The organism is Stieleria maiorica (assembly GCF_008035925.1).
Lineage (GTDB): Bacteria > Planctomycetota > Planctomycetia > Pirellulales > Pirellulaceae > Stieleria > Stieleria maiorica.
This window is the reverse complement of the sequence record NZ_CP036264.1, coordinates 1,017,172-1,247,857: the sequence shown is the minus strand read 5'-3', so window position 1 is coordinate 1,247,857 and position 230,686 is coordinate 1,017,172. Positions and strand designations below refer to the sequence as shown.

Below are 230,686 nucleotides of genomic sequence, written 5' to 3'. Positions count from 1 at the left end.
CGGACGCAATACCCGCGCGAGTGAGTACGGGATTATGATGCCAGCTGTGATCCCACCTCAACCCCGCACAGCCCCACCGCACACCCACCCACCGTCACTTCAACGAACACGCATCCCAGGACCCGATCCATGAAGACTCCTTCCCGCAACAGCTTTGTGACCACCATTGGGCTGGCCGCAACGGCTTCGCTCCTGACGCTATTCCTGTTCGCGTCACCCGTCACCCGCGGCGCCGATCCGAACAACCAGGCGACGAAACAGCACTACGAAATTCGCACCTACTTGCTGGGCGAAGACGGGGACGCCGCCGCGGTCGACCATTACCTGCAACACGCATTGATCCCGGCGCTGAATCGAATCGAGATCGGCCCGGTGGGTGTGTTCGCGCCCGCGGCTAACGACACGAACGACCGCGACAGCATCATTGTCGTGATCCCCGCCGACAGTGCCGACCAACTCGCCAGTTTACAGACGCGACTGCAAAACGACGCCCAATACCTGGCGGACGCAAAACCCTACTTGGAGCGCGGCCCCCAGGACGCCCCTTACGCCAGAATCTCAAGTGAAATGCTGGTCGCGATGGACTGCATGCCGAAGCTGAATGTCCCCGCGGGCACGCTGGACAATGACGACCGCGTTTACGAGCTGCGGCTGTACGAGAGCGCCAACGAGCGGCTGGGCAACTTGAAAGTCGACATGTTCAACAACGGCGAAGTCCCGATCTTTCTCGATAGCGGGATCGCGCCGGTCTTTATCGGGCAAGCCGTCGTCGGCCCCCAGACGCCCAACCTGACCTACTTGACGGTCTATCCCAACGACGACGCTCGACTGAAAGCCTGGGATGCGTTTCGCGCCCATCCCGACTGGCAAGTCCTCAAGAACGTGGCGAAGTACAAAGGCACCGTCAGCAAGATCGACAAACACGTCCTGGTGGCCAAGCCGTATTCGCAGATGTAAATCGATGTCAATAAAAAACCCGCCGTATCGCTCCTGTCGAGCGATGCGGCGGGTGGATGCACGTCTTACAACGAGAAGTCGCACCGCGAGAAGTGGACACAGCCCGCGGCAGTCCGGTGATCACGCCGCCGCGTTGCTCTCCTTGGCTTTCTTCTCTTTCGCATTGCGATAGTCGACCACGTCCCAGACCAAGCCGAGCGTGCGGAACAGACGAATCGCTTGCCAGGTGATGTCAAATTCCCACCACTTGTGACCGTGCTTGGCCATCCGCGGGTGGGCATGGTGGTTGTTGTGCCAACCTTCGCCATAGGCGATGATCGCGACCAGCCAGTTGTTGCGGCTGTCGTCGGTCGTTTCGTAGTTTTTGTAGCCCCACATGTGCGACGCACTGTTGACCATCCAGGTCGCATGCAGCACTCCGACCAGGCGGACAAACAGCCCCCAAACCAACAGCGACGCGCCGAAGGAGACTCCGCCGAAGTAATAGCCGACGCCGAACAAGATGACGCCGCTGACGATGTGGATCGGCAGGAACAGATAGTCCATGATCCGCATCCCGCGTTGCTTGTACAGGTCCGGTGCCCACTTCTTCAGATACGCGATGCGATCGCCGTTGTGGGTGTGGAAGGCCAGCCAGAACATGTGGCTCCACCAGCTGCCGTCGTGCGGCGAATGGGGGTCACCATCCTGATCGCTATGCTTGTGGTGCTTGCGATGGTCGGCGACCCAATCCAGTGGCGTGCCTTCGCCAGCCAAGGAGCCGATTCCGGCCAACAGGTACTTGAACCAGGTCTTGGTCTTCATGCCCGAGTGGGTCAGCAGTCGGTGATAGCCCAGACAGATCCCGATACTGCCGGTCAACCAGTGCAATCCCAGCATGACTGCCAGCCCGGTCCAGGTGAAGGTTTGCCAAGCGAAACCCAAGACGACGGCATGGGCCAATCCCAACCAGCCGATCGCCCACCAAGAAATGTTGGCGAAACGCTTGCGATCGTTTGCCGTTTCCACGTTCGATTCGGGCTTGGACGCCTTGACCGCTCGGGTATTGGGGTCGTTCCACGGTTCGGCGGCGTTGGGCTCGATCGTGCCCTCGGCACCGGCGAGCTGTTCCACGTCGGGGAACTCGAGTTTGGTTGAGTTTTCGGTTGACTTCCGTTGCGATTTCCGCGGTGTCTCTACTACGTTCGCCATTTCGACGATTCCTCGATCAGGACATTGCATGGTTGCTGAGCGGCATTCGGTTGCGGCTCGGGTTTGGAGAAGTCTAAGGATTCTTGAATCCCTGTCTGTCTCGATCGGGGCATTTGAATGTAACGGACATGTAAAAGATCCCCGCACCCCCCCACCCGGACGACGCCCCGACCGGCGACCGGAGTGCGACAAACGCGCTGCGTGCCTCGTCACCGCTACATTTTCCGCGCGGCGGCCGCTGTTGATGCCGGCCCGCAGGCCGGCGCCCAATGCACCTACTGTCGATCACAAACTGAGCCGCAGGCGCTAGCCTCGGGCCTTACAAGAGCCGCAGGCGCTAGCCTCGGGCCTTGGATTGCCTTTCGAGACTTGATAAGGCCCGCGGCTAGCGCCGTCGGCTCATCAAGGAGGTGCCATTGGGCCGCCGCCAAACGGCTGATTCCAAGAGGGTTTCTACGGGCATCGGGGGGAATCCGAGGCAACCGGAAAACTCAACGCAAAGCGATCGACCGGAAGGAAAACACCGTCACCAAGGACGATTCAACCGCAACGAGCGTTTCCAACGGAAGCTCACCTCAAAAACGGTCCGATGTCTCGACGTACCGGTGAGAGTCTGTTGTTCAACGGACTCGGCGCGGACGAATAGGAGGATCGGTGCGGTGATTTCACTGTGGGAGTGGCATCGCCGGGACCGTTCACTTGCGATTCGGTTTTCAAACAACGGTCGGGTTTCGCGTCACCGCGAAACCGGACCGTTTTTTTGTTTCAACCGTGGAACGGGTTCTGGTAACCCGGCGTGTCACCGAAACACATGCCCATCGCCCGCGCGCTCTGCACGGCCGATCCGCCCGGGTCGACGGTTCGTATTTGATCGACCGCTTCGGCGATGGGAACGTGGCAGATGTCGGGCGGATCACTGCACACCATCCGGCCGAAATTGCGTTCGGTGATCAGCCGTACCGCATGGGCGCCGTATTCGCTTGCCAAGACGCGGTCGAACGTTGTCGGACCGCCGCCACGCTGCAGGTGGCCCAAAACGACGAATCGGACGTCCTGCTCGATCATCCCTTCCAGCCTCTCGGCGACGACTTGACCGATTCCGCCCAACCGGACCTGCATGTTTTGCGATCCGCCGTCGTCCAGCACTAATCCGCCCGATGGCAGATGTGCCCCTTCGGCGACGACGATCAGCGTGAAGTGTTTGTCCAGCGTGCGGCGTTCCTCGATCTTCGCGATGATGTTCTCATAGGTCCAGGGAATCTCGGGAATCAGGATCACGTCCGCGCCGCCGGCGATCCCGCCATGCAGTGCGATCCATCCGGTGTGACGCCCCATCACCTCCAGCACCATCACTCGCTGGTGGCTGGCCGCGGTCGTGTGCAGCCGGTCGAGTGCGTCGGCACAACACAGCACCGCGCTGTTGAAACCGAAGGTAAAGGCGGTCGCTTTGAGGTCGTTGTCGATCGTTTTTGGGACGCCGACCACCGGAATCCCCGCCTCGTGAAATTGCTGCGCCGTGGAGAGTGATCCGTCACCGCCGACGACAATCAGCCCCTCGATTTTCATCCGCTCGATCGTCTCGGCGACCCGATCGACCAGTTTCGGGTCCAGTTCCACCCGGCCGCTCTCCCCGACCCGGGCCGCAAAGCGGCCCTTGTTGGTCGACCCCAGAATCGTCCCGCCCTGGACCAAAATTCCCGCCGTATTTCGCGGGTTGAGCACTTGAAAACGGATCGGATCGACCAGCCCTTCAAAGCCATCGCGAAACCCCACCACATCGTAGCCGAGCCAAAAGGCCGTCTTGGTCGTCGCCCGGATCACGGCGTTCAGCCCCGGACAGTCGCCGCCGGAGGTCAGGATTCCGATCCGCGGGCGATCGCCCAGCCGCTCGCGACCGTAAATGTGCACCTCGCCATTTTCAGTGATTTCAACAGACATCCTGGTAGTGCTCCCGCTGCCGATCGTTTTTCAATGAGTCCCGCACGTTCAATCAGTCCCGCAATGGAGGGGATCCGAGAGTGGCCGAGTCTGCGAACGTAGACTCCGCCGACGCGATCCGACAGTCCAAAAAATAATTCCTAAATACCTTTCTACTTGGTTCTGCGAACACGCCGAACTATGATGAAAACGGCAAGAGGAACGATTTGCGATCATCCCCTGGGGAGGTTCGGGCCGCGAATCCACACGCCTTATTCCTCTGGCCCGGTTTCATCCACCCCAATCGACGCCCTCGCGGCGTCAGGCGGGGTGCTGAAGGTATCCCCATTTCATGGTCGCATCTGGGCGTCAATCTCATCACCCCTGCGGCTCAAATCGCACAAGGAATTCGAACGTGTCCCATCGCACCCAATCAATCGCTGCCCGTCTTGTTTCTCGTCGCCTGTTCGCCGGCATTGTCTCACTGGGCGTTGCCTTCAGTGCCGGTTTGGCAGTTGCCGATGCACCGGCCGAGGACGATGCCGTCCAAGCGGAACTGTTTGCCGCGATCGATGACGGAAAAATCGACGTCAAATTCATTCCGCTCAATACCACCAAAGCGAATGTCATCGTCAACAACCTGACCGACAAACCGATGACCCTGCGTCTGCCCGCCGCGTTCGCCGGTGTCCCGATCAACCGCCAAGGCATGATGGGTGGCATGGGCGGTATGGGTGGCATGGGCGGCGGCATGGGTGGCATGGGCGGCGGCATGGGCGGTGGTGGCGGCCAAGCCATGGGCGGCGGCATGGGCGGCGGCATGGGAGGCATGGGCGGCGGCATGGGTGGCATGGGCGGCGGTGGCATGGGCGGATTCATGCGAATCCCCCCCCAACGCCAACAGAAACTCGCCGTGACGACCGTCTGTCTGGAACACGGACGCCCCGACCCGACCCCGAAAATGGCCTACAAGATCGTCCCGCTGGACTTCGTCACCAAAGACGACCGCGTGCACGTGCTGTGCGAAGCCTTGGGCAACCAGCAGGTCGCCCAGAACACCGCACAGGCAGCCGCCTGGAACCTGATGGACAACCTGTCCTGGGAAAAACTCGCCGCCAAGAATCGTGTGGAAAGCAAGTACACCGGCAACCTCCGCTGGTTCTCGCCGATCGAAATTCAGTCCGCCATGGCGGTCGTCCGCGAAGCCACTCGGATCGCCCAAGCACGCAGCGAATCCGAATCGGAGTCGACCGAATCCGAGTCGGCTGACTCACTTTCCAGCGACAGCTGAACCGGCCACACGCTTGCCTCCCATCCTTTCCAGTTCCCCTTCGACGTTTCAGGTGGAGAGGTAGGAAGATTTTGGAGGACAGGAGCATTGGCGAGACTCAATGGAGGATGCAATTCATCATCTTCCTACCTCCGAAATGTTCTTGCCCTATTTTTGCAGGCCATTAAGGGACGAGGCGAGTAAACGCCCCTCTCTGCCAGAGTTATCACCAACGGCTGACCGCTTCCGGCGCGTCAGCCGTTTTTTATTCCGCCGCACCACAAACTGCTCTGGCAGGTGAAAATGTGCCGGTTGTATTGAATACCGAGCGGTTGACGTGCCGATAAGCCCCTGTGATGGATGCCCGAAAGTGAATTGTGCGCATGGAGGCGCACTGCAATGGTCATATTCTCGCTCAAGCTGATCAACAACGTCCGGAAAGCGATTGCGGGGCGACGCTACCCGCACCAATTGGCCGGCGGAGTTGCATTGGGCGTGCTGCTGGGAATCATCCCGCACGGCAACCTGCTGGCGCTGATCGTTTTGCTGGCCTTGGTGTGCTTTAAGGTCAACCATGCCCTGATGGGTGTGGTTGCGATCGCGGCTTCATTTCTGGCGACTCGACTGGATCCGTACTCGCATCTGGTCGGCGAGTACATGCTGACACACCCGACCGGCAGCGAGTGGGCCAAGCAGGCGTGGGCGTTCCCAGTGGTCCCGTGGACGGATCTGAACAACACCGTCGTGCTGGGCAGCTTTGTGATCGGGACTGCTTCGGTGCTTCCTATCTTCGCGCTGTGCTTGCCCCTGTTCCGCTTGGTCGCCCCGGCAACGGTGTCCGCGGAATCGGTGACCGACGAAGCCGACGCCCCGGCGGAAACTCCCGCGGCCTCGGCGACCACCTCTGCCAGCAATCGCCGCGACGACCAGCATGATACACCCACACCCCAGCGATCGTCCGCCGGGATGGTGCCCGAGACCGACAAGGCGCCCGACTCGGTCGCGCTGATGATCGACCAACAGGATGCGGTTCCGCCGCCGCGGTTTGCCGCCGCCCAAGCCGACACGACGACAGCGCGACGAACCCGTCCGGCGACCGATCCGATCGACGACCTGCTTGCCACCGAACCGATCTTTATCCCGATCGAAACGGCTCATCAGCACGGCGACAACGCGGCGACCGACGCGGCGTCGATCGCCGCTGGAACGGACACGGCGGACAAAATCCCCTCCAACGAACAAATGGTTTCCGTCCACACTCGGATCGACGTGATCCGAATGAAAGACTTCCACGACGACGAAGCAATGCCCGACGGGTCCCACGGTGGCGTCGCCGATCGCGCGAGCAAACCACCGACCGACGAAGCGCTCAACTATCTGCTTCGCCAATTGCGTCACTCTCAGGAAAGGAAAGCGGCAGGATGATTCGCTGGCGATTTGTAGTAACACGACTGTTGATCGTTGCGGCTGTACTGGTGCTGTTCGGCGTCGGCATGGGGCCGGTCGCCAAGTACGTGACCGTCCAAGGCTTGCAGGCCGCGACGGGCGCGAAGGTGGAGATCGGGGCGGCGCACGTCAAACTGTTTCCACCGACGATTCGGTACGAAGACTTTCACGTCGCCGACCCCCGCGATGCCAAAGCGATGCGCGACGCCTTTCGCGCCGACACGATCGAATTGGCGCTCGACGGCGATGCGATCCTGCACCGTCGCTGGGTCGCCCGCGAGGGCAGCATCACGGGCCTGCAAATCGGCGCCAAACGAGACACCAGCGGACACCTGGATCAGCCACAGGAAGACGCCTCACCGAGCATGTCCGACAAGCCCGGTGTGCTGGCAGGTCTGCTCGGCGGCATCACCGATCAACTGGGCGACCAGGCCGAACAGGCGGCCAAAGATTTAGAAACCGTGCGCCGCAGCGAAGCGATCAAAACCCGCTGGGAACGTGAATACGACTCGCTTGCCAAACGTGCCGCCGCACTGGAACAAAAGGTCCGCGATTTCAAATCCAACGCGCGTGACATCGATAACCCGCTTCGCGATTGGGACAAAATCGGCAAGACCGTCTCTCTGGCCGATGAAACGCGTGCCGAACTGAAGTCCATCCTGGCAGCACTGGACGCCGTCCCGGATCAGTTCCGAGCCGACGTCGCGTCGTTGCAACAAGCCAAACAAATCGACCTGGACCGCATCGATCAATACATCCCCGGCGATCTCAACGAGTCTCAGAACTTCGGCATCGACCTGATCAGCCAGGCGGTGCAAAACCAGATCGCCACGATCCGCGACTACTGGGAAGGCGGACGGACGTTGGCCAATTACACGATCGTCGCGCCGGAAACGGAACGTGGACGCGGGATCGACATCGACTTGCTCGGCACCACACGACAACCGAGCATCTTGGTTCGCCGCTTGAAAGTCCAAGGCTTGATGCGCGCCGATGGCAACGCCTACTCAATGACCGGGACCGTCGAAAACCTGACGCCGGATCCACAGTTGTTGGCCGAACCGCTGCGGGCACAATTGCAACTCGAAGGCCCACAAGTTGTCAACGTCGACTACATCCGAGACCGGCGCAACCACTCGGACATCGATCGATTGACATTGCACTGGCCACAATCCGACGCGTCGGATGTCCGGCTCGGCGACGACGGCCGCGCGATGGTGACACTCAGCGGAGGCCGACGCGAGGTCTGGGTTCAAATGCGCAGCGAAGGCGACCAGGTCCAAGGCCGCTTGGTCAGCAAACAGACCGGTGTCCGATTGGAACTGGATGTCGATTCCAAATACGAATCGCTCTCGGCCACCCAAGCCTTGCGCGAAAGCTTGGCCGCCGTCGACACCGTGACCATCGACGCCGGATTCGAAGGCCGATGGGAACGCTTGACCATGAACATGGACACCAACCTGGGTGACATCCTGCGTGACGCCGCCGATACCGCCATCAAGCAACAACTCGCCGCGTCGAAACAGCAGATGAAACAAAAACTGCAGCAGACGTTCGATCAGGAACAAGCCAAACTGGTCGGCTGGTTCAACCAACAACAAGTCGCGGCGCAATCGTTGACCGCCAAGGCCGATGGGCTGCTGGAGGACCTGGGCAAACAACTGCTCGACGGCGTCGACTCGTCCGAAGTCACCATCGGACGCATGAATGATTTTCTCAAGGGCCGGTTCCGTTGAGATGGATTCCGAAGCCCGAATTCGAACCCGGCAGTCGCTGCACCAAATCAACAACGATCTCTCGATCGCTTCGATGACGATTGAACTGATCTCGATCAAGCTGCAACGCGGCGGCGACCACCCGCTGCAAGACGATCTGCTGCAATCGTGTAACGCCGCCCTGGATGCGGTCAAGCGCGCCGGCAAAACCGCAAACCAGACGCTCCACGATCTCCGCTAGTGGTCACGTTGACGATCCAGTCGAAGTGTCGCCGATCTCGCCGCCGGGCCGAATTAGCCGGCGCTAAATTTTCCCTTCACGACGGCCAATCCTCCGAAGCCAAGCCGTTTTTGGTAGACTATGATGTGAGCCAATGTTGTTCATCACTCCAACCCATTGAACGACCAACATGTCGCTGACCAGCACGAATCCGGTGAACGAACTCGGTGCCCCCGATCAAGCAAGTCGACTGTACATCGTCGACGACGAAACCGAACTGCTCGCGACACTTGCCGAATCACTGCGGGCCCTGGGTTTTTCGCCCCGTACCTTCGACCGCCCCGAGGATCTGCTGCAGGCCACCTCGGAAAACGAAGTCGGCTGCGTGATCACCGACCTTCGCATGCCCCGAATCGGCGGCGTGGAACTGCTCAAACGACTCAACGAGCGCGGCACCTGTCTGTCCGTCATCCTGCTGACGGCCTTTGCCGATGTGCCGACGGCCGTCGATGCGATGAAACTGGGGGCCGTCAGTGTGGTCGAAAAACCCTTCGAACTGCAGGCGTTGGCGGACGAAATTCATGCCGCCATGCGCTCAAGTGAACAAGCGTACATAGATCGGCAGGAATTACGCTCGGCCCGACAGCGTCTGGATCATCTCACCGACGAAGAAAAAGCCGTCCTCGACCTGGCCATCGAGGGCCGCCCCAACCGCGAAATCGCTCAACAGCTGGAAATCAGCCCACGGACGGTCGACCGCAGACGCCAGTCCGCACTGCGAAAGCTCCAAGCCGACTCGGTCGCCGAATACGCCGTCTTGAAAACACGCGCCCGGCGGGCCTGAAAACCACCCGATTTAACGACTGCTCCGCAGCGGGCCAGAGCGCGGAAAAAAGTCGGCGAGCCGTGCTTGAGACTTAACTCGTCATCGCTCAACGAGTTACCGCCGCCGGCCCGCTTTGGCCGCCCCAAAACTCAAAAATCTGCGGTTGACCGCACCGGCCAGAGGCGTACTCTAAGGCTACCGATCGAGTCGAATCGACGCGAAACAGGTGGCCGCGGGGTAACCGCCCCCGGAACGTAAACCATTGCTATCTTTCGGTTTGCGGAAAAGGAGGCCCTGGTAAACCGCTCCGGCACCGCGCCGTCGTTTCGATCGACCTATCTTCCGCGAGTTCGCCTCGCGTGGGGTTCACGCGGTCAGCTTGCGGCCACGGGCTGACGATCGTTGATGGCACGGAGTCCTCCGCAAATGTCATCTCCGAAAACCTCACGGACCGGGTACACGACGTGCCCGGTCGCGAACGCTCGCGAAGGTAGCCCCCTCTGAAACGGATGCGGCTTTCTAATTACACCCGCTAGATCCGCTCGGCCACACGCAGCTTTGCACTGCGGGCTCGCGCATTTTCCGCGACCTCTTCCTCACTCGGCCGAAGTGGCTTCTTGGTCAACACGTTCCAGCGATCGTCATCACGAAACGCGTTCTTGACGATCCGATCCTCCAGCGAATGAAAACTGATCACGGCGATCCGTCCGCCAGATGACAACCACTCCGGCGCCTGCTGCAGTGTCCGTGACAGGATGTCCAATTCCTCGTTGACCGCGATCCGTAACGCCTGAAACGTCCGCGTCGCCGGATGGATGTCGTGGTGCTTGCCACGCGGGACACAACGACGACAAATCTCGACCAGTTCGGCAACCGTTCGCACCGGCTCGCGACGCTTCGCCCGGGCAACGATCTCCCTGGCGATCCGCCGACTGAATCGCTCTTCACCGAACTGATAGATCGCATCGGCGATCGCTTTTTCGCCGTTCCTGGCGAGCCATTCACTCGCCGGGATCCCGTTCTCCGGATCGAACCGCAGGTCCAGCGGACCGTCGTGCTGGAAACTGAATCCGCGATCGCGATCAGCCAACTGGTCACTCGACAAACCGAGGTCCAAGACCATCGCATCGGCATACTCCAACCCGCTGGCCTGGAGCGCCGCAGCGGTCTTTTCATAGCTGCCCAAAAACACCGACAACCGATCCACCGCTGGTTCGGATTCGACGCGGGCGAGCACCGCCGGATCGCGATCGAGCCCGATCACCAAGCCACCCTCGCCGACCACATCCAACAACAGACGCGAATGACCACCGGCCCCATACGTCCCATCGACCACCACGTTCGGCGAACACTCGCTGACCCAGTGAACGATCTCCGCGGGCATCACCGAAACATGACAGGGACGGTTGTCGCTTGGCTCAGTCACGTCGGTCCGGCGGTAGGAGAATTCGGATAAGTACGATGGCCCTACACCTCGTTCCCAGGCTCCGCCTTGGAACGCAGTGCCGGTGTGGCTCCTGCCACACGTTGTGCCTGGTCCGGAGGCGGAGCCTCCCGGACCGTGTGTTCCCAGGCGGAGCCTGGGAACAAGTGATAACGTGGCGTTGACGCCCTAAGCGTTGACCGAGCAGTGCAGGGCGGCTTCCATGTTCGCAGCGATTTCCTTCAATCGTGCCAGGTCACCGCCGCCGACTTCTGCCGCGCACCAGCCTTTGAAACCGATCTCGCGCAGCGCCGCTTCGATCCCCGGCCAATCGACGTCGCCCTCGGTGATCTTGGTGAACTTGCCCTCCGCTCGTGAGAATCCTTTGATGTCCAGCTTCTTGATCCTCGGCCCCAGGTCGCGCACCCACTGGGCCACGTCGCCGTATTTCCAATGGTTACCAAGATCGAACTGCAATCCGACCAGGGGCGAGTCGAACTGATCGATGTACTTCGCCAGCGGCTCGACCGATTGATCGCTGCCGCCGTCGTGGTCGTACAGAAAATGGTTCCAGACGTTTTCGACCAAGATCGCGACGTTGTGTTTTTCGGCGGTCGGCAGGGCGGCACGAATGTTGTCGCTGGAACGTTGGTAGACCTCTTCGTGCGTGCCGTCTTTACCGTGCCCGACGACCAGCAAGCAGGAATCGCCGCCGACCGCAGCGGTCTCTTCGATCCCGCGTTTCAGTTTATCCAGGGCTTGGGCGCGAACCGCCGCATCGGGATCGCTGTGGCGAATGTTCCAGTGCGTGCCGCCGACACTGCCGTCGACGATCAATCCGGACGCTTCGGACGCCTTGTTGATTTCATCGGCATCGATCCCCGGGACGTTGACCTCCACGCCTTCAAACCCGGCCTCTTTGGCCGCTTTGAACTTCTCCTCCAACGAGCCCTTGACGCCGATCATGCCGATCTTCAGCGTCTTGCGGATCCAATTCGTGTTCTCGCCGAATTCGGCACGCACGCAGGCCCAAGGCGTTGCCGCGGAAAGCCCGACCGCACCGAGTGCGCCCATGGCTTGAAGTGCAGTTCGTCGTCGCATCTCGATTGTCCTTGTGGTGGGATGGAGGCAGGTGGGGGGAATCCGTGGGATAGGCTTTTCGTAGTCTACCGCGGCTTGGTTTTTGAATGGGCTGGACAGTCGCAGCCCTCTCCGAGGTCGGCGCGGGGCAAAGCTTTTTCGCGCCCGCGCCGAGTTCGGAGAACACGGCGACTTTTCGCAGCTCGCCGAGTTCGGAGAACACGGCGACTCTCCGAAAGCATCGGTAGGCTGGAAACCTATCCCACGTCTCCGCAGATAGCAGCCTCAATTCTACTCGGCTTTCTTCGCCAGGCTACGCAAATGCAGTTCGGTCAGCTGATCCTGGTCGACCGCGCCGGGGGCTTCGGTCATCAGGTCGGACGCCTTCTGCGTCTTGGGGAACGCGATCACTTCGCGGATGTTTTCCAGTCCGGCCAACAGCATCACCCAGCGGTCGACCCCCAAGGCGATCCCGCCGTGGGGCGGTGCACCGAACCGCAGCGCGTTGAGCAGGAACCCGAACCGGTCTTCGGCGGTTTGCTCGTCGATCCCCAGCAACCCAAACACCTTCGATTGAGTCTGCTGGTCGTGGATCCGGATCGTGCCGCCGCCCGCTTCGCTGCCATTGATGACCAAGTCATACGCCTGGGCGCGACAGGCCGCCGGGTCGCTATCGAGCTTTTCCAGGTCACTTTCCAGCGGCGCGGTGAAGGGGTGGTGCATCGCCACCCAACGGCCCGATTCCTCGTCCCGCTCGAACATCGGAAACTCGGTCACCCAGCTGCAGTGCAACTGTTCCGAATCATACAGCTTCAGCTCCGCACCCAACCGTTTTCGCAGCGCGTACAAGCCCTTGCAGGTGACTTCCCAGCTGTCGGCCAGAAACATCAACAAGTCACCGGGTTCTCCGGCCATCAAGCTCTTGATCTCTGCCAGGTGCTCGGCGTCAAAGTTCTTGGCCACCGGACTCCACAGCGAACCATCTTCTTCGACGCGGAACCAGGCGAGTCCTTTGGCGCCGAAGTCCTTGACGAATTCGGTCAGCTCATCGATCTGGCGCCGCGAGTATTTTTCCGCTGCTCCTTCGGCGCGGATGCCGCGGACGAAGTTGCCGGCGTCGGCGGTCGCCCGGAAGACGCGGAACTCGGTCTTCTTGGCGACCGACGTTACATCGACGATTTCCATGCCGAATCGCAAGTCCGGTGCGTCGTGCCCGAACCGCCGCATGGCCTCGTCATAGGTCATCCGCGGCAACGGCAGTTGGACGTCTTTGCCGAGCACGTTCTTGGCGGTTTTCGCGACCAGCCCGTCGATCAAGCCCATGATGTCGTCGGCATCGACGAAGGACATTTCCAGATCCAACTGGGTGAATTCGGGCTGGCGATCGGCACGCAGGTCTTCATCGCGGAAACACTTGGCGACTTGGACGTAGCGATCAAATCCGGCGACCATCAGGATCTGCTTGTACAGCTGCGGGGATTGCGGCAGCGCGTAGAAGTTGCCGGGATGGACGCGGCTGGGGACCAGGTAGTCGCGGGCGCCTTCGGGTGTGCTGCGTCCCAGGATCGGCGTCTCGACGTCGATGAAGTCGTGCTCGGCGAAGTAGTCCCGCATCTCCTTGATGATCGTGCTGCGCAGCACCAGCGCCCGCTGCATTTCGGGGCGTCGCAGGTCCAAAAAGCGGTACTTCAGCCGCAGATCCTCACCGGGCAGATCCGACTGGCCCGGCGTGAACGGCGGGGTCTGGCAGGCGTTCAGCACTTTTAATTCGGGGCAACGGACCTCGATCGCTCCGGTCGCCAGTTTGTCATTCGTCTTGCCTTCCAAGCGGTCGGCGACTTTGCCTCGGACCAGAATCACGCTTTCGGCACCGACGTGCCCGGCCGCATCGATCTTGGCCTGGTCCGCCTCGGGCGGCCCGATCACGACCTGGGTCAATCCGTAGCGGTCACGCAAATCGATGAACACGGCGCCGCCGTGATCACGTTTATTCTCGACCCACCCACAAAGAGTGACTTCGGTTCCGACGTGTTCTTTGCGGAGCTCTCCGCAGTTGTGGGTGCGTAGCACGGGTCTTACTGATTCGGGGGGAGGGAAATGGGGGTGTCAATGGAAAACGAAGGCGGGATTCTAAACGGTGGCGAGCGAATTGCTTAGGGGACCCAGCTTGGGACCGCAAAATCCAAGAAAAAACGCCCCGATCGCTGAGCAATCGGGGCGTGTCACTCGTGGGTTTCAGACCGCGAGACCGATCAATACTCCGCAGGCCCCGTCTGGGCGATCTCCTCGGCCTCCTCGGTGTCGACGTGCTTGGGAGCCTTGAAACCGAACAACAGAATCAGATACAGCACCGCCATCGTCGCCGGCACCAGGGCAGTCACGCGAATCGCCATCCGGCTACCGTACAGCGTCGCCTCGGCGACCGGCGCGGCATCGACCGATGCATACTCCTTGTTCGCCTGCCACCATTCCATTTGGGCACGCAGCCCCTTGAATTCCTCTTCGCTGATGCGATCGCCGGCGATTTCCACGTCCGAGGTGATCGATTCGCCGTTGTCGGCCAACATCCCGGCCTTGGCACCGTCGATTCCGGTGATCGCGGGGAACACCAGGAACTTGTTTTCATTGGGTGCCTTGACCCGCGCGAAGGTCTCCGGAGCGTTCTCCTGGATGTACTGCGACGCAAAGTAGTCTTGCTTGTAGCCGATCCCCGGACCACCCAGCAAACCGGCCGACGTCATCCCGATGAATCCCATCAACGCCATCGCGACGGTCGCACTTTGCGGGAACCGTTCCCCGACGACGCCCAACATGGTGGGCCACAAGAAGGTCTTGCCCAGGGCGTACACGGTGGCGGCGAAGAACATGAACGGCACGCTGTCGCCGATGCTGATCAAGTACAACCCACACGCACCGATGCAGGCGCTGATCAACAACAGCCCCAGCGACGAGATCTTGTGGACGATCGGGCCGGCAAAGAACCGCAGCCCCGTCATCAGCAACGACGTGTAGATGAACAACGCGGTCCCCAGAAACGCACTGTTCAAGATGCCGCCGGTGATCTTGTTGATCCAGCTGTCGGTACCCAGTTCCACGTAGCCGACACAGGCGTGGGCGAGAAGCAGGATCACGAAAAACGGACCGATCAAGTTGGCGAACATCCCGCCGTAGGAAATTGTCCCCTGCTGGGCATCGGTCTGCGGAAATGTCTCTTTGACCGAAATGAATCCATACATCGCGACGGGGATCAAATACGTCGCCAACAACAACTCCCAGCCGACGCTGCCCTTCAGGAAGACAATCAATCCCCCCAGCACCAATCCGGCGGGCCAACCGGCGTGCAGAATGTTCAGGTAGTGGGTCTTTTGTTCGGGATAGATCGCTGCGGTCAGCGGATTGATCACCGCCTCGCAAATCCCGTTGCCGACCGCGAAAATGAACGCCGACCAAAACAAGATGTTGTAAACCGCATCCTTACCGGCCGCGTTGAACACCGGCGTGGCCGAGAACAGCATGACCGCCGAAATCAGGTGACAGGCCATCGCGATGACCAGCAGCGTCTTGTAGCCGACAAAGTCGACCAGCAGGCCGGCAAACAGAATCACCAGACCAAAACCCAGCAACCCCCCACCGGTGATCTGGCCGAGCTCGGTCATGGTAAACCCGTATTGCTTGGACCAGATATCCAGCAATCCGGCGCGGACCGCAAAACCGATCCCTGCGGCAATCAGGGTCAAAAACCCTGCGGTAAGTAGCTTTTTACGGTTTTCCATCTTCAGTATCAGTTCGGGGGAAACGAGATTCGGGAGGCGGTCGGGATGCTGCCACTAACGGCCGCCCAAGTCAAGTAATTACGGCGTTAAATGAGTAGATGCCAAACGTAATCCCCGCGGCCCCCCCTCGCCACTGGCACCCCCGCTATACTCCACGCAGAAGTGAAAAATTGTTCAAAAAGTCAGTCCTTGACTTCCTGTCGAACCTGCAACAATCCCCTCGGACACCCACTCGCTTTCTTTCCCCCCAACAACCCAACGAGCCCTTCCCATGCGATTGTTCCTCTCCGCCGTCCTCTGCCTCGGAGCCCTCAGCACGATGACCCACGCCGATAAAGCCGCCACGGGCGAAGCGAAGCACGACCACGAATGCGCCCTGAATTTCAAAATGAACGACATCGACGGCAAACAGGTCGACCTGGAGGACTACGAAGGCAACGTGGTCCTGATCGTCAACACCGCCAGCCAGTGCGGATTGACACCACAGTACGCAGGCCTGGAAGAGTTGTACGGCAAGTACAAAAGCAAAGGCTTCGTCGTGCTCGGATTCCCCTGCAACCAATTCGGCAGCCAAGAACCGGGGACGGAAGCGGAGATCAAAGAGTTCTGCAACTCCCGCTACAACGTCTCGTTCCCGATGTTCAGCAAGATCGACGTCAACGGAGACGACGCCACGCCGCTGTACAAGTACCTGACCAGCAAGGACGTCCAGCCGGCCGGAAAGGGCAACGTCAGCTGGAACTTTGAAAAGTTCCTGGTCGACCGCGAAGGCAATCTGATCAACCGATTCGCCCCCCGCACCAAACCCAGCGACCCCGAACTGGTCAAAGCGATCGAAGCCCAACTGTAGGCCTCACTGGACGCCGACGCGTTGGTGTTTAGCCTTTAGGCGACTCCCCTGGATCCGTACGACGTCCCTTCCGGGTCGTCGTCCGCGGGTCTCTCCACGACGGCCCGGAAGGGCCATCGTACGTCGATCGCCCGACGCCGACGCCGGCGAATGCCTGCACCACCAGCCCCGGCCCTCTTGCGCACGCTTGCCGCGGTCGTTATCGTTTTTACTGACGAAGTCTCGCCCCCGAACGTGGGACGTGCATCAATGCGGGACGAAACACTGAACAACCACCCTCTACTCGGAGAAAGCTCGCGATGGCTTACTCACTACCCGAACTCCCCTACGCCCTGGACGCCCTGGAACCTCACATCGACGCCAAGACGATGGAGATCCACCACGGCAAGCACCACAACGCCTACGTGACCAAAGTCAACGCGGCGATCGAAGGCACCGACCTGGGCTCTAAATCCATTGAAGACCTGATCGCGGATCTGGCCAGCGTGCCGGCTGACAAGCAAGGTGCGGTGCGAAACAACGGCGGCGGACACGCCAACCACTCGCTGTTCTGGACCGTGATGGGCCCCGGCAAAGGCGGCAGCCCCAGCGGCGATCTGGCCGCTGCGATCGACTCCACCTTCGGCGGCCTGGACGCGATGAAGGAACAATTCAACAACGCCGCCGCGACCCGCTTCGGCAGCGGTTGGGCGTGGCTGTACGTCGACGGCGGAACGCTGAAGGTCGGCAGCACGGCCAACCAAGACAGCCCGCTGATGGGCGCCGACATCGCCGGGATCAGCGGCACGCCGATCCTGGGACTGGACGTTTGGGAGCACGCCTACTACCTGAACTACCAAAACCGTCGCCCCGATTACATCAGCGCCTTCTGGAACGTCGTCGACTGGGACGCCGTCGCCGCTCGCTTCGCCGCAGCCAAGTAGCAACGGCCTTCAGCCACCAAACCCTCCCGCGTCAGGGAGGGTCGAGCACAGCGAGGTGCATCGGCGTCATTCTTTCCCGTTGCGCCTCTCTTCCTCGTTCCCAGGCTCCGCCTTGGAACGCACTGGGGTGTGGCCCTTGCCGCACACCCCCTATCACCCAAGGCTACGCCTGGCCTGCGCAATTCCCGCGTTTTCGTTCGTAAGACTTCGGCGTTTTCGATTCCGCGAAACCTCTCATGGGATCAGCCGTTTGGCGCCAGCCTACGGGCCTCCATCAACGCTGGGCCTCCATCAACGCTGGGCCCGAACGCTTGCGCGAATCGGCTGATGTCACTCGAGGTTCGTCGCCCGATGGCGGCTGTGAGTCGACGATCCAACGCGGAATGATTTCGCTGAGGGTGCGAACATTCGGCCCACGGATAGCAGCGCGAACCCACGGATGGAAAACAGCTCTAGATCCGTGGGTACGCCTTGCCATCCGTGGGACATTTCTGTTTCCCGACCTAGACCGATCGCCGGACCAACCCCATCGGCTTCCAACGCGCCCCGAACCGGCGCAGCATCCGGCACAGCCACACCGCGGCGACGCAGCTTGAATTCGAACGAAACAAGCAGAGCCTGCGCAAGGCCGTGAAAGGAAAACAACACCGCCACTAGAAATGTGACGGCCAGCCCGAGCAACTTCACGTTGGGGACAAGAAAGAGCAGGAAGATGGGGACGAAACAAAGGGCGACCGAAGGGATCGAAGTCAGCTTTGAATGATTCCGCCTGTTCTCCACGGCCGCGCCCCACGTCTCGATACAGCATCCAGATCATTAATAAAAAATCTTCAGCTATCATCGTCACAGACGACACTCCCCCAAGACCTCACGCGAGGCGAGAGCGACATGCAAGCGGAACTAAAAAAGAGGCTCAACGCGCAGCCCTTCGTTCCGTTCACGGTCGTCATGAGCGATGGGACGCATGTCACGGTCAAGCACCCTGAGACCGCACTGTTGGCCAAACACTGGCTGTACGTCACTACCGACGGCGGTGAAACGACGGAGCATTTGTCTTTGCTGCACGTGACCCGCATCCAACGCAGCGAAAAGGCGGCGTAACGCTCCGCCTACATTTGATTTTGAGGGTGGGCCGCGAGTTAAATCCCCAGCATCGATTCCGGTCACTCCACAAAGTCCGCCCCCACATTAAGAAACGCCGTCGCAGGCTGCCCGTCTAGTTCGACGACCAACGGCACGTCTTGAAACACGAATCCCTCGTAGTGAACATCAGAATTCAAACCAAACTCCAACTCAACGCGTTGGCGATTCTCTCCGTAAACCCTAGCGACCGAGATCGAAAACGGCTCGTCCTCGCCGACGGGCCCAATCCCCACGTCGCCGATTGCTTTGCCGTAGAAATGAGTCAATTCCACATCCAACACGCGCAACTTTGTCGGTTCCGTTGAATAGGAAAAGGCCCCGAAAAAGTGCCTTTCCGGAGCGATATTCAGCGGGCTCGACCCCTTAAAGACAACCTCGCATCTTGCCTCCTGTCCTTCGAGCCCGATGGCCTTGATGGCGTAACGATTTGCACCTTCAAGCATCGATGAGAAAGAAACGTTCACGCCAATCTTTCCATTGGCCGGAACGACGGTTTCGATGGGCGTCGCCGTTGTGCAGACACAATTCGTTCGCATCTCTTTGAGTTGGATGTCATGTCCCGTCACGTTAACCAGGTGCACCAGCTTAGTTTCACTTTGGCCCTCGACCAACTTGCCGAAATCGTACTCGGTTTGCTCAAATCTCAGAGGGCCTCCGTCCACGCGCGACGTCGGCCTGCTCTCGACCACTTCTAATTTCGATCGCGTGAACAGGAACGCGAAAATCAGTGCCGCGCTCGCGACAACACCGACAACCAATTGGTTACTGCGGCTAATCTTCGTTGCGTTGATGCACAACCAAACAGCGATCAGAGTGAGCGCAACCATCATCCACGGCGACTGAAATGCTGCCTCGGGAAAATCGACAGGTCCCGCGGAAGGTGCGAGTTCGCCATTCATGACATTGCCTCTTTCTTGGGCCACAGCCGGTACGCCAACAACGGCGCGATGATGGCAACGAGCATGAAGTTTGCGTAAAAGTAGAACGACCTGCCATCCGATGCTGCCGAGCGCCCGTCTGGTTCATCATCGCGGACCTGTGGATCAACCACAACGCTCTCAGGACGACCCTCGGATGTGTCGGAGCGGCTCCTGGCCAATCCCGCCGCCTGAATCTGGCGCAATTGCTCTTCGGTGTATGGCACTTCAAAATGCTTTCGATCTTGCTCTCGCTTCCACTCCGTCCCTGCCGGCCACGGCGGGATCCATTCCGTCTTGTCGACATCGATGCTTTCGACAGAGATCAGTTCAATCGTTGCCTCCCAGCCGAACGATCCATCGCGATTCAACTCCCGATATGTCGCGCGACCGGGATATCGGTGTCCATCAAAACTGGTCAACTTCGAAACCTCAATAACGAAGGGGCCGTCGGGATAATACAGCCTCCGCTCTAAAATCAGGTGCTCCGGAGCGGAACTGACAATCGTGTAGGACTCAACCGCTGGATCGGTCGACGAGACCCGAATCGCGTTTGCGTCCGCCGGATGTTCGACCCGCTCCGCTTTGATTTGATCCTTCAATTCAACAAAGTTGTATTCCTTGATGGGCAAACCTTGAAACGGTTCCGTCCGATTGATCAGCAGGCGAACCATCGGATCGGCTTTAAAAGCAGCAACCGCACTGCCGATCTGCTCCGTCCCCGATGAATGAATGTGTTGCCTAGTCTGATAGTCATGCAGAAGTCGTCGCACGTAGGTATTGGTTTTGCGTCCATCAAACCCCTGAAAGAAGGTCAACAACGGGTCTTCGTCGGTGTGGGGTTCGCCGGCATTCGGTTGAAAGTGCAACAGACGCGACGGTATGTAGGTTCGCCCTGCCATCGGTCGACCGAGGGTCAACTCGCGCGTTCCACGTTGCAAGACATCGGGATAATTCGCATAGATCGTTCCGCCTTTGGCACCGTCCTTGGCACGACCGATCGTACGCGCATGGATCTTGTAAACCAATTCTTTGCCGTAGATGTAGGGACGCACCTTCCATCCCTCCCGACGGACCTCGTCGGCGTCAAGCACGTCGGTCTCGGCCGACGAAACGCCCGAGACGCCAAGCATCACAACCAGTGAAAAAACCGCACGCCAACTCACACCTCTTTTCGCACCACGATGGCGAGCCCAACGGCATGACGGGGCGAAGCAAGAGATTGACATGATCGGACGGCCCCTCGACAGCACGGCAACGGCGTAGAACACAACACAACACTATGCTACCGGGCCCGCCCCCCCCCGCAATCACTCTTCTGGGATTCCTGGGCCTTTGAGTACCTCGACCGGCCAGGGGCAACGAGCTGCGCTCGATCAAATTACAAGGACCGAGGTTCGTGTCTCTTCTGGTCGGCTGCGTTGTAGCGGCTGTGCAAGTTGCAACGCGGGTAGGAACGAATTAACATCACACACACCGAGCCCCCTCCGCAAGACCATTTGCCACCCCTCTGGAGGCGTGAATCCCCCTTCCTTTACTAAGGGCTTGCGGTCGAGTCGGCCAAGCCCATCTAGCGAATTCCCCAGCGAGGAAACGAATGAGAAAACGAGTTACAGTTTTGGCCTTAGGACTCTCATTGATCTGGTCGTCGCAACAGCTGATCGCCGGAACGATTTACAGCCAAGGATTTGAGACCGACACCAACGGTTGGTTCGACCAGAACAATGGTTGGACCGGGGACCTGCAACGGGTCGCATCCGGGACCAATGGGATCCCCTCCAGTTCAGGGTCCTTCCATGCCACGGCGAGTCAAACCAACACCCCGGGTGTCGGGCTTTCCGGACCCTTCTCCAATTTTGCCGACTCCAACAGCAACACGGCTTGGCCCGGCGGTATTCGCGTCGCGGTTGATATCTACCTGGATACGAGCTGGGCATCGGGCGAAGGTTTCGACTACTCGACGGCGATGAGCACTTCATCGGGTGGTCATCAACAAGATTTTATCTTTCACGTGACGCAAGACACTTCGACCGGCAACCTACTGGTCGGTGGCAGCAACAACACCAACTTTGATCCACGCGAAGACCTGGAGACGCTCAACCATTTCGCCGTGACAAGCAGCGGCTGGTACACCTTCGAACACATCTTCCGCGAAGAATCAGGAGACCTGTTTGGTGATCTGAACTTGCTTGACAGCAGCGGCACCCTTCTGTTTACGGAAACCAGAACCGGGGGCGACCCGATCACCACGACCGGAGGCGCCCGATATTCGTGGTTCACCAACATCGACATCACGGGTGGAATCGCGATCGACAACCACACGCTGCAGCACGTGGTGCCGGAGCCCACTTCGCTGGCCATCTTTGCCACGGGATTGATGGGGCTGACGCTGCGAAGAACGCGACAGCGCAAGAACACCGTCGATTGAGAGAGCGGCACTGATCGGCGGTTGGCTGGCACACCACGACTGCGTTCCAGCCAGCGGCCGGTGGAACTCTGCTCGCCCAGTCGCCAGCAAGACCGCGTGCAACGTTCTCCGTTTTGGCCAACGGTCCGAGACAGAATGAACCTTGGACCGGGCCGATGTTTATGGCCGTTGGCCAATTGGCCTTGGCCTGCACCGGGACCCGTAGGCTAGCGCCCAATGCCACCTACTATCGATCACAAATTGAGCCGTAGGCGCTAGCCTCGGGCCTTACAAGTCTCGAAGGGCAATCCAAGGCCCGCGGCTAGCGCCGTCGGCTCATCAAGTAGGTGCCAATGGGCTAGCGTCTTACGGCTCATTCAATCAACGAGCGGTTGGCGAGTTCTGCGACTGTGGAATCAGTTGCCCGGCAGGCCGGGGAACTGCATGTTCTGCAATCCCGGCGGCATGGCGGCGGGATCGGGGGCGGCGGCGGCGGGGCTTTCGAACAGCTCTTCGCGACTGATTCGCAGCTTGGAATACGTCGCCTCGGGGATCACGTAGTACCAATCGGCGAAGCGTTCGTTCAGCGCCTGGCTGGTCAAACGAGCCTGCTGGAGTTTCTCCTTGCGGTCTTCCAGCATGCGTTCGTTCTCCTTGGTGATCTTCTCTTGCACCGCGGCCAGTCGCTCCAGCTTCTCCTCTTCGGTTTCTTCGACTTCACTGGCCGCCGGATCGGGCGTTTCAGCAGGCTGGGCGGTTTCGCTTTCGGCCGCTTCACTTGCATCGTCTTCGCCGTCTTCCTCAGGGGATGCTTCCGAAGATTGCTCGTCTGATTCTTCAGCTTCTTCGACTTCCTCTTGGGCTTCACCGACGGTGGTCGATTCGCCTTCGCCGCTGGCGTCGGTCTGTCCGCTGGTGGGCTCGGCATCGTCGGCGGATTCGCCGTCACCGGAGTCCGCAGGTTCCGCTGGCTCGCTCGACTCTGCTTCGCCGTCCTTTTCGGCGGGCTCTTCAGTAGCGGGCTCTTCGGCCGCCGGCTCTTCCGATTTCGCGCCTTCCTTCTCGCCGTCCGTCGCCTCCTCACCCGAAGCCTGATCGGTCGCGGCTTCTCCGTCGCCTTCCTTCATTTCCGGTTCGGCGGTCTCTGGCACTTCGGGCGTGTTCAATTCCTGTGGCATTTCGACATCCGCCGGGGGCGCCGGTCTATCGATCGCGTCCAGCTCCTCAAGCGTCTGGGGGATCGGTTTCAGTTCGGGCACGGGGAATTTGGATTCATCGACGACGGTGCTGACCATCAAGTAACGGTTCACACCACCGGCTGCCTCTGCTTCATCGCCAGCCTGGCTTTCGTCGCCTTCCTTGCCGTCGTCGGCGATCCCGCTGATGTTGCCGAACCGCAGGATGTACTTGACGCCTTCTTTGGTCGTGGCGGTCAGTTCACCGTTGGCGGACAGGATTTCGATTTCGCGGTTGGGGCCCAGCGGGACGGGGATAAACCCGCGTCCGGCGAGCTGGGTTGCAGCCTCTTGATCGGCGGCAAAATCCTTGTCGGCCTTCAGGTTGGCGCTGATACCTTCGGGCTTGCGATTGACGTCGACGAATTTCAAATCGTCCAGCGCGTTGGCCAAGTCGTTCAACTTTTGCGAATTGAGTTCCTTGTCCGGATCGATTTCGACCAGCGTCGGCTCGGCCAGCGGATTGGATTGGTCGTATTCCTTCAATGCCGCCAGGGTCCACGTCGAGCCGTCTTTGGCCAACTCGACGTCATAATTTTTCGTTAACGTGACGCCTTGCAAACCCAGCGACGCGTTGTAGTCCTTCAGCTCGACGTTCTCGATATCGATGCTGCTCAGTTGCAACAGGTCCTCTTCGATCCACTCTTCGAAATCGGTGGACAACGGCGAATCGTCCAGCTTGACGACGTAGACCGGATCTTGGCCGGGTTTTCGCACGTAGACTTGGCCTTCCTGCCCTTTGACTTCGTTGCCGACGATCAAGGAGGCGATCACCTTTTGCGAGCTGTCCTTGAACGTGACCAGTCGCCCGACGCCTTCGTCGCCCGGATCCAAGTCTTCCAGCTTGGGTTCGACCACACCCATTCCGGCGTGGTCTTCGGGGTTGTCGGTCGGCACGTCCAAGACGTCCAGCCCGACCAGGGCGTTGGCGGCGTCACGCATCTGTTCGATCGCGTCGGCCGGGTAGCCGCCCTTGGACGGAATCGTCCACAACCCCGACTCGGGGTCCTTGCGGACTTCAAAATTCTTCAGTTCACCTTGGCCTTCATTGAACGTGACGATCTTCAAACTGGCGGCGGTCAGCGGATCCTTGAACTCGGTAAACAGCGGCGTGCCGACGACGCTGCCGATATTCCCCCCGTCATCGCTGTCGGACGAAGGCCAGGAGACGATCGCAGCGATCAGTGCCACGACGGCAGCGACGCCCCAGAAAATTCCGGTCTTTTGTGTTTCGTTCACCGTCAAATCTCTCGTAACGGACTTGTTGACGTTGTGGGGAGTGAAAAACGGGCGCGGGCGATCTTGCCGCCGGCGCCGGGTTCAAAACTATTTCAGCCGCGACTTGCTGATGTTTTCGCGTTCTCGCAATCGGCGTGATGCGAACACGACGATGCCGACGACCAGCGGCGGGATACAGGGCAGCACCACCGCATAGGCTTTGACCTTGTTTTGAATCGCGGTGACCTGCTGGTCGGATTCACGCTGGATCTTGGCGATGTTCCGCTCGGCTTCACGTTCGAACTTCTCGCGTTTGACCGCCAGTGCTCGTTGCAACCGTTCGGACTTGGTCTGAAACTCGATCGACTTGGCGTCGATCAACGGTCGCGGAATGCTGCCGTCCTTGCTTTTCTTTTGCAGCTCGGCGACTTCCTCACGCAGCTCTTTGAGCTGTTCATCGCGAGCTTCTTCGGCTTCACGAATCGCTTCTTCGCTCTGCCGCTGGAATTCCTTCCGTTTGGCGCGGACGTCGCTGCTGGCGGCTTCTTTGACCGCGTCGATCATCTTCAAACTGGCGAAGATCGGTTCGTGCTTGCGAACGTCGATGAAGTCTGTTTCGCCGGTCAACCAATCGATCGTGTTCAACAGGAACGTGACGTTTTGGAATTGGAAACGCAAATCGGTCGCCTGGTTGGGATCGGCCCGGATCTGCAAGAACACCGGCAGCATCAAGTCCGTGTCGGCGACGTAGGCGACGCGGATCGGGTTCTCCTTCGCCGCCTGGTCGCCTTCGGTTGCCTCGGCACCTTCGGCGGCCTTTTTGCCTTCGATGGTCATTGCCAACACCTGATTGGGCGCCACGCCTTCGATGGCCCCGGACAAGCCTTCCATTCCGGTCTGCATCATCTGCACAATCTTGGTGACCGGCAGCGTGCCGCTGACCATTCCGGTGGCCAGCATCGGCGTGTGGGTGAGTGTCGCGTCGTCGGCCGGCTGGATCGTCCCGGCGTAGAGCGCCAACACTTGTCGAAGCCCATCGGTGATCGGGCTGGCCGAACTGAGCGCCTGGCCGGGTTCAACGCCCGGTGCGTTTTCATCGATGAACGCCCAGAACGGATCGACGTTCATGTCCAGGTTCGGGTAGGGATTAAAATCCTGCCAGACGATGTCGCTGTTGTAGTACTGCACGCCCGGGGACCCTTGGCTTTTCAGCTGCAAGATGTCCCACAGCTCGCGAATGTCACCCTTGGGCTGCTGTCCGCCGCCGCCCATGCCGAACATGCCGCCGGGCTGTTGCTTCGCATCTCCCGTCGCGGTGAGGTCTTGGCGTGCGTAGGGCAGCGGGTCTTCAAAGACCGCGGTCGGAACGCCCGCCTTGATGGCTTCGAGCAACCGTTCGAATTGCGGTGGTGCGAGCGACGACGGCTGGACGACGAACAAGGCATCGTAGACGCCGACCCCGATCGGTGCTTCCAAACTGACTTCTTCGACTTCGTACTGCTTGCTCAGCTCGTCGACCAACGGGTGCTTTTCGATCCGCCGCATTTGCATGCCGGCCATCGACATGCCGCCCATCAGTTGAGCGTCGGTGCGGACGATCCCGACTCGCTTGCGTTCGCCGCGGGCGACGGTGTTGATCGAGCGGACCAGTTCGTATTCGACCGGAATCCCGTATTCAAAGATCGGCACGACGACCTTTTCCAGGCCGGCGCGGAACGCCGCGCCCATGATGATTCGTTTCTGCTGGTACGACCCCTGTTCGCGAACCATCCGCGTGACCGGCTCAATCCCGAATCGATCGGCCGCCTCAGCCGCTTCGTCGCTGAACAAGTCGATTTCGTCAAACAAATTGACTTCGATCGTCCGCCCGCTGGCAGCCGCTTCGCTTTGGAACTCTTTCAACAAGTTGACCAACTCGTAGCGGGTCCGAGCGTACATCTCGGGGATGTCTTTGCTGATGTAGGCGTCGATTTTGATCGGCCGATCGGATTCCAGGTTCTTGATCAACTTGGTCGTCGCCGGGGCCAGCGAGCTGACCTGGCCCTCGGTCATGTCATGGCGGACGACGTCGCGGTTGCGAAACAGAACGACCGCACTGGCGGTGACCACCAACAGGGCGATCACGCGGCCAAGGTAGTGATAGGCCATCGTGTTGCCGTCTTTGCCGCCGGTCCAGTGACGTCGACCGATCAGCACCATGCACATGTAGAGCGCGACGACGGTGACCAGCACAAAGTAGATCACCGACGACGTGCTGATGACGCCGCGGCCGAAATCATCGAACGGCCGGGCGATGCCGCTTTCCTTGATCAGTTCCGCCCAATTGATTCCGAACACGGCCTCGCCGCTGCCGACGACCGAGTCGGCCAGCGAAGCAAATGCCAACGGTGCGTTGAACAACGCCCCCAAGATAAACCCGACCGTCAGGTTGCCGGTCAAGAACGACGCGACCATCCCGATCGCGATCATCGTGACCCCGACAAACCAGTACCCGATGTACGTGGTGAAGATCAGCCCGGTGTCCAGTCCGCCGTCGGTCAGAATCGTCAGCGTGACAAAGGTGCTTAACTGCGAGAACAACAGCGACGCGGTGAAGATCGCCGCTGCGGCCATGTACTTGCCGATCACGATGTCAAAGTCGTCGGCCGGCAACGTCAGTAACAACTCGTCCGTCCCGGCCCGCTTTTCCTCGGCCCAAATGCTCATCGTGATCGCCGGGATGAAGACCAGCATGATCAACGGGTACCAGTAGTTCAGCTGATCCAGCGTCGCCAGGTTCTGGTTAAAAAACTCATAGGGCCAGAACGCGGCGACGGATGTCAGGAAAACGAAGATGCACAGAAACACATATCCGGTCGGGTTACTGAAGTAACCGACGAAGTTGCGTTTCATGACTGCAAAGGCGGCGCGTTTGGTTCCGGCGACCAATCCGAAAACGGCCAACACGATGCACAGAAAAATGGCATCCATGACGACCAGGTTCAACAACGCGGCGATGTTGGGGTTCATAACAAATCGGGCGGAGAAGGGTGAGGTGGGGTCCGAGTGGGACAGGCTTCTAGCCTGTCAGGTCATTGTGGGATAGGCTTCTAGCCTGTCATTCATCGCGGCTGAGGCTTCCGGCCGCACCGATTTTGTGCCGGCCGACGACAGGCTGGAAGCCTATCCCACAGCGGATTTACGTGTCGAACTGCGTCAGTTGATGGAACGCTTGATCCAGATCGTCGTTGCCGTGCTCGCGCAAACCGTTGACGTCGCCGTCATAGACCAGACGGCCTTCGTTGATCATCACGACGCGATTGGCCATCGCTTCGACCTCTTGCAAAATGTGGGTCGACAGCAAAATCGTTTTCGTCTCGGCCAGCTTCCGCATCGTCTTGCGGACGCCACGGATCTGATTGGGGTCCAGCCCCGCGGTGGGTTCGTCCAAAATCAACACGTCGGGGTCGTGCAGCAGCGCCTGGCTCATCCCGACCCGCTGTTTAAAACCCTTGGACAGCTTGCTGATCGGTTTATACATCACCGAAGACAGGTCACAGATTTCGACGACCGCTTCGACGCGATCCCGCTTCTTGGCTCCGACCAACCCACGTGCCTCGGCAAAGAAATCCAGCATGCCCGAGGGGGTCATTTCCATGTACAACGGCCCGCTTTCGGGCAGGTAACCCAGATGGCGGCTGCCCTCGATGCGATCGTCCATCATGTTGTGGCCGGCGATCCGGGCTTCACCTTCGCTGGGCGCGATGTAGCCGGTCAGCATCTTCATCGTGGTGCTTTTGCCGGCACCGTTGGGGCCGAGAAATGCGACCAGTTCGCCCTGCAAAACCGAGAAATTCACGTCGCGGGCGGCCGCGAATGGACCATAGAACTTGCTCAGTCCGTCCGCTTCGATCATCGGACGACGCTGTTCGGTCGTTGTCATGTTGGTCTATAGGAGGTAGGGGTCGGGAGAGACGTTAGGCGTCAGGTACGCCTCAACGGGAGGCGTGGTTCAGAGCGTTGCCGGGAAAATCCTGGCCTGAGTGGCGACGGTGGGAGGCGACGACGGGGCTGGCGGGCGGGAGCGTCGACGGCAGGACGTGGACCTGGATCGAGCGGCGGGCGGGGCCGAAACAGTGGTCGACACGCGCTGTGCAAACGTCACCCCATCGGATTCGGATCATGTTCCGCTGCACCGCCGACCACTGCACTGCCGACCACTGCGACATTCGCCAGCGGAGGTCTGCTGCCCGGTGACCGAGCCCAGGCAATCGCAGGCCTTCGGGCGATTCCAAATCTTCGGGCAATGTCTTTCGAACCTTCGCCGCTGACCTCGGGCCTGTGCGTGACCTTCTCATTCAGGCCTTCGCGCGATGGTTTACTTCAGGCCTTCGCGGGCGATGATCACGTCCGCACCCGGGGTCAATCGCTTCAGTTTGCGAACGACTTCGGCCTTGTCCATCGTGCCGGCCTTGGCTCGGGCGAGCAACTTGGCGACTTTTTTACGGCGTGTGCGAAGGCGTTTGATCTCGCGGACTCGTTCGATGCCACTTGGCATAGGGAACTCCAGAAAGTGAATTGGGACGTGAGTTTGTAGGATCTTTTTCGTCGGGCCGCGAAGTTTAGTCGGTTTTCGCCCCGCCGAGTAGTGCGTTTCGCTGCGCGGCCCCGCTTTGACCCCGTTGCCGGGCTCCGCCTGGCGACGCGAGGTCGGTGTGACTCCGCCACACGTGGTGCGGAACGGGAGGCGAAGCCTCCGGCACAGTGTGTTCCCAGGCGGAGCCCGGGAACAAGGAGGGGAAGGACCGTCGCATCAGTTCCAACTCGTTGCCGGGCTCCGCCTGGCGACGCGGGGTCGGTGTGGCTCCGCCACACGTGCGGTGCGTGCCGGGAGGCAGAGCCTCCGGGACAGCGTGTTCCCAGGCGGAGCCCGGGAACAAGGAGGGGAGGATCGTCGCACCAGTTCCAACTCGTTGCCGGGCTCCGCCTGGCGACGCGAGGTCGGTGTGGCTCCGCCACACGTGGTGCGGAACGGGAGGCGGAGCCTCCGGCACAGTGTGTTCCCAGGCGGAGCCCGGGAACAAGGAGGGGAGGATCGTCGACTTACCGTAGCCATCGGGCGACGACACACGAGTGACATCAGCCGAATCGCGCAAGCGTTCGGGCACCTGCGTCGATGGAGGCCCGACGCACTTTATGAGCCGACGGCGCTAGCCGCGGGCCCCGGATTGCCCCTCGAGCTGCAAGGCCCGAGGCTAGCGCCTACGGCTCAGTTTGCGATCGAAAGGGCGGAGCTACCGGGGCGTCGGGCGGCTAGGACTTCTTCTTGACACCCTTCTTTTTGGTGGCCTTCTTTTTAGCCGCTTTCTTCTTGGTGGCCTTTTTCTTCGTCGCCTTTTTCTTTTTAGCGGCCTTCTTCTTTTTCTTCTTCTTTTTCGATCCGCCTTTGGCGGCCCGTTCGGCCAGCAGGTCGAGCGCCGATTCGAACGTCATCTCTTTCGGGTCGGTCCCCTTGGGCAACGACGCGTTGGTCTCGCCGTCGGTGACGTAGGGTCCGTAGCGGCCGTCCAACACCTTGACCTCGGCTTCGGTCACCGGCGACTTGTTCTCGAACACCTTGATCGGCTCTTTGGGCGCCGCTCGGCCGCGCCGTTTCGGCTCCCGCAACAGCTTGATCGCTTCATCGAGCGTGACCTCCAGCGGCGACACCCCATCGGGCAGGGACCGCGTTTCCTTTTCGCATTTCACATACGGCCCATAGCGACCGTCGAAGGCTTGGATGGGCTGGTCGTTGTCGGGGAAATTCCCCAGCGTCCGCGGCAATTCGAGCAGCTTGCACGCCATCTCCAACGTCAGGTCTTCGACCGTCATGCCCTTGAGCAAGGATTGATTCTTTTTTTCCTTGTCGTCGGGTGCCCCCAGTTGGACATAGGGTCCGAAGCGACCGATTTTGACATAGATCGGCTTTCCGGTTTCCGGGTGAGTCCCCAAGGGTTCCTCTTCGACCTGACCAGCGTCCAGCAATTCGATCGCCTTGACCAGATCCAGCTCATCCGGCGGCAGACCTTCGGGGATCGGTGCCTTGCGATCCCCCTGTTCCAAAAACGGCCCGTACTTTCCGACGCGGACGAACACCTCTTCGCGGTGCTCGCCTTCGCCGGGCAGCCCCAACGAGAACCGCGCGGTCACGCGGGGATCGATCTCCTCGAGCTTCTTTTCCAGACGCGGCTTTAGGGCGACGTTGTGGTCGACCTCAAGTTTCTTGATCGCTTCGCTGGCCGGCCCGTCTTCGCCGAAATAGAACCGCCGCAGGTACTCTTCGGCGCCGCCTTCGTTGCGGCTGATCGAGTCCAGGAAGTCCTCCATGTCGGCGGTGAATTGGTAATCGACCAGAGTCCCGAAGTGTTCTTCCATCAGCCGCGTGACGCTGAACGCGCGCCAGCTGGGGACCAGCGCGTTGCCTTTTTTGTAGATGTAATTGCGGCGTTCGTCGGTGATCGTGCCGATGATCGACGCGAACGTACTGGGTCGACCGATGCCTTTTTCTTCCAAGGTTCGTGTCAGCGAGGCTTCGGTGTAGCGGGCCGGCGGCTGGGTGGTGTGGCTCTTGGGATCCATCGACGTGGGGGTCAACGGATCGCTTTCGGCGACGTTGGGCAAAATCCGCTCCTTGTCGGCCAATTCGGCTTCCGGGTTATCGCTGCCTTCGACATAGGCTCGCAAGAAACCTTCGAACAGGATGCTGGTTCCGGTCGCGGTGAACGTCGCACCGCCGCCCTCGATCACCACGCTGATCCGCTGCTTGCGGGCGTCGGCCATCTGGCAGGCGACGGTCCGTTTCCAGATCAGGTCGTACAGCCGGAATTGATCCGAATCCAACTGGCCCTTCAACGATTCGGGCGTGGGGAACTGGGTTCCGGCCGGACGAATCGCCTCGTGAGCTTCCTGGGCGTTTTTGACCTTGCCCTTGTAAACACGAACGCTCGGATGCAGGTAATTTTCGCCGTAGACGGACTGCACCAGCGACCGAGCCGCCGAGACGGCTTCCTTGGACAGCGTGGTGCTGTCGGTCCGCATGTAGGTGATGTAACCGTTTTCGTACAGTTTTTGTGCCGCCCCCATCGTGCGTTTGGCACCGAAACCCAGCTTCCGGTTGGCCTCCTGTTGCAGCGTGCTGGTGGTGAAGGGCGCCCGGGGTCGTTCGGAAAACGGCTTGACCTCGACCTTGGAAACCGCGAACTCGGTCGTCCGCAGCGTTTCGGCCAACTCGTTGGTCTCTTTCTCGCTCAGCAGCAGCAAGTCGGGCTTGGTCGGCTTGCCGGTTTTGGAATCAAAGTCCTTGCCCGTGGGCACCTTTTTGTCGTTGTAACGCGTCAATGTCGCCGGCAGCGATTCGTTGCTGCCGGTCTGGAAGATCGCGTCAATGTCCCAGTAGGTCGCTTTGACGAAGGCGATCCGCTCGCGTTCCCGCTGGACGATCAACCGCACCGCGACGCTTTGCACGCGACCGGCCGAAGTCCCGCTGCCGACCTTCCGCCACAGCAGTTGGGACATGTCATAGCCGTACAACCGGTCGAGAATCCGGCGGGTTTCCTGGGCCCGGACCAACCCCTGGTCGATTTCCCGCGTGTGCTCCAAGGCGTCGGTGATCGCCTCCTTGGTGATTTCGTGGAAAACCAGTCGGTGCACGGGCACTTTCGGTTTCAGCAACTCGTGAAGGTGCCAGCTGATCGCCTCACCCTCGCGGTCTTCATCGGTCGCCAGATACAGGCTGTCTGCTTCCTTCAGTGCCGCTTTTAATTTGCTGACGTGCTTTTTTTTGTCCGTCGGCACGATGTACAGCGGTTCGAACCCCTCGTCGACGTTCACGCCCAGGTAGGCCCAGGGCTGGTCACGGTACTTTTCGGGGACATCTTTCTTGCCCTCAGGCAGATCTCGGACGTGCCCGATGCTGGCTTCGACCTGATAGGCCGCACCTAAAAACTTCGAGATCGTGCGTGCTTTTGCGGGTGATTCGACGATCACCAGGCTCTTGCCGTTGCTCTTTGCCATCAAAAAAAGCTGTTCTGCTCGGGGTCGGTAGATCGGGTTCGCTCGGTTTAGTGGTAGCGGTGAAGGCAGGATCTCGTCAATCCGCTAAGCTCAAGAAGCTGCCCCCCGGGACCAGTCTGATAACCGACCGGCCGCCGGCAAGCAACGCGAATTAGCGTGATTCCGGCTTGACCCTCGAAAAGACGCGGCGATACCCTTTCCGCTTCCGATTTCCGCACCCCCGTTCCTTTTCTCCACCCGAAAGCCCCCACTATGAGTCCTCTGGAGCTGTTTCGACGCAATCAAAAGGTCACCATGACCTTCCTGATTCTGCTGGCCATGTTCGCCTTTGTGGTGCTGCCGACAGTTTCGGAATACATGCGGCGGTCCGGGCCGGGCATGACCGATCCGGTTTTGGCCGAGTTCAACGGCGTGTCGCTGACGGCCAGCCGCGTCAACGGATTCACTCAGAAACATTACGCCACGGTCCAGTACCTGCGGAAGTTGGCCGAGGAAACGATGCGGCGGGGCGGGACCCCCAAAGTCCCCGGGTTCGTCTACGACCAACAATCCAACCAGATCCAGTCGGTCGGCATCAACGGCTCGCCCAGCGACGACATGTCGGTCCGCACGATGCAATTCGCCGCCGAAGCACAAAAACAAGGCTTCGAGCTGGACGACACCTCGCTGGCCATCTGGCTGGAGCAATTCACCGACGGCACGATGAGCGAGCGGGAAATGTTCGCCTTGCTGCGCCGCGAAACCAACAACCAAATGGGCCAGTACCAACTGTACGACATGCTGCGAAAACAGCTCCTGTCGGCCCTGTATTTCCGCGGCGCCAGCGCGACGGTCGCCCGCGGGCAGTTCCCCTTGCAATCGCCGCTGGACCACTGGAACAACTTCCTGAAATTGAACCAGAAAGCGACCGTCAATGCCTATGGCGTGCTGGTCAACGACTACGTCGACGAAACCGACGCCAACCCCTCCGAAAGCGACGTCGTCACCGTCTACGAAGCCGGAAAAGACCGTTACCCGAGCGACCAATCGCCCGAACCCGGATTCCGCCGACGCGAAACCGCGAGCTTTGAATATCTGCTGGGCGAATTGCAAGCGTTCCGCGACGCCGAAGTCGCCAAGTTGTCCGAAGAAGAAATCAAAGCCGAGTACGAACGGCGAAAGGCCGGCGGCGCATTCCAGCTGCCCCCGGACGTCGTGATCGAACCGGAAGCGCCCGAGACGCCCGCCGCAGGAGAAACCGCGGCCGAAGCTGAAATGAACGAGGCAAAAACGCCGGAAAATACCTCCGAAGCTGCACCGACCGCAGCAACTCCGCCGGCCGAAATGAAGGACGAAGCGGCGAGCGAACCCGAAACGCCCGCCGAAAAAGCTTCCGAAGAACCCGCCGACGACGACCAGGAAGCATCCGCCGAAGCCAAAGCGGCTGAGCAAAAACAGGTCGAAGAATTCTCCAAAGAGCTCGAAGAAGCCGGCAACCTGGACGTCGAAGCCACTGAAGAAACGGCCACCGAAGACGCAGCCACTGAGGAAACGCCCGACGACGCTCCTGAATCGGACGACCAGTCATCAACCGGCCGCGATTCCAGCGGCGTTCGCTTGGTCGCCATGCAGAGCGATGCGTCGACCGAAACGGCAGACGCCTCGACGGCTGATGAAGCCGAAACCGACGCGGTAGAGGCCGAAGAAACAGCTGCCGAAGAAACCACCGCGGAGGAGTCCACACCCGAGCCGCGTTACCGCCCGTTTGAAGAAGTCCGCGATCAGATCGCCCAAACGATGGTCGACGCGCCGGCCCGCGAGGCCCGTGACGCGGCGATCGCCAAGGCACGCAACGTGATGCGAAAGTACTCGCGGGCACGGGCCATCTACGGCGTCGGCGGTGACGATGCGACGCCGGCCCCGGAGCGTCCGAATCTGAAAGCGTTGGCCGATGAACTGGGACTGACCCATCGCAAGATCGGCCCCTTCGATCCGGTCTCGCTGGCCGATGAACCGATCGCCAACTCGGTCGAAGAAAGCACCGCTTTGACGCAGCGTGGGGTCCCCTTCGCGGCGATGATGTTCGGCATCGAAGGCCAGGTGATCAAGCAAGAACTGTTCACCCCGGCGACCTCGGTCGACCTGGAAACCCAGCGCACCTACCTGAGCTGGAAAACCGATGAAAAGGAAGCCTACACGCCCGAGTTGGACGAAGTTCGCGATGAAGTCGTCGCGGCGATCCGCTTCACCCAGGCCCGTGAATTGGCCAAGCAAGCCGCCGCAGCAATGGCCGAGTCCGCCAACGGTGGAACGGACCTGGACCAACTGGTCCCCGAGGACCGCAAAGAGAATTACTACAAGGATTTGGGCCCGTTTTCGTGGCTGAACATGGTCGGCTTCGGAAGCTTCACGATCGGCAACATCCCCGAGCTGGACTCGATCGACGAAGACTTCATGAAAACCGTTTTCAATGCCGACGGTGGCGAGCACGTGGTCGCCCCCAACGGCCCCAAACGTGTTTTCTACGTCGTCAAACGCACCAGTTTGCAACCGGCCACGTCGGACCTGCGGGCGATCTTCTCGCAACAATCCGAACGCATCATAGCGATGTTCATGTCCGACGGAACCGCAGCCAAGGTCCAACAAGGATTCTTCGATTCGATCGACGACGAAACCGGGTTCCAGCAGTACCAACTGCCTCAGTGAGGCGGTTGGGGGACAGCGTCACTTCGACGTAGCGACGCTCACCAGATCGTGGATAGCGCCGGAGTCCATCGTCAATTTCCTCGTTCCATGGCTCCGCCGTGGAACGCACCGGAGGTGTGGCTCCCGCCACACACACCGCGTGCAGGCCCAGGCGGAGCCTGGGGAAATTCCCGTTCCCAGGCGGAGCCCGGGAACGAGGCGCGGGCCGCTCCCACCCTCAGCCGACCGTCTCCAGTGCCGCATCGATCCGTTCGATGACGCGATCGATGCGGTAGGCCTCGATTCGGCGGCGGCAGCGTTCGCTTAACCGCTCACGCTCGGCAGGTGATTGCAAGCCCTGGATGATCTCGGCGGCCAGATCGATCGTGGTGTAACGCAGCGATTCGGGGATGTACTCGACATAGCTCAAATCGTTCGGGGTGACCGGGACGGCACCGGCCCAGATCGCTTCACACATCGCGATCCCAAAGAACTCGTGCTCGGCCGTCGAAACCACGACGTCGATCTGGCCCAGCCGAGCTTCATAGGCGGCGCGTGTTTCGGCGTAACCGTCAAACAGAATCGACTCCCCGTGCCGCTTGCGAATGTCATTGAGAACTTCGCTCGATCGCCCGCGCCTGCCCAACAGCACCAACTCGAACCGGATCTGCAACTTGGTTAAACGGTCCAGCAATTCGAGAAACCGATCCGGTCGCTTGTCGTGCTCGAACCGGCTGACCCAACCCAAGCGGATCGGTGCCTCGGCCTCGCGTTTCTCTCGATCGCGTTTGTCCGACTCGCTCGCCGGAGGATGAAACCCCGGCGGAACAACGTGGCTGGTTCGTTCGATCGTGTCGATGTCGATCGCGTTTCGCGCATCGGGCATCCGCGCGACGAACTCGCGGGAGAGGTCGAAAAAGGTTCGACGATTGAACTCCGAATTGAACCAACACGTCGTCGACGCGGCGGCGGTCAACAGATTGGTGAAACCGAAGTGATGATCCGGATTGGCCTCGGGCGCAGTCGGATAGGCCCACTGGTTTTCGTGAAAGTAAGTCACCACGGGGACGTCCATCAGCCACGTCCCCAGCGCCGCATGCCGCGATGCCAACCCGAGAAACGTCGGCAGGTCGAACATGTCGCTGGTCAGGATCACGTCGGGGATGCCCTGGGACTGAATCCGATCGGCCACCACCGGAACGATTTGGGCCGGGGCCGAACGCATCCGCCATTTCCAATGCCGCGCCGGCAACGTCGCCAACGACCAGCGATGACGACTTCCGGCGCTCACGCCGTCCAAGAACGCTTGATGGCTGCCGCCGTAATACGGCTCGATCGCGAGGACATGCATGGGAGTGCGGGGGTCAGCATTTACGAATGCGTTCGCGGTGTTCGGTAACGCCCGCGGTTGCGTTGCGGGTGTCAACGACCAGCGCGCTGTGCTGGACAATCTGGTCGTAATCAAACGCCGTGTGGTCGGTCGCGATCAACACGGCATCTTGTGACGCCAAGAACTCCGGCGTCAGCGACTGGCTGTACATTTCGGGAAGATCATAGTGCCGCATCGATGGCAGATGGGGCACGTGCGGGTCGCTGTAGGTCAGATCAGCGCCCTGTTCGAGCAGCAATTCCATCAGCTCAAACGACGGACTTTCGCGCGGATCATCCACGTCCCGTTTATAGGCGACACCCAGCAAGCAAATCTTGCTGCCGTTGACGGGTTTTCGAAACTCGTTCAGGAACTCCGAGGTGCGCGAAACGACATAGGCCGGCATCGCGCGATTGACTTCTCCGGCCAATTCGATGAAACGCGCATTGAAACCCTGCTTGCGCGCCAACCACGAAAGGTAAAACGGGTCGATCGGGATGCAGTGCCCGCCGAGTCCGGGGCCGGGATAAAACGCTTGAAAACCGAACGGCTTGGTCTTGGCCGCATTGACGACTTCCCAGACGTCGATGCCCATTTCATCAAACAACACTTTCAACTCGTTGACCAGCGCGATGTTGACCGCACGGTAGATGTTTTCGAGCACTTTGGCGGCTTCGGCGATCTCGCAATTGGAAACCGGAACCACGCCCGCGACGGCCGATTCGTACAGCGCTGCGGCACAGGCCTGGCTGTCTTCATTGATCGCACCGACGACTTTCGGAATCCCGGCGGCGGAGAAATCCGGGTTGCCCGGGTCTTCACGCTCGGGGCTGTAAGCGACGAAAAAGTCCTTCCCCGCGGTCAACCCGTTCTGCTGCAGAATCGGCACCATCACGTCGCGTGTTGTCGTCGGGTACGTCGTGCTTTCCAGCACCACCAGCTGGCCCGGACGCAGCGTCTTGGCGATCGCTTCACAGGTGCCGACGACGTACTTCAGGTCCGGATCACGTGCCGAATCCAACGGGGTGGGAACGCAGATCAACAACACGTCGGGTTCGGACAGACGCTGCATGTCGTCGGTCGCGTCGAACAGTCCCTTGTCGATCCAGGCGGCGATTTTCGAGTCATCGATGTGTTTGATGTAACTCTTTCCGCCCAGCAAACTCTTCACCTTGCCCGGATCGACGTCGAACCCGACACACTTGAATCCGGCATTGGTGAACGCATCAATCAACGGCAGCCCGACGTACCCGAGCCCGATCACACCGACGGTGCAGGTACGTTCGGAAATCGAACGGAGAAGAGACTGGCAGGATTCAGAAGACATCGAACATCCTTTAGCTTGACAGAGGCGAACCGCAACGAACGCAAACTTAACACCGACGAATTATCAAAACCGCCAATTTTAGTTCTGCCGGTCACCTCAACCACCACCCGCCGCAATAACTTTTCTAGTAGCGGCGAACCCGATTGACTAAAACCACCCCAATCGCGCCAAGTGCTACATTCCCCAACCAGACCCCATAGGGTGGGATCACCGCATCCTTGGCTTGATTGAGCCCCAGAATGAACAGGGGGTAGTACAGCAGCAGGGTCGGCAAGAAACAGCGTCCGAACGTCGTCCAGTAGTCGCTGGCGCGAGCGATCATCGCCAGCGGCGCGCCGATAAACACGAAAAAGAAACAGCTGAACCCCTCGGCCCAGCGACGCCACGGTTCGATCCGCAGCCGCGTCAACCGTTTTTTACTCTGTTCCAACTGAGCGAACTTGTGCTGCCCGGCCGCCCCGGCGATCTCTTCGGTGCGGCTGGTCAGAATCGAAAAACCGGTGTGAGCGGCCAATTCACCGACCGCCGCGTGCGAGCGTGCGTCTTGGCTCAATCGTTCATGCTGGATCAGACTCAGCGGCAACTCGCTGGGACGCGTTTCTTCCAGCGACGGCGTCCGCAAGGTGCGGGAAAGCGGGATCGGAACCTCCGTCTTGCCGGGCACGATTCCCTGGATCGATCCGCCGCGGTCCCAGCGACTGTCGGTCAGCTCCAATAACAGCGTTTCATTCTCCACGTCCAGCGTCAGTCGCCCCTCGCGAGCCTGCAGTTTCATCGGCGTCCCGCCGCTGTGCACGGTCACCGTGGGGTATTCCAGTCGCTTGCCGTCGACGCCCTGGACATGAATGGAAAAGCGTTCGTCGGTGTACGACAATTGGCTCCGCATCTTGCGATAAACAATGTCTTCGATCGACAACATCACCACCCGATTGACGCCCGGACGGCCCCAGGAGACCGCCAGATCGCTCATGTAGACCGCGAACGGGCTGAGCAAGAAGGCGAACACAAAGGCCGGTTGCAGGATTTTTAAAGGCGAAATCCCTGATGCCTTCACCGTCGCCACTTCTCCATCGCCCGCCATCCGCCCGTAGACACACGACACCGCAAACAACGCGGTCGCCGGAAACGCGAACTGCAGCGAGATCGGCAACACAAACGGCAGCAATTTGACGATCGCGAGCGGCCCCAACCCTTCGCGCAGCAGCGTCCGACCGACGCCGATCAACAAGATCAACAGCGTCAGAGCGATCAGGGCGACGACGAAAATCTTCATGATTTCCGCCAAGATGTATCGGGTCAGCCGAGTGGGCATCACATGCTGGGGTGGGCGCGTTCGACCGGCGCTGTGACGACGCACCGCGCGTTCGGACGCCACATCACCTGCCACCGGTTCTCCTAACAAAAACAGGTGCACAGGTGGTAGCCCGGTTTCCTGATCGCTCGGTTGCGTCGACCGCCAAAGTAGCGGGTGATCATTGTTTCACTCCAAAACCCATGCGTTCGGAGCGTTATTTGCAAAAAAATTGTCCGCCGCACCCATTTCCAGAGACGATTTGTCTAAATTCGATCGTCTTACCCCATGACGCCATCGAATTATTTGTGCGAGCCTCCCCACCCGGTCATACTGCAGGGTGATGGCCTGTGCCTCCTTCCTATTCCTCTGATCTCGGTTGTTCGCGGTGCCCCGACGACGAAATTCATTGCCGAAACTGACGCTCCTGGTCCTGTTGCCACTCGCTCTCCCAGCGTTCCACTCGTTCGCGCCGGAGATTTGCGCCCAAGGCCCCACGGTCACCGTGGTCGGACCCGATGGCAAACCGAGGACCATGCCGGCCCCCGGTTCGCCTCCGGGGGCGGCACCGGGCACGCCGAACGCCAAACCCGGCGAGAAATCCGAACCCGGCAAACCGGGCGAAAAGAACGGGGACGCCAAAGCCGAGAAACCGCCCGAGCCGAAGGTCATCCGTCGCGGCGACCAGGAAAGCGGAGACGCGGATCCTGAGGAATTGAAAGCAACCGTGGGGGCCGACGGCAAGGTCGCGTTCCAATTCCGCAATCAGCCCTGGATCGAACTGATTCAGTGGCTGGCCGAAATCGCCGACCAGCCGCTCGATTGGCAGGAGTTGCCGGCCGACCGGGTGAACCTACGATCGCCGGGCCGCTACACGGTCGACGAGACAAAAGATCTGTTCAATCGTCACTTGCTGGCACGCGGCTACACGCTGCTGGAAATGCCCGGTGGGATCACCGTGGCCAAAACCGAAGGCATCAATCCGGCGATGGTGCCGCGGGTCTCGGTCGATCAACTGACTGAACTGATGCCGCACACATTCGTCCGCGCCTCGCTGGAACTCGGCTGGCTCTCGAGCGAAAAGATGGCTGAGGAGCTCAAGCCGATGATCAGCAGCAACGGACGGCTGACGGCGCTGACGACCACCAATCGGATCGAAGCGATGGACGCGGCGATCAATTTGCGGCAAGTCGCGGCGCTGCTGGAACAGGAACGCAATCAATCCAGCCGCGACGCGCTCGCACCGGAGTTTCGCTTGCGTTACATCCCGGCCGAAACGGCCAAACAGATGCTGGAAGAGTTCTTGGGTGTCGAGAAGAAATCCAACGCCCCGATGACCCCGCAACAGATGGCGATGATGCAGCAGATGGCGCGTCAAAACGGCGGTCAACCGCCGCCGGCGGCAAAGAAGCCGGAGATCTCGATCGTCGCCAACACGCGACAGAATTCGGTCTTCATCCGCGCTCCGGTCGATCGGATCGCGATCGCGACCGAGTTCATCAATCGGATCGACGTGCCCGGTCAAAGCCTGACTTCACTCTCGGACATCGAATCACGGCTGCAAGTCTTTCGTTTGTCCACGATCGATCCCGAAAAGCTGATCGAAATCATCGGTGAAATGAACGTCCTGGAACCCTCCACGCAGATCCGTGCCGACGAGACCAACAAGGCGTTGATCGTGTCCGGATCGGCGGCGGATCGCTACATCATCGACCGCCTGATCGAGCGGCTTGATGGCAGCGGACGACAATTCGAAGTGCTGCAATTGCGACGACTTGAAGCCACGGAAGTCGCCGAGTCGATTTCGTTCCTGATGGGGAAGGACAAAGACGACGACAACCAATCCAATTCGCGGCGGTATTACTACTACGGGTACGGCAACCAACAAGAAGACGCCAAGGACGAAGATGAATTCCGCGTGGCGGCCAACTCGCGGTTTCGTCAGGTGTTGCTGTGGGCCAACGAATCCGAAATGGAGCAGGTTCGCAACCTGTTAATCAAACTGGGCGAATTGCCGCCGCCGGGAGGCAGCGCGCGAACCGTCCGTCGCATCGACGCTTCCTCCGCACCGGAAACCTACCAGTACCTGCTGCGACTGAAACAGCAGTGGGCCCAGTTGTCCGACGCCCCCTTGGAATTGCCCGACGCCTCCGAATTCGTCGACCCGATCGCCCGCGACGAACAGGACACGTCAGAGGAAGAGGACCAGGAATCGACCGACGTGGATGTCAATCTAGAAACCCGACACGAATCCCCCGGCGCACCTGAAAGCTCCTTACCGGAGGAAAAGGCCGTTACCAGGTTGTCGAAAAACGGAGAACGCTTGACGGCGACCGAGACGGACACTGCGTCGGAATCGGAACCGCAAACGCCCGCCGATCCGTCGCCCCGAACGTCGCCGATCCAATCCGCCAAGGATTTTGATCGCTTGTTCGGCAATCGCGGCGCGGACGGATCCCAGAAACCATCCCCATCGGATTCCGCCGCAAACGACACGGCTTCCGATCCGCCTCCCATCCAGATTCAGCTGGATGAAGACGGCAATCTGCTGCTGCTAGGCTCCGACACCAAAGCGCTCGATCGACTGGAAAACCTGATGCTGCAGGTCACCCCGCCGAAACGGCCCTACCACGTGTTTAAGATCAAACATCAGACCGCCGGGTACATCCAGTTGAATCTGGAGGAGTACTTTGAGGACAAGGAAGAAGAAGAAGACTCGGATAGTTTCTATCGCTACTTCTTCTATGATTTCAACGATTCTTCCGACGACGGGCCGAAGGGGCTGGAAAAAAACAACGAACTGCGATTCGTCTACGACCCCGACACCAACACCATCGTCGTCAGCGGCGCGACGTCGTCACAACTGCGCACGATCAGCGAGTTGATCGAATTGTGGGATGTCGCCGAGCCGGTCAATAAACGCCGCATGCGCTACACCAAATTGGTGAACGTCGAATTCGGAAGCGCCGAAACGATCGCCGAGACGGTCAAAGAAGCCTACCGCGATCTGCTCAGCAGCAACGACAAAACGTTCGCCAAAGGGGGCCGCGGTGGCGGCGGAGGTGGTGGCGCACCGGGCGGGGAGGAAAAAAACTCCGGTCGTGAACGGCAGGGCAGCGGTTTGGTCGACGGCGACAACGGGCGTGACGGCGGCGACGTCGATTTCTCCTTCAAAGGGAAGCTTTCGATGGGCGTCGACATGGTCGGAAACACGCTGTTGGTCAGCGCCGAAGGTGAACCGCTGCTGGACCTGGTCGTGGAGATGATCCACAAGCTGGATCTGGCTGCAAAACCGGCCGGCGACATGCAGATCATTTCGCTCTCGGGAAACACCAGCGAAAAATCGATTCAAAACGTCCTGAAAGCCTTCGGCGGAAACGGTGCCAGCGAATCGACCCCGCCGCAAACACCCCCACGTCCCGGCACACCGCCGACCAACAACCGCGACCCGCAATAATGCTTCGTGGAGATCGCGCGAGCATCCGTGAAGTAGGGATTCAGCAAGCGTTGGTGTCTAACTTTCAGGCGATTCCCTTCGCTGCGAGGGGCGTTGATACGATTGCTGCAGCACTTGGCAACCAATTTAGATTCTCTCGCTCTGAGAGAGACGGCGTTTGCGCAGCAAGCAAACGCCAGAGAGGGCCCACCGCTTGCGAAAGTCTTGGCGACTTCCGCTACGATCAAGTCGCTACGGAGCCCCGTCGAACACTTCAATATCGTACTTCATCCGATACGTTTGTCCGGGATCGATGTCAAAGGATCCGACAACGCACGGCGACAGACTGAAGTAGGGTTTGCTGGGATGCAATCGCACCGGAACGGGATGCTGTTCGTTCAACGGTGAACCGCTGACCTTGACCCCAGCCGTTTGCGGCTGCCCCTGCCTCTGGTCCACGATCCCGTACAGCGACATCCACTCGGGGCGGCTATGATTGCCGAGTCGGCGATCATGCCCCTCGCTGGTCAGGAAACGATGGCGTGTCTGTTCAAGCGGTGGCGCCTCGGATTCGGGTTGTTTTAGGTAGGCGGACAGCGCTTTCGCCGATTCATCGCTGTACCAATCATTGTTCCCACGAAAGCCGACTCCACCGTAGTGATACTCGTTGATCGTCAACGGGTGCTCGGTCAGGTTGGTTTGTTCGCTCGAAAACCCGATCAGGTAGCGGGACACACCGGGATCACCGGCGGATTCGGCGTCGCCAGGCATCGCGGTCACACTGATCGTCCAAACGTCATCCAGGATCGCCTCCCGAGTTCCTTGATCGTCGATCGCGTAGTGCTTGACCGCGACCGAAAACCCGGAACGCTGGCCCGGCGGATCGACGGCGATCACGCGATCGTGAAGCACGATCCCGATGCCCTTGAGCTGGTTCCAGAAATCGACCTTCTTGCCCTGAAAGCTGGTGTCGGTCCAGGCCGCGAACAATCCATGCTGGTGCGGATGATCAGCCGCAAAGTCTCCGCTCACCAGACGACCGGCGGGAGAATAGATCGGGTGGATGTAGCCGCTGCGTTGATACTTCGGGTTGATCCCTTCGGGGGCCTTGGGCGCGAGGATGTTGTAGCGCAAGACTTCTGCCTGACCGCAGTAGACGGTCAGGTGATCGTCCGACTGGACGCAACGAAATCGCGGTGCTGTGTCGGTCTGGTCGAGATCGGTTTGTGACCATGCCGTTGGCGTTGCGATCAACGTCAAAGTGAAAACCGCGGCGAGGGGAATGAGACGCCAAAACGCAGAGTGTGACATGCCAGGGCTGCTGATTCGTCGGACGGGATTTGAACCGCCCGATTGTAACAAACCCCAATGCCGCAAGCGTTTCAAGGCGTACGACGGCCCTTCCGGGCGGTCGCCTCTGCACGCCCCGCGTGCATAACCCGATGGATGGTCGACTCACAGTAACCCTCGGGCGACGAAACACGAGTGAGATCAGCCGATTCGCGCAAGCGTTCGGGCACCTCAGCGTTCGGGCACCTCAGCGTCGACGGAGGCCCGTAGGCTGGCGCCAAACGGCTGATTCACAAGAGGGTTGTGCCGAATCGAAGACGCCAAAACCCTACGAACGAATCGAACGAGATTGCGCAACCAAGGCGGAGCCTCGGAACGAGTCGGGGAAGCGTTTCCCACCCTACGTCACCGGATAGGCCTGTTTGGCCTGTCGCCGCGCGAGTCCGGTATCGAGGGCCGATTGCGCGACCGCCTTGGCGACGACGCCGCAGACGCGGCGGTCAAAGACGCTGGGAATCACGTAGTGATTGGTCAGGTTTTCCGGTGCAATCACGTCGGCGATCGCATCGGCGGCGGCAAGTTTCATGGCATCGTTGATTCCGCGGGCACGGACGTCCAGGACGCCACGAAACAACCCGGGGAAGCACAGCACGTTGTTGATCTGGTTGGAATGGTCGCTGCGGCCTGTCGCGACGATTCGCACGTGTTTCTCGGCGACCAGGGGATCGATTTCCGGGTCCGGGTTGGCCAGGGCGAACACCACGGCGTCTTCGCCCATCGAAGCGACATCGTCTTCGCTGAGCACGTTGGCAATGCTGACGCCGATAAAGACATCTTTGCCACGGATCACGTCCGAGAGGGTACCGGATTGTCCGCCCCGGTTGGTGTTTTCGGACAACCAGACCTTGATCGAATTGTTGCCGATGTCTGTGCGGCCGTTGTGGATCGCACCCTTGCTGTCGCAGACCACGATGTCCTGGACGCCGGCTTGAATCAACAGCTTTGCGATCGCGGTCCCTGCGGCGCCGGCACCGTTGATCACGACCCGTGCTGCGGCGAGTTCTTTTTGCAGGTAACGCATCGAGTTCTTCAGTCCCGCCAGGACCACGATCGCGGTCCCGTGTTGATCATCATGAAAGACGGGGATCTCGAGCTCGCGTTCGAGCCGCTCTTCGATCTCGATGCATCGCGGTGCGGAGATGTCTTCCAGGTTGATGCCGCCGAAGGTGGGGGCGAGCTGTTTGACGGTGGCGATGATTTGCTCGGTGTCCTGCGTGTCCAAACAGATCGGAAACGCATCGACTTCGCCGAACTCTTTGAACAACATCGCCTTGCCTTCCATCACCGGCATGGCGGCACGCGGGCCGATGTTCCCCAGCCCCAACACCGCACTTCCGTCGCTGACGACGGCGACGGTGTTTTTGCGAATCGTCAATGCGAACGACGATTCGCGGTCTTCATGGATCGCCATGCACACCCGCGCAACGCCCGGCGTGTAGGCCATCGAAAGATCGTCACGGGTCTTGATCGGCATCTTCGAATTGACTTCGATCTTGCCGCCCAAGTGCATCAGGAACACGCGGTCGGACACGTGGACGACTTCGATCCCGCTGATCTGGCGGATCGCCTGGACGATTTCCTGGCCGTGTTCGACGTTGGTGGCGTTGACCGTGATGTCGCGCGAGATCAAACCGTCGGAAACGCCGACGATGTCGACCGCGCCGATGAACCCGTTGGCGTCACCGATCGCGGTGGTGATTTTCCCGAGCAGCCCCGGCTGGTCCCGATAGCGGAGACGAGCGGTGATGGCGTACGATGGGCTGTGGTGAGACATGGCAGAAGCGGGTGATTGGATCGGTTCGAATCATTCGAACGCGCGGATGCGGATGGCGCTCGCTTGCCCCTGCGGCGTCACGTTGACATTGATGAACTGTTTGCCTGCGGCGGTCGAATCATTCACACAGGCGTTGATCGCACAATCGTCCGCGGGCGTGTCGCAATTGCGAATCGGGAACAGGTTTTCGCCGAGCGATTTCAAACTGGCGATCGTTTCGACCATGCCGCCACCGGCCCCCAAGTTGCCGAGGTGTCCTTTGGCCGTCGTCACCGGTGGCTGTTGATCGGGCGCTCCAAAAATATCCTGGATCGCCGCGGATTCCTGCGCATCACACTCAACCGTTCCCAATCCGTGGGCATGGATGTGACCGATGTCGGATTTGTCTTCGTCGCCCAAGGCCGAACGCAGGACGTTGGCGATCGCTTGTTGGAGAAACCGCTGGCCAAACACCGGTCCGACGGCGCTGCTGCCGTAACCGACGATTTCTCCCAAGATCGTTGCCCCGCGGGCCTGCGCGTGTTCGAGCGTCTCACAAACCATCGCGCCGGCACCTTCCCCGAGCACGCTGCCGTCGCGTGTGGCCGTGAACGGTCGGCTCATCGTCGACGGGTCCGATTGATTCTTTGCCAATGTCTCCTGCATGTCGGCGTGCAATGAACGCAGCGGATGAATCCGCGATCCGGTCGATCCGACCAACAAGACGTCGGCCTGTCCCCGAGCGAGCGTCGAATAGGCCTCGGCGATCGCCAAGTTGGCCGATGCCTCCCGCACCGTGATCGAATTGTTCGGGCCGCGCAGATCGTTGTAGATCGCCACGTGGCTGGCCGGCATGTTCGGCAGGTACTTCAACAACCACAGCGGGTTGACTTCGGGTTTGCCCTGTTCACCCCAGCGGCTGAAATCGAATCGGCCGTCGGAGTCCATGCATTTTGCGATCCCCGAGGCGAACTCGATCGGCTGGGACATGATGTAGTCACATCCGTACAGCACTCCGGTTCGATCGCGATCCCGCTGGTCGGCGTCCAGCCCCGCGTCGTTGAGCGCCCGTTGCGCGACGGCGACGCCCATTTCGATTTCGCGGCACATCACCTTGCTGCCCTTGCGAATCGTCCGCTGCAGCTTTTTGTCCATCGGACCATAGTCCGCGATGTCGCCGGTGAACTCCGACGCCTCGGCGCCGTAGTCGACCGAAAGCACGCCATGGGGAACCTGCGTCAACGGCCCAATGCCGCTGCGACCGGAACGCAAGCCGGAAAGTAAACCATCGGGGTCGTTTCCCAGTGGAGTGACAACACCGACACCGGTGATGACCACTCGTCGGTACGGGGCATTATCCATGAATCAGCCGAGCGACGCGGAACAGAAAGAATACGGGTGAGGCGTATTCTAGGCTCTGGGGGAATTGGCAAAGAGGGGGTGTATCTCAGTATCGACCGCGATTGGGTGCCCCGTAACCGGCGGAGATCTGGGGGACCAGCGGCGTGGTGGTCAAATTTTCCGAGGCCCGACCGCGAAACTCGATGAACATCAACGCATCGGCGCGGCCGGCGGTCGTTCCGGTCAGCATTTCCAGGTTCAACAGCGGCAGCGCCGCCTGCGGGCGTTCCGGGCTGGCGATCACGCCGCATGACAGCAACAGCACCATGTCGGACGGCCAACGGAAACGCTCGTGCAGCCGCCAGCTGACGACCTGAGGCACGTCGATTTTGGTGCGGTGGACCTGGGCGTTGGGCAGGGGCAGATCCAGCTCGACCGGCTTGAGCTGGTCAACTTGGTCGATCGATGCCTTGATCACGCAATCGATCGCCGACCCATCGACGCTCAACAATGGGCTGATTTCCAATCGATAGCCCTCTTGGATTTCCCCCGTTTCGGGCTCGTAAGGCGGCCACCCCGTCGCGGCGGGTTTGACGTTTTGGACGTAATTTCGACCGCGGGTGCTGGCCAATTTCTCGGTCTGGCCGTTGTATGTGATCAGATCCAACGCCTGGACCTGGCGGGTGTCGGTCCGCTGACGAAGCAGATTCAACACCAACGCCGCGTTTTCTTTGCTCAATAGCCACGCTTGGACGCCCGGCGAGTCGACGTTGACGTGCTGCATCAACAGGTGCGCCCGCGACCGCCAATTCGGATTGCCAACCGTCATCACTTTCAGTGACAACACCTGAGGATCCTTTTCGCCGGCGACAAATCGGTCCACGATCCCAGAAACCACTTCGTGCATTTCTCGTGTGTGATAAACCGACAACTGATCGCGGTCGGCGTTCAAAAACCCGAACGGAGAGGTGAACCAGACGTCGGTGCCCGTTTCACGCAGCACCCAGTCGACGATCGCCTGCTCGGGGCGATCATGGTTGGTCAGGTAGCCGGTGTAGGGTCGCAAATCATAAACACGATGCTCCTGGCCGGCCGTTTGCGGCAGATTTCCGCCTCCGCCGGCCTGTCCACCGCCGGGAAGCGGCGTCGGTCGGCTGGGTGCCGCAGCGGGTTGGTTTTGCAGACTCGGTGGCGTGCCCGCGTTTTGCGGCCGGCTCGCTGCAGAAGCTGCCGCCGCCGAAGGTGCAACGCCCGAATCGGGCAACCCCAATCCCTGCGCCAGCACTGGGCCGCCCAGAACGGTAAACGTGAGCAGTAGCGGTGCGATCGTTGTCGCGAGGCTTGCAATGGATCGGTTCGGGCAAAAACGCATGGCACACCATTCCTGTAAGACGTGGCGAACGACATCCTTCCGTTCGCTTGTTGGAACTTTGGCTATAGCTGCCGCGCGAGCTTCGGGGCAAGGTGAGTTCAAAAATTGAGCACCCCCGCCGGTGTGGACCTTGCACCACGTCCGCCAGGGGGCGATAAAGGCGATTCACGTTGCAAGTGCCGTTCACACGGAGCAACCGAGCCACAGGGAGCAACCGAGCCACAGGGAGCAACCGAGCCACAGGGGGCAACCGAGTCGCTGACATGTCCGAGTCACCGAACGATTCCCGATCCGGTCTTCTGACCGATCCGGTCCCGCGAAGGCCGGCCCCCCAAGGTGGCAAACGGCCGTCCGATCCGAATCGATTGCGCGAGCTGCAACTGGAACTCGACCGGATTCGCAGTCGAGCCGAAGCGGCACGGCTGGCTGCCAGCGCCGCGCGATTGGACGCCGACGCGGCAAGACTGGACACACAAGCCGCGGAATTGGAGTTACAGATTCAGCGGCTCGGCGGCATCATCCATCCGAAAGGCCACCCAGCCGACTCTCTGCATCAAATCGCGCAGCGTGCCAATCGGATCGAGGCCGCCGATCCGCCTCGCTATCAGCTCGATTCGCCGCGGGCACGACGTCCGAAAGCCGCCGAGGTAATCGGACGCATCGCTGCGACCGAGGTCCCACCACACACTCGACCGGAATCTGACACCAGCGATCTGTCTGACGCCAGCGAGACGGCGACCAAGATCGATCGAACAAGCCCTCGATCAAACCCGAGAACCACCACGCTGTTTGGCGGGTGGAATCAGGTGCGAGAGGTTTTGGATCGGCCGTCGAAACAGAAGCCGCCTAAGCCGGAACACCACCAAGACACCAAAGACCGAAATCATCGAACCGATGCCGTGGCGCCCGACCGAGTGGAACTGGCCCTCCATTTGGCGGCAGACCTTGCCACGGAATCACCAGACCCGACACCGCAGCGACGCAGACCCGCCGCTTGGTTGTTGAGCGCACTGTTTCACGGTTTCCTGCTGCTGGGTCTGGCGCTGCTGACGTTGGCTTCGCCGCCGCCGAGGGATCAGATCGCGATCGCCGGGTCGGTCGCCGAAACGGACGAATTGGCGATCGAATCACTGACCATTGAAACCCCGACGCTCCAGCCGCCCTCCAGCGAGCCGACCCCCAGCGAAGTACCGTCCGAAATCAGTGACCTTGGGGAGATCCCGATCAGCGAGATCCTCCGCGAAGCGCCGCCGACGCCCCCGAGCCCGATGATCGATTCGATGCTCAGCGGTGATCCGTCCAGCGCCGCGGCGATGTCTCTGAAATCCGACTCCGACGCAACGATGGATTTCTGTGGCGTCGACGGCGGCGGGAACCATTTCGTTTATCTGGTCGACAGCAGCGGCAGCATGGGAAACGCATTTGAATCGGCACGAGCGGAGTTGTTGCGCTCGATCAACTTGCTGAAGCCCGAGCAGCGGTTTTATGTCATCTTCTTTGACGCCCAGCCGGACTACATGCGATTGTCATCTCTCGATCAAGACGAACCGCGCAGCGTCTATGCCACGCCGGAAAACAAACACCGACTACAGCGCTGGGCGAAGACGATCCGGATGGATCGCGGGCGCGCGCCCTATGACGCCTTGCCGTTTGCACTGGAGTTGAACCCCGACGTCATCTTCCTGTTGTCCGACGGCGAATTTCCACAGCGGATCGAAGACCTGTTGCAGGACATCAATCGCGTCGACAACCTGTTCGGGGACGACGACCCGATCAGCATCGTGCACACGATCGGTTACCACAGCCGCGACGGAGAGAGCCGGATGCGGCGGATCGCCGCGCAAAACGGCGGCCAGTACCGTCACGTTCCCAAACCGAGAAAAAACTAGTCGTCTTCCGAAGATTCGTTTTCGGCTAGGTTGGACAGTCGCCGTCCTCTCCGAGGTCGGCGCGGAGCAAAGCTCCGCTTTTTCGCCGAGGCCGAGTTCGGAGAACACGGCGACTCTCCCAACGCATCGGCAACCGGAAGATTAAACGGAGGTGGAACGCACCCTCTTAGCGTTCGATCCAGGGGTTATCGGTGTCGCTGATCGGCACCTGCGAGGTCACGAATTTGACGATCTCGGGGATCACCTTGGCCGACTCGTTGACCAGAAATGGCCCGCCCAGTGGTTGCTTGACCTCCATCAATTCCAACCCCTCGGGATCCTTGCCGCCGCTGATTCGTTTCTTGGCGGCCTCAAGGCGTTTGTAGATGCGGCTCGTATCACTCTGCTCCTCGGATCCTTCGCCGACCACCATCATGGTGGGCAAGGCCGCGACCGTGGGGACTCCCAGTGACGACTCGATCGGGACGCCCTTTAGAAGCCGTTTCGGGGAAACCAGGACCAGTGCTTTGACATCTTGGCCTTGTTTGCGTGTCCCCACCGGTACGAAGCTCCAGTCGCGTTGGGTCCAACCGGCCGCCAACACACAACCTTCGCGGACGCCGATAACCACCAACGCGTTCAGGTTCAACTTTCCTTCGTTGTTTTCCTTTTCCAGGAAGGCTTTGGCCGCGTCCAGGTCGTACTTGACGATCGCCAGGACGTGCTGCTTGCGCATCCGTTCCAGATCGAATTCCTGGGTCGTCCCGCTGGGGTCGGTGTATTCGCGCGAACCGCCGTGCCCGCGATAGTCCAGGGCCAGCACGGCGCACCCGGCATCGCGAAGCGCGGTGCACAGCTTGCCGTAAGGTGCCTTTTGCCCTTTCCACTCATGGACGATCATCACCGGGATCGCTTCCTTGCCCTTGTTGGACCCGAAGTAATACCCGGCCAGTTCCAAACCGTCCTTGGTCGGCAGTTTGACCGGCCCCGGTTGGGGCGGCGGGGCAACCTTCTTTTTCGCTCCTTGTGCGGACAGAGTCGACGGCATCACCAGAGCAAGCGTGAACGCAATGGTGGCAACGCGTACGGACAAACGGCACATTCTAAACTCCTGGGCAGACAATCACGGTTGGCAGGTTCTGCCCCTATTATGCGCTGAAACCGCCCTGGATGCCTAATTTAGAAGGTCCAAAAAGGCGCGCATCCAGGCCGGGTGGGCCGGCCAAGCCGGTGCGCTGACCAGGTGTCCGTGCGTGTGGGCCGAATCCATCGTCTCGGCGGGTTCGACATATTTCCCTCCGCCGGCGGTGACCTCAAACTGCACCGCGGGGTAGCAACTGCAATCTTTTCCGACCAGGACCCCGGCGGCGGCGAGGATTTGGGGGCCGTGGCAGATCGCGGCGATGGGTTTCTTTTCGACGTCAAATTGCTTGACAATCTCCAGCACGCGGTCGTTCAGACGCAAGTATTCCGGCGCCCGACCGCCCGGCACGACCAGGGCATCGTACTGGGCGACATCGACCGCGGAGAAATCCGCGGTGATCGCGAACCGGTGCCCCGGTTTCTCACTGTACGTCTGGTCGCCGTCGAAATCGTGGATCGCGGTGGCCACCGTGTCGCCCGGCTTTTTGTCGGGACACACCGTGTCAACTTGGTGCCCCATCGTTTGCAGGATCTGCAGCGGGACCATCGCCTCGTAATCTTCCACATAGTCGCCGACGATCATCAAAATCTTTTTGCCCATTTGGAAATCTGCCTTGCGGTGGGTGGGTTGCGTTTTTTTCACGTCTGACCAACATCGGGATCGGAAACGTGACCTAGAGTGGCAATGAAATTTAAACCGGGGGATTTGATTATGCGATACGCAATATTAGCAACCATTCTGATGATCGCTTCGGCCGCGTTTTCTCAGGCGGCCTCACCGACGGGCTGGAGCCCGATCATTCTGCCGACCGGTGACTACCGACAGCAGATCAAAGCGATGCCGATCGAGCAACGCCCGGGCCGGTTGCTGCACGTCTATGGGAACACGGTCCGGATGCTCGATCAATCCAGCCGCGGCATCGCGACGCGACCGATTCAGCAGATCTTTCTGGGAACGACGGTCCGCCGCGGCGACCGAAGGTGAGCGACGGCGGGAGCGTTTCGTCTTTGCTTGGTGCCATCGGGTCGCCCAACGATCGCCCCCCTTTCTGGCGAAAATCCGGCCTGTTGATTGAATCGTTTTCGATGAACGAACAGGACAGGACGAGGCGCGAGGCACTAGTGAGGGGAGCCGCCGCCTCGGCCCTTGCTATCGCTGCGGGCTAGCAAATCATCAGGCCGGATCTCCAACGGGGGTCCCCCGCATCACAAGACGCCTCCATTGGTGTACGCTTGTCGGAGCTTCTGTCAGGGTGCTTATAATTCCAGGTTTCTGACATCGGGCCAGTGAGGTCCGCCACCGACCGCCCTCCGTCGATCGCCCACGATGCTCGCTGATTTCACAGAACGACTCGCGAGATTCGTCACGGAACGGTGGCGGTTGATGCTGGCCCTGTGGATCACCGCAACGGTCGTCCTGTTTGCGACCGCCCCGCACTGGAAAGACATCGCCTATGACGGTGATTTCGAGTACTTGCCCGAGCGAATGACCACGGTCGCGTCGGCTCGAATTCTCGATGAAGCCTTTCCCGGCGACCGGGCGCGGAGCCAAATCGTGATCGTGCTCGGTCGCAAAGCAACACCGCTGGACAAGAACGATCTGATGGTCGGCGACGACCTGCTGCGTCGCTTGCATCACCGTTTCGGAGAGGTGTGTTGGCAACGCGCGATCACGTTGGGCTACACCGGCGGTGCGATCGAGCAGGCCCCCGAACCGGCCCAGCGCTGGCTCACGCGTGCCCTGGAATCGCTCGACCACTGCATCGCCGTGGACCAGCGGTTCTACGAGCGGTTCGCCGATTCGGTCCCCGACTTGCCCCCCACGTTGACCCAACCGCGGATGGCGATCGCGTACTTTGATCGGGCGAATCTGCTTCGGCAAATCGGTGGCGACGATCAGCAAGCCAGCAACGATGATCGCGACGCACGGATCCTGGTCCCCGACATCGAGACGCTTGCGATCCCGATCGCCCAGCGGGATCTGACCGCCTGGGCCTCCTTGCTGGACCTGTTGTCCTGGGACGACGCCGTGCTGGGATCGCTGTTGACCAAACCGTCGGCGCGGCTGGCGGTGATGCAACTGAGCAGCGAGTTGGCCGCGACGGAAAACATCAACACCGTCGAATCGGTCGGCGAGATCCTGGATCAGGTCCGCTCCTACAGCTTGGCTCGAATCCCCGAGCGTGAGGGCCGTGCCGAACACCTGGAATTGGAAATGACCGGATCGGCGGCGATCGGCGGCGAAACCCTGATCGCCTCCCGCGATGCGATCCGGTACACCGAATCGATCACCGTGATCATGATCTTGCTGATCCTGACGCTGGTCTATCGGGCACCGTTGCTGGTCGCCGTCCCGATGGTTTCCATCGGCGTCGCCGTCGTCGTTTCCACGTCGATGGTGGCCACGTTGACGCAGTGGTCGATCGAGGGTGTCGTGCCCTGGTTGGACATCCGTGTGTTCACCACCAGCCGGATCTTTATCGTCGTGATCCTGTTCGGCGCGGGAACGGATTACTGCCTGTTTTTGATCTCGCGGCTCCGCGAAGAAGCGGCGTTGGCGGAGTGGCCCGTCGCCTGCCGCAGGGCGTTGCGGGGCGTCACGTCGGCGTTGCTCGGCAGCGCGCTGACGACCGTCTTCGGACTCGGCACGCTCTGGTTTGCGCAATTCGGCAAGTACCATTACACCGGCCCCATCATCGCGATCTGTCTGTTGGTCGGACTGGTCGTTTGTTTGACACTCGCCCCGGCACTGCTGCGTGCGCTCGGTCCACGCGTGTTCTGGCCCAACGTGGTTACCCCGGACGAAACAACGACGCGTTCGTTGTTGTCGGTTGCCTCGGATAGCGATTCAAAGGCGGCGCGTCGGTCGAGCGGTTTGTGGGAGTGGATCGCGATCGTGCTGACCCGCCGCCCGTTGACGGCTTTTCTGCTTGGCATCGTCGTCCTGGCCGTCCCGGGATGGTACGGATGGATCCACGAAGATTCCGTGACGTACAACTTGAGCAGCCAATTGGACACCGATGCGCCCAGCCGGCGCGGCTACCGGTTGCTCTCGGATCACTTCAAGATCGGCGAGATCAATCCGGTGACGATCTTGATGGTTCGCCCGGAAGACGAACCCCGCGAAATACTAAAAAAGCAACTCAAAAGCCTGTCCGATCTGCTGTACGCCCAACCGGGCGTCGTCGCCGTGCGAACGCCGAACGATCCGCTGGGCGACTTCCCGCCCGACCGCGAGATGGGACTGTTAAGCAGTGACGCGTGGAAACGAAGGGCGTTGCAGCAACACCGCGTTGCACAAAACTACTTCTTCTCCAACAGCACCCGTTTTCAGGACCGACTGGCACGCCTGGATGTGATCATCGAAGGCGATCCGTTTGCACTGAAGACACAAACACTGGTTTCGCAAATCGGCCAGACACTCAACGAGATCGCCCGTGATCCGAATTCGGACTGGGCCGGATCGAGCGTCTACCTGGCCGGCACCACGCCCTCAATCATCGACCTGCGAACCGTCACCATCGCCGATAACCAGCGGATCAAAATCGCGGTCGTGCTGGCCGTCCTGCTGGTGCTGATCGCCGTCATTCGACGACTGGGCCTGTGCCTGTATCTGATCTTTACCGTCCTACTCAGCTATTACGCGACGCTCGGGTTAACGGTGCTGTTCTTCCGTGGCATCTATGCGGATCAATACGTCGGTCTGGACTGGAAACTTCCCCTGTTCCTGTTCGTGATCCTGGTCGCGGTCGGCCAGGACTACAACGTCTATCTGGTCACGCGGATCGTTGAAGAACAACGCAAAAGCGGTTGGCTATCGGCCCTCCGCCACGCGGTCTCCCGGACCGGCGGCATCATCACGGCCTGCGGCATGGTGATGGCGGCGACATTCTTCAGTATGACCGCCTCGGCGTGGATGCCCGGATTGTTGCACCTGTTGGGCATCGAATCGGACGCGGCGATCGGGCTTCGCGGGATCATCGAACTCGGCTTCGCACTCGGCCTGGGCGTGCTGATCGACACGTTCTACGTCCGCACCATTCTGGTCCCCAGCTTTGTCGCCCTGATGGGACGCTGGAAACCCAAGCCGACGAAAGCGATCGATCGGTAGAGCTGGCAAAACGATTCGAAAGCCATGCCAGCGGGACGCGTAACGGCCTGTTGATTTAGTCCGATCACACGTGGGATCAGCCGTTTCGCGCGAGCGTACGGGCTTCCTGTACCAAGAAAACGCTCTGGCGCCCGTAGGCTCGCGCCAAACGGCTGATTAAATCGACAGGTCGGTAAGCGAGCGGCCCGTGGAGTCGGTCTGCGGTAGGGAGCAGGCAGAACAATTCGGGGCAGAATGATGTTTGGACCGATTGCTGACGCATCCGGCTAACCATTCCCGCCACACTTCTTTTTCCATTTTAACGCCTCCATTCTGCCCCCATCGTTTTGCCCCCATCGTTTTGCCCGGTCTCTTCATCATTCTGCCCCGGATCATTCTGCCTTCCGGCTCCCCCGCTCCCCCGCCCCTCGCGCCGCAACAACCCGCACAAAAAATCCCACACCAGCCATTCGATCACGACCATGCCCAGCGGCAGGGCGAACAGTCCGAATTGAATCAGCCCTTTGCGTTCCGCCCAAGCCGGATTTGCATCAACCAACGCACCAAAGAAGACCAGAACGGCGGTGCCGTTGACCAGCAGCAACAACCCGGTGAACAGGGCGAATCCGATCGCGCCGGCCGCACCGACCAACACGGCCGTCAACTTATTACGCGGACGCCGTGGGGCATGAAACTCACGTCGTTGATGATTCACCGCGACGACTTGCGACGCTGGCGCTCGATCCGAATCCGACAACCGATCGGAATCGTCTCGGTGACCGCGACTGGGTTGCCAGACAAAGCAGCATCCACCGCGTCGATGACATAGGTCTTCGTCACCTCATCACCGGCGGGGCTGTCATCCATCGCTCCCATGTAGACGACCTTGCGTTCGTCATCCAACACGAAAAACTCGGGCGTGTACTTGGCCCCATAATCCTTGGCGATCTGCTGTGATTCGTCCCACAGGTACGCGTACTTCAATCCCTGCTCCTCGGCCCGCTGCTTCATCGCCGGCAATCGGTCCTCGTCGACCTTGTTGACATTGATCGCCACCACCGCGACGGACTTGCCCTGGTAACGATCGACAAGTCCGTTGATGCGTTGTTCGGCATCGACCGCGTAGGGGCACGAATTACACGTGAACACGACGACCACCACCTTGGAATCCGCGAGCGATTCGAGGGAGTGTTTGCGTCCGTCGGTGCCGGGCAGTGCGTTCCAGGCCGGGGCACTGTCCCCGATGTCCAGGACCGTGTTGTACTTGCCGGCGTGGGCAGACGTCGCGGCGAAACAAACTGACATCCACAACGAAAGTGGAAACAACAAAGGTGAAAGTGTTCGAATCATAGCGATGGCGTCGTGATCGTTTTGGCTCGTTTGACGGGGTACCATTGATGGATCTTTTCGGCGAGTCGGGCAACAACCTCGGGATGCTGTTTCGCCAGATTTTTCTCTTCGGTCGGATCGGCGATCAGATCGAACAGCTGTGGCCCTTTTTCGGTCCGCGGATGTGTCGACTGGTATCGATTGACCTCACCATCATACGTCAGCAGCAATTTCCATTTGCCCTGAATGCACCAACGGTACAGCAAGGTGGCTTCGGGATCTTCGACGTCGGCGATGTCGTGTGCGAACCCTTCGCCAAAAATCGTCTCCCGGGGGATTGCATCGCCGCCGGTCAGGTGAGGCATCAGGTTCAACCCCGGCCGATCGTCCGGCACGGGCGCACCGGCGGCAGCCAACATGGTCGGATAGATGTCGATGCTGCTGACCAATTCGGGACGCGTGCCGGCCTTGATCTTGCCCGGCATCCAGTAAAAGATCGGCGTTCTTACTCCACCCTCATACGGCGTTTGCTTGCTCCGCGGGGCGTAGCCGTTTTTCTCCGGATCTTGAATCCAGCCGTTGTCGGTCAGATAGACGATCAAGGTGTTGTCATCGAGCCCACGCTGCCGCAGTGATTCCATCAACTGGCCGCAGGTTTCGTCAAACCATTCACACATCGCGTAATACTTGGCGATCGTGATCGGTCGTCCGTCGCGGTATTTGTCCAACAGACGCTTTGGCGGCGTGTGCGGGGTGTGCGGCATGAACGGGGCGTACCACAGATAGAACGGCTTGTTTTGGTCAACCGCCAGATCCAGGAACTCGTTGATCGGCTCGATACCCTGGCGACCGATGCTCAATCCGTCATCGCCGTGACGTCCGCCTTTTTCGGGAAACCCTCGCGTCATCCCATGGGTGAAACCGGCGTTCTGATAACTGCCCTCCCACAACTTGCCACTTTGATGGCTCAGGTAGCCGAGCTTGCCGAGCGCTTCGGGGACGGTTTCGAATTGATCCAGATACGAAATCAGTTGCGCCCGTCGCTGGTTGAACAGTTCGGAATCGCGGGCCGCGTACTTGGGTGACGGATCGTTGCCGGTCACACCGTGCGTCGATGCATAGTGTCCGGTCAACAGCGTCGCCAAGGACGGTCGGCACAACCCGGTCGGCACATAGCCGCGGGGGAACACCGCGGACTCCGACGCCAGTTTGTCCAAGTTCGGTGTTTGAATGTCCGGGTGTCCCATGAACCCATAATCCGTCCAGGCCATGTCATCACTGAGCAGCAGGACGATGTTGGGCGGCGCGGCGGAGACGACGTTGGTGAAAAGCGCGCTGAACAGCACGACCGAAAAAACGATTCGTAGACGGTGGGTCATAGGGCGAAGGTGGGCGGTGGGACTGAAGGTGGTGAAGGGGTGCATCAGACTCGTCTTCCGCCGCCGCGTGGTTTTCCGGTAGCGGAACTCGCCAAGAGTTTCGCACGGGCGCGGCGACGCCGCACCTGGGGCCGAAAGCCTTGGCGGCTTCCGCTACGACGCAAACCCGAACATTGAGCGGCGGCGGACTGCTAGTGTAGCTCGTTCGCCCAGCGATGGCAGCCTTGTCGCAAAACGACAATCCCTGCGTCATCCGGCCCGGCGGCATCGTCATTCGGCGACCAGTTCGACGACCACACCCTTGAACGCGGGCGTCTTGCTTTGCGGGTCGGCGTGCCGGGCGACCAGCACGTTGGATTCCGGATAATACATCAACGCGTTTCCGCTGCGAATCGAATCGTAGGACCGCGCCAAAATCCCGCTCATCGAACCGGTGTCACTTTTGACGGTGACTCGTTGGTCGTTCTGGAGTCCGAATCGTTTCAGGTCGTCCGGGTGGATCAAGATCAAATCGCGACGTTCCTGGTTGCGATACAGATCCTCCTCCTCGTAGACGACGGTGTTGAATTGGCCTTCGCTACGCACGGTCATCAATCGCAGATGATTGTTTTCGGTTCCCTTCAGTTCCGGCAGACGGTGGCAATGCAGCACGCCCTTACCATCGGCCGTTCCGAACTTGGGATCGTGAAAGGTGCGGCCTTCGATTTGAAACTCTTCTTTGGTCGCGTCGATCTGTGCGATCTTGCCGTAACCGGGGACGACGGCGCCGATCCACTTGCGAATCGTCGACGGTTGAGCCAGGTCATCCCAGTCGATTCCGGGCGCGTCGGGCACGACGGCCTTGCCGACCGCGGCGATCACCGAGACTTCACTGCGCGGCCCGGGCAACCGTGCCGGCCCGCCGTCACTTAAACGGACAAAGTTGAACATCGACTCCTGGGTCGTCGGCGCCGGTTCTTCGTCGCGCGCCAGCACCGGCAAAATGATCGTCTCCTTTGCCAGCCCGTGCGCGTGCCCGGTGTTCATCGTCGTGTTCATCATCACGTTCAATTCCAGATTGGACAGAGCGCGATCGGCGAACGTCGAATCGGGATTCGATCCGTACAGGTTGCCGCCCAGGCAAAAGCCGACCTTGATCTCACCGCTCGCGGCCGACTCCATGCACGCCAATGTGTCTTTGCCAGGCGTCTCGGGCAATTGAACGCCGAACTTGTCTTGCAACGCGGCGAAGATCTGACCCTTCAGCTTCGGCGTCACACCGACCGATCCGATACCCTGCACATTGCTGTGACCTCGGATCGGCATCAACCCACACCCCGGACGACCGACCATGCCGCGGGCGAACGCCAAGTTGGCGATCGCCTGGACATTGTCAACACCGTGGGCGTGATGGGTGATTCCCATCGTCCACGAAAACACACACTTCTTCGATGCGGCATACAGCTGGGCGATCGATTCGATTTCGCTGCGGGCGACGCCGGACTTGGTTTCGATTTCCTGCCACGACAGATCATCGACCGCGGCCAACCACTCTTGCGAACCGTTGGTGTGCTGGGACAGAAAGTCGTTGTCGAACGCACCGAGTGACTTGGTCGCTTTGGCCAGTCCCCACAACAACGCCAGATCACCACCGATGTGCGGCTGGACGTAGTGGCTGGCGATCTTGGTGCCGGCCAACAGCGAGATCGGATCGCTGGGGATCCGGAAGTTGATCAGTCCCGTTTCACGCACGGGATTGATCACGATCACCTTGCCGCCGGCACGACGCACCCGCATCAAACTGGTCATCAACCGCGGGTGGTTGCTGGCCGGGTTGCCGCCGATCAGAAACACCGTGTCCGCTTTTTCCAGATCCTCCAACACGATCGTCGCCGTGCCGCTGCCGACGCTGCTCTGCAGACCGACGCCGCTGGCTTGATGGCAGTAGTAGCTGCAATTGTTGACGTTGTTGGTGCCGTAAACCCGTGCCAACAGTTGCAACAAAAACCCGGCTTCGTTGCTGCTGCGTCCGCTGAAGTACCAGAACGTTTCGTCGGCCGGAGTCGCCGTCAATTTCGACGCGATGCTTTCAAAGGCCTCCTTCCACGTGATCACCTCGTAGTGCGATTGGCCTTGCCGATAACGCAGGGGATGGATCAGCCGACCGAGTGATTCCAGCTCGCGCGGCGAGAGCTTCTGCAGTTGCTCGATCGAATTCTGTTTCCAAAAATTCGGATCGATGCCCGGCTGCATGTCGGCGACCATCGCCTGCATGCTCTTCTTACAGACCTCGAAGGAATGGCCCAGCTCGTTGACCATCCCGCCTTTTTGTCCGCCCATTCCGACGGCGCAGGTCTTGCAACTGTTGCGGGTCCGCATCGCTTTGAACAGCTTCCAGACGCCGCCCGCTTCACGCCCTTTTTTAAAGGTGTACAGAATCGCCCGAAATCCACCACCGCTGCCGACTTTCACTGCGTTTGTCCCTCGACGAAGTCTTCATTTGCCAAGCCTCAATCTTATCACCGCGGGACCGGCCGCGGGACCAAGACCAGCCGACGGCGTCCCGAATTCACGCATCCGCCGAGGTCGTGTGGTTTGATCTCTCCCGAGGTGATTACCGAACGCCCCCCGCCGGGAAGGTGTGACCTAGGCTTGCAGAAGCCCCCGATAAATGAACGTTTTCCCTGAGAATTCAGCATGAAGTACGTTGTGCTCGCGGTCGCGATTCTAGCGATCACACTGGTCGTCACGATCGGACAAGACGACCGCCCCGCGCCCCCGCAATCCAGCATCCAGTCATCCCTCGTCGCCTCAACACCCCGCACGGCAATCCCCGCCGACGTCGCCCGAACGCTGGGCGATGGGCTGGAGGCACAACGCATGCTCGTCCAAGCCGACGGAATGATCCGGCGCAACCCGATCCTGACGTTTGATGACCTACCGGAATTGATCGAGCAAGCCAAAGACGCGTACGTCATCCTGGGCCGCTATGATCGCGACGCGCTGGCAACGGCACTGCGGGGACAAGGCAACCTGGAAAGCTACCTGGGAAGCGATCAGTTCGACGCCGATCTTCAAACCGCCGAGGCGCTCTTTCACTACGTCCAGGAACAATCTCGGCTGGAAGAACAGAACCCCAGCCCGCTGTTCCCCGAAGACCGCCCCCGGACCACCGGCGTTATGCCGCCCCTGTCGCGTGTCAATGATCCGTCGCTGATCCTTTGCGACCGGTTTGAGATCCAAGCCAGCCGCCTGGACGACACGCTGACGATTTCCTTGGCGACCGACCTGCCCGACAGCGCGTCGATGATCGTCAGCATTTCGCGGAGCTATCGCGAAGTCGGCAGCTCGGCCGTTTATAGCCTGGACTACTTTTCCGAAAAGTCGACCGTCGCCGAGTGGCGTTCTCCCAGAACGTTTCGGGTCGACGCGGATCGCTGGCGGCGATCGATGAAAGCCAAGCAACGAGAAATGGCGGCGCTGGACTTGGGGTTTGATGTCGCTGCGATCAATGACACGGTCGACGTGTCGATGGTCGTGCACATCAATCAAGCCGACCGACGCTTCGGCCACAAGAACGCAAACTTGTTCGGTAAAGCCGTGGCGTCATCAGGTTTGCGAACCATCCGGGAAGAAAAATCGATCCCATTTCCACTGGAAGAAACGACTCGCCGACCCGCCAACGGCTCCTTCGATGAGTCGGCCTTCTTTTTCAATCCGAACAGAAAAAAATCGTCAGGCAAAAAATCGTCAGGCAATCGCGACGACACGCCCCCCGCGGTCAAGGCGAAGCTCCCCGAGACGGCGGACTTTGTGGTCGGCAAGAAAGGACGCTCCTTTTCCGTTTCCCAATTTCCTCCCTCCAATCCGCTGTCCGGCATGCGTCAGGTGCGACGGGCACCACCGCGGGCGGAGCTGAGAATCATCGATTCTGTCACACAAGATTCGGTGCCGTGGGTCAAGCTGGAGTGTTCTCAATTCGTGAATCTCAAACTCTGGACGGGCTGGATCAAACGAGACGAACTGCACCCGGCTGTCCAAGGGAACTGATAATCCGATGCAGCTTGGTTTTCCGGTAGCGGAACTCGCCAAGAGTTTCGCTACGGTGCGACGACGTCGCACCCCGGAGGCCGAAAGCCTTGGCGGCTTCCGCTACCACACGGGTTCGTCGCCCCGCTCTCACCGACGAGTCAATCGTTGCGTCGGACCAGACAGCAGACTCCGAGGACTGAAGTGGTGGGTAAGAAAATTTAGGAGGTAAGAAGATTGCGTGCTCCAAACTTCGGCGGCACCTCCAAAATCTTCCTACCCCAAAATCTTCCTACCCCGATTCGCTCGGTCCCTCGGACCGCGGGCTCAGCGCCGGGCCGGTTTGGGGTCCAGATTGGCGTCCAGGTCTTCGGCCGTCACCGATGACTCGACGCCGCCCTCGGGCACGTCGGCCTTGGCGATCCACAGCAGGGCATTGAGCACGACTTTGCGAAAATTGTCGTTTCCCCAGTTGTCGTGGAAGTGGCCGCCGGTGAAACCGAACCCGCGACCTCCGTCGCCGCGCTGGACGGTCCACATCATCGCTTCGGCGCGTCCCGCGTTCGCTTGGATGTGGTCGTACGGGCCCTTGGGATAGACATAGGGTCCGTCACGAACATCGACCGATGGGACGGCGACCAGGATCGGCACGAATTCAACATCCGCTTGCTGGGCGGATTGATTGCCCTCGATGTCGGCCATGAAACGCATGTTGAAATACCACTCGTCCTTGATCTCAAACGGCTCGACACCTCGTGTCACCGGATGCTCGGGAAAAGACGTGAATGCCGGCTCCCACATCGGGTTACACGAAAACTGATGTTCGTAGTGGCCGCCGATCCAACGTTTCATCTCGTTGCCGGCCTGATCGGCCAGGACTTCGACGCCGTAGTGCATGAACCCCAGCCCGACGCCGCGTTTGACCCACTGGTCGATCTGTTTCAAACGGCGGCCGTCCTCTTTGACGATCTCGTGTTTGCCGCCACCGTCCATGAAGAACACCACGGCATCGGCCTCGGCGAACACGGCTTCATCCTCCGGCCAACCGTTGAGCACGAATTCCACGTCCACGTCCGGCACGTCGGCCAGACACTTGGACAGCAGCTGAACGCCGGCATTGAATTCGTGCATCCGTGGCGGGTGGGACGGTTTGCCGGCGACCAGGACAATCTTCTTCGACTGGGCGTGTGCGGGGACGAAGGAAATTGCGGAGCTGATCAGCAGGACGAAGGCAATGATCGATTTCAAGGGACTGACTCGCTGAAAGACGTAAAGCAGGATGCAATAACATAATCGCTTCCCTTGTCCGATGCACCCGTCATAGGCACCTGCCCCCGTCACAGCCCCCCGGCCGGACGCCCGCCGGACTCCCGCAACCGCATTCTCCCCCCCGCCTCTTGACGCATCCGACGGGATCGCCAAGCTGGACGCTTGATTTTCAGGCCGTTGTCGGTTTTTTCAGGTGGGAAACGATGAGTATTGGAATCGCGTTGAAGGCTTTTTTCGCCGCGCTAGGGAACAAAGATAAAGCGACCCAGATCGATCGGATCCTCCGCGGTCAACCCTCCGACGTGGCGGCTATCGAAGCCAAACCGCAGGAACAACCTGCCGCGGTGCCCGTGACCAGGCAGCCCGTGACCAAGCAGCCCGAACCGCCACCACGCGACTCCGCGGTCACCCTGCTGGCGACGCTGCAACGCGAAGCCCGCTTGGTCGATTTGATCCAAGAAGACCTGAGCCAGTATTCCGACGCCCAGGTCGGCGCGGCCGCCCGGCCCTGCCTGCAACAGTGCGGCGGGGTACTGCAACGCGTGATGGGGCTCAAGCCACTGCTCGATGCGGCCGAAGGAGCCACCGTGGACGTCGCCCCTGACGCCTCGCCGACACGTTACCAATGGATCGGCGAAGGGACCGCAACTTCCGGGAAACTGGTTCACCACGGCTGGCAAGCGACCCAAGTGGAATTGCCGACCTGGACCGGCGACTCTGCCGATGCCAACGTCGTCGCCCCGGCACAGGTCCAAGCGGGTTAGCACTCCGCTGTCATCTCTTCACTTCACACCAAACGATTCGAAATGGGCACACGGTATTGCGTCGGCATCGACCTCGGAACAACCAACTCGGTGGTCGCCTATGCGCCGCTTTCGCAGGACGGCAAGAAGACCGAACCGAAGTTGGAATTGCTGCCGATCCCCCAGCTGATCTCGCCGGGGCAGATCGATTCACGTCCCTCGCTGCCATCGTTCCTGTACTTGCCTCGCGAGGGCGAAATCGAATCGCTCAAGACACCGCTGGTCGGTGATCCGGGGCGTGGGGTCGCTGGCGTCTATGCACGGCAACAATCGGCGGAGAATCCACAGCGGGTCGTCGTGGCCGCCAAGAGTTGGCTGTGCCACGGAAACGTCGGGCGAACCGAAGCGGTGCTGCCGTGGCAATCACCACCGGAAGTCCCCAAGGTGTCCGCGTTTGATTGCACCCAGCGGTTTTTGTCCCACCTGGTCGCCGCCTGGCATGCGGCCCATCCGGAAGCGCCTTTGGTCGATCAACAAGTCGTGCTGACCGTGCCGGCGTCCTTTGATCCTGCCGCCCGCGAGCTGACCCGCCAAGCCGCGATCGAAGCCGGTTTGCCGGACCACTTCGTGTTGTTGGAAGAACCCCAAGCGGCGGTCTACCACTGGTTGGGTTCCAACGCGGACGACTGGCGGACACAACTCGGCGCCGGCGACGTGCTGTTGGTCGTCGATGTCGGTGGCGGCACGACCGACCTGACCCTCGTCACCGTCGAAGAAAACGCGGGCGAATTGCAATTACAACGACTGGCCGTCGGCAACCACTTGTTGCTCGGCGGTGACAACATGGACCTGGCGCTAGCCCACAAGGTCGCCACCCGACTGCAGGAACAAGGCCACGACCTCGATCCCTGGCAAAGCGTTTCGCTGTGGCACGCCTGCCGGGATGCCAAAGAAGCATTGCTGGCCGTCGAAGGCCTCGCCGAACACACGATCTCGGTTCTCGGCCGCGGCAGCTCGCTGATCGGCGGCACGATCTCGACCACCCTGACCGCCGACGAAGCCAAGGCGTTGATCGTCGACGGTTTCTTTCCCCAGTGCGGCGCCCAGGATCGCCCGGCACGCAACACCGCATCGGGGTTTCAAGACATCGGACTGCCCTATGAAGCCGACCCGGCGATCACCAAGCAGGTCGCCGCGTTTCTGGCCGATCATGCCGAAGCGTTTTCTGCGGCCGAGAGCGATGACGATTCCGGCCGGGCAGGGGGCCTGACACATCTGTTGTTCAACGGCGGCGTGTTCCGCAGCGAAACGTTGCGGGGACGGATGCGGGATGTGGTCAACGGCTGGTGCGATTCCGCCCCGACGGTGCTGAGCCGACAACAAGACCTGGACTCGGCAGTCGCCCTCGGTGCCGCCTACTACGGCTGGTCAAAACACGTCGGCGGAATCCGCATCCGGGGCGGTACCGCGCGTTCGTACTACATCGGGATCGAAACGGCGGGGCTGGCCATCCCCGGTGCCCCGCGTCCGCTGCGCGCCCTCTGCGTCGCGCCGCAAGGCATGGAGGAAGGCACCGAGGCCGCCGTGCCGGGCAACGAAATCGGATTGGTCGTCGGCCAGCCCGCACGGTTTCGGTTCTTCGCGTCTTCCAAACGCGGCGACGATACCGTGGGAACTCAACTCGATCGCTGGTCGCCGGAGGAACTGGTCGAAAGCGAACCGATCGAACTGACACTCTCGCGCGAGTCCGATGACGATTCCAACGGTGGCCAACCGTTCGTGCCGGTCCGTTTCGTCAGCCGCGTGACCGAACTGGGCATGTTCGAACTGTGGTGCCATTCGACACGCAGCGACGAACAATGGAAGATGGAATTCAACGTTCGAGAGAATCGATAAGGGCGGCAAAAAAATAAATTTCGCGTTTGGAATATTTGCTTGAAGGAATCCGTTTCTGAGAACTCGATTCGCGCAACGATGTTTGCGTCCGATAAAATCAAGGCATTTTCGGAAACGGATTCCTTCTAGCAACGTCCACTTGGCTTCTGGTCGATCGCACTCAAGTTTTACCTCACTCAACTTGGTCCGCTCACGTGAGGCGAGTGTTCGAACACCGCAATTCACGCTGCCGGGAGTGGGCCCCGAACGCATCGCCAAGTTTCCCCGAACGCATCGCCAAGGTTCGCTGAGCTCGCGACTCGGTTTCACAGACCGGAACTTACAAGAGCAAGGGAGTTTGACAGCTTCGATCGAAATCATCCGCGATTGAACCATCACTCTCTCGGGATACAGTCCACTCCCTTGCTCTTATAAGTTTGCCAAACACGAAATTTAATTTTTTTGCCGCCCTTCGCCGATACGGAGCCGGTTTTGTCAGAGAAACATGAGTCGTCCGCCGACGCGGCGCAATCCCCACCTCGCTATGTCGTCGGAATCGATCTGGGCACGACCAACTGCGCCATGTGTTACGTCGACACGTCCCAACCGGAGTGGCAGGTCGCCACGTTCCGGATCCCACAGTGGGTCGACCTGGGGCAGATCGAGAAGCGCGAAACACTGCCCTCGTTCCACTACGAATTGACGCCCAGCGAAGCCGGCGGGCAAAACACTGGGCAGAGTACGGCCCAGGAGGGTGGGCTGGGCTGGCAAAGTGACACCGACGCCCGGTCGTCCTGTGTCGGTGTGTTGGCTCGGGATGCGGGCGCGCGTCATCCGGGACGCCGCATCAATTCCGCCAAAAGCTGGCTGTCACACGACGGCGTCGATCGCACCGCCGACTTCTTGCCCTGGCACGGTGATGCCGATGTGCCGCGGATGTCGCCGGTCGCCGCGTCGGCAAAATACTTAGATCACCTGCGCGGGGCCTGGGACGACGCCTTCCCCGACCACCCGCTCAATGAACAAGACGTCGTGATCACGTTGCCGGCCTCCTTTGACGAAGTCGCTCGTGAATTGACGATCAAGGCTGCCAAACAAGCCGGGCTGAAACGCGTCTACCTGATCGAAGAACCCCAGGCCGCGTTCTACGCTTGGATCAATGGACACCGCAAGGACTGGACCGACCTGGTTCGCCCCGGGCAACTGATCCTGGTCTGTGACATCGGCGGCGGAACGACCGACCTGACGTTGATTCGCGTCCGACCGGCCGGTGCGGACAACGATCAAGTTCAATTCCACCGCGTCGCCGTCGGCCGACACCTGATCCTGGGCGGCGACAACATGGACTTGGCGGTCGCCAAGTTGGCCGAAGCGAAACTTAATGCCGACTCCGGCACCGGGCCACCGTCGGCCAGCCAGTGGGACCGCATGGTCCAAGCCGCTCGCTCGGTCAAAGAGTCCATGTTGGATCCGGGACGCGGCGACACGTTCACGCTTCATGTCGCGGCCGAAGGGGCCAAGCTGCTCTCCGGCGCGATCCAGGTCGAACTGACGGCCGACGAAATCGATGCCACGTTGTTGGACGGTTTCTTTCCCCGCGTGAAACTTTCCGATCGCCCGTCCCGCCAGCAAAGTGGCTTTCAAGAATTCGGATTGCCCTACGCCGCCGACCCCGCCGTCACGCGTCACCTGGCAGAATTCCTGAGCGAACATCGCCGCAGCGGCATCGACCAGCAGGATACCGAATCGGCCGATCGGCCCGATCTGGTGCTGTTCAACGGCGGCGTGCTGGCCGCACCGGCCATCCGCCAGCGGATCGTCGATTCGCTGCGTGATTGGTTCGAAAAACCCGGCGAAACCTGGCAACCGCAGGTGCTGGCGTCGCCGCGGTTGGACTTGGCCGTCGCCCGCGGTGCGGCCTACTACGCGATGGTCCGGCGCGGCCAAGGGGTGCGGATCGCAGCCAACCTGGGCCGCTCGTATTACATGCAGGTCCAACACGATCCCCCCGCCGCGTTGTGTTTGATTCCCGGGGACGCCGAAGCCGGCCAGAAATTCCGCGCCGATGACCACCCGCTGCATCTGCAGGTCGGAGCCCCGGTGCAGTTCCCGCTGTGGGTCAGCAGCACGCGACTGGCCGACCGCGTCGGGCAGCTGGTTTCGATCGATCCCAACGAGATGTCGGCGTTGCCGCCGATTTGCACCGCCTTGGTGCGCGGTCGCCGCCGCGAAGAGACGGAGTTGAACGTGTGCATCGAATCCGAGCTCAGCGAGATCGGAACGGTCGGCATGTACTGCGTCGACGCCGAACACGGCAAACGATGGAAGCTGGAATTCGATATCCGCAGCACGCTGGAAACCGACCGGGACGCGCACACCGGGAGCGGTGAAATGGGTGGTGTCGTCGACAGCGACACCGTGGAAGCCTGCGCCGATGCGATCCAGTCGACCTTCGGCGACGACGCCGACGTCAAACCGAACCAAATCGTCAAACGGTTGGAATCGATCACCGAATCGGGCCGCAACGATTGGCCGCCCACGTTGATTCGTGAACTGTGGCAGTTCATGGCCGATCACGAAACCGGACGCCGCAAGACGCCCGCCCATGAAGCGCGTTGGTTGAACCTGGCCGGTTTTTGCCTGCGCCCCGGTTACGGGGTGGCCGTCGACGATTGGCGCGTCCAGCAAATGTGGCGTTTGCTGCACGGACGATTGGCGTTCCCGGCATCGCAGTCACGCACCGAATCGATGATCATGTGGCGGCGGATCGCCGGCGGATTGACCGCCGGCCAACAACAACAACTCGCCGCGCCGATGTTGGCCACGCTGCGCAGCAAGTCCCGGCGGATCGAACCGCACGAGGCCAACGAGTTCTGGCGGTTGGTGGCGTCCCTGGAACGGCTGGACGTGCGGCAAAAGATCGAACTGGGTGACATCGCGCTCAAGGAATTCGGTCGCAAGAAAAACGTCCGACTGCGGCCCGCGTTGCTGTGGGCACTGGGCCGGCTGGGCGGTCGCCAACCGGCCTACGGTCCGCTGAACACCACCGTCCCGGTCGACAAGGCCCAATCGTGGATCGAGTCGCTGATCGCGATCGCCCCGCCCGAGTCCGACGTTCCGCTGACGATCGTTCAACTGGGGCGAAAGACAGGCGATCGCTACCGCGACATCAACGAATCGACGCGCCAGCGAGCTGTCGATTATTTGCGATCCAGGCAGGCGGACGACCACTTCATCAGCCTGATTCGCGAAGGCGGAACACTCGATCGCGACGAACAGACCGCGGTCTTCGGCGACTCGCTGCCCCTGGGCATCCGGCTGGGACGTTAAGTAGTCCAATGCCACCACCTTTATGAGCCGACGGCGCTAGCCGCGGGCCTTGGATTGCCCTTTGAGACTTGTAAGGCCCGAGGCTAGCGCCTACGGCTCAGTTCGTGATCGAAAGTAGGTGGCATTGCGCTAGCGCCGCCCGCACAGTTTGCCAAACCGACATCAACCCAAAACCCGACAATTTCCTTCGATTGAGCGGCCGCCGGACGCCGATTCATCTGGGTGTGAGGTGTGTTTGTTTCGTTTGGCGCTCAAAATCGGTGAGGGTGTGATGCCACTGCGAAAGCTCTGGAATTCGATTCGTGGCAAGTCGGCCACTCCAACAGTCAGCTCCACTCCAGAGACGGGCGACGGCCCCCGGGCGGCGTCCCCGACCAGCGCCGAGCCGCATCCCCGATCTGCTGGCACTCCGGCTTCGCCGACGGCGACGCCGGTTGCGGCTGCCGATCCACCGCGGACGTCGCGAAACACGACCGGCACGGCCACCCGTGATGACAAAAAACTGTTTCGGCGAATCGAATCGCTGTCGGTTCAGTCCGTCTTGGAAGTCTGCGTCGGTGACGGACAGCGGTCGTTGGCGATGCTGCATTCGCTGACGCACAAGGGACACTCCACCCCGATTCACTACATCGCGATCGATGAATTCGAAATGGGCGGCAATGCACTGTCGCTGCGAAACTTCCACAAACAACTGCGTGAATTCCCCGCCAAGGCGCATCTGGTGCCGATGACGATCGACGCCGGATTGGATCGCGTCGTGCGAACCTACGGCCAGGTGGATCTGGTGCTCTGGTCAGCCGCCCAACCGCCCACACCGGCCCAACAAAACGCCCTGACGCGGCTGTGCAAGCCGACCACGATCGTGTTCGCCCAAGAAAACGGCCGCTGGAGCGAGACGCTCACGGGTCTGACGCTCAGCAAGCGCGCCGCCTGATCGCGACCGATTTCAGTCACAATCGCTACCGCTGGCAGTTCCGGAAGAATTTCTGGGATCGGCAGCGTCAATGTTTTGAGCTAGGTTTGTTCGTGCCGACCGGGGCAACTACGTTGTCCCCCCACGGCTCCCGCCCGATCGGGACGCCCAGAGCCGGCTGGGGATCACTGCCGGCCGGGGATCACTGCCGGCTGGGGATCACCGCCGGCCGGGGATCACGAACAGACCTTCAAAACAGATTGAACAGCGATGTGTGGAATTGTCGGATATGTCGGTTCGGATAAAGCAGGCGATTTTCTGCTCAGCGGTCTCCGCCGCTTGGAATACCGGGGATACGACAGCGCCGGCGTTGCGATCCACGGTGGCGAATCGTTTCACATCACCCGCGCCGTCGGCCGAATCGACGCTCTAGCCGGGTCATTGGGCCAAAACCCGGTCGATGGCCCGATCGGCATCGGGCACACCCGCTGGGCCACCCACGGCCCGGCGACGGTGGAAAACGCCCACCCGCACGTCGGCGGCGACGGCGAAGTGATTCTGGTGCACAACGGCGTCATCGAAAACTTTCAAACACTCAAGAACGAGCTGGTCGAGAAAGGTTATGTGTTCCTGTCGGCCACCGACAGCGAAGTCGTCGCGCACCTGATCGCCGAGGGCCTGCGGGTGACTCCCGAAACCCCGGCAGACCCTTCACAGCGCTGCGTCCAAGCGGTGCAGTGGGCGATCGCACAATTGCGCGGCACCTATGGGCTGGTGATCGCCTTTCGCGAACACCCCGACATGTTGATCGCCGCCCGATTCGGCAGCCCGCTGGTGATCGGCATCGGCAACGGCGAATACTTTGTCGCCAGCGATTCGTCCCCGCTGGCCGGCTGCACCGACCGCATCGTCTACATGGCCGACCACCAATTGGCGCTGCTGCGGCGCGAAGGGTTTTCGGTGATGCACCGAGAACAGGGAAAGGTCAACGTCCAGATCCAGCCTTTGGAAGCCGCCGAAGAAGCGGTCAGCCTGCAGGGCTATGACCACTACATGCTCAAGGAGATCTATGAGCAACCCGAATCGTTGAAAAACGCGATGCGTGGCCGATTGGACGAAGAAAACGCGACCGCTGTGTTCGGCGGCTTGAACCTGACGCCGCAACAATTGCGCAGCGTCGAACGCATCATCTTGACCGGTTGCGGCACCAGCTGGCACTCCGCCCTGGTCGGCGAATACCTGATCGAGGAATTGGCACGCATCCCGGTCTCGGTCGAATACGCCAGCGAACTGCGTTATCGCAATCCGCCGATCGAGAACAACACGCTGGTGTTCGGCATCACCCAAAGCGGCGAGACGGCCGACACGCTGGCGGCGCTGCGGGAAACCAAACGCAAGGGACACCGCACGTTGGCCCTTTGTAACGTCGTCGGAAGCTCCATCGCCCAGGCGGCCGACGGCGGCGTCTACTTGCACGCCGGACCGGAAATCGGCGTCGCCAGCACCAAAGCCTACACGTCCCAGTGCTGTGTCCTGGCGATGCTGGCCCTCTATTTCGGCCGCATCCGACACCTCTCCTTCGAAGCCGGGCAAAACATCATCCGCGACCTGCAACGGGCCCCGGGAGCGGTGCAAGAAGCACTCAACTGCAACGAACATGTCAAAGCCGTCGCGGAAAAATACAAGGACGCGACGAACATCTTGTACCTGGGCCGCCAATACAATTTCCCGACCGCCCTGGAAGGCGCCCTGAAACTGAAAGAAATCAGCTACGTCCACGCCGAAGGCTACCCGGCGGCCGAAATGAAGCACGGCCCGATCGCCCTGGTCGACGAACAAACCCCCAGCGTGTTCATCATCCCCCAAGGCACCACGTACGACAAAGTGATGGCGAACATGGAAGAGGTGAAGGCCCGAGGCGGGCCGATCATCGCCGTTGCAAGCAAAGACGACCCGCACATCAATGCCGTCGCCGACGACGTGATCCACATCCCCGACGTGCCCTCGATCATCCAGCCGATCGTGTCCGTCGTGCCGCTGCAGCTGCTATCCTATCACATCGCGCTGCTGCGGGGCTGCGACGTGGACAAGCCGCGAAATCTGGCAAAAAGCGTGACGGTGGAGTAAGTACATTCCACCCAAAGATGCGGTTCTTTCCTTGCGGAATTCGCTTGCGAAATTACGCTCTTGATAATTGTTCAACGACCGTGGGATGATCGCCGTCAACCAGGGGCCAGGACGGGGGCCAAGTCGTCCCGGCGAGCGTTCCATTACTACTTAGGAAACCTTTTCTTTTCGGATGAGAGAGACGATGAATCGCACCGGCCTGACGTTTAATTCTCGCAAAGCACTGATGAACAACATCGGCGAAGCCGCCGGCACCGAAATCGCGAACCTGATCGCCGAAATGGCCGCGGAAATCGAAGAACTACGGCGGACCAAGGTCAACGTGACCCGAATCGTCCCGACCACCAACGTCAATCTGATGGGCCGCAGCGAAGACGCTCTCTAGCCCCGCCGATGCCAGCCCGACGCGTAAGCGAGGGGCCCCACGTGCTCTCTCGCCAGCGTTTGCGGGCCTGAATTGACAGGCAACGGCCACTTCTGCACCGTCCCGCCCCAGGGTGAATAGGACGAATACGACGTACGGGACCTATTTTGTATGTGGGCCCATCGGTCTTCTTTGTCCTATTGGTCCTATTACCGCCCGGCCGAATGCCACTGGGACCTCCGGATGCCATGTTTCACGCACCCTGCCCAGATCGCAGGCACCGTGATGAATTCCTAGACAGGCGCCGCGACCTGCCTGCATCGCCGAACCACCCTGCGGCATCACACTATGGGAATCCTAGCGCCGCTAATTGGCCGCCATCACGCACGTGGCACCGCTACGGCCCAAATCGATCCTTCGTCGCCCCGCCGACCGGCGATTGGCACATGGCATGCAATCTCCTCGGGCAGGGAGGAAGCAGGGATGCACGAGCTTCTAAGGATGGTTGCTTGGGACGTAACGGGGAATTGCGTCTCGGGCTTCAGAGAGTGCTGCCGAGACACCTCGCTGGGCAGAACTTGACGGATGGCTGATGAGTCGGGTGATCTGGTTCCGGTGCCGGATCACCCGACTCCGCCGTTCCGCCTTCGGCAAATAAGAGGTGCGACGCTTGATGCAGTAGTGGACGACGCGAGGAGTCCTCGTCGTTCGCAATCCGAATGGACTCGTCGCCTCGTCCACGACACGAAAACCAAGCTGCGGCGGAATACGAGTGTCCGTCCTTGAACGCCCGTTAGTTTCCGAACGGGTCGCCACCAAAGGGATCGTCACCGCCACCGGCGGGCGCCCCAAACGGATCGGCACCGGCGTCACCACCGAACGGATCGCCGGCGGCCGGTGCCGCGGGTTCGCCGAACGGATTGGAATTGTCGGCGGCGGGCATCCCGGCATCAGCGGCGGCGGCCCCGGCGGGTTCATCATCGGCAAATGGGTTGTCGTCCAAGCCTTCCAAGGCATTGTTGTTTTCAACCTTGGGCTGGCCGTCTGCGAGGGCGGGCCCGTCGTCGGCAAAGGGATCATCGGCGACGGCCGCAGCGGGCGCCGGTGGTGGGGCGGTCCCCATCGCTGCCGGGGCCGCCTTGGGGGCTGCCGCAGCGCCCGGCTGGACGCCCAATTCCTGCATCCGCGCGTCCGAACGCGCCGCCGCGTTCATCATCGCATCGATTCGCGCCGTCTGGCGGATCTGCTCAAGCTTCAAACGGGCCGACCCTTGGAATCGCGACAGCGAGCGACCGACACCGGCTCCGCCACCAGCCCGAGCCTCCATCTCGGCGCCGGCCTGCCAATCCGCCTCGGCCTCCTCCGGCCGCCCTTGTTGGTGGGCGACGATCCCGCGGAAATAATAGGCACGCGGATCACGCGTCCCGCCGCCGATCGCCTGAGTCAGGTAGTCGTACGCCTCGGTGTACTGGCCGGCATAATAGGCGTGCACCCCCCGCCCGTAGATTTCAGCCAACAGCGATTCGTTTTGCGCACTGGCCTGGTGTGAGCCGAGCATTGCTCCGACGAGCGCGAGTGCAGCCAGCGGTGCGAGAAAAGAAGAACGTCGGATCATCACTTTCGGGTCCTCTGCCAATTCGAGCGATTGATTGCGTGCAAAAAGACGACAGCAACCGTGCCGTTAGGTTTGCGTGGCGGCCGACAAGAGAACTCGGCCATTGGAAACAGACCCTCAGGATACTTGTGCCAAGAGGCTCGGGCAAACGGATTTGCGCCGGCGGAGAAGAATTTACGCCGTCGTACAGGTCCGATAGGGACAGGCGCCGCGAATCCCCGGTTGGGCGCAAACCTCCCTGGCGGAGGTGGTGCAGTTCCGAAATCAACCTCCTTCGTTCCCAGGCTCCGCCTGGGGACGGGAGTTTCTGAAGGCTCCGCCTCTGACTGCGCACGGTGTGTGGCGGGAGCCACACCCTCATCGCGTTCCAAGGCGGAGCCTTGGAACGAGCTAACAGGGCTTCGAAATCAACCTCCCTCGTTCCCAGGCTCCGCCTGGGGACGGGAGTTTCTAGAGGCTCCGCCTCTGACTGCGCACGGTGCCTGACGGGAGCCACACCCACATCGCGTTCCAAGGCGGAGCCTTGGAACGAGCTAACAGGGCTTCGAAATCAACCTCCCTCGTTCCCAGGCTCCGCCTGGGAACGGGAGTTTCTAGAGGCTCCGCCTCTGACTGCGCACGGTGTGTGGCGGGAGCCACACCCTCATCGCGTTCCAAGGCGGAGCCTTGGAACGAGCTAACAGGGAGCGACGTCTGACCGGCGACTCATTCCTTCCACAATCGTCAAGCCGCGTCCCTGACCGCAGCCTCGGGCTCCGCGTCCTCCTCCTGACCCCCGCTGTCGTCGGCTGTCCCGACGGACCGTTCGATCAATCGTCCGACTGCCGCCCGCAATGGCGGATCATCGGCAAGGGCCTCGGGTCCGCGAGCAAGATTCGCCTCTGCCTGCTCGGACAGAACGGACTGCTGAATCTTGGACTGCAGCGCGTTGAGTTCAGCCTCCAGCTTCAAGATTTCTCGCCGAGTCGCATCCAAGACTGGCGAATCGACGCCGGACGCTTCGCCGCTGTATGGCGAGTCGCTCGGCAGCGCGGCATCGGGCGGATCGATCCCGACCAGCATCGGGAACGACGCCTCGCGCCAGCGGGCGTCCAGTTTTGCGATCGCGTCGGGTTCCATCGGGATCACGAATCCCGGATCCGGGGTCACGCCCCAATCATCCTGCTCGGTCGCATCGGCGGTTCGATGGATGTTCTTGTTGTTGGGTCGGAAGTACCGCGCGACGGTCAACCGCAAGGCGCTGCGGCCATACTGAAGCGGCATGATTTCCTGCACCGTTCCTTTGCCATAGCTGCGTGTCCCGACGATCAGTGCCCGATGATTGTCTTGCAGACAGGCGGCGACGATTTCACTGGCGCTGGCGGAGTTGGCATCGATCAAGACGGCGATCGGTTTGGACGGATCGACCAACGTCCCGGACGTGGCGGAGTACGAATCTTCGACCTCCCCGCCACGAATCCGTGTGGACACGATCAGCCCCTCGTTCAAAAACATGTCGCTGACGTCACGGGCGGCGTACAGCAACCCGCCGCCGTTGCCACGCAAATCCATCACCAAGGCGTCGAAGTCGTTGTCCAATTCGACCAACACCTGCTCCAATTCACGCACCGTTTTTTCGCCAAAGCTTTTCAGCCGGACATAGGCCACCGAAGGTTCGCTGGCCAACCGGTACACCCAGCGGTTGGACTCGTCACGATGGTCGCCGACGACCGATTCCAATTCGATCGTCGCTCGCTGGACCGTCATCGAATGCGTCTCGTCCGCCCGGCGCACCGTTAACGAAACCGTCGTGCCCGGCGGCCCCTTCAATCGTTCACTGACGTCGGACAACAACATCGTCGACACGTCCACACCGTCCACCTTGATGATCAAGTCGTTCGGCAAGACCCCGGCTCGCAAGGCCGGCGAATTGACCAGCGGCGTGACCACCCGGACCGGCTGGCCCGGTTGCGGCTGGGCCACATAGATTCCGATGCCGGCGAATTCCTGGTGCATGTTGTCCTGAAACGACCGATACGCTTCGACCGCAAAGTAGCCGCTGTGTTCGTCCAACTGGCTGACCACCCCGTCCATCGCGGCCTGAAGCAATTGCTGGCGGTCCACCGGATCGACGTAATTCTGCTCAATCAGCTCGATCGCTTCACCCAAGATGCTGGCCGTCCGGGCATTGCGATAGGTGAAATGACACAGAATGCTGACGACCACCGCAAACAGAATCAGATTGAAGTTGCGTGCTGGCATACGCTGAAACGAATTCGTGAGGGGGGAGAATCGGGCCGAGTGTCCTGGCAAAGCATACGCCAGCACCCTGCCGGCGTCTCTACACACCACCCAAAAACGGAATCGGAATCAACACCGCGTGTTGCTGCACCCAGGTCTGCAGCCCGTCCCAGCTGGTGTATTGCGACAGCGTCACAAACAGCAAATAGATCGCGACGAAGCCCGGCATCAACAATCGCGCCGACCAGCGTGAAACAAAACTCCAGACGCCCGCCGGTTTCACCGTCCCATCCCCGTGATTCTGGGCGATTCGCGCGGCCCGCCGCAGCGCCAACCCCTCGGCCAAACGAGCCGGCAGGATGAAGGCGACGAACATCAACGTCGGCAACCAAACGACCTCACGCGGCGTCGCTTCGATCTTCAACAAGTACAACGGAATCGGCAAGACGACCAATCCCAGCACCATCGCCAACAGCCAGGCCCAAGGCGCGTAGCAAAACAGCCGGCGAACGCGGCGGACGTTAAACAGGGCTCGGAGTCGATTCTGTGCGGCAAACTCAGCCTGCAACATCGGCAGGTACAACAGCACGACGCCCAGCGCGATCAACGCCAGCCCGCCGACCAACCCTGCCAATCCGGTCTCGCCGTTGCGATTGGCGGCGATGATGACCATCGCCGGGATCAACCACACCAGCGTCCCCAACGCCCCACGCAACCCGAGCCAAAAGAAACGCCCCAATTCCAATGAACGGGTGAATTCCCAAAGCTTGTCCGGCAATTCACGATACGTGCTCGGCCGCCAAGCCTGCCGCAACATGCGTTTGGGCTGGGGCCACAAGAAATGCACCAACCGCCCGCCCCGAGCCAGCGCCCAAAGCAGATAGAACACTCCCAAACAAGCAGCGAGAATCGCGGCGGCGCGCAGCAACGTCGCCTGATCGGAACCCGGCGTGATCAGCGACGCAACACTTTCCCAGTGAGCCAACAACTGCACCGGCAAAGAACCAATCACGACGGCCACCACCACCACACCGATCTTGCCCGCGGCGCGCAAATGCGGCAGCGACTCGCGCAGCGTTCCACCTCGCGCCAGCCGCCCGGCGACATCCAGCAGATAGCCGAACGTGATCAGTTGCAAAATCGGAATCGCCGCCAGCACGGCCAAACAGACGATCAACGAAGCCAACGAAAAGACACCGCGGACCAGCCAGGCGATGCCGCCGGCGATCATCCGGATCCATCCCCGAGCCGCCGGCGGTTCGGATCGTTTCAACTCGGACCCCGCGTCCGTCTGCCCGTTGCCTGCCTGGACCATCTCCCCCGCCGTGTCGTTTTCCGGCACAGCGTGCCCCACAACCAAGCTCGGTCGATCCTCAACGGCCAGATCGCCCCGTTGATCCGTTGCGCTGTCGGCGTCCGCGTCGATGTCGGTCGATCGATCGCTGGTTCGTCCCATCACGTCATTGCACACTGACTTGGTCGTGAAACAGTCAACTGCGACTGACAGAATCGCCGCAGCGAAAAAAACTTTGAATCTCTGGCACCTTTCTCGACACTCGACCCAGCTTTCACGCTCGGGTGGAGCGTCGGCTTCAAACCCAGGCTATCCGGTTCGCAAGTCAGATGGGGATTCTTGGCAATCTGAAACGGGAATTCGTTCTTTTTCTTTTAATTCTTGACTTGATTCAGTGCAGCGATCGGTCTGCCGTGAAGCCTGACGCGACGTCAAACACGTTCGCGGGACGCATTTCCGACACCACCCGACAGCGGAATGTTAAGACTGGTAAACCTTGCGGCATCCGTGCGGTGCCATCAAGGGATCCTACTGGTTGTTCCGATTCACTCTCTCGTGCCGGGGATTCCGGCTCCCATGACGATCGAAAACCCGCAACTTTCGATTCTCAAGCGACGCATCCAGTTCTGCTCACCGGGTACGGGGACCTATGCGACCACCGATCCAATCTGCCCCGACCGATGGCCCGACCAGTGGCCGATTCCGCACCGCCACGACCCAATGGCTGCGTCGAATCGGAACCGTCGGCTTCGCCCTTTCGATGATGACCGCGATGGAATCTTCGAGCGTCAGCGCTCAAGATGCGTCGCTGGCGTCGTTCGAACCGGCGACGGTCTCCAGACACGTGACCGATTCCCGGCGCGAAACTCCGACGGTACTGGCCGTCCGCCGGGCCAGCCCCTCGGTCGTCAACCTGCACGGACAAAAGACCATCCGCAACACCGCCGCCGGCATGGCCGGTGCAACCGATGGCGGCGGATTCCGCCAAGTCAACGGGATGGGCACGGGGGTGGTGATCGATCCGCAGGGCTATGTCATCACCAACTACCACGTCGTCGAAGACGTCGACAACATCCGCGTCACACTGCATGACGGAACGGTCACCAGTGCCGAACTGATCGCCGCAAGACCACGAAACGATTTGGCCCTGGTCAAAGTCGATGTCGACAGAGAACTACCGACGGTTCCCCGAGGTACCAGCAGCGATCTGATGGTCGGCGAAAGCGTGATCGCGATCGGCAACGCCTACGGTTACGTGCACACCTGCACCCAGGGAATCATCAGCGCCCTGCACCGCGACGTTCCCGTCAACGACACGCAAGACTACGAAGACCTGATCCAGATCAGTGCCGGGATCAATCCGGGTAATTCCGGCGGCCCGCTGTTGAACATCGACGGTGAGATCATCGGCGTCAACGTCGCCGTTCGCGTCGGTGCCCAGCAGATCGCGTTTGCGATCCCGATCGACCAGGTCGTCGAGATCGTCACGTCGATGATCGATCAGCACAATACACAACGACTCGATACCGGATTGCGAACCAACGGCGGTCCACGCGATGGCGACGGAATCACGATCGCCCATGTCTCCGCTAGCAGCCCCGCCGCACGGGAGGGATTGAAGCCGGGTGACCGCGTGGTCCGCGTTGGTTCGCGGCCGGTCGACGATCGGCTGGACTATTCACTCGCCCTGTTGCAAATGCAACCGGGCCAACCGATCCCGATGGCCGTCGAACGTGACGGCGGCCTGTTGGAACTGGCCGTCGCGACCACACCGGTCGACGCGTCGGAGACCCAACAACCCAGCGATACCGCCTGGGCCGTGATCGGGATCCGCGCCAAACCGGTCAGCCAATCGACGATGAACCGTCTGAACTCGCGGATGCGGACACCCTACCGCGGCGGGCTGTACATCACCGCCGTCCGCAGCGGATCGGCCGCCGCAGAGCAGGGGATCCAAGTCGGTGACGTCTTGCTGGGAATCCACGGCTGGCAAACGGCCAGCATCAGCGACCTGGCAGGCATCCTGGAACACCCCGAGATGAAAAAAGGTCCGCGTGCGAAGTTCTACATCGTTCGCCGCGAACAAACCTTGTACGGACATTTCCAACTCGCCTCCCGCGACGAAAACGTCCGACACTAAACACGCCCGTCTCGATGGCGACTTCGGCATCCTGATCGACCCTCTGAGCGGTCGACACGCTTGCCCCGCAACACAGTCACGCTCGTCCCGGAGTAAGCTTGCAGAAAACCGCTGCAAGCTTACTGACCCAGCCGGGACGAGCGTCTGTTTAAAATGGATCGCATGAAGATTCAATGGCCCCCTCGGCGACCACGCCGCTGTCAATTTGAAAGCTTGCAATTTGAAGGCTTGAGTTCATCTTCGGTTGAAGGCCACCAATGTCGATTCAATCTACGATGGCTCCCTTCTCCCCCGGCTTTGCGGGGGAGAAGGGAGCCATATCTCGCTCCGAACTCGTTGTTCATTGCCAAAGTCGTCCTCCTCTGCGCTACTCTGCTAACCACCACTCGCGACGCACGCGCCCAGCAACCTGCCGGTCCAGATGCCGACCGCATGGTCGCCGTGGCGATTTCGAGCTCCGATTCGGACCACCCGCCTGCCGTCGGCAATAGCGTCCGACGCGTCTGCGACGCCTCCCCGGACGAAAACCTCCCCGCCTGGAACGTCGACGGCTGGCAGGCGTACCAGCGGTTGTGGAATGAATTGGCTGCCGATCCCGATGCCCCGGTGCTCCGGCGCTACCTGGGACTTCCGATCGGATCGGCCGCCGCAAAGTCCACCTTCACGATCAAGTCCTCCCGCGGCCGCAGCGCGCCGCGATGGCTGGGTTGGCGAAGCGGGTCGTACCGTCAAGTCGAAACGCCGCACCTGCAACTGTTCTCCCATGCCGATGAACAGACCACACGTGAAATAGCCACTGATTTGGAACACGTGTTTTGGGTCTGGACGCAGTTGTTCTTTCCACTTTGGGACGGCAGCCAGCAGGTCGCGTTGCACTTGCGAGACGTCGCGGCCGACCAGTCCGTCGCTTCGGCCCTGGCCGACAGCCCGGCGCGGATGTCGTCGCGGCGCAAGTTGCGAGTCGTGTTGCTCAAAGACGCCGACGACTACGCCCGCACGCTGGGCCAATCGACGCCCGGCATCGAGCAATCGACGGGGTTCTACAGCGACGAGCGGCAGACATCGTTCTTCTATCCATCGGCGTCGGCCGACGCGGTCGCATCACGTCGTCACGAATTGATTCACCAGCTGTTCCGCGAATCCACGCGATCGCGGCTGACCGGCGAACTCCCCGGCGCGCGATCCGATTTTTGGTTGATCGAAGGCATCGCCGGCTACTTCGAATCGTTGCACCTGGATCGATGCCTCGCCACGGTGGGCGGATGGGACAGCCCACGATTGCAATTCGCCCGCTACCGCGTCCTCGGCGGTCGCGATCTGATTCCGTTCCAAGAAATGCGAACCGACGGCCATGCCTCGGCACAACAACGATCCGATCTGGCACGCTGGTACGCCAACGCGATCGCCTACACCCATCTGTTTCTCGACGGCGACACCGTGGCCAATCGACGTTGGATCTACCAGCAACTTGCAGCGCTTTACCAAATCCCGATCGACATCCCCGGCGACGGATCGAGTGAAGCACCGGCCCCATCGCCGGCCCCATCGCCAGCCCCATCGCCAGCCCCATCGCCAGCCCCATCGCCAGAACGCGCGTTGGTTGACTTCCTGAAAGTCGATGACCACCAGCTTCGATCCAATCCGACGACGCGCCCCCTCACCCAACTGTGTTTGTCAGGTTGTGAAACCACTTCGTTCGGCCTTGCGTCCTTGCCCGCGACGAGTGACTGGACGTGGATCGATCTGTCGCGGCAACCGATCGCAACCGACGATCTGATTCGGTTTTGCCCGACCCCCGATCGATTGGACCAATTGTCACTCGAAGCGAGCCGAGTCGACGATTCGATCGCACCTTGGCTGAGGCAGGCAACGGGTTTGAGGGAACTGGATCTCAGCTGGACCCGATGTGGTGACCCGACGATCGCGTCACTGGCCGGTCACACGAATTTGCAGACCTTGTGGTTGACCGGCAGCGGTGTCACCGACGCTGCGATTGCGACGCTGGCATCAATCAAGTCGCTCGAATCGATCGACGTTCAACGCACCTCAATCACGAGCGCCGGTTTAGCCAAGCTCAAAACGCTGCGTCCGGATTGCAACGTCAACCCACTTCAGCTGCGTGTTCAATGACCTTTCCCCGATTCTTTACCGCGAAACAAACACTGCCCTCGCACCGCATCGACGACGTGGCGTCCGACGTGACCCGTCAACTCACGGCGCAAGCGGAGCTGGGACAGATCCGGCCGAAACAATCGGTGGCGATCGCGGTCGGCAGCCGTGGCATCGACCGCATCGACGAAGTCACCCGAACCGTCGTGCGTTTGTTGATCGATCGCGGGGCCGAACCGTTCATCGTCCCGGCGATGGGCAGCCATGGCGGGGCGACCGACGCCGGTCAAACCGCCACTTTGGCCGCTTTGGGAATCACGCCCCAATCGGTCGGTTGCCCGATCCAATCTTCGATGGATACCGTGCCCATCGGAACGTGCGCGATCGGACAAGACAGCATCCCGCTGTACTTTGACCGCAATGCCGCTGCGGCCGATCACTTGATCGTGATCAACCGGATCAAACCCCACACCAAGCTGAGCGGTTCGATCCAGAGCGGCATCTGCAAGATGTTGATGATCGGCCTTGGCAAACATCGCGGCGCGATCACCTTTCATCCCGCTTTCAAGTCCTTCGACTATCGGCTGGACCGCATCACCGCAAACGCGATCCCGACGATTCTTGCCGCCACCCCGTTTTTGCTGGGCGTCGCATTGGTCGAAGACGCCCACGACTCGATCGGCCGGATCACGGTGGCGAACGCGGACGAACTGTTGGCGATCGAACCGACGCTGCTAAACACGGCGACCGAGTGGATGCCCAAGCTACCGTTTTCGACGGCCGAATTGTTGATCATCGATCGAATCGGCAAAGAGATCAGCGGCACGGGACTGGACACCAACGTCGTCGGCCGCAAGTGGCACGACAAAATGGCCGGCGACGACGAATGGCCCAAGGTCCAACAGATTTACGTCCGTTCGCTGACCGCAAAGACCGCCGGCAATGCGTCAGGCATCGGGATCGCCGAGTACACTCATCGACGCGTCGCCGAAGAAATCGACCCGGTCAAGACGCGGATCAACTGCATCACCGCCGGCCATCCCACCGCGGCGGCGCTACCGGTCTGGTTCGACAGCGACCGCGACGTGCTGGACGCCGTTTGCGCCCAATCCCCGATTCCCGCCGACCGGCGCCGTTGGCTGCGGATCCCCGACACGCTGGATCTGGAACAGATCCAATGCAGCGAATCCTATCTCGAAGACGCTCGACACGGCGACCATCTTGAAATCGTAAGCGACCCCCAACCGCTCCGCTTCGATGACCACGGCGATTTACTTTGACCCCCGTCATCCTGCCACCCCGTCGTTTTGCCCCCATCGTTTTGCCCAGTTCCCGTCCTCCAGGTTCCACCTCGATTCCGCTCACACGCACATCTCACCTTGCTTCAATGCAATCGTGTGATCCAAATCGCCCCCTTGGGGGCCGAACATGCTGCCCCGTGCACGCCTTCGTCTATGGAGCCAGAACCAGTGTGTCAGCCAGCAACTTCACCGATTCATCTCGCGGAATTTGGATCAACGGTTCCTCAGATTGGGAGTCACCGTACAGCGAGCGAAGCGACTCATCGATCAGGAATGGCGAAAGGAATGGATTCCCAGTCGCATCGGCGACGATCCGTTTGAAGTTCGCTTGCTGAACCGCACGGTCCTCGTCGATCGGGACGCGATCCACGGTGTTCGAATCCGGAACCGTCGCTTGTGATCGCAGGAAATCGCTTTCGGCTTCTGCCCCGACCGGCGTACCTGTAAGACTGGTTGCCGAGGCAACGGTCGTGACCCCCTGGCTCGGTGGCGGCGGGAGGGTTGGCGTGAGAGCCGGGACCGACGGGGAGAACGCCTGACCCGACGCGAGTGTGGCTGAAGCGGCCACGATGCGAATGTCTCGGGAGACCTGATTGCTGGTCACCGAGCCGTTGCTGACTTGAAACACCACGCGTCGCTGACCGGTCGAGGGGTTAGACGAAGTGTTTTCAAATAAAATGCACCGCAACGCCCCCTGGTACTTCGCCAACGTCGCGGTACCACTTAGCGTCAACGTCCCCGTCGCCGGATTCCAATTCGACTGAAGCACGGGCGGACCGCCCAGCGAGAGGGCGTCGCTGCCGGATTGATAATTGTTCGCAATCCGAATCGTGGCTCCGGTCAGCACGGTTGAATCGACGTCGGCCACATTCAACGTCTGCGAGACGACCTTTGCAGCGGATCGGATCGGGTAATCCATCGGAGTCGATTCAACCCCAGCCAAAACCGGGGCGGCATCGACCGTTGTCCCGGATTCGTAGGCAAGCGTGGCCGGATTGGTTTTGCCAAACGTCAAATACCAAGGCGATTGCAGACGACCACTGGTCGTCGGGACGATTGCATTGAAGCTTTCGGTCGTCACGTCGTAGGCACGCACCGAGCCGGCAGCAGCCCCGGTGTTGATGGGCACATACAGCCGACCGTCGGGGCCGAACAGAAGCGATTGTGCCGCGTTGTCACCGCCCAAGGGGATGAATTCCCGTTGCGTTTTGGTGGCAACATCGATCACGACCACCCCGTTGCCCGATCGATCGGGGCGAAAACTGGTCACGTACAAGGACGTACCGCTGGGGTCAAAAACGATACCTTCGGGATTGTGCAGTTCACCGGATTGATGGACACCATCCGGGGTGTTGCGTGCGATGACTTCAAAGGCTCCGCTTGACGTATCGTTGAATCGCAACACATAGCCCGACGCGTCTTCAGAGAGGATGTCCGAGTCGAAGGCGCTGTAGACCGTGACGTAGAGTTTGTTGTCGGGACCAAAGACGAGTCCGCGCGGATTGAACTCGGCGGCAAACCCGTTGGGGATCAAGCTTCCGATGAAGGCCCCGGTCGTCGCATTGTATTTTGCGATCCGTGATGGCGCGGCAAAAAAGTCCGCCACGTAGGCGACGTTGTCTTTAACGACCAACCCGCGAGGTGCGAACGGAGCGTTTGCATGGTTCGACGGTACCAACGGTGACGACGCCACCCCGCTGTCCTTGTTGAACCGCAGCACTTCGCCGTTGAATTCTGTATTGACGTTCTGGTTAACGACCAGCAGGTTGCTCCCCTGGATGACCATTCCACGAGGCCCCTTCAAGCCGCTGGCGCCGCTTTGCACCAGCGTGCTGACATAGGCCCCCGTTCCGGCATCGAAAACCTGGATCGAGTTGTCGCCCTGGTCGCCGACGTACAACACGTCGACCGCCAGCAGGCAACGAGCTTCAAGTGGTTCGATGAAGAGGCGGCGACGTGAATTCCTGGCCTGGCAATCGCCGCGACCGCTACGGCGAGACCGTTTCAACCCAACGCGTTGTTTTGACATCGAAGTTTCGCTGACGCAGTGGCTTGCCAGTGCCTCGAATCGGATGTCAAGGAGCATCCTCGGCCGCTCCGAATTAGATGGCAAACAAGCGACACGCGATCGGTCGGTCGCTGCAATTCCTGGACCCTGGCAGCCTCACGCGTGAACGCAATCCGCGATCGACGGCAATCCCCACGACGAATGCTTCGCTTGGCGGAAAGATTTTTCCTGAACCGGAAAAGCTCCATCCAGCGTCGGAAACAATCTTGCCGAAATCCCGCGTTCCGCCCCCACCCTCTCCTTGTCCCCCCTCTCTCTCTTCCCATCATTCTGCCATCAGCTCTCCCGGCATCAACGCCTCACGCATCGTCTTGCCCCACATCCCACTCCACGCCCGACTCCGAAATCGCGAATCTTGGAAAAAACGCCGAAATCCCACTAAGAAATTGCTTCGCGGCGAGTCTGACCTTGTGAGAGGATAAAGGGGTCGTGATTCAATTTTGCCAGGCGGACCGAAGCGAATTCATGTTGAAACAGACTCCTGATCTCAAGCCATCGGGTGCCGAGGGTGCGTCAAAGCCCACCCTGCGCGCCCTATTTGAGAGCGAGGAGACAGCGCTGTTGCGATATGCGTTTTCGCTGACCGGCCGACGCGCGGTGGCGGAGGAGATCGTCCAGGACGTTTTTCTGCAACTGCATGCGCGATGGGAGGACGTCGAGAACCCCAGTGCCTGGCTGTACCGCAGTGTCCGCAATCGCGCCTTCAGCTACCTCCGACACCTCAAACGCGAATCGCTTCACACCGATGACGGCAAGCCGCCATCGGCCTACGGCGAAACCGGATACGGCGACACGCCGGACGAATCCCCCGAAGAGATGCTGTTGCGGATGGAGGCCGTCGCGGCGCTCCGCCAAAGCATGCAGGAACTCGATCCGACCGATCGACAATTGGTGAAACTCAAGTATTTCGAAAACCTCAGCTACAGCGACATCAGCGCCCAAACGGGACTCAGCATCGGCAACGTCGGCTACCGATTGCACCACATTTTAAAGAAGCTGGCCGGCAAGCTCCGGCCGCTCGGAATCGACGGAAAGTCATGAACGAAGAATCTCAAAACGACCGCATGGACTCCGATTTGGAAGCCCGCATCGCTGCGCTCGTTCATGGCGAAGCGTCCGCATCGGAACAGGAAGCATTGAATCGTTTGATTCAAGAGCGCCCCGAGCTGCAGGCCTTGAAGAAGCAATTCGAATCGGTCGACTCGTTGATCCGCGAAGTCGCCGCAGGGGAAGAGCCTCCGGCCGACGACCAGGATTGGAAACTGCCTGCGGATCGGCGCCGCAAGGTGTTGTCGGTCATCAGCGGCCAGAGTCAAGAAACCGGCGGACCGCAGCCACTGGTTCAGTCCAACCGGTTCTGGAACGTCACCCGTGTCACGGTCTCCCTGTGCGTCGCCGGATTGTTCTTGATGCTGGCCACCGGATCGTACGTCTTGCTCCGCGCCACCCGGGCATCCCGAGTCGGCCAGGCGGCGACCGATAGCCGACAGATGTTGGAATCCTTTGAGTATTCGATGCAATTGCCTGACGCCGAGACACCGCGTGCCGAGTCCGCTACCGCTGCGCCCTCGGTGATGTTATTCGCGGAACGGGAAGAAGCCCAAAGCGGCAGCGAAAGGCGGTTCCGCAATGGCCGCGCGGCTAAGCCGGCCGAACCGACCGGCGCACCCGTCGTTGATTTCGAAATGGATTCGAAAGCCTCCTTGTCGGCCATCGAAGACCACCTTGCCGCAGGGGCGATCGTCGCCGAATCAGATCAACCGTCCGCGTACTACCTGCAGGACGACGTGCAGTATTATCCCACGGTTCCTCAGGTAACACTGTCTGAATCCGCGGTAACCCTGTCTGATTCAGAGTCCGGTGCGAATCAAGCCGACAAGTTGAAGCGTGAATCTGTCGAAGCGAAAGGGCTTGGAACCCCTGCGGATTCGGCGCCGCAATTCTCGGCCGGCCGAAGGCAGCGATTCGACCAGGAATTTGATTTCTCCGACGAGTCTCTCGCGGTTGAACCTCCGCCCATCGATTCGTTGGCCGCCGATCCACAACCGTCCGCCGATGGATCCGAATGGCGATTTGGTCGCGCCGGCATGCAGCGTGGTGTCGCCGAGCGACTGGCCGACGATCGCAGTGGCGTCGAGCGGTCCAAGAACCTGGGTCTGTTGACACCGCCCGCGGGACCGTCGGATTTTGACGTCGCCAAAAACCGCGACTGGGGCGTCGCCGGTGGCGGAGGATTCGGCGGCGGCATGGGCGGAGGACAAGGGGCGTGGCAAGAGCAGTTGGAAAAACAGCTGGACGCACCGCAACAACAAATCGCGCAAGATGGCCAACAGCTTTGGGACGCCACGCAGGAACTCGAGGGACGCGGCACGGGCATGGACGAGTCGATGATGGGGATGGGCGGAATGGCGATGGGGATGGAAATGGACGTTGAGATGTCGATGGACGATGAAATGGCGATGGGCGGTGAAGTGGGGATGGACGGCGCGATGGGAACCGATGGCGGCGTTGCTGCTCCGAGGTCCGGCGAAGCCGCGGCTGATCATTACGGCAACTCCAACGCACTTTCGTTCTCCATGCCAAGTCCCACAACGGCACCAGCGCCGGCAAACAGGCCCACCGATTCGACGAAAGAACTGGCAGAGTTAGGCGACGTCACATCACCCGAACCGACAACAGAACCGATCGCCAAGGGACGGATCATCGTTCCCGAGACAAGGGAGCTCGAGACGCGCGGCCTTGCTGCAGCCGGAACACGCGTTTCCGGGTTGGGCGAACAGGTCCCCGAGTTGGGTTTACGAATTACCGGATCGGGCAGACAGGCAACGATGGCCGGCAAAGATTTATCCTACGGTATCCAGCCGGCCGAAAAGGTTCCGCAGGCAGCCGACCGCTGGTATGACCAGATGCAACCACAATCGGCTCAACCACAAGCCGGCCAGTCGCAGCGAGGCAAGTCGCAAGCCGATCAAGCCCAGGGCATCGCCTCCAACCTGGAAGGACTCGAACGATTCAGCCGACGCGCGAGCGCCGATCAAGCCAACAGCGAGAGTCTTCAAGAGCTGGAACGGCTGCAGCAGCGTGGCGAAGTCGCGAGCCGAAGCAACGGCCAAGCGAATCTTTCCGGGCCGGAGAGTTTGATCCCGGAAATGCTGTCCAAATCGAAGTTTTTGAAACGATCGAGCGTGGAGAAGACTCCTGTCCCCGCAGGCCTGGATGAAAAGTACGCCGGAGAGGAAGCGTTTTCGACCTTCTCGCTGCACGTCAGCGATGTGTCGTTCAAACTGGCCGCCGCGGCACTCGCCCAAGGCCAATGGCCCGAGGCGGCAAAGATCCGCATCGAAGAATTCGTCAATGCTCTGGACTATGGTGACCCGATGCCCGGGCAAGACGAAAAGGTTTCTTGCCAGCTCGAACAAGCGATCCATCCCTTCCTGCAACAACGCAACCTGCTGCGAGTCTCGATGCGGACGGCTGCCGCCGGACGAGCGAGCAACACACCGCTGCGTCTGACCTTCCTGCTGGACAACTCGGGATCGATGGAACGCATCGATCGCCAACAAACCGTCCGTCGCGCCTTCACCCTCCTCGCTGAACAACTCAAAGCGGGCGACCAAGTCACTCTGATCGGTTTCGCACGCACGCCGCGATTGTTGGCCGACAAGGTCGACGGCGCACAATCGCAACCGTTGGTCGATTTGATCCAGCGTCTGCCCAGTCAAGGTGGCACCAATATCGAAGCGGCCTTGCAATTGGCCTTTGAGAAAGCACAAGAACAACATGACGCCGATGCCCAAAATCGGATCGTGTTGCTGACCGATGGCGCGGTGAACCTGGGCGATGCCGACCCCGAAAGCCTGTCGCGTTTGATCACCACGATCCGCGAGTCCGGGATCGCGCTCGATGCCGCCGGAATCGTCGCCGAAGGCTTGAACGATGAAGTTTTGGAAGCGCTCACACGCCAAGGCGACGGCCGCTACTACTTGCTTGATTCGCCCCAAGACGCCGACGACGGATTCGTGCGGCAGATCGCCGGCGCGCTGCGTCCGTCGGCCAAGAACGTCAAAGTGCAAATCGAATTCAACCCCAAACGGGTCGGACGTTACAAGTTGCTGGGCTTCGAAAAGCACCTGCTGAAAACCGAAGACTTTCGCAACGACAAAGTCGATGCGGCCGAGATGGCCGCGGCCGAAGCCGGTGTGGCCGTCTACCAATTCCAAGCCCTGCCCGACGGCGAAGGTGACGTCGGTTCGGTGTCCGTGCGGTTCCGTGATCTGTCGACCGGACAAATGGTCGAAAACCGCTGGCCGATCCCCTATCAACCCGACGCAGCACGGCCCGACCAAGCCGCCCCGTCGATGCAACTGGCATCCGCCGCCGCACTGTTTGCCGCCAAGCTCCGAGGCGAACCGCTGGGGGCAAGCGTCGATCTGAAAACCCTCGCCGACCTGCTGTCCGGATTGCCCGAACCCTACCGCAATGCGAAACGAATCCAGCAACTACGTCAGATGATCGGTCAAGCCCGACAGATCGGCGGGGGGTGAGTTTCAGGTTTCAGGTTTTGCCTCGTTCCCGGGCTCCGCCTGGGAACGGGGATTCCCCGAGGCTCCGCCTCTGGTTGCACGTGGTGGATGTGGCTGGAGCCACAGCTGCGGTGCGTTCCAAGGCAGAGCCTTGGAACGAGGCAGAAACGCTCCCTGGCAGGGAGGGTCGAACGACGACCAAAAGTGATTCCGAACCTCATCGTCGACTCCTCCCCCCGCACCTTGCATTGAAAACTTCTCTCCCCAGGAACGACATCCATGAACGCGACAACACCGTCACCGCTGAAAACAACGCTCGTCGTTCTTGTCACCCTGTTCGTACTGGCGCCGCTTTTGCTGCACCGGTATTCGTGCAACGCCCAAGATGACGCCGCCCGGGCGAACATCAACAGTTCCATCGCCGCCGACGGTACCGGAACGATCATTGTCGAAGCCCGCGGACAGATCCCCGAACCCCCGGTCTTCTATTCCGCCCGCGCCACGTCGACGGCAAACGTTTCCTCCGAGCGTATCGAACAGGTCATCCAGCTGACGCTCAAGGTGATCCAAGGCCGCGCGAAGACGTTGAGCGTGGGGGTTCGCGGCGACGACCAGGTGACCGATGTCCGCGGCGAGAACCTGCGATCGTGGGCGGTTCGGCGCGAAGGCGACGCGCGTTTCTTGGATCTGCACGTCAACGAAGGCGTCACAGACCTGCAACTCGAAATCAAAACCCGCTCCGACGAACTTCAGCTGCCCGCAACGATCGGCCTGACACACCTAACTCCCGGTGACTCGGTCGGCTTCGACTGCGTCGTGACCATCCAGTACGCCCCCGAGATTCTCGGCACCGTCCTTTCCGTCGACGGATTCGTTCCGCTGGAATCGGGCGACAACACAAACCGTTTCCAATCAGCCACCGGCGGTGAAATCAAATTGTCGCTCCATCGTGACGGTGCCGCGCCCGCAGCGGTCGAGCTGGTCGAAACGACTTTAGACGGCCAAATGAATCCCGATGGCAAATCGGTTCGCTTTCAGCTTCGCGGCACGGCCCAGGTCACCCAGGCCGGTGCGGAGATCGTGATCCTTTCGGGCCATGCCGCCGTCAGCGAAATCCCCGATGGCCCGAGCTACCAATTGCAACTGGCAACGCCGAACGGCCAATCGGTCTATCAGCTGACGTTTCCTGAAACGGGTTCCTTCCCCGTGGCGTTGGAGTTTGTCGCCACATTGGCCGCGACGGGCGATAACGTGAAAAGTATGGATTTCGCCGTCGCCGCCAGCGCCGTCGTCCCATTGACGCTACGGGGCCTCGCGGCCGACCTGGAATTCAATCGCGACCAGGAATCCGTGGTGCCGCTTCGCAATGACGACCTCTGGCGAGGGTTCTTGCCGGCGACGGGGCGAGCGAAATTGCAGTGGAAAACCGCTCGGCAAACCGGTGAAGGCAAACTTTTCTTCACGACCACCGGCAAGGTCGAAGCAATGGTCGGCGCGGGCCTGCTTCGCCAAGACCACCAGATCAATTATCAAGTGTTACAGGGTGAATTGAAATCGTTCGACATCGCACTCCGCGGCCCCGGTGAAATCCTGGATGTTCAAGGCGACAATCTGATCGGTTGGAAAGTCTCCGGGACCGGCGAGGATCGTCGGCTGGAAGCGACACTCAGCCAGCCGATCAGCGGCCACAGCCAGATCAACATCCGCAGCCAGACGGCGCTCGGTGCGTTCCCGGTCCGCGTCGAAGGGCTGCGACTGGATCCGCTCGGTGCGATCCGGCACTCGGGTTTCTTGCGGTTGATGAACACGGGATCGGTGCGGCTGGAACCGACGGCGCTGAGTGGATTGAATCAACTGGCGCCCGATCAATTCCCCGGCGAAGCGGTCCAGGCCCGACAGGTTTTCGTCTATCGCTTTCCCTCCGCCGAGCACACGTTCACGATCGCGGCCGATCGAATTCAACCCGAAGTGAACGTCTCCGAACTGGTGCTGTATGAGCTGGCCGAAACCGATCGTGTGATCCGGGCGGACGTCGAATTGGATGTCCGCGAGGCCCCGATTCGTGAGTGGGATTTCCGAATCCCGTCGGACTATTCGGTCGTCTCGGTCACCGGCGCCAATGTGGCCGACTACATCACCGCATCGGCGGTCACCGAGGGTCGACGCAACTTGAAGGTCGTCTTCGGCCAAGACGTGGCGGGGCGTCAGCTGGTTTCATTGCATCTGGAAAAAACAGAAGCCGCGTCCGAAGGCAATTGGGATCTGCCGCGGATCGAATACCCCGAGGCCAAATCGGTGCGCGGTGATATCGGAATCATCGGCGCCGCAGGATTCCGCATCTCGGTCGACACCACCGATTTACTGGCCGAAAAACCCTTGTCGTACTTTCCCAAACCGATGCCGAATTTGCAGCAAGCGTTTCGCATTCGACAACCGGGCTGGTCGGCAACGATGCGCGTCGAGCGACTCGACCGCAGCGTGCAGGCGGACGTTTTTCATCTGTATTCGTTGAGCGAAGAAACGGTCTATGGCAGCGCGTTGATCAACTACTTCGTCACCGGGGCGCCGGTATCCGAGTGGCGGATCACGGTCCCCGCCGAAGTGGGCAACGTGATGGTCGACGGCCGTGACGTTCGCACGTATCGCCGTGAAGATGACACTCTGATCGTTTCGCTGCACCAGCCGGTGATGGGACCGTACACCTTGTTGGTGACGTTTGAAGAAAAACCCGATCAGAACAACGGTGCGTTCCGGCCTGGACAAGTCGTACCGCTGGACGTTCAAGGGGAACGCGGCTTTATCCAAGTCGTCAGTCCGATGCAGGTCAAGATTCAAACCGAATCGGTGTCCGAGGACATGCTGCATTTGGATCCCTTGGAACTGCCCGCCGAGTTGCGGTTGCTCAGCACCGCGCCGCCGCTGGGGACCTGGCAGTACACCGAGCGTCCCTTTAACTTGACGTTGAACGTGAATTGGTTCGAACCCGGCACGACGGTGACGCAGGTGGTGGAGTTCGCCGAGGCCAATAGTCGTGTGTCGCAGGACGGAGAACTGGTCACCGACGTCGTGTATTTCATCAAGACGCGTGGACAACGGGCACTGCGGATCGAGCTGCCGCAGGAACCGGTGCGTTTGTGGGCCGTTTCGGTTGCCGGCCAGCCGGTCACCGCGCGTCAAAGCGAGGATGCCACGCTGATCCCCTTGCCCGGCGGCACCGATCCCAACGTTCCGGTCGAAGTCCGCTTGCGTTTGGGGAAACCGGCCGTCGACCAGTCCCGCCCCCAACTCGCCCTGCCGACCGTATTCGCGCCCGTCCTGAAGACCCAATGGGACGTGACCGGCGACGAGAAATATGTGCTCGCGCCCCGCGGCGGGACCGTGACGCCGCCCGTCCCGGTGCTGCGGCCGTCCGGGTTTGACTGGGTCGCCAAACGCGGACTCGGATCGTTGGTCGTGATCGTGCTGCTGACCCTGCTGGGTGCCTGGGGATGCCGGCAGACGCGATCCCGCCGCGTCGCCGGGCTGATCAGTCTGGCCGTGGCGATCGGCGTGGCGCTGGTCACCGCGGCGGTCGCGTTTTCGCAGATCGGCAGCCCCGCGCCGCTGCAGTTGAGCGTGCCGATTTTGGCGGCCGGGGAAACCATACAATTGCAGGTCAGCAACACCCCGCTGTGGCGCGTCAACCTGTCCTCGTCCGGCGTCACCGCACTGCTGTGTGGTCTGGTCGCCATCGGATGGTCCTTTCGGCGAACCGAAACGCAGGAGCAACGGCTGCTCCGCGGCGGTGGCATCCTGTTGCTCGCTTTGGGAGTGCTGCTGCAAGGCGACGGTGCGGGGTGGTTCTTCGGCTTGCTCGCCCTGGCGATTTTGGTGTTTCTGTTCGTGCCGCCGGCCCGTCAGTGGATCCGCCACACCACACAATCCGCGCGTGAACTCGCTGAACGCAGGAAAGCCAAACGTGCGGCGAAACGGGATTCAAACGACCCCGCCTCGGGCGAAGGACTCGGAGGCGTGACGCCGATGTTGGCTTTCATTGCGATGTTGCTCGCGTCATCGGCAAACAGTGTGGCGGCGGTTCCCGAAGGCTTCAAAGCGGCCAGCTCCGTCAAACAGCAATGGCAGTTAACGCATCAAGACGCACGGCTGACCGCCAACGCAACGATCACACTTTCCGGAAAACCGGGCGATCGGTTCCTGTTGCTCAAAGCCCCCGCCATCCTGACTCGGTTCGAAGGCCAAGGGTTGCGTCTGACCAAGACCGAAGTCGCCGGCGAAGGGCTGACGTACATCGTCAGCATCCCGGTGGCGGAGCAAGCTGCCGAGGAAACGGGAACGACCGAGGAGACTGCGCCAGACGAAGGCACTGGGCCCGATGAAGGCACTGGGCCCGATGAAGGCACTGGGCCCGATGAAGGCACTGGGCCCGATGAAGGCACTGGGCCCGATGAAGGCACTGGGCCCGATGAAGGCACTGGGCCCGATGAAGGCACTGGGCCGGCAGCCGTCTCGGAGTACCAGGCGACGTTTGAGTTTCAACTCGAAGCCGTCCAGCCGACCGGGGGCATCCCGGTGTTGACCGGTGTGGCGGCCGTCCAAGAAATCGACCTCCGCTATGACGAAGCCGGATGGGACGTCAGCTGCCCGACCGCCGTGCGGATCGATGCGGATGAAGTCGCCGACGCGACACAGGCCAACGTCTTGCTGATGCCGGGACCGGCCAGCTTGTTCCTGAAACCCAAGGCCCGCGACGTGACGACCGAGGAAACGCAGTTCTTCGTCGAAGCGTCCAACCTGTACCTTCCCGGCCCCGGTGTGGTCGACGGCCGCCATCGGCTTCACATCCGCACCGCCCAGGGACAGGTCAGCGAGTTGAACGTGACGGTCCCTTCGGGCCTGACCGTCAGCGCCGTGTCCGGACCGGTCGGCTCCTGGCAATTTGACGCCGACAGCGGCGAGTTGAAACTTCAAATCGACCCCGCGCAGTCACAAGCCTTTGATGTCACCATCGAAACCCAGCGCGGGCTCGATCCGCTGCCGACCGACGTCACGTTGTCACCGATGAAAGTCGCCCAGGCCGACGGCGAAGTCGGCTTGGTCGCGCTCGCATTCGGCCCCGAAGCCCAACCCGAATCGTCGGTCCCGAACCAAATGTCAGCCGTCAATCTGGGTGACTTTGACGCCGGTTTGATCACCAACAAACAAGCCGTCTTGCATCGCGTGTATCGCTACGGCGCCGATGGCGGTGACGTCGCCGTGCGTGTCGCGCCGGTCGCGCCGGAGGTGCGTGTCGTCAGCAAGCAAGTGCTGTCACTGGGCGATGAACGCGTCGTGTTGGGGGTCAATTTTGCCGCGGAGATTTCTCGGGCAGGATTGTTCCAATTGAGTTTTCCGCTTCCCGAAGGTCTGGAAGTCGAATCGCTTAGCGGGGCGGCGCTGCATCACTGGGCGGAGTTGAACGAAGGCGACCAGCGGCAGATCATCTTGCACTTGAGCGGCAAGACCCTGGGCACACAAACCTTCGCGATGGCGCTTTCAGGCGCCGCCCCCAGCGACGTCGGCCAGTGGCAGATTCCGCGGTTCCAGCTGAACGAGGCGACGCGTCAAACCGGTGACCTGGTCGTCCGCCCGACCACCGGCATTCGGCTCCGAACCGAATCCCGCCAAAACGTCTCCGAAACCGATCCGCGGACGATGGGCGGCGAAGCCCAGGGCGCACTGGCGTTCCGTTTGTTGCAACGGGATTGGACTTTGGTGCTGGGGATCGAAAAACTTGATCCTTGGGTGACCGGGCAAGTGCTGCACGAAGTCACGCTGCGTGAAGGCCAGACTCGGTCGGCGTTGATCGCAAACTTCAACATTCAAAACGCGTCTGTGCGGTCCTTGCAAGTCGTGCTGCCGATCACGGATCCCGGCGTGATCAAGACCTTGCGGGCGAGCGGTGGCACGGTCAGCGACTTTATCCGCTCGGCCGCTGATTCCAACATCTGGGAGATCCAGTTCAAACGTCGCGTGGTCGGCAAGGTCGACTTCCGCATCGAATACGAACGCCGGGGCGAACGCGAGAACGACAGCGAAACGCTCCGTCCGGCCGGGTTCCCCCAAGCGAGACAATTGTCGTACTACGTCGCCGTCCGTGCCGGTGGACGTTTGGAACTGGAACACGACACCCTTTCCGACGGCTGGCAGCGCGTCGACTGGAGCACGCTGCCGACGCAGCTGCGTGAAGCGGAAAACCGCAATGCCCCGGTGTTCACGTTCCGTGCGGTCACCCCGGACAGCCCGCTGACCGTCCGCGCACGACGGCATTCGATCGCCGATGCACTCAAGCTCCGCGTCGCCCAAGGCTCCTTGACCACCATTCTGTCACCGACCGGCGATCAGTTGACATCGGTTGACGTGACCATCGAAGTCATCCAGCGGAGCAGTCTGAGCGTCGGGTTGCCCCGGGGAGGTGAATTGTTCAGCATCTTCGTCAACGGCGAAAGCGTCAATTCGATTCGTCAGGGCGGCGACACCAACCGCTGGCAGTTCTACATTTTGCCGGGAATCGACGACCGCACCGCGACCGTGCGTTTCGTCTATTCGGTCACCGGCGGTCGCTTGAGTGACCTGCAATTGACCAGCCCCGAACTGAACGTGCCGCTGGAGAACATTCAATGGAACGTCGTCGCCCCCAAAGGGTTTGAATTGATCGACGACGACGGAAACCTGGAACTGATCACCCAGACCCAGCAGGAGCAATACGATCGCGGATCCTACCTGTCCAAGGTCGTCGGAAAACGACAGGCCCAGGCGCAGCAAGCCGCGCAGTTGCTCGAACAAGCCAACGAATTGCTTCAAGCCGGCGAACAGACCAAGGCGCGTTGGGCGCTCAACAGCGTCGCCAACCAATACGCCCTGGATGCCGCGTCCAACGAAGACGCCCGCGTCCAGCTGGAAAACCTGCAAACCCAGCAAGCCATCGTCGGACTCAACACCCGCCGCCAACGCCTGTACCTGGACAACACGCCCAGCGACACGGCGCTGGGTGACGATCAACAGCTGCGCCAAGCGGCGGCGGAGAACCCGATCCTGCAGCAAGACCAATTGAATTTCCGCCCCCAACAGCTGAGCCAGTTGTTGCGTGGCAACACGACCGAAGACAACGCCGTGCTGCAACAGATCGCCGCCCGGCTGGTCCGTCATCAACGCACCACCGAACCGGCGCCGCAAGCGATCATCATCAGTTTGCCCGAAGAAGGCTCGGTCTACACCTTCTCTCGCACCGTGCAGGTCGCCGAGAACGCACCGCTGGAGCTGGAACTGGAATTCGCCTCGCTCTTCAGAATCTCATCCTGGCAGATCGCCTTGGTCACCCTGTTGCTGGCCGGCCTCGCAGCCACACTCGCCTTGGCGATCAGCAACCGCCCAACCGACACGAAAGTGGATTAACACTCCCTGGAACCACTGGTGTCTACACAACTTGCAATGGATCCCTCCTCCCCCGGCTTTGCGGGGGAGAAGGGCTGGGGAAGAGGGGGCCAGCGATGTTTCGCTCATGATTGGGCCCGCGCCAAGCGGATGACATTCATTTGACATCAGCCGGTTCGCGCCAGCGTCCGAGCCACAACGAACACCTGCGCCTTGCCATCGGTGGGACCGCCGCAGGCACTCACGCGAACATCATCACGATGGCCTGGGCGGCGATGATTCTCAGGATCATCGTCAGCGGGTAAACGGCCGCATAGGCGGTCGAGCTGGCGTCCGAGTCGGCTTGGGAGTTGGCGAATGCCAGCGCCGGCGGGTCGGTCATGCTGCCGGCGATCACACCACAGATCGTCAGGAAATTCTGTTTCCAAATCACCCGCGCCGCGATCCCCGTCGTCAGCAGCGGGACCATCGTGACGATGATCCCCAGCCCCATCCACTTGATGCCTTCAACACTGAGCGCGGCTTCGAAAAAGGTTTCCCCCGCACCCAATCCCGCACAGGCCAGGAACAGGATGATCCCCAATTCCCGAAGTGCCAAGTTGGCCGAATAGGGGATGTACCAAACGAACTTGCCGATGCTGCCGATCAGACTGAACACGATCGCCGCGATCAGCGGTCCGCCGGCGAACCCCAACCGAATCGGGAACGGTACGCCGGGCAGATGAAACGGAATCATGCCGGCGACGACCCCGACGGCGATGCCGAAGAACAGCGGCGAAAACTGAGTCTCCTTCATCGATTTCCCGCTGTTGCCCAAGAACTTTGTCGCCCGCTCGATCGACTCCTTGTCTCCGACGATGTGGGCGATGTCCCCATAGCTGAAGCGGCTGGATCCACGCACCGTCAATTCAACCCCCGAGCGAATGATCCGGGTGACCGTTGTGTTGAACACTTGATCCAGTGACAGTTCGCGGAGAGGTTTTCGCAGGGCGCGAGGATCGGTCACCAAAATGCGACGGTAGGCGACTTCGCCCGGTTCCTTCATCAGGTCGACATCGACTTTGCGGCCGATCACCGGCTCGATGCGGTCCAGTTCGCTGCGTGGGCCGACAAGTTGAACCAGGTCCCCGTCGTGCAATTCCGTTTCGTCGGTCGCCACGTGAACGACGTCTTCGCCGGCGCGCCGAATCCGCGACACCCGGACCCCCGACTCTTCGACGCCAGGGATCTTGCCGAACGGAACAGACCCCAAGTGGGGATTGTCGATGACGATCGAGCGACGTTCGATCGGTTCGTAGTCCTGCCGCTCTTGTTCTTTGATCTTGGCCGCTTCTTCATCGACGTCCACGCCGAACAACCGCCGGATCAGCAGCATCGACGCGATGATCCCGAGGATGCCGCCGGGGTAGGCGACCGCATAGGCTGACGCGAGCGATCCGATGCCGCCGCGATTGTCCTCCGAGAGTGACAATGCGGCCTGTTCGGCGGCTCCCAAGGAGGGTGTATTGGTGGTCGCGCCGCTGAACAGCCCCGCCGAAGTCAACGCGGGAAGCTTGAGCACGGTGACGAAGATGCAGATCAAGATGACCGCCTGGACGACGATCGACAGCGCCATCGAGTTCAGCAGGATGCCCTGTTTCTTCCAAAGCTCGATCACACCAGGGCCGAGCTGCAATCCGATCGTAAAGACGAACAGGATCAGCCCAAACTCCTTCGTAAAGTCCGCGATCTCGTGATCGATCGAAGCGCCGAAGTGGCCGAACAAGATGCCTGAAAACAGCACCCCGGCCGGCCCCAGCCCGATCCCGCGGATGCGAATCCCGCCCAACACCAGCCCGCTCACGGCGACCAGCGTGACGATTAAAATGGCAGCAGCAACAGGCGGCATTGAATCAAGATCCCCAAGTCGAAAGTGCCCAGTGCGTCGGTGGCAAGTGCGTTTCCCGCCTTAACCCCCAGGGAGCCGTCCCCCCAGGGATTCGTACTCGATCGACCGCCACCGCTCAAGAGCACCGGCGGGCCGCCCCACGAGCGAACCGCCGTTGTCCGCATCTTGCGGTGCGTTCTGCGCTGCTAGCGACAAAAAAGTCACAGGCTCTTCATCAACCGCCCACGGATCCCCGACCGCATCCTATCCGTGGGTTCGCGCTGCCATCCATGGGCACCGGTCTTTCTTGCGGTCCGAAGCACCCTGAAAGAGAGGGGGCGGCTCGAATTCAAGGAGTTCCCTAATGAAACCGATTCAATCAGCAGACCGAGATAGTTTCTGATGCGGATCAGCCACTTTTTCCCGCAGAACCACCTTTTCCCGTAGTCTGCGTCGACCACTGCGGCCCAGCAGAGCCGATTCGAAATTGCCGTGATGAAGTTTCTCGACGGCGCTAGACAACCGAACCCGAATCAGGCAAAATACGTCTCTTGTCGCAAGACGAGCACCCGTGGCACAACTGGATAGCGCATCGGTCTTCGGAACCGAGGGTTGCAGGTTCGAATCCTGCCGGGTGTACTTTCTGACCTGTCGCACGCCTGGAATTTCTGGTGAGCGCTCTTTTATCAAACCCCGCCATCCGTGGTGCCGTTGTTCCGATCTCGGTCGAAACCTTTCACCGGATGGGAAAGGCGGGGATCATCGACCAGCGAACGGAATTGATCGGTGGGATAATCCTGCAAAAGAGGATCAAGTCGCCCCTGCACACGTTGATCGTCAAGCAACTCGTTTCAGCGATCGAGGCCCAGCTGCCTCCCGAGTTGGAACTGCGAAAGGAGGAGCCCCTGACGTTATCGTCATCGGAACCGGAACCCGACATCGCGATTGTCCAGGTTGGATCCTACCAGCCCGGCGCAAGCCACCCTTCGACAGCACACGTGGTCGTTGAGGTCGCCGTCAGTTCGGAAGCCATCGATCGAGCCAAGTCGGCGGTCTATGCCGAAGCTCAGATTCCTGAATACTGGATCGTTCTGCCAAACAGCAAAACAATCGAGCGATTCACACACCTGGGCGAAGCAGGCTACGGCACAAAGGAAACGTTTGAATTTGGACAACCCATCGAAAGTCTGCCTCTGCTGGCGATTCAGGTGACGCTCACCACTGGTTAAGCCTCTCCGCCTCAGACACTTCACGAGACCGCAACCAACTCCCGCCGGAGCTCAGCGCGCGTCACTGTTTCCCTGCCGGCAAGCATCATTTGTGGGTGGCCCCGATTGCAATTCTGAATGAGATCTTCGGTTAGAATACGCTGCATGAATCTACCAATCCCCTCAGTTGCGATCGTCTGCTTAACAATTGCGTTTTCAGCCGGCTGCAATTCGGAAAGCCAAACCATGCCCGAGGATCCATTCGACAACTTGTATCTGAGCACGAATAGTGAAAGCCAAGCCCGCGCCGACAGATTGCTTCCGAGCGAGGGTTCCGAAGACGCATCTCACGTGCTCGGTGAATGGAAGCCAGACTCGGTGGCAGAAGATTACGATCGCGAAGAGTATCTTCCTGATACATCCGTCGAATGGGTCATCGACATTGAGTTTCCAGCGGCAAAAACAGCAATCGCGAAGGAACTGTCTGCGCTATTCGATGAATCGTTTCGAGACCAACTTGGTCCATGTTCACTGTACGGAAAGGACGCCAAGTCTGGATTCTGGACATTTCTTATTTCGGCGGACGGCCCAGAGTCCGTGACAGGATTGAAAGTCTCGTACGACTACAACCGAACTTGGGATTCCGAATTCGTGCCAGCAACTGCATCGGAATACCAGGCTCGATTGGATGCCGTCGAGGAGGTCGTGGCGAAACATATTGGCGATTGCAATTCGACAACAAGTAAATCTCCGAGCCAAGCAGCGCAACACGCACAATCTCTGTCTGGACTTTCTGACAAATACGATCAGACGGTGGCAATCTGTCTTGTCGCAGACCAGACCAAGCCCTTTCGAGGCACCGAAATCTGGGACGTGATGCTGTGTCTTGGTTTGCGATGGGGTGACATGGATTGCTTCCACTGGAACAACGTCGGGGAGCGGGAGATGACTATTTCTTCAGTGTTGAAACATCGACGCCGCCCGGGTACTTTTTGCCTGAGCAGATTGCGGCTGGTCAGCTGCAAACAAGTGACTTAATCTTTCTATTCAGTGTCCCCCGGACTTGTCAGCCAGCCGAAGTTGCCAAACTGATGGATAGAGCCGTGCAGTACTGCCAAGGGCGGCTCGGAGGATCGATTCACTACACGCTTGGTGGGAACAAGTTGTCGATGCAAATGTTGACAGAGCGAGTCAGCCAGATTGAATCGGAGCTCAGCAAACTAGGTTTTGAGCCAGGTACCGGATCCGCATTGCGGATGTTTTAGGATCAACTGGACGAAGCGTAAATCGCTCGTCGGTGGTTCGCGATCGAGGGAATCAGTCGGGCCAACCATTGGCGTGATAACAAAGCTGAGTCAACTTCCCACTTCATTCAATCACGGATTAGCCCAATCGCTCCAATGCGTCATCGAATTTTTGATCAAAGTCGGCGAACAGGGTGAGTGTTTCGGGGCGTTGCAGCACCTCTTCGACCTTCCTGGCTCCTGTCTCGACTTCCGTTGATGGATTGAGTCCTTCGCTTGTCCGTTCCCGTGGACGCGCAATTTCCTGTGCAGTGTCTACTGCGGCTTTCTTCCATCCGTTTACACCGGCTAAAGCATCGGCCACCGCGGCTTTGACGACACGCAGATCCATGCGTGCAAACGATGCCTCGAATGCCAGCCTCATCTTTGCAGCGTCACCGGATCCTGGATCGATGCGATTCGTTTTTAAGTAGCGATCGAGCGTGCGTCCGAGCAATACCATTCGCATGATTTCTACCGGGACGCCTCGGACCGAGGTGACGACCGCGACGATCTTTCGGATCGGGAACAGCAGCAGTTTCAGGGGTGCCTTGGCAAGGAGCGTCGTGCAGCCGGGGAGGCAGCCGCCGCCGTTAGAATAAAGCGGCTTCAGTTGAGACGTTGTCAGGTTCGTGTCGTGGTTGGCAAGCGTTCGCGCAACGACGAACCGCCGGCACTGACTCTGCACCAAATCGTCGACAAACGGGATCGGAATGAAGCGTGCCGATGCCGACACGATGCCTGCCACCACCCATTGATGTTGTAGGTGTCCAGTCATTTCGCTTCGATCACGCGTCCTGAATCTTTGCGACGATCTTCCGAGTCGCGACGCGAGGTAGGAATCCGACGCCGGTCGTCATCAACCGATTTCGCCAGCCGGGGATGACGACGTCTTCGTTTTTGCGATAGCCTGCGTAACCGGCCTTTGCCACTGCCCTGGCAGACATGGCGGCTTTTTGAAAGAAGCTAAACTTGCCCATGCCGGAATCTGCACCGAAACCGGTCTCGGTCGGTCCAGGGGCGAGCACCGTTGCGGACACGCCGGTGCCTGCGAGCTCTTCGCGTAGCCCTTCGGTGAAGGACAGGACGTAGGCCTTGGTGGCATAATAGACCGACATGTTCGGGCCGGCTTGATAGGCTGCCGTGCTGCCGACGTTCAGGATTCCCCCACTGCCGCGCTCGATCATACCGGGCAGCAATTGACGCGTGAGCCCAGTGAGCGCGACCACGTTGACCATTAACATGTTCCTTTGTCGGTCGGCATCCAGTTCCGCAAACTTCCCCAACGCGCCAAATCCGGCATTGTTGACGAGTGTGTCGATGCGAAGAGAATGCCGCGACAATTCGCTGCGGAGCTCCTCGACGGCGGTCGACCTTGATAGATCGCTCGGGATCGCGGTCGCTTCGATCGGGTAGGTGGATCGAAGCTGACGCGCTAATTCCTCGAGCTTGCCTTCGCTGCGAGCAACCAAGACGACGTTCTCGCCGTCGGCGGCAAATAGCTTGGCAAGCTCAAGGCCGATACCGGACGAAGCGCCCGTGATAAGTGTCGTCGGCATGCTTAGGCCACCGGTCCACGGCGTCCGAAGATCAGACTAAGAACGAACAGCACAAGGAACACGACAAACAAAACTTGCGCGATCGAGGCGGCTCCGCCGGCGATGCCACCAAATCCGAAGACGGCGGCGACCAACGCGATCAAAAAAAATACGGCTGCCCAGTAAAGCATGGAAAGGACCTTTTTGGAAATCACCTGTTGGCGACCGGCAGCACCCACAAGCGGGAAAGGGAAACGTCACATACCGGTGAACTGGTTCGGGCAATCTTGCATTCGCCGTTCCAAAACGGAGATTTCAAACACCCGGATGTAAATTCACGCTTGATTTGCGTCCCGTTGCCAAATCCGAGCGAAAATGCTGGTCAACGATCAATCACCCTGCTGTTTGAGCGAGCAGTTTCCCACCGAAGCGGTGCGCCGTCGGGCCACGAATCTCTTCGCGGAATTGCGACGCAAGCCGGTGTGACACTTGCTACAATAGACGCGGCGTCTGTTTTGTGAGTAGTGAACGGCCATGACGAATCGTGCGGTGACCCGATGAGACGAACCCTCCATGCCTTTGCCCTCGGCCATGCGACCATGATCGCGGTGTTTCTTTTGAGTTCAGGGGCCTGTCTGGCGCAAGGACCTGAAGGCGAGAAAGCGGATTCGAATTTTAGATCCATGCAAAAATTGGTCGACGCCATCAGGGTGCGTCCGCTCGGGCGTCCCATCGAAGCCTCCGAATTCGAAACAAAAACGGCGATCCTTCGTTTTGGTGACGCGACACGCGAGACATCTGACGGGGTGATTTGGAAGATCGGCACAGACCGACCCCTTGTGATCGTGGCGATGGAAATCGTCGACAAAGCATCGCAAAGGGATGTCAACTATGAGTTCCTCTGCCTGACGGAGCAAAAATTTGAGATGGTTGCCGGGGCAGGCTGGACCTGGAAACCGAGCGTGTCGGCGCTGGCCATGAAACCTCTCCAAGGCGTGCCGGGGCCATCACCTTCCCAGCAAACACGTCTTCGTCAACTAAAACAGCTCGCCAGACGTTTCGAAGCTTCGGAGGTCTATCTTGGACAGCACTATCGGTTGCGTCTCATGCCCCAGCCGATCGATCAATACACCGTTGACGGTCGATCCGGTTTGGATGGGGCCGTGTTTGCGTTTGTCCATGGAACCAATCCAGAGGTTTTGTTGCTGTTGGAAGCCACTGATAACGGTTGGCAATTCGGATTCGCGCGTCTGTGCGGTGCTGCTCCCCAAGCGACATTTGACGGCCGAGTCGTGTGGACGAAACCGTCGATGGATCAGGTCGTGAATTCATGGACCTTGCCGTATACCGGAAACGCCCAAGCGATTGATGACCAGTGATAATCATTGTCGATGTTTAGAGCGGCATGGTGTTCATCGCGCAGGTGAAACCTAAAACGAATGTCACGGTCCGGATTGCCGGACAGACGTTTCGGATCAGCGTCAGTATTTCGGGAAAATGGCCGGGGTGGGGAAGCGGTTTTCGTGGCTGAAGCCTCCATCGCCCAGGAACTCCTCGCGAGGCAGGTTCACGTCGGGCCATCCTGCCGGACGAACGCGCACCACTCGACCGGGACGGATGCCTTCGATGATCAGGTCAGTCTCAAAGTGGATTTGAATGCCACTGCTGCCCAGCGGGACTTCGCCCTCCTTCTTTGTGACGTCCAGCAGGGTGCCCTTGGATGCCATGTGCGCCGGTCCATAGTTACCGCCGGCATGCTTCAGCGTGTTCTCGGACGCATTCATGGCTGCCTGGATTCCCGTTCGGAAATCGGCGTAAAGCGAAGGGGCCATGCCGCCGAACAAGGTCGCGGTCACGGTTGCGCGTCCGAATTTTCCATACCGGACGTCGTCGATCCAGGCGGGCATCCAGCGGCTGCGGATGAACGCCTTGTGCGTTTCGATCTGCCGGTCAGCGGCCCGCCTGATCGCCGTCTCGTCTAGCCAAATGTCCGAGACATGAAATCGTGTGAACACACCGCCCGGCGTGGGTTTCCACGTGATCCCGAGCTGAACGGATTGGGCATCAAGCGATTTATGACCAGCGGCGGGCCAGATGCCTTCGTCGATCAGGTCCTCGATGCCGAGACATTCGCGGCCGCGCCAGATGCGGGTTGCGACATCAAACGTCATCGATTCCTCGCGAGCCTCGCCGCCCGTTCCTTCCCGCGGCTCGCGGCTGGCGACGAAGGTCCCTTGGTTGTTCTCGATCTCCAGTTCCTTGAGTTTCCAGACCATTCCCGTACGTAGACAGTGGCTGGATTCGTCTTCAAGCAACAGGACATGGTTTTCCGCCGGGGCAATCCCGGCGCCGCTGTAGCCGGCGGTTTTCTTTCGGTTATCGACCGGCAAGACGGGCACGGCGGAGATCGTCGGGTCGGGCGGCAAAAAGGCTCGCACGTGCATCACCGTGCCCAGCGGGATGTCTCTGAGATCCGCCGGTGCTCCGTGGTACTGCACGATGCCATAGGGAAGCATGGCAAATGGGTGTGGAGCGTTTCGGAAATACGTGCCCTCGCCTTCCACACGCAAACTGCCTCGGCGGTTGGCGTGATCGACAAAGACCAATTCGCCCCGATAGGAGTGCGCCTTTTCCAACGCAGGAAACCGACCCACCTCGGGCCGGTACGGCTCCTCTGCGACCGCCGCGGGGAGTGTTAATAGAACGACGCCCAGGAGGAGCACTGCGGGGAAAGGGAACGGGAGGGGGGGCATTGCAGTTGGGAGTTGGGAGTTGGGAGTTGGGAGTTGGGAGTTGGGAGTTGGGAGTTGGGAGTTGGGAGTTGGGAGTTGGGAGTCGGGAGTCGGGAGTCGGGAGTCGGGAGTCGGGAGCAATTGAGCGTCGGGCCTTCACTCCTTCACTCCTTCACTCCTTCACTCCTTCACTCCTTCACTCCTTCACTCCTTCACTCCTCCACTCCTCCACTCCTCCACTCCTCCACTCCTCCACTCCTCCACTCCTCCACTCCTCCACTCCTCCACTCCTCCACTCCTCCACTCCTCCACTCCTCCACTCCTTCACTCCTTCACTCCTTCACCGCTGCAACAGCATCGTCACCGGGCCGTCGTTGACCAACGCCACCTTCATGTCGGCTGCGAAGACGCCGGTTTCGACGCCGATCCCCTGCCCTTTCAATTCCTCGACATACAACTCGTACAACCGCTCAGCGACCTCCGGCGGGGCGGCGTCCGTGAACGCAGGCCGACGTCCCTTGCGGCAATCTCCGTACAGCGTGAATTGGCTGACGGCCAAGACGCTGCCGCCGACGTCGATCACGGATCGATTCATCTTGCCCGCTTCGTCTTCAAAGACACGCAGCACCGCCGTCTTCTCCGCCATCCAGCGGACGACCGTTTCATCGTCTCCGTGGCCGATCCCGACCAAAGCCAAAAAACCGGTCCCGATTTCGCCCACGACCTCCCCGGCGACCGAAACGCTTGCCTCGCTGACCCGCTGCAACACCACTTTCAATGTCTTGTCCTCTAAAATGAATCGCTCGTGCCCCTGAGCTTCGAACGTTCGCTTCCCGGACACGCTGCCAATCATCACCATGCACTCCACGTCTCGCAAGGCGTTTGACCATTCATGCCCTACCTGTTTACCTGCCCGCATTGCCACGCGCAAACTCAGGTTGAAGACCAATACAGTGGAAAGTCCGGCGAATGCTTTTCGTGCGGCGCCCCCATCCATCTGCCCGACTTCGCCGCCTCAACGCCGACCAAGAACCTGGGCGAACGCAAACGACCGCTGGGGGTAATGATTGCCGCCGGCGTAGTGCTGACCATGCTGGTCTGCATCGCGTTTGCCGCCATCCGGTTCGGCGGTGCCAGCGTGTCACGGCTGGCCGAAATCCGTCTACAGAACGCGTCGATCAAAAACTTGGAAAGCATCGCCACGGCACTGAACGCGTACGCGGCAGATTACGGGACCTATCCGCCGGCAACCCTTCGCGACAGCGCCGGCCTGCCGATGCATTCCTGGCGTGTCCTGATCTTGCCCTACCTTGGCGAACAGGATCTGTACGACCAGTTCGACCTCAGCAAGCCTTGGGATCACGAACTGAACCTGCAAGCGAGTTACGCGATGCCGTCCGTGTACATTCACCCCAACGATACCAATCGCGCCGGAACCCAATCGGGATACTATTTGATCACCGGGCCGGGAACGCTCTTTCCTCCGACCGGCCCGCTCGCGCCCGACAAGATCCAAGACAATGCGTCGCAGACCATTCTGGTGATCGCGGGCGCGCCACCGATCAACCGCGCGATCGGCGGCTGGGCCGAACCGGTCGACCTGGACTACACGGCGATGCAAGGCGTGATCAACGGAACCGTCGGGATTGAACCGGGGGGCAGAATGTCCAGCGGCGCCACCATGGCCACCGTCGACGGCCGCGGCCACTTCCTGCCCAACGACCTCCCGCCCAGGACCTTCGCCGCGCTGGTCACGCCCAACGGCAACGAGCCATTGCCGGATGACACGCTGGACTGAACCCCTGTCGGAGAGATTCCCGGATCGCCACGGCCTCGCTGGACAACACCACGTCGGCGTCGCGACGCTCGATGCGAGCATGGAGAAAGCCGGGGAACCACCTTCTGGCGAAGGCAGCTACGGCTGAACTGCGGTCGCGTCGTGGAGCGTTACGCCAAGAACCCGAGCGGATAAGCCGCCTGGCCGCTGCCGACGAAGTTGCGGATGTTCGGCAGAATGCTTTCCATCTGGTTGTCATTCTCCAATCCGTACCACATCGCCAGTTCACACCACATTTCGTCGACCGATGTGGTGGGCAGCAAACGCCCGCGGCCGAGATCCAGCGGGTTGCCCGGGGCCAGCGAATCGGGATAGGTTCCGCACAACTGATTGCCTTTGACCGCCCCGCCCATGATGATCTGATTGCCGCCCCAGGCATGATCGCTGCCGCGACCATTGCTATTGAGCGTCCGTGCAAAGTCGCTTGCGGTAAAGGTCACGACATCGTTCTGAACTCCCAACTCCGTCATCGCGTCGTAAAAGTCTTTCAACGCTTCGCTGACGCGGGTCAGATTGGTTTGCTGGTTGTTGATCAATTCATCATGGTTGTCCCAGCCGCCGATGTTGACAAAGAAGATCTGCCGAGTATGGCCGATCGTCGCGCGAGCGCCGATGGTTTTGGCCACCATCTGCAATTGGCTGGACAGATTGTTGTTGTTGGTCCGAAAGGTCGTGTTCAAATTGACCGCGTTTGCCGCTTCGTTAAACGCGATTGCCGAATCGAGCGCGTTGCGGTTCGCATTGGCGAACGTCTTTTCGACCAGATTTCCGTAAGACCGCGAGAGCACATCGTCGGTCAGTTGTGTGTAAATCTTTGCCTGGGTCCAGGTCTGTCCGTACCAGCCGACTTCGCTGGCGCCGGAGTTGGTGACGATGTAGGGAATCACCGAACCGCCGGTCTGCATCATGTTGACCGAATTGAGCGCGATGTTCATCGAAATGCTGTCGTTCGAATTGACCTGACTGGTGATCAGGTCCGCCATCCTGCCGGCCCAACCGGTGACTTGCGAACGCGTCTGTGGGACCGACGTCATCCAGTGCCGTTGCAAGTCGGCGTGCGAAAACAATCCCAGCGGCAGGTTGGTTCGCGCTTGGTACTGCGCCATCGTCGTCGGTTCGACCAAACTGCCGATATTGCAAATAAACGTCAGGTCACCGCTTTGATAGATCTGCTGCACATCGCCCATGCCGGGATGGACCCCGAAGCGACGACCGGTGGCGTTGTCGGTGATCGGATGCAATTCGTTCTCGGGCAACCCCAATGCGCCGTTGCCCGCCTCGTACACGCCTCCCCGCGCATTCAGATAGTCCGCCCGTTCGGTGGGCTCGAGTGGCGAGAGCATGTTGAAGGAATCGTTGCCCCCGTACAAGAACACGCAGACCAGCGCCTTGTAACCGCTCAAGTCATTCGCGGCGACGGCGGCGTTGGTGGCCGACAGACTGAACAGCGTCGACAGCAGCGACGTGTTCGTCAGCGCCGCACAGCCTCCGGCTAGCTTCAAAATATCGCGACGAAGTGGCTCGCGGTGAATGCGATGCGTGGGGTTCATGGCAATCGGTCCGGTTGGAGAAAAGTGTTGGGGTGGCAGTTGCCAGCGACAAGATCCACGGCATTCGATTCCGAGCCGCGCTATTCGGTAATGGCGGCGAACGGAGACAACACGGTCGCCATCAGCGCCGCGTTGACCCGAAACTCTTCCAGCCGGGGACGATACTCAGCGTTGTTTTTCATCCACTGCGTTTCCGCCGTCGTGACCTCGACCACCCGGTCCTTGTAATCCTGCGGCATCGATCCGTAGCAAAACAGCAAGTCGAATCGATCCATCAGCTCATGCATGTCCTCGTCCTCGGTGCACAGCGTTTCTTCGTCTTCCAAATGAAAGACCATGTCGCTGTTGTGAGAGAACCCGCTGGTGCCGTTGGACCAGCGTTGTTGCGACATCTGATTGGAGATGTCCCAAATGTATCGACCGGCCAAGCGATTGGACGTGACCGGCGTCTTGATCTGGAACTCCGGCGATGCCAGGAATCCGTTCGGGATCCGGCGAGACGGCGTATAGCCGAGCAAATCACCCGGCGGCTGGTAGTCGGGCAGGTAAAAATTGAACACCGTCGGGGACAAGTAGGGCTCTTGTGTCCAGCTGTAATTCTGGGACATCAACATCGCCCGTCCGCTGTGATGGTTGCTCGTCGCGTTGACTCCACGAAGCAAACGCGTGTATCGAATCACCGGCTCGGTCAACGTCGAGTAATCCGTTCCCCGAGGAATCACGTCCACCCGATTCGGTCGGCGGCGGCCGAGCAATCGCTGTCCACTCCAAGCCTCGGGGTCCAACAACACGGCTTTGACGACAGCGGCCAGATCGCCTTTGACACCTTGCCCGTTGTCATTGAACTTGCGGGCAACGCGACGAATGTAACCGCGCGAGGGGTTGCTTTTGACCAACCGCTGAATCAGGCGGCGCGAGATGAAGGGAGCGACATTGTCATGGGCGATCAGATTGTCCAGCGCCGCGGTGATATCCGCTTCTCCATCGACGTTCGTCTCACTGCCGATCACTTCTCCGCCGAGCAAGGTTTTCAATCCGGGCTCATGTTCAAAATCGAACATCTGCATCGGTGCTTCGAATTCGTTGCCCCACCAAAACTGGCCCGTCCCCGTCGCATTGGGATGAGGCTTGAACGCCAACCCCGTGAAGACCTTGGCAAACTCCTTGATCGTTTCGTTGTCATAGGTCGGGATCAAGTTGCCCGACTCATCGGTCTTCAGCCGACCGTCCTGATGCAGTTCGTACAACCCGATCGTGAACAACTGCATGATCTCGCGGGCGTAGTTCTCGTCGGGAAACCGATTGCTGGCCTGGTCGGTTTTGCGGTTCCGCATATGACTTAAGTAGACACCCATGATCGGGTGATAGGTCACGTCCTCGAGCAACTCGCGATAGTTGCCGAACGCATGACGGACCATCAAGTCATAATAATGTGTCGGCCCAAGCCACCGCCCTTCCCCGCTGTAGTGTCCGGGGTTCTGATCATTGAACCCCGCACCGTCTTGGCTGGTCACAAGAATCTGAATCAGCGCCCATGCCACTCGCTGTCGAAGCTGATCTTCGCCGGCCAACGCACAGTGCCACCACGCATGGTAGCGATACCGTTGAATCCAAACGTCACCCTGGGTCGAAGTGAGCCCGTCACGGGCGATCATGTCCAACGCCAAGGGATGGTGGTACGCGGCCGGCAGCGCCATCTGTTGATCGATCCATTCCTCACAGGCACGCCGCGTCCCGATCTGGCCCATCCGCTCGGCAAGCGCCTCGATCTGCTGCAGGTTCGGTCCGAAGGTCGCGCGAGAAAGAAACTGCGCGGCGCGGATCTTGCGCTTCGTCATCGAGATCTCACGACGCGTGTTGGCTTCAAAGGTGCCCGCATCCACTGCGGTGCCCGACAAGCCGACACCAAACAGGCAAACCAACACTCCCATCCAAGCAATCGTCCGCAACGGCATCGCTCTCACCTTGAAAAGGATTCGGCCCAGCCAATTCGCGAGCCGATTGGAAAAGACCCCATTGCGTTGACAAACGCTCGGGCAGTGCGAACGGCGACATCTGATCCAGTATTTTCAGAATAATCGCCACATTCGCGCCAAGAAGGCTAAGCCAAACCGGCGGCGGGGTCAATCAGAACGCGGGCGAAGCAGTCATTCCAGGCTACGCGATACCCCCACAACGATGATTGCCCCCGCCTCGTTCCCGGGCTCCGCCTGGGAACGGACTTTTCCCCAGGCTCCGCCTGGGCTGCGAAAGACCATTTGATCCGTTCGTGTTTTCGTTCGTAGGATTCTGGAGTTTTCGATTCTGCCAAACCCTCTTGGGATCAGCCGTTTGGCGCCAGCCTACGGGCTTCCAGAGACGCGGTTGCCCGAACGCTTGCGTGAATCGGCTGATGTCACTGGTAGTTCGTCGCCCGATGGCGACTGTGAGTCGACCATTCACCGCGGAATCCAGAGATTGCACTGCACAGGCGGGAGCCAAACCTGCAGCTCGTTCCATGGCGGAGCCATGGAACGAGAAAGTGAGACTTTCCTCAAGTCTTAGGACGCCCCCAAAAAACCACTCCCCCCACCGCCTTAATACTTGCGAGGCGTCACGGTGCCTTGGACGCGGCTGGGCAAGCCTTGGATCCTCAAGAAACCTTCGGCGTCATCTTGGTTGTAGGACCCGCCCCCTTCCATCGTGGCGATTTCGGCGTCGTACAGGCTGTTCGGGCTGCTCCGCGAATCGACCGAGATGTTTCCTTTGTACAACTTCAACGTGACTTCGCCGGTCACGACCGATTGAGCTTGTTTGATGAACGACATCAGCGCGTCCATCTTGGGCGTGTACCAGAACCCGTAGTAAACCATTTCGGCGACTTCGGGGGCCAAGCGATCGCGGAGGTGCATCAGGTCGCGGTCCATGGTCAATTGTTCGACGTACATCAACGCGTCATACAGGATCGTCATACCGGGCGACTCATAGACACCACGGCTTTTCATCCCGACGAATCGGTTTTCGATCATGTCGATGCGACCGATGCCGTTGCGGCCACCGATGTCATTGAGTCGCTCGACCATTTCCAGCGCGCTCGCGGCTTGTCCGTTCAGCGTCGTCGGGACACCGGATTCGAAACCGATCGTCACCGACTCGCTCTCATCGGGAGCCTCTTGCGGGCTGACGCCCATGCCGAACTCGACCAATTCCACACCGTTGACGTCCAGCTCCTCCAACTCGCCCGCTTCGTAGCTGATGTGCAGCACGTTTTCGTCGCTGCTGTACGGCTTGGCTGTGGAAGCTTTGACCGGGATGTTCTTTTCGGCACAGTAGGCGATCAATTCGGTTCGTCCCGGGAATGCCTCACGGAACTCTTTGATCCGCCACGGCGCGATCATCTCGACCTTCGGATCCAACGCTTCGGCGGCCAATTGGAATCGGCACTGATCGTTGCCCTTGCCGGTTGCACCGTGGGCATAAGCGACGGCGCCGACCTCGCGAGCGACCTGCAAACAGATTTTGCTGATCAACGGCCGCGCGATCGAAGTCCCCAACAGATAGATCTGCTCGTACTTGGCCTGCCACGCCAGCACGGGAAAGGCAAAGTCACGGCACAGTTCTTCGCGGACGTCGATCAATCGCGCCGAGGCGGCACCGCAATCACGCGCCTTTTTCATGATCGCGTCGCGATCCTCACAGGGCTGCCCCAGATCGACATACACGGCGTGGACTTCGTAACCCTGGTCCTGCAACCATCCCAAGATGACGGAGGTATCCAGACCGCCGGAGTAAGCCAAAACGCATTTCTTAGTCGACATGAACCAAGGCCTTTGCTGATGCTGTTCAAGTGGAAGTGTCGGGTCGCCGGGCACGCCGCTACCGGCCCACCGGGACTGGGGGCCGCGAACACCCAGCCACGTCGGCTTCGCCCGGACCACCCTGTTTGGATAACATGGAACTGCAGCCCATTGGACCAGCGCGGCGCCGAGTTGCAAACCCGCGTTGACCAAGACTCCCCTGCCCTGCCCCGTCACTGACCGCTCCCCATTTCCGCCACGGCCCATCCTTGCCTCCCCATCCGCCCCCCAAATCAAACCACGAACCGCTCGCCCGCCTGCTGACCGAGGTCGCGACCGGACGGCGGAGCGTCGCCGACGCCCTGGCGGCGTTGGCGGACGGCCCCGCCGATGCACCACCCTCCCCCGACATCGCCGCGACCGAGCGGGTCACGCTGGACCTGGACCGCCAGCGCCGCTGCGGGTTCCCCGAAGTCATCTACGGCGATGGGAAACCGGCCCAAATGATCGCGGCGATCATCCAGTCCCAGCAGGCCGCCGGGCAACCGTCGCTGGCCACCCGGGTCGCCCCGGAGGTCGCCGAGCAGGTTCAGACGCAGATCCCCACGGCGCGCTACAACCCGGTCGCCCGCACGCTGACCGCCGGCGTCGCCGACGCGGCGCCGCCGAGCCCGATTCCGAAAACCCAAGATGCAGTGTCTCCCGATGCCGGTTTGATCAAACACGTCGCCGTCGTCACCGCCGGCAGCACCGATGCGCCGGTGGCCGAAGAAGCGATTGAAACGCTGCACTGGATGGGAATCCGCTTTCGCCAATTCGACGACATCGGCGTGGCCGGACCGGCGCGGTTGCTGGCCGCGGTTCCGCACCTGCGTCAGGCCGCCGCCGTGGTCGTGATCGCCGGGATGGAGGGCGCCCTGCCGGCCGCCGTCGGCGGGCACTTGAGCGTCCCCGTGTTCGCCGTCCCGACCAGCGTCGGTTATGGCGCGACGCTCGGCGGGCTGACCGCGATGCTGGGGATGCTCAGCTCGTGCGCATCCAATGTCGCGGTCGTCAACATCGACGCCGGTTTCAAAGCCGCCTACCTGGCCGGGTTGGTCGTGCGACAACTGGAACGATCAACGTAATGGCACACCCCACACCTCCCCTGCCCTTCCCCACCCGCGCGTCGGATGCCCACAAAGGCGACTTCGGAAGCGTGTTGTTGATCGGCGGATCTCGCGGCATGGCCGGATCGATCGCGCTGTCATCCATGGCCGCATTGAAAACGGGTTCCGGACTGGTTTCGGCCGCCGTTCCGGACCGTTGCCTGGAAACGGTTGCGAGCTTTCATCCCGGGATCATGACCCTCCCCTTGCCGGATACCGACGACGGTCAATTCGCATCCTCTGCGACGCTGCCTTCGACGCAATCGCTCAATGCCGTCGGCTGTGGGCCGGGCATGCGGACCGGCGCCGGCTCGTTGCGGATCGTCGAAGCACTGTTGCAACAGAACGACTGCATGCGACTGATGGACGCCGACGCTATCAACCTGTTGTCCGAGCACCAATTGCTCGACCGCCCTGCCCTGCCCCGCGACCAGTCCACGTTGGTCCTGACACCGCATCCTGGTGAACTGGCACGGCTGACCGGCGTGTCGGCCGGCGACCGACCGGGACAGATCGCCGCCGCGAAGACCTTGGTCGAGAAACACGGCCTGACGATCGTCGTCAAAGGCGGCCCGACGGTTGTGGTCGGGTTGGAAAGCGCCGCAGACAACCGCAACGTCATTGAGCATGTCAACAACAGCGGGAACCCGGGGATGGCCACCGCCGGCAGCGGGGACGTCTTGACCGGCATCATCACGTCGCTGCTGGGACAAGGTCTTTCCCCTTGGGACGCCGCACGATTGGGCGTGTTTGTTCACGGCTTGGCCGGTGACGCCGCGGCCGCCAAGCACTCTCAGCCCGGCATGACCTGCGCGGAACTGCTGCAATCCCTGCCCGACGTGATCCATTCCCTCTAATGCCAGCGGGACGCGTCAATCCCTCGTTCCCAGGCTCCGCCTGGGAACGCGCTGCGGGTGTGGCTCTGCCACACGCGGTTTGCCGCCCAGAGGCGGAGCCTCCGAGACAGTGTGTTCCCAGGCCGGAGCCTGGGAACAAGGCGCCCCCCTCGTTCCCAGGCTCCGCCTGGGAACGCGCTGCGGGTGTGGCTCTTGCCACACGCGGTTTGCCGCCCAGAGGCGGAGCCTCCGAGACAGTGTGTTCCCAGGCTCCGCCTGGGAACGAGGAAAGCGTGTCGGCAATCGGCCCCGCTACCGCCCCACACCACGTGCCGGCATCGGCTATCATTGCGACTTCCCACCCTCCTTCTCCTGATCGCTTCACAAGCTCGCTCATGAAACGTTTCATCCTCCCCTTGGTCGCGTTGCTGGCCGTCACCTTGATCGTGGCTGGCTGCAAATCATCGTCCGACAACTCTTCCGCATCCAACACGGGCTCCGCCGGCGGCGGCAAACAGCTCCGCATCGCAGTCATCCCCAAAGGCACCAGCCACGAATTCTGGCGTTCGGTACACTTCGGCGCCGAAAAGGCAGCCCAAGAGATCGGCAACGTCGAAATCATCTGGCGTGGCCCGGTGGTCGAAAGTGATACCGGCAGCCAAATCGAAGTTGTCAAATCCATGATCACGATGGGCGTCGACGGCATCGTGTTGGCACCGAACCAAAAAGGCGGCCTAGTCGACGCGGTCGACGAATCGATCGGCGAAGGCATCCCGGTCGTGATTTTCGACAGCGGGCTGGACGATGGTCCGGAGATCGTCAGCTACGTCGCGACGGACAATTTCAAGGGCGGTCAAATGGCCGGCGACGCGATGGCCGAAGCGATCGGCGAAAAAGGAAACGTGATCCTGTTGCGTTACATCGCCGGCAGCGAAAGCACCGAACAACGCGAAGAGGGGTTCCTGGAAGCCTTGAAGAAATACCCCGACATCAACGTCGTTTCGTCGGACCAGTACGCCGGCGATAACGCGACGAGCGCGAAAGAAAAGGCGGACCAGTTGCTGCAACTGCACGGCGAATCGCTGGCGGGGATCTTTGCCGTTTGCGAACCCAACGCCAACGGAACTCTGGAAGCGATCAAGAACGCGGGGATGGCGGGCAAGGTCAAATTCATCGCCTTTGACCCCAGCGACGCCTTGATCCAAGCCATGCGTGACGACCATTGCCACGGCATCGTGCTGCAGGATCCCGTGCAGATGGGTTACCAGTCCGTCATCACGTTGGTCGACTTCATCAACGGCGAAACCTCGGACGATTTCCAGAGCACCGGCGAGTATCTGGCGACCCCGGAGAACATGGACGAACCGAAGTATCAGAAACTGCTCAAACCAGAAACGGTGCAGTGAAACCGTTGCTCGAAGTCTCCGGAATCAGCAAGCGGTTCGGCCCCACGGTCGCCCTGGACAAGGTCTCGCTTGTCGCCCAGGCGGGCCGCGTGCTGGCATTGATCGGCGAGAACGGCGCGGGCAAGAGCACGCTGCTGAAAACACTCAGCGGCGCCCATCGTGCCGACGCGGGAACGATGTCGCTTGAGGGTCAACCCTTTCGCCCGTCCAGCCCCATCGACGCGCGCAATCACGGTGTTGCGATCGTCTACCAAGAACTCACCTTGGCGCCGGATCTGAGCGTCGAAGACAACGTGATGCTGGGCCGCGCCGGCACCGGTGCGGGAACGCTGATGCGATCCAAGCAACGTGCCGCGGTCAGCGAAGCGTTGCACCGCGTCGGGCTGATGCACCTGTCCCCCAAGGCGCGGACCGGCGATCAGTCGGTCGCCACACAACAATTGATCGAAGTCGCCAGAGCCCTGATCAGCGACGCCAAGATCATCCTGTTTGACGAACCGACCAGCTCGCTGCCGGCGGCCGACGTGGACCGTTTGTTCGAGATCATCGACAACCTGCGCAGCCGCGGGCTGGCGATCATTTACATCAGTCACTTCTTGGAAGAAGTCCGCCGCGTCGCCGACGATTACGCGGTTCTGCGCGACGGCAACTCCGTCGGCAGCGGAGAATTGGCATCGATCACCGACGACCAGATCATCTCGTTGATGGTCGGCCGAGACGTCGATGACCTGTTCCCCCACGTGCCCCACGAAATCGGCGACGTCCGGTTGGAAGTCGAGGACTTGGGGGCCGCACCGATGCCCAAGGACGTTTCGCTGGCACTGCGGCGTGGAGAGATTTTCGGCGTCGCCGGGCTGGTCGGCGCCGGCCGCACCGAACTGCTGCGTTGCCTGTACGCTTTGGAACCGACGTACGCGGGTCACGTCCGACTGGACGGCCGTCGCCTGCCACACAACGTGCGGGGACGACGCCGGGCCGGGTTCGGGCTGCTCAGCGAAGACCGCAAGAGCGAAGGTTTGGCACAAAACCTGTCGATCGTCGAGAACCTGGCCATGGGCAATCACGATCGCTACAGCCGAGCCGGATGGATCCATTTGAATGCCCGGCTTCGCGACGCCCGAGAATGGATCAAGAAGGTCGAGATCAAAGCCCAGGATCCGACGCAGCCGGTAGCGGAACTGTCCGGCGGCAATCAACAGAAAGTCGCCATCGCCCGGCTGTTGGCGCAGGACGCCGAGATCTATCTGTTGGACGAACCGACCAAAGGAATCGACGTCGGAACGAAAGCGGAAATCTATCGCATGATGGGTGAATTGGCGGCCGCCGGAAAAACGGTGGTGTTCGTCAGTTCGTACCTGCCGGAATTGTTGGCGGTTTGTGATCGGGTCGGCGTGATGACCCGAGGACGGCTTGCCGAGTCTCGCGATGCGAGCGAGTGGGACGAAGAGGAATTGATGGTCGCGGCGTTGGCCGCAGTGGAAGAACATGACTGAAAACCAAGCACGACCCGGCAAGTTTCATTGGCTGACCTCGTTTCGGCACGGCCCCACGCTGGCGCTGTTGGCGATCATCGCCCTGTTTGCCATCCTGGACTGGCAATTCGGCAGCGGCCGTTTTTTTTCACCGCGAAATGCGCGGGTGATCGTCAACTCGGCCGCCCTGATCGCCGTCCCGGCGCTGGGCATGACGATGATCATCATCGCCGGTGGGATCGACCTGTCCGCCGGAACGGCACTCACCCTTAGCGGGACCGCGCTGGCAATCGCCTTTCGTGATTACACGCTCCCGGCCGACCAGGCCGGCGCAGCAACGTGGATCGCAGCCGCACTCGCTCTGGGGCTGGCCGTCGGCGTCCTGTGCGGCTTGCTCAACGGGCTGATCATCAGCCTGACCGAAATGGTGCCGTTCATCGTCACCCTGGGCACGATGACGATCTTCCTGGGACTCGGCCAGGTGATCGCCGATGAATCGACCGTGTATCCCGAAACGGCACACCTGCCCGATTGGTTGCGTTACCTGTGCTACACCGGCAGCAACTCCGATCACTACTGGCTCGGTTTTTTGCACATCCCGGCCAGTGCGTTGATCGCAATCGTGTTGGGTTTGTTCGTCGCCGCGCTGATGCACTTCACCGTCTTCGGTCGCAATGTTGTCGCGATCGGTTCGAACGTTTCGACGGCGCGGCTGTGCGGGATCCGCGTCGGTTTGACAACGGCGGTGGTTTACGCGCTGGCCGGCGTGTTTGTCGCCGTGGGTGCCCTGCTCTATTTCGCCAACGTGAAAAACGGGAATCCGTCCGACGGCACGGGCAAGGAACTGGAGATCATCGCCGCGGTGGTTTTGGGCGGAGGCAGCTTGAGCGGTGGACGCGGATCCGTCCTCGGGACGATCATCGGGGCGTTGATCATCAAAACGATCAGCAGCGGTTGCACCATGCTGTCGATCCCCAACACCTACACCCACATCATCATCGGCGTGATCATCATCATCGCGGTGCTGATCGACGGGCTGCGAAACGGAGCCCCGAAATGGCTGTTCGATCGGCTGCGGTGACATATTCGTCCCCACCTCGCCCGATCGCGGCGAATCGGCCAAACTGGTGCTTTGTCAACACTTTGACGTAGCTACGCTCGCCAGAGCGTGGAAAGCGCCGGGGATCCACCTTTTGGCGAAGGTAGCTACGTTTGCACGGCGATTCGCCACTGTCATGTGCTCCTGACCCTGTTTCCGCGAACCACCCTCCCCTGCCCTCTCGAATCTCGTGACCGAAATCGTCTCGCTTCCCGATATCACCGACTCGGCGGTCGATGCTGCGCTCCCGCGGGCGGTCCGACGGGGGGTGCTGAGCATCGGAAACTTCGACGGCGTCCATCTGGGCCACGCCCGCTTGCTCGGGCAAACGCGTCAACTGGCCGATCGGCTGGGCGGCCCCGCCATCGCCTGCCTGTTCGACCCTCACCCGATTGCGATCCTGCGCCCCGAATTGGCGCCCAAACGATTGACCTCCATCGACCTGCGGGCGCGACGGATGACCGAACTGGGCATCGATTTCCTGCTCGTTTGCCAGACCTCCCCTGCCCTGTTGAACCTGTCGGCCAAGGCATTCTTCGACGCCCTGGTCTGTGACACGTTGGACTGCCGCGGGGTGGTCGAAGGCGAGAACTTTTGCTTCGGAAAAGACCGCCAAGGCGACGTGGATGTGCTGCGCCGGTGGTGCGGCGAACACGGCATCCAATTCCGGGTCGCGGAAATGGAATCTGCCGACGGAGCGATGATCAGCAGCACGCGAATCCGAGACTTGCTGGCCGAAGGAGACGTCCGCGGCGCGGCTGCGATGATGGCCACACCGCATCTGATCCGCGGACGGGTCGGACACGGCGACCGCCGCGGACGCACGCTCGGTTTTCCCACCGCCAACCTGGAACAGATCGACGTGGTCATTCCCGCTGCCGGCGTCTATGCCGGATACGCCTCGGTCGACGACACCCGCCACCCCGCGGCGATCCACATCGGCGAAAGCCCGACATTCCAGTCAGGCGACGCGACGAAAGTCGAAGTCCACCTGATCGGTTTCGACGGCGACCTGTACGACCGAACGCTCGATGTCGAATTGATCGACCGCGTTCGCGGCGTCGTCCGATTTGACTCCATCGACGCACTGACCGATCAGCTTCGCAACGACATCCGATTCGCCCAGCAGTTGCTGGTTACCCACTAACGCGATCCATTCCCGATGACCGTCAACTGGAAACGCTTTGCCGACCAGATCAGCCACTACCAATCCTTCGTCCTGGTCAGCCACGTGCGACCGGATTGCGACGCCTTGGGCAGCGAACTCGGGATGGCGTACATCCTTCGCAAACTGGGTAAACAGGTGCGGATCATCAACGCCCACCGCGTCCCGCCATCGCTGCAGTTTCTCGATCCGGCCGGCAACATCGAAATCCTGGGTGAGGACGTCGAAGCCGAAGACATCTCGGCCGATTGCATCATGATCCTGGACACCAGTGCTTGGGTCCAACTGGGCGACATGGCCGATGTCGTCCGCGCCGCGCCGTGCGACAAGATGGTGCTGGACCACCACGTCGGCGAAGACGACTTGGGGGCGACGATGTACAAGGATTACCAGGCCGAAGCCTGCGGAACCTTGGTCGTGCAAGCGGCCGATGCGTTGGGCGTCCCGCTGGTCCGGCCGATGGCCGTGCCGTTGTTCGCGGCGATCGCCACCGACACCGGCTGGTTCCGTTTCGGCAGCGTCAACGCAGACACGTACCGCGTGATCGCCCGGCTGGTGGACACCGGCGTGGTTCCGGCAGAGGTCTACAGCGACCTGTATGAACGCGACACGCTGGCACGGCTGAAACTGCGCGGTTTAATCCTCTCGCGGACCGAGAGCGAACTCGACGGGGCGCTGATGCACACGTATGTCGAAACCCGCGACTTCGAAGCGGTGGGCGCCCTGCCGAGCGACACCGAGGATTCGGTCAATCTGACGCTGGCGGTGGAAAACACCAAGGCCGCCGTGATCTTCGTCGGCCAACGCATGGGCGGATTTAAAATCTCATTCCGCAGCCGCTGCGACCTTGCCGTCAACGAGATCGCCCAACGGTTCGGCGGCGGCGGACACAAGGCGGCCGCCGGCGCGTTCCAAGAAGGCACACTCAGCGACGTCAAAGCTCGCGTGCTGCCCGTCGTGATCGAGGAACTTCAGAAGGTGCTTTAGCACCTACTTGGCCATCAGGAACCCGGTCATCGTCCAGCCGCTGTCGGTCTTTTGCCAGAACGCTCCGCCGCTGGTGAAGAATTGTTTGATCGATTCAAACGGCGGCAGCTTGCCGGCCTGGATCGGGTCCGGCTCTCCCTCTTCGCCATTCTCCACGATCCGTCGCAACAGATTGGCGATCAACGAATCGCTGTCCTTCAACTCGCCTTTCCGCAGCAATTCGTAACGTGCCCGCAACGCGATGCTGGGGTGAAAGACACTGTCATAGGTCACCAGGTTTCCGGCGTTCAGGTCATCGATTGCCGCGACGATCGTTCGCGTGGCTTCGGTCGACGCCAAATCGTTCCCCAAAGCACCCGAGCGGACACGTTGTCCCAGTTTGACCAGCAGTTCGCTATGGCTGGAAAACATCAGGTAATCCGCTCCGTCGGGTTGCGGACCTTTGACGACGGCGATGGCCCAATGGTTCAACAGCGGCGCGCTTTCCTCGTCCTCGATGTCCTCGTCAAATCCGAGTGCGGCCAATTGGGCATCGATATCGTCGCTGTCGTTCTTGCCGCGTTCGACCCGCCAAACATCAAACTCGGCGACCTCCAACTTGATCGCATCGGGTTCGACCTCCATCGCCTTTTGAACGACTTTGGCAACCACGTCGGCGTTCTTGATCCGCAGCGCGACCAACATCCGATCCGACTCCGGTCCGGCCGGCAGCGTGTTGTCGGTGATCAGAATCACCTCGTTTTCCAAGTTGGGCAGAAAGTCTTTGGCGATATCGATCTGCGGCCCCTCGGGGTCATCGCGGATCCCTTCGATCATCGGACGAAACAGGTCTTCCCCCAGTGCATCGTTGACCAGCGACTCGGCCGCCCAGAAGGCAGACTCCAGTTCCCAATTGAACCGAAAGAACGCTCCGGAGTCGTCGGTGGGCCAAGCGGGGATCGGCAACCGGATCGAGTTTTTGGCCTGCAACATGCGGGCGGCTTTGGTCAGCTTTCCGGGCGCGAGCACGATGCCCGAGTGCAGGATGTCGAACCGTTGCCCGGCGACCACGCCGACTCCGCCGACAGCTTCGATCACGCCGAATCCCTGACGTTCGAGCAACTCGATCACGTCCAAATCGTCACGGCGATCGTACTCGAACACCTCGCGCAAAATTCGCCCCATCGCGAACGGCTCGGCATACCATTGCCAACACAACGTCGCGCCCTGGTCGCTGGCCGATTCGATCGCCGTGGACGACTCCGCGAGCACTTGCTGGAAAGACGGGCGAGCGGAGAACGCCTTGGCGGGCGACTTTTCCGCCAGCACATCCAACGCATCCTGGATCACGCTGGCGCGGTCGGCAGCGATGAATCGCTGGTCATTCCAAGTCAACGCGATCTCTTCGATTTTCAACTGCCCCGGCTTCGGTTTGGTGCGGTACACGCGAATCGTTTCACCGCCGTGGGTGACATCCTTGCGCGTCGCTCCTCCGGCCTTTAACTCGGCATCAATTTTATCGGCGGCCGCATCCGCTTCCGCTTTCCGGTCTCGAACGTCCGCGATCACGCTCAATGCATACGGTCGACGCTTGTCATCGGGGAATGCCATCCAAGCCACCACGACCTCACCCGACGCGATCTCGTACAGATCATCGGGCTTCAATCCGATCTTGCGGTCCAGCGAGTCGAAGTACGTCCGGGCGCGTTCGCGCTGGTCATCCAAAAACGGCTGCATTTCGGCCGAGGCCAACAGCAGACCGATCTGGGTCCGCTCCCAGGCGTCGCAAAACGACGGCAGTTCCGGGATCCGAACGACCCCGGCGGTCGACTCGGGCAACACATCCACCGCCGGAACATACGCGCCCGCGGCGGCCTGCGGCGCCGCCGGTGCACTCGGTTGCCCCGCAGCCGGGGCGGCGTCGGCCGCTTGCTCCTGCTGCACCGGTTTGGCAGCAATCGACAAATGGCCGAGGGACAAAAGGGCGAATCCGCACAGGAATGTCGCCGACGAACGAATCAAATGAAGACCAATTCTCATAAAAATATCTTTCGGCAAACGCTGACAACGAGCTGCCATGATGTTTGGAAAAAAACCGCTGATTCGAAAAAACGCCAGGGAGGGGAAAAGCGCAAAATTGCTCAAATGCATGTTTGAACCCAGCGGCATGTGAATCTCGGGGGAGCGAGACTTACTCGCAACGAGTGGCGGTCGATCGAATCGACGAATTGTCACCCATCGCGAGCCCAGTATGTTATCGCACTCGATTTAACCACGAAACGCCTTCGCTTCCGACGTCCCGAAACTGCTGAAATGACCCAATCCTCGTCCAAATCCGCCGAATCAACGTACCAAAACCCCCTGATCGAACGCTATTCGTCTCGAGAAATGGCGACGCTGTGGGGTCCGAATCGACGTTTCCAGACGTGGCGACGCCTCTGGATTGCCCTGGCCGAGAGTGAAAAAGAGCTCGGAATCGATATTTCTGACACGCAATTGGAACAACTCCGTGCGTTCGAGTCCAATCTAAATCTGGACGTGGCCAGGGAATACGAGCGGATTCGGCGCCACGACGTGATGGCCCACGTCGAAGCCTACGGCGACCAGTGCCCCGATGCCAAAAAAATCATCCACCTGGGCGCCACCAGCTGTTTCATCACCGACAACGCCGACGTCATTTTGATTCGCGACGCATTGCGTTTGGTCGCCCGGCGTCTGGCCGCCACCATCGACACGATGGCCACCTTCGCCGCACAGTATCGCGACCTGCCCTGCCTGGGGTTCACCCACCTGCAACCGGCTCAGCCGACGACGATCGGCAAACGATGCTGCCTGTGGACCTATGACCTGGTGTTGGACCTGCACGAAATCGAACACCGGCTGGAAACGCTGTGCGCCCGCAGTGCCAAAGGCACTACCGGGACACAGGCCAGCTTCCTGCAGCTGTTCGGCGGTGACCACGACAAGGTCCGCCAGCTGGAACGCCGCATCGCCGAAAAAATCGGCTTCGACAAGACCTACGCCGTGACCGGGCAAACCTATCCCCGCAAGGTCGACGCCCAACTGCTCGACGCGCTCAGCGGGATCGCGCAAAGTCTGCACAAGACCGCCACCGACATCCGCCTGTTGGCCAACCGCAAAGAGATCGAAGAACCGATCGAAAAACACCAAATCGGTTCGTCGGCGATGCCCTACAAACGCAACCCGATGCGGAGCGAACGGATCTGTGCGCTGACGCGATTCGTGATGAGTCTGCAAAGCAGCCCGGCGATGACCGCTGCGACGCAGTGGATGGAACGCACGTTGGACGACAGCGCCAACCGCCGACTGGTGATCCCGCAAGCCTTCCTGGCCATCGACGCCTCGTTGGTGCTGATGCAAAACATCGCCAGCGGTTTCGTCGTCTATCCGAAAACCATCGAACACAACCTGGCCAAGGAACTGCCGTACATGGAAACGGAAAACATCATGATGCGGGCCGTCGAAGCCGGTGGCGATCGACAAGACCTGCACGAACGGATCCGTATCCACAGCCGCGAAGTCGCCCAGCGAGTCAACGCCGAAGGCAAGCCCAACGACATGATCGAACGACTGAAGAACGACGACGCCTTCTCCGCCGTCTCCTTCGACACCGAAATCAACCCGCTGGACTTCGTCGGCCGCGCCCCCGAGCAAGTCGACGAGTTCATCGCCCAAGAGATCCAACCGATCCGCCAGCGCTACGCCGATCAAGATTCGCTTAGCGTCGAAGTCACGGTGTAGCCGGCAACGATTGCAAATTGCAATCGAGTGATCCAGCAGAATCGCTGAACGCCCCGAACCTACCCAAGGTTCCAAGTTCTATTGATTTTCGCCAGCCCACCCCCAGGCGGAGCCCGGGTACGAGTCACCCAAGCCTATTCACCTCAGCTGCCCGCGCTGATCGGGCGGAACGTCGCACGGCGACTCGATTCGGCCTTCTTCCAGGTGTTGACGACACGGTCGTACAGCACCCGCTGGGATCGCAGCGGCGGTTCGTCGCCGCGGTCCTTTTGACGGTACTCGCCGTCGTGCATCATCTGCCAGCAGTTGGTGTTGTCCTGGAAATAGGTTTCCAACACTTCCTTCAACCGATCACAGCATTTGCGGTCGGCCACGGGCACCAACAGTTCGACGCGGCGATCCAAGTTGCGGGTCATCCAGTCTGCGCTGCCGATCAACAGCTTTTCATCACCGTCCTGATGGAAACAAAAGATCCGCGCGTGCTCCAAGAACCGATCGATGATCGAGATCACTTCGATCGACTCGCTTAACCCTTTCACGCCGGGCCGCAGACAGCACTGGCCACGCACGTTCAACCGGATCTTCACGCCCGCCCGACTGGCGCGATAGAGCGTGTCGATCACCTCGGGATCGACCAACGCGTTCAGTTTGGCGGTGATTTGCCCGCGTCCCCCCTGCAGACTGCGCTGCGTTTCCTCTTCGATCAAATCCAGGAAACGGCGGCGCATCGTCGTCGGTGCGGCGGCGAGTTCTTCCAGAGCCCGGGGCTGGCTGGCGCCGGTGATCGCGTTGAAGAAGTTCGTCGCGTCGCGTCCCAACACCTCGTCACAGGTCAACAGCGAAATGTCGCTGTACAGTTTTGACGTGGCCTCGTTGTAGTTGCCGGTCCCGAAGTGCATGTAACGGACGATCCCTTGGGGTTCGCGGCGTACGATGATGCACACCTTGGCGTGCGTTTTTAACCCGTGGATTCCGTAGATGACTTGAACCCCGGCGCGTTCCATTTCCTTGGCCCACTCGATGTTCCGCGCCTCGTCGAATCGAGCCTTCAACTCGACGATCGCCGTGACGTACTTTCCACGTTCGGCGGCGCGTTCGAGCGCCGCAACGACGGGACTGTTTTTGCTGGTCCGGTACAACACCTGCTTGATCGCCAGCACGTCCGGATCGGCCGCCGCCTCTTCGATCAGCCGGACGACGGAATCGAACCGATCGTAGGGATGCACCAACAACAGGTCGCCCGCCGCGATCGTCGTGAACATCGGCTCTTCGGGATCGATCCGCGGGTGCGGCTTGGCCGGCCAAACCTCGTCGCGATGTTGATCGAACCCCTCTTCGCCGTGCAGCGTGAACAGGAAACTCAAATCGATCGGTCCGTCGATCGCATACAAGTCTTCGGCGTGCAGTTGATGGACCTTCTGCAAGAACTCCACCGCCTCCGCGCTGGCCGACGCGCCGTATTCCAGCCGGACGGGCCTGGCATAGCGCCGGTTCTCAAGAATCTCCTCCATCCCGCCCAACAAGTCACTGGCGGCGTCCTCGCGGAATTCGATGTCGGCGTTGCGCGTCAGCCGAAACGGGACACACTCGATGACTTCGCGACCGGGGAAGAATTCGTCGACAAAATGTGCGGTCAAACGTTCCAGCAAAACATACCCGTGGCGTTTGTCGCCGGAGATCGGCAACACCCGCGGCAGCGATCGGCCCATCGGAATCAGCGCGTACTCGGACGTTTCCTCCGCCGGTGAATCGTTGTCCGAATCCGAGTTGTCGCTGGCCTTTCCCAATCGCGTCTCGGGATCCCGTTTCAGGCGGACAAACAGGTGCAGCCCCAGTCCCTGCAGGAGTGGAAAGCTGTCCGCCGAAACGGCTTGGGGCGACAGCACGGGAAACACGTCGCGCCAGAAGCGGGCGGTCGCGGCGACGTGTTCGGCCTCGCTGGCGTGCGCCAAATCGACATGTGCGATTCCCGCCGCCTCCAACTTCGGCTGCACTTCGTCGCGCAACAGCTGGTACTGCCGCGACACGATCTCGTGTCCCTTTTCGGCGACCGCCTGCAATTGTTCCAATGCCACCATCCCGGCCGGGTCCCGCTGGGTGGGGTTGCGTTGGTGCAAGATTTTCAGTCCCCCGACCCGGACCATCATGAATTCGTCCAGGTTAGAACTGGTGATGGCCAGGAATTTGGCGCGTTCGAGAATTGGCAACGTGCTGTCGGCCGCCTGGGCCAAGACGCGTTGATTGAACGCCAGCCAACTCAGTTCGCGGTTGAGAAACCGATCCGTCGGCAGCGGCCGATCGATTCGAGCTTGACGCGCCGAGAGTCTCGATCCCTGCTTCTTTTTCTTTGCGGTTTTCGCCACTCGTTTCCCCGTGTCCATCGATACGCGATTCGTGCTCCGGAACAACCCACAGCACAGAATACGCGATCGAAGGATCAGCAGAAATCACCCGTGCGGAAAACGCGTGGGGAGCGGCAGACACCTGTGACGAGTGACCGACGTCGTCAGCTCGCTTGCTCGGCGACACACCACTGCGTTGGAGTCCACTGTGTTGGAAGATCATCGCCGACGAAGTAGCAGTGCAATTCATCGTCTTCGATTTCAATCTCTGCGGACGGCAAACCGAAGCTGCCGTGACGCACCTCTAACCCCGCCGGACGCGTCGCTGCAGCACCGACCGGACGCGGTTGCTCCCGATCAATACGAACATACGATCCCGCCGGCCCCAATTGAACGCATGATGTTGCCCGCGCCAGTGTTTCGAGCGTCTGTCGCCGGAGCCGACCACGGCGCTCGTCGGACGTGATCCCGGGAAACAAACCGCGCCCGGGACGATTATCCAACACCGCCAACATCAGCAAGACAGCCGCGGCAAAACCCACATAGGGAAGTTCATAGGTGGCACCGACCACAGCCACGCTTGCCAAAGAAAAGCCGACCATCCCCGACACACCAAAGCCTGACCCGGAATTGACCACTGCGACCGCCCAGCGTCCACGACGGACGCGTTTCGATCGCCGGGGTGGAATGCACAGAGCCCCCGTGACCTTGCCCACCAGACGCAACCCGGCAAAGGCCACCACCAGCATCGGTAACGAGAACGTCGCGTACCCCGCATACTGTGGGAAAAACAGAAACAGGAACACCGCCGCCAAACACTGGACGGTGATGACCCCGCGGACGGCGAGTCGCAGTTGATGCGAAGCTTCCAAGGCCGAAACCAAGGGAACCCGTCCGATTGCGAAACGCTGCGACGGCGTGACGCGATTTGATTCAGGTGGAAGAATCGATCTGGAAGAAGGATTTGAATTCCTCTGACTGGAACTCGGTTGATTGTATAACGCTACTTCCGCAGGATCGATTGTTTCCACGTTGCTCACTCTCACTGTTGCCGCGATTCAAGGTTTTCCTCCTTGTCTCCATCACTTGCACTCCGATCCTCTCCCGTCCGCAAAGCGGCGGGAGGCAAGCGAGTGGGCCAAAAGCAATTGCCATGCCAAAGATGTCGCGGCATGAGCCCAACGCGAACGTGTGGTCTGAGCCGGGAGTGTGGTTATCCCGGCGAGAAGGTGCAGACCGGCGTGGGAGAAACCATCAGTTCGATGAAGCGTGTGCGACGGTCGCGGCGACGACTTCATCGTCGGCCAGGGCCGCGGGTTCCTCGGCGAACTCGACGTCGGTCGGTTGCCCCTCGGTGCCCAACAGGATTCGGAACGCCTTGGGATAAAAATCCTTGCCATACGTCATCTCGCCGCCCTGGTGTCCGACCGCGCCGACCATGCCCGCGACGACCAACAAGCCGATTTTCCAGGTGCGTTCCAACTTGACGTTGTTTGTCGACCATGCCCGCAACGCGACCAAAGCCAACACGGCCGAGGTGACCGTCACGATCACGCCGCTCCAACGATGCCAGAACACTTCGCTGTCCATGTCGACCTTGGTCCACGAGCCATAGCCTTTCTCCATCGCGAACGACCATCCCATCGCGGTCGACGCGATCGCCATCAGCGCCCCCAACAACAGACACGCCAACGGGACCTGCTGGCCCAAGCTGGGCCATTTCCAACCCAAGACCACAAACATCGCGCCGAACAACAACAGCGCGATCGGGAAATGGACGGTCGCCGGGTGCAAGAACCCCTGGAACGCCCAGACGCGATCCAGCAGTGACTTGGGAGCCGCCACAACCGGTGCGGCCAACGCGTCCTCCGACGCTTGGTCCGACAACGGATCGACCAACGCGTCCTCGGGCCAGTGAGCACCCTCGTCGATCCAAACCCGAACCAGCGCCAACTCTTGGGGTGAAAGCGGCCCGCCTTTGGAAGGAGGCGGCATCAGCATGTCGGGATCGTCCGAAAGCATGTAGTCGGCCAACACCGTGCTGTACTCGGCGTCCTCGGGTTCGACATACGACAAAAACGTCTCGGCGTCGTCGACACGAAAGTCGCCCTTGGCTTCCTGCTCGTTATGACACTCCAGACAACGCACCCGCAAGATGGGAACGATGTCGCGTTGGAAATCGACGATCCGCCCTTCGTCATCCACGGCGGTTCGTTCCTGTGCCTTCAATGACGTGCTGCCGAGCAAGATTGCCAGCGCGCACGCGGCAAAAACAAAGCGGACGGGACAACGCAAGAACATGGACATCGCGTTAGTTTCTCCAATCGAGCACGGCACCGGACGCCTGGGCAGCCGGCCGAACACCCGCACGCCCAAAACACATCGGTGTGATGCAAGGGGTGTCAAGTTTCCGACGACTGCAGAATTTAGACTTCAAAATACAGCGGCGAAACAGTGGTCGTTGCCTGATAAAACGGCTGGTAGGGGGGGAGGTGGGACCGGCCGGACCGACCGGTGCATTCAAAAATTGCCGGGTGCGACAATCTTGAACACCCCACCATTATGATGGAACAGGGGCCCAATTCAATGACAAGTTGCAGTTCAAGGACGAGTTGCTGTTCAATTGACGAACCCCTGAGAGCCGATCAGACCGTCAATCCGCTGAAAGCGCTGCCGATTCCGAGCGACTGGATTTCCTTTTTGACGGCCGCTTTGTCGGGATTTTCCAGCGTTTCGACGACTTCGTCGGCCAACAGTTGGGCGAACGCCGCTTTCGCTTCCAATTTCAAATGCTGCAGCCTGACCTGATCCAATTTCACCGAACAAGCCTTTTCGACCTCGGCGGCGATCTCATCCAAGCTGGCTTTGGGGTGGATCGTGCTGGTCCAAAGCACGGAATACAACGGACGGCTGGGGTCCTGGTGCTGCATCCGTTCCAACGCCCGCCACGCCCGCTCGAGCAAGCAATCCCGCCACATCACCAGCCATTGCTTGGGGTCCAGATTCACCCCCGCATCCTTTTCCTGGTCCGCCGACGTCTCCCCGCGTTCGGTCAGACGGGCTCTGGCACAGGATTTCACCGCCCGCGCCAAAAAGTCTCTCAATCGCCCCTTGCGGTGTTCGCCGAATCCGGCCGAGACCAGGTGGGTCAGCAGAATCCGCAACGCCTGGTCCGCCTCTTCGGTCGACCCCATCACGACGGTCAACTGCTTTCGCATCGGTGACAAGTAACGCAACACAAACCCCGCCGCACTCTCGGCTTCGGTCCACGAATGCGACGACCGAACCAAGTTGACCGAGGAACGTGTTTTGCCAGAAGAAGAGATCTGAGTCGACATGGGGCCCAGTATAACATTCCGCCACCACAAACGAAGCACTTTGCGAGAATTCGTGCCGTTGAGGGAGTGCGGTGACACCGCCCCACTGCCATCACACCTTGCCAGCGACGCCCATCGCACGCATCCTTTGCATCATCTCATCACTTTCTGCCCCGCCAAAGGGAATCTGCCGTGCCTCGAACGCTTGTCACCGACCTGTCCGACGGCCAATCACTCGACCAGCCCTTTCGTCTGGCTGACAAACAAATCCGCGTCAATCGCCAAGGCGGCAAGTACCTGTTGCTGAAACTGGCCGACCGCAGTGGGACGATCGTCGCGATGATGTGGAACGCCGATGATTCGGACTACGAAAAGATCCACCGTGGCGGCTATGTGCATTGCGTCGGCCGCACCCAAGTCCATCAGGGTGCGTTGCAAATCATCCTGACCGCGATCGACGATCTGGCCGATACCGAGGTCGACCCGAGCGACTTTGACCAGTTCGATGCCGCCGCTTCCGACCAAGCCTTGGCGACCCTTCGCGAGCTGGTCGGCAACTTGCGCAACGTTCACTTGCGCGGACTGGGAAACACATTCCTGTCCGATGAAGACTTTGTCGCCAGATTCCGCCTGGCCACCGCCGCGGTTTCCAACCACCACGCCTACCCCGGCGGCCTGCTGCGTCACACCGTGGACCTGATGGAAATCTGTCAGTTTCTGGGCCCCCGCTACCCCGGCGTGGACACCGAACTGTTGATGTTCGGCGCCTTCCTGCATGACCTGGGCAAGATCGAAGAGATCTCCGCCAGCGGCGAACTCAGCTACACCGACCGCGGCCAATTGGTCGGACACGTTGTGATCGGCGTGCAAATGTTGGGCGACGCGATCACCCGGTATGAAGGAGACAGCGGCGAAGCGTTCCCCAACGATCTGCGGCTGCAACTGGAACACCTGATCGTTTCCCACCACGGCCAACTGGAATTCGGTAGCCCACGCCTGCCGGCCACGTTGGAAGCGATCGCGCTGCATCACATCGACAACCTGGATGCCAAAATCACTTCCTTTACCAGTCTGATCGAATCGGATTTGACCAACAGCGAACACTGGACGGTCTACCATCCATCGATCGGACGCAAGCTGTGGAAAAAGCAGTGACCGAAAAACGCCCTCCCGCCGTCGTCCTGCTCTCCGGCGGACTCGACAGCGCCACCTGCATGGCGATCGCCCGCGAGCAAGACTTTGCCATCCACGCGCTCAGCTTTCGCTACGGGCAACGTCACGAATACGAACTCGATCGCGCCGTCGCCCTGGCGAAACACTTCGATGCCGTCTCGCACCGCATCGTCGAGATCAATCTGTCCCAATTCGGTGGATCGGCACTGACCGATCAGTCGATCGTCGTTCCCAAAGCCGACTCGGTCGAACAAATCGGCAACGAAATTCCCGTGACCTATGTCCCGGCGCGGAACACCGTTTTCCTGTCGCTGGCGTTGGCCTTTGCCGAAACCATCGGGTCGGTTGATCTGTTCATCGGCGTCAACTCACTGGACTACAGCGGCTATCCCGATTGCCGTCCGGAGTACATTGCCGCGTTCCAAACGATGGCCAATCTGGCGACCCAAAGCGGAACCAGCGGACGAAAGCTGACGATCCACACGCCGCTGATCAATCTGACCAAAGGCGAGATCATTCAAACCGGTCTCCGATTGGGCGTCGACTATTCGATGACCCTGTCCTGCTATGACCCTGGCCCAGGCGGAAAACCCTGCGGCCACTGCGACGCCTGCCTGCTGCGGCAAAAAGGCTTCAACGAAAACCACCTGCAAGACCCCGCCGGGTGAGCGATGATTGGGAGAGGTTTCCGCCTCGCCTTAACCTTCGGGCAAGTCGTAGTGGACAACGCGAGGAGTCCTCGCAGTTCGCAATCCGAATGGACTCGTCGCCTCGTCCACTACCCGAAAACCAAGCTGCGGCGGAACACCCTAACCCCGGCAAGGGTCGTATGTGGTAGCGGAATTCGCCAAGGATTTCGACTTTTCCCGTGTGGACTGCTGCGAATCGAAAGCCTTGGCGGCTTCCGCTGCGGATTGAGGGACAAAGCCTAATAGCCTATCCCATTTCCCTGCTCTCACTGGAACGTCTTCGGCTGCTTCACCGGTACCAGCTCCAACGATTCGCGCCACGACGTTTCTTTGGATCCAAAGCTCAAACGTTCCAATGACCCGACGGGGATCCGGCAATTCCCGAATTGTGGATGCGTCCCCTGCAAGACGTGCCCGTCAAACGATGCCGTCTGCAGCCCCAACCTTGCACCGTCGCGGGTGGTGACCACGTAACGGCACGACGGCGTCTTCTGCTCCGCGCCGTTCTCCGCTTGGTCCAACCAAATCACCGCCGCCACGCTGGCGCGATCGATCAGACGTGTTCGGTCGCGAACTTCGATCCGCACGTCCTGTTGATCCAGTGAGAGCAACCGCCCCCGCAGCGCATCACCATCCGGAGACACCAGCACGTGCGTCGGTGGCGCATCGACCATTCGCCGGGGCAGACTCGTTAGCCATGGCAAATCCGACGGATCGAGTTCCACCGCCGGCCCCGCGTCGACGCGGCTGACAGCATTCAGTGGTACACGGATCTCATCACACACTGCACTTCGAAAACGGACTCCATCGCTTTGAATCGAGATCAACTGTCCTGGCAATCGATCCCCGCTGCGCAGCTGCAGCATGCCGGTCTTCGATTTCGTCGGTAATTCGACATCCGCAGTGACTTCCGAAGGCGACGCAAACTCAATCGTGACACCCTCGTCTGCCGCGATGCCGACGTCATTTTCGGCCAACGCAACTCGCCAACCGAACGTGGCAGCGACGCCGGCGCCGTCGATCAGCCTGCCCCATAAACCAGAACCATCGGCCAGCAACCGTGACGCATCTTCAGCCGGCTTGATGACGTCGTCGGCTCGCCCGACGCAGCGGACCACAAAAGACGGATCAACGGCCAAACGGACTCCCGTCGAATCTCGCAACACGATCGCTCCCGCGGAGTCTCGCCCCTGGACCTCGCCCCGCAAGCGGCAACCATCACGCAGAACGAATTCACTACCGACCGCCGCAACGGTCGCCACGCCGAACTCCATCCAAGCAAGGTCCTCCATCGGATGCCAGGTGTCACCAACACGAAACCGATCGGCGTCCCATTCCCGGACGACCTGCTGCACGATCGCCCCATCGTCCAGCAACGTGTATCGATCCGGCAGCAGCCGCGACTCGGGAACTCGGCCATCCCACTGCAACAATTCAAATTGCGTCAACTGGACCGGATCGCCACGATTGATCAACGTCAACTCGCGACGCAACACGGGCTGGTCATCGACAAGCGACACCTGGCCGCGTTTCACCCCCTGGTGATAAGCCAGCAACCGTCCCGACGCCTGGTCGACATACAGGTCCAGTGTCAACCGATCGCTCGCATCGGTCACATCGAACACAGCGGCATCTGAAACACTGGCATTGCTGCGGACCAGCGAGACGCTGTTGTCGAACCACTCCAGGCGTGTGACGAACGTTTCGGTGGGCAATCGTGAAAGCGACCCGCCGCGTCGATCGATCCGACCACCGCCCTGCCCTGCCCCGCCGGTCGAACGATCACCGAGAATGAGTTCAAAATCGGCGATCCCCTGACACGTCACGTCGATGCGAATTCGGAATCGATCGGGCAACTCCAGATCGGCAACCGTCGCCGCGTCGGGTGTCGTTCCCGATAATCCCCGATCGGTGAACTCCCAACCGGCTTCGCGCCGATACCGATACCGCGAATCGGCGAGCGAAGCGATCTGATCCGGCATCGTGTCGACGTCCATGATGCGGACCACGCGTTCGGCCGCAAACGACACGCGTCCGACCGCCTCGGTTTCCATCGTGATCAAATCGTCCTGCCAGGAGACGAGCACTCCGACGTACCGGCTGCGGTCATTTAGCTCAATCGCAAACCTCTTCGCTCGCTGATCACGCTCCGAATCGGTTGCGATGTCGGACTCCATGGATTGGCGACGAGCTTCCAACAGATGGTCGGTCGACAACGCGATCGGCTGGGCGAACCGTGGGTTGCTGATCCGGACCGTCCCCGCCGCCTCTGCCGCCGTCAGGCTGCCTTCGGCCGTACTCCCATCCGCCAACGAAAAACGCATCGTCGGTTCGTCGGCGTGACAGAGGACGGCGCAGCAAATCCAGCAGACCAGTGCGTATATGAAGTCCAACACCGCCGGAGCGCCCGGACGCTGGCGCGAACCGGTTGATGCCAATCGATCATCAGCCGTATGGCGCAAGCCTACGGGCACATCCCCCACGACCGCGTTCAATTTATCGTTCATAGATCGGTAGAAATCGGTAGTTCAATGCGATCGCCAGCAAGGACATCGAGGTGCTGTTGGTCACTCCGAGATCTCCATCAAAACTTCCGTCGGACTTTTGGTCGCGTTTCAGTTGCTGCACCAAGCGATCGTTCCACTGCTTCCAAACCGCGACGTCGGATTGAAAGTAGGCCTGGGCTTGATAGTAGCGCGCGTATTCGGGCCAGGTCGGCTGGGCATCACGATTGCCGACGATGTACCGCAGTGTCGATGGATAGGCCGGCAAGTCCTTGCGTCTGGCGATGGCGAGCACCAGGTTGACGATGCTGCTGCGGGCGACCGACTCGCCGCCGCCTTCGCTGACGCTGGCGTAGCCGACCGTGCCGTCCTCGGCCGTCATGCTGACGAAGTAGTCGATGGCTTTGTCGATCGATTCATCCGGCACCTCGATCCCCGCATTGCGGGCGGCCAGCAATCCCATCACGACGGCGCCAGAGACGGACGTGTCGGCGTCGCTGGCGTTGGGTGCGTACCGCCATCCGCCCCTGCGATTGTTCTTTTGTGCCGTCAATGCCGCGCGAACCGCCAACTCGGTCGCCTCGGCCAGACTGCGCCGGGCTTCCGATTCGTCGGCCGAATACAGGTCCGAATCATCCACCACCCCATAGGCCTCGCACAGGGCCAACATGCCGAATCCGTGGTGATACATGCTCGGCGAAATGTATCCGGTCACCGCCGACTGGCCGGCGATGATGTGCCGCAACCCTTTCCGGATCACATCGCGATGCGGACCAAAGTTGGGGTCTTCACCGGACGCCAGGAACGCCAACACGGCCAACCCCGTCGTTCCCGGTCCGGTACCCTCCCCCGCCGGCCAGGTGCCCCGTTCATTCTGGGTCTGCGCCAGGAAGCCCAACCCCTTGGCATAGATCTCATGAACGTCCCGCGAGACCGTCTCGCCGATGTTCGCCGACGATGATTCCACCGCAGTCTCCGCGGGTGTCTGGGCATCTGCCGAACTCGCCAACATCAGCATCGCTGCCCAGACCAGACACCGCAAGGTCCGCAACGTAGCTACGCTCGCCAGAGCGTGGAAAGCTCGGGGGATCCACCTTCTGGCGAAGGTAGCTACGTTTGCCAGGCGTTGGGGTCTACACAAGTCGGCGCGGCATCGAAGACAGGGCCCCCTCATCCCCGGCCCTTCTCCCCCGCAATGCCGGGGGAGAAGGGAGCCATGGTAGGTTGTGTAGCATCCGTCCCCTGGTCGAATCGAATCGCGGGTCGGTCGTCCCCGCAGGTATATTGCTCGCGTCCGAACCATCCAACCACTCATCGTCCCGCCTCCCCATTCGCAGCACTCCGGCGCTGTTCCAAGCGGTCGAAATACAGATCCAATCCTGACCGCCAGCGTTCGGGGACTTCGCGACGGTCGCGTCCGACCGACAGTGCGGTTGCCGACTGGCGCGTAAGGGCGAGTTGATTCAGCCCTTCGCCCAGCAACGCGATCGCCGCCTGATCGGTCTCACCGCCCTGCCCTCCCCCGGCGCTTCCTCCGCCACCGCCGCCGCCTTCAGGGCTGACCTTGTTGCTCCGCAGCAACAACTCGATCGCCTCGGTTTGCGCCGCCACGGCGACCGGTCCGGTTTCCGGTGTGACCAACGTCTTGGATGCGTCGACCATCGCTGCGATTGCCAACGACAGCACTTCGATCTCTTCTCCAAAGTTCAAGGCCCCATCGGGCAGTGCTTCGATCGTGTCCACCACGGCGTCCAATCGGTCACGCACCACATCCTGTGATTCACTCAACCGGATCGCTTCGCTGAAATAATCCGAGCTCGCCATCGCCGTGCGTCCCTGCTCGGCGACCCGAGTCTGTTCGCGCAAGGTCACTTCGGCCTCCAAGATCCGCAACACTTCCACGACCAATGCCGGTGAAAGCGACTTTTTGTTTTGTGGTCCCGATTCAGCCTGCTCCGACCCTGGATCCACCAAGTCGTCGGCCCAGCGGTCCAAGTTATCTGCCCAGTACTCGGCCACGCTGATCGAAACGCCCGGGCGCCGCACGACGCGGTCTTTCGACGCGTTCAGTTGTTCCAACACTTGCGCCTTTTTCATTTCATCCAGCACCGACTGAAAGTGCTTGATCTCACGTCGCTCGCAAAACGCTTCCAAGTCGTCCAGGACGGTTCGGACCCGCGATGCAGATTCGTTTGCGTCGGCAACGACCGATTCCAAACGATCGCCGTTCGCGTCGGCAGCCCCACCGAACGTGGATTCGATTCCGCGTCCCAATTGCATCGCGATCCGATCTTGCAACCGGCTGACCGACTTCAAGCGTTTGACCAACGTGCTGCCTTCCATGTTTCCCATCAGTTCCTTCAACTCTTCGGCGACCGCATCAAACTCCGCGACCAGATCGGTTTGATCTTCGATCGCGATCTGCAGCGCGTCTTCCTCGGCGTCCTCGGTCTCCTCTTTGTCCGACCGTTTGGAAGTGTCGATGATCGTCGTTCCCGCCAAACCGATTTGCTGTGTCGACTGTTCATCATCGCTTTGCGGGGAATCTTCCGCGGTTTCGTCACCGGGCTGTTCAGCCAGCGTCCCCTGTGAACTTTCCTGCCCCGCCAGGTCCGCGAATTTGGAATCTTCGTCGTCCTGTTTGGACGCATTCTGCTTGGAAGCTTTGTCCAGCAGATCGGCGACTCGGGGCATCCGCTGGTCGGACAATTGCTGCAGCGTCTTGATCGTCGCGGCAAGTTTTTCGACATAGTCGACCGCGACCTCATCGTTCCCGGCCGCCTGTCGCAATAACGATTCCCCCTCGGCGGTCAACGATTCCAATTGGCGACCGTTAAACGCTTCGGCGCGGGCCTGTTCGGCCACCGCGGCGCGCCAATCGTCATCGCGCTGTGCGTCGCCGACTTGAGCCAGTTCGCGATTGCGTGAGAACAGATTCAGTTCTCGATCGCGAACATCCATCGCCGATTGACGCCACCGCGCGAATTGTCCGGCGATCCATACGGCATGCTCGTCGGCGGTCAGAACGTTGATCGCAACCGGATCCGAATACACGCGTTCGCGTCCCGGGAAATCATCTTCGGCCCAAAACACCACACGGACTTCGCCCGGCGGAGCGTCCAGTGAGGTCGCTTGGAACACGGCCGCAAACGAGCCGGAATCGTCGCCGGATCCCAAGACGCGTTCTCCTGATTCCGCGAGATCATCTCCATTGGCGGTCGACCACTGCATCCCGACCCGACGAATCCCAAAATCATCGCGTGCGGTCACGGTAAACCGCAACGCTTGGCTGTCCAGCACGCGTGGCGGAATCCCATCGTTGTCGACCATCAACGTCGGACGCTGATCCGCGACACGATCTGCCGCGACGACCATCGGCTCGGCAGCCGTCAGTCCGTCTTGATCGGTCCAGTCCAACCGAATGCTCTCGGCGTCGGGCCCAAGCTCCGCCGCAAACCGGTTCCCCTGGACTTCGACCGGCGCTGCGTCGACCGATGCCGACGCCAGAACCGACGAGACGGTCAAACGGAGCGTCGCCGCCGCACCTTCGACGATCGTGATCACCCCGTCACTGAAATCGGTCTGCACCGTGCCACCGTCACTGCGGTGGGAAAGGTACTCCGGCAACCGGACCGTCGCGACAACGTCCGTCAGTTCCGGCCGCAACTTGGGAAGCAATCGGACCTGCCCCCTGGCATCCCCGATCCTCAGCTGTGCCGACGCAGGCTCGAACATCCTCGGAAGCAAGAATGCATAGCGTGCCGCTTCGGTCGGGTCGGATCGGATCAAGCGGGCCGTGATTCGCCGGTCACCGATCCGAAGTGTCGCGTCGCGCGGAACCCAGCGGCTGTCGGGGTCCAATGCCACCATCCAATCCGCCGGCTCGTCGCGCGGCACGATCTTTTCCTCCGGAAGCGACGTAAATTTCACGAACGTAAAACGCTCGATCGTCGCCAGCGGCGCGCCCAAACGCGACGCCGTATTCCAAACCATCGCCGGCGCAACCGCCAACACCACGACGGCGGGAGCCAATAACGCGATCAACCCGCGAACCATCACGCCCGCACGTGACTCGGGAAGTGCCTGATGAAAGTCTCGCGCTGTGGCTTCATCGGCCACCTGCTCAAGCGCCGCGACACACAAGGTCACCGAACGAGCCTGCTCCGCCTCACAGTCCGCCAACTCCAACGCACCGACCAAATGATCGCCGTACACGGGGTCTCGCCGCCGGATCACTGCCGCAACACCCAGCGGCGATCGACAATCCCAAACGACCTTCCACAGACTTAACAAAGCGATCCCCGACGTCGCGCCGATGACGGCGAACAAGATCAATCGAACCGGGCCAGGCGTCTCGATGAACCGATCGGCAAGCAGCAACACCCAAAACACCAGCATCACGACCAACAAACATCGTACCGCGTGGTCACGGGCAACCTGCCACAACAGCGCTCGCCGAAACGCAGCCAGCTTGCCGAGCAAACGGGCGGGGATCGCGATGTGATGCTGCTGGGGACGGGGCATGGGGGTGGGGAGGTGGGAGGTGGGAGGTGGGAGGTGGGAGTTGGGAGTTGGGAGTTGGGAGTTGGGAGTTGGGAGTTGGGAGTAAGAGGAACTTGAAACTTGAAACTTGAAACTTGAAACTCAAACCCCTCCGGCCCATTTCCTTGCGATCCAAAACAGGGTCAAACCGGCGATCATCGCGGACAACACGGCGGGATGATTCCACCACTGGATCCGGCGGGTCGTCGAGGGGTCGGGAGGCAGGCGGTTGAGTCGGTCGACGAGCTTCGGGATTTGGTTGGACATGAACGTCTGACCGCGGCCGACCCGGGCGACTTCACGCATTATATCCCAGCGCGCCGGTCGCCCCAGCTGCTCCCCTGCCCTGCCCTGCACCGCGATCCGGGCGGCGACGGTGGACGCTTCGGTGGGGTGCCGGAGTGTGGCAGTGTAGACGCCGGACTGGTCCAGTTGGGTTTGCGCGACGAAGACGCCCCACTGCGAATCCTGGCGTTCCAACTTCACCAATTCACTGACGCCAGACGGGGACACGAATTCGACGGTCGCAACGTCGGCTTGCGACGGCGCCCCGTTGCTGGTCATCACACTGGCCCGCAGCGTGACGGTTTCACCCAGCTGTGGTTGGTCGGGTCGATACGACAGCCGCATCGTCTGGCCGACCGCCATGTTGCGTTGATACGCCATCCAACGAATCACTTGTCCCCAAAATCGATAGTGATACTTGTCTTCGACCCCCATCCGCCAACGCCAAACGGCATCGCTGCCCATGAACAGCACCTTGCCGGCTCCGGCCGGGCGAGTGACCAACAACGGCAGACGTCCGTATTGGTTGCTTGAATCGGCATGGACCGCCAACACTTCGCTGCCCGCTTTGGCCCGCGTCACCGGGGCGTGCCAGTAGAACCCGGGCAACGATTCCCAAACCGCCCAGTTGGATTGCGGGTCATCGTCCAGTGCCGTCAGAAGACTGCGTCGCCCTGGGCCGGTCAGTGCGAATGCCCCCGGTGCGACGTTGCCGACTCCCCGCGGCACGGACGCATCCAACAGGACGGGAAAGAGATCGCCCAACTCACTGGGCACCAACGACGACTGTCGGCCCCGCATGCCGGGCATCAGAACCAGTCCCACCGCTTGCTGCTCGACCAGCCCACGAATCTGACCGCACTGCTGGACCGTCAGCTGTCCCTCGACGACACCGACGTCGCCCAGGAAGATCACGTCGTAAGAAGCCAGTTCGGCGGGATCTTCCGGCCAGGACGCCAAGTAGTCTTCGCCGCCACCACCGACACCCGGCAACTGGGGATGAAACAGCAAACAGGAAACGTCGATTCCCGGATCACGTAACAGTGCATTGCGCAGATAACGGTACTCCCAGCGTGGTTCACCGTCGACGATCAACACACGCAGCTTCTCTTCGCGAATCTCGATCGTCTTGGTCAGGCGGTTGTTCTCCCGATTGGTCTCCGATTCCTGCACGGGCGTTTCGACGGTGATCGCAAACGTGCCCGCCTGCTCCGATTGCCACACGAACGCACCGTCAAACCGGCCGCCTTGGTCGAGGGTCACTGGTTGCGAGTCAACCTGGGAATCGTCTTCACGCAGCGACACGCTGACGTCGCGCATCTGGTCGTACCAATTTCGAAGCGTAAACGGAATCCGCACGGGCTTGCCGACGACACCGAAGGTCGGAACGTCGGCGCTAACAAGTTCGATATCGGGTAAGCGATCGGGACTGCCGAGGGGGACGGTGTGGACGCGAGCCCGACCGCCGCTGCGTGTGGCCAGTTGTGCCGCCGCCTGCACCGGGGATGGCCCACGATTGAAATCGCCGTCGGACACCAGCACCAAAGCGACGGCGGATTCATAACGCTCTGCGGCGCGATCGAGTGCGCCGCCCAAGTCACTGCCGCCGCCACTCGCCTCGACCACCGCGATGTCCACTTTCTCTAATCGGCGGTCCAACTGCTCCCACGCCGGATCGTCGGCAATGGAGTCGGCGAGCTGTTGCCGACCGACCGCCTCGCCTCCGATATTTACGTCCGCCGTTCGCATGCTCCCCGTGCGGTCGACCAGCACGACGACTTCACCCTTGCGGCCGGAATCGACGCGATACGTCGTCTCGGGTTGCCACAGCAAGATGATTGCGGCTGTCACCAATCCGACGCGCAATGCTTCGACCACCGCCACCCGCCCGCGACGCCCGCTCCGTTGCCAGGCGAGCCATGCAAACCAAACCACCGCCAGGATCGCCGCACCGGAAATCACAACCATCACGATTGCCCCCGCGTCCGCGTCGGCAACGTCAACCAGGCTTCGCACAACATCCCCAGGATCATCATCACCCAGATCGCGCCCCAGATTTCTTGCACCAGACCGCCGCCGGATTCATCTTGTCGGTCGTCCAGGCTGACGCGATTCCAACGGACGTCCCCCAGTAGCGATTGCAGCTGTGACTCGGTGATCGGTTGCCCGTCCGATTCCGCGGCCGGACGGTTGATCGCCACCACGTCGGCAGGACTCTCGACGGAAACCCGCAGGGAAAACACTCCCGCGGCATGCCCGAAGGGAACGGCATCGGCCGCGTCGCTTCGGACGAGCAGTGGTTCGACGAGCAGTGGTTCGACGATCGCGTCGGAGGGTGCTCGATCCTGTCCCGATTGCTGTTTCAATCGCTGGTCACCGATCCCGGCGACCAAGCCTTGATCACCGCCGACATGCAAGGTGCTCGCGCCGAGTGCTTCGGACACCAGTCCATACAAGACCAATCCGTCTTTGACGAACAAGCTGTCACCGTCGATCACGTCGGCGCCACAAAACCAGGCCGCTCCGTCACCGACCCGGATCTTTCCGATCCACAGCTGGTCTTGGCCGATCGTCGCCACGCGAACCAGCTGGCCGTCGATGGAACACGACGCGGCGATCGGCAATTCCCATTGATCGAACGTCGCCTGTTGAACGTCATCACGCGACCACTGGCCCCAGCGGATCGACTGGAATTCATTCTCGCGATCGACATCCATCGGCGGAAAGAAAACGACGCTGCCGCCGCTGCGAAGAAACCGCTGGACGGCACTTGCATCGTCGCCGGTCGGCAGCTGACCCTGCCACAGCCAGCATGCCGCATCACGCAACGAATCTTCGTCGCCCGTCCGCCCACTCCCCTGCCCTGCCCCGTTGGGAACACCGCTGCCGCCTGCGACGATCTTGCCCAACACGTCGGCGGTGACTTCCAAGGCCAGACACGGTGACTCGGTGATCAGGCCGATCGGACGATCCTGATCCGCCCTGGCGACGAAAAACCAATCGTCGTCGGCGACGTTCACGTCCGCCGGAATCGAAACCTGACCGAACACCGCCCCCGCGTTTTGTGGCAATGGCACACGCACCTCGGCCAGCTCGCCCCGACCACCATCGACCTGCACGTCATAGCGGGAGGTCACTCCGCCGACCGTGACCCGCACAGGAATCTGAAACGCAGCCTCGTCGTCGCGCTGGACGACGATCGAAAGCATCAGCTCCTGCCCTTGGTCGTGGTCGACTAAACGCTGGCGGGTCACCGTGACGGACGAATTGACGCGTTGATCATTCGCGACGTCCAGCAAGTGAAACCGAACCCCGGCCCCCATCCCTTCAGCCGCTGCGGCGATTTGAGTCCATAACGGGGCGTCGACGCGCCAATCACTCCCCTGACGATCGCTGCAGACCCAAACGTCGGCGACCGCATGATCGTTGTCGCGGATGGTCTGCATCGCGACATGCAACATCTGGGCAATGTCGGCGGCGGAGGCTGCACCGCTTGTCACGGAAGGATCCGTCAACGCGTTGACGTCCGCCAGCTGGACCGGAGTCAGGCTCACGCTGTCGATCAGTACGACATGTTGCGTCCCAAGCGTACGCAGGGTCTCGGCCAGACGACGCAGCGCGGCCTGTTGGTGAGTCAATCCGGACGGCCCCCGTCGCTGCATGCTGGGGGATCGATCCAAAACCACGATCGACGGTGCCCCGGATACGACTCGACTGGCCGCGATGCCGAAACGGTTGCTGGAAAGGGGGCGCGAGAGTGCAACGATGACGGCGGTGACCACAAGCGTTCGAACCGCCAGGATCAACCATCGTCTCAGCTTTGCCGGACCGCGACGCGATTGGCTGGCACGGCGCAGAAACATCATCGCCGCCCAGGGCGCACTGGGGTGCCGGCGACGGTGAATCAAATGAATCACGATCGGGATCAATACCAATGGAAGCGCCCACAGGGCACCGAGTCTCAGAAAACTCATCCCGCCGATTCTCTTGCCCGTCCCGCCAAAAACCGCATCAGCGATTCCTCGATCGGCCGGTCCAGCATCACGCGGTGGTAGTCGACCGATGTCTCACGACTGATCCGTTCCACCTCCTGCAAAAACTCCCGGACCGCTTCGTCATAACCGGCGGCGATTTCGTCCGGATCCACCAAAATCGATTCGTCCCCCTCCATGTCCTCCAATCGAATCGGCCGATCCCAATTCGGTTGCAACTCCGCGGGATCCATCAAATGAAACAGTGCGACATCATGTTTACAAAACGCCAGATGCTCGACCGCACTCCGCAGCGCCGATGGTTCGAACAACAAGTCGGAGATCACGACGATCAACGCTCTCTGGCGAATCATCTCCGCAAGCCGATGCAGCGTCTGCTCCAGCGTCGTCACCCCGGCGGCTTCGATCCGTTTCAGGCGATCAAACAACAGGGAGACCTGGCCGGCGATTCGTCGTGGCGGCAATAACTGACTGTCGGAATCACTGGCACCGATCATGCCCGCCGCGTCACCTTGCCCGATGGCAATGTAAGCCAACGTGGACGCGATCTGGCGAGCGGCGTGCAACTTGTCACCAAACCCCATCGATCCGCTGCCGTCGACCACCAACACCAGTCTCAGGTTGGTGTCGGCTTCGAACTCTTTGACGTAATAACGATCACTCCGCCCGTAAGCACGCCAATCCAATCGCCGTAAGTCGTCGCCCGGTTGATAGCGTCGATACTCGGCGAATTCGACACTCGATCCACGATGAGGACTTTGATGTCGCCCCGAAACCGTCCCCAACATCGACTGCCGTGCTGTCAACGGGATCGCCGACAAACGCTCCGCAAGCACCGGATCGAAAAACGATTCCGTCACGGTGTTGGGCTGAGAACCAGGCTCGGGCATGTGGGTGAGAGAGGGGAAGGGGTGAGTTGGGAGGTGGGAGGTGGCTGTACGAAAAACTTGAAACTTGAAACCTAAACCAACCGCGCAACAATCTCGCGTGCCGAAATCCGTTCGGCTTGCGCGGCGAAGGTTAATACCAGGCGATGCGACAGCACGGCCGGCGCGACGGCCAGGATGTCTTCTTGGCGAACCATGTAGCTGCCGTACAGGGCCGCTCGGCTTTTGGCCCCCAGGATCAGACTTTGCACGGCCCGTGGCCCGGCGCCCCAGGCGACCAGGGGGATCAACCAGTCCGGCGCGGTGCCACCGTCGGGACGGGTTTGACGGACCAGTTTGGCGGCAAATTCGTACAGGTGATCGGGCACCGGGACCCGCCGCACGACGTCTTGGTGACTCAAGATTTGCTCGACCGACAACAGCGACTCCAACACCGGCTGTCGCTCGCCGGTCGTCATCCGCGCGATCTCGATCTCCTCCGCCTCGCTGGGATACCCCAGTTCGATCAGCGACATGAATCGATCCAGCTGAGCTTCGGGCAACGGGTACGTCCCCTCCTGCTCCACCGGGTTCTGGGTCGCCAACACCATGAAGGGCGACGGCAAGGCGAATTCTTTACCCAGCACCGTCACGTTGCCTTCCTGCATCGCCTCCAATAGCGCGGCCTGAGTCTTCGGCGGGGCGCGATTGATTTCGTCGGCCAGCACGACGTTGGCAAAGATCGGGCCGCGGACGAACTGGAATTCCCGCCGCCCCTCGGGGGTGTCCTGCAAAATGTCCGTCCCGGTGATGTCCATCGGCATCAGGTCCGGCGTGAATTGAATCCGGCTAAAACTCAGCGACAACGTCTCGGCGAACTTGGCCACCAGCAACGTCTTGGCTAGTCCCGGCACCCCCACCAAGAGCGCATTACGGCGGGCAAAAAAACAGATCGCCAATTGCTCGATCGCTTCGGATTGACCGACGATCACACGTGACAATTCGGCCCGCAAATCCGCATACGCCTGCTGCAGCCGATCGATCGCGTTGACATCATCACCGGAAAGATCTCTCTGCGCCGATCCCGTCTGTGCGGTTTGAGCCTGTGTTGCTTGAACCTGCGATGCTTCAACTTGTCCAGACATAGACCTCAGACGACGATGCTCGGGGCGTGAAATTCGAATCGAGCTAGTGTAACCCAAACCGTCTGGGGGCAAACCCACAGACCGCCCTCCCCCCGGAAATCAGCCGCACCGCCGGTCCACGGATTGAATTCCTCCGATTCCCCGTGGAATCAGCCGTTTGGCGCGAGCCCAATGCCACCTACTTTATGAGCCGACGGCGCTAGCCGCGGGCCTTGGATTGCCCTTCGAGACCTGCAAGGCCCGAGGCTAGCGCCTACGGCTCAGTTTGTGATCGAAAGCCGGAGCCCGAACGCTTGCGCGATTCGGCTGATGTCTTTGGTGCTTTAACGCTGAATCGCTCCGTGCTTGTCTGCTCAATTTGCCGTGCACGACCCTTTGGCAGACCGTAGCGATTGGTCAATCGGGTCGGGTCATTCGCGTCGCGAGGGGAATCGATGTTTTCCCCATCCGTGCCGGCGGCGCGGCCCGAAAACCCTTACAGCGGGGAAGCTGGATGCTTTCGACCTGCTGCTTGAATAAGTGACCGCTGTTTCCCCAACCGAAAGGATTCGACGATGCGTCTCGGACAGCAACTCTTCCTCGCCCTCGTGATCTCGATTGCGGGAATGAGCACTGCCTCGGCCCAGCTTTTTGACTTCAAGAACTGCTACGTCGCAGGTTCCTTCGCCGGTGACTTCCTGACCATGGAAGGGTCCGGCCGCAACACCAACGGCAACTTCGACGCTTCGGGCAAAGAGCACGAAACGAACGAAGCCTATGCGTTCTCTTACGGACGCGAGTTCGATTACTGCGATTACCAGATCCGCCTGGAATCTGAGTACATGTTTCTGGAAGACTCGCAGTTCACGCTGAACAGTTTTCCCGGACCGCCGGGGCCCTACACGTTCTTTTATCGCGGCGCGTTCACCGACCGCTTTGCCGGGCTGTCGAACCTGTGGATCGACAAACCGATCAGTGAGAACCTGGAGGTCTATGCCGGCGGAGGTATCGGCTGGTCGCACTTCGAATTCGCGGCCAACGACGGCGTCGTCTCCAGCGTCAAAGACGATGATGACATCGCCTACCAGTTCGGGATCGGGCTGACCTGCAAACTGCTGTCCAACGTCGAACTGGATTTCGGTTACCGCCGCTTGGATCTTGGCAACGCCAACACGAATCTGGTGACAAACGTCGGCGGTGCCCCGGCAGGGAACCTGAACGTCGACCTCGACTCGGATCAACTGATGCTGACCCTGCGAGTCTTCCGCCGCTAAACCGGCCTGTCGATTTAATCAGCCGTTTGGCGCGAGCCTGCGGGCCCGGCGCGTTTTCACAATGGTCGATGCCCGTACGCTCGCGTGAAACGGCTGATCCAACGTGGGATCGGATTAAACCAACAGGCCGAAACGGTACCGGCAGCAAGGTGATGGGAAGTCAGTCTGACGGGGCAATCCGTGGCGTGACGGGATCACTTCCGCTGCCAATTGAGTTGCACCGACACGTCGCCATCAGCGAGTGTCGTGACGGTCACCGGGTGCATGCCTTTTTCGAGTCGAATCTCGGTCGAATAAGTCTTGCCGCGATCGAACCCGAAATCGGCATCGATCAACGTGGCGTCATGAATCCGCGCGAACGTCGGCGATCCGGTCGAAAGCGTGACCTCATAAAGCCCGGTTTCGGGGGCCACAAAAACGCCCCGAAACCGAACGGCCCCCGCGGCATCTTTCACCGACAAGTCATCCGAACGCCCCGACGCGGCCGGTTGCAATTCGTCGACGTCGGGCACATAGGGAAACGGACCTCGGTAAACGTCGTACGCCCAGCCGGCTTGCTGATCAACCATCACTGCCGGAATCGGAACGTCGTCATAAGGACGCGGCGCCGACGGGTTGGGCCGACGCAGCTGCAACACACGGTCGTGCATCTTCTGCTGCAGCTTGGCGAACTTTTCACCGCTGCCGGCCAAATCTTGCAGCTCTTTCGGATCGTTTTTCAGATCGTAGATCGCGAATGGTCGGCTGTGATCTTGAATGTCGACCCGCACGCCCTTGTATCCGTCGACGAACACGACCTGCATTTGCCGGCGTCGCTGGTTCCGTTTGGATGCCTGGAAATCGGTGTAGGCAGGTGTCTTGCCGCCGTTGAAATACTCGATGTAGACCTGCCCCGGGCGCTGCGTGCCCTTACCCGTCAGTGTCGGCAACAACGAAACGCCGTCGGTGCGTGCCGGCGGTGCGACGCCACCGGCGCGGGCAAACGTCGGCATCCAGTCCTGAAACTGCGAAGGCCAGCGGCTGATCGATCCCGGCGTGATCTGCCCCGGCCACCACGCCAACGTGCCGACGCGAATCCCGCCTTCCCAGACATCCCGCTTGGTGCCGTCGAACGGACCGTAGGACTGAAAGGACTGGGGCGTGTAATTGACGGGTTTGCCTTTCCCGTCACGCAAGTACGACTCGTGGTGCGGTCCGTTGTCACAACTGAGCACCACCAACGTATTGTCGTCGATCTTTAGATCACGCAGCGTTTGCAACAAGTCGCCGATCGAATGATCGATCCGGCGGACCATCGTCGCAAACCGCTCTTCGGCATCCGACCAGCCCTTGCCGGTGTAATCGGGGTGCCGATAGCCGTCGACCGTTCCGACCGCCGTGTTGATCATCGTCCCCGGCTTGCCGAGCCACTTTAATCCTCCGCCCAGACCGTAGCCTTCGGGGAACGGGGTCGACGGCAACTGCAGCGCCGCGTGCGGCGTGTCGTAGGCCAGGTACAAGAAAAACGGTTGCTCCGAACCGCCGTGGACGTGCTTGGTGATCCAATCTTTGCTGCGGGCGGCGAACAGATCCGTCGTGTAACACTTGGCCAAATCCTTGCTGACCTCTCGATCGTTGTGCCAAATCTGCTTGGGCGTGCGATGCAATTCGTTGTCACCCCGATCCCAATGCTCGGCCGGATAATGAACATGCCCGTCGCGGTGACGGACGTATCCGTAGAAATCGTCGAACCCGCGTTTGGTCGGATAGGCCGGCCAATCTGCCGGGGTCCAATCGTCGTCCTTGCCGTTGGTCGCACCTTGCAAGCCATATTTGCCGACCAGCCAGGTCTTGTAGCCGGCCGCCTTCATCACCGTGGCAAGCGTGTGGTTGTCCGCCAGCGCCTTGTCGAACTGATTGTCGCGCACCTCCGCGTGGCCTTGATGCACGCCCGTCAACAGCGACGACCGGCTGGGGGCACAAACCGGCGCCGGACAATAATGATCACGCAACTGCATCCCTTCGGCGGCCATCCGATCCAACATCGGTGTTTGATGCCGCTTGGAATGCACCGAATTGTTCTGATAGAGGACCCCAAAGTCCCCCCAGCCCATGTCATCGAGCAGGATAAAGATCACGTTGGGTTTGGATGGGGCGCCGCTCACTTGGGACGGGGCGGTCGAGGCGAACAGGGCCGCGAAAACGGCGGCAATCGTGACGAAGGAGCGTGGCATCGGAGGGGTAGATGGATTGAGAGACAACTGATTGGCCTAAGACGCGACAGTTTAACAGCTCACCGGCCCGACATCATTCTGCCCCGCATCATTCTGCCCATTTGCCTGTCTTGCTGTCGAGAATCGGCAGAATGATGCGGGGCAGATGGATCGTTTGCGCAGGTAGCTTGTCAGGCGTCCGGGTCAAATTCGAGGGCGGCTTTGGCCTTGTCAAAATCGGTGGTGTCTTCGACGACCCGGCCGTCGCGGAGCACGATCGTCCGCTTGGCGTTGCGTGCAATGTTGGGATCATGGGTGACCAGGATCACCGTGATCTGCTGCTGTTCATTCAGCTCGCGAAACAACGCGATCACCTCGCGACTGGTCCTCGAGTCCAAGTTGCCGGTCGGTTCGTCCCCCATCAGGATCGACGGACGATTGACCAGAGCCCGGGCGATCGCGACGCGCTGCTGCTGACCGCCGGAGAGCTGGCTGGGATGATGATGGTAGCGGTCACCCAGCCCGACCTGGTCCAACACTTCCCGCGCTCGATCATGCCGCTGGCGAGCGGACATGCGCGGGCCATACATCAGCGGCAACTCCACGTTTTCCAGCGCCGAGGTTCGATTGAGCAGATTAAAGTTCTGGAACACGAACCCCAGTTGTGTGTTGCGGATCCGCGCACGTTGATCGCGAGTCATCGAAACGATCTCTTCACCGTCAAGCCGATAGCTGCCGTGCGTCGGCCGATCCAGACATCCCAGCGTGTTCATCAGAGTGGACTTGCCGCTGCCGGAGGGTCCGACCAACGCGATGAATTCGCCCAGTTCGATCTCCAAACTGACCGTGCGCAGCGCATGCACTTTGACCTCGCCCAAGTCATACTCACGTCGAACGTCTCGAAGCTCGATCAATGCCACCTGATTCACTCGTACCGAAGCGCGTCGATCGGATCTAACTTGCTGGCGCGGCGGGCGGGATAAAACCCGAAAAACACGCCGACCGCCGCGGCAAACCCCATCGCAACCATCGCGGCAGGAAACGACACCACCATCGGCCAATCCGTGCCCGGCTTGTAGACGTTGATCAACATCGTCGCGGCCATCGACATCGCCGTTCCGAGCGCCAACCCGATCACGCCGCCGATGCTGGACAACACCACCGACTCGATCAAGAACTGATTCAAAATGTCACGACCGCGAGCCCCCATGGCCATTCGGATGCCGATCTCACGCGTCCGTTCAGTGACCGAAACCAGCATGATGTTCATGATGCCGACGCCTCCGACAACCAACGAAATCCCCGCGATCGCCGATAGCATCAACGTCAACGTCCCGGTGATCATCCCCAGGGTTCCCGCGACCTCCTCCATGTCGGTGATATCGAAATCGTCTTCTTCTCCCGGAGCGATCTCGTGCCGTTCGAGCAACAGATTCCGAATCTGGCGCGTCGCCATGCTCGTCTGATTCGTACTGCGTGCCGACACCATGATCGCATGGATGTTGTCCATCGGAGATCCCAGCAATCGCTTGCGCACCGTGGTCTGCGGCATCAACAATAGATTGTCCTGATCATCACCGACCATATTGGCCCCTTTCTTGGACAGGATCCCGATCACGCGAACCGGCAGATTGTTCACTCGCAACGTCTGGCCGATCGGGTTGGTGGTGCGAAACAGTTTCGGAATCAAGGTCTGCCCGATCACACACACCTTGGCATTCGAATCGAGATCGGCCTGGCTGAAAAACGAACCGGCCTCCAGTCGCCAATTGCGAACCAACAGAAAATCGGTGCCGACGCCCAGCATTTCCTTCGGGCTCCAGTTCTCGTTGCCGTAGATGACCTGACCGGCTGTGAACACCAGGGGTGATGCGGCCAACACCGCCGGACACTGTGAACCGATCGCTTCGGCGTCGCCCGCGGTCAACGACGGTGCGTCGTTCTGGCGGACACCGCCTTCGGTGGTTTGCCCGGGAATCACAAAGATCACGTTGGTCCCCAGGTTGGCCAATTCACCCTGCACCAACCGGTTCGCCCCCTGACCGATCGACACGATCGTGGTCACCGCGGCAATCCCGATCACCACGCCGATCACCGTCAACACGGCGCGCATCTTGTTCTTCAACAAGGCCCGCAGCGCGATTCGAACGGTATCCAACAGAGACATGGAGGGGGCTACTGAATCACTTGGCTACTTTTTGACTTGCTCGCCGGTCACCAACAAAGCACCGACCGATAGATCGCCCGACTTGAGTTCGGTGAACCCGCTTTCGCTCAACCCCGTTTCAATCTCAACGGCCCGCAACCACCGGCCGTCGTCGACCCAGACATGACGTTTGCTCCGAGCTTTGCGTTTCGCCGCTTTCTCGGCCGCCGGCAACTGCGCCGGGTCATCGCTGCGCCCATCGGTGGACTTCCACAACGAGCCATCAATCAGATGCCGATCCGACGGTCGCACCAAGTCGACGTCTGCGGGAAAGAAACGCAGCGCGGCGTTGGGCAACTTGGGCACGCCGGAGATCGAGTCGACCTCGAAGGAGATGCTGGCGGTCATCCCCGGCAACAGCTTCAAATCGGGATTGCCGGTCGCAATGACGACCGGATAGGTCACGACGTTTTGGTTTGCGACGCTGCTGACACGAATCTGTTCGATCTCGCCGGCGAACAGTTCGTCGGGGTGCGCGTCGACCGTGAACGTCACCGGCCTGGATTCCGCTTGCGCCTTTTGAACCAGACCGATGTCCGCCTCGTCGACCGAGGCGAACACGTGGACCTTTTCACGCAAATCCGGCGCAACGATGAACAACTCCGGCGTCTGAAAGGAAGCCGCCAGCGTTTGGCCGGGATCGATCTTTCGATCGATGATGACGCCATCGACCGGGGCGGTGATCTCGCAATAGTTCAAGTTCGCCCGTGAATTCTCCAACGACGCTTCGGCCTGCTGAATCATCGCTTCGGCGACCTTCAACTGGGCCTCCAGCGATTGCAATTCGAACACCAACGCATCCATTTCGGTCTCGGACAAAAAGCCTTCACTCTTGGCGTACAGTTTCCGGCCGCGCTGATAACTCTTGTTCGCCTGTACCAACTCCGCCTCAATCCGCTCTCGTTCGGCCTGTCGCGTCGCCAAGGTCGCTTCATCTCTGGCGACGTCGGCTTTGAACAGCCGCGGGTCAATTGTCGCAAGCACGTCGCCCTTCTTGACTTCGTCATTGAAGTCGACGTTCAACGCCTCGATCGGCCCCGAGACGACCGACCCGACCGAAACAGACTGGACCGGACGCACCGAACCGGTGGAATTGACATAGCGGGTCACGTCCCCACGGATGATCGCCGCGGTCTCCCAGCGCACTCGGTTCCGCTCCTGCCAATACGTCACCGCCGGTTTGTAACCGAGTGTACCAATGCCGATCAAAACGCTCATTACGACCAGCATTTTGACAAACATCTTCATTCAACTGCAGACATCGAAAAGCAGAACGACAACCCTCGCCCACTCCCAGTCTAGCGAATCGAGCAGGCAGGCAAAAACATTGTCCGTCTGTTCGCGTTCCGATCACGTTTCTTGGCAACGATCGCCGGGTCGCTTTTGACCGCCGCCCCGGTTGGTCCTCGTTCACAAGACTCCGCCTGGGCTGCGCAAAATCGTTCGATTCGTTCGCGTTTTCGTTCATGGAAATTTGGCGTTTTCGATTCCGCGAAACCCTGTTGGGATCAGCCGTTTGGCGCCAGCCTACGGGCTTCCGTCATAACTGGGGCCTCCGCAAAGCTGGGGCCCGAACGCTTGCACGAATCGGCTGATATCACTCGTGTTTCGTCGCCCGATGGATGCTGTGAGTCGACCATCCTCCGCGGAATGATTTCGTTGGAATCCTGATCGACCGCAAAATCCAGATTTTGCACAGCCCAGGCTCGGCCCGCGAACAAGTGCGATCATCAACGGACGATTGATGGGGTGCGCGTCGGCAAGCCTTGGATCAGGACCACATCTGAAAATCGCCGGCCGCTTCGAAGGCGTGCTCGTAGTGCTCGATGCGCACCGGTGACGGCTCACCCTTGGGCCACCAGATGGCGATCACGTCGAATCGACAGGGCGTGCCGAGCAGGTTGCGGCGTTTGAGAAACCGCAGCGCCGCGCGAGTGATTCGGGCTTGCTTGTTTTCATCGACCCGATCGGCGGGATGCCCCGGACGTGTCGTCTGCAGCGTCTTGACTTCGACAAAGATGACGCGGCGGGACCGTTTGTCGGCGGCGATCACATCGATCTCGCCGGCCCGATCGGATTCACTTTCCGCGACGACCACCAACCCCTTTTGGCGCAGCAGTCGGGCCGCCACCTGCTCACCCCGACGGCCGATCGGCGCGTCGGGATCGATCCGCCCGTAACGCCAATCGGTGTAGCGGTCGCGGCATCGCCGCATCGCGGCTGCCAGCGAGGTGCGTTTCATGGTCGCGAAACAGCGATCGGCTTGTTGGACAAATCCAATGTTCGGAACCTTTGACGGTCATGCCAGTCCGACGCGTGAGCGAGGGACGCCGGGTGGCCTCTCGCTCACGTGTCGGGCTGGCATCGTTGCGTTGCCCCTGTCGCGTCCGGCGCTTCAACAAACCGTAGGCGGCTTCCGATACACCGACGGGACAAGCTGGCAGCCTGTCCCACGGGCGACCCCGCCGGAGCCTACGATCGGCGGCGTTCTTTCAGACGCACGGCCTTACCGACACGGTCACGCAAGAAGTACAGCTTCGCGCGACGGACGACACCGCTGCGTTTGACTTCGACCTTTTCGATGCGCGGGCTGTGCAGCGGGAACTTACGTTCGACGCCTTCACCGGCGACGATGCGGCGGACGGTGAACATCTCCTTCGATCCGCTGCCGGACATCGCGATCACGACACCGGTGAAGACCTGGATCCGCTCCTTGTTGCCTTCCAGAATTCGCAGGTGAACGTCAACGGTATCGCCGATTTCGAACTTCGGCGGGTTCTCTTTGATGGAGGTCTGTTCGACCTTGGCCAGAATTGCTTGGCTCATCGTTCTACTCTCTTCGTCTGACTGATCGCCGAAGTCGCCAGACTTCGGGCGTGGAATTCAAAGTTCCCGGGCTCTGGCGAGTCCGGCACCATGGTGCTGTGTATCTACTCTTCTTCGTCGAACAAATCTGATCGACGCTGTTTCGTTCGGATTCGGCTTTGCTCGGCCCGCCACGCGGCGATCGCCTCGTGGTTTCCGCCCAACAAAACGTCGGGAACGCGGTGCCCCCGAAAGTCTCGCGGCCGCGTGTACTGTGGGAACTCCAACAACCGGTTTCCGCGGCTGAAGGAATCATCCACATGACTGTTTTCGTCACCGAGCACGCCGGGCAGCAACCGCACGACGCCGTCGATGATCGTCATCGCCGCGACCTCGCCCCCGTTCAGGACAAAGTCGCCGACACTCACTTCCTCTGGTTTCACGATGTCGACCACTCGTTGGTCGAACCCTTCGTACCGCCCGCACAGCAGCATCACTCGGTCGCTGGTCGCCAAGTCTTCGGCCATGCGTTGGTCAAAGCGTTTGCCTTGCGGCGTCAGCAATATTTTCCTGGCCGGGGTCGCCGCCATCCGGTCGATGTCTTCCACACAGGGCACCGTGACATCAACCTGCAACAGCATTCCCGGGCCTCCGCCGAACGGTCGGTCGTCCACTTTTCGGTGCGGCGTGTCGGCGGCCCAATCCCGCAAGTTATGTCGGTGGATTTCGACCAACCCTTTGGCGATCGCTTTCTCCAACAAACTTTGCGTCAGGTAACCGTCGAAGATCGCCGGGAATAGCGTGACGATGTCAAATCGCACTCGTCTCTCCCCCGCGATCCTGATTGCCGATGAAAAGGGAACGGTTCAACCGCGTCGGATCACTCGGCCGTCGCTTCGGCTTCGGCAACCGCTTCACCTTCGGCGGCGGGTTCTTCCGCAGCAGCTTCTTCGGCGGCCGGTTCTTCTTTGGCAGCCGGTTGTGGCGGTGCGGCGGGCGCGGGGGTGTATTCCTTTCGCTTGCCGAGTCGCTCGAGAGCTTCTTTTTGGGCGTCCAAGTGTGTTCCGTCGGTGCCGTACTTCTTGATCAACACGGCGACCTTTTCGCTCGGCTGTGCACCGACGCTCAACCAGTGATCGACGCGATCACTTTTCAGCTGAACACGCGCGTCGGTTTCGGGGCACATCGGGTCGTAGTATCCCAACTCTTCGATCACCCGACCGTCGCGCGGCGACCGCTGGTCCATCGCACAAACTCGGAAGAAAGGTCGGTGGGTACGACCCATCTTTTTCAGACGGATTCGAACTGACATTTCAAACTCACTCCAGGGAAAAATAAATTGTGTTGGTGAATCGCTATCTCTTGTTTCGCTTCTTTTGACGCTTCAGCTTCTCGCGTTGCTTTCGCATCTTGGCGCGTTCGGCATTGGACAATCGCTTTCCGGTGCCTTTTTTGACCCGCATGCCATCCAGGCTGCCGTTGCCGCTGGCCATCGCTCCTTGCAACTGCTGCATCATCTTGGCCCGATCCATCATCGAGCCGCCCGCCATGCCCTGCATCAGCGGCTTCATGATCTCGAACTGCTTGACCAGCTGACTGATCACCGGCGTTTGCACCCCGGCCCCCTTGGCAATCCGTGTCCGACGCGAGGCGTCGATGACCTTGGGGTTACGCCGTTCGGCCGCGGTCATGGCATTGATCGCGCCGATGGTTTGCCGGATACCGCCGGCCGCCTCTTCGCTTTCCAGTGCTTCCTTGAACTGGCCCATGCCGGGCATCAAGCCCATCATGCGGCCCATCAGCCCCGGCTTGCTGACCTTCTCCATCATGTTCTTAAAATCGTCCAACGTGAAGTCGCCGGAAGCCATTTTCGCTTCCAACTCCTCGCGTTCCTTCTCGTCGACGATCCGATGGGCCTCCGCGGCCGCGGCCACGATGTCGCCCATCTGCAAGATCCGGCCGGCCATCCCCTCGGGACGAAACGGCTCGAGTGCATCAAAATGCTCGCCGGTCCCGATGAATTTGATCGGCACGCCGGTGACGTGTTTGACCGACAGCAACGCCCCGCCGCGGGCATCACCATCCAGCTTGGTCATCACGACGCCGTCCAGCTCCAGCGACTTGTTGAACGCGTCGGCGCTGTTGACGGCGTCTTGACCGGTCATCCCGTCGACCACCAGGTAGACCTGGTCCGGGCCGACCTTCTTGTCGATCCGAGCCAGCTCCGCCATCAACTCCTCGTCGATGGCCAAGCGTCCTGCGGTGTCCAAAATCACGACCCGCGAGCCTTCCGCTTCGGCCTTCGCGACGCCGTTCTTGCAGACCTGGACGGGGTTTTTGTTGTCTGTTTCGCTGTAGACCGGCACGCCCAATTGCTCGCCGATCACCTTCAATTGCTCGATCGCCGCAGGCCGCTGCAGGTCCGCCGCCACCAGCGTCGGCTTGATCTTTTGCTCGATCAACAACTGCGCCAACTTGCCGCAGGTCGTCGTCTTTCCGCTCCCCTGCAACCCGCACAACATGATGATCGTCGCGCCATCTTTTTTCAGATGAATCGACGGATCGACCGGCCCCAAGATCGAAACCAACTCGTCATGGACGATCCGGACCAGCTCCTGCTCCGGCCGCAGACTCAGCAGTACCTTCTTGCCGAGCGCCCGCTCGGACACATGTCCCATGAACTCCTGGACGACCGGGTAACTGACGTCCGCTTCCAACAGCGACCGCTGAACGATCTCCAGCCCCTCGCGCATATTGCCTTCGGTCAGCTTGCCTTTGCCACGCAAGCTCTTGAACGCCGACTGCAAACCGTCTGAAAGGGAATCAAACACGCTGAAAAAAGGGAATCACGAGTCAATAGACAAAACCCCACCAGTCGAAGCACCCAACAGGCGCACCGATAGCGGGCACGGGAAAGCCCGGCAGTGTACGAGGGGCAGGGCCGTTTTGTAAATGGAGAAAGCCCCTACTTTGCCAGGGGTTTCTCCGGTTCGGCCAACCCGGTGACCTCCAACACCCACTCCAGCGGACCGTCGGCAGACACCAAACCGGTGTGAGTTTGCGGAAAAGTCTTCCTACTCGCCGGATTCGGCAAACCCAATGCACTTTCAACGGTCACCGCACCGTCGCCCTTGCCGTCAAACAGCTCCTCGGCATCCATCAGCTGGTTGATCCGAGCCGCGTAGGCCTTGGAGACGGCCAGACGAGCCAGTTCGCCCGGCAGCGCGGCGGCCAAGCGGTCGCGACGGGACTTGGTCAGAAAACTCTTGGTCCCGGCGGCCAGGTGGAATTGAATCCCCGCCGGTCGCTCCCGGCGATGCAATTGCAGCAAAAACGCGCTGCCCGGCTGGAGCGCCTCCGCGGCCTCCCCCCGCCCGTCGGCGACCGTGTTGAGCGCCCCGCGTGTCCCCGTGGCCAACCGCACCAGGACGTCAAACAACTCCAGCTCGTCGTGAAACGATGCCAACGCGGAACCGCGAAAGGGGGTACCCAGCGTCACCACGTGCGGGACCGTCCGGGCCGGAAAGTCACTCTCGGTCACCGCCCAGGTCGACACCAGACCGCCCAGCGAATGCGCGACCAGATGAACCCTTGCGTCGGGATGCTCGCGACCGAATTCGGCGAGCTGCTCGGCCAGACGGCGACCGATCTCCGCCGGCGGCCCGTCGTTGGGGTAATCAAATCGCATCGACGCGATTCCCCGCTCGGCCAACGCCTCGGTGGCCCCGGCAAACGTCGACTCGCCGCCCTCCAATCCGTGCACGAACACCACTACGTCATCGACATCGCCGACGTCCTCCCGCCCGATCAATCGCGGCGGCGCCAGTTGCTTCATCAAGTCCCACTTCGGCGTCTGCTTCAAGCGGATCACCAACTCATCGTCGCTAAGGCTGAACTCGATCTTTCCGACCAGTTCCAGCGCGACTAACCCGAGTCGATCTTGATTGCCGAACTCGCGCCACCGCGGCGTGTCATCGGCCCGGCCCCCCATCGCACGCCGCAGTTTGTTTTCGTCGTAACGTCCCTCGACCAGCGACAGCCGGATCGTGCTGGACGCCGGTTCGACCGATGCTTCGGTCGACACTTCGGCCGGCGTCTGTCCGAGCGGCGACTGGGCGAGCGTCGGTGTCAACGGGCCGCACAGGATGACGGCAGCCGCGATCACCCCGGCGGCTCGAACGCGACGGATTCCCAACCGAGTCGACTGAATCCACAACACGAACCAAGACGCCACAAAACAGAACCCGGACATGACCGCCAGCGCACCGGCAGACCTCCACTGGACCGTGCGCGCTTGCTCGGGCGGCTCGGTCGTCACCGCAAACGAACGCAACCATTTGTCCCCGTAACGGGACAGGGTCGCATAAGAAAACAATGACGTGGCCCACAGCGGTCGTTGTTCTTCCACCCAATCATCCTCCCACTCGTCTTCATCTGCTTGCTCTCCGTCGGCGTCCGACTGCTGCGAAAACACCGTCAGCGATTCATAGTCCGCCAGGGGCTCGTAGCCGTCGGGGTCCGAGATCGCGAACGGCGCGCTGAACAGAATTTGAAACATCATGACGACCGGCAAGATCGCCGCGGCCAACAACGGTCCGCGCCCCGCCATCGCCGAAATCAACAACCCCAACATCGTCGCGGCGATCGACACGCCCAACAAACAGAGCACGACACCGGGTAACTGCATCGCCCGCTCGTCGACAAAAAACGAGCGAGCCAACCAGCGATCACGAATCACATACAACAAACCCGCAAACACCAGCGTCTGTAACATGCCGGCGATCACGAGCACGACCGACTTGGCCGACAGCAACTGACCCCACGTCACACCATAGGACCGTTCGTAATCATACAGTTCACGATCCCGCGTGATCGAAAGATGGCTTCCGCTGGCCGACATCCAGATCACCGACACGACCGCCAAGAATCCCAACCGATTGATCGGGCCAATCTGGCCGTACAACCCATCGGCGACATCACGATCCGGGTCCGTCGGCACGCTGATCGCAATCGCAACGGCAAACAACACCGGCACCAACAGCATTCCGATCATCAAATGCGGAACACGGAGCGGCCCCAGTGACAACCGCGACAACTTCGGTGAGGTCAGTTTTTGCCGTTCGCGACGAAACAGAATCGCCATCCGATTGCAAAAACGAAACATCGCCGACGGCACATCATCCTGATCGTCTGGCAATCCCGACTGCCCAGCCGAAGTCTGCGCCGCGTCGCCGGTGCCCTCGACCGCGCCCCCATCAGGCGTTGGACGCATCGTGATCACGCGATCAAACGAATCGAGCACATGGCGGTGATGAGTCACCGCGACGATGGTTGCACCGCGGATGGCCAACGAGCGCAATAGCAAGATGACTTCGCCGGCCGTCTCGTGATCCAACCCGCTATCGGGCTCATCCAACACGATCACACCGGCACCGGACAACAGCGCCCCGGCGATCCGGAACCGACGCAGTTGCCCGCCGCTCAGCTCTCCCGGAAACTTGTCCTTGGCCGACGCGGGCAACCCGACTGAATCGAGCGCCGCATCAATTTCAAAGGGCAACGGTTCGCGTCCGTACAGCCCCGCGATCGCGAGCAAAGCATCGCGGAGTCTCAAGTCATGGTGTACTAAATCACGCTGCGGCACAAAAAACACCCGTCCGGCCGTGTCGACGTCCCCGGCCAACCCGCTGCCGTCGCGGATGGTTTCCAACAACGTCGACTTCCCACAACCGCTGGGGCCGACCAGCGCCGTCATTTCACCGCGGGATAGGTGCAGCTTGGTCGGGGTCAAACGCCCGTCCACTTCCGCGTCCACGGCGAGATCGAAGCCGGCGATCGGTGTGACCGGCGTCAAGATGCCTTTGCTCTGGTTGAACTTCCACCCCAGCGGACCGATTTGAACGACCGCACCATCCACCAGCTGCGACAGCGACATCGACCGACCGTCGACGAACACGCCACGATGCTCCGGACACAGATCGACCAGCCATATCGAATCGGACTGGCCCGGCAAGAAGGCGACGTGCCGCTGCTGCAGTTCGCGATGACGAAATGTCTGCACGTCGAACCCATCAAACGGCTGGTCATCACGGCCGACGATCACTCCTCCACCCTCGGCCAACCGAATCACCGCGCCGGCATTTTGAAATTCAATCGCCGGCCGCGCGACTGTCCCGCCATCCAGATTCAAACAGGGCGCGACGTCCAGTGTTCGATAAGCCGTCAACGGAAACCCGCACCGCGAGCAACTCCCCTGCCCTGCCCCGACAACGGCAGCGCAACACGGACAAGTCTCGCCGAGTTCCCCCTCCATTTTTTGACCACCCAATTTTTTGACCCATTTCCCCGACCACGACGTCACCGAGTCACCGCCCAGCGAATCACTGTCGGGCGACTCACTGCCCCTTGCCCAGCAACTTGGCCTCGTAACGAAAATCCGTTTTCACATCGCGTTGCCATTTTGTGCCGAACAGCAAATGATTCTTGCTGCGAACGTTTGCTTGAATGTCGCAGGTCCCGTTGGCCTGCAGAACCAGGTAGTCTGATTTGCCATAAAACACGCGTCCTTGAATCCCGCGGACGCGGGCGTCGTAGCGTTTGGCGTTCTGGTCCAGTGACATCGTCAGCTCGCCACGTTGGATCGCCAACTGTCGACAAGTCTGGCCGTCGTAGGTTTCATCACGCAGGTACTTCAGTTTCAGCGAACCGTCGGACTGTCCGCCTTGCTGGTGAACCATCATCCCGCCGGCATCCTTGGCATCGACGTCCCAACTGTCGCCCACCGGACGGTCGACGTTCTCCATCACGTAGTAATCCAACAGCGGATCGGCCGCTTCGGCCCAGCGTCGAATGTCATCCAGCTTGACCGTGACCGGGCCATCGGTTTGCCGGACACGTGTCACGCCCAATCCGTTGGACCAAACGACTTCGAATGTGCATCCGGAGTACTGCGCGGGGTCTTCGACAAGTTGGGCTTCGTCGATTTGTGTCAATCGCTCCACGTCAAACCCACTGACCTCCGCCAATCGCGTCAACGCCCGTTCGTATCGCGGGTCGACCTTGCCGTACGTCACCACCAGCTTGTAAGCGACATCGGCCGGTGGCAATGCCGTGCGTGTGACATCGAGCAATTGCTCCAAACCGATCTTCAGGATCGGTGACGCTTCGCTGAAATCGGCAACACGCAGTCGTTTCTCACTTGTGATCCGTTGTTGGGACGCTTCCAAAACCTCGATTTCAAAGGTCACGTCGCCGAACTCGCTTGACACCACGCGTGTCTTGCTGGAATAGCGATTGGTGTAAACCACGTTGGTGCGGCCTTCGATGCCCCAGTTCTCGTTGACGGCCAACCCTCGAATCCGCAACACCTTCGATGCCGCCCAAGACTTCCCGACCGGGTAACGCTGCAACAGCTCACGCGTGTCGATCTTCGCACGCTTCGGTGACGACTTGTCGGCGCCCAATGACAACCACTCGCTCGGATCGACCGCCGACGACGGACAGGCCACGGCAACGGTGATGAGGAAACAAAGTAGGTAACGCATGCGTGGGTTCTCCGAGCGGCATCAGGTTTCAGGTTTCAGGACGGCAACGTGGGTGGACCGGCAACGATTCAAGGAGCGGCGAGATAAAAAGGGGCAAAACGATGGGGGCAAAACGATTTCAGACGCGACCACTCCCGGTTCTTACCGCACCTGCCCGCCATCACATCAACTCTGACCGCAAAGTTTTCCATCATTCCGCCCCCCATCACACTGCCTTCCATCATTCTGCCTTCTATCGTCTTGCCCCCATCGTCTTGCCCCCATCGTCCTGCCCCATCGTCTTGCCCCATCGTCCTGCCCCATCGTCCTGCCCCATCGTCCTGCCCCATCGTTTTGCCCCCATCGTTTTGCCCCCATCGTTTTGCCTCATCGTTTTGCCTCATCGTTTTGCCTCATCGTTTTGCCCCATCAATCCAGCCCGAACGGCAAATCATCCATCGGGTCCACGACTTTCCGTTCCCCCGCATCGACGACCACCTCCGTCGACGAAGATTCCAGTTTCACCGGAGGCCCGAAGCGGACGTTGGTCGAAAGCAGCACGGCGTAGCCGCTTTCGCTGTTCTCCAGCTTCAACCCTTTGGCCAGTTGCCAAATCAACAGGGGGCTATCGAACGTGTGCTCGATCACGGTTTTGTCCCAATAGGGGATCGAGCTGTCTTGTTGCACCCAATACGTCAGCGTCTCGCCGGCGTGATAGCCGTCGATCTGCAGGCCGATCGATTCATCGGTCCCCTCGGCCGACGCCCACACCCAGTCAACCGTTTCCGAATCGGACGGCGTTTCGAAACCGATGACGTGTGCCACGAACTTGTTCTCCTGGGCGGCCTTGATCACTCGTGTACGAAGATCAAAGGAGCGGACCTCCAGCGCCTCGGCCAACCATTGCCCCAAGAACTCCTTCACCAACCCCGACGGCATCAGGTCATGCTGCGTGCGGATTTCATCGATGCTGCGATCGCTGCGGGCCCACTGCGTCCAGCGGGAATGGGCCTGGCCGAGTGCCACGATGCGGTCCTGAGCCTGCTGGATGACCGAATCATCCCAAGGTGCGTCGACGGAGCGCTGGATCAATCGGCGGAGTGGTTCGTCGGCGATCCGCCATTGCATTTGCCCTGGCAATTGCTGCAGCTTGGCCAATCGCTCGTGCCACTCGCTGGGCTGAAAATCAGCAGACGTGGCGATCGCTTGTTCCAACGCCCGCCCGGCAATCGCATCGGTCCAGCGGTCACGGTCGTTGGGACGCACCGATGCCGGTTCGGGGACCGCGACGGCCACCGGCGTCGCGATCGAGGCGGGCATTGTGTTCTCGATGGACTCGGCTCGCCGTTGCAATTCGTCCACCCGGTTTTCCAGCACCGCGAATTGTTGATCACGCTCGCGCAATTGGCCGATGTTGCGGTACAACGACCATCCCATCGCGACCACTGCGATCCCCAATGCGGCGATGACCAGCGACGTCGCCGTCCGGCTGCCGGTCGCGGGGCGCGTGGTCAATTCGCGGATCGTGGCGTCATCGACGCTGCCCGTTGCCCCCTCGCGGATCAGCGCGAGGGCGAGTTTCCGCAACCGTCGATCGCTGCGAGAGCGTTTTAGATTCTTGATCAAACTTTCGACGAACTTCCCATCCTGTCGACTCAGTTCCCAGATCTTGTGCACCGACGCAGACGAAAGTGCGATTTCGGCCAGCACGATGCCCAACGCGTACCAATCATCGGCCGGTTGCGCAGGCTTTCCCGACTGCAGACGCGCGGTCGTCCAGTAGATCGATTCGGGGTCACCGCCGTGGACCGCATCGGCTTGAGCGGCAAGTGCCGGATCGATCCACAGCGTTGCGGTCGGTTCGGTCTGGGTCCCGCGATTATGAAACGACGCGGACGTGATGCGGCCATAGCATCGCCCGGCATCATGCATCGCCTTGAGCGATCGTGCGACGTCGATCCAGGAATCAGCCAGCGACCGCAAAGCTCCCGGTTGGAGACCATCGATCGGCAACGGCTCGAATCGGCGAAAGGCATGTAGCGGCCGGTTGCCCTCCCCTGGGTCGCCCTCAACCAGAATCGGCAGCGAGCATCCCGGCAGCAGTTTTCCTGCGTCAAGCGTCGAGAAATCAGAACGATTGACGTCGTGTCGAGTCATCTCGGCTCAGGCGTAAAAACAGGGCGATCCGGGGCGCAGTACCAGTAGTTTAAGTCGCCGTGTTTTCCGAACTCGGCGTCCGAAGAGCGAAACGGTGCCCGACGCCGACCTCGGAGAGGACGGCGACGATCCAGCCAATCCCAGGCAAATAGGCGCCGGCGTCGCGACATGCTAAGGATAGCACGCCGAGAGCGGTCTATCGGACATCGACCCAATCCATCCCGGCTGCCTGGGCGGCCTGGAAACCGAGCGGAGAATCCTCAAAAACGACACAGTTTTCCGGTTTCACCTCGATTCGGCGGGCCGCCTCCAGAAACACGTCCGGTTCGGGCTTGTGCCGCTGGGTGTCTTCGGACGTGACGACGACGGAAAACCAGTGGTCGATCCCCAGTGCGACCAATTGCTTTTCGACCACGACGCGTCCGCTGCCACTGGCAACCGCCATCGGCTTTTTCCCGTGAAAGGCCGCGGCGATTTCACAGACCGCCGCCATCGGCTGAACCTGGTCGATCAAGCTTTGAAATTGTGTCTCTTTCTCCGCCGCAACCGCCTCGGGGTCGACGTCGACGCCATGTTCACCGGACAACAAGGCGACGATCTTTGCACTCGGCATCCCTCCCATCGAATAGAATCGATCTTCTTTGAATTCGATCCCATAACGCGACATCGTTTCGCGCCAGGCGACATAATGCACGGGCATCGAATCGGCCAAGGTGCCGTCACAGTCAAAAATCAAGCCGTCGTATCGTTCAAAGTCGTTTGCGTTCATCACCAAAGAATCGCACACGACGCCCCTTTTCGGAACCCGCCCCGCGCCAGACCACGCTTGTCATATGAACCAGCCCCCTCAAATCACCCCACAGGTGTCCCACTCCTCGTCGGGGAAAGACGGCCCGCAAACCGATAAATCGGGCAGCGAGAACATTGCGTTTTGCGACTCGATCTTCGCCAAGGCGTTCCAGGCCAGCGCGTCGGACATCCACTTCGAACCGTTCGAACAGGCGTTTCGGGTGCGAATGCGGGTCGATGGGGTGCTGTCCCAAATCGCCGCCGGCCCCGCGGCCGACTACCCCCAGATTTCCTCACGCGTCAAAGTGCTCTCGGAATTGGACATCGCCGAACGACGGCGGCCCCAGGAAGGCCGGTTGCGTCTGGTCATCAGCGGCCGCAGCGTCGATTATCGGGTGTCGTCGGTCCCCACCCGGTTCGGTGAAAAGATCGTCTTGCGGGTCGTCGATGCGACCGGGCTGAAAGCCGACCTGACCAAACTGGGCATGAACCCCAAGGAAGCCCAATTGATGGCCCAGGCCACCGGCCAACAGTACGGCATGTGTCTGGTCACCGGGCCGACCGGCAGCGGAAAAACGACGACGCTCTACTCCGCGCTCAACCGGCTGAACCAGATGGACCGCAACATCTCGACGATCGAAGACCCGGTCGAATTTGACGTCTTCGGCATCACTCAAATCAATGTCCGCCGCGAACTGAACATGGACTTCGCCCAAGTCCTGCGGTTGCTGTTGCGGCAAGACCCTGACGTCATCTTGGTCGGCGAAATCCGTGACACCGAAACCGCCAAGACGTCGTTTCAAGCCGCGATGACCGGCCACATGGTGCTCTCGACGTTGCACACCAACGACACCGTTTCGGCCATCGCGCGATTGCGCGACATGGAGATCGAACCGTTCTTGATCACCGCGGGATTGAACGTGATCGTCGCCCAGCGGTTGGTGCGACGCATCTGCCAACATTGTCGAGCCCCCGTGACGATCTCCGCCGCTCAACTCAAATCGCTCGGCATCAGCGAAGAACAAGCGGCCAAGGCGAGTTTCCATCGCGGACGAGGCTGCGCGAAATGCAACGGATCGGGCTGCCGCGGCCGGGTCGCGATTTTTGAAATGCTGACACTGTCTTCGAAGCTTCGTGACATGATCTTTGAAAACGCGTCGGTCGAAGCACTCCGCAAACAGGCGATCAAGGAAGGCATGCGAACCCTCCGCGTCAGCGCGCTCAGCAAAGCGTTCCAGGGTCTGATCACGCTGGAAGAAGCCGCCCTGTTCTCCGGGCGGGCCTAGTGCATCATGTTCTATAAGCTGAGCGCTCCGCACGTCTCGATCCGTGAATACATGTTTGAAGGCAACGTGATCACGATGCCGATCGTGCTACTGATCGCGTGCGTCGTCAAACTGCTGCGGATCCCTTTGCCCGGATCCACCGACCTTCCCCCGGTCGCCTCGTTGCAACCGTTTCGCGTGCCGGCCGAAAAAGTCGACCCGGAGATATTGAAAGCGATCACGGATCTGGATTTGCAAGTCCATGACCTGGGGTTCAATCGCATCGACCTGATCGGAATCAACGACCGGCAAAACAACACCCGCTACGGCGGTGCGGCCTACCGATCACCCGACGGCGAGACCGTGGCCTGGATCCGCTATCGACTGTGGCCCAACTTGGAACGGCGAAATAAGTTTGCCCGCCTGGCGCTCTATTCACTCGGCCCCGGCGGGGAAATCATCCTGACGACCGCCGCGACTCGGGACCTGATCGATCCGCCCGACTGGCACGTCCAGTACCACCCCAAGGCCGCCGCAAACCAGTTGCGTGATCTGCACCAAGCTCACGTTCGAAAAGTCCTGGGAAACACGCGGCCGATGCTCGCCGGCGACACCGAGTCGGCGTTCGAACTGCTCGAACACACGCACAAGGAGTTTGTCGACTTCCAAGTCGAGCGCGGCGTGTTCGTCCCCCCGGCCCCAAGCCAAGCCGCGGTCGCCGACGATGATGTCCCGGTCGCCGAACTCGCCGACGCCTCGGCGGAGATCACCTCTGATTCAGACAGCCAAGAAACGGCCGCTTTGGCCGATGAAGTCGTCGCCGACGAAACGCAGCCGATCATTGAAGCGGTCCGCAAACAGGAAACCAAGCAATCGGGATGGCTGACCAAACTTGCGATCCTGGCCGTTTCCATCCTGCTGTTCATCGGGCTCGGGGCGTGGCAATGGGAACTGGAACTGGTGTTGATCCTGGTCCCGATCCTGTTGGTGCATGAACTGGGACACTACGTCGCGATGCAAGTGTTCGGGTACAAGAACATCCACATGTTCTTCATCCCGTTGTTGGGCGCCGCGGTCAGCGGTCGCAACTATCGCGTCAGCGGTTGGAAAAAGGCGATCGTCGCACTTGCCGGCCCGTTGCCCAGCATCGCGATCGGACTGGTGCTCGGCGGCGTGGGCCTGATGCTCGGCAACGAGTGGTGTGTCAAAGGCGCCCTGATCACGTTGATCCTGAATCTGTTGAACCTGGCGCCGTTTCTGCCCCTGGATGGAGGCCAAGTCGCGCACGTGACGTTGTTTTCGCGATCCAAAGTCATCGACTTGCTGTTCCGCATCGGAACGATCGCGGTGCTGATGCTGGTGGCGTGGTTGCTCGACGCAAAGCTGCTGCTGGGAATCGGCGTCGCAATGGCACTCGGGTTACCGACCGTCTGGCGCACGATGAAGGTCACCGAATCGATTCGAGATCGTGAGCTGCCCGAACCGAGCAACGACAGGATGCCCGACGCTGCGATCCGCGTCGTCGTCGATGAAATCCAACGTGCCAATCTGCCGACCCAAGGCACGTCGACATTGGCCAAACTGACACTGTCGGTTTACGAAAGCGTGATCACCCGACCGCCCTCGTGGCCGGCGACCCTAGGGATCTGGGCCCTCTATTTCGGCGGTCTGGTCTCCGGCATCGTGGGCATGATCGTGATCACATTGGCCAGTGTCGGCGGCGGGCTGTTTGACGATCTGCCCGATTTCGAATCGCAGTATGAACAGGTCGAAACCGAAGACGGGCAATTCCGACTGGGGACTCCCGATCCCGACCCCATGGCGACCAAACTGGACTTGTTGGTGTGGCGATTTGCGGATGCCGACCAAGCTCGTGCGGCCTATGACACGCTGGTCGGATCGACCGATGACTCGGTCGCAAGACTCGGCAACGTCGTGTTCACCAGCACGATCGCCAGCGGCAACGATGCCCGATTCGACGACGAAGATTTCTTCACGGGTTTCGAAGCGTTCGCGGCCAATGACCCACGACTCGATCGACTAACCGATGCCCAGTGGCGGCGATCGTTCGACGGCGATTTCCCACAATTGATCGTCGCCGTCTCCAGCGACACCGCCGAAGAAATGATCCAGGCATCCGAAAGCATGCCGTACAACATCGGCGACTCGGTTGCGATCTCCCCCTGGACCCCGAAGATCCAAGCGAGCAAAGACCAACTGGAATTGCAATCCAAACTGCGCGTCCTGCAAGGCAAAACCGAACCGTTGCCCTGGGAACAGCCCCCTCCGGCCGATCCGGATGACGCCGCCGAAGACAACGAACCGGTCGACTTTCGCAAGCTGATGCGCCGGTCTGCGGAGCGTTTTGAGCAGATCCAACAGAATCGAATCGATTGGATCCGCGAGCAAGCCCAAGCCAGCGAAGGCGCCGCCCGCCGACTTTACACCGCCTACCTGGACTTCGAATCCGAATCCCAAGCCTGGCGACAAGACGAGCGCCCGCACGAGCAAAAAGGACCACCGCCGACGCTTCCCGATGCCCTGGCCCCCCTGCTGCCCGAGCTCGGCTACCTGCACCCGGACCACCCCCTCCGCCCGACCAGTGTCAACGTCGACGCGTACCGCCTGGAACCTGAAGACGAAGACGTGATGCTCGACGAGTCCTTCCCCTTGCAGCGCGATGGCCGATCACTCGTCTACCTGCACCTGTCCCCCACCCGCGACGCCGCCGCCGGCTACGCCACCGTCCACGCCTGGCTCAAGAACCATGGCATCGAATCCGTCGCCTGGAGCTACGACACGCCGGTGGAGTGAGGTTTCAGGTTTGTCGAACGGCCTCCTGCCTGCATTTTCCTGCCCCCCATTTTTCTCCCAACTCCCAACTCCCAACTCCCAACTCCCAACTCCCAACTCCCAACTCCCCCGATTTGCTAGCAAAACTCTCTTTCCTCGAATCACCTTCCACGGCCGAAACGATCTACCCTTCTGCCCCGCCGGCCACCTAGAATCTCGGGTGAACTGTCGCCACCGAAGGGGATTGCATGGATGCATGAACGGACCCAGCGAGCCGTCGCTCGATTGTTGTTCGTTTTCTGCTGCGCGGTCCCGACGTCGATCGTCTTTCTTTCGATCCTGGTCACCTGGACGCCGTGGTACCAGGCCAACAAGCTGGCCGAGCTGACCCACCATCTGAATCTGCAGACGGGGTTGGTGTTTGAAATCGGGCGTTGCGAGCGTGTCGCGCCGGGTAAGTACATCCTGGAGAACGTCCGGGTCAGCGATCCGGATTCCCGCCAGCACGTCGTGACGGTGCGTCTGATCGATTACCTTGTCGAGCGTGAGCGGGCGGCGATCATCTTGCACCAGCCGGAATTCCAGTCGGCCGGGCTGGGTCACGCCTGGACGATGCTGCACGACCGTTTGATCAGCCGTCCGGCCCAGACGGTGGTTCCGATCTCGATCCTGGCGACCGATGTCAGCATCCTCAGCCGCACCGGATCGATGCCGCCGGTCGACGTCTCGGCCGAGATCACGCCGGAGGGCGACAGCGTTCGGATGATCGCTCGGGCCGGCCATGCCACACGTCATGTCGGCCCACGTCTGCATGTCGAATTGTTCCGCGATCGCGACCGCGAAGTGCCGGCGACCGAATTGGTGCTCTCGACCGAAGGCACCGCCCTGCCCTGCTCCGCGCTTGCCGAGTACGCGCCGGCGATCAAGCATCTGGGAGCAAACGCGGAATTTGTCGGCGTGATCGCCTGCCGTCAAACGCTCCACGGCTGGACCTATGACCTGGGCAGTTCCTCCCTGACCAAGCTCAGCTTGAACGACCTGACCGATCATCTGCCGCACCGCGTGATCGGCGAAGCTGAGGTCCAGTTTCGACGCTGCGTGATCCATCCCGGCGAATCGGTCAATCTGGTCGGCACGCTCAAATCGTCCAAGCCAGCGAACCTGCGGATCAAGACACCGCTGCTGGCGGCGATGCGTGATCACCTGGGGATGGCTGTCGACGAGCGTGAATTGGTTCCCAATCCGAACGGAATTGAGTGCGAATTGGCCCTGAACTTTGACATCCGCGATGAAACGATGACGCTGACCGGCATCGGCGACAACGTCGTGCTGTACTCCCGCGGTCGACCGATCGCCGCCCCACCGGCGGAGCTGATTGATGCCGACCGGATCACCGCGATGCTGGCACCGCCGAGCCGCTGGATGGCCGGTTGGAACTCCATCCTGTTGCCCTCTTCCCCCACCGCCGCTGACGACGCTTTGCCTGCAGCAGCATTTCGAAGCGTCCGCAACCTGGACGGCGACGCCTCGATCCGCCAGCAGTAGCCAAGCGGAGAACAAACCCTCACTGGCAGGGAGGGGCAAGCGGCATGCCCTCGTTCCAAGGCTCCGCCTTGGAACGCACTGCATCGGTGGCTCCCGCCACACACGGTCGAAAAACCGGAGGCGGAGCCTCCAGAAAGCCCCGTTCCCAGGCGGAGCCCGGGAACGAATGGATGATACGATCCCTCGTTCCAAGGCTCCGCCTTGGAACGCACTGTAGTCGTGGCTCCCGCCACACGCGGACGGAAATCCAGAGGCGGAGCCTCCAGAAAGCCCCGTTCCCAGGCGGAGCCCGGGAACGAGTGGATGACACGATCCCTCGTTCCAAGGCTCCGCCTTGGAACGCACTGCAGTCGTGGCTCCCGCCACACACGGACGGAAAACCGGAGCCCTTGAGTGATTCGATGCCGTACGCTCGCCCTTAACGGCAGATCATCAACAGACCGCACAGGTCGGCATCGACGTCAGACGGACACACACTCGATTGCTGCTATAAAACAATTCCACGCTCTCGACCTTCACGTTCGGAACCCTGTGCGATGACTGAGCCCCCGCTGGAACTTGGCACGTTGCTAAGAATCGCAAACCAACATCCGCAAGACGATGCCGCCGCGGCGATCGAGATTGCCAAGGCGCTCTTGCTGCGATCGCGTGCCTTGCAAACCCCTCAGGAACGCCACCAGCAAGCCGAGCTGGACCGCATGATCGGTCGGCCCGAGGACAAGGCCACCCTGGTGGAGATGACCGACCAAGCCTTTCGCACGCACAGCCCGGCCCGCGTCGCCGATCAGTTGACGCACATCCTGGACGTCCAAGGCGTGCCACGTTTCTTCAGCCCGCTGGAACAGACCATGCTCCGTGGGTTCCAAACCTTCGGCGGCTACCTGCCCGGTGTCGCCGTGCCGCTGGTCAAGGACAAGATGCGACAGGAAACGGCCAACGTGATCCTGCCGGCCGAAGACGAACCGCTGCGCGAGCACTTGGCCGCGCGTCAGGAATCCGGCGTGCTGATGAACGTCAACTTTCTGGGGGAATCGTTGCTCGGCGAAGAAGAAGCGAATCGTCGCTTGCAGAACTACCTGCGCGCGCTGCAGATCCCCGAGATCGCATGCATCAGCGTCAAACTGACGACTTTGTTGAGTCAGGTTTCGACGATCGCCCGCCGTCACACCGTCGGCATCGTGGCCGATCGCTTGGAACTACTGTATCGCGCCGCTGCCCGCGAGCGTTTCAACCGTCCCGACGGCACGTCCAGTTCCAAGTTCGTCTACCTGGACATGGAAGAGTACCGCGATTTGCATCTGACCGCCGACGCGTTTGTCGAAACACTCGATCGACCGGGGCTGGAAAAGGTGCGCGCCGGGATCGCCTTGCAGGCGTACATCCCGGATTCATTTGACGTTCTGACCGATCTGATCACCTGGTCGGCCAAGCGAGTCCGGCGCGGCGGTGTTCCGATCACCGTCCGGTTGGTCAAAGGCGCCAACATGGAAATGGAACGCGTCGAAGCCTCGCTGGGCGGCTGGCCGCAAACGCCGTACACGGACAAGACCCAAACCGACGCGAACTTCAAACGCATGCTGCGATCGATGATCGCCGCCGCCGCCCAAGGCCACTTGGTGATCGGCGTCGCGTCGCACAACCTGTTCGACATCGCGCTGGCGATGCTGTGGGGATCGCGCACACCGTTGACCGCGGCCGACACTTCTGACTCGGGTCGATCAACGGCGCTGGAGCGGATGCAGTTCGAAATGCTCGAAGGGATGGCCAATCACCAGCGCCGCGCCTTATTTGAATCCGCACCGCGGATGCTGCTGTACGCCCCGGCCTGTCGCCGTGAAGACTTTATCAATGCGATCGGCTACTTGATTCGCCGCTTGGACGAAAACACCGGCAAAGAAAACTTCTTGCGCTATTCGTTCCGCCTGACGCCGGACTCGGACACCTGGAACCGACTGGCCGACGGTTTTCGCGATTCACTGGCGATGATCGACAGCGTTTCGACGCAACCCCGGCGCAGCCAAGACCGGCGTCAGCCACCCGCCCGACCGGCCGCAGCGGCCCATTGGAGTTCCTTCGTCAACGAACCGGACACCGACTGGGCGCTCACGCAGCACAGCGAGTGGGCCGAGTCGATCGTTAACGACTGGAAAGACCGCTGTGATGACCGCGCCGTGCACGTCCCCTTGAACGTCGGCAGCGAAACACGCGATCCGAATTCATCCGCGGGATCGGACGACCGCGGCTTGAAAGAATCGGCCGACCCGTCACGCCCCGATCACGTCGCATGTCGATTCACCCAGGCGACCGACCAAGACGTCGACGATGCGATCGCGTGCGCGAGCAACGATCCGGATCGATGGCGACAGATGTCCTGGGATGCGCGGTACGAACTGTTTCGCGCGGCGGCACAGAACATGCGCCAGCGGCGCGGCGACTTGATCGGTGCGATGATGATCGACGGCGGAAAACTGATCAGCGAGGCCGACCCGGAAGTCAGCGAAGCGATCGATTTCACCGAGTTCTATCCGCTGACCGTCCAAGCGTACCTTCAGCGTGCCCGGGGTCGGCAAAGCCCGTTTTCGGCATCACCGCGCGGGACCGTTGCGGTGATCAGCCCATGGAACTTTCCGCTGGCGATTCCCTGTGGCGGTGTCGTGTCCGCGTTGGCCGCCGGCAACACCGTGATCCTGAAACCGGCCAGCGATACCGTCTTGCCGGCCTATCTGTTGGCCAAGTGCTTTTGGGACGCCGGTGTTCCCCAGACGGCGCTGCAATTGGTTCCCTGCAGCGGGTCGGGTGCGGGCAAACGTTTGGTCACCGATCCGCGAATCGACGCCGTGATCCTGACCGGCGGCACGGAAACTGCCAAATCGATGCTCAAGCTGCGGCCCGAACTGCACCTGATCGCCGAAACCGGCGGCAAGAACGCGACGATCGTCACGTCGCTGTCCGACCGCGACCTGGCGATCAAGCATCTCTTGCACAGTGCTTTCAGCCACTCCGGACAAAAATGCAGTGCCACCTCGCTGCTGTTGCTCGACCAAGAGGTCTACAACGATGTGGACTTCCGAAACACGCTGGCCGATGCGGCGGAAAGCCTGCCGGTCGGATCGGTTTGGGACCTGTCATCACGCGTCGGGCCGTTGATTCGCCCACCCAGCGGCGTGCTGGAACAGGGCATCAAGGAATTGGAGCCCGGTGAAGAATGGCTGGTGATGCCGCGTCGGATCGGCGACAACCGCCAACTTTATCGACCGGGAATCAAGTGGAACGTCCGCCGCGGCAATTTCACCCATCGCACCGAACTGTTCGGCCCCGTGCTGGGCGTGATGTCGTTCACTCGACTCGAAGAAGCGATCGAGATGGTCAATGCGACCGGATACGGCCTGACCAGCGGGCTGGAAAGTTTGGACGATCGCGAACAACAACTGTGGCGTGACAACATCCGCGCCGGCAACCTGTACATCAACCGCCCCACGACCGGAGCCATCGTGTTGCGTCAGCCTTTCGGCGGCATCGGCAGCAGCGGTTATGGGCCGGGTGCCAAAGCCGGCGGACCACACTACGTCCTGCCGCTGATGCGATTGGAAAACAACACCTCGGCGACGACGGACTCTTCCGACGCCACGTCCTCGCCAACGACGACCACCGCAGCAGTCACCGCTTCGATCGATGACGCTTATGACGCGATTGAGTCGATCGGTGCTACCGACATCGACATCCGCCGTGCGTCACGATTCGCCACTTCTGCCAAACACGTCGTCACCAACTTGACCGGCACGATGCACGACCACGTCGGATTGATCGGCCAAGACAATTGGCGACGTTACCTGCCGGTCGGCCAGCTTCGCGTGCGGTTGCTGGGCGACGAACCGGCGGGCGATCTGGCCAACTCCATGCTCGCCGCGGCGGCGGCCAACTGCGCCGTGACCTATTCCGTTGCCGAGAACGCCGACGAGTTAATCCCGACGTTGGAAGCGATCTCAGATCACCTGATCGAAAACGCCCGTTCCACGTGGCGCTGCGAATGGGTGCAAGAATCCGACGAGTCGCTGGCCGAGGAGATCTCCGACGGTCGCGTCGATCGTCTGCGTCTGCTGCTGCCCACCAAGTCGCTTCCCAAGCTGATCCACGACGCCTGCAGGACTGAATTCATCAGCATCATCGCCGAAACGGTGGTCGATGACGCGGAGATCGAAATGCTGCGTTACCTGAACGAACAATCGATCTCCGACGACTACCACCGCTACGGCAACCTGGGTCGGCGACAAACCGCGGAGTAGCGGTCGGGTGATGACGGCTGATCATCAATCGATTTCAGCCGGTTCGCGCAAGCGTCCGGGCAACGATCTGTCGATCACAAACTGAGCCGCAGGCGCTAGCCTCGGGCCTTACAAGGCCTTACAAGTCTCGAAGCGCAGTGCAAGGCCCGCGGCTAGCGCCGTCGGCTCATCGACTAGGTGGCATTGGGGTCGCGCCATACGGCTGATCACTTCACGCCGGCTTGCGCCAGGCCAGGAGCCCCGCGATCAGAAACGCGAACTGGGTGGCCATGAAGACCATCAGCCACATCAATACGCCTTCGGTAAAGCCGTAGCTGTGCAATCCGATGCCCAGTTCGTTCGTCCCGAACCAGCTCCATGCGGTGACGATGTTGCCGCCAATGGACAAAATCGCAAAACCGCGCGCCTTGACCATTCCGTCCCAACGGGCGTGCAACATCAACGCGTTCCAAATCACGATCAACAACGCGCCGTTTTCTTTGGGATCCCAGCCCCAGAATCGGCCCCAACTGTCATCGGCCCACAGCCCGCCGAGAATCGTCCCGACGGTGCTGAACAGGATCCCGAAGCAAGCCGCCCCGTACACCATCCGGTACAGCGATCGCCCCGCTTTCTCTTCCGCCCCGACCCAATTGCTGATCAGGTACCCGATACCCAGCATCCCGGCGACCAACGTTGCGACGTAACCCAACGAAACGCTGATCACGTGCGTCGCCAACCAGAACTGGGTATCCAGAACCGCTTGCAACACCGGCATCGTGTCGCCGCTCGCGAGGCCTCGGGCGACCAACAGCGAAAGCGTTCCCGCGGTCGCGGCGACCAGGTTACCGAATCCCAAACGGAAGATCCGATCGATCACCAATCCGCCCAAGACCGCTGCCCAACCGATGAACACCGCAGACGAATAAATGTTGATCACCGGAGCGCGGCCGGTGATATAGATCCGACTCAGGATGGCGACCGTGTGGATCAGGGCCGCGACCAGCAACACGCCCCAGGTCGCATTTCTTAAGCGGTGGTCTCCGACGGCCAGGAATGCCAACGCCATGACCATCGACAGGATGTACAGGATCGTCGACCGCACCTCAGGCGAATTGGATTCCATCCAACGTTCCAGTGCCACCTTGTTGGATTTCAACCCCGGAATCGGATACGCGGTCGACAGCGCCAGTTGGTCATCGACGGCCTGGTTGAATCCTTCGAAATCCTTCTTTTCGTCGCGATAGGTTTCGATCATTCGGCTGAACGGATCCGACGCCAGCGCGCGATCGGCGTCCTGCGACGGTCCCTTGGCGGCATCGTCAAAAAACGCGGGGGCAAACGCGGTCCAATCGGGATCATTGACCGCGTCGGCCGCCTCGTCAGCGGTCGGAGGGATGATTCGGGCCGTCCGCATCGTCTGGATCGACTCCATCCGTCGCTGCAATTCACTCAGCGCGAACCGCTGCACCATTTCCTCGGTGATGCCTTCGGGCAAGTTGTCCGTCGGGATCTCCGGCGGCCGCGGCAGTTGAAACGCTTCGGCGGTCACCATGTACTGACGCGTGCGAAGATCCAATTCCAACAGCTTCTGTTCTTTAAACGACAACGCCGCTTCGTCTTTGCCCCTTGCCGCTTTGATCAACGCATCCGCCTTGGGCCACTCGGCCAACAGCTCATCGAGCGAGTACAGTTTGCTCTTGCGCCGGTCCAATTTCAGCTGACTGCGGACTTCCTCCGCATCGACCCGGAACATCGGCAGGTAGCGAAGTGCCGGATCGTCGATGGCAACTTCCATCAACCACTGCATCGCGGACATGCTCTTCTTATCAACACGGCTCTTGATCGCGCCGGGAGCATTTTCCATCGGCAGCGATTCCCGATTGCTGATCGCCTTGAGCGTTTGGCGGGCAAAGGCATCCAGCGGCAACACCCGTCCGCCGAATTGGGCAGGGATCTTGCCGGCGGTATAAAAATCGTAGCCGGTGTCACGCGAAGCGGGGCGCAGCGTCGTCATCGCGGCCGACCAGGGGATCAGCATCATCAAAGCCAGCAGGGCGGCGATGTTGAACGCGATCACGGCCGGTCGCGAGGAGGTGATCACCTGTCGTTCATCGGCGCTCATCGCCGCCATTTCCTTGGCCCGTTCGCGTTCGCGTCGTCCGACGAAACGTTTCAGTGTTCCGGTGAAGTGTGCCAGCATGCCCAGCGCCATGATGCTGCAGGCGACGTAGGGGATCAGCCAACCGCTGTTGCGCACCACTTGCAGCCCCGTCAACTCTTTGCCACCGGGCAACGGCGTGTAACTGGATTGAAAAAACGTCTCGCCGCGATACCGCAGCGGATTATTCATCCAAACACGTTCACGCCGATCCTCGCCGGTTTCCGTGTCGACGATGCGAATGTACGAACTGTAATCTCGCGGTGTTTCGGTCCCGCTGTAGTTACGACGCTGGACGTCTTCCAAGTGAACCCAATACGGTTTCACCTCGCGGTGATACCGCAGCCCGATCTTGTACTCGCTCTCGCCGATCGTGACTTCGTCAAAAACATCCTTGGCCGTTCCGCCGGGGATCAACGTCTCTCGATCGGACAACATTTGGCTGACCAAATGCGTCCCCAGCGACTCACCGGACTGCTTGTCGATCAATTCGATGTACGCCGAAGCCACGTTGACTTCCCCATCCGTCCCACCACGCTTGCGCGCCTGGACGGCCTGGACTTCCAACCCGACACCCTTGGTCGCCGGATTGCCGGTCGGTTTCGGATTGACAAGATCCGAATTTTCGTAAAAGGCGACCACCTTCACATCCGCCGGCAAGGCATCGTCGCGGATCAGTTCCCCGCTGGACAGTGCCTCGCCGATCTGCGTCCCCGGAATCGCCGTCACCGTGTCTTCTGCTTCACCGGGAACGACGAAGGTCAGTTCGATTTTGTCCAGATTGATCAACGCGTTGGTCGATTGGCCCTCGACCAAACTGATCCGCTGTTCCAACTGACGATCACCGAAGGCGAATTGCCCGAACATCAACAGCCCGACGCCGAAGTGCAACAACAAGTTGCCGCCCTGACGTCCGAAGATCAGCAAACATCCGATCAACAGAATCACGCCGGCACCGAGCCCCTTGGCCAGCTGCCAAACGATCCGCAGCCCGGGATCGCCGATCCGCGCGCCGCTGAACAACGTGTAAACGATCACGGCGGCCAACGAGGCCGCGCCGATGTAACCGAGGAGACGCAGCGAACGGTGTTGGACGTTGGTCGACACGGCGGTCAGACCGATCGCGCCGGCGACACCGATTCCCTGCAACACCTTCCACAGCGCGGGGTAGGAGATCGGCGGCGCGCCCTGCAACCCGTCGCTGTTGTGACCGCTGGCGATGATCAACCCGGCCACGACAAAGCCGGCCAAGATGAACAGGATGCCCGCTGCCAATCGACCACCCGACGCGGAGACGCGGAACCGAGTCGCCTTGGACGCGATCAAATTCAGCATCAACAACACGCCGATCAACGCCCCGCCGGGAAACGGAATGATTCCCGGAATCGGATTGGCGTGGCGATAAAACGCTTGGGGGACGAAATCGTCGAAGTGCATCCAAGCGATCCAAGAAACGAAGTACCGTTCCTTGACGTCCTGCATGTTCATCTCGTCCTGGGCCAGCGTCCCGACCAGGACGATGATCAAGGAAGCCGCGAACAGACCGACGGTCAACTTCAGTGACCCGATCGCCGAGAGCACGTCGGCTGACGAAATCACCGTCGATTCATCGCGTTCTTGGGGGAACTGGCCGGAGGGATTGGGGAGTGTCGCCATGTTCTTTCTGCGGTTGAGTTTTGTTCGGCTCAAGTGAATTGGGAGAGGCGTCCAGCCAGTCATCTCCGTCGCCCTCGTTCCAAGGCTTTTTGCCCTCGTTCCAAGGCTCCGCCTTGGAACGCACTTTCCCGAAGGCTCCGCCTTCGATTCCGTCGCGTGAGGCGGAGCCTCACATTAGTCGCGGTCCCAGACGAGGCCTGGGAACGAGGTGCGTGGGTTTTAAAACGAAAGTGAATCCAAAAACGCTTGCATCGCGTCGGATTGCTCCGCGACCGTTTTCGCGTCACCGGTCATTTTAATGAACTTGCTGCGTCCGCCTGCCATTTCAACAATTGTCGCATCGATCGATTTCTGGCCTTTTTCGGCGTCGCCTGCGATGATAAACCGCTGGGCCGGACGGCCGGAAACATCGAATTTCTTTGCCCCGGCCAACATCTCATCGACCGCCGTATCCTCGGGGGATCCTCCGGCGACCTGACCCATCCAACGTGCGACGTTGCTACGCAGGTCACCTCCGGCGGTGATCACCGTGACTTCGGACTCATCGACGCTGAAGGCCGCTTCACGCATCCCGCCGGGCCGGACCTCCAGCTTGTTCCAACCGTCAGGGGTTTCAAACTCCAGCGGTGATGGCGGCGCCGCCGCTGCGGTTGCCCCGCCCGATGGACTCGTCAGGGGACCGGCGCTCGGCATTCCAGTACCGGGCATTCCGCCGTTTGGCATCCCGGCACCCGACATCATCCCCATGGGGCCGGCCCCACCGGCCCCGGGGACACCGACCAGATCGACCCAGACGGCGTTGCCCTGGGCCGCGTCGACTTCCATCGCTTCGCCGCCGGACCATTTTTCGGTCGACGGGTCCAAGCCGACTTGGCCGCGCCATCGGTTGACGTTTTGCTGGACATAATCGTCCCAGGCGGCATCGTCCATTGTGCCGGGGACGGACAGATTGGAAACGCTTAGATCAAGTTGCTTTTCGGGCGTATTGATATCGATCGTTGCGAAACGCATCGGCTTTTTGCCGCCGCGACGCCAGCCGTCGGGCAACGACTCGAGCACCGGTTCGTCATTGGCATCGAACTGGACACTTTTGACAAACGCTTTGAAGGCGTCGTCGATCCGTGCGACCGCGTCTTCGGGGCCCAGGACCTTGAAGAACCAAACCTTTTCACCGCGGGGAACCATCACCGCCAGCAGGCGATCCTTGCCCGGGGCCAGCTGCTCGGGCACCTTCTTGGGGATCTTGTAGGTGACGATTCCTTCGGGTTGCTCACAACCGGCCAGGGCGACCAGCGCCAGAATCAGCATCGGCAGCACGGCCAACCGGCGTCGGATCCCACCACCGTGGCGGTGCAAGTTCTCTGTCAGATCCGGAATCATGGGCGCGGTCAAAAGCGGGGCGGGCGGGAGGGTGAAATCCGTTTCCGGTGGGAAGGTGCATCCTGGCATTGTCAGTATAGACGCGCCACCACCGTTCTTCGTACCCGCCAGATCCGATCGGGGCTCAAGAATCCCAGCCCATCAGCCCCCTCAACGAATCCGTCCAGAAACTCACGGGCGCTGAAAAGCCAATCGGGGATCAGGAATCCCAGCCCATCAAGCCAATCAGCGAATCCGTCAGGGCACTCACCGGCGCGGAGATATCGTTGTACGCCCACATGTTTCGGACCAGATCGGACATCAACATGCCGCCCAAAGAGAGCGTCAGGATGATGAACATCAGCGACAGACACTGCATCAACGAGAAGGGGACTTCGTAGCCCACCCCGGCGACGGCCGCGCCGACCGCGGGCGATTCGTCGACGTCGTCCATCTCGATCGCCTCCCCAGCCATGGGGTCCTCGCCGAGCCCGCCTTCTGCCACCGGTGCTTCGTCGAAGGCGTCGACGGCGACCGCTTCGGCGTCACCAAATCCGCCGTCGGCAAACCCCGCGTCGTCACCAAAATCATCTTGGAAATCGACGGCGTCGCCGACCATTTCGGAATCTTCGACTTCGATGACCTGCGAGCTGCTTTCCAGATCGGCATCCAGCCCGACGCCGGACGGCGAGAGTTGGAATTCCTCGTCCGATCCCGAACCGCTGCCGCCGGCATTCTTGCCGCTGGACCCTGAAATCCCGCTGCCGTCGGTCAGTTCGGCCCCCAAGTCCAGCGCCGACAAACTGCTGCCGGCCAAATCCAACGGTTCGCTTTCGAGCGACAACCCGCTGTCGCTGGGGCTCATCAGATTGATCCCGCTGTCCCCGGCAACCGAGATGTCGCTGACACTGTCCAACATCAAATCGGCGTCGTCGTCTGCGATCACCAGGTCGTCATCTTCGTCCAGGGCGTCATCCATTTCATTGATCACGCTGGACCCGAGCCCGCTGCCCAGCCCGGAGGAGGTCAGCAGGTTTTCGCTGTCGCCCGAAATCAGCCCGCTGCCGCTGCCGGATTGCTCGGCACCGAGCAGATCCAACTCGCTCAAGACATCCGCACCGGACGATTTCATCTTCTCGCCCGAATCCGGCGAATCGAGTTCGTTCATCAGTTCCAAACTGCTCGCCCCGGCCGCTTTGACCTGCAGCTCATCCTCGGACAGCGAATCCAGATCCAAACTGTCGCTATCTTCGCCCAACAGCAGATCGTCGCTGTCGTCTTCGTCCAGCGATCCGGAAAACGCGAACTCTTCGTCCGAGCTGGCATCGTCGGCGACATCCACGTCGCTGATCGAGATTTTTTCCGCCTCGGCATTGATCTCCGCCTTCGCGACCGGTCCGGTGCTGCCCTCTTTGGGATCGATGGCGATGTCGATCGAATCGATGCTGTCGTCCATCAACGCCGGGTCATTGAGTTTCAATTCGGCCGAGTCGATTTCTTGCAGCGCGTTTTCGTCACTCTCAAACAGCGAATCCTGCTCCAGATCGTCGCCCAGCTTGCCACTATCCGAAGCGACCAGTTCGACGTCGCTGCCATCCTCTTTCGATCCCGTGACCAGGTTCACGTCGCTGCCCTCGCCGGTCGCTTCGCTGCCGATCCCCAGATCGCTGCCGTCACCCTCGCCCGGTGAATCGCCCCCGATCACGCTGCCCGATCCCATCCCCGATTCGTCGACCAGGATCCCCGACCCGGCGCCGTCGGCCAGCTCGTCGGCCAAACGGTCGATCTCCGTCTCGGGGAATTTCCAACTGGAACCGTCACGAAAACCACGGACTTGGCCTTGGCTGCGAAGTTCGACCAGGCGATCGGTGCTGATGCCAAGTTTCGAAGCAGCTTCTTCAAGTGACAGATAAGACATGGGCGAGGATTGATTCGAGCGGGGGAGAGACAAAGTTGACAATGATTGCCCTGTTTCCCTATCGCTCGGATCACCGGCAGTCGCTACTTGGCCGGACTGCCAAGTTGCCGGATTTGTCCGGGAAGTGGCTTCGTCAGGTTAAGCGATAAGGAGAAGTCGGCATCGATCGGGCGGCTGCTGACCAAGCGGATCTGGCCCGACCTATCGATATGATACACGGCGATTTGCATTTTTCCGGTATGAACCAGCGTAATTGTTTGACTTCCCGAGCCGGTAAATCCGTTAAACCCGATCAACTCCCCCGCCGCAGCGACTTGGGGCCCCTTTTCCGAAGCGGTCAACTGCATCAGCGACACTCCGCCCGGCTGCGACACCTGTTCGGGGGACATTCGTTCGGGGGGCAACCCGGGTTCGAAGCGTTCCACATCGGTGTTTCCCGGCATTCCGTACGTCCCGGGCTGGTCCGCAACACCGCCAACGACCAAGGCCGAAAGCAATCCCAATCCCAGCAATCCGACTCGCCAATGCATCCTGAATGCTCCTGAATTTGCGGGGGCGTCAACTTGCCGCCGGCAGATCGCCAGCCCCCATCTCCTGATCTTCTCCGCCCGTCTTTGCGCCGCCTCGACGGTCCCTTCCGGGCCATCGCCTCAAGCCGCCACGTACGACGGTCCTTTCCGGGCCGTCGCCCCAAGCCGCCACGTACGACGGTCCCTTCCGGGCCGTCGCCCCAAGCCGCCACGTACGACGGTCCCTTCCGGGCCGTCGCCTCAAGCCGCCACGTACGACGGTCCCTTCCGGGCCGTCGCTCCAAGCCGCCACGTACGACGGTCCCTTCCGGGCCGTCGCCTCAAGCCGCCACGTACGACGGTCCCTTCCGGGCCGTCGCCCCAAGCCGCCACGTACGACGGTCCCTTCCGGGCCGTCGCTATCGACCGAATACCAACCCGCCGCGGTCAATCGCAACCCAAGATCCGACAAACGGCATCGTGAAGCACCCCATTGGTACCCACGCCGTCGCCGCCCCGAACGGTTGCAACGCCCTTCCAATCAGTAAAACGGCCGCCCGATTCGACCATCACGGGCAGGATCGCGGCGACATCCCAGGCGTTACAGATCGGATCGACCATCACGTCGGCCCGCCCGGTCGCGACCATCAGGTAACCGTAGCCGTCGCCCCAGGTGCGAGTGATCCAGCACGCGCGCTCGACCTGCTTGTACGTCTCGGCGCGGTCGCGGGCATCAAACGAGTCGACTTGGCTGGTCACGAACACGGCCTGCGAAAGCTCACTCCGCTCGGAGACACGGGCCCGGGTCCATTCGGCCAGCGATCCATCGGTCTGTCGTCGCTGGTGCCAACACCCCTGCCCCAGCGCCGCGACCACGATTTCGCCGAGTGCGGGAATGAAGATCACGCCGCCGATCGGTTGGCCGTCTTTCTCCAGCGCCAACAACGTCGAATACAGCGGCACGCCGCACACAAACGACTTCGTCCCGTCGATCGGATCGACCACCCAACGGTAATCGGACCGGCCGGCTTTCTCGGCGAACTCCTCGCCTTGGACCGTGTCCTCGGGAAAGGACTCGGCGATTTGCCGGCGGACGAGCTGCTCCGCTTCCCGATCGGCGATCGTCACCGGCGAATCATCGCTTTTCGCATCGACGTGCAAATCCCCCGAACCGAAATATGTGAGCGTGTGCTCACCAGCCGCTCTGGCGATGGAAATCATGGCCGAAAGCCGCCCCGATTCCAGCGCCGACCAGTCGGCGGGTCCCTTCAATGTCGTTGAGTCCATGTTTGAATCCGTCATGCGGTATTTGTCGTCTCGTGCTCTTGCGGTTCCCCGTCGTTCCCCGCTGACTCGATGAACTGCCCCGGAAAGAAACTCTGGTACAGCAACATCCCCGCGCCGACCACCAACAACGAATCGGCAATATTAAAATTGGGCCAGGTCCACTGTTCGTTGATCCGCCACAGGATCCAGTCGCGCACGCCACTCTGCCACTGTTCGGGGTAGCCGGGTTGCCACCACAATCCCAGCCGATCGTAAAGGTTGCCGATGATCCCGCCGCCGACCATCCCCAGCGCGACGGTCAGCCACCGGGATTCGGCCGCCCGAAACCAAAACAACCAGATCACGATGCCGATCGCGGCGACGACACTCATGGCGGCGAAAAAGCTGCCGCGGCCCGCCCCGACCCCAAACACCGCGCCGATGTTGACGGCCGTCTCGATCCCGAAATAGGGCTCCCACACCCACCAGATGTCGCTTTGGGCCGGCAGCCCGCGCCAGCGAAACACCGCCGCTTTACTCCACAAATCCAGCCATCCGCCGACCAAGGCGATCCCCAGAAAAACCCAAAATCGGCCCACCAGCGACGCCGGCGCCCGAGACGTCACGGCGACGGGTGCGGTTTCGGAGTCGTCGATTGTCGGTTCCGCCTGATTCATCGTCTTGCTGTGATCTTGTTTTAACGTTGCCAGCATTCCTTCGCCCGCGTTGTAAGGTTGCCCAGTAAAAGCTGGGAAGACCCTACACGTTAGAATCGTTCGCCCCGCTTGCCCAGATCAACCTGCCGATGGGCGTCGAAACACGAGTGACATCAGCCGATTCGCGCCAGCGTTCGGGCCCCAGCAACGTTCGGGCCCCAGAGTCGATGGAGGCTCCAGCGATGATGGAGGCCCCAGCGATGATGGAGGCCCGTAGGCTGGCGTCAAACGGCTGGTCCCAAGAGGGTTTTGCGGAATCGAAAACACGCAAAACCTTACAAATGCAAACGCGAACGAATCGAACGATCCTGCGCAGTCCAGGCTCCGCCTCGGGGGTGGACGCGGTGTGTGCGGCGGGAGCCACACCTGCAGTGCGTTCCACGGAGGATCCTTGGAACGAGGAGACGTGGGCGCCTTTGCTGCGGAACGCCCGCCCGATCCGCATCCCTGCCACCCCGCGGCCCCAGGGGTTACATTACTGCTCGGCTCCACTTTGATCCCGCTTCCCCCGCAGAGACGCAACACCATCATGTCCACTCCACTGAAAATTGCCGTCCACGGAGCGGCCGGTCGCATGGGTCGCCGAGTCGTCGCGCTGGCATCGGAAGACAGCGCGCTGGAACTGGTCGCGGCGATGGAAAACGACCAACACCCGCTGCTCGGCCAGGACGCCGGCGACTTGGCGGGCGTCGACACACTGGACATCGCCCTGTCGTCCAAGTGGCCCAATGACGCCGACGTCGTGATTGATTTTTCGTTGCCCGAGGCAATCGATCGCTGCATCGAAAAATGTGTGCTCCACGAAACGGCGCTCGTTGTGGCCACCACGGGAATGACCGATGCGCAAGTCGAGCGGCTTAACGAAGCATCCGAAAGCATTCCGATCGTCTGGGCCCCCAGCATGTCACTGGCGGTCAACCTGTCGATGAAACTTGCCCAACAGATCACCGAAAAACTGCTGGACGTTCCGGGCGGACTGGACATCGAAATCATCGAACGGCACCACCGATACAAGGCGGATGCGCCCAGCGGAACGGCGCTGAAATTCGGTGACCTGATTGCCGAAAAACTCGGCGACGACACCAAACACGTCCATGGCCGCGAAGGTCACACCGGCCAGCGAACCCGCAATGAAATCGGTTACCACGCCGTCCGCGTCGGTGATAATCCCGGCGAACACACGATCGTCTTCGGCATGCTGGGTGAACGGATCGAATTGAACGTCGCCGCCAGCAGCCGCGATTGCTACGCCGCCGGTGCCCTGGCCGCCGCCAAATGGCTGAGCGATAAACCCGAAGGCATGTACGACATGTTCGACGTGCTGGAAATGTGATGAAGTGTGACGAGGGTTACCGCTGTGACGTCTGCGGCCAAGACGTGACCTCGATCGTCGAAAGCGACTTGTACCTGCGTTACGTCATCGGCGAGCTCGATCCGGAAACCCTGCACACCGCCGCGGAGCGACACATCCGTTGCAACCCCGTCCTGGCTCAATTCATCGATGACCAGCGATTCGAACCGGTGGTCATTGATGGCCCCATGGCACTGGCCCATCTGGACGGTGAATTCGTCGCCCAGCGACGCCAGCTGGTCTCACGCGGCTATCGGCGGCTCCGCGAAATCGCCGACTGGCCCGGCGACCGCGACCTGACCGAATACCCGTTGCCCGAAGCGATCCGGCACTACCGCTCGCAGTAGCCGTGACGGGGAATGTTCAACAATCGTGAAGAAAAGTGGTCGAAATCGATGCGGCATGCCTGCCCCGATTGCGCATCTGCTTTGGCGAACTGCCTTCGCGCCACTGCCTGCGACCATCCGTTTACGTTTGACCACGGGGTCTCGGAACTCGCTGGCGGCTTGTCGATTTACCCGACCGGTTTTCGAAGTGGATGCGGGCGCGGCTTGATGTGCGATCTGGCGAAGTGTAGTCTAATGATGAGGATTTCTGCTCTTTTCCAGTCGTCGCAACCACCCTCCCGCGACTCGTCTCTTCACCGGATACCCCATGACGCGTTCAGTGCCCCTTCTGCTTTGCTTGGTGATCGCTGGTTTCGCGGTCGCAGGGTGCGGTAGCTCGCCAACGGTCGACAAGCCCACCGGTGCGGACGCGACGGCTTCGGGATACGACGCCATGTCGGACGCCGAAAAGGCGGAGTACGAGAAAGAAATGGCGAAGCAAATGGGCCAATAGTTTTGCCCCACGCGAGCCTTCCGCTCGTCAGAATAGAAATCCTGTTATTTTGTCTCCGTAACCTTGGAGTGTTTTATGCGACGTGATTCGACACGTGCCGGCTTTACGCTGGTCGAACTGTTGGTGGTGATCGCCATCATCGGCATCCTTGTCGGACTGCTGCTGCCCGCCGTCCAGGCGGCACGTGAAGCGGCGCGACGAATGAGTTGCAGCAACAACTTCAAGCAAATCGGGCTGGCGCTGCACAACTACCACTCCGCCTACCAACGCTTGCCGATGAATTACGGCGGGACGACCCCGGTCGCGCCGCTGGTCGACGGTCCCGGCGGGGTGATGAATTGGTGGGAAAACAACAATTTCGGCAACCACGAACAGCTCAGCATGCTGGTCCCGCTGACGCCCTACATGGAGCAGCAAGCGCTTTGGGAATCGATCAGCCAACCGTTCCCGATCACCACGCCGGTCGCATTCACGTTTCCACCGATGGGGCCGACCCCCAATCCCGGCAATGCCGCCGATCCGGCCCGCAACAGCTATGACCCGTGGTGGACCGACATCCCCGCGCTGCGTTGCCCCAGCGACCCCGGCATGGGCCGTCCCGCGATGGGACGTTCCAACTACGGTCCGCAGTGTGGGGACAATCGCAGCTTGACATTCGGCGTCAAATACCCCGACCTGACCATCAACAACCAACTGGAAGACCAAAACGGCAAAGTGAACCGCGGATTCTTCCTGCCGCGTGAATTCACACGTTTTCGCGACGTGCTGGACGGCCTTTCCAACACCATCGCGATGGGCGAGATCGTCACCGACCTGAGCGATGGGGACAAACGCACCACGCCCGCGGTCACCCTCTCCAGCTCCATCGCCACCAACCCAAACTACTGCGAAGAAAACTTCATCGATCCCGAAGACCCGCAGTTTTGGCTCGATCCGGACGGTGTTCTTTCGGGGAATTTCCCCGGCGACCAACCTCGGCCGACCGCGTTTTCCGAAGGTCGAGGGTTCCGCTGGTGCAACGCCCGCCCGATCTACACCGAAGTCAATTGCATCCTGCCGCCCAACAAGGGACTGTGCACCAACTCGTTCCCGGAAAACGAAGCGATCGCGCCTCCGGGTAGCCGGCATCCCGGCGGCTGCCACGTCCTGATGGGCGACGGCGCCGTCGTCTTCATCACCGACTCGGTCGAATCCGGCAACGTCAACGCCCCCCAACCCGCCCCTGGCGTCGAAAGCCCCTACGGCCTGTGGGGCGCCCTCGGCACCCGTTCAGGCAAGGAAGTCATCAGTGAATCGCTGAACCAGTGATTCGGGACCAGCTTTCAGGTCCGCCGACCCAGCGCTGAACCCTGCCCACGCTGAACCCTGCCCACCCCGGGCAGGGTTTTTTATGCGCCCCTGCCAGCGGGACGCGTCACGGCCTGTCGATTTAATCAGCCGTTTGGCGCGAGCCTACGGGCGCCAGAGCGTTTTCTTGGTACAGGAAGCTTGGTACAGGAAGCCCGTACGCTCGCGCGAAACGGCTGATCCCACGTGTGACCGGACTAAATCAACAGGCCGGTCAGCGAGCGGCCTCTGATGCCAGCGGGACGCGTCAGCGAGCGGCCCCAAATGCCAGCGGGAAGCGTCAGCGAGCGGCCACAGATGCCAGCGGGACGCGTCAGCGAGCGGCCCCCCAGATGCCAGCGGAATGCACGATCGACCGGCCCCAGATGCCGGCGGAAAGCATCACGGCCTGCCGATTGAATCGTTTTCGACGAACGAACAGAACAAGACGTGGCCCGAAACGCAAACGAGCGGATCTGCGGCGCCACCTTGCTCGCGCCGCGGGCTCATAAATCAACTGGCCGGAACGCTTCCCGCTGGCATCCCACATGCAAAAACCGATCTGATCGCGAGATCGGCCGGATGCTAGAATCGGCCCACACCCGACCGACGCATCGCCCCCAACTGCATCCAAACCAGCCGTGAAAGCATCCTCTCCCAAGTTGTTCAATGCCGGATTCCTGGGCCTGATGGTGGCTCAGTTCTTCGGGGCCATGAACGACAACTTGCTGAAAGTGATCCTGGCCTTCGCCGTCGTTCGAGGAGTTTGGGAAGGCCGGCTCGGCGACGGAGGCGAAGGCATCGTCAGCATATGCTTCACCTTGCCGTTTCTTCTGCTTTCGGGATTCGCCGGCCAAATCGCCGACCGCTATTCCAAACGCACAGTGACGCTGGGGGTCAAGATCGCCGAGATCCCGATCGCGCTCGTCGCTGGCCTGGGGTTCTATTTCGAAAACCTGTACCTGACGCTCCTGGCGCTGATCGCCCTGACGTGCCAAAGCTCGTTCTTTGGCCCGGCAAAGTACGGCATGATTCCCGAACTTGTCAGCGACCGGCATCTCAGCCGTGCCAACGGATCGATCAACATGATGACCAACATCGCCGTGATCCTGGGCACGGTGATCGCCGGATCGGCAAGCGTTCGTTATCACGGCGCCGAGGGCGTGCCCCGAGTCGCCTGGCTTCCGGGCGCGCTGTTTGTCGCCACCGCGGTCCTCGGGTTCGTCGCCAGTTTGATGATCACTCGTCTGCAACCGGGCGATCGTGACCTGCAGATCGATTACAACCCGTTTGCGATCTACATCGAAACGATCCGCAAGATGGGCCAAACGCGATTGCTGACGGTGATGATGGCCTGGGGCTACTTCTATCTGCTGGCCGGCCTGGCCCTGTCGACCCTGTTTCGTTACCCCGAGGTGCTCGGCGTGGGGGACGACGAAGCCAGCGTGCTGATGGGCGTGCTGGGGGTTGCGATCGGCCTGGGTTGTGCCGTTGCCGGTTTCATCTCGGGCGACAAAATCGAACCGCGACTGACGACGATCGGCGCCGCGGGTCTGGTCGTTTTTTTCTTTCTACTGGCCGCGGTTCCACCGTGGATGCCCGACGCCCGGCCGATGGTCCGCGTCGCGCTCAGCAACGTCGCGTTCTTCATCTTCTGTGCCGGCTTCTTTGCCGGGTTTTACATCATCCCGCTCCAAGCACTGTTGCAGAAACTGTCGCCCGATGACGAACGCGGCCAATTCCTCGGCACCGCCAACGCCGTCTCCTTCGCCTTCATGACCGTCGCGGGGCTGTTGTACTGGGCCGCCATGCCCGCGTTTACCGATCGCCCGCAAAGCATGTTCTACGTCTCCAGCGCGCTGATGCTCGCCGGCGCGCTGTTCTTCCTCTGGAAACTGCGTGGCACCGGAATCCTGATCGGCACCAAACCGAGCGAACAGCCGGCCGGGTAGCGAGGGCCTACGCGTCGCACAGATGCGGTCCCAAACGTAGCTACGTTCGCCAGAACGTGGCCCCCTGCCTCAAAGAATACCCGCCGATGGCAGCGCGTCCCCACGGATCCCTGACTGCTTCACATCCGTGGGTACGCTTTGCCATCCGTGGGCAGGTTCAGCTCTATTCCGGCGTCAGCCGAGCAGATCATCCACCGCGAACTCTATGAAAGATTCGCGTCGGCATACGCCGCCCGCCACTGCAGGCAACCCACGCCTCCGACAGGAAAATCGCGACAGACCTGTGGTCGGTGTTGGTGATGGCGACAGCGCTTCGTCTGTAGATCCAACCACGTGCATGGACCATCCAACGCCCCATTTTTCGGCGCGACGTGGTTCGCCATCTGCTCCAAGACTCCCTCGCGCAAGCCCGCCGGCATGGCGATCCATCGCGCCAGATCGGCCGACGCCGCGTCCGCGAGGGACGCCAGATCGATGTGCTCCACATCGGCCAACTGTTCCAGCGTCAAATTGAACGCCGGAAAACCCATGTGCATGCAGCAGACGCCGCAACCGTCGCAATCGACAACCGGCAAACCACTCACTCGGCGACCGGCAGCCCGACCAGTTGCTTGTCCTTGGCCATCTTGCGGATGTCCTCGGTGATCTTCATCGAACAGTACTTGGGACCGCACATGCTGCAGAAGTGGGCGCTCTTGAAGGTGTCTTGAGGAAGCGTTTCGTCGTGGTAACGGCGGGCGGTTTCGGGATCAAGCGAAAGCCGAAACTGTTCGTTCCAATCAAATTCAAACCGTGCCTTGCTGAGCGCGTCGTCGCGGTCTTGAGCGCCCTTGCGTCCCCGAGCGACATCGGCCGCATGGGCGGAAATCTTGTAGGCGATCACTCCCTGCTTGACGTCTTCTTCGTTGGGCAACCCCAGGTGTTCTTTGGGCGTGACGTAGCACAGCATCGCCGCTCCGTGCCAACCGGCCATCGCCGCACCGATCGCACTGGTGATGTGGTCGTACCCGGGCGCGATGTCGGTCACCAACGGCCCCAGGACATAGAACGGAGCCCCCTCGCAGAGCTCTGCCTGCTTTTCCATGTTCATCTGAATTTGATGCATCGGGATATGTCCCGGTCCTTCGACCATCACTTGCGTGCCGTTCTTTTTGCCGCGTTTGGTCAACTCGCCCAACACTTCCAACTCGGCGAACTGGGCGTCGTCCGACGCGTCGGCGATCGACCCGGGCCGCAATCCATCGCCCAGCGACCACGTCACGTCGTACTGCCGCATGATGTCGCACAGGTCATCAAATGCGTCGTAAAGAGGGTTCTGTTTGTTGTGAGCCATCATCCATTTGGCGATCAGTGAACCGCCACGGCTAACGATGCCGGTCACCCGGTTGATGCTCAGGTGCAGGTGCTCCAATTTCACCCCGCAATGAATCGTCATGTAGTCGACGCCTTGCTTGGCCTGGTGCTCGACCATGTCCAAAAAGTGCTGGGCATTCATGTCCTCGATGTTGCCGCCGAGCTCTTCCAGCATCTGGTAGATCGGCACCGTCCCGATCGGCACCGGGCTTTTTTCGATGATTTGACGGCGGATGTTGTCGATGTCCTTCCCGGTCGACAAATCCATCACCGTGTCGGCGCCGAAGTGAACCGCCGTGTGCAGCTTTTCCAGTTCTTCGCCGGCGTTGCTGGTCACGGCACTGTTGCCGATGTTGGCGTTGATCTTGCACTTAGCCGCCACCCCGATGCACATCGGCTCCAGAGCGCCCGCGGCGTGGACCTTGTTGGCCGGAATCACCATGCGACCGGCCGCCACTTCGTCGCGAATCAATTCGACCGCCAGATCTTCGCGTTTTGCGCAAAACTCCATCTCCGGAGTGATTTCACCTGCCTGCGCCGCCAAAATCTGCGTTTTGCTCATCGATTTACTCCGATTGTCCCGCCATCACGCGGGGAAAAAGCTCAAAAGTGGGAGGCTCTGTTATACGCCTGGACGGCGATCGAGAGTAGATCCCCACCGGCCGGGGAAAAGGGGGCAGTGGCATAAGCCAATACGCTGAGCCGTAGGCGCTAGCCTCGGGCCTTACTGCCGTGTTTAAGGCGCATCAAGGCCCGCGGCTAGCGCCGTCGGCTCACTAAGCCCGTGCCATTCGTACCTGAAACCTTTTCTGCGGCCACGCTCTAGCGAGCGTAGCTACGCCAAAGTGGCGCTGACCAGCTAAAGCGTTTTTAGATACTCCAGCACCTGCCGCTTCTCGCTCTCGCCAAGCGCGTCGGGAAAATCGTGGCCGCGGTTACTTTTGCCGAATTTCCGCGTGTCAAAGTAACTTCGCCGCACCGCCATGTCCGTGACACTGTCGGGGATCCGCGGAACAACCTCCACCGTCAACCCGATCTTTTCGGCGTCCATTTCGGTCGACGTCGGCCGCCAGACCACGGGCCGTTCTTGGGGATGCAGCACGTCCCACAATGTCGGCACGCTGCCGTTGTGAAAATACGGAGCGCTGGCCCAAACGCCGTCCAGGGGCGGTGCGACATAGCCGTCGGGATCGATCACCGTCTCCTGCTGATCCGCCTCGCCGGCATGGGCGAACCAGCTGCGTGCGTACTTCTTGCGCCCCTCCACCGTCAACGCGTTCAACCGCACCGGGTCGGTACCGAGCTCGTCGATCGGGACCCTTCGATTCGGATAGTCGCCCTCGGCGCCATAGGTCCCATGGCACTCGGCACAATTGGATCGGAAAACCGCCCTGCCCTGCTCTGCCAACGTTGAATCGATCACGCCGTCAAAAACCGGCGTCCGCAGCGAACTCAAATACGCATACACATCCTTAAAATCCGCCTCGTGACGGGGATAAAAATCCGGACCGTTCTCGGGCACCAGGGTGAATTGCATCAGCCCGCGATGCCCCTTGGCGGCGAAACCATCGATGTAGATGTTGGGCCGCTTGTGAAAGTGCCACCACGGCGGCGCATCCATGTCGTGATGGGTGAAAAACTTTGGCGTCCGAATGACCAGGTTCAACTTTTCGTCGCGACCGTTCATCAGCCCCATCCCAAACACGACCGCGTTGGTCGTCCCATTGGTCGTCCCCAATGGCACGAACATCGCCCCCAGTTCCATCCGCCCGGGCAATAAGCCCAAGTTCAATTTCGCCTTGCCGATCTCCTCGGTCAGCGTCTGCAATGCGAACCGGTTGTTGGGGGCGCCCGGAGTGACGTTGCCGTACACCGTTCCGCCATGGCAGGAGAAACAGTTCATCGTCCACGCGCCTGTGGAATCCACGACGTACTGCAGCGGTTTTCCGGAATCGTCTCCCGGCCGGGTCGTCAAACCGTAACGCTCGAACGCCATCTCGCGGCGCCGCTGTGGCGATGCCTTCTCGGCTTCACTCCGCAGTGGTTCGGGCCACACCGTCCACAGTGCATCAAACGTCGATTGGTGAAAATCACTCGGCAACACCGCCGTTTCGGTCAAAAACCGATACCCCCGCGCAGCGGCCTCGGAATCCACCGACACGTCTGAATCGGCCGCAGGCACGCTGGTCGGAAACAGGCATGCCGCGCCGATCCCCAACGCGATGGTCAGTGCGACAATTAAAGACGGTTTCATCAAAAGAATATGAATGTGAACGATGGCTCGAAATTCCACAGGATACGACTCACGCAGGTGTCCAGCCGTTCGATGCACCACGTACGATGACCCTTCCGGGCCGTCGTCCGCAGGACTCTCCGCGACGCCCTGGAAAGGACGTCGTACGACGGTCCATCACCTTCACAGACCGAAAACCGGCTAAAGCCCAACGCCGCTAAGTTAAGGCCCGGGCGCTGGCGCGAACCGGCTGATGTAAAACGACTATCAGCCGTTTGGCGCGAGCCTACGGGCCCTCCCCGCAGAAAACGACGCTTAACTTGGCGGTATTGGGCGAAAGCCTAGACACCAGCTTCAGTATACGACCGTGCCCAGTTCCGACACACAACGAACCTGATTCGTTTCACTCGACAAAAACCAATCGATACACCACCGGCCGGCCCGGGAACACTTGTTCCGCCGTAACAGGCCGATAACGATTCAGACGGTCAATGAATCGCTCGGTCGGCCGCACCCCCGATCGGGAAATCAGCCAAACCCTCGCCCCGGGCCGCGGCAGATTCTCCAGGTGATGCCTGATCCAACTTTCATGCTCGTAGGCACCAACCACCACAACGGGATCGAGCGTGTACGGCCCGCGGAGTGGAAACGCCAAGTACTCCCACTGGCGCTCACTGATCGTCCCAGAACTTGAAATCGGCTGCCGCAGAAAACTCGCCTCGATCAGCTGACTGTCCAACCAGACCACGTCGCCATCGCGGATTTCCTCGCGGATCTCCGCGACCGCACCGCGCCAGTGCTCCCCACGCCACTGGACCGGCCAACGACCGGCCGCGAGTGTCTGCAACGTGCCCTGGTACCAGAGCATGTGGCCGACCAGCAACGCCGCTACGGCGATTCCGATTGCCCGCGTCATGATTCTGTTCACGCCACTGCGTTGACCGCTCCATCGTCGTAACATCCCGCCGACCGCGGCAACACAGATCGCACTCGACTCACCGGCCGTCCACGCCATCAATGGAAGCGCGGCCACGAAGTAACGACGATGCCACAACGGCACCCACTCGAAGTAGGAGGCGCAAAAGAACAGCGCCGTCCCGATCACCCCGACCGATCCGGGAATCATTCCGATCCAATCCACTTGTGCAGGCCCGTCTTCATCTTGCACCTTCCGAAAGGGACGCAACGCGTCGACGAGTCGACTTGCCATGAACGTGACCACCGCCGCGCCCACCGGCAACATCACGATCGGCCCCCAGGACCAGGCGTACCAAAGCTGCCACCATGTGGTCGCCTGCCCGAACGCCTTCCACAACCCCCGCCGCTCCCACGATTCGGGCAGCGACGACATCACCAGAGCCGCCAAGGTCGCCGATACGATCACGACGGCGATCAAATCCGCGCGCCATAATCGCAATCGTTGCCGATTCCAGGCGACCAACACCGCGAACGGAACCAGCAACGCCAGCACGCCCAACGACGTCGGGTGCACCAGTGCGGCAACGCAAATCCAAAACAGCATCGCCAGCCGCCACCGCGCACCGCCGTGGCTCCGCTCGCTACCGTGACGACGTCCCATCGTCGCCCCGTGGTCACGTCGTTCCGGCGACGCTCCCAGCCAGGCCATCATGGACCAGACGGCCAGCACGGCGTACAGCATGACAAACGCGTACGCGCGCAACTCGCAACCGAAAAACACCCCGTTGGGATCGATCGCCAACATTCCTCCGGCGACCACGCCGGCCGACACGTTCCCCGTCCGCCGGGCCACTCCGACGACCAACAAGACCGACGCCAGCACACTCGCCAACACGCTGCTCAGCCGCATCGGAAATTCGTCGGGCCCGACCAGCGCCGACCAAGCCCACAGCAAATGGAAGTAGCCGGTGGTCTGGTTGCCCGCCGCCGCGCGGGGCGCCACGAGAGAAAAATTGTCCGCGACCGCCCACGCCGAATGAAGCTCATCGAGCCAAAAACTCTCGCGGCACGAAGGCAGCCGAAACGCCAACGCGACCCCACCGACCAGAAGCATCGCGAACCAAATCGCCCTCCGATCGATCTTTCCAATCTCGGTCTCCGTCCGCTCGCACTGATCCGCCGCCGCCATTCAGTTCTCCGTTGATCTCAACGCCGCTGTGATTCTCTATCGTTGTTGTGCTTTGTTCCATCCATCCCCGTTCGATCCAAGCCAGGCTGCGGCCGCGCGTGTCGCATCGCCGCATGGTTACAACCGGGGTTGGGCGCTATCATAGGGACTCCGCCCGGATCGCCATGCCCCCGTCCGCCTCCGGGTCCATCATTCGAGTCGAAAGAAACCTGCGATGTCCGCCTCCGAAATCCGAACCGTGAACCTGCAACGCGTCGATGCACGCGTCGGATCCGCTGAAATCCTGCAACAACTCCGCGACAAACTCAGCCCGCAAGGCGACGTCGTCTCCCCCCGCGGACGGGCGTTGACCGAAGAGGTGTTCGGCGCGCCGCTGACGCCGATCGAAGTCGTCGGACGCATCTGCCAGGAAGTCCAAAGCGGCGGCACAAAGGCGCTGCTGAAATTCAACCGCCAGCTCGACAAAGCGGACCTGACCGCCGACCAATTGCGCGTTCCCGCCGCCGACCTGGCCGCCGCACACGCCGCCGCCGACCCGGAATTGATCGAATCGATTCGCCGTATCCGCGACAACGTGGCCACATTTCAGAAGGCGATCCTGCATCGCGACGTCACCATCCAGCCCCAGCCCGGCGTGACACTGACCCAGCGTTATGTGCCGTTGCGACGTGTCGGCGTCTGTGTCCCCGGCGGCGCGGCGGCCTACCCGTCCACGGTGCTGATGACCGTCGTTCCGGCCCAGGTCGCCGGCGTCGCGGAAATCGCCGTCGTCGCTCCCCCCACACCCTTCGGAGCGTACAACCAAGACATGCTGGCGACCTGTCACGAACTCGGCGTCACCGAGGTGTATCGCATGGGCGGGGCCCAAGCGGTCGCAGCGCTGGCCTATGGAACCGACACCGTCCCGGCGGTCAACAAGATCGTCGGCCCCGGAAACCTGTTCGTCGCGCTGGCCAAAAAGCACGTCTACGGCACCGTCGACATCGATTCCTTTGCCGGCCCCAGCGAAGTCATCGTGATCGCCGACGGCACCGCCCGCCCCGATTTCATTGCCGCCGATCTGTTGGCCCAGGCCGAACACTCCCCCGGCAGCGCGATCCTGATCACCTGGGACGAATCGTTGATCGACGCGGTCAGCAATGAAGTCGCCAAGCAACTCGCCTCACTGGAACGCTCCGAATTGACGCTCGACAGTTTGGAAGCCTTTGGGGCGTTGATCCTGGTCCGCGACGAAGCCCAGGCCTGTGAGCTGACCGATTCGTTCGCCCCGGAACACCTGCACATCGAAACGGCCAACCCACGCGACCAGATCGCAAACATTAAAAACAGCGGCGCCGCCTTCCTGGGACACCACACCCCGGTCGCCTTGGGCGACTACGCCGCCGGCCCCAGCCACGTCCTGCCGACCGGAGGCACCTGCACCTGGGCCGCGGGACTGTCCAGCAACAGCTTTCTCCGCAGCGGCAGCGTCACCGAGTTTGACGAAGCGGCGATGAAACAGATCGCCCCCGACGTCGAACGACTGGCCGAAAAAGAAGGCCTGACCGCCCACGCCCGCAGCGTCTCGATCCGGAAGTAACTCCCAACTCCCAACTCCCAACTCCCAACTCCCAACTCCCAACTCCCAACTCCCAACTCCCAACTCCATGTCAAAAACCGACCTCCGCCCTGCCCTTTCGCGGATGTTGCCCTACACGCCGGGCGAGCAACCGCCGCCGGGCAAGTACATCAAGCTGAACACCAACGAGAATCCTTACCCGCCACCGCCGGCGGTCGTCTCGGCGATCCAAGATGCCGCCGCCGGGCCCCTCAATCGCTACCCCGATCCGACGGCCAGCCTGTTCCGCCGCGCGGCTGCCGAGGCGCTCGGTCTGCCCGGTCCCGATTGGATTTTGGCCGGCAACGGAAGCGACGAAATCCTGACCATCCTGGTCCGCGGGTTTGTCGGCGAAGGCCAGAAGTTGCGACTGCCCTACCCCAGTTACATCCTCTACCGAACCTTAGCCGATATCCAAGGTGCATCCTGGGAACAGATTCCGTTCCTGGATGGCTGGCACCTGCCGGCGATGTTCGGCCAAGGCGACGCCGACCTGCGTCTGGTCTTGCTGCCCAATCCGAACAGCCCCAGCGGAACCGTTGTCCCGCCCGAGCAGATCGAGCAGCTCGCCGCCTCGTTGCCCTGCCCCTTGGTCGTCGACGAAGCCTACGCGGATTTCGCCGAGTTCAATTGCCTGGACCTGGTCCAGCGCCATGACAACATCCTCGTCACACGAACGCTCAGCAAATCCTACGGTTTGGCCGGTATCCGCTTCGGGTTCCTTGTCGCCCAGCCGTCGCTGATCGCAAAACTGTCGAACATCAAAGACAGTTACAACTGTGACTACCTGGCAACGATCGCGGCCACCGCCGCGATCAACTCGCAAGACTGGTTGGCCGAGGTCGTGGCGAAAATGAATGCCACGCGGGCCAACATACAGACGCAATTGTCGGAGATGGGATTCAACGTGACGCCCTCACACGCCAACTTTGTTTGGTGCCAACACCCCAGCGGCCGCCACGCCGACCTGCACCAGTTCCTCAAAAAACACCAAATCCTGATCCGCTACATGGACTTCCCCGATTGGGGCGACGGGCTGCGAATCTCGGTCGGAACCGACCAGCAAAGCGAAGCGTGTTTGATGATGATCCAGCGGTTCCTCGAATCGCTGTAGGGCGGCCGGTGGGTCGGACCTATAGGACACATAGGTCCCATCTGTCCTATTGGTCCTATTCGGTCGGGCTGTCGACCACAGGGAAAATAGGACCAATGCGACATAGACGACCTATATGTCCCATCTGACTCATCGGTCCTATCGCGGTCGCCGCCCGCGGGCGGCGGTCCTGGCCCGGTGCATCCGCTCCCGCAGTCCGCCTTCTTCGAGAAATGCCTGTTCCAATTGTCGAATCTGCTGGTCAAGCAAATAGTTCGCTTGATGAACCAAACACACCGCGATGTTGGCTACCACAACCCCGTCGCGAGTTTCCACGAACGTCCGGTACGTCTGATAGCTTTCTCGCTTTTGCCGCCCCAATCGCCGCACGTACGACGCTTGCTGCGAACCCTTGTCCCACAATTGGCCGTCTTGATTGCGGATGAAATCGCGATAGTCCTCCAGCAGCTCTTCCAGGCTCGCGCGGGCGACGTTGGTCAATTTGATTTCCGTTTCCTTCGATGTCCCCGACGCCATGCTGCCTTCGATGATGTTCTGCTTGCCGCTCCGCGCCGCTTGGATCATTTGATCTACCGTGCGGTCAAATTTGGACAGAAAGCGATCGCAAAAGCGGACCGTCACGTCATAGACGATCACTGATTTCTGGTAGGACCGCAGATCCTGATAACCGCCATGAGCTGGAATGAATCCGCCGGGCATGGCCGATACTCCGTTGGCATTGAAGAAAAGATGAGGTCAACGATCTTAGCAGACCAGGACCGCCCTGCAGAGGGGGCGATCGGCGAAAATAGGACCAATAGGACATAGACGACATATGGGTCCCATCTGTCCCATTGGTCCTATTCGGTCTGGCTGTCGACCGCTGGGAAAATAGGACCAATGCGACATAGACGACCTATATGTCCCCTAGGTCCCATTGGTCCTATTCCACCGCTATATTTTCCGCACCGCGGGCGTCTCCCACACCACAGGCGTCTCCTATCCCCAACGACTACAAATTCGCGCCCCATGTCACGCTCCGCAACCATTCAACGCACCACCGGTGAAACCGACATCCGTCTTTCAATCAATCTGGACGGTGACGGCTCGGGGACACGCAACTCGGGGATCGGGTTTCTCGATCACATGCTCGACTTGCTGGCCAAACACGCGTTGATCGACCTGGACGTCGACGCCAAGGGAGACCTGCATGTGGACGACCATCACACCGCCGAAGACATCGGGATCGCGCTCGGCCAAGCGGTCGACAAAGCCCTGGACACTCGCGCGGGCATCCGTCGCTACGGCCACTTCACGCTGCCCATGGACGAATGTCTGGTCACCGCGGCGGTCGATTTGGGTGGACGCTACGCGTTCGAGTACCACGCACCGATCGCGGCGCCCAAGATCGGGACCTTCGACAGCGAACTGGTCGAACACTTTTGGCAGTCCTTTGCCGCCAATGCGAACTGCAACCTGCACGTGGTGCTGCATCACGGTCGCAACGCACACCACATTGCCGAGTGCGTGTTCAAGTCGGTCGCCCGCTCGATTCGCATGGCCGCCGAATCCGACCCACGCTCCGACAGCGTTCCCAGCACCAAAGGTGTGCTGTAGCGACTAGCCGTAAAAGCAAAGGTAAGCCGTCGCCTGTTTGACCTGCAGTTGAAATGATTCTCCTGCGGCGACACGGAACTCTGTCCCGGTCGGGTAGGATGCAAAATCGTCCGCACCGGGCAGCTTCACCTTCAATTCACCCGAGACGACTTTCATAAGTTCGGGTTCGCTGGTTGAGAATTCATAGTCGCCGACGGCCATCACACCAGCCGTCGCTCGGCCTTCACCATTCTCAAACGCGATCGATTTGACCTTTCCGTCAAAGTACTCGTTGACTTTCATTTTCGTTGTTGTTCGTCCTAGCGTGCGATAATCGAATCGAGTGCAAAATCGTCATGTCGGTCGTACGGATAGAACTGCCGCGCGATTCGCTTGCCCAAAATGCCCAAGTACAGTTTGCGGAACCGGGCTTCGGTCGTTTCGTTGGTGTAAACCCCGGCGGTATTGGGGTACGTAAAGTCGTCGATGTCTCGACTGAACAATTCTTCGCCGGTCTTTGCATCGATCACGGAAATGTGAACATCGGCTCGGCCTCGGTACAAGGTCGCTCCGTCGCGAAGTTTCAAATTCATCACTTCAATCGCCAGCACCTTTTCGGCGTCGACGCCACGGCCGATTTCGGCAAATTCGATCTGGTCCCATCCGTGCGTGTCGCGCCAGTTGGCGATTTTGTCTTCGCGAACCAGTTCGATGTCATCCACCTCCTTGGCCAACCACTGCATCACGTTGCGTCCCAGAATCCGCGCCGAAATATCATCGCTGAACTGGCTGTTCTCCGTGAGCGTCACCACGGCAACCCGTGACTCCTCCAACCCGTCATAAGCGGCGGGGATCTTATCGGCCCCGGAGGCATGAATCAAGTTGGACAGCAGGCCCAGGCAACCGGCTTGGCTGGAAATGAGAACGCAGACGACCGCCGTCAAGCCGAGGCTTGCGACCAGGCGAGACCGTCGGCCCGAGGAATGAAAACGAGACAATCGCATCGACACAAAATCCTTTTCGTGGCTGATCTTCTGGTGAAACCTTACGCCATACCGAAATCCTGGACTTGCCCGCAAGACTTATTGCTGCCGGCTGGCAATCTCGCCAGTCTACGCATCCTGCCAAATCACCCCGGCATACCCCACCACGCGGTCTTTTCCACCACCGTAGTCGGCGCTGGTCGCATAGGCGATTTCTTCCGCCTTGGCCGTTTTGCCCAGCTTGCGCATCACCATCAACACGATCGCTGCGGGAATCTGACCGCACATGCTGATGTTTTCCTGTCCGCAAACGCGCAACAATTCTGCACCGTCCCCGGTGGCCAGCGCGTCGAGCGCCAAACGATCGCGGCGACGGTTCTCGCCATCTTCGGCAAAATGATTCATGTCGCTGCTGATCACCAACAGCGGAGGTTCATCCTGTTCCCGAATCCAATCCGCCAATGCCGATGCCGCTGCTTCAACGGCCTGTAAATCGCCACCGTGCATTGCGATCGCGGCGAGCCGGGCATCGGGGCACAGCCGATTCATCAACGGCAATTGGACTTCGATCCCATGTTCTCTCGCGTGCGCCCGCGAATCGAGTTCCATGCCGGGAATCTGCTCGGCCAATTCGCGGGCCAGCTCTTCGTCGCCGGCGATCTGGACCGATGCACTGAGTTGCCAATGGTGATGCGGTGCGACGGCCCAATCGACGCCATCGGCGGTGTGTTTGGGTCCGATGATCAAGACCCGATCGGGGACCTCGATCCGCCGCCAAATTTCCGCCGCCACCCATCCGCTGTATCGCAGCCCCGCGTGGGGCACCATCACGGCAAACGCCTTGCGTTGTTCGCAAGGCGGCAACCCGTCCAGCAACCCATCGACTTCCGCTTCGCGCCCGGCATCCTCGGCCGCATAAAAGGCCCCGGCCACGGCGGGCTTTCGGACCGTGAATTCGGCGTCGGCACGCGGCCCCAGCGAAACCGAAATGGAATCGCACGAACAATCACAGTGCATCGAATACAGTTGTTCTTCACCACGAAACGCCTCCATCGCCCGCGCCGCATCGATCAAGGCCTGAGGTTCCCGGCCACGGTCGTACTGAATCGCCCAACGCCGACCATCGGTCAGCACCATCGCGCGTGTTCCACCATCCGTCCCGCGCATGTCCGCATCCCCGACAGGACCGTGATGGACGCAGTCGCTTAACACGGCCAACTCGACCTCACATTCGTTCGCCGAAAACACACGTTCATCAAACCACAGCGATGCATGTTCGGTCATCTGGTACAACGACGTTTGCATCGGCCGTGTGTCCTTGATGCTCAACTGCAACCACTGATGCGAACCGTGGGTGGGATGGCGAACCGAGAGGATCAACCCCAGGACCTCCAGATCGCTGACGCCCATCGCGTAATACATCGGCGTCGCTCCGATCTGGAGCGCGATCAAATTGCTGCGCACCCAATCGCGACAAAGTGACAATTCATGTTTGCTGAGCAGGTCCTTCTCGTGTCGCAACAGCGAAGGATCCGTTTCAAACTTACACCCGAAATGAACGCCGTCGAACAACATCACCTGGGCATCGTCTCGCAACCAAACGCCGGCCGGCAACCCTGCCTTGCGACACACGGCATCGAGAAATTGGCGTGCGTTCCAACCTTGTTCGGTCGCGACCTGAGGCAGCAACAACCCGCTGTTGTGACCGAATTCGATTCGCAAGCCGTGCCTGCCGACTTCGACCGCCTGTTCACGTTGATCGCCTTGGACACCGATCGGACGCAGGGGTCCGAGCAGGGAAACGGACAGATCCAGGTACGGCAATTCGCTCATCGACAGCGGCGCCATCCGCGGGTCGCGTGCGGTCCGCGCCGCGGAATCCGCCATCGCTTCGCCCAGCTTCATCGCCCCGCCCTGACGTCCGCAACAGCCGCGCAGCGTTTCACCACGCTTGACGGTCACAAAGACGCCGTCGATCGGCAACTCGGCCAGTTCACCCAGCGAATCGATCGTCGTGGACAGATCCAATCCGCCGACCGCGGCCTGAACCATCGCCGACGCCGCTTTCAAGATCGTCTGCTTCTGATCCTCGGTTAACTTCGTCAGATCGTTAAGGTCTGTCATCGTCACTGCACTCTCCTCCACCGTTGGTTGCCGTTTGATTTCGTCGCGTCCCGATCCCGCCGCATCGCTCGGTGCACGCGTCGGTTGAACCGTCGGCGGCGGTTGCTCAGCTTGCTGCTGCTCAGCTTGCTGCTGCTCAGCTTGCTGCTGCTCAGCTTGCTGCTGCTCAGCTTGCTGCTGCTCAGCTTGCTGCTGCTCAGGCCGCTCAGGTCGCTCAAGCGGCTCGATCCGGACACGCTGCCGCCGTCCGCCCCAATCCCCGGGCACCTTTTCAAACACCCCCGGGATCGTCTCCCCACACTTGGAACATCGATTTCCCGACAACGTGTAGTGTCCCAACTGGTGCCAATCACGCTCGATCAGCACCGTGCCGCAACCGTGGCAATACGTGCTCTGCCTGGCGACATCGTGCACGTTGCCGACGTACACATAGTTTAACCCGCATCGTTTGGCGATCTCGTAAGCCATCACCAGCGTCGCCGAATCCGTCCCGTTACGATCGGTCATGCGGAAATCGGGATGAAAGGCCGTGAAATGAATCGGCACGTTGGGCCCCACATGGTCCATGACCCAAGTACACATCTGCCGGATCTCATCGGCCGAATCGTTCTCACGGGGAACGATCAGATTGGTCAGCTCGACCCAGCAATCGGTTTCGTTACAGACGTACTCGATGGTGTCCAATACCGGCTGCAGGTGCGAACTAGTCACCTTGTAATAAAAGTCTTCGGAAAATGCTTTCAGGTCGATGTTGGCTGCGTCCATCGCAGCGAAAAAATCACCGCGGGCATGGGGCGTGATGTAACCGGCGGTCACCGCGACGGCCTTGATCCCGAGATCGCGACAAGCCTGTGCCGTGTCGATCGCATACTCGGCCCAAATCACCGGATCGTTGTACGTGAACGCGACGCTGCGGCAACCGGATCGTTGCGCCGCCACCGCGATCTCGTCGGGCATCGCCCGGTCGCTCAGCCGGGCCACTTCACGACTTTTGGAAATGTCCCAGTTTTGACAAAACTTGCAGCCCAAATTACAGCCGGCCGTTCCGAAACTCAGCACCGGCGTCCCGGGCAAAAAATGATTCAGCGGCTTCTTTTCGATCGGGTCGATGCAAAATCCCGTGCTCTTGCCATAGGTGTCCAACACCATCCGGCCGCCGACGTTCTTGCGAACAAAACAAAACCCTCGATCGCCATCCTTCATCCGGCAGGCCCGCGGGCAGAGCTGACACAGAATCCGCCCGTCGTCTGTCTCCGTGTACCAGTGCGTTTGAGTTATCATGAGTCCCGTCCCTCACTGACCACACCAACCGAATCCACCATCGATGACCACCAACCGCCGTCGCTTCCTCGCCGCATCCGCCGCCAGCTTCACCGCTGCGGTGACCGCTACCGCCGCTCAATCAACGCTCGGAAATGATGCGGCGGCCACACCTAAGAATACCATCTGCGTGTTCACCAAACCGTTTAACTCGCTTTCCTTTGAGGAACTGGCCGAAAAGATCGCGGCGATCGGCTACGACGGGATCGAAGCCCCGATCCGACGCGGCGGCCACATCGAACCGGAGCAATGCGCCGATGAATTGCCCAAATTGGTCGAGGCGCTGGCCAAATACGGCCTGAAAATCACCGTCATGACCTCCGACATCAACGACCCCGGCGATCCGTCGACCGAGCGTGTGTTGCGTACCGCCGCGACCCTGGGCATCCGACGCTACCGCATGAAATATGTTCACTATGATCCGGACCTGACGATCGACGACCAAATCGCCAATTGGCACGATCAATTCGTCGATCTTGCCGCATTGAACCATGATTTCGGGATCACCGGCCTGTACCAAAACCACGCCGGCAACAAGTACATGGGCGCGGCGATTTGGGACTTGGATCGCGTGCTTGCCGGTATCGCGCCGACCGACATCGGCATGGCCTATGACATCCGGCATGCCACCGTCGAAGGAGGCACCAGCTGGCCGACGACCTTTCGCATGATCCGCGACCACATCGACACGGTCTACGTCAAAGATTTCGTTTGGGAGGGGGCAAAGATGGCCAACGTGCCCCTCGGCCAAGGACGGGTCAACCCAGCCTTCTTCAAGATGCTCGCCGACAGCGACTTCACCGGCCCGATCTCACTGCACGAAGAATACCTGGATCACCGCAAACCGGAACTCGTCCCCCAACACCTCGCCGCGATCGAACAGGACTTGGCGACGCTCCGCGAGATGATGAAGTAGACCATTCAACCGAACGGCCCGAACCGAGAATCGTTGGTGTTTAGCCTTTAGGCGATTCCCGGTCGCTGCGATGCAGCGACCAACCGTGACGCGGTGGCAGAATGATTCGGGGCAGAATGATGAGGTGCCCGTCGGCTGGGGCCCGAACGCTTGCGCGAATCGGCTGAAGTCACTCGTGTTTTGTCGCCCGATGGCTGCGGTCCGTCACCCACGATTGCGGAATGATTTCGCGGGAGTTCTGAACCACCGCGAAATCCAGGTCTTGCACCGCCCAGGCAGAGCCTGCGGACAAATGCCGTGCGTCTAGGTGTCGTTCTTGGCCTTCGCCACAAAAAACCCGACCGAAGACAGCCCGACCAGACACAGCAACACCGAGTACAGCAGGTGATTGGAAAAGAACGCGATCGAAAAGAAGATCGCCACACCGATGGCGGCCGCCCATTTGGGCGGGAACAACCACAGCCCAAACCCGAACAGCGTCTCGACCACGATCACCTTGCGACTGTACCAGGTTGCAATCCCACGCAACGTTTCGGCGTCATAGGTCTCGCGCAGATAGTTGAACACCCAGAAGTCGCGATCGAGAAAATAGATATCGAAGAACACTTCCCCCGACCAATACTCCGGCGTCCACTTTCCGACCGCACCGCCCAGCAAGATCATCGATGCGATCGCGCGAGACAGAAACGCCGCGCGGCGCAGCAAGCCATTCGGCTCGTCGCGATCCATCCGCGTCGTAAACCAGAACACCCAGATCGATGCCCACAAGCTGGTCGCAAACGTCATGTCGTTGTGGCTGGCTTGGTGGACCAACATGACGCCAAGGCAACCCACTTGCCCGAGCGCACTAGAAATGCGAAGCCAAGGCATCACGCCGAAGACGCCCAAGATGATCGCGGCGAGAGATCCGAGGTAAGCCCAACGAACGACCTCGGCCGACTGCAACCACGCGGGAAAGAACGGATCCAACAATGGCAAGCGATGATAGACCTGATCGGCGAGCATGAAGAATTCGTACTTCCATGCCAGCGAGCCGAACACGCCGATTTGAACGATCAAGTAAGCCCACAACACCCGCCCCGCAATCGGTGTTCCGGCTTCGCGATCGCTCGCCCGCTGATCGGCTGGAACCGCAGTCTCCATCACGGCATCTCCTCGGGCGACGAAAACGTGGAGGACTCACGAATCCACTTGAACCTTCCTTCGCCGATCGGTTTGGCATGAATCTTTGTGATCAGCGTTTGCCCGCGATAGGACGACCACAGCGTCACCCAGCGGTCCTGACCGGGATGCAACAACGAATAACGCCCGTTGGCGAACGTCAGCACCCGCGTCGGAAAGTGGTTGATGTAGCGGGGGCGACTGGCATCGATCACCGGCGTAATCAACCCTTCGGGCAAATCGCGGATCTCATACCGATTGCCAAAGTTGTACATCGCCGGAACCGGAGCTTGGACAGCCCACCACGCGAACGAATCGGTGGACAGATGAAAGCGCTTCATCGTCGCCCGCGCGATCGCGGGAGAGAACGGCATCAACAACAACCACACGGACACGACGCCGACGCCCAGCAGGATCAGAACGAACAGCGGATCGCGACGGGAATGCGGTTCGTTACTGTCCATGACATCCTCCGTTTCATCGTCACGAGCGTTTTTGTTGACGTAACCGATTAGTCTACCGTAACGTCGTTTTCGATTGGGCGGGACAGTCGCCGTCCTCTCCGAGGTCGGCGTGGAGCAAAGCTCTGCTTTTTCGCGCTCGCGCCGAGTTCGGAGAACACGGCGACTGTTCGAATGTATCGTCGGGTTCGCAAATCGAGTTGCGGTGGACTATCCCACGCCCTCATACGCCCGATCAAGATCGAGCGTCAGGTTCTCAATCGGCAACCGAGCGGCCTGCCCTGCACCGTACTCGCGCCGAACAAAGCCCGAATCCCCGCGGGTGTAGACCACTGCCGATTTCACGGTTTGTTCCATCAGCACATACGCTTCAAACGTCTCAATCGCCAAATACGCCTCGCGTTTTTCTGCCTCGTCGGTCCGCCGCGTGCTCTCGGAGAGCACTTCAATGATGATGACTGGAGAGTCTTGAAACGTCTCGTCCAGTGGATTCAGCGCACAGGCGACCATCACATCGTCGCGGAATGGATCGGCCCACGGATGGCAGAGCGAACCCACGGATCGCTGGCTGCTTCCCATCCGTGGGTTCGCGCTGCCATCCGTGGGTATTTAACCGTCAGTGGATGGCCTGCACAGCATGACCTACGGTCGATCAACCCGTCTCACGCCTGATCGATCAATCGCAGGGCGATCTCGCGGATTTTTTGTGGGTTGGCGTTGGGGTTCTTGCCGCGGGCCTGACCGATCAACGAACCGACGGCTTTCTGATTGCCGTTTTTGACATCGTCGACGACCTTGGGGTTGGCCGCGAGCAGCTCCTTGACCAAGGCTTCCATTTCCGAATCGTCGACCGCTTCGATCCCCAACGCCTTGATCGCATCTTCGATACCGCCGCCGTTTTCGCTGACGTGTTTGAACACGTCGCGGGCACGGTCGTTGGTCAATTCGCCGGACTTGACTTTGGACAGCAGCTGGCCGAGTTGTTCCGCCGAGACGCCGAAGGATTCGATGTCACTGCCCTGCTCTTTCAGCGTCCGCATGACATCCTGCTGAATCCAGCTGCTGGTCCGTTTCCCGTCGCCGCTGGCCATCGCGGCGGCGTCAAAGTACTCGACCATCGCGCGGCCTTGAGACACGATCACATCGGCGTCATAAGCCTTGATGCCGTATTGTGATTGCAACCGCTCGCGTGTCTCCTCGGGTGTTTCCCCCAGCGACGCGCGGATCTCTTCGACACGCTCGCGGGGGATTCGAATCGGCAACAGGTCCGGGCAGGGAAAATAGCGATAGTCCGCCGACTCTTCTTTTTCGCGCTGGGGATACGTCACGCACTTGACGTCGTCCCAGCCGAAGGTGCGTTTGCCGTGGGTCTGGATCGTGTGCCCGGTTTCCTCCCACTCGGCGTATTGGCGTTCGACTTCATAGTCGAGCGCCGCCGCGACGTTGCGAAAACTGTTCATGTTCTTGACTTCGACGATCGGGGTGGCGATCCGCTGGCCGTGCTTGTCGATGTGCAGGTTGACGTTCGCGTCGACGCGCAAACTGCCCTCTTGCATTTCGCAATCCGAAACGCCCAGGTGCGTCATGATCTCCTTCAGCTTCGTCAGATAGGCCAGCGCTTCGTCGGCCGTTCGCATGTCCGGCTCGCTGACGATTTCCAACAGCGGCGTGCCACAGCGATTCAAATCGATGCGGCTGTCGGCACGACCGGCCGCTTCGTCATGCATGCTTTTGCCGGCGTCTTCTTCCAGGTGGGCGCGGATGATCCCGATGCGACGGATGGCATCGGGATCGGCCGGATCGGTGATCTCCAAACAGCCGTCGGCACAAATCGGCAGATCAAACTGGCTGATCTGATAGCCCTTGGGCAAATCGGGATAGAAGTATTGCTTGCGGTCCCATTTGGTCAGCGGCGGGATGTCACAACGGATCGCCAACCCGGCCCGGATGGCCAGTTCGATCGCGTGTTCATTGATCACCGGCAACGCGCCGGGCAATCCCAAACAAACCGGACAGACCTGGGTGTTCGGTGGGCTGCCGAATTTGGTACTGCAACCGCAAAACAACTTGGTTGCCGTCTTCAATTGGACGTGGACTTCCAGTCCGATGATCGTCGTGGTCGGTAGCTGTGACATCGTTTATTGCTTCGGTCGTTGGGTGTGATAGTCGGTCGCCGATTGGAAGGCGGATGCGGCAAACAGCAAGCGACTTTCCTCGAGCGTCGGCGCCTGCAATTGAATCCCGATCGGCAATCCCGCCGGGTCAAATCCGCCCGGCAAGGAGATCGCCGGCACACCGGCCAGATTCGCGCCGACGGTAAACAGGTCGCACAGATACATCTGGATCGGATCGTCCACCTTGTCGCCCAACTTGAACGCCGGCGTCGGTGTGACCGGCCCCAACAGCAGATCGACTTGCGAGAACGCGGCGTCATAGTCACCGCGAATCAGCCGCCGCACCTTCAGCGCCTTGTTGTAATACTCGTCGGCGTACCCCTCGCTGAGCGCATAGGTCCCGACCATGATGCGGCGTTTCACCTCCGCCCCGAACCCTTCGGCACGGCTGCGGCAATACATCGTCACCAGATCCTTGGCCTCTTCACCGGCACGATGCCCGTAATGGGCGCCGTCATACCGAGACAGATTGCTGCTCGCTTCGCTGGGCGCGATCACATAATAGGTCGGCACCCAGTACTCGCGGTGGGGCAGATCCACATCGATGATCTCGGCCCCCAGTTCTGCCAACACGCCGATCGCGTGCGCAAGCGTGGTGCGAATCGATTCGTCGATCCCTTCGGCCTGCAACGATTCACGCAACACGCCGATCCGCAGGCCGCGAAGGTCATTGGATTCGGTCGCCAAGGTGTAATCGGGAACGGGCTGGTCCAGCGATGTGGAATCCCGCGGCTCAAATCCGGCGATCACGTTCATCAACAACGCGCAATCGTCGGCCGACCAGGCGATCGGGCCGATCTGGTCCAAACTGCTGGCAAAGGCGACCAACCCGTACCGGCTGACCCGACCGTAGGTCGGTTTTAACCCGGTCACGCCGCAAAACGCCGCCGGCTGTCGGATCGAGCCCCCGGTGTCGGTCCCCAGGCTGAGCGGCACCGTGCCGGCGGCCACCGCCGCGGCCGCCCCGCCGCTGCTGCCGCCGGGGGTGCGGGTGGTGTCCCACGGGTTTTTCGTGATCCCAAAGGCGCTCGTCTCCGTGCTCGCCCCCATCGCGAACTCGTCCATGTTCGTCTTGCCGACGATCACGGCATCGGCGGCGCGCAATTTTTCGATGACCGTTGCATCGTAGGGTGGACGAAATCCACGCAACATCTCCGAGGAACAGGTCGTCGGCATGTCGGAGGTGCAGAGCACGTCTTTGACGGCGATCGGCACGCCGGCCAGCGCCCCGAGCGGTTGCCCGGCGGCACGCTTGGCATCGACGGATTTGGCGCTCGCGATCGCCGACTCGCGATCGACGTGCGTGTAGGCGTTGTGCACGGCCTGAGAAGCCTCGATCGCGTCCATCGCGCGCTCGGCAATTTCTACCGCCGATGCCTCACCGGCGGCCTGCAATCGCAGCACTTCCAAAGCAGAATCAAGCATGAAGAGGGTGACCCGTTACGACCAAATGGATGACAGAGCCGGATTATCGACCATCACCGCTCGATCGACCACCGGGCATGAACCGGCGCACGTTGGTGTTTAGCCTTCAGGCCAATACCGCTAAGTTAAGGCCCGGGCGCTTGCGCGAACCGGCTGATGTCAAACCAATATCAGCCGTTTGGCGCGAGCCTACGGGCCCTCCCCCGAGGAAACGACGCTTAACTTAGCGGTATTTGGCTAAAGCCTGGACACCAGCGCAACCCGTTCACTCCGAGATCGCGATCGTCGCGACGCAACCGGCCAGGCCACCGGAAAGTCGGATCGTGGCGTCATGCAATTGGGCGACGCGGTAGGCACGACAAAGCCCCAGTCCCAAACCGCGTCCGGCCTCGCGGCCGCTGTAGAACGGATCAAACGCATGCTTGGACGCATCCACACTCAGCCCCGGCCCGCTGTCGGCGATGTGGATCAACCATTGCGGATTTCGCGACGGGGCCTCCTTTCGCTCCATCGACAACACCACCGTTCCGCCGCTGCCGATCGCCTCGATCGAATTCCGCAACAGAACGCGGATCGCTTCCAGCATCATCGCACGGTCGGCCATCACCAGCGCCGGATCGGAAGCCGTCTCGACCAACAACCGGATGTCGACGCCCGACGCGATCGAGCGGAACTCGTCCCCGGCTTCCCGGACCAACTCATTTAAGTCGATGCGTTCTCGATTGGTTTCCGGCGGGTTGGCGAAAAACATCAACCCCGCGATCATCTCGTGCGCCCGATAGACCTGCTGGACGATCTGCTGAAGCGATTGCTGGCGCTGTGGATCAGCTTCGTCGCGGGCAAGCTGCTGGGCACGCGCCGAAATGTTTGCCAACGGGTTGTTGATCTCGTGGCTCAACCCATACGCCAATTGTTTTGCCGCAGCCAACTTCCGCGTCTCGGCCAGCACCGACAGGCTATTCTCGGTCGCCAATTCCCGCTCGCGTGCTCGCGCCAACCGCTGCAACAAGCGACTGCCTTCGAGTTTCGGTTTCGGCTCGGGGCTGCCGTCCCAGATCACCGCCGGCAAGCGTTCGATCCAATCCGATTCCACCACCGGTCCCAAGACTTGTAACCACTCGGCCGCCGATGCGATCCAGTCCTTGGGCTCGGTCGTCCGGCTGCGGGCCATCAGACGCGACCAACGATGCTGGTGCATCTTGGTGATTCTCGGTGCCGAAACGATCCACTCCCCGGCGGAAAATTCGCTCGGTGCGACGCCGATGAACCACTCAGCCAATTCGGTCGCCGAAACAAAGTCGTCACCGGGCCAACGCAGCAGCGCAAACAACAACAGCGGTGGATCATCTAGAAATGCCGATGTCACTCGGCGGGTCACCAGCGGATTCGAATCGCTCCACTGCGCATCCGACGCGGAAATCGCCGTCGCGACAGCGACCATCGCCGTATCGGACAACGGCAACCACCAACGTTTGCCCGCGCGGTCGATCGGCGGCAAAACACCCCACCAACCGAGCTCGAGCGCCGAGGCCGGAAACGGGGATTCGTTCGATTGGTCGCGGAGACTCGTCACCGCATTCATCTAATTGGTGACTTTGCGTTCCATTTCCAGCAGATCGCAGGATCGCAACACCAAGTCGTCGATCGCAAACGGCTTCTGCATGAAATCGTTCGCACCGGCGGCACGCAGCGCATCCACCTTGTTGTGCTCGACCATCCCGGAAATGCAAAGAATCTTGACCATGTCCAACGCCGGATCACTGCGGACCCGCTGGCAGACCTCTTTGCCGTTGATATCGGGCAACATCACATCCAGAACCACCAGGTCCGGACGGAACTCCTTGACCCCCATCCCGGCATCAAACCCATTGTTGGCCGTGCGGATGTCGAATCGACCGTCGCGTTCAAAGCCGTCTTTCATCAATTCGACCAAATCCTGGTCGTCATCGACGATCAACAATTTCTTCTTGCCGCTCTCGAGTGCGTCGGTCGGGATCCCGTTGTCTTTCATGAACAGATAAAGCTGCTCACGTGGAATCCGCCGAAACTTGCTTCCGGGAACCCGGAATCCCTTAAGCGATCCGTTGTCAAAGCAACGAATGATCGTCTGCTGGCTGACCTTGCAGATCTTAGCCGCTTCGCCTGTCGTAAAGACCGTCTTCGTGGTCATCGCAGAAACCATCCTCCCTGCAGGACGAGCCGTTTCCCAACCTGTGCGTTTGTCGTGAGTGAACCCTCAACCAGGTTCACCCTGTTCCATGTCCTTCGGTGCTCGCAATTGCCAGCACACTTGTGCCGGTCACCAAACCAGCACGACACGGTTCTTTTAGCAAAACCCCCACGCTTCCGCACAAGAGCATTTCATCGCCAATTTGCGTCAAAAACGTAGGCAACAGCAAACTCCAAAACCCTCAAGCTTGCCGATCTTGCCCGACCAACGAATCTTACCGAATCCCCAGGCTAGGTCAAGATCGCTTGGCGGCGATCTTTGGCCGGCGATCGATCGTGATGGACGGTCAACGTTCGACCCGCCGAGTTCGGAGAACACGGCGACGGTCCGACCGCATCAACTTGACGACGGTGCCTCCAGGTAGGCTAGCAAAAGCGCGATGTCCGCTGGCGTGATCCCACTGATCCGCTGCGCCTGGTCCAGCGAGACAGGGCGGATGTGGCTGAGTTTCTCCTTGGCTTCGTTGCGCATGGCGGTGATCGATGCATAGTCGAATCCGCCGGGGATCTTCTTCTTGAGCATCCGTTGCTGCCTGGCCACTTCGTCGCGTTGCCGACTGACATAGCCTTCGTACTTGATGTCGTAGACGACTTGCTGTGCCGCTTGGCTTCCGATGTCGGTAAGCGGGGGAATCAACTCGCACATCTTCCCCCAATCGACCTCGGGGCGACGCAGGTAAACGTCTCCCTTGACGTCGCCCTTGGGCGTGTTGATCCGCACCGCCGAGAGCAACGCGATGGCCTTGTCGATGTCGGCCAGTTTGTCGGCAAACCGTTGCCGGCGCTGGGCATCGATCAAGCCCAATTCGTCGGCGTCTGGAGTCAGGCGGCGGTCGGCATTGTCTTGTCGCAACAGCAACCGGTATTCGGCGCGGCTGGTAAACATGCGATAGGGTTCGTCCGTGCCGCTGGTCACCAAATCATCGACCAAGACGCCGATATACGCCTGGTCGCGGGTCGGCACCCAAGTCGATTTGCCGGCGACTTGACGGGCGGCGTTGAGCCCCGCGATCAAACCCTGACCGGCGGCCTCTTCGTACCCGGTCGTCCCGTTGATCTGGCCCGCCAAGTACAGCCCCGAAACGCGTTTGGATTCCAGGTGCGGCCAGAGTTGCGTGGGCGGACAAAAGTCATACTCCACGGCATATCCGTAACGCATGATCGACGCCCGTTCCAATCCGGGAATCAGCCGGAACATTTCGTCTTGAACGTCACGCGGCAAACTGGTCGAGATCCCGTTGACGTACACCTCTTCGGTGTGATGCCCCTCCGGTTCAAGAAACAGCTGGTGGTTACTCTTGTCGGCAAACCGCACCACTTTGTCTTCGATCGAAGGGCAATAGCGTGGACCGCGGGTCTGGATTTGTCCGCTGTACATCGGCGCGCGATGCAGGTTGGCGCGAATCAAATCGTGCACCGCCTGGTTGGTCATCGCGATGTGACAAGGCACCTGATCGATCGCCAGGGAATCGTTCAGGAACGAAAACGGTTGCGGGTCATCATCACCGGGTTGTTCATCCAAACCGGCATAGTCGATGGTGCGTCGATTCAGTCGTGCCGGCGTCCCCGTCTTGAAACGATCGATCTGAAATCCCAACCGATTCAGCGCGCCGCTGATGCCGGTCGTCGTCCCCTCGCCGGCGCGACCGCCGGCCGTCTTGGACTCTCCCGTGTGCATGATCGCCGAGAGAAACGTGCCGGTGGTCAGCACGACCACCGGCGCACGGTATTCGGCTTCGCCGCGAACGCGGACGCCGACCACCCGCTCGCCTTCGGCAGTGGTTTCGGTCAACAGATCCTCGACCGTCTCCTGGCGCAGGTCCAAGTCATCCTGCAGTTCGATTGCGTGCTTGATGTATTGCTGGTACGCCTTCTTGTCGGCCTGGGCGCGGGGGCTGTGCATCGCCGGTCCCTTACGGCAATTGAGCAACCGAAACTGGATTCCGGTCGCATCGATCGCCTTGCCCATCAATCCGCCCAGCGCGTCGACCTCGCGCACGATCTGGCCTTTGGCGACGCCACCGATCGCCGGGTTGCAGGACATCTGTCCGACGGTGTCCAAATTGGTCGTCAACAGCGCCGTGCGGGCCCCCAGCCGCGCGGCGGCCGCCGCCGCCTCGGTCCCGGCATGTCCCGCCCCGATCACCACCACATCATATTGATACTGAATCATCAACTCTCACTCGTAAGTCTACTGCAGTTTCGTTTTCGATTGGGCGGGACAGTCGCCGTCCTCTCCGAGGTCGGCGCGGCGCAAAGCTTCGCTTTTTCGCGCCCGCGCCGAGTTCGGAGAACACGGCGACTTTTCGCAGCTCGCCGAGTTCGGAGAACACGGCGACACTCCGAACGCATCGTCAAATCGGATGGCCCGTTTGATCTGGTCCGCTTGGCGAACTCCCGTCAGGGTGCGAAACGATCGATGCATCACTTTTTCCTGCTTCCCGATCAAGATCGGCCCACCATTTTGCCGAACCGGAAGATGAGGTACATCCGTTTCTTTCGACTCCGGCATTTCCGATGGGCGTATTCGGCCAATTCGTCAGGGCGATCGGGCATCGCCCGCAATCGATTCTGCCCGCATCCCCGTGGATGCCGGTCGTCTCGAACGCACGTGCAACACCTTCGCCAGGCGTCCTGCTGGCCGTGCTTGTATCCCTGGCGATGTCCGCCGTCTGGACCGGACCGGCCGCCGCGGCGGAGGTCGACCCGGACGCCATTGTCCTCACATCTCGCGTTTTTGACATCCCATTTCAGATGGATCGAGACACCAAAGCGCGTCTGGTGCGGCTGTACGTCTCGGCCGACCGCGGAAAAACCTGGACCCAAGCGGCCGAACAACCGCTGCCGATCAAGAAATTCCACTTTGAAGCGACCGCCGACGGCGACTATTGGTTCACGCACGCGACCGACCTGGACTCGCCCCCCCAACCGACGGCCGATCTGGCTCCGGAACGCAAGATTTTTATCGACACCACCGGGCCGGAAATCGAATTGCAAGGTGGCGCCGACGCCGATGGAAACCTCTCGGCGCAACTGAAACTGACCGACCCGCACCAGATTGCCACGCTGCGCGTCCTGTACGCGACCGACGTCAAACGTCAGTGGGTCACCGTCACCAACGCCCAAATCGATCACGAAGGCCGTTTCGCGATCCGGCCCCAGGAAGACTGGCAACAGATGTCGGTCCACATCACGGCCACCGATTCGATCGGCAACGCATCGGTCCAGGCAAAGACGTTCCGCCGCCCGCGTGTCGCCGCAACCAAAATGCCTCATCTGGCCGTGTCGCCCCGGGATCCGACGCCGCCAACATCGGACGCGGGGCAAGATCCGCAAGCGGGCACCGACGCGTTGCACAATACCGACGCGTTGCACAATCAGGTCGCAGACCATCGAGCCGAAGCGACCGCCGCGGTGGGCAATCAGCTACGCGCCCGAACCGTCGCGGGCCCGAGCGACCCGCCGAGCTACCTGCTCGGACCGGCCGGCGCGACTCCATCTGCCGCCGGCGCAAACCAATCTGCCGCCGGCGCGACTCCTTCTGCCGCCGGCGCGATGCATCCAACCACCGGCAACAGCAACCCGCGCGGGCTGCCCCAGGCGGCGACCTCACCGAACCGGTTTGCGTTGCAGTCCCCCGGCGCGGGGCCGCTGCGGCCGTCGGCCGGCACGCTGCGCTCGCCCGCCGACGGTAACCCGATGCGGACCACGCCGCCAACCCGTGACGAAGGCACCACCCCGCGTTCACTGTCCACCTTCGGTTCGGCCTTCGGTGCCGCGAACCGGCCGGTGACCAAACCGATCGAATCGACGCCGCCTCGCGATCACACCACTGCCCATGCGAGCGCCGGAAATGAAACCGGTCCCCGAACGCTACCGGCTTCGGGGCTGACGGCAAAACTGACCCCCGAAGGCATCGAGGTCTTGCCGACGCCTCAGGCAGATCCAGCGCCTGACGCATCAGCAACCGACGCCCCGCCGGCAAAGAACTCGCCGGTAACAAACTCGCCACCCGCAGCAGCTCCAGCGCCGGCCCCCGAAATGCTGCCGGCACCCGCACCCACGCCGGAAGCGGTCGCTGGGCCGACGATGAATCTCACGCCGCCGACATCGCCGGGTGACCCGATCACCGAGTCGCTTCCGCTGCCGGCTGCCGAAGCGGATCCGCAAACAGAAGTCCGACGATCGCGCACGCTGGAAGAAGCCATGCGCCCGATCACGCCCGGTGCCCCGCAGACGCCAAACCAACCGGCGTCGGAATCGGCACCCGAAACAATTCCCACACCGGCTCCCAGCAGCACGCCGGAGGACCAGCGTCGCTATCGAGCCGAGCGTGCCGCAGAACTCAGTCGCGAGCAACAACAGCGTTACGACCGCGCCCAATTGGCCCGAACCGTTCCCTTTCGCTGGAGCGACTCGAACCGTTTCAGCTTGGAATATGAACTCGAAGCCGTCGGGGCGTCCGGTGTCGAAGCGGTCGAATTGTACGGCAGCCTGGATGCCGGTCGAACCTGGAAACGATGGGGCGCCGATCCGGATCGAACCAGTCCGTTTGATATCGAAACCAAGGGCGAAGGTGTGTTCGCGTTCCGGATCGTGGTGCTGGGGAACAACGGCCTGGCCAGTCCCCGACCACTGCCCGGCGACCAACCCGACATCGCGGTGATCGTCGACCAGACCTTGCCGAAGATCAAAATCACTTCGGCGCGCTACGGCGAAGGAGACCGCACGGGTTCATTGATCATTCGCTATGAGTGCAGCGATGAAAACCTGATGAATCGCCCCGTCGCAATCGCGTTTAGCGATTCGCTGGACGGTCCGTGGACGACCATCGCCGCGGGGCTCCGCAACGACGGGCTGTACGTTTGGCCGGCCGATCCGAAGTTGCCGCACGAAATCTATTTGCGCATCGATGCGACCGACCAGGCGGGTAACACGGGCAGCTACTTGCTGGACCAACCGATCGCCACCGGCGGCTTGGCCCCGCGGGCTCGAATCCTGGGCTTCCGATCGCGGTAGCAGCCGGTCAAACGTAGCTACCTTCGCCAGAAGGTGGTCCACGGGGATTCCCACGCCCGGGCAAGCGTCGCGACGTCAAGATGTCGCTGTCATCCGAAGTGGACGTCGGATGCATCAGTTGCCGTTACACTACGGCTTCCCTCCCCTGCCCCGGAGCCCGTGATGCGTTACTTGCTGTTGATCCTGGCGTTGATTCCCCTCGCCTCCCACGCCGCCCGTCCGAACATCGTCTTGGTGATGGCTGACGACCAGGGCTGGGGCGAAACGGGTTACAACCATCACCCGCGACTGCAAACGCCGCACTTGGATGCGATGAGTCGTTCGGGGTTGCGATTGGATCGGTTTTACGCCGGCGCCCCGGTCTGTTCGCCCACCCGCGCGGCGGTGTTGACCGGACGATCGTGTTACCGCGTCGGCGTTCCCGAACACGGCTACGCGCTGCGTCACCAAGAGATCACGCTGGCCGAGGTGCTCTCCGATGCGGGCTACCAGACCGCTCACTTCGGCAAGTGGCACCTGAATGGACTGCGTGGTCCCGGCGCACCGATCCTGCAGCACGACCGATTTCATCCCGGCACGTTCGGTTTTGACCACTGGCTGTCGGTGACCAACTTTTTCGATCGCGATCCGTTGCTCAGCCGCCAAGGAGCGATCGAAGATCATCGTGGGGATTCGTCGGACGTGATCATGCAACAAGCGCTCGAGCACATCGAACAACAAGCCGCCGCCGACCAACCGTTCTTCACCGTCATCTGGTACGGCACGCCGCACTCCCCCTTCAAAGCGTCTGCCGAAGACAACGCGCCGTTTACCGACTTGAATGAAACGTCGATGCATCACTACGGCGAACTGGTGGCGCTGGACCGCAGCGTGGGAGCCCTGCGAAGCCGATTGCGTGAACTGGGAATCGAAAAACAAACCTTGGTTTGGTACTGCAGCGACAACGGCGGGCTGCCGAACATCACGCCGGCCACGACCGGTGGACTGCGCGGGAACAAGGGGACGATTTTTGAAGGCGGCTTGCGGGTGCCGGGCATCATCGAATGGGCCGGGACAATCCAGCCGCGGCAAACCGATTACCCGGCCAGCGTGATGGACATGATGCCGACCCTGCTGGAACTGGCCGATCAACCGCACCCGGCACCGCAACGCCCACGCGACGGCATCAGTTTGACGCATCTGTTTGACGGACCATCGGACGCGGAGGCAGAGCGTGACGAGCCGATCTACTTTCGCTACAAGACGTCCGCGGCGGTGGTCGACGGCGATTGGAAACTGCTGACACGAAACTTCAACCGAGACGCGTTCGAGTTGTACAACTTGGTCGAGGATGTCACCGAATCCGACAACGTCGCCGAACAACATCCCCAGCGTTTTGAATCCCTGCGGCGACAGCTACGCAGCTGGCTGGAGTCAACCGATGCCAGCGAAGCAGGCCGAGACTACCCCGAGGGGACGGTCGCCTCCGACCATCCCCAACCCATGTTCTGGGTCGACCGCGCCGACTACCAGCCCCACCTCAAACAATGGCAAAACCGCTGGGAATACAAATCCTGGCTCGACCGACGCAGGAAGCAGAAGAAGTAGGGCTGGAGGGCAGAATAATGAAGGCGGGAGGGGCAAAACAATAGGCACCACCGTGGGACGCAGATGTGGTTAATACTCAAGTGTTGCCATTTGGACATCGTGGTGATTTAGATTCGTCCATTGGATGCAGCGAAGGCTGGTGTGGCACAGCAGTCGTTTGAGTTGTTCCTCCATTTCAGTGATTCCGTCGGTCAAAGTTGAGATAAACATTGCTGTTTCTCTGTCGATGAGTAACACATCGTGCATTCCCGCCTGAAGGTCGCCGTCAAAGATTGGAACGCGAACTGATCCACACTGGGTCCCTTTGAGCAAATACATGGCGGCTTCGCGATAAAGGGATGCGTTTAAGAAGACGCCCCAATCATCAAGCAGGTCCTCGACAACCTCTCGCGAACGCACGCTCGCGTCATTGACGGCCCGCCACCTTTTCGCATCGACAGCAAATCGGTGACGTGCGGCTGAATCGAGATTCGTTGAAATGAAACGTTTTTGGACACGCGGTGTTCGCAGATTCACCAATAGCCCATGTCTCATTCCCGTCAGCAGTAAATAATTGATGGCTTGAGCTTCATGAGCGGGAGTCAGGCAATCAACGGTTTTGGCTTCCACCATCAACGCATGCCCGAGAAGCAAATCCATGAAATACGACTTGCGAAAGTGTTTGTGCGACAGCCTGATTTCGACTTCGCGTCGGGCGGGCAAAACACCTGCCAATTCACAGCGTCGACGAATGATATTCTTGAACGGTGTCTCGTCGATCAGTCGACTGAAGTCATTGTGAGCGGAGAAGATGATCCCCATGACTTGGTATGCGAATGCCTGGAACTCATCGCGGCCAAGCACCTGAATGTCGGAATCAACTTCGATAGGCACGACGATACCTCTCGTTGTGAGTGAAAAGGTGGCAAAACGATGGGGGCAAAACAATAACCAAGCACCGAGTAGCCGAACACCCCCCGAACCATCGTCTTGCCCCCATCGTCTTGCCCCCATCGTCTTGCCCCCATCGTCTTGCCCCCATCGTCTTGCCCCCATCGTCTTGCCCCCATCGTCTTGCCCCCATCATTCTGCCCTTCCATCATTCTGCCCACTCATCCCTCCCATCTCATCACCCGCGTCCATCACACCATGCCCACCCCCGCTCCCCCGCCATCCCGATTCCGCCTTCAAGCCACCTTCATTTTCACGCTGTGTCTTGTCCTATTCGCCATCCCCGCTCGCGGCGACGACCTTTCGTTCAGCATCGAGCGGACGGTGGCCCACAGCGGTTTTGACGGCCAGACGTGTTGGGTCCATGCCCGCGCCGGCGCGATTCCGGCCGGCGCCACGGAAAACGATGCGGGCCAACCGCTGGTCGTGATGACGACACAAAAGCTGCTACTAACCGGTTCGGATGTCTTTTACCGACTACACTCCTCGACGTCCGACGACCTGGCAACCAGTTGGACCGACCTGACACCGATCGACTCGTTTGCCCGCCAGACGGTCGGCGGCGATTCCGACGCCCTTCCCACCGGCGCGTCGATCGCGCCACATCTGCTGCAGCCGGGCGACGAAACCACGGTCTGTGATTTCCAGCCCAAGTGGCATGCGGCCAGCCAACGCTTGCTGGGCATCGGCCAATCGGTTTGGTACCGCAACAACCGAGTGATGCATGTTCGCCCGCGAGGCATCGCCTACGCCGCCTACGATGCACCGGCCGAGCGCTGGTCTAAATGGAAGACCGTCGACCTGCCCGACCAACCGCGTTTTCAAGACGCCGGGTCGGGCAGCGTCCAGCGCGTCGATCTGCCTGGCGGCGACGTCCTGATTCCGTTTTACTTCAAACAGCCGAACACGAAACAGTATTCCACGGCGGTCTGCCGCTGTCGCTTCGATGGCGATACGCTGCACTTCATCGAAGTCGGCAACGCATTGACCGTTCCGATCAAACGGGGGCTGTACGAGCCCTCGCTGACGCGACTGGGCGGCCGATTTTATCTGACCATGCGGAACGACGAACGCGGCTACGTCAGTGTCAGCGACGACGGGTTGACGTTCGAACCCCAGCGGGCCTGGACGTTCGACGACGGCAGCGACCTGGGCAGCTACAACACGCAACAGCACTGGGTCACCCACAGCGAGGGGCTGTTCCTGGTCTACACCCGACGCGGTGCCGACAACGACCACGTCTTTCGTCATCGCGCGCCGTTGTTCATCGCCCGTGTCGACCCCGAATCGCTGCACGTGATCCGCGACAGCGAACAGGTGTTGGTTCCCGAGCGTGGCGCGCGGCTGGGCAACTTCGGCGTCGTGGATGTTTCACCTGATGAAACCTGGGTGACGGTGACCGAGTGGATGCAACCGCAGGGCGTCGAAAAGCACGGCAGCGACAACAGCATCTTCGTCGCCAAACTGAAATGGAACCGCCCCAATCGTGACGTCGATGTCGCCGGCGCGGGCGTTCCAGAGGCATCGGCGGAGAACGAGTTACTGTCCTACGCACGGCCGCCGAAAGCGTACGCCAACGACTTCGGCAACTACAAATCACCGTTGATCTTTGCCGACGGATCACGCGTCGAGACCCCTGAAGATTGGGGACGTCGAAGAGCCGAGATCTTGTCGACCTGGCAGAGTCTGCTCGGCGAGTGGCCGCCGCTGATCAGTGACCCCGACGTCGAAATCCTTGACTCCCGGCAACGCGATGGATTCACTCAACAGAAAATCCGTTTCCGCTGGACGCCGACTGAGACGACGACCGGATATCTGCTGCGACCTGACGGCGCCGGACCGTTCCCGGCGGTCGTGACGGTTTACTACGAACCGGAAACGGCGATCGGTGACGGCAACCCGCATCGCGACTTTGCACTGCAACTTGCCCGTCGCGGCTTTGTCACGCTATCGATCGGAACGACCGAAGCGAGTGAAGCAAAGACGTACGCGCTCTATCACCCGTCGATCGACGACGCGGCGGTGCAACCGTTGTCGATGCTCGCCTACGCGGCGGCCAACGCCTGGCAGTTGCTGGCCGATCGGCCGGAAGTCGATTCGGAACGGATCGGCATCGTCGGTCATTCGTTCGGCGGCAAATGGGCGATGTTCGCGTCGTGTCTGTTCGACAAGTTCGCCTGTGCTGCATGGTCCGATCCCGGAATCGTGTTTGACCAGTCGCGGCCGAGCGTGAATTACTGGGAACCTTGGTACCTGGGCTACCATCCCAAACCGTGGCGAAAACGGGGCGTGATCACAGACCAGAATCCGGCCCGCGGGCTTTACCCGCGACTGGTCGCCGACGGTCATGACCTGCACGAACTGCACGCCCTGATGGCGCCTCGGCCGTTTCTGGTCTCGGGCGGATCGGAAGACCCCGTCCGCCGCTGGCAAGCCCTGAATCATGCCGTTGCCGTCAACCGGATCCTCGGTCACGACGATCGTGTGATGATGACCAACCGCCCCGATCATTCCCCCAACGCCGATTCCAACGAGATGATCTACGCGTTCTTTGAACACTGGCTCAAGTAGTCGCGATGGAATCGATCGCGCTGAAAGAGAATAGCCACGTGTAATTCAGTACCTTGAAATCATCAGGTCGATCCCCGGTTGCATCGCGTCTCTCCATAGCTGTTCGACTTGCGGCGTAAACTCCGGGTCGTGTTGCGCGACGGCGATGCAGAGCGTGTCGAGCCAAAGCTCGTACAGATGCGGTGCGATATCAGCGTGGTTGCGATCGTGACGCTCGGCAAGTTTGATCAATTCGGCTTGGCTGCGATCTTGATTCTCACTGTACAGGATCAACATCAGCAACGATTCCCGGAGCACCAGTTTCTGATGCACCATGTCGGTGAATTGGAATTTGATTCTCACCTCGTCCGAACTGGCCAGAAACAGTCGATAGAAGGTGTCAATGAACCCGTCGCCGCGCATGCAGCGTCGGTAACTGGCGACGATCGCGCTGGGGGTGTCTGAATTCATGGCGACTTTTCACGGTTGGCCCCTTTGAGCAGCAGAAGCAGCATTTTGGTCGGTTTGATGGCGGTGATGCTGTGGGGCACGTTTGCGTCCATCTGGTAAAAACTATTCGGCCCGGCTTTGGATGCATCGTCGCCAACGGTCACGTCCGCTTCGCCATCGATGAAGTGCATGATCGCCGGAACCGCTGCGGTGTGCTCGGACAATTCCTGACCGGCGTCGAATCCGAACAGCACGACTTTCAGCGAGCCGTCTTGGTGCAACGTTTTGCTGACGGTGCTCCCGTCTTGGATTTCGATTTCGGTGCACAAATTGGCGATATTCATCAGGATCGACTCGTGTGGAAGACGAACCGCACCAAGGCTGCGGCCCTTTTTATGCACCCCAAGGTATAGCTTTAAGCTGACACGTCAAGAGGGATCCAAGGTCGCTTGTGAAGAGCGTTTGGCACTCCCATTGAATGCCAACAGCGACGGCCGCCGAATAGCCGATCGCTTTTTTTCGGCGCAGCGGTCGATGCATTTCACGTGTCGTCGGTCTTCGGTGTGGATTGCATGATTGGGCACTGAACAGTGGGCAAAACGATGGGGCAAAACGATTACAGCCTGAAATTGTTTTGCCCCCATTGTTTTGCCGTTCCTTCGAGAATGAAGCAACGATCATGCAATGGGACCAATCGGACGCATAGGACTTATGGGTCCCCTCTGCCCTATTGGTCCTATTGATCACGGCCCCGGCCTCTGTTGTTCCGGCCCGAAGGCGATCGTCACCTGCCGAAGCCGCCACAATTTGACTTGCGAAGTCGTACCGAAGAGACTATTCGCCGGAAGGAGATTCGGTTTCATTCTGTTCATCCAGTGGATTCAACATGACTCAGTCAATTGTCTCGACGCGTGGCAATTGCCGCCGCTCGCGTTTACGAAAATCGATTCGCAGCATCGCGACTCTCTCCATTGCCGTCATAACGATGCTTGTGGCGCACGCCGTCGCGGCCTCGAGTCTGCAGGCGGCGTCCTCCGATCGCCCCAACATCGTGTTCATTCTGGTCGACGACTTGGGATACGGAGATCTGGGTTGCTATGGCCAGAAGCTGATCCAGACACCGCGTTTGGACCAGATGGCCGCCGAGGGAATGCGGTTTACAGACTTTTATGCCGGCAACACAGTTTGTGCGCCCTCGCGCAGCGTCTTGATGACCGGGCAACACATGGGGCACACACACGTCCGCGGGAACGCGGGTGGGCCGGACATGTCGAAACAATCCTTGCGCAGCGAAGACGTCACGGTGGCGGAAGTTTTGAAACACGCGGGCTATCAAACGGCACTGTGCGGCAAGTGGGGCCTGGGCGATGACGCGCTCGGCGGACGCGAAGGATTGCCGCGGCGACAAGGATTCGATTTCTTCTACGGTTATCTGAATCAAGTCCACGCCCACAACTACTATCCCGAATTCTTGTGGCGCAATGAAACCAAATCGCTACTGCGGAACGTGGTCCAGCCGAACGATCGCAGCTACGGCGGATTCACCGGCGGTTGGGCGACCGAGCGGGTTGATTACAGCCATGATTTGATCGCCGAAGAGGCGTTGGGCTTTATCAGGCAGAGTGCCGCAAAGAAGGACACGCCGTTCTTTCTCTACCTGTCGCTGACGATTCCGCATGCCAACAACGAAGGCACGCGAGGCACCGGAAACGGTCAGGAAGTCCCGGACTACGGGCCTTATGCGGAAAAGGACTGGAGCGACAACGACAAGGGCCAGGCGGCGATGATCACGCGAATGGACGGTGACGTCGGTCGACTGCTGGACCTGCTGGATGAATTGCAGATCTCCGAAGACACCGTGGTGATGTTTTCCAGCGACAACGGCCCGCACGACGAGGGCGGGCACGATACCGAGCGGTTTGATCCGGCCGGACCGCTACGTGGGATGAAACGCGACTTGTATGAAGGCGGCATCCGCGTGCCGTTTATCGTCCGTTGGCCCGGTACCACACCGGCCGGTACCACGTCCGATCACATCGGCTATTTCGGCGACCTGATGGCCAGCGCCGCCGAACTGGCCGGCGTCGACTGCCCCGACAACACCGACTCGGTCAGCTTTGTCCCGACGATCACCGGCAACGCCGCAAATCAGGCCAAGCATGATTACTTGTACTGGGAGTTTTACGAACGCGGTGGAAAGCAAGCCGTTCGCGCCGGCAGCTGGAAAGCGATCCGCATGCCTTGGGGCAACGGAAAGACACAGCTGTATGATCTCAGCAACGACATCGGCGAGACCAACGATCTGGCGAACCAGAATCCCGGGGTCGTCGAGCGTCTGGAGGCGATGATGGCCGACGCCCACACCCCGCATCCGAACTGGACACCATGACCACACCGAACCGATCCACCCCCAACCGGCGTGAAGTGATCAAGAGCGTCTCGGCGATCTCCGCCATGGGCGCGTTGTCATCAAGCGTCATGGCCGATGACAGAGACGCTGCGGCCGCTGGCGAGGCCGCCGGACAATCTGCCCCGTCGTTGATTCGCGAGGAGAACGCCAAGCCGGGTTCGCGTGATTGGCAACTGACGCGCGTGCGTTTGGATTCACGCGACTCAGTCCGCGCAGCGAAGATCGAAGGCTATTGCTCGCGACAGAGCGTGGCGGCGGGTGAATCGATCGACATCATGGTCTCCACCGACCCGGCCCAGGAGTATGTGATCGAAATCTTTCGCACCGGATACTACGGCGGTCGCGGGGCGCGGTTGATGACTAAGCTTGGACCGTTTGACGGCATCGTGCAACCGACACCCCGGCGCGGCGAAAAGCGACTTCGCGAGTGCACCTGGGCGCCCGCGGTGACACTGACGATCCCCGACGACTGGCCCAGCGGTGTGTACTTGGGACGGCTGACAACGACCACCGATTCGACCGGATTCGGTTACTGGCAAAACTATGTCGTCTTCATTGTCCGTGACGACCGCCCCGCTGACATTCTGCTGCAGTGCAGCGACAACACCTGGCAGGCGTACAATCAGTGGCCCGACAACGATTCGGTCTACACGCACCCCCAAGGCAACCAGGGGCCTTGGGCCGACGTCAGCTTTGATCGCCCCTACGGCATGTATCCTCAGATCTTTGAAAATCCGCAAACGATCGGCTCGGGCGAGTGGCTGTGCTTTGAGTTCCCGTTGGCGTACTGGTTGGAAAAACACGGCTATGACGTGACGTATTGTTCCAACAGCGACATGTTGACACCCGACCGGGGACTGAAGTGCAAGACGTTCATCAGCAACGGGCACGACGAATACTGGGACATCCGGCAATACCACAGCGTCGTTCAGCTGCGTGATGCAGGCGTCAGTTTGATGTTTCTATCGGGCAACTCGGTGTGCTGGGTCAGCCCATTTCGCGCCAGCGCCCACGGCCGCGACAACCGAATCCTGTTTCGCGGCGGGCCGTATGGCGGTGACCACAAGTGGGCCGAACTTCGTGAGCAACAGCACGGACCGTTCCCGCATCGCGGTCCCGACGAAGGCTACTTGATGGGATCTCGAAACGTCGAACCGGTCAATGGAGGCGGCGATTGGGTCTGCGCGTCACCGGATCACTGGATCTTCGAAGGCACGGGAATGAAGCAAGACGAGGCGATTCCGGGGCTGATCGGCTGGGAGTATCACGGCGATCCGCCCAGCGACATTGCCGGGTTGGAGATCGTCGGCACAGGCACGGCGCTGCAAGGCGGCGTCAATCCGCAAACATGGACGTCGACGATCTATCCCGGCCCACACGGCAACTTCGTCTTCAACGCGTCGACGATCTGGTGGTGCCAAGGCTTAGCCAGCCCGCCGGGACACTGGCTCCCCTGGTCGCATTGGAGCCGCCCTCATGGTCCCGACGATCGTGTGCAGCAGATCACCCACAACCTGCTGCGACGGGCGATCGGGAAGGGCGGCTGACCCGGCAACCAAGCGTACTCCGGTCTTGCCGTGGGATTCCATCCCGCCGCGTCCGCGAGGGGCACTCACATCGTCGGAATGAGCTTCGCCACCCCAAGACGCTCCCCGTCCCAAACCAGCGTCCCCGACCGCATGCCGGTCGATTGCTCCCGAAAACTGATCGCCGCCTAAAATGAACGCAGATTCGTTGGCCGAGTGATTCCGACCGGCATCATGTAATCAAACTAATCTGCCGAGTCAGCGGATTTCATGGGGAACGCCAGCCCCACCAAGCATTATGCTTTTAAAATGCTGGGGGGATGACGACCGAATGACACAACAAGGCCCTAATCAAAGCGATGGGCGGTCTCCGGACGATGACGAAACCATCGTCTCGGAACCGTTCGATGGCGACGATTCGACCCACAAGACCGGTGAACACGCCGGACCATCGGTCGACCCACAACGGGTGTTGGAAGCGGATCGGGTCGGTGACTATCGCATCGTCGACGTCATCGGGGTCGGTGGAATGGGCATCGTCTATCGAGCCGAAGACGTGATGCTGAAACGGACGGTCGCGTTAAAGGTGATGAAACCCGAAGTCGCGTCCAATGAGACGTTCCGGAAACGTTTTCTGCGCGAAGCCGAATCGGCCGCACGCATCGATCACGAAAACATCGTGACGATCTATCAAGTCGGCCAGCACAAGGTCGGCCAGCACAAGGTCGGCCGGCACCAAGGTGTGCCGTACATCGCGATGCGTTATCTGAGCGGAGAATCGCTGCGAGAACGATTGAAACGCGAAGGCCGAATTGAGCCCCGGCTCGTTGCCAACATCGGCCGTCAGGTCGCCACGGGACTCGCCGCGGCCCACGGCATCGGTCTGATCCACCGCGACATCAAACCGGACAACCTTTGGCTGGAAGCGGAAACCGGTCGTGTCAAGATTCTTGATTTCGGACTCGCCCGGTCGCAGGAAACCGACATGCGACTGACGAAGTCGGGCGTTGTTCTGGGGACGCCCAAGTACATGTCGCCCGAACAAGCGACTGCAAAAACGGTCGATCACCGCAGCGACCTGTTCAGCCTGGGCAGCGTGCTGTACCACCTGCTTAGCGGCACCGAACCGTTCGGGGGCAGCGATTCGGCGGCCACGCTGATCAAGGTCACCCAGGCCGACTTTGCACCGATCCAGAAGGTCTGTCCGAACCTGAATCCGAAGCTTGCCCGCTTGGTCAACGCGCTGCTGGCCAAGCACCCGGACAAACGCCCACAGTCGGCCCGCGAAGTGGCGCTGAATCTGGCTGAAATCGAAAAACAACTCGAAGCCGAGCATGAAGCGAACGCGCGGCGACAAAGTCTGACCGAAACCGCGGATCTGGCGTCGCCGGATCCAAGTCCTGTTCCCACGTCAGCGATTCCGACTGGGGTGGGGCGACCGTCTCCGCTGTCCCTCGTCCTGCTCGGCCTGGGGATCGTGTTGATCGGACTGTTGCTCGTTGCGTTTCTGTTTTAGGGCCGGAAAGGACAAATCCCGATGAACTGGCCGATTGGTTGAGAGGCGGTCGGCGGAAGGGGTGCACGACGTCGTTTCTAGGTCGTCTTGCTGAGTCCCACAGACGACGGCCCGGAAGGGCCATCGTACATCGAAGACCGAGTCCCACGGACGACGGCCCGGAAGGGCTGTCGTCCGTGGCAGAGCGACCGTCGAAGCTAGGCGTTCGCCCCAAGGCTAGACACCAACGGGTGCGGCGGGCTACAACGCCGCGGATGGGAAACTCACTGAAATCAGCTCCTTCGCAGACTTTTTTGATCGACGCCGCGATGATGCTGCATCGTTTCGGCACGCCGTCACACCGACTGGAACGTGTGATGGGGAAAGTCGCCGTTGCGCTGGGCATTCACGGCGAATTCTTGTACACGCCGACGGCGCTGGTGATTTCGCTCCGCGATTCATCGGGCGAGGAAATGACCGTCATCCGGCGTGTCGACAGCGGGCCGGTCAACGTCGACAAGCTGATTCGATTCGACGAATTGCTCAGTCGCGTCGAGCGTCGGGAGACCTCGGTCGATGCCGCGATGGAGGAAATGAAACAGATCGAACAGGCCAAGGCGTTGTACGGCCCGCCGGTCTACATCGTGGCCTGCGCGGTGGCCTGTGCCGCCGTTGCGGTGTTCTTTTCCGGGACGCCTTGGGAAATCGCGCTGGCCGGATTGGTCGGTGCACTCGTCGCGGGAATCGAGTTGCTGTATGAGCATTGGGGCCTGGAATTAGGGCTGTTGGAACTGTTGGCCGGAGTCGTGGCGGCCACCAGTTCGCTGCTGGTGGCCTGTTATGTCGTTCCGATCGATCACCGCCTGGTCACGTTGGCGGGTCTGATCATCTTGATCCCGGGTTTGCGTCTTACGGTCGCGTTGACCGAATTGGCCGTCGGACACTTGTCGGCGGGCGTGGCCCGATTGTCCGGCGCCCTGGTTTCGCTGGCGACGTTGTTCGTCGGTGCGATCTTGGTGTGGCGATTGTTGGACCGTTTTCAGCCGCAATTGGGTCCACGGTTACCGGTGGCATCGGATTGGCAATGGGTCGCGTTGGCGGTTGCGCCGATCGCGTTTGCCATCGTGTTTCGCGCCGGTTGGCGGCAATGGCCAATCATCGGTTTGGTCTCGGTCCTGGGCGTCGTCGTCAGTTGGGCAACCGGCCCACGGTACGGTATCGAAGTCGCCTCGTTTCTAGGCGCACTTTCGGTCGGGTGTGGCAGCAATCTGTACGCGCGGATTCGAGACATTCCCGCGCTGGTCGCGTTGACCCCCGGGATGTTGATCCTGGTCCCCGGTTCGCTGGGCTATCGATCGCTGTCGGCACTCTCACAGCAGCAAACCGTCGAAGCGGTCCAGTACGGCTTTGAAATGATCGTGATCGCCTCCAGCCTGGTCGGCGGGCTGATCGTGTCCAACGTGATCATTTCGCCCAAGCGGATTTTGTGATTCGCGACAAGCGGTCAGGGACGAATGACATCGTGAATCACCGGTCAAACGTAGCTACCTTCGCCAGAAGGTGGATCTCCGGGGCTTTTCACGCTCGCATCAAGCGTCGCGATGTCAACGTCGTTGCGTCTTGGCTAATGATCGCGGCCGCGTCGCAGGGACAGCGGCAGCGCGGCGTCGTCGCCGTTGATGTCCAGGTGCACGTCGCGCTGGGGGAACGGAATCGTGATCCCGGCCTTGGCCAGCGCCTCGGCGATCTCACGATTGATCTGATGCGTGACCTCGATTCGGTTGTCCAATTTTTCGAGGAAAAAGCGGACGACGAAATTCAGCGAACTGTCGCCGAAGGTGTCGAAATTGATCAACGGCGCGGGATCGGTCAGCACTTGCGGATGGTTTTTTACGACTTGATAAAGTAGCTCGCGGACCTGATCGGGGTCACTGCCATAGGCCACACCGATGTTGATGGTCAGTCGGTTGATCACGTTGGTGAGCGACCAGTTGAGCAGTTTTTCGGTGATCAGGTCTTTGTTGGGAATCACCAACTCTT

The 230,686-nt window shown here is 60.6% G+C and carries 154 protein-coding genes and 1 tRNA gene (1 of these 155 cut by a window edge); 64 read left to right on the top strand and 91 right to left on the bottom strand.

Annotation, left to right across the window (positions count from 1 at the left end; all coding sequences use genetic code 11):
* Nucleotides 1–129: 129 nt before the first annotated feature.
* Nucleotides 130–957 carry an NIPSNAP family protein gene (locus Mal15_RS03950; RefSeq protein WP_147866568.1) on the top strand — a complete coding sequence of 276 codons (828 nt, stop codon included), beginning with the start codon at nt 130–132 and terminating at the stop codon, nt 955–957.
* Between the two features lie 120 nt (nt 958–1,077).
* Here the strand turns inward: Mal15_RS03950 and Mal15_RS03945 are convergent, their stop codons facing one another.
* Both Mal15_RS03945 and Mal15_RS03940 read right to left on the bottom strand, forming a co-directional pair.
* Nucleotides 1,078–2,148, bottom strand: coding sequence for an acyl-CoA desaturase (locus tag Mal15_RS03945; protein WP_147866567.1), 1,071 nt, complete (start codon nt 2,146–2,148; stop codon nt 1,078–1,080).
* A 765-nt stretch (nt 2,149–2,913) separates the two neighbouring features.
* A complete protein-coding gene (locus Mal15_RS03940) occupies nt 2,914–4,086 on the bottom strand; it encodes a 6-phosphofructokinase (RefSeq protein WP_147866566.1) in 1,173 nt (390 codons plus the stop codon).
* Between the two features lie 394 nt (nt 4,087–4,480).
* On the opposite strand from Mal15_RS03940, the gene Mal15_RS03935 reads away from it, so the two are divergent.
* The 5 genes from Mal15_RS03935 (at nt 4,481) to Mal15_RS03915 (ending at nt 9,560) form a co-directional block, all read left to right on the top strand.
* Nucleotides 4,481–5,356, top strand: a complete 876-nt coding sequence (locus Mal15_RS03935; protein ID WP_233903267.1) for a hypothetical protein — start codon at nt 4,481–4,483, stop codon at nt 5,354–5,356.
* A 378-nt stretch (nt 5,357–5,734) separates the two neighbouring features.
* Nucleotides 5,735–6,760: a TIGR03546 family protein gene (locus Mal15_RS03930; protein ID WP_167546625.1), complete on the top strand. Its 1,026-nt coding sequence runs from the start codon at nt 5,735–5,737 to the stop codon at nt 6,758–6,760.
* Entirely contained in the window at nt 6,757–8,517 is a 1,761-nt protein-coding gene (locus tag Mal15_RS03925) for a TIGR03545 family protein (protein WP_147866564.1), read from the top strand. Before Mal15_RS03930 ends, Mal15_RS03925 begins: the two co-directional genes overlap by 4 nt.
* A 1-nt stretch (nt 8,518) precedes the next feature.
* Nucleotides 8,519–8,737: a hypothetical protein gene (locus tag Mal15_RS03920; RefSeq protein WP_147866563.1), complete on the top strand. Its 219-nt coding sequence runs from the start codon at nt 8,519–8,521 to the stop codon at nt 8,735–8,737.
* Between the two features lie 169 nt (nt 8,738–8,906).
* On the top strand, nt 8,907–9,560 hold the full coding sequence (locus Mal15_RS03915; protein WP_147866562.1) for a response regulator transcription factor: 654 nt from the start codon (nt 8,907–8,909) through the stop codon (nt 9,558–9,560).
* 514 nt (nt 9,561–10,074) lie between these two features.
* Here Mal15_RS03915 and rsmH read toward each other — a convergent pair.
* The 4 genes from rsmH to Mal15_RS03895 form a co-directional block, all read right to left on the bottom strand.
* The gene (gene rsmH / locus Mal15_RS03910) at nt 10,075–10,968 is read right to left on the bottom strand and encodes a 16S rRNA (cytosine(1402)-N(4))-methyltransferase RsmH (protein ID WP_315854287.1); all 894 of its coding nucleotides are present in this window, start codon (nt 10,966–10,968) and stop codon (nt 10,075–10,077) included.
* 186 nt (nt 10,969–11,154) lie between these two features.
* Entirely contained in the window at nt 11,155–12,066 is a 912-nt protein-coding gene (locus Mal15_RS03905; RefSeq protein WP_147866561.1) for a sugar phosphate isomerase/epimerase family protein, read from the bottom strand.
* A 270-nt stretch (nt 12,067–12,336) separates the two neighbouring features.
* Nucleotides 12,337–14,115 (bottom strand): aspartate--tRNA ligase, encoded by a 1,779-nt coding sequence (gene aspS / locus Mal15_RS03900; RefSeq protein WP_147866560.1) that lies wholly within the window; start codon nt 14,113–14,115, stop codon nt 12,337–12,339.
* Nucleotides 14,116–14,297: 182 nt separating this feature from the next.
* Nucleotides 14,298–15,818: an MFS transporter gene (locus tag Mal15_RS03895; RefSeq protein ID WP_147866559.1), complete on the bottom strand. Its 1,521-nt coding sequence runs from the start codon at nt 15,816–15,818 to the stop codon at nt 14,298–14,300.
* 271 nt (nt 15,819–16,089) lie between these two features.
* Between Mal15_RS03895 and Mal15_RS03890 the strand changes: the two genes are divergently transcribed.
* The 3 genes from Mal15_RS03890 to Mal15_RS03880 all read left to right on the top strand — a co-directional run bounded on the left by Mal15_RS03890 (nt 16,090) and on the right by Mal15_RS03880 (nt 18,692).
* The gene (locus tag Mal15_RS03890; protein WP_147866558.1) at nt 16,090–16,668 is read left to right on the top strand and encodes a glutathione peroxidase; all 579 of its coding nucleotides are present in this window, start codon (nt 16,090–16,092) and stop codon (nt 16,666–16,668) included.
* Between the two features lie 299 nt (nt 16,669–16,967).
* Nucleotides 16,968–17,591, top strand: coding sequence for a superoxide dismutase (locus Mal15_RS03885; protein WP_147866557.1), 624 nt, complete (start codon nt 16,968–16,970; stop codon nt 17,589–17,591).
* An 888-nt stretch (nt 17,592–18,479) separates the two neighbouring features.
* Nucleotides 18,480–18,692 carry a hypothetical protein gene (locus tag Mal15_RS03880; RefSeq protein WP_147866556.1) on the top strand — a complete coding sequence of 71 codons (213 nt, stop codon included), beginning with the start codon at nt 18,480–18,482 and terminating at the stop codon, nt 18,690–18,692.
* A 62-nt stretch (nt 18,693–18,754) separates the two neighbouring features.
* Here the strand turns inward: Mal15_RS03880 and Mal15_RS03875 are convergent, their stop codons facing one another.
* Together Mal15_RS03875 and Mal15_RS03870 are read right to left on the bottom strand one after the other, a co-directional pair.
* Nucleotides 18,755–19,633 carry an Ig-like domain-containing protein gene (locus Mal15_RS03875; RefSeq protein ID WP_147866555.1) on the bottom strand — a complete coding sequence of 293 codons (879 nt, stop codon included), beginning with the start codon at nt 19,631–19,633 and terminating at the stop codon, nt 18,755–18,757.
* Entirely contained in the window at nt 19,630–20,784 is a 1,155-nt protein-coding gene (locus Mal15_RS03870; RefSeq protein ID WP_147866554.1) for a hypothetical protein, read from the bottom strand. The genes Mal15_RS03875 and Mal15_RS03870 overlap by 4 nt, the downstream gene beginning before the upstream one ends.
* A 464-nt stretch (nt 20,785–21,248) precedes the next feature.
* Between Mal15_RS03870 and Mal15_RS03865 the strand changes: the two genes are divergently transcribed.
* Entirely contained in the window at nt 21,249–22,079 is an 831-nt protein-coding gene (locus Mal15_RS03865; RefSeq protein ID WP_147866553.1) for a PEP-CTERM sorting domain-containing protein, read from the top strand.
* 395 nt (nt 22,080–22,474) lie between these two features.
* Here the strand turns inward: Mal15_RS03865 and Mal15_RS03860 are convergent, their stop codons facing one another.
* The 5 genes from Mal15_RS03860 to topA form a co-directional block, all read right to left on the bottom strand.
* Nucleotides 22,475–24,532 (bottom strand): DUF4340 domain-containing protein, encoded by a 2,058-nt coding sequence (locus Mal15_RS03860; RefSeq protein ID WP_147866552.1) that lies wholly within the window; start codon nt 24,530–24,532, stop codon nt 22,475–22,477.
* 87 nt (nt 24,533–24,619) lie between these two features.
* Entirely contained in the window at nt 24,620–27,520 is a 2,901-nt protein-coding gene (locus tag Mal15_RS03855; RefSeq protein WP_147866551.1) for a Gldg family protein, read from the bottom strand.
* Nucleotides 27,521–27,689: 169 nt separating this feature from the next.
* Nucleotides 27,690–28,433, bottom strand: a complete 744-nt coding sequence (locus Mal15_RS03850) for an ABC transporter ATP-binding protein (RefSeq protein WP_147866550.1) — start codon at nt 28,431–28,433, stop codon at nt 27,690–27,692.
* Between the two features lie 435 nt (nt 28,434–28,868).
* Complete coding sequence (locus Mal15_RS03845; protein WP_147866549.1) at nt 28,869–29,048, bottom strand: DUF6800 family protein; 180 nt, start codon at nt 29,046–29,048, stop codon at nt 28,869–28,871.
* 755 nt (nt 29,049–29,803) lie between these two features.
* A complete protein-coding gene (gene topA, locus Mal15_RS03840; protein ID WP_147866548.1) occupies nt 29,804–32,542 on the bottom strand; it encodes a type I DNA topoisomerase in 2,739 nt (912 codons plus the stop codon).
* A 252-nt stretch (nt 32,543–32,794) separates the two neighbouring features.
* On the opposite strand from topA, the gene Mal15_RS03835 reads away from it, so the two are divergent.
* Nucleotides 32,795–35,227: a hypothetical protein gene (locus Mal15_RS03835; RefSeq protein ID WP_147866547.1), complete on the top strand. Its 2,433-nt coding sequence runs from the start codon at nt 32,795–32,797 to the stop codon at nt 35,225–35,227.
* A 217-nt stretch (nt 35,228–35,444) separates the two neighbouring features.
* Here Mal15_RS03835 and Mal15_RS03830 read toward each other — a convergent pair whose 3' ends face one another.
* From Mal15_RS03830 to Mal15_RS03820, 3 genes are all read right to left on the bottom strand, one after another.
* Entirely contained in the window at nt 35,445–36,557 is a 1,113-nt protein-coding gene (locus Mal15_RS03830; protein ID WP_147866546.1) for a tRNA-queuosine alpha-mannosyltransferase domain-containing protein, read from the bottom strand.
* A 13-nt stretch (nt 36,558–36,570) separates the two neighbouring features.
* Entirely contained in the window at nt 36,571–37,902 is a 1,332-nt protein-coding gene (locus tag Mal15_RS03825; RefSeq protein ID WP_147866545.1) for a nucleotide sugar dehydrogenase, read from the bottom strand.
* Between the two features lie 124 nt (nt 37,903–38,026).
* The gene (locus tag Mal15_RS03820; protein WP_233903266.1) at nt 38,027–39,214 is read right to left on the bottom strand and encodes an LptF/LptG family permease; all 1,188 of its coding nucleotides are present in this window, start codon (nt 39,212–39,214) and stop codon (nt 38,027–38,029) included.
* 367 nt (nt 39,215–39,581) lie between these two features.
* Here Mal15_RS03820 and Mal15_RS03815 point away from each other — a divergent pair, with 367 nt between their 5' ends.
* Nucleotides 39,582–42,650 carry a secretin N-terminal domain-containing protein gene (locus Mal15_RS03815; protein ID WP_315854286.1) on the top strand — a complete coding sequence of 1,023 codons (3,069 nt, stop codon included), beginning with the start codon at nt 39,582–39,584 and terminating at the stop codon, nt 42,648–42,650.
* A gap of 231 nt (nt 42,651–42,881) precedes the next feature.
* Here the strand turns inward: Mal15_RS03815 and Mal15_RS03810 are convergent, their stop codons facing one another.
* The 4 genes from Mal15_RS03810 to Mal15_RS03795 all read right to left on the bottom strand — a co-directional run bounded on the left by Mal15_RS03810 (nt 42,882) and on the right by Mal15_RS03795 (nt 48,445).
* Nucleotides 42,882–43,940, bottom strand: a complete 1,059-nt coding sequence (locus tag Mal15_RS03810) for a DUF6807 family protein (protein ID WP_147866544.1) — start codon at nt 43,938–43,940, stop codon at nt 42,882–42,884.
* A 379-nt stretch (nt 43,941–44,319) separates the two neighbouring features.
* On the bottom strand, nt 44,320–45,753 hold the full coding sequence (locus tag Mal15_RS03805) for an NAD-dependent malic enzyme (protein WP_147866543.1): 1,434 nt from the start codon (nt 45,751–45,753) through the stop codon (nt 44,320–44,322).
* 30 nt (nt 45,754–45,783) lie between these two features.
* Nucleotides 45,784–47,094 carry a beta-ketoacyl-[acyl-carrier-protein] synthase family protein gene (locus Mal15_RS03800; protein ID WP_147866542.1) on the bottom strand — a complete coding sequence of 437 codons (1,311 nt, stop codon included), beginning with the start codon at nt 47,092–47,094 and terminating at the stop codon, nt 45,784–45,786.
* 85 nt (nt 47,095–47,179) lie between these two features.
* Nucleotides 47,180–48,445 (bottom strand): hypothetical protein, encoded by a 1,266-nt coding sequence (locus Mal15_RS03795; RefSeq protein ID WP_233903265.1) that lies wholly within the window; start codon nt 48,443–48,445, stop codon nt 47,180–47,182.
* 263 nt (nt 48,446–48,708) lie between these two features.
* Here Mal15_RS03795 and Mal15_RS03790 point away from each other — a divergent pair, with 263 nt between their 5' ends.
* A complete protein-coding gene (locus tag Mal15_RS03790) occupies nt 48,709–50,334 on the top strand; it encodes a vWA domain-containing protein (protein WP_147866541.1) in 1,626 nt (541 codons plus the stop codon).
* A gap of 166 nt (nt 50,335–50,500) precedes the next feature.
* Here the strand turns inward: Mal15_RS03790 and Mal15_RS03785 are convergent, their stop codons facing one another.
* Together Mal15_RS03785 and Mal15_RS03780 are read right to left on the bottom strand one after the other, a co-directional pair.
* Nucleotides 50,501–51,415: an alpha/beta hydrolase gene (locus Mal15_RS03785; RefSeq protein WP_147866540.1), complete on the bottom strand. Its 915-nt coding sequence runs from the start codon at nt 51,413–51,415 to the stop codon at nt 50,501–50,503.
* A gap of 72 nt (nt 51,416–51,487) precedes the next feature.
* Nucleotides 51,488–52,057: a DJ-1/PfpI family protein gene (locus Mal15_RS03780; RefSeq protein WP_147871829.1), complete on the bottom strand. Its 570-nt coding sequence runs from the start codon at nt 52,055–52,057 to the stop codon at nt 51,488–51,490.
* A 111-nt stretch (nt 52,058–52,168) separates the two neighbouring features.
* On the opposite strand from Mal15_RS03780, the gene Mal15_RS03775 reads away from it, so the two are divergent.
* A complete protein-coding gene (locus tag Mal15_RS03775; RefSeq protein ID WP_233903264.1) occupies nt 52,169–52,441 on the top strand; it encodes a hypothetical protein in 273 nt (90 codons plus the stop codon).
* A 342-nt stretch (nt 52,442–52,783) separates the two neighbouring features.
* The gene (locus Mal15_RS03770; RefSeq protein WP_147866539.1) at nt 52,784–55,567 is read left to right on the top strand and encodes an MMPL family transporter; all 2,784 of its coding nucleotides are present in this window, start codon (nt 52,784–52,786) and stop codon (nt 55,565–55,567) included.
* A 298-nt stretch (nt 55,568–55,865) separates the two neighbouring features.
* Here Mal15_RS03770 and Mal15_RS03765 read toward each other — a convergent pair whose 3' ends face one another.
* From Mal15_RS03765 to Mal15_RS03750, 4 genes are all read right to left on the bottom strand, one after another.
* Nucleotides 55,866–56,261, bottom strand: a complete 396-nt coding sequence (locus Mal15_RS03765; protein ID WP_147866538.1) for a hypothetical protein — start codon at nt 56,259–56,261, stop codon at nt 55,866–55,868.
* The gene (locus Mal15_RS03760) at nt 56,258–56,896 is read right to left on the bottom strand and encodes a thioredoxin family protein (protein WP_233903263.1); all 639 of its coding nucleotides are present in this window, start codon (nt 56,894–56,896) and stop codon (nt 56,258–56,260) included. Before Mal15_RS03760 ends, Mal15_RS03765 begins: the two co-directional genes overlap by 4 nt.
* Entirely contained in the window at nt 56,893–58,254 is a 1,362-nt protein-coding gene (locus Mal15_RS03755; RefSeq protein ID WP_147866536.1) for a sulfatase family protein, read from the bottom strand. The genes Mal15_RS03760 and Mal15_RS03755 overlap by 4 nt, the downstream gene beginning before the upstream one ends.
* Before the next feature lie 270 nt (nt 58,255–58,524).
* On the bottom strand, nt 58,525–60,705 hold the full coding sequence (locus tag Mal15_RS03750; RefSeq protein WP_147866535.1) for an FdhF/YdeP family oxidoreductase: 2,181 nt from the start codon (nt 60,703–60,705) through the stop codon (nt 58,525–58,527).
* 225 nt (nt 60,706–60,930) lie between these two features.
* Between Mal15_RS03750 and Mal15_RS03745 the strand changes: the two genes are divergently transcribed.
* Nucleotides 60,931–62,283: a hypothetical protein gene (locus tag Mal15_RS03745; protein WP_147866534.1), complete on the top strand. Its 1,353-nt coding sequence runs from the start codon at nt 60,931–60,933 to the stop codon at nt 62,281–62,283.
* Nucleotides 62,284–62,589: 306 nt separating this feature from the next.
* Here the strand turns inward: Mal15_RS03745 and Mal15_RS03740 are convergent, their stop codons facing one another.
* On the bottom strand, nt 62,590–63,510 hold the full coding sequence (locus tag Mal15_RS03740) for a ThuA domain-containing protein (RefSeq protein ID WP_147866533.1): 921 nt from the start codon (nt 63,508–63,510) through the stop codon (nt 62,590–62,592).
* A 224-nt stretch (nt 63,511–63,734) separates the two neighbouring features.
* Between Mal15_RS03740 and Mal15_RS03735 the strand changes: the two genes are divergently transcribed.
* The 6 genes from Mal15_RS03735 (at nt 63,735) to Mal15_RS03710 (ending at nt 72,904) form a co-directional block, all read left to right on the top strand.
* Nucleotides 63,735–64,295, top strand: a complete 561-nt coding sequence (locus Mal15_RS03735; RefSeq protein WP_147866532.1) for a DUF2760 domain-containing protein — start codon at nt 63,735–63,737, stop codon at nt 64,293–64,295.
* Nucleotides 64,296–64,337: 42 nt separating this feature from the next.
* Nucleotides 64,338–66,170 (top strand): Hsp70 family protein, encoded by a 1,833-nt coding sequence (locus Mal15_RS03730; protein WP_147866531.1) that lies wholly within the window; start codon nt 64,338–64,340, stop codon nt 66,168–66,170.
* Between the two features lie 471 nt (nt 66,171–66,641).
* Nucleotides 66,642–69,479: an Hsp70 family protein gene (locus Mal15_RS03725; RefSeq protein WP_233903262.1), complete on the top strand. Its 2,838-nt coding sequence runs from the start codon at nt 66,642–66,644 to the stop codon at nt 69,477–69,479.
* Nucleotides 69,480–69,750: 271 nt separating this feature from the next.
* Nucleotides 69,751–70,413: a hypothetical protein gene (locus tag Mal15_RS03720; RefSeq protein WP_147866530.1), complete on the top strand. Its 663-nt coding sequence runs from the start codon at nt 69,751–69,753 to the stop codon at nt 70,411–70,413.
* A 249-nt stretch (nt 70,414–70,662) separates the two neighbouring features.
* On the top strand, nt 70,663–72,519 hold the full coding sequence (glmS, locus tag Mal15_RS03715; RefSeq protein WP_147866529.1) for a glutamine--fructose-6-phosphate transaminase (isomerizing): 1,857 nt from the start codon (nt 70,663–70,665) through the stop codon (nt 72,517–72,519).
* 184 nt (nt 72,520–72,703) lie between these two features.
* Nucleotides 72,704–72,904 carry a hypothetical protein gene (locus tag Mal15_RS03710; protein ID WP_147866528.1) on the top strand — a complete coding sequence of 67 codons (201 nt, stop codon included), beginning with the start codon at nt 72,704–72,706 and terminating at the stop codon, nt 72,902–72,904.
* A gap of 772 nt (nt 72,905–73,676) precedes the next feature.
* On the opposite strand, the gene Mal15_RS03705 is transcribed toward Mal15_RS03710, so the two are convergent.
* From Mal15_RS03705 to Mal15_RS03695, 3 genes are all read right to left on the bottom strand, one after another.
* Complete coding sequence (locus Mal15_RS03705; RefSeq protein WP_147866527.1) at nt 73,677–74,498, bottom strand: tetratricopeptide repeat protein; 822 nt, start codon at nt 74,496–74,498, stop codon at nt 73,677–73,679.
* 723 nt (nt 74,499–75,221) lie between these two features.
* Nucleotides 75,222–76,739, bottom strand: a complete 1,518-nt coding sequence (locus tag Mal15_RS03700) for a S41 family peptidase (protein ID WP_147866526.1) — start codon at nt 76,737–76,739, stop codon at nt 75,222–75,224.
* Nucleotides 76,740–76,818: 79 nt separating this feature from the next.
* Nucleotides 76,819–78,174: a DUF4013 domain-containing protein gene (locus tag Mal15_RS03695; protein WP_233903261.1), complete on the bottom strand. Its 1,356-nt coding sequence runs from the start codon at nt 78,172–78,174 to the stop codon at nt 76,819–76,821.
* A gap of 487 nt (nt 78,175–78,661) precedes the next feature.
* Between Mal15_RS03695 and Mal15_RS03690 the strand changes: the two genes are divergently transcribed.
* From Mal15_RS03690 to Mal15_RS03680, 3 genes are all read left to right on the top strand, one after another.
* Nucleotides 78,662–80,152 (top strand): trypsin-like peptidase domain-containing protein, encoded by a 1,491-nt coding sequence (locus Mal15_RS03690; protein WP_233903260.1) that lies wholly within the window; start codon nt 78,662–78,664, stop codon nt 80,150–80,152.
* A 441-nt stretch (nt 80,153–80,593) separates the two neighbouring features.
* Nucleotides 80,594–82,282, top strand: coding sequence for a leucine-rich repeat domain-containing protein (locus Mal15_RS03685; RefSeq protein WP_147866525.1), 1,689 nt, complete (start codon nt 80,594–80,596; stop codon nt 82,280–82,282).
* Nucleotides 82,279–83,541, top strand: a complete 1,263-nt coding sequence (locus Mal15_RS03680) for a DUF362 domain-containing protein (protein WP_147866524.1) — start codon at nt 82,279–82,281, stop codon at nt 83,539–83,541. The genes Mal15_RS03685 and Mal15_RS03680 overlap by 4 nt, the downstream gene beginning before the upstream one ends.
* 172 nt (nt 83,542–83,713) lie before the next feature.
* On the opposite strand, the gene Mal15_RS03675 is transcribed toward Mal15_RS03680, so the two are convergent.
* Entirely contained in the window at nt 83,714–85,591 is a 1,878-nt protein-coding gene (locus Mal15_RS03675) for an NHL repeat-containing protein (RefSeq protein ID WP_147866523.1), read from the bottom strand.
* 504 nt (nt 85,592–86,095) lie between these two features.
* Here Mal15_RS03675 and Mal15_RS03670 point away from each other — a divergent pair.
* The 3 genes from Mal15_RS03670 to Mal15_RS34510 all read left to right on the top strand — a co-directional run bounded on the left by Mal15_RS03670 (nt 86,096) and on the right by Mal15_RS34510 (nt 97,584).
* Nucleotides 86,096–86,671: an RNA polymerase sigma factor gene (locus Mal15_RS03670; protein ID WP_147866522.1), complete on the top strand. Its 576-nt coding sequence runs from the start codon at nt 86,096–86,098 to the stop codon at nt 86,669–86,671.
* Nucleotides 86,668–90,174 (top strand): vWA domain-containing protein, encoded by a 3,507-nt coding sequence (locus Mal15_RS03665; RefSeq protein ID WP_147866521.1) that lies wholly within the window; start codon nt 86,668–86,670, stop codon nt 90,172–90,174. Before Mal15_RS03670 ends, Mal15_RS03665 begins: the two co-directional genes overlap by 4 nt.
* 258 nt (nt 90,175–90,432) lie before the next feature.
* Nucleotides 90,433–97,584: a hypothetical protein gene (locus tag Mal15_RS34510; protein ID WP_233903259.1), complete on the top strand. Its 7,152-nt coding sequence runs from the start codon at nt 90,433–90,435 to the stop codon at nt 97,582–97,584.
* A gap of 220 nt (nt 97,585–97,804) precedes the next feature.
* Here the strand turns inward: Mal15_RS34510 and Mal15_RS03655 are convergent, their stop codons facing one another.
* Nucleotides 97,805–99,451 (bottom strand): putative transporter, encoded by a 1,647-nt coding sequence (locus Mal15_RS03655; protein ID WP_147866520.1) that lies wholly within the window; start codon nt 99,449–99,451, stop codon nt 97,805–97,807.
* 544 nt (nt 99,452–99,995) lie between these two features.
* On the opposite strand from Mal15_RS03655, the gene Mal15_RS03650 reads away from it, so the two are divergent.
* The 3 genes from Mal15_RS03650 (at nt 99,996) to Mal15_RS03640 (ending at nt 101,676) form a co-directional block, all read left to right on the top strand.
* A tRNA-Arg gene (locus tag Mal15_RS03650) sits at nt 99,996–100,069 on the top strand.
* Between the two features lie 32 nt (nt 100,070–100,101).
* Nucleotides 100,102–100,659 carry a Uma2 family endonuclease gene (locus Mal15_RS03645; protein WP_147866519.1) on the top strand — a complete coding sequence of 186 codons (558 nt, stop codon included), beginning with the start codon at nt 100,102–100,104 and terminating at the stop codon, nt 100,657–100,659.
* A gap of 144 nt (nt 100,660–100,803) precedes the next feature.
* Nucleotides 100,804–101,676: a cell division protein ZipA C-terminal FtsZ-binding domain-containing protein gene (locus tag Mal15_RS03640; RefSeq protein ID WP_167546624.1), complete on the top strand. Its 873-nt coding sequence runs from the start codon at nt 100,804–100,806 to the stop codon at nt 101,674–101,676.
* A 345-nt stretch (nt 101,677–102,021) separates the two neighbouring features.
* Here Mal15_RS03640 and Mal15_RS03635 read toward each other — a convergent pair whose 3' ends face one another.
* The 3 genes from Mal15_RS03635 to Mal15_RS03625 are packed head-to-tail and all read right to left on the bottom strand — an operon-like array spanning nt 102,022 to nt 103,650.
* A complete protein-coding gene (locus tag Mal15_RS03635) occupies nt 102,022–102,699 on the bottom strand; it encodes a hypothetical protein (protein WP_147866517.1) in 678 nt (225 codons plus the stop codon).
* A gap of 10 nt (nt 102,700–102,709) precedes the next feature.
* Nucleotides 102,710–103,480: an SDR family NAD(P)-dependent oxidoreductase gene (locus tag Mal15_RS03630; protein WP_147866516.1), complete on the bottom strand. Its 771-nt coding sequence runs from the start codon at nt 103,478–103,480 to the stop codon at nt 102,710–102,712.
* Between the two features lie 2 nt (nt 103,481–103,482).
* On the bottom strand, nt 103,483–103,650 hold the full coding sequence (locus Mal15_RS03625) for a DUF1328 family protein (protein ID WP_147866515.1): 168 nt from the start codon (nt 103,648–103,650) through the stop codon (nt 103,483–103,485).
* A gap of 492 nt (nt 103,651–104,142) precedes the next feature.
* Here Mal15_RS03625 and Mal15_RS03620 point away from each other — a divergent pair, with 492 nt between their 5' ends.
* Complete coding sequence (locus tag Mal15_RS03620) at nt 104,143–104,838, top strand: hypothetical protein (RefSeq protein WP_147866514.1); 696 nt, start codon at nt 104,143–104,145, stop codon at nt 104,836–104,838.
* Between the two features lie 102 nt (nt 104,839–104,940).
* On the opposite strand, the gene Mal15_RS03615 is transcribed toward Mal15_RS03620, so the two are convergent.
* Both Mal15_RS03615 and dtd read right to left on the bottom strand, forming a co-directional pair.
* The gene (locus Mal15_RS03615; protein ID WP_199773804.1) at nt 104,941–106,212 is read right to left on the bottom strand and encodes a hypothetical protein; all 1,272 of its coding nucleotides are present in this window, start codon (nt 106,210–106,212) and stop codon (nt 104,941–104,943) included.
* A 319-nt stretch (nt 106,213–106,531) separates the two neighbouring features.
* Entirely contained in the window at nt 106,532–107,050 is a 519-nt protein-coding gene (gene dtd, locus Mal15_RS03610; protein ID WP_315854285.1) for a D-aminoacyl-tRNA deacylase, read from the bottom strand.
* A 33-nt stretch (nt 107,051–107,083) separates the two neighbouring features.
* Here dtd and Mal15_RS03605 point away from each other — a divergent pair, with 33 nt between their 5' ends.
* The gene (locus tag Mal15_RS03605; protein ID WP_147866513.1) at nt 107,084–107,989 is read left to right on the top strand and encodes a DUF1559 family PulG-like putative transporter; all 906 of its coding nucleotides are present in this window, start codon (nt 107,084–107,086) and stop codon (nt 107,987–107,989) included.
* 149 nt (nt 107,990–108,138) lie between these two features.
* Here the strand turns inward: Mal15_RS03605 and Mal15_RS03600 are convergent, their stop codons facing one another.
* From Mal15_RS03600 to Mal15_RS03590, 3 genes are all read right to left on the bottom strand, one after another.
* Nucleotides 108,139–109,578: a DUF1501 domain-containing protein gene (locus tag Mal15_RS03600; RefSeq protein WP_147866512.1), complete on the bottom strand. Its 1,440-nt coding sequence runs from the start codon at nt 109,576–109,578 to the stop codon at nt 108,139–108,141.
* Between the two features lie 80 nt (nt 109,579–109,658).
* Nucleotides 109,659–111,533 carry a DUF1800 domain-containing protein gene (locus tag Mal15_RS03595; RefSeq protein WP_147866511.1) on the bottom strand — a complete coding sequence of 625 codons (1,875 nt, stop codon included), beginning with the start codon at nt 111,531–111,533 and terminating at the stop codon, nt 109,659–109,661.
* A 621-nt stretch (nt 111,534–112,154) separates the two neighbouring features.
* Nucleotides 112,155–113,375 (bottom strand): argininosuccinate synthase, encoded by a 1,221-nt coding sequence (locus Mal15_RS03590; RefSeq protein ID WP_147866510.1) that lies wholly within the window; start codon nt 113,373–113,375, stop codon nt 112,155–112,157.
* A gap of 248 nt (nt 113,376–113,623) precedes the next feature.
* Between Mal15_RS03590 and larB the strand changes: the two genes are divergently transcribed.
* From larB to Mal15_RS03555, 7 genes are all read left to right on the top strand, one after another.
* On the top strand, nt 113,624–114,481 hold the full coding sequence (gene larB, locus Mal15_RS03585) for a nickel pincer cofactor biosynthesis protein LarB (protein WP_233903258.1): 858 nt from the start codon (nt 113,624–113,626) through the stop codon (nt 114,479–114,481).
* Nucleotides 114,481–115,359, top strand: a complete 879-nt coding sequence (locus Mal15_RS03580) for an NAD(P)H-hydrate dehydratase (protein WP_147866509.1) — start codon at nt 114,481–114,483, stop codon at nt 115,357–115,359. Before larB ends, Mal15_RS03580 begins: the two co-directional genes overlap by 1 nt.
* 374 nt (nt 115,360–115,733) lie before the next feature.
* Nucleotides 115,734–116,744, top strand: coding sequence for an ABC transporter substrate-binding protein (locus Mal15_RS03575; protein ID WP_167546623.1), 1,011 nt, complete (start codon nt 115,734–115,736; stop codon nt 116,742–116,744).
* A complete protein-coding gene (locus Mal15_RS03570) occupies nt 116,741–118,237 on the top strand; it encodes a sugar ABC transporter ATP-binding protein (protein WP_147866508.1) in 1,497 nt (498 codons plus the stop codon). The genes Mal15_RS03575 and Mal15_RS03570 overlap by 4 nt, the downstream gene beginning before the upstream one ends.
* Nucleotides 118,230–119,297 (top strand): ABC transporter permease, encoded by a 1,068-nt coding sequence (locus Mal15_RS03565; protein ID WP_147866507.1) that lies wholly within the window; start codon nt 118,230–118,232, stop codon nt 119,295–119,297. The genes Mal15_RS03570 and Mal15_RS03565 overlap by 8 nt, the downstream gene beginning before the upstream one ends.
* Nucleotides 119,298–119,505: 208 nt before the next feature.
* A complete protein-coding gene (ribF, locus tag Mal15_RS03560) occupies nt 119,506–120,462 on the top strand; it encodes a riboflavin biosynthesis protein RibF (protein ID WP_233903257.1) in 957 nt (318 codons plus the stop codon).
* Nucleotides 120,463–120,477: 15 nt separating this feature from the next.
* Nucleotides 120,478–121,467, top strand: a complete 990-nt coding sequence (locus tag Mal15_RS03555) for a DHH family phosphoesterase (protein WP_147866506.1) — start codon at nt 120,478–120,480, stop codon at nt 121,465–121,467.
* A 3-nt stretch (nt 121,468–121,470) separates the two neighbouring features.
* Here the strand turns inward: Mal15_RS03555 and Mal15_RS03550 are convergent, their stop codons facing one another.
* Nucleotides 121,471–123,486 (bottom strand): membrane or secreted protein, encoded by a 2,016-nt coding sequence (locus Mal15_RS03550; RefSeq protein WP_147866505.1) that lies wholly within the window; start codon nt 123,484–123,486, stop codon nt 121,471–121,473.
* Nucleotides 123,487–123,759: 273 nt separating this feature from the next.
* On the opposite strand from Mal15_RS03550, the gene purB reads away from it, so the two are divergent.
* A complete protein-coding gene (purB, locus tag Mal15_RS03545) occupies nt 123,760–125,208 on the top strand; it encodes an adenylosuccinate lyase (protein WP_147866504.1) in 1,449 nt (482 codons plus the stop codon).
* A 143-nt stretch (nt 125,209–125,351) separates the two neighbouring features.
* Here the strand turns inward: purB and ppk1 are convergent, their stop codons facing one another.
* From ppk1 to Mal15_RS03525, 4 genes are all read right to left on the bottom strand, one after another.
* Nucleotides 125,352–127,571: a polyphosphate kinase 1 gene (ppk1, locus tag Mal15_RS03540; protein WP_233903256.1), complete on the bottom strand. Its 2,220-nt coding sequence runs from the start codon at nt 127,569–127,571 to the stop codon at nt 125,352–125,354.
* 143 nt (nt 127,572–127,714) lie between these two features.
* On the bottom strand, nt 127,715–128,422 hold the full coding sequence (locus Mal15_RS03535) for a hypothetical protein (RefSeq protein WP_147866502.1): 708 nt from the start codon (nt 128,420–128,422) through the stop codon (nt 127,715–127,717).
* Between the two features lie 382 nt (nt 128,423–128,804).
* The gene (locus tag Mal15_RS03530; protein ID WP_147866501.1) at nt 128,805–129,857 is read right to left on the bottom strand and encodes a c-type cytochrome domain-containing protein; all 1,053 of its coding nucleotides are present in this window, start codon (nt 129,855–129,857) and stop codon (nt 128,805–128,807) included.
* Between the two features lie 338 nt (nt 129,858–130,195).
* Nucleotides 130,196–130,888, bottom strand: a complete 693-nt coding sequence (locus Mal15_RS03525) for a hypothetical protein (RefSeq protein WP_147866500.1) — start codon at nt 130,886–130,888, stop codon at nt 130,196–130,198.
* A gap of 171 nt (nt 130,889–131,059) precedes the next feature.
* Here Mal15_RS03525 and Mal15_RS03520 point away from each other — a divergent pair, with 171 nt between their 5' ends.
* On the top strand, nt 131,060–132,022 hold the full coding sequence (locus tag Mal15_RS03520; RefSeq protein WP_147866499.1) for a 3'-5' exoribonuclease YhaM family protein: 963 nt from the start codon (nt 131,060–131,062) through the stop codon (nt 132,020–132,022).
* Complete coding sequence (queC, locus tag Mal15_RS03515) at nt 132,019–132,708, top strand: 7-cyano-7-deazaguanine synthase QueC (RefSeq protein WP_233903255.1); 690 nt, start codon at nt 132,019–132,021, stop codon at nt 132,706–132,708. Before Mal15_RS03520 ends, queC begins: the two co-directional genes overlap by 4 nt.
* 287 nt (nt 132,709–132,995) lie before the next feature.
* On the opposite strand, the gene Mal15_RS03510 is transcribed toward queC, so the two are convergent.
* The 7 genes from Mal15_RS03510 to Mal15_RS03480 form a co-directional block, all read right to left on the bottom strand.
* Entirely contained in the window at nt 132,996–135,236 is a 2,241-nt protein-coding gene (locus Mal15_RS03510) for a hypothetical protein (protein ID WP_147866497.1), read from the bottom strand.
* Nucleotides 135,226–136,251 (bottom strand): prenyltransferase/squalene oxidase repeat-containing protein, encoded by a 1,026-nt coding sequence (locus tag Mal15_RS03505; RefSeq protein ID WP_233903254.1) that lies wholly within the window; start codon nt 136,249–136,251, stop codon nt 135,226–135,228. Before Mal15_RS03505 ends, Mal15_RS03510 begins: the two co-directional genes overlap by 11 nt.
* Nucleotides 136,252–136,544: 293 nt before the next feature.
* The gene (locus Mal15_RS03500) at nt 136,545–139,757 is read right to left on the bottom strand and encodes a hypothetical protein (RefSeq protein ID WP_147866496.1); all 3,213 of its coding nucleotides are present in this window, start codon (nt 139,755–139,757) and stop codon (nt 136,545–136,547) included.
* 120 nt (nt 139,758–139,877) lie between these two features.
* Nucleotides 139,878–142,076, bottom strand: a complete 2,199-nt coding sequence (locus tag Mal15_RS03495; RefSeq protein WP_147866495.1) for a hypothetical protein — start codon at nt 142,074–142,076, stop codon at nt 139,878–139,880.
* Nucleotides 142,028–144,034, bottom strand: coding sequence for a BatA domain-containing protein (locus tag Mal15_RS03490; protein WP_147866494.1), 2,007 nt, complete (start codon nt 144,032–144,034; stop codon nt 142,028–142,030). Before Mal15_RS03490 ends, Mal15_RS03495 begins: the two co-directional genes overlap by 49 nt.
* Nucleotides 144,031–144,942 carry a DUF58 domain-containing protein gene (locus Mal15_RS03485; RefSeq protein WP_147866493.1) on the bottom strand — a complete coding sequence of 304 codons (912 nt, stop codon included), beginning with the start codon at nt 144,940–144,942 and terminating at the stop codon, nt 144,031–144,033. The genes Mal15_RS03490 and Mal15_RS03485 overlap by 4 nt, the downstream gene beginning before the upstream one ends.
* Before the next feature lie 71 nt (nt 144,943–145,013).
* A complete protein-coding gene (locus tag Mal15_RS03480; protein ID WP_147866492.1) occupies nt 145,014–146,063 on the bottom strand; it encodes an AAA family ATPase in 1,050 nt (349 codons plus the stop codon).
* Nucleotides 146,064–146,617: 554 nt separating this feature from the next.
* Between Mal15_RS03480 and Mal15_RS03475 the strand changes: the two genes are divergently transcribed.
* Nucleotides 146,618–147,316 (top strand): outer membrane beta-barrel protein, encoded by a 699-nt coding sequence (locus Mal15_RS03475; protein WP_147866491.1) that lies wholly within the window; start codon nt 146,618–146,620, stop codon nt 147,314–147,316.
* Between the two features lie 194 nt (nt 147,317–147,510).
* On the opposite strand, the gene Mal15_RS03470 is transcribed toward Mal15_RS03475, so the two are convergent.
* The 13 genes from Mal15_RS03470 to Mal15_RS03410 form a co-directional block, all read right to left on the bottom strand.
* A complete protein-coding gene (locus tag Mal15_RS03470; RefSeq protein ID WP_147866490.1) occupies nt 147,511–149,529 on the bottom strand; it encodes an arylsulfatase in 2,019 nt (672 codons plus the stop codon).
* Nucleotides 149,530–149,699: 170 nt separating this feature from the next.
* Nucleotides 149,700–150,428, bottom strand: a complete 729-nt coding sequence (locus tag Mal15_RS03465; protein WP_147866489.1) for an ABC transporter ATP-binding protein — start codon at nt 150,426–150,428, stop codon at nt 149,700–149,702.
* A 5-nt stretch (nt 150,429–150,433) separates the two neighbouring features.
* Nucleotides 150,434–151,675 (bottom strand): ABC transporter permease, encoded by a 1,242-nt coding sequence (locus Mal15_RS03460; protein WP_147866488.1) that lies wholly within the window; start codon nt 151,673–151,675, stop codon nt 150,434–150,436.
* 24 nt (nt 151,676–151,699) lie between these two features.
* Nucleotides 151,700–152,962 carry an efflux RND transporter periplasmic adaptor subunit gene (locus Mal15_RS03455; protein WP_147866487.1) on the bottom strand — a complete coding sequence of 421 codons (1,263 nt, stop codon included), beginning with the start codon at nt 152,960–152,962 and terminating at the stop codon, nt 151,700–151,702.
* 523 nt (nt 152,963–153,485) lie between these two features.
* Nucleotides 153,486–153,956, bottom strand: a complete 471-nt coding sequence (locus Mal15_RS03450; RefSeq protein ID WP_147866486.1) for a YraN family protein — start codon at nt 153,954–153,956, stop codon at nt 153,486–153,488.
* 230 nt (nt 153,957–154,186) lie between these two features.
* Nucleotides 154,187–154,540: a 50S ribosomal protein L19 gene (gene rplS, locus Mal15_RS03445; protein ID WP_147866485.1), complete on the bottom strand. Its 354-nt coding sequence runs from the start codon at nt 154,538–154,540 to the stop codon at nt 154,187–154,189.
* A gap of 104 nt (nt 154,541–154,644) precedes the next feature.
* Nucleotides 154,645–155,340 (bottom strand): tRNA (guanosine(37)-N1)-methyltransferase TrmD, encoded by a 696-nt coding sequence (trmD, locus tag Mal15_RS03440; protein WP_147866484.1) that lies wholly within the window; start codon nt 155,338–155,340, stop codon nt 154,645–154,647.
* Between the two features lie 59 nt (nt 155,341–155,399).
* The gene (rpsP, locus tag Mal15_RS34875) at nt 155,400–155,831 is read right to left on the bottom strand and encodes a 30S ribosomal protein S16 (RefSeq protein WP_147866483.1); all 432 of its coding nucleotides are present in this window, start codon (nt 155,829–155,831) and stop codon (nt 155,400–155,402) included.
* 43 nt (nt 155,832–155,874) lie between these two features.
* Nucleotides 155,875–157,350, bottom strand: a complete 1,476-nt coding sequence (ffh, locus tag Mal15_RS03430) for a signal recognition particle protein (protein ID WP_147866482.1) — start codon at nt 157,348–157,350, stop codon at nt 155,875–155,877.
* A gap of 134 nt (nt 157,351–157,484) precedes the next feature.
* A complete protein-coding gene (locus tag Mal15_RS03425) occupies nt 157,485–160,745 on the bottom strand; it encodes an alpha/beta fold hydrolase (protein WP_167546621.1) in 3,261 nt (1,086 codons plus the stop codon).
* A 169-nt stretch (nt 160,746–160,914) separates the two neighbouring features.
* On the bottom strand, nt 160,915–162,063 hold the full coding sequence (locus Mal15_RS03420; RefSeq protein ID WP_147866480.1) for a hypothetical protein: 1,149 nt from the start codon (nt 162,061–162,063) through the stop codon (nt 160,915–160,917).
* 408 nt (nt 162,064–162,471) lie between these two features.
* A complete protein-coding gene (locus Mal15_RS03415; RefSeq protein ID WP_147866479.1) occupies nt 162,472–164,199 on the bottom strand; it encodes a hypothetical protein in 1,728 nt (575 codons plus the stop codon).
* Between the two features lie 196 nt (nt 164,200–164,395).
* Nucleotides 164,396–164,968 carry a beta-phosphoglucomutase family hydrolase gene (locus Mal15_RS03410; protein ID WP_147866478.1) on the bottom strand — a complete coding sequence of 191 codons (573 nt, stop codon included), beginning with the start codon at nt 164,966–164,968 and terminating at the stop codon, nt 164,396–164,398.
* A 64-nt stretch (nt 164,969–165,032) separates the two neighbouring features.
* Between Mal15_RS03410 and Mal15_RS03405 the strand changes: the two genes are divergently transcribed.
* The 4 genes from Mal15_RS03405 to Mal15_RS03390 all read left to right on the top strand — a co-directional run bounded on the left by Mal15_RS03405 (nt 165,033) and on the right by Mal15_RS03390 (nt 174,874).
* Complete coding sequence (locus Mal15_RS03405; protein WP_147866477.1) at nt 165,033–166,274, top strand: GspE/PulE family protein; 1,242 nt, start codon at nt 165,033–165,035, stop codon at nt 166,272–166,274.
* 6 nt (nt 166,275–166,280) lie between these two features.
* A complete protein-coding gene (locus Mal15_RS03400) occupies nt 166,281–169,067 on the top strand; it encodes a zinc metalloprotease (RefSeq protein ID WP_147866476.1) in 2,787 nt (928 codons plus the stop codon).
* A gap of 231 nt (nt 169,068–169,298) precedes the next feature.
* Nucleotides 169,299–170,591: a hypothetical protein gene (locus Mal15_RS03395; protein WP_147866475.1), complete on the top strand. Its 1,293-nt coding sequence runs from the start codon at nt 169,299–169,301 to the stop codon at nt 170,589–170,591.
* A gap of 536 nt (nt 170,592–171,127) precedes the next feature.
* Nucleotides 171,128–174,874: a proline dehydrogenase family protein gene (locus Mal15_RS03390; protein ID WP_147866474.1), complete on the top strand. Its 3,747-nt coding sequence runs from the start codon at nt 171,128–171,130 to the stop codon at nt 174,872–174,874.
* A gap of 211 nt (nt 174,875–175,085) precedes the next feature.
* On the opposite strand, the gene ccsA is transcribed toward Mal15_RS03390, so the two are convergent.
* From ccsA to Mal15_RS03360, 6 genes are all read right to left on the bottom strand, one after another.
* Entirely contained in the window at nt 175,086–178,670 is a 3,585-nt protein-coding gene (ccsA, locus tag Mal15_RS03385; protein ID WP_147866473.1) for a cytochrome c biogenesis protein, read from the bottom strand.
* A gap of 219 nt (nt 178,671–178,889) precedes the next feature.
* Nucleotides 178,890–180,050, bottom strand: coding sequence for a hypothetical protein (locus Mal15_RS03380; RefSeq protein ID WP_147866472.1), 1,161 nt, complete (start codon nt 180,048–180,050; stop codon nt 178,890–178,892).
* A gap of 199 nt (nt 180,051–180,249) precedes the next feature.
* The gene (locus tag Mal15_RS03375) at nt 180,250–181,947 is read right to left on the bottom strand and encodes a helix-turn-helix domain-containing protein (protein WP_147866471.1); all 1,698 of its coding nucleotides are present in this window, start codon (nt 181,945–181,947) and stop codon (nt 180,250–180,252) included.
* 83 nt (nt 181,948–182,030) lie between these two features.
* A complete protein-coding gene (locus Mal15_RS03370) occupies nt 182,031–182,477 on the bottom strand; it encodes a hypothetical protein (RefSeq protein WP_147866470.1) in 447 nt (148 codons plus the stop codon).
* Nucleotides 182,478–182,903: 426 nt separating this feature from the next.
* Nucleotides 182,904–183,743 (bottom strand): histidinol-phosphatase, encoded by an 840-nt coding sequence (hisN, locus tag Mal15_RS03365; protein ID WP_147866469.1) that lies wholly within the window; start codon nt 183,741–183,743, stop codon nt 182,904–182,906.
* 11 nt (nt 183,744–183,754) lie between these two features.
* Entirely contained in the window at nt 183,755–184,399 is a 645-nt protein-coding gene (locus Mal15_RS03360) for a signal peptidase II (protein WP_199773803.1), read from the bottom strand.
* A gap of 568 nt (nt 184,400–184,967) precedes the next feature.
* Between Mal15_RS03360 and dapB the strand changes: the two genes are divergently transcribed.
* From dapB to Mal15_RS03335, 5 genes are all read left to right on the top strand, one after another.
* Nucleotides 184,968–185,771, top strand: coding sequence for a 4-hydroxy-tetrahydrodipicolinate reductase (gene dapB, locus Mal15_RS03355; protein ID WP_147866467.1), 804 nt, complete (start codon nt 184,968–184,970; stop codon nt 185,769–185,771).
* A complete protein-coding gene (locus Mal15_RS03350; RefSeq protein WP_147866466.1) occupies nt 185,768–186,136 on the top strand; it encodes a hypothetical protein in 369 nt (122 codons plus the stop codon). Before dapB ends, Mal15_RS03350 begins: the two co-directional genes overlap by 4 nt.
* Nucleotides 186,137–186,443: 307 nt before the next feature.
* On the top strand, nt 186,444–186,629 hold the full coding sequence (locus tag Mal15_RS03345) for a DUF3784 domain-containing protein (RefSeq protein WP_147866465.1): 186 nt from the start codon (nt 186,444–186,446) through the stop codon (nt 186,627–186,629).
* A 75-nt stretch (nt 186,630–186,704) separates the two neighbouring features.
* On the top strand, nt 186,705–187,937 hold the full coding sequence (locus Mal15_RS03340) for a DUF1559 domain-containing protein (RefSeq protein WP_147866464.1): 1,233 nt from the start codon (nt 186,705–186,707) through the stop codon (nt 187,935–187,937).
* A 659-nt stretch (nt 187,938–188,596) separates the two neighbouring features.
* Nucleotides 188,597–189,907, top strand: a complete 1,311-nt coding sequence (locus Mal15_RS03335) for an MFS transporter (RefSeq protein ID WP_147866463.1) — start codon at nt 188,597–188,599, stop codon at nt 189,905–189,907.
* 203 nt (nt 189,908–190,110) lie between these two features.
* On the opposite strand, the gene Mal15_RS03330 is transcribed toward Mal15_RS03335, so the two are convergent.
* The 4 genes from Mal15_RS03330 to Mal15_RS03315 all read right to left on the bottom strand — a co-directional run bounded on the left by Mal15_RS03330 (nt 190,111) and on the right by Mal15_RS03315 (nt 195,600).
* Nucleotides 190,111–190,491 carry a YkgJ family cysteine cluster protein gene (locus Mal15_RS03330; RefSeq protein ID WP_147866462.1) on the bottom strand — a complete coding sequence of 127 codons (381 nt, stop codon included), beginning with the start codon at nt 190,489–190,491 and terminating at the stop codon, nt 190,111–190,113.
* Complete coding sequence (gene thiC, locus Mal15_RS03325; RefSeq protein ID WP_147866461.1) at nt 190,488–191,822, bottom strand: phosphomethylpyrimidine synthase ThiC; 1,335 nt, start codon at nt 191,820–191,822, stop codon at nt 190,488–190,490. The genes Mal15_RS03330 and thiC overlap by 4 nt, the downstream gene beginning before the upstream one ends.
* A 297-nt stretch (nt 191,823–192,119) precedes the next feature.
* Nucleotides 192,120–193,514 carry a c-type cytochrome gene (locus Mal15_RS03320; protein ID WP_199773802.1) on the bottom strand — a complete coding sequence of 465 codons (1,395 nt, stop codon included), beginning with the start codon at nt 193,512–193,514 and terminating at the stop codon, nt 192,120–192,122.
* Nucleotides 193,515–193,896: 382 nt separating this feature from the next.
* On the bottom strand, nt 193,897–195,600 hold the full coding sequence (locus tag Mal15_RS03315) for a glycosyltransferase family 39 protein (RefSeq protein WP_147866460.1): 1,704 nt from the start codon (nt 195,598–195,600) through the stop codon (nt 193,897–193,899).
* A 214-nt stretch (nt 195,601–195,814) separates the two neighbouring features.
* Between Mal15_RS03315 and hisD the strand changes: the two genes are divergently transcribed.
* Together hisD and hisC are read left to right on the top strand one after the other, a co-directional pair.
* Complete coding sequence (gene hisD, locus Mal15_RS03310; RefSeq protein WP_147866459.1) at nt 195,815–197,179, top strand: histidinol dehydrogenase; 1,365 nt, start codon at nt 195,815–195,817, stop codon at nt 197,177–197,179.
* 67 nt (nt 197,180–197,246) lie between these two features.
* A complete protein-coding gene (gene hisC, locus Mal15_RS03305; protein ID WP_147866458.1) occupies nt 197,247–198,311 on the top strand; it encodes a histidinol-phosphate transaminase in 1,065 nt (354 codons plus the stop codon).
* Between the two features lie 138 nt (nt 198,312–198,449).
* Here the strand turns inward: hisC and Mal15_RS03300 are convergent, their stop codons facing one another.
* On the bottom strand, nt 198,450–199,010 hold the full coding sequence (locus tag Mal15_RS03300; protein WP_147866457.1) for a four helix bundle suffix domain-containing protein: 561 nt from the start codon (nt 199,008–199,010) through the stop codon (nt 198,450–198,452).
* A gap of 309 nt (nt 199,011–199,319) precedes the next feature.
* Between Mal15_RS03300 and hisB the strand changes: the two genes are divergently transcribed.
* The gene (gene hisB / locus Mal15_RS03295; protein ID WP_147866456.1) at nt 199,320–199,907 is read left to right on the top strand and encodes an imidazoleglycerol-phosphate dehydratase HisB; all 588 of its coding nucleotides are present in this window, start codon (nt 199,320–199,322) and stop codon (nt 199,905–199,907) included.
* A 3-nt stretch (nt 199,908–199,910) separates the two neighbouring features.
* Here hisB and ppnP read toward each other — a convergent pair whose 3' ends face one another.
* The 3 genes from ppnP to amrS form a co-directional block, all read right to left on the bottom strand.
* Nucleotides 199,911–200,189, bottom strand: coding sequence for a pyrimidine/purine nucleoside phosphorylase (ppnP, locus tag Mal15_RS03290; RefSeq protein WP_147866455.1), 279 nt, complete (start codon nt 200,187–200,189; stop codon nt 199,911–199,913).
* A gap of 17 nt (nt 200,190–200,206) precedes the next feature.
* The gene (locus tag Mal15_RS03285) at nt 200,207–200,890 is read right to left on the bottom strand and encodes a hypothetical protein (RefSeq protein WP_147866454.1); all 684 of its coding nucleotides are present in this window, start codon (nt 200,888–200,890) and stop codon (nt 200,207–200,209) included.
* A gap of 108 nt (nt 200,891–200,998) precedes the next feature.
* Nucleotides 200,999–204,274 (bottom strand): AmmeMemoRadiSam system radical SAM enzyme, encoded by a 3,276-nt coding sequence (amrS, locus tag Mal15_RS03280; RefSeq protein WP_147866453.1) that lies wholly within the window; start codon nt 204,272–204,274, stop codon nt 200,999–201,001.
* A 43-nt stretch (nt 204,275–204,317) separates the two neighbouring features.
* On the opposite strand from amrS, the gene Mal15_RS03275 reads away from it, so the two are divergent.
* A complete protein-coding gene (locus Mal15_RS03275) occupies nt 204,318–205,229 on the top strand; it encodes a sugar phosphate isomerase/epimerase family protein (protein WP_147866452.1) in 912 nt (303 codons plus the stop codon).
* Nucleotides 205,230–205,532: 303 nt separating this feature from the next.
* Here the strand turns inward: Mal15_RS03275 and Mal15_RS03270 are convergent, their stop codons facing one another.
* From Mal15_RS03270 to mnmG, 8 genes are all read right to left on the bottom strand, one after another.
* Nucleotides 205,533–206,372, bottom strand: a complete 840-nt coding sequence (locus Mal15_RS03270) for a hypothetical protein (protein WP_147866451.1) — start codon at nt 206,370–206,372, stop codon at nt 205,533–205,535.
* Entirely contained in the window at nt 206,372–206,854 is a 483-nt protein-coding gene (locus Mal15_RS03265) for a hypothetical protein (protein ID WP_147866450.1), read from the bottom strand. The genes Mal15_RS03270 and Mal15_RS03265 overlap by 1 nt, the downstream gene beginning before the upstream one ends.
* A gap of 207 nt (nt 206,855–207,061) precedes the next feature.
* The gene (locus Mal15_RS03260; RefSeq protein ID WP_147866449.1) at nt 207,062–207,430 is read right to left on the bottom strand and encodes a Uma2 family endonuclease; all 369 of its coding nucleotides are present in this window, start codon (nt 207,428–207,430) and stop codon (nt 207,062–207,064) included.
* Between the two features lie 83 nt (nt 207,431–207,513).
* Nucleotides 207,514–208,986: an Asp-tRNA(Asn)/Glu-tRNA(Gln) amidotransferase subunit GatB gene (gene gatB / locus Mal15_RS03255; RefSeq protein ID WP_147866448.1), complete on the bottom strand. Its 1,473-nt coding sequence runs from the start codon at nt 208,984–208,986 to the stop codon at nt 207,514–207,516.
* A gap of 3 nt (nt 208,987–208,989) precedes the next feature.
* On the bottom strand, nt 208,990–210,450 hold the full coding sequence (gene gatA / locus Mal15_RS03250; RefSeq protein ID WP_147866447.1) for an Asp-tRNA(Asn)/Glu-tRNA(Gln) amidotransferase subunit GatA: 1,461 nt from the start codon (nt 210,448–210,450) through the stop codon (nt 208,990–208,992).
* Nucleotides 210,451–210,715: 265 nt separating this feature from the next.
* Nucleotides 210,716–212,023: a sensor histidine kinase gene (locus Mal15_RS03245; protein ID WP_167546620.1), complete on the bottom strand. Its 1,308-nt coding sequence runs from the start codon at nt 212,021–212,023 to the stop codon at nt 210,716–210,718.
* A 9-nt stretch (nt 212,024–212,032) separates the two neighbouring features.
* Nucleotides 212,033–212,620: a response regulator gene (locus Mal15_RS03240; RefSeq protein ID WP_199773801.1), complete on the bottom strand. Its 588-nt coding sequence runs from the start codon at nt 212,618–212,620 to the stop codon at nt 212,033–212,035.
* Between the two features lie 396 nt (nt 212,621–213,016).
* On the bottom strand, nt 213,017–214,852 hold the full coding sequence (gene mnmG, locus Mal15_RS03235) for a tRNA uridine-5-carboxymethylaminomethyl(34) synthesis enzyme MnmG (protein WP_147866444.1): 1,836 nt from the start codon (nt 214,850–214,852) through the stop codon (nt 213,017–213,019).
* Between the two features lie 344 nt (nt 214,853–215,196).
* Here mnmG and Mal15_RS03230 point away from each other — a divergent pair, with 344 nt between their 5' ends.
* Nucleotides 215,197–217,698 (top strand): hypothetical protein, encoded by a 2,502-nt coding sequence (locus Mal15_RS03230; RefSeq protein ID WP_147866443.1) that lies wholly within the window; start codon nt 215,197–215,199, stop codon nt 217,696–217,698.
* Nucleotides 217,699–217,860: 162 nt separating this feature from the next.
* Nucleotides 217,861–219,285 (top strand): sulfatase family protein, encoded by a 1,425-nt coding sequence (locus Mal15_RS03225; RefSeq protein ID WP_147866442.1) that lies wholly within the window; start codon nt 217,861–217,863, stop codon nt 219,283–219,285.
* A 69-nt stretch (nt 219,286–219,354) separates the two neighbouring features.
* On the opposite strand, the gene Mal15_RS03220 is transcribed toward Mal15_RS03225, so the two are convergent.
* A complete protein-coding gene (locus Mal15_RS03220) occupies nt 219,355–220,278 on the bottom strand; it encodes a GxxExxY protein (RefSeq protein WP_167546619.1) in 924 nt (307 codons plus the stop codon).
* 135 nt (nt 220,279–220,413) lie between these two features.
* Between Mal15_RS03220 and Mal15_RS03215 the strand changes: the two genes are divergently transcribed.
* Nucleotides 220,414–222,786, top strand: coding sequence for a prolyl oligopeptidase family serine peptidase (locus tag Mal15_RS03215; protein ID WP_147866440.1), 2,373 nt, complete (start codon nt 220,414–220,416; stop codon nt 222,784–222,786).
* 45 nt (nt 222,787–222,831) lie between these two features.
* Here Mal15_RS03215 and Mal15_RS03210 read toward each other — a convergent pair whose 3' ends face one another.
* Both Mal15_RS03210 and Mal15_RS03205 read right to left on the bottom strand, forming a co-directional pair.
* Nucleotides 222,832–223,236 (bottom strand): globin, encoded by a 405-nt coding sequence (locus Mal15_RS03210; RefSeq protein ID WP_147866439.1) that lies wholly within the window; start codon nt 223,234–223,236, stop codon nt 222,832–222,834.
* Nucleotides 223,233–223,559, bottom strand: coding sequence for a cupin domain-containing protein (locus Mal15_RS03205; RefSeq protein ID WP_147866438.1), 327 nt, complete (start codon nt 223,557–223,559; stop codon nt 223,233–223,235). Before Mal15_RS03205 ends, Mal15_RS03210 begins: the two co-directional genes overlap by 4 nt.
* A gap of 542 nt (nt 223,560–224,101) precedes the next feature.
* Between Mal15_RS03205 and Mal15_RS03200 the strand changes: the two genes are divergently transcribed.
* From Mal15_RS03200 to Mal15_RS03185, 4 genes are all read left to right on the top strand, one after another.
* On the top strand, nt 224,102–225,604 hold the full coding sequence (locus tag Mal15_RS03200; protein ID WP_233903253.1) for an arylsulfatase: 1,503 nt from the start codon (nt 224,102–224,104) through the stop codon (nt 225,602–225,604).
* A complete protein-coding gene (locus Mal15_RS03195; RefSeq protein WP_147866437.1) occupies nt 225,601–227,172 on the top strand; it encodes a N,N-dimethylformamidase beta subunit family domain-containing protein in 1,572 nt (523 codons plus the stop codon). Before Mal15_RS03200 ends, Mal15_RS03195 begins: the two co-directional genes overlap by 4 nt.
* Nucleotides 227,173–227,482: 310 nt before the next feature.
* Nucleotides 227,483–228,667 carry a serine/threonine-protein kinase gene (locus tag Mal15_RS03190; protein ID WP_167546618.1) on the top strand — a complete coding sequence of 395 codons (1,185 nt, stop codon included), beginning with the start codon at nt 227,483–227,485 and terminating at the stop codon, nt 228,665–228,667.
* Nucleotides 228,668–228,921: 254 nt separating this feature from the next.
* Entirely contained in the window at nt 228,922–230,136 is a 1,215-nt protein-coding gene (locus tag Mal15_RS03185) for a threonine/serine exporter family protein (RefSeq protein WP_147866435.1), read from the top strand.
* 134 nt (nt 230,137–230,270) lie between these two features.
* On the opposite strand, the gene Mal15_RS03180 is transcribed toward Mal15_RS03185, so the two are convergent.
* Nucleotides 230,271–230,686, bottom strand: the end of a protein-coding gene (locus tag Mal15_RS03180) for a mechanosensitive ion channel domain-containing protein (RefSeq protein ID WP_233903513.1). 3,019 nt of this gene lie beyond the right edge of the window; the window shows 416 of its 3,435 coding nt (coding positions 3,020–3,435); its start codon lies off the right edge, out of view; the stop codon is at nt 230,271–230,273.

What these genes read in the sequence shown, in the direction of transcription:
- Mal15_RS03950 (WP_147866568.1), top strand. Translation starts at nt 130, where the DNA reads ATGAAGACTCCTTCCCGCAACAGCTTTGTGACCACCATTGGGCTGGCC.
- Mal15_RS03945 (WP_147866567.1), bottom strand. Translation starts at nt 2,148, where the DNA reads ATGGCGAACGTAGTAGAGACACCGCGGAAATCGCAACGGAAGTCAACC.
- Mal15_RS03940 (WP_147866566.1), bottom strand. Translation starts at nt 4,086, where the DNA reads ATGTCTGTTGAAATCACTGAAAATGGCGAGGTGCACATTTACGGTCGC.
- Mal15_RS03930 (WP_167546625.1), top strand. Translation starts at nt 5,735, where the DNA reads ATGGTCATATTCTCGCTCAAGCTGATCAACAACGTCCGGAAAGCGATT.
- Mal15_RS03925 (WP_147866564.1), top strand. Translation starts at nt 6,757, where the DNA reads ATGATTCGCTGGCGATTTGTAGTAACACGACTGTTGATCGTTGCGGCT.
- Mal15_RS03920 (WP_147866563.1), top strand. Translation starts at nt 8,519, where the DNA reads ATGGATTCCGAAGCCCGAATTCGAACCCGGCAGTCGCTGCACCAAATC.
- Mal15_RS03915 (WP_147866562.1), top strand. Translation starts at nt 8,907, where the DNA reads ATGTCGCTGACCAGCACGAATCCGGTGAACGAACTCGGTGCCCCCGAT.
- Mal15_RS03905 (WP_147866561.1), bottom strand. Translation starts at nt 12,066, where the DNA reads ATGCGACGACGAACTGCACTTCAAGCCATGGGCGCACTCGGTGCGGTC.
- Mal15_RS03895 (WP_147866559.1), bottom strand. Translation starts at nt 15,818, where the DNA reads ATGGAAAACCGTAAAAAGCTACTTACCGCAGGGTTTTTGACCCTGATT.
- Mal15_RS03890 (WP_147866558.1), top strand. Translation starts at nt 16,090, where the DNA reads ATGCGATTGTTCCTCTCCGCCGTCCTCTGCCTCGGAGCCCTCAGCACG.
- Mal15_RS03885 (WP_147866557.1), top strand. Translation starts at nt 16,968, where the DNA reads ATGGCTTACTCACTACCCGAACTCCCCTACGCCCTGGACGCCCTGGAA.
- Mal15_RS03880 (WP_147866556.1), top strand. Translation starts at nt 18,480, where the DNA reads ATGCAAGCGGAACTAAAAAAGAGGCTCAACGCGCAGCCCTTCGTTCCG.
- Mal15_RS03875 (WP_147866555.1), bottom strand. Translation starts at nt 19,633, where the DNA reads ATGAATGGCGAACTCGCACCTTCCGCGGGACCTGTCGATTTTCCCGAG.
- Mal15_RS03870 (WP_147866554.1), bottom strand. Translation starts at nt 20,784, where the DNA reads ATGCTTGGCGTCTCGGGCGTTTCGTCGGCCGAGACCGACGTGCTTGAC.
- Mal15_RS03865 (WP_147866553.1), top strand. Translation starts at nt 21,249, where the DNA reads ATGAGAAAACGAGTTACAGTTTTGGCCTTAGGACTCTCATTGATCTGG.
- Mal15_RS03855 (WP_147866551.1), bottom strand. Translation starts at nt 27,520, where the DNA reads ATGAACCCCAACATCGCCGCGTTGTTGAACCTGGTCGTCATGGATGCC.
- Mal15_RS03850 (WP_147866550.1), bottom strand. Translation starts at nt 28,433, where the DNA reads ATGACAACGACCGAACAGCGTCGTCCGATGATCGAAGCGGACGGACTG.
- Mal15_RS03845 (WP_147866549.1), bottom strand. Translation starts at nt 29,048, where the DNA reads ATGCCAAGTGGCATCGAACGAGTCCGCGAGATCAAACGCCTTCGCACA.
- topA (WP_147866548.1), bottom strand. Translation starts at nt 32,542, where the DNA reads ATGGCAAAGAGCAACGGCAAGAGCCTGGTGATCGTCGAATCACCCGCA.
- Mal15_RS03835 (WP_147866547.1), top strand. Translation starts at nt 32,795, where the DNA reads ATGAGTCCTCTGGAGCTGTTTCGACGCAATCAAAAGGTCACCATGACC.
- Mal15_RS03830 (WP_147866546.1), bottom strand. Translation starts at nt 36,557, where the DNA reads ATGCATGTCCTCGCGATCGAGCCGTATTACGGCGGCAGCCATCAAGCG.
- Mal15_RS03825 (WP_147866545.1), bottom strand. Translation starts at nt 37,902, where the DNA reads ATGTCTTCTGAATCCTGCCAGTCTCTTCTCCGTTCGATTTCCGAACGT.
- Mal15_RS03820 (WP_233903266.1), bottom strand. Translation starts at nt 39,214, where the DNA reads ATGCCCACTCGGCTGACCCGATACATCTTGGCGGAAATCATGAAGATT.
- Mal15_RS03810 (WP_147866544.1), bottom strand. Translation starts at nt 43,940, where the DNA reads ATGTCACACTCTGCGTTTTGGCGTCTCATTCCCCTCGCCGCGGTTTTC.
- Mal15_RS03805 (WP_147866543.1), bottom strand. Translation starts at nt 45,753, where the DNA reads ATGTCTCACCACAGCCCATCGTACGCCATCACCGCTCGTCTCCGCTAT.
- Mal15_RS03800 (WP_147866542.1), bottom strand. Translation starts at nt 47,094, where the DNA reads ATGGATAATGCCCCGTACCGACGAGTGGTCATCACCGGTGTCGGTGTT.
- Mal15_RS03795 (WP_233903265.1), bottom strand. Translation starts at nt 48,445, where the DNA reads ATGCGTTTTTGCCCGAACCGATCCATTGCAAGCCTCGCGACAACGATC.
- Mal15_RS03790 (WP_147866541.1), top strand. Translation starts at nt 48,709, where the DNA reads ATGTCCGAGTCACCGAACGATTCCCGATCCGGTCTTCTGACCGATCCG.
- Mal15_RS03785 (WP_147866540.1), bottom strand. Translation starts at nt 51,415, where the DNA reads ATGTGCCGTTTGTCCGTACGCGTTGCCACCATTGCGTTCACGCTTGCT.
- Mal15_RS03780 (WP_147871829.1), bottom strand. Translation starts at nt 52,057, where the DNA reads ATGGGCAAAAAGATTTTGATGATCGTCGGCGACTATGTGGAAGATTAC.
- Mal15_RS03775 (WP_233903264.1), top strand. Translation starts at nt 52,169, where the DNA reads ATGCGATACGCAATATTAGCAACCATTCTGATGATCGCTTCGGCCGCG.
- Mal15_RS03770 (WP_147866539.1), top strand. Translation starts at nt 52,784, where the DNA reads ATGCTCGCTGATTTCACAGAACGACTCGCGAGATTCGTCACGGAACGG.
- Mal15_RS03760 (WP_233903263.1), bottom strand. Translation starts at nt 56,896, where the DNA reads ATGATTCGAACACTTTCACCTTTGTTGTTTCCACTTTCGTTGTGGATG.
- Mal15_RS03755 (WP_147866536.1), bottom strand. Translation starts at nt 58,254, where the DNA reads ATGACCCACCGTCTACGAATCGTTTTTTCGGTCGTGCTGTTCAGCGCG.
- Mal15_RS03745 (WP_147866534.1), top strand. Translation starts at nt 60,931, where the DNA reads ATGAAGTACGTTGTGCTCGCGGTCGCGATTCTAGCGATCACACTGGTC.
- Mal15_RS03735 (WP_147866532.1), top strand. Translation starts at nt 63,735, where the DNA reads ATGAGTATTGGAATCGCGTTGAAGGCTTTTTTCGCCGCGCTAGGGAAC.
- Mal15_RS03730 (WP_147866531.1), top strand. Translation starts at nt 64,338, where the DNA reads ATGGGCACACGGTATTGCGTCGGCATCGACCTCGGAACAACCAACTCG.
- Mal15_RS03720 (WP_147866530.1), top strand. Translation starts at nt 69,751, where the DNA reads ATGCCACTGCGAAAGCTCTGGAATTCGATTCGTGGCAAGTCGGCCACT.
- glmS (WP_147866529.1), top strand. Translation starts at nt 70,663, where the DNA reads ATGTGTGGAATTGTCGGATATGTCGGTTCGGATAAAGCAGGCGATTTT.
- Mal15_RS03710 (WP_147866528.1), top strand. Translation starts at nt 72,704, where the DNA reads ATGAATCGCACCGGCCTGACGTTTAATTCTCGCAAAGCACTGATGAAC.
- Mal15_RS03705 (WP_147866527.1), bottom strand. Translation starts at nt 74,498, where the DNA reads ATGATCCGACGTTCTTCTTTTCTCGCACCGCTGGCTGCACTCGCGCTC.
- Mal15_RS03700 (WP_147866526.1), bottom strand. Translation starts at nt 76,739, where the DNA reads ATGCCAGCACGCAACTTCAATCTGATTCTGTTTGCGGTGGTCGTCAGC.
- Mal15_RS03695 (WP_233903261.1), bottom strand. Translation starts at nt 78,174, where the DNA reads ATGGGACGAACCAGCGATCGATCGACCGACATCGACGCGGACGCCGAC.
- Mal15_RS03690 (WP_233903260.1), top strand. Translation starts at nt 78,662, where the DNA reads ATGCGACCACCGATCCAATCTGCCCCGACCGATGGCCCGACCAGTGGC.
- Mal15_RS03680 (WP_147866524.1), top strand. Translation starts at nt 82,279, where the DNA reads ATGACCTTTCCCCGATTCTTTACCGCGAAACAAACACTGCCCTCGCAC.
- Mal15_RS03675 (WP_147866523.1), bottom strand. Translation starts at nt 85,591, where the DNA reads ATGTCAAAACAACGCGTTGGGTTGAAACGGTCTCGCCGTAGCGGTCGC.
- Mal15_RS03670 (WP_147866522.1), top strand. Translation starts at nt 86,096, where the DNA reads ATGTTGAAACAGACTCCTGATCTCAAGCCATCGGGTGCCGAGGGTGCG.
- Mal15_RS03665 (WP_147866521.1), top strand. Translation starts at nt 86,668, where the DNA reads ATGAACGAAGAATCTCAAAACGACCGCATGGACTCCGATTTGGAAGCC.
- Mal15_RS34510 (WP_233903259.1), top strand. Translation starts at nt 90,433, where the DNA reads ATGAACGCGACAACACCGTCACCGCTGAAAACAACGCTCGTCGTTCTT.
- Mal15_RS03655 (WP_147866520.1), bottom strand. Translation starts at nt 99,451, where the DNA reads ATGCCGCCTGTTGCTGCTGCCATTTTAATCGTCACGCTGGTCGCCGTG.
- Mal15_RS03640 (WP_167546624.1), top strand. Translation starts at nt 100,804, where the DNA reads ATGAATCTACCAATCCCCTCAGTTGCGATCGTCTGCTTAACAATTGCG.
- Mal15_RS03635 (WP_147866517.1), bottom strand. Translation starts at nt 102,699, where the DNA reads ATGACTGGACACCTACAACATCAATGGGTGGTGGCAGGCATCGTGTCG.
- Mal15_RS03630 (WP_147866516.1), bottom strand. Translation starts at nt 103,480, where the DNA reads ATGCCGACGACACTTATCACGGGCGCTTCGTCCGGTATCGGCCTTGAG.
- Mal15_RS03625 (WP_147866515.1), bottom strand. Translation starts at nt 103,650, where the DNA reads ATGCTTTACTGGGCAGCCGTATTTTTTTTGATCGCGTTGGTCGCCGCC.
- Mal15_RS03620 (WP_147866514.1), top strand. Translation starts at nt 104,143, where the DNA reads ATGCAAAAATTGGTCGACGCCATCAGGGTGCGTCCGCTCGGGCGTCCC.
- Mal15_RS03615 (WP_199773804.1), bottom strand. Translation starts at nt 106,212, where the DNA reads ATGCCCCCCCTCCCGTTCCCTTTCCCCGCAGTGCTCCTCCTGGGCGTC.
- dtd (WP_315854285.1), bottom strand. Translation starts at nt 107,050, where the DNA reads ATGGTGATGATTGGCAGCGTGTCCGGGAAGCGAACGTTCGAAGCTCAG.
- Mal15_RS03605 (WP_147866513.1), top strand. Translation starts at nt 107,084, where the DNA reads ATGCCCTACCTGTTTACCTGCCCGCATTGCCACGCGCAAACTCAGGTT.
- Mal15_RS03600 (WP_147866512.1), bottom strand. Translation starts at nt 109,578, where the DNA reads ATGAACCCCACGCATCGCATTCACCGCGAGCCACTTCGTCGCGATATT.
- Mal15_RS03595 (WP_147866511.1), bottom strand. Translation starts at nt 111,533, where the DNA reads ATGCCGTTGCGGACGATTGCTTGGATGGGAGTGTTGGTTTGCCTGTTT.
- Mal15_RS03590 (WP_147866510.1), bottom strand. Translation starts at nt 113,375, where the DNA reads ATGTCGACTAAGAAATGCGTTTTGGCTTACTCCGGCGGTCTGGATACC.
- Mal15_RS03580 (WP_147866509.1), top strand. Translation starts at nt 114,481, where the DNA reads ATGGCACACCCCACACCTCCCCTGCCCTTCCCCACCCGCGCGTCGGAT.
- Mal15_RS03575 (WP_167546623.1), top strand. Translation starts at nt 115,734, where the DNA reads ATGAAACGTTTCATCCTCCCCTTGGTCGCGTTGCTGGCCGTCACCTTG.
- Mal15_RS03565 (WP_147866507.1), top strand. Translation starts at nt 118,230, where the DNA reads ATGACTGAAAACCAAGCACGACCCGGCAAGTTTCATTGGCTGACCTCG.
- Mal15_RS03555 (WP_147866506.1), top strand. Translation starts at nt 120,478, where the DNA reads ATGACCGTCAACTGGAAACGCTTTGCCGACCAGATCAGCCACTACCAA.
- Mal15_RS03550 (WP_147866505.1), bottom strand. Translation starts at nt 123,486, where the DNA reads ATGAGAATTGGTCTTCATTTGATTCGTTCGTCGGCGACATTCCTGTGC.
- purB (WP_147866504.1), top strand. Translation starts at nt 123,760, where the DNA reads ATGACCCAATCCTCGTCCAAATCCGCCGAATCAACGTACCAAAACCCC.
- Mal15_RS03530 (WP_147866501.1), bottom strand. Translation starts at nt 129,857, where the DNA reads ATGTCCATGTTCTTGCGTTGTCCCGTCCGCTTTGTTTTTGCCGCGTGC.
- Mal15_RS03525 (WP_147866500.1), bottom strand. Translation starts at nt 130,888, where the DNA reads ATGTCGACTCAGATCTCTTCTTCTGGCAAAACACGTTCCTCGGTCAAC.
- Mal15_RS03510 (WP_147866497.1), bottom strand. Translation starts at nt 135,236, where the DNA reads ATGAACGATAAATTGAACGCGGTCGTGGGGGATGTGCCCGTAGGCTTG.
- Mal15_RS03505 (WP_233903254.1), bottom strand. Translation starts at nt 136,251, where the DNA reads ATGCTGATGTTGGCGAGTTCGGCAGATGCCCAGACACCCGCGGAGACT.
- Mal15_RS03500 (WP_147866496.1), bottom strand. Translation starts at nt 139,757, where the DNA reads ATGCCCCGTCCCCAGCAGCATCACATCGCGATCCCCGCCCGTTTGCTC.
- Mal15_RS03490 (WP_147866494.1), bottom strand. Translation starts at nt 144,034, where the DNA reads ATGAGTTTTCTGAGACTCGGTGCCCTGTGGGCGCTTCCATTGGTATTG.
- Mal15_RS03485 (WP_147866493.1), bottom strand. Translation starts at nt 144,942, where the DNA reads ATGCCCGAGCCTGGTTCTCAGCCCAACACCGTGACGGAATCGTTTTTC.
- Mal15_RS03480 (WP_147866492.1), bottom strand. Translation starts at nt 146,063, where the DNA reads ATGTCTGGACAAGTTGAAGCATCGCAGGTTCAAGCAACACAGGCTCAA.
- Mal15_RS03475 (WP_147866491.1), top strand. Translation starts at nt 146,618, where the DNA reads ATGCGTCTCGGACAGCAACTCTTCCTCGCCCTCGTGATCTCGATTGCG.
- Mal15_RS03470 (WP_147866490.1), bottom strand. Translation starts at nt 149,529, where the DNA reads ATGCCACGCTCCTTCGTCACGATTGCCGCCGTTTTCGCGGCCCTGTTC.
- Mal15_RS03460 (WP_147866488.1), bottom strand. Translation starts at nt 151,675, where the DNA reads ATGTCTCTGTTGGATACCGTTCGAATCGCGCTGCGGGCCTTGTTGAAG.
- Mal15_RS03455 (WP_147866487.1), bottom strand. Translation starts at nt 152,962, where the DNA reads ATGAAGATGTTTGTCAAAATGCTGGTCGTAATGAGCGTTTTGATCGGC.
- Mal15_RS03450 (WP_147866486.1), bottom strand. Translation starts at nt 153,956, where the DNA reads ATGAAACGCACCTCGCTGGCAGCCGCGATGCGGCGATGCCGCGACCGC.
- rplS (WP_147866485.1), bottom strand. Translation starts at nt 154,540, where the DNA reads ATGAGCCAAGCAATTCTGGCCAAGGTCGAACAGACCTCCATCAAAGAG.
- rpsP (WP_147866483.1), bottom strand. Translation starts at nt 155,831, where the DNA reads ATGTCAGTTCGAATCCGTCTGAAAAAGATGGGTCGTACCCACCGACCT.
- Mal15_RS03420 (WP_147866480.1), bottom strand. Translation starts at nt 162,063, where the DNA reads ATGCGTTACCTACTTTGTTTCCTCATCACCGTTGCCGTGGCCTGTCCG.
- Mal15_RS03415 (WP_147866479.1), bottom strand. Translation starts at nt 164,199, where the DNA reads ATGACTCGACACGACGTCAATCGTTCTGATTTCTCGACGCTTGACGCA.
- Mal15_RS03410 (WP_147866478.1), bottom strand. Translation starts at nt 164,968, where the DNA reads ATGAACGCAAACGACTTTGAACGATACGACGGCTTGATTTTTGACTGT.
- Mal15_RS03405 (WP_147866477.1), top strand. Translation starts at nt 165,033, where the DNA reads ATGAACCAGCCCCCTCAAATCACCCCACAGGTGTCCCACTCCTCGTCG.
- Mal15_RS03400 (WP_147866476.1), top strand. Translation starts at nt 166,281, where the DNA reads ATGTTCTATAAGCTGAGCGCTCCGCACGTCTCGATCCGTGAATACATG.
- Mal15_RS03395 (WP_147866475.1), top strand. Translation starts at nt 169,299, where the DNA reads ATGCATGAACGGACCCAGCGAGCCGTCGCTCGATTGTTGTTCGTTTTC.
- Mal15_RS03390 (WP_147866474.1), top strand. Translation starts at nt 171,128, where the DNA reads ATGACTGAGCCCCCGCTGGAACTTGGCACGTTGCTAAGAATCGCAAAC.
- ccsA (WP_147866473.1), bottom strand. Translation starts at nt 178,670, where the DNA reads ATGGCGACACTCCCCAATCCCTCCGGCCAGTTCCCCCAAGAACGCGAT.
- Mal15_RS03380 (WP_147866472.1), bottom strand. Translation starts at nt 180,050, where the DNA reads ATGATTCCGGATCTGACAGAGAACTTGCACCGCCACGGTGGTGGGATC.
- Mal15_RS03375 (WP_147866471.1), bottom strand. Translation starts at nt 181,947, where the DNA reads ATGTCTTATCTGTCACTTGAAGAAGCTGCTTCGAAACTTGGCATCAGC.
- Mal15_RS03370 (WP_147866470.1), bottom strand. Translation starts at nt 182,477, where the DNA reads ATGCATTGGCGAGTCGGATTGCTGGGATTGGGATTGCTTTCGGCCTTG.
- hisN (WP_147866469.1), bottom strand. Translation starts at nt 183,743, where the DNA reads ATGGACTCAACGACATTGAAGGGACCCGCCGACTGGTCGGCGCTGGAA.
- Mal15_RS03360 (WP_199773803.1), bottom strand. Translation starts at nt 184,399, where the DNA reads ATGAATCAGGCGGAACCGACAATCGACGACTCCGAAACCGCACCCGTC.
- dapB (WP_147866467.1), top strand. Translation starts at nt 184,968, where the DNA reads ATGTCCACTCCACTGAAAATTGCCGTCCACGGAGCGGCCGGTCGCATG.
- Mal15_RS03345 (WP_147866465.1), top strand. Translation starts at nt 186,444, where the DNA reads ATGACGCGTTCAGTGCCCCTTCTGCTTTGCTTGGTGATCGCTGGTTTC.
- Mal15_RS03340 (WP_147866464.1), top strand. Translation starts at nt 186,705, where the DNA reads ATGCGACGTGATTCGACACGTGCCGGCTTTACGCTGGTCGAACTGTTG.
- thiC (WP_147866461.1), bottom strand. Translation starts at nt 191,822, where the DNA reads ATGAGCAAAACGCAGATTTTGGCGGCGCAGGCAGGTGAAATCACTCCG.
- Mal15_RS03320 (WP_199773802.1), bottom strand. Translation starts at nt 193,514, where the DNA reads ATGAAACCGTCTTTAATTGTCGCACTGACCATCGCGTTGGGGATCGGC.
- Mal15_RS03315 (WP_147866460.1), bottom strand. Translation starts at nt 195,600, where the DNA reads ATGGCGGCGGCGGATCAGTGCGAGCGGACGGAGACCGAGATTGGAAAG.
- hisD (WP_147866459.1), top strand. Translation starts at nt 195,815, where the DNA reads ATGTCCGCCTCCGAAATCCGAACCGTGAACCTGCAACGCGTCGATGCA.
- hisC (WP_147866458.1), top strand. Translation starts at nt 197,247, where the DNA reads ATGTCAAAAACCGACCTCCGCCCTGCCCTTTCGCGGATGTTGCCCTAC.
- Mal15_RS03300 (WP_147866457.1), bottom strand. Translation starts at nt 199,010, where the DNA reads ATGCCCGGCGGATTCATTCCAGCTCATGGCGGTTATCAGGATCTGCGG.
- hisB (WP_147866456.1), top strand. Translation starts at nt 199,320, where the DNA reads ATGTCACGCTCCGCAACCATTCAACGCACCACCGGTGAAACCGACATC.
- ppnP (WP_147866455.1), bottom strand. Translation starts at nt 200,189, where the DNA reads ATGAAAGTCAACGAGTACTTTGACGGAAAGGTCAAATCGATCGCGTTT.
- Mal15_RS03285 (WP_147866454.1), bottom strand. Translation starts at nt 200,890, where the DNA reads ATGCGATTGTCTCGTTTTCATTCCTCGGGCCGACGGTCTCGCCTGGTC.
- amrS (WP_147866453.1), bottom strand. Translation starts at nt 204,274, where the DNA reads ATGATAACTCAAACGCACTGGTACACGGAGACAGACGACGGGCGGATT.
- Mal15_RS03275 (WP_147866452.1), top strand. Translation starts at nt 204,318, where the DNA reads ATGACCACCAACCGCCGTCGCTTCCTCGCCGCATCCGCCGCCAGCTTC.
- Mal15_RS03270 (WP_147866451.1), bottom strand. Translation starts at nt 206,372, where the DNA reads ATGGAGACTGCGGTTCCAGCCGATCAGCGGGCGAGCGATCGCGAAGCC.
- Mal15_RS03265 (WP_147866450.1), bottom strand. Translation starts at nt 206,854, where the DNA reads ATGGACAGTAACGAACCGCATTCCCGTCGCGATCCGCTGTTCGTTCTG.
- Mal15_RS03260 (WP_147866449.1), bottom strand. Translation starts at nt 207,430, where the DNA reads ATGGGAAGCAGCCAGCGATCCGTGGGTTCGCTCTGCCATCCGTGGGCC.
- gatB (WP_147866448.1), bottom strand. Translation starts at nt 208,986, where the DNA reads ATGTCACAGCTACCGACCACGACGATCATCGGACTGGAAGTCCACGTC.
- gatA (WP_147866447.1), bottom strand. Translation starts at nt 210,450, where the DNA reads ATGCTTGATTCTGCTTTGGAAGTGCTGCGATTGCAGGCCGCCGGTGAG.
- Mal15_RS03240 (WP_199773801.1), bottom strand. Translation starts at nt 212,620, where the DNA reads ATGACCACGAAGACGGTCTTTACGACAGGCGAAGCGGCTAAGATCTGC.
- mnmG (WP_147866444.1), bottom strand. Translation starts at nt 214,852, where the DNA reads ATGATTCAGTATCAATATGATGTGGTGGTGATCGGGGCGGGACATGCC.
- Mal15_RS03230 (WP_147866443.1), top strand. Translation starts at nt 215,197, where the DNA reads ATGGGCGTATTCGGCCAATTCGTCAGGGCGATCGGGCATCGCCCGCAA.
- Mal15_RS03225 (WP_147866442.1), top strand. Translation starts at nt 217,861, where the DNA reads ATGCGTTACTTGCTGTTGATCCTGGCGTTGATTCCCCTCGCCTCCCAC.
- Mal15_RS03220 (WP_167546619.1), bottom strand. Translation starts at nt 220,278, where the DNA reads ATGGGGGCAAGACGATGGGGGCAAGACGATGGTTCGGGGGGTGTTCGG.
- Mal15_RS03215 (WP_147866440.1), top strand. Translation starts at nt 220,414, where the DNA reads ATGCCCACCCCCGCTCCCCCGCCATCCCGATTCCGCCTTCAAGCCACC.
- Mal15_RS03210 (WP_147866439.1), bottom strand. Translation starts at nt 223,236, where the DNA reads ATGAATTCAGACACCCCCAGCGCGATCGTCGCCAGTTACCGACGCTGC.
- Mal15_RS03205 (WP_147866438.1), bottom strand. Translation starts at nt 223,559, where the DNA reads ATGAATATCGCCAATTTGTGCACCGAAATCGAAATCCAAGACGGGAGC.
- Mal15_RS03200 (WP_233903253.1), top strand. Translation starts at nt 224,102, where the DNA reads ATGACTCAGTCAATTGTCTCGACGCGTGGCAATTGCCGCCGCTCGCGT.
- Mal15_RS03195 (WP_147866437.1), top strand. Translation starts at nt 225,601, where the DNA reads ATGACCACACCGAACCGATCCACCCCCAACCGGCGTGAAGTGATCAAG.
- Mal15_RS03190 (WP_167546618.1), top strand. Translation starts at nt 227,483, where the DNA reads ATGACACAACAAGGCCCTAATCAAAGCGATGGGCGGTCTCCGGACGAT.
- Mal15_RS03185 (WP_147866435.1), top strand. Translation starts at nt 228,922, where the DNA reads ATGGGAAACTCACTGAAATCAGCTCCTTCGCAGACTTTTTTGATCGAC.